The organism is Ectobacillus sp. OTK, assembly GCF_059698935.1.
The window spans coordinates 705,857-936,542 of record NZ_AP048547.1 but is presented as its reverse complement, the minus strand read 5'-3'; the positions used below and the strand labels follow the sequence as shown (position 1 = coordinate 936,542).

Genomic DNA, 230,686 nt, shown 5'->3' with positions numbered 1-230,686 from the left:
GATTTAGTCCATGCGATTAAACCAGTCGTACTTGCGGGCGAAGAGTTGAGTGTGTACGTCGTAAAAAACGGAAAAGAATACAATCAGGGTCTCGCTTATTTAGATGACGGTACGATGATTGTGATAGAAGATGGACGAGAGTATGTTGGTTCTCAGCTTGACGTACTTGTAACGAGCATACTACAAACCTCTGCTGGCCGCATGATTTTCGCAAAGCGAAAACTATTAGAAAAAGCATTATAACTGGGAGACTGTACGTTACAACCTGCAACCTGGAGATTTGCCCACATGCCTTTTACTGCATGTGATGTCAGCGGGCTTCGCCATGTCGCTTTTGCTTCATGGCGCCTCTTAGGCTACGGGAGTGGAGTCTATTCTCCCGATTGGACTTTCACCAACTAGATAAAGTGTCCCTATCTAGACATGCCGATACTCCAGCGTTGGCTGTAGTGAGATAGAATCTATTGTTTTTTTCAGTTCTGTATCCGTGATGACAAACCAACACAGCTGTTTGGCTTCATCGGATTACTCCCATGCCAGCACTCCCTCAAAAAGTAGAGGAAAACGAAAACAAAGCCGGCTTATGCCGGCTCTACTTAACAGAACCATTTTTTTAATAATAGGGTGAAATCATGAAGTAAACAGTATCAACATGTCCAAGTGTCATAAATTTCGAAGATGCTTTAAACGTTCCAAGTTAACTTTGTCTTCTTCCTTCGCTTTCTTTTTTTCATCTCGAACCCATTGAAAGAAAACTGTTGCTAACACGATTCCATAAATGACTTCCTGCATAACCTTCATGAGGACACCCCCAGCTTGCTGATCATCGAGAAGGGACAATCCATACAATCTAGGCAAATCACGGTAGGCTTGATATAAAATTTCTTTTGAAAAGATAATTAAGGCACATGCTGGAGTTAGTAACATCCCCATTCCAAATATATATGCTATTTTATGTAATGATTTTAACTCATTAAAGCCAGGTATTGGTGACAGAACTGGCCACCACATAAAAAAGGCTGTAGGCAACAAGATGATTGTAGACACATTCATCCATAACCTATTAGACATAATGGTATCAAATATAAAGGGAACATGATAAAAAGAAAAGAGAACATTGAATAAAATTAGCGCGATTAAAGGCTTAGTTAAAAAGGTTAATCCTTTTCGTAAAAAGACTTTTTGTAAAATTGGCTCAACTAACCGTGATGGTAAACCTGCCAAAATTAACGGAGGAACGGCTAAGTACATAATTGATTGTTGCCCCATATGAATTAAAAATAAAGAATGCCCTAACTGATTCAATGGACTTCCCTTCACAACAAAGAAAAGAAATATCCCAAGCAGAAAGGAGAATTTTTTAAATCGACTTACAGGATAACTCTCATTGTATTTTATCCTGACTAATCCTGTTGTATATAAATAAAAACTTGCCAACAACATAAGAATTACTAGTAAAAAAGGATCCCAACCTGTCAGAAAGTTCACTTCTTCCACGTGAGTCATATTTGACATTCAGGGATACAACTCCTTTCATGACATTAATGATTACTATTTTGGGGGATAAAGAGAGTTCGTTCCGAACAACGGTAGTAACTACTCAGGCTACCCACCTTCACGGTGGTTTCATATTTTCTAGTTTTTCAAGGTTTAGTCCCTCCCATCCCCGTTTACACTAAAGATAGACGATAAAATGGAGGTGAAGGGTATGATAAACCGAGAACAAATTTTAGAAGCGTATCATCAAGGTCCAGAAGCTGTTGTTTCCTTGTTTACGGAAACATTCACAGCCTTAGAAGCACGTGTTCAAGAATTGGAAGCTCGCACTAAAAAAAACTCCAAAAACAGTCATAAGCCCCCGTCATCAGACGGGCTACAAAAGCCGAAGACAAAGAGTTTGCGCGGGAAAACAGGACGGCTCACGGGTGGACAGCCAAAGCATGTGGGCTATACCCTTCATCAAGTTGAGACACCTGACCATACGGTGCGCCATTCTGTTACTTCCTGTTCGCAGTGCCAGACTTCCTTACAAGGAGAGCCTGTTATCGGTGTAAAGAAACGACAAGTGTTTGATCTTCCGCTCATCATTTTGGAAGTGACAGAGCATCAGGCAGAGAGAAAAATCTGTCCACACTGTCTTCATACAGAAGAAGCTACTTTTCCAACAGAAGTGAAAAATGTTGTACAATATGGACCGCATGTGGAACTCATGGCGGTGTATTTGGCATGCCATCAGCACTTGTCTCTCTCACGGACAGCTGAGTTTTTTCGAGATGTCTGCCACCAATCCATTAGTGAAGGAACTCTTAACACGATGATTCAACGTTGGAGTACGCGCCTTCAGCCAGTTGAAGAAGAGCTGCGTGAACTCGCTCTGATATCTCCTGTCGTACACTGCGATGAAACTGGAATCCGTAACGAAGGAAAGATAGAGTGGGTGCACACATTCAGCACAGAACGGGTAACGCTCCAATATCATCATGTCAAGCGCGGCAAGGAAGCGATGGATGAAATTGGGCTTCTTCCTTCTTACGAAGGAATCACTGTGCATGATGGCTGGTCTTCTTATTTCAAGTATGACAAGTGCCAGCATGTGTTGTGCAATGTCCATCATTTACGAGAACTGCAAGGCATCTATGACCATCGCAAAGAGGAGTGGGCCAAGGACATGATGGACTTCTTCCAGTCCGCCAAGAAAGCAAAAGAAGAAGCAAACGGAACATTAACACCCCATCAACTCCTAGACTTGGAACGAAAATACGAAGCCATTCTTACCGAAGGTGAGAAGATTCATCCACCCGCCAAGAAGGAAACGAATACGAAAGGTCGCGTCAAACAGAGTAAGGCATATAACCTTCTCCGTCGTCTAAGACTTCACAAAGATGCGGTGCTGGCATTCCTCATTCATCGGGACCTTCCGTTTGACAATAACTTAGCGGAGCGAGACATTCGCTCTATCAAAATTCGCCATAAAATCAGCGGCTCGTTCCGAAGCAAGTACGGTGCCAAGAACTATCTGCGTATCCGCAGTGTAATCGGTACTCTACGGAAACAAGGAAGATCTGTTTTTCAAACACTCAAAACGTACAACGAAACAGGAGTGATGACTCTGACTCCTATGCGATAAGCATAGGGGCTGCCGCTTGGTAGCCTCTATTTGTCTTGCATATCTTTAGGGAGCCTGAGTAGTTACCAACGGTATTTTACAACTGGAGGAAACAACTATTATAAGTTATTACTTGGTCTTTCTGTTATCCTCTTCTTTACAATGATTCGTTGTCTGGAGTTTCCTTTCTAATCCTTCAAATTTTGCCGCTTCTTTTTTAGATAGACGAATAAGTAATTTAACCACCATAAATGAAATAATTGTAATGATAAGAAATGTAAGGACAGCTGGGATATACTCTGTTTTATCCTTTGGAAAATATAGATACTCCATCATTCGTAGTCACCCCATTATAATCAATTTATTATAAAAATAGATTGTAATTCGATTTTACCATCTTTTTACTGTATTTGATATGTTAAAATATATTATATACGATATGTAGGGGGATACTGTATGAAACGAAATAAAATGATTTTAACAACAATTTGGCTAATAGTTACAATATTAGCGTCAAACCTCTATGTACAAGTGACACAGTCAATTATTGCCTTCTTTATTGCGATGTGTGTGTATAGTATAGCTATTTTATATGCTATTAGAATACTCATTCATTTTATAAGGAGCAATAAAAAAGGAACATATATTTAAATTTGTATAAACTAAGTAAAATATGAAATTTTATGTAGGAAGGTGGAAATAGGACAACATCGTCTTTTCAGTTCATATAAGAATATGGGTAGAATCATATATAATCTCATAATGCTACCTAATTTTCTTCATTTTCAGATTCTCTTATACATAGTATATAGAAAAACCCCCACCTCTTTACGATAGAAAGAGGTGGGGGAGAAAAGACAATTAATTATATTGTATTGATAAGGTTATTTTTCTCTTTAGGACTCTTTTACTCGCAACACCCGCATAGCATTCAATATGGCGAATAGTGTAACTCCTACATCTGAAAATACAGCTTCTCTCATAGTCGCAATTCCGAATGCGCCTAATAAGAAGAAAATGCCTTTGACTCCTAAAGAGAACACAATACTTTCCATACAATACGGTGGATACGTTATGCAATACCAATAGCACTTTACACCCCATCTAGCTTTTCTTGTTTCATTCTATTCTGAGTATATGTTTGTTGTCCGTATATCTCGTTTAAGCTCGATCGTGAAGCACCTTTAGTGATGGCCATTAGCAGCGGACTGTAAAAAGAAATAAATAAGTCCTTCTGATAAAAAACCAATAATTAGCATAATAGCAATAATAAATAAAAACTTCCTACGATATAATAGTCCTTGATAGGATTCCCCGTTTTGTTCCTTTCCCTTAATTTGCTTCGTTAGATAAAAAATATATGTTAATACTAAAAATAAACTCACTCCTAGTGCAATCAATACATATAAAAAGATGGTATATGTTTTTGAGGATATTTCAATTGCTCCAGCATGGTTGGCAAATGCATTCTGTTGGTTAGCAAAAAAGGAAACGATAAATAGAACCATTAATAAAAGAAATCTATTGATCTTAGAAGCCATATTTCATCTCTCCCTCTAAATAAAAGTCTCCATCTTATTCATCCTCTTTGATAAGAAGGATATTATGTTGAAAATCAGTGAAATGATAACAATAATATGCTTCCTTACTTATTCAAGTCAAAAGCGAAGAACAAGTGTCCTTCGCTTTTCTCTAGTCAATTACTCAAATTAAAAATTCATTACCCATGCCGAACCGCCAACAACTGTAACAGCAAGCAGAATTCCTACTGCTAAGGTTGCAAGAATATATCCACGATTTTTGGTTTCCTTCAAATGCATAAAGTAATAAATTTGAACAAGGAATTGCAAACATGCAGCTAATAAAATAAATATTATTAGTGATGTTTTTGCCATCATATTATTTAATACGAGCACCAATGGAATGATTGTCAATAGTATTGAAAGGGCAAAACCTATAATATAAGACTTTGCAGATGCATGATGTTCTCCATTATTATTCTTACTCATCTTACATCACCCCTAACAGATAAACAACAGTAAATATAAAGATCCATACAACATCTAGAAAGTGCCAATATAAACTCACAATAAAGATTTTTCGATTGGTAACCTCATTTATTCCATAGCGAATTAATTGAATAATCGCTCCTGTCATCCAAACAATACCGACTGATACGTGAATTCCATGCGTTCCTACTAATACATAAAACGCAGAGAGGAAAGCACTAGTCGATATGGTTGCACCTTCGTTAACGAGGGTGATAAACTCAGTGACTTCCAATCCAACAAACGATACACCTAGGAGCACAGTTATAATTAACCATCTAACTGCAGTTTTAACATTTCCATTCTTTAGCCCTAATGTTGCTAATCCGCTTGTAAAGCTGCTTGTTAACAAAATAAATGTTTCTGCAACAAATATCGGGATGCTAAAAAGCTCTTCCCCTGTAGGACCTTCGTTATACCGTGTTCTTAAAACGACAAAAGCAGCAAAGAGTGTTGCGAATAATATTAAATCTGTAATTAAAAATATCCAAAATCCAAAGGTTCTCAATGAACTTTCATCATGACCATGATCTTCATGGTCATGATGCTGATGATGCAGAAGTGCATGTTTCATTAGCGTGCACCCCCTATTTTTGCCTCTGTATATTGAACTTCTTCTGCAGAAATATAGTAATCTGTATTATTTTGGAAATAACGTGCAACCATCGAAGCAGCAACACCGACTAATCCGATTAATCCCATCCATGTCCATTCAAATGTAAAACCAAAGCCCGCAATAAACCAAAAGACTCCCATTATAAATGGTATACCCGAATCTTTCGGCATATGAATCGACTTAAATTTGGATTGTTTATTTTTATAGGTTTGGATACCCTTCTGTTTCTTATACCACCAATCATCTAGTTCTTCAACTTGCGGAATAAATGCAAAATTGTAGGCTGGTGCTGGTGAAGGAATCGACCACTCTAATGTACGTCCGTCCCAAGGGTCACCTGTCTTATCTCTTTCACCATGCTTAATGCTATATACAATTTGCCATACTTGAAACACGAAACCAGCCCCCATGAGAAAGGCTCCAATTGTTGAAACAAAATTCAATGACCACCAGCCTGTATCCCATCCGTAAGTGTAAGAGCGGCGTGGCATCCCCATGAATCCTAATGCATATTGCGGCATAAAGGTAACGTAGAAACCGATATTCCAGAACCAAAATGCCCATTTTCCGAGCTTCTCATTCAGCGTAAAGCCAAATATTTTTGGCCACCAATAATAAAGTCCTGCGAAAAATCCAAATACTACACCTCCGATTAATACCTGATGGAAGTGAGCAATAAGGAAATAACTATTGTGGTATTGAAAATCTGCAGGAGCAACTGCAAGCATAACACCTGTTGCCCCCCCAACTAAAAATGTTGGGATAAAAGCAATTGTCCACAGCATAGGGGTTGTCATTTGTATACGGCCTCTAAACATTGTAAATAGCCAGTTGAAGACCTTAACCCCTGTTGGTATCGCAACCGCCATCGTTGTAACGGCAAAAAATGAATCTACAGTAGAACTTGCCATTGTAAAGAAGTGGTGTACCCATGTAAAGAATGACAGTAAGCTAATGCTCAGTAAAGCAAAAACCATTGATTTGTAGCCAAATAGTCTCTTTTTAGCAAATGTGCTTACAACTTCGGAGAAAATCCCGAACGCAGGCAGTATAACTATATAAACTTCAGGATGTCCCCACATCCAAATCAAGTTAATATAGAACATCGGGTTTCCGCCGCCATCCAAAGTAAAGAAATGAGCACCGAAGAAACGGTCAACAAAGAGCAATCCGAGTGTTACAGTTAGAACTGGAAAAGCAAAGATAATAATAATACAACTTGCCAAAACCGACCAAGTAAACTGTGGCATCTTCATTAACTTCATTCCAGGTGCACGCATTTTTAAAATTGTTACCAAGAAGTTGATACCAGTTGCCAAACTTCCGATTCCTGAGATTTGAATACCCCAAATATAGAAGTTTTGACCAGGGCCTGGACTAGAACTTAATTCAGATAGAGGCGCATAGCTAAGCCATCCTGCGTTAGGAGACCCCCCAATAACAAAAGACAAGTTAAAGAGCATCGCGCCGAAAAAGAATAACCAAAAGCTAACTGCATTTAAAAACGGATAAGCAACATCTCTCGCTCCAATTTGCAGTGGCACAACCATATTAAATAAAGCAAACATTAAAGGCATCGCCATGAAGAGAATCATAATCGTGCCGTGTGTTGTAAAAATTTCATTATAGTGTTCTGCATTTAAAAATTTCATATCTGGAAAGGCAAGCTGCGCTCGCATTAAAAGAGCATCAACCCCCCCACGGAATAACATGACTAAAGAGGCAATCAAGTACATGATTCCAATTTTTTTATGATCAACCGTCGTTAACCACTCTCGCCATAACCAACCCCACTTTTTAAAGTAGGTAAGCACAAAGAGAATTCCTAAACTTGTCAACACAATAGATACATCCGCCGCATAAATCATGCTGTTTCCTGTTACAAAAAATTCTGATGCAAAGGATTTTATATTTTCCCACATTATTTTTATTTCCTCCTTTCTGTTGTACTCTTATTCGTCTTTATTGTTTGATGAGATATTTTCATCTTTTACGTCTTGATTACTTCGATAATACTTGCCGCCATTTTTGTTAACAATAGACGTAAATAAATCAGCTGGGAAAGAAGAATATTCCGTTTTTTCAACAAGACTAGGTTGACTTAGTTTTGAATATCCTTTCATTGTTAGTGAAGGAGCATCATTTTTTACTTGAGTCACCCACTTATTAAAGTCTTTTTCTGATGTGGCAATCACATCGAATTTCATTTCTGTAAATCCTTCTCCACTGAAGTTATTAGCAGTACCAAAATAAGTACCTTTTTCCTCAGCCTCTAACCAGAGTTGTAACGTTTTTCCTGGCAATGTATATTTCTGTCCACCTAACTGAGGTATCCAGAACGAATTGATTGGTGCATCTGTCGTTAACTCAAACCGTATTGGTCTATCAGTTGGGATTTGAAGATAGTTAACAGTTGCAATCCCTTGCTCCGGATATTGGAATAACCATTTCCAATCAAGTGATGTTACTTGGATTGTCAGTGGTTTAACATTCTTCGATGTTGGTTTATCAAGAGCAAATGTGTCTCTAACAGTAAAGACGCTTAAGATTCCAATAAGAATAATTGGAATTGCCCACCATACAATTTCCAGCCATTTATTATCGTCCCACTCCGGTTTAAATGATGCCTTGTTTCCTGGCTTATCACGATATCGAATAACGATATATGCGAAAAAAATCAAAACAGGAATGATAACAACAGCCAATAGAACGGTTGAAATCACAATTAAATTTAATTGAATTTCACCGACAGGTCCTTTGGGATTCAGAACAATATACTCTGGACTGCAACCGGTCAATACAGCTATTAAAAGAACAAAACAACTTATGATTGACAAATTTTTAAGTGGCTTTATTACCTTCAATCTTTTACTCCCCTCTCTTTTGATGTCTAGTTTGGCATTGAAACAAAAACAAATACAGACTTTGGTGTGGAACCTAATTCATTTTATCATGATAAACACAGTGAAAAGAGTTTTTTAATTAAGTTCACAGATTGTTCGATATTTTGCTATATTCATCCAAATTTATGAACAGTTCTCAATTCATTTTAGAATCCCTTAGCTTATTCTAAAAGATACTATAGGAACGATTTTATGACATCCTGTAATATGGAATAGAGGTTCTTATGACACGGGTTGGACAACATAACCTTTTTTAACTGTTTCCATCTCCCTTTCTTTTGCCATGTCACATGTGAAATTTGTACACTGCGGATCTGCTTGGTGTGGTTAAAAAACAAGAAAAGCGGACATGACTCGGTTTACTTGCGAAAGGGACAGTTCTCTGCATATTGAGATACTTTTTGCCTTGGTGGACAGGGGCTTTCCCCACAACAAGCTGGTCATGGGAGCTAGACATCGCCTCCAAAACGATACTTCCTTATCTAATACAAATAGACCGTCATGCGGAATCCTTATATGGTATCAGATTCTCCATGACGGTCATTTCGTTTCTTGTTATTTATTGATTTTTTACCTTTCGATAGACAGGAAGAGCAGCTTCCTTATCCTCTAGGCTTTGAGCTTCAATATTGCTTGGATCCAAACCATGTCCTAAAGTACCATACACAGTTCCAGTCTCAGGATCAATGAGCTCTGTATGATTATGATAAATTCTTGGCGTTTGCCATAAAGCAGCCAATGCTGTTGTAAGAGGCATTTCAAAGTAACGATCCGGCCACATTTCCTTCACTTTATCTTTTACCATCGGGAAATATTTTGGATTCATTCCCGGAAATAAGTGATGCTCGGCATGATACGAGAATTGGAAGTGTAAAACGTCAACCCATTTTGGAACCGTTACACTTAGCGTATTCGCAAGCGGATCATTTACCGTTGTAAGTGGGTTCAAGCGATGGTTCGTTGAGATATAGCCCATTACGATTGCGTTTGCGATTAAAAGCGGTAGTAGGTAGGCAAAGCACCATTTTACTGGACCAAGCCATACTAACAAGGCAATCCACGTTGCCCAAGGTAAAATAAGCTGCAGCCAAACAACCGGACGATCTTTTGGCTTAAATTCATTCACATATCTTTTAAACATTCTTGAAGAATGAAAAGTAAACGTTAAGGACAGTAGAGTGAAGCTAATAACGGTACGAATCCACAGCGGCAACTTATAGATTTTCCGCAACAGCGGTCTCTGTTGCAGCTTTTCAAGAGTTGCCCAAGCATCCGGATCGTCATGCTCATCCTGTGTATGAATGTGATGCTCCATATTGTGCCACTTTCTCCAAAGTTTTGGTCCAAGACATAATGGCCAAAAGCCGATAGCGCCTATAATATCGCGCCATTTCCTATTTCGTATTACTGTACCGTGCAAGACTTCATGAGCAAAAAGTCCTAATCCACCGTAGCTCAACCCTAACACAATACTAACTGCAAGCTTAACAAATACATTCAAATCAAATGCCCCAATTGCTGCAATGCCAGAAACCGCAACAATAAGATAAGCTAGTCCACCCCAAAGTCGGGAAGGAACAGGCTGAAAAGCTTCTTTCGGCAGATGCGGAGCTACACGGGCTGCATACCACCCGAACGTACGCAATTCATTCATCAATATACCCCTTTACTTTTATGACTTATTCCAGAAAAAGCATGATACTTATTTATCTTTGTTAATAAGAAACCCCATGCAGCCTTTCCTGCAACTGCTACCGCACAAGTTCTAGTTCATCTTCCGACTCTATTATTTGGATATGTTTTAATGTTCAATTTCTCTCATTAGACACAGACTATACATTTTTCTGGACACTAAAACTAAGAAAATTAAAACCAGCTACTAAGACACGATATTAAACTTCTTCCGCTGAATTGTCAATTTACTTATAGAAGCCAAATTTTGAGATGAAATGAAAAAGAACAGGGAAGATAATATAGTCTTTGCTCCATATCATAAGACTTTTGTGCAAAAGTGATTGGATTTGGAGTTTTATAACCTTTAAAACGGGCCATTTCTTTTATATGGAGCAAGGAGCAGGGTTAGAAAATGCCCTAATCCAAAATAGCGCTACCGGCTGTACTATTGTATTCAATCAAACATGATGCAAGGTTTTACCTGCTGGGAACGGCTTTAGATAAGGTAATATATGATGAACAATCACACATCCCCAAAAAGTTATACTTTCTTAAAGTACAAAAAAATTAACCCTTATGTTAAGGGTTAATCATATAATGCAAGAAGCGAGTCATCCAGCTTTTTTCGTTTTTTTTGTTTTTCCTCATGTTTCCGTACGGAATAAATGATTGAACTAATTAAAAATGTTTGCCCACTGGCAAGTAAAAATCCCACCCCAACTAAAACTGTTAATCCACTTTTATAGAAACCGCTTACAAATAATACACAAAAAAAGATTCCGATATACAGATAGACCTGAGCAATCTTTTGCATCATCAAAGCCGGCTTGAATTTTTCACCTTTTTTGGCAACATGTTTTTTAAAGGAGTATACTTTTAAAATATTCATCACTCCAATCTGTATTTACTGTACAGTTTAATCTTACTACAAAAGAATCAAAATGTTCACAAAACTTTAACAATTTGTTCATAAATTGTTAAAATTTACATGAAGTTTTTTATGTATATTTAGTAATATGAAATCATTAGGTAATACTTCTAATTTAAGTATTACACTTCAAAGGTTTAGAATATACAATGATTTCTAATCTAATTAATAAGAGACATGAAATATCATCACACGTTTCTTACATTTCCGCAGTTTATGTTTTTCAGAACGAAATACTTGAACAGCTGACTGCCTCTGCCTAGCTCATATTTATATTTCTTCATCCAGTCATGCAGGGTGCTTAGATTCATGGTTAATTCTCGTGCTACCTGTGCTATGATTCTTCCTTCCTCTAGCGGGTAATGAACAGTTTCGCTTTTATATTTCCACGACCGTAGGGATGCTCTTTATCAGCTGGTTGATTTGAAATTTTCATGGAATCTAAGGATGCTATGAAAGCTACACCACAGCAGCATTATGAATTCTGTCTTCCGCTAATACCTAACTAAGGAAGGATATACAAATAATAATTTTGATAAAAGTTAAAAGAATATTACTGATTACACTAATCCAAGCAGCTAATAAAGCGGTTCTACATCCTTTCTTAGTAACATAAGAAAAGAATAACGTGCTTTTGAATTTGAGGATAATATATTTCTTAACTTGATGGCGATATGCGCGCTCCCCCAAATAAAAAAGATGTGTAACTAAGGATGTAAAAACGAAAAAGAGGCCCTTTAACAGGGCATTGCCATCAACTTAAGAGAATGCATAAAACAACCAAACTAGGGCACCCTTTCATGCAGTACTACATGAAAGGGTGCCTTAATTTATGTCTACAAATCATGATACGCTATCTGAAGAGTTACGCATGCTTGGTGAAGAATTTCGACGTACATTCTCTGTACCTTACTTACAAGAGCTCGCATATCAAATAGGTATGATCCAAAGAAAACGAAAGTTTCGAGCACAGGATTTCGTGTCGCTCTGTGTATTTCTTGATCAGACAGTTGGTTCTGAATCCTTGGTTAGTCTTTGTACGAGGTTGAATGAAGCTACAGGTGTCTGTATATCCGCAGAAGCGCTCAATAAGCGCTGGAATGAACGGACAGTACAGTTTCTAAAGGAGTTGTTTCTTTATGCCTTTCGGCAAAAAGTGTGTCCTGTTGCACCATTAGACAGCCGTTTTACACGCATCCGTATTTTGGATTCCACGTCTTTTCAGCTTCCTCCGTCCTATGCTTCCACCTATCGCGGAAGTGGCGGAGGCGGCTCTGAAGCCGGAGTGAAAATCCAACTAGAATATGAACTTCTGTCTGGAGAGTTTATGGAACTGGAGGTGGATCATGGGGTCAGCAATGACGCCAAATACGGGAAAAAGCGGACACAGACATTGGAGGCTGGAGACCTCGCACTTCGTGACCTAGGCTACCATTATATTGCCGACTTGGAACGTATGACAGAAAGTGGAGCGTACTACATCTCTAGAATCCGTTGGAATACGCAAGTATATCAAAAAGGAGAAGATGGAAGCTGGATTTTGTTGAATATAGAAGCGTTAACGAAGAACTTACAAGAGGGAGAAACACTCGAACTGTCAGAGGTGTATATCGGACTAGAGTACAAGCATCAGACTAGGCTCATTTTGTATCGTCTAACACAAGATGATTGGGACAAGCGCTTAGTACACCATAAGAAGATGAAAAAGAAGATGCCGAAGGCTGCGAGCAGAGTGAACCTTTTAGTGACCAACACTTCTCCAGAAAAGTTACTGGCTACGGAAGTGTATGCCTTCTACTCATTAAGCTGGCAGGTGGAGATTCTCTTTAAAACTTGGAAATCTATTTTTCAGCTTCACGTGACAAAGCCGATAAAGTTGGAGAGGTTTCAGTGTCACTTATATGGACAACTCTTACGCCTATGTTTGGTAGCAAGCATTACCTACCAGATGCGGAGACTTCTGTGGGAGAAGCAACGGAAGGAAATAAGTGAGTTTAAATGTGCCTATATGGTGAAAATCTATCTTGCAAAAATACGCGCTGCGCTTCTTTCCACCTTCCAACATCCTGTTTCAGTGCTGACTAGGCTCTTTCAAGATGTAAGTAAGAACGGAAAAAAAGCACAGCGGTACCGAAAAACAACGCCGTTTGAAATCCTAGGTTTAATAGAAACATCAACGGCTCAGCTTCCTGTGGCTGCATAAAATATGCATCGAGAGAAGCTGTATTTGAGTATGTCCAAAAATGTATGATTTTATTCATGACTTGTAAAAAAAGTGCACCTGATGCCAAAGGCATCAGGTGCACTGAACTAAAGTTGATGGCAATGCCCTGTTAAAGGGTCTCTTTTTTGTTAATCCTGATTGTATGTAATTTATGTTTACTATTTAATATTTTTTATTTCTTTATTATCTATCCTGGTATTAGAATAGATAATAGAAGTAAAGGACAACAAGAAAGGGTGATTTATTGGAACAACAATTCTCTTATTTAATAAGCCAATACGGATATTTCGGGATTTTTGCATTTTTAGCAGTGGGGATCTTTGGATTACCTGTACCTGACGAAATGCTTATGACATTTGTCGGATATACTACCTATCAGGGAAAAACGTCATTTTTTCTTTCTTTGGTAAGTTCTTTTTGTGGCGCCATGGTAGGAATTACAATCAGTTATTTATTAGGATCAAAGTTAGGCCTTCCCTTTCTCAAAAAGTTCGGCCCCAAAATTCATATTACAGAGCGGACAATCGAAAAAACCCAACGTCTTTTTGAGAAATATGGGAATATTCTAATATTCGTGGGTTATTTTATTCCAGGTGTAAGGCACGTCACTGGATATCTCGCAGGTATCTCTAACATTGGGATCCGTAGATTTGGGTTGTTTGCATATACAGGTGCGCTAATTTGGAGTTTTACTTTTATTGGTTTAGGACATGAGTTAGGGGAAAAATGGTTCCTTGTTCAACAGTATATAGATCGCTACAGTGTGCACATTTCTTTGATATTGCTGTTCCTTGTAGGATTGGGATGGTTTTTTGTAAAATCATACAAAAAAAATCAAATCTCTTTTAAAAAATAGAGAAACAAGTAGTATTGCTCCTGATACAAGAAACGCATCTACTGTATTAAAAATAGGATAATTAATCACGCGAATATCAAAGAAGTCAACGACTTCTCCAAAAATGAACCGATCAATTGCGTTTCCAAGTGCTCCCCCTATGAACAAACCCCAGGCACAACGGATCCATTTGTTTTTTACATTAGAGGTACCGCCACATGGCCATCAACTTAATGGAACAAGTTATCCCTGAAATGATAAATTAGCCTTATAACAAAAGGTACAAAATCTTCATTTTGGAGGTGTCATAAAATCTTAACTTAATAGCTATGGGGTGCTACCTCGTAAAGAATTATTGAACAGCAGGAATGGCTGGATTGGAAGAAAGACGTGAAAAAAATAAAGAAGTTTCAGGAAAACCAGAGGCAAAAAAGAGACAAATACAGAAGAATTAGAACTTCAAAGATTTCATAGGGATATGTTCAACTTGTCCTTATATGTTAATTTCTACCCCAACCTGGTCACTTCCAGTAAAAATCTCATAACTTTATTACTGGTCAATGGCGAAACCTTACTTCAACAATTCTTTCAGAAAATCCAGTTTTTGCTTCGCATTATCTTTGGTGATAAGATCTACACCCGTATCAATATTTTTTCTAAATCGTTCTCCCTCTAGCACTTTCCATGTGGTTTCAACGCTTATGTACCCCATATCATAAGGATTCTGTGCTACTGTACCAGGTAACGTTCCTTCTTTTATTAACTCATTCATTTCGATAATTCCATCTGCTCCTATGACTGGCATTTTATACCCTTGCTTCTTAATCACCTCTACAGCACTCAGTGCCATGATGTCACTTGTAGCAAAGATACCTTTCACATCAGGATGATTCTGTAAAATCGTTGTCATTGCTTTTCCAGCCGGCAAAGCTTCATTTGGTAAATCTACTTTTTTTGCTACAATTTTGATTCCTGCATCTTCTAAACTAAGTGTAGCTCCTTTTATCCGGTCACTCGAAACTGGACTGATTACATCTCCGGCAATAAGAGCCACTTTATCTCCAGGCTGCAGCCCTGAAGCTAATAGTTCGCCTGCTTTTCTGCCTAACTCAAAGTTATCGGTACCAATATAAGCAGTTTTATGTTCCAGAGGAATATCTGTATCTATTAGTAATACCGGAATCTTATGTTCGACAAATTTTTTTAAGATAGACACGACCTTAGGTGATTGCAATGGGGAGACAACTAATACATCTGGATGTTCATTCAGAATATTTTTTAACGTATACTCTAGTACATCTTTTTCTGATTTGTTACTAGGTGCGACAACTTTACCATCTATATTAAACTCTCGAAATCCCTTTTCTGCTCCTGCTTTCACAATATTCCAATACTGTGTGTCTAGGTCTTGTAAAACAACGGCTACTTTAGGTCTATCATCTTTTCTAAGGAACTTGACTATACATCCTATTACAGTAGCTAGAAAGACCGAACTAATCAGTAGGATGATCCATTTCTTTTTCATCATTTATTTTCCTCCATGTACTGCATATCTTCAATTTGCATGTTTGTATAACTGGGTATATGTTTTTTGATATAACTAAAAAATGTGTATTGGTTTTAAATTCTAATCTGTAAAAAGTTATTACATTTCCATCTTCATATAATATTTCGGCTAGTCCTTCTTTGTCTATGATTTTACAAAAAATACAGGTATTGAAAGGTCTTTTTCTGTAAAAAGAACTCATTTAGGAGCACTACACAAATGATCTAAGGATTTTGTGTTTCTTCATTTTTCGTGCGTCAGCACGAAAAATGACAATAGGAAAGAGAACTACTCATGTCTACAAAATTTTTAAGTAGTCGAGGTATATGAAGTTGGGATTTTGACTAAGATGATAATTTTGCGTATTCCACAAACTTCGTTTGTTGGCCTAGCATATGATACATAATTTTTAAGACTTTATGTGCAATGGCGATGAGTGCTTTCTTCTTTCCGCGTCGTGCAGCAAGTGACCAATATTTTGCGGCAAGCCAAGTGTGACGTGTTCGTGATACTGCCCAAGCTACTTCGCAAAGCGTTGATTTGATATGTGGGTTCCCTTTGGTGATTCGGGTACTTTTTTTTGCCTGCACTCTCATTGTTTCCTGGAGATAAGCCTGCCCAAGAAGCAAGGTGAGAGGCAGAAGGAAACTGGGACATATCCATACCAATCTCGGCAATGATAGAAGCTACGCTGTTTTGTTTCACTCCAGGAATCGTAAGAAGGAGCTCCACCTGTTCCTGATACGGAACAAGAAGCTCTTGAATGCGTACTTCAATCTGTTCGATGGATTGTTCCAAAAATAAAATATGATTCCAAGATTGTCGGATAAGAAAGATTTGATGTTCATTCAGTGTGCCGAACAAGGAATCTGAAATAGCCGACGCCTTTGGCATCATTCTCGTATGGATGGTTTCTTCCACTTCTTTCGGACTGACATAACCGTGCTCTACCAAACGTGTCAGTAACTTACGTCCTGACACACCAAACACATCTGAGATAACCGAACCAAGTTTAATGTTGGAGCACTCCAGTGTTTTCTGGATACGGTTTTTCTCTGCCGTCATATCACCAATCCATTTTTTACGAAGACGAGTTAAATCCCGAAGCTCCCGGATATCCGCCGGAGGAACAAAGCTTTTTTCAATAAGTCCATATCGAAGAAGTTTAGCAATCCATTCCGCATCAGCCACATCTGTCTTACGTCCAGGCACGTTTTTAATCCGTTGTGCATTCGCCAGTGTGATGTCAAAGTAATCTTCAAGGATATTAAACACAGGCTTCCAGTAAATTCCCGTACTTTCCATTGCGATATGAGTGACCCGAAGTTCTTCTAACCAGCGAAGCATCTCGTAGAGATTCTTCGTCATTGTAGGGAATGTCCGAACTTCCTTCACAAGCTCTTCATCAGAGGAACCTATGAGTACACAAACTACAATTTCCTTTTGATGCACGTCTAAACCTGCACAATGTGTGTATAACGTATCCATATAAAAAAAAACCTCCCTATACTTTAAAAGAGACGGATAGAAGAAACGACCGGAAACTCAACATTTTTCTGTACGTGATCAGAAGAAACTATCTTCTGTCAACAAAGGGATGTGCACCAGAGCGTTTCTTACAGTTTCTATGTCAGGGTTTGCCCACCATTAAAGCCCACGTACTTGGCTATCCGTCACTAGTCATCAGTATAGAAAGGTTTAGAAGTTGATAAACCCCTTTTCATGTGGGGGATGTGACTGAAAAGTCATGTTTGTTTCTATGGGAAAGCGTATCGCTTCGTTTCTATTTTTTTAACTTATTTTCATGCTAAAAGTTCTCAATTCTTGTTTGTTTGAATCTTAAGGTTTAAACAAACCTCATATATGTCCCAAAAATATGCAGGATTTTATGCAAAAAGCAGGAAGACTTGTCAAAAGATCGGGAGGACAAAAGCCGCGTCGTTTGGGCGCTGCATAAAATCCTGTATATTTGCGATTGTCCGAAAATGAGAGAAACCCAGTATTGATGCGGATTTCCATGGGCATGGCACTTCCGGTAATGAGGGATTATGGTACAACCAGAGGTGAAGGCGGTTCAAACGTTCTCTTTTGCCGAGGCGAAACTTAAAGCGCTTCAGAAGGAAATTTGTGATCTGAAGGAGGAGAATGAAAGCTTAAAAAAGGCGATGCAGTACTTCACGAAAAGTCCTCGGTAAAGTATGAGTTTATTCATGAACATCGCTCTCAGTTCCGAGTGGAGAAAATCTGCAGCGTGTTGGGAATGTCTAAAAGCGGTTACTTCAAGTGGATCAAGAGCCCCAAGAGTGACAGACGGAAAGACCGAAGCAACATGAGAAGTTATCACAGATGATTCTGCAAACTCACCTAGAGTACCAGCAGCGTTACGGGAGAGTGAAAATCGCAAAAACGCTAAACCAGCGAGGTGTGAAGGTTAGTGAGCGAACGGTATCTCGCATTATGACAAAGAACAAGTGGAAGTCATGTACAGTCAAGAAATACAAGGCTACAACCAATTCTCAACATACACATCCCGTCAGTGAAAACATCCTGGCTCGATAGTTCAAAGCCAGCAAACCGAACGAGCGATGGATGACAGATATTACTTACATTCGTACCAACGAGGGCTGGTTGTATTTGGCAACCGGCATGGACTTGTATTCGTGTAAAATCGTAGGCTGGGCCATGACAAAAGAGCTCGTCATCGCAGAACTGCAAATGGCTTACAAGCGCCAAAAGCCCGAGAAAGGCGTCATCCATCATTCAGACCGCGGTGTGCAGTATGCCTCTTCTGAATATCAAAGGCTCTTAAAACAGTACGGTATGACAGGTAGTATGAGTCGGAAAGGGAAATTGTTACGACAATACTTGTATGGAGTCCTTTCACGGCATTCTGAAGCGTGAGCTGGTCTATCAAACAAAGTATAAAACAAGAGAAGAAGAGAAACAGTCATTGTTTGCATACATCGAGTTCTTCTACAATTCCAAAAGGATTCACTCGACCCTAGGATACGTACGCCGAATGAATTTGAACGAGCCTAGCGTGAGTCTGCAGCTTGATTTTCCCTTCACCCAAACGAAAGTGCGGTAGAAATCTGTGTCTACTCTCTTGACATAGTATCATAACCGCTCCTTTTCCAAAAGTATACAAAAAAAGAGAACGGAGCATTTCAACAGAAACAGTCGGTTCTCTTAGTCGACATTTGCATTAAGCTTAATTGTCTTCTCCTGCTTTTTCCCGTCGCGATAGAAGGATACCTTCATTTCATCTCCAATTTTTTTCTTTTCATACAGATACTTTCGGAACTGTACAGAGTCTTTCACTTCTTGACCATCGAGCGCTACAACCACGTCATACTGCTGCAAGCCTACCTTTGCCGCAGGGGAATTTGCGGTTGTTTGCAAAATAATTACTCCGCCCGTCACTTCCTTCGGAAGGTTTAATTGTCCGCTTGCGGACGTTGATAGTTCATTCAGAGAACGAAGCTGTACCCCAAGAAACGGACGCTGCACCTCTCCATACTTTTCAAGTGATTCGACAATTGGTTTTGCTGCATTAATCGGAATTGCAAAGCCGATTCCTTCCACAGCTTCCTGTGCAATTTTACTGGAATTAATACCGATTACTTCACCGTTCTCATTAAACAATGCACCACCGCTGTTACCAGGGTTAATAGAAGCATCTGTTTGCAATACTTGTGCCTGCCAATCTGCGTTGCCATCTTGATCAATATCTACCGGTATTTCACGATTCTTGCTGCTGATAATACCTTCTGTAACTGTTCCATCTAAACCAATCGGATTCCCGATGGCAATCGCCTGCTCACCGACACGCACCTTATCGGAATCACCAAGGGTTGCAATCGTTTTGATGTTCGTTCCGTCAATTTCGACCACAGCTAAATCCATCCACTTATCTGCCCCAACAAGCTTAGCTGCAATTTTTTGACCGTTTGCAAGCTTCACCTCAAGACGATTTGCTCCTTCTACTACGTGATTATTTGTAATAATAAGGGCTTTATTTCCTACATTTTTATATACAACACCAGAACCAGAACCGGCCTCGGAATCCTGTGCACCAAGCATATCCGTTGTTTGATAGTTAATGACGCCGACCACTGCTTCCTTTGCCCCCTGAATCATGCCGGAAAGATCTGTCTCCTTCATGTTATTCACAACAGGCACAGCCGTCCCTTTACTTTGCTGCACCTGCTGAACAACGGAAGCTTGTCCTTCTTTATTTTGAAGCGTCGGTATATAAGATATCGACGCAGTCACAGCCGCAGCTCCGATAACCGCCCCAACAAAGCCGGAGAAAAAATAACCCTTCCTGCTGCGACGCTGCGGTTTTTCTTCGAATCTTGTAGTCATCTCAGTTTGATCATAGTAACCCATATTCTATCTCCTCTCCAACTTATCATGCTTGTACCATACAAAAATTTGGTGAAAGTTTAGTGAAATAACATGAAAATGAAGCAAATAAATCACTTACTCTCTTCCAATTTAACCAAAGTTCCGCAAAATCGCAACTAGACTATAAGAGACAACTGCATTTTGGGTTCAGCCAAGATACGTGTAAAACTAAGTCGTAGTGGTACAATATTTACCAATTTATTGGCATCGATAGGATTTGTAGCAAAAACGAACGTTTCTGTTACAGTGGTTCGTGCCAATTTTTTAAGCTAGTAATCTCGCATAACTAACGTAACAAAAACATGTAACAATACTTACGCAAAGGTGTTTTTGATACAACTTATATTAAAAGGAGAGAATACATATGGAATTTGGATACATGCGTGTTTCTACCATAGATCAGAATTTAGATCGAAAAAAAGCGACTAGAGGACTTTGGATGTGAGCGTATCTTTTTTGAAAAAGTAACAAGAACAAAGCGTGATCAACCTGAGCTTAATCATATGCTGGAATTTTTACGACCAGAGGATACAGTGGTCGTGACCAATTTAACTCGATTGTCTCGTTCTATAAAAGATTTAATTGAAATTACGGAACTCATTTCCAAAAAGGGAGCGCATAAGGCAAAAAAATCTTCGGGCTTGATTTTTGATTCAGCTTTTTAAACCCAAGTTGTACAGCTAACTCTTGTAAGCGTGATGGAGAGAAAATTGGTCTACATGTGTCTAAAAAGGGTATCCAATCTATATATTTTGGAGATACTGGAGTTATAAGCAAAGTAATGACCATCCTTTCAATATTCAGGTGTGCACTGAATCAGGATGGTCATTACTTTGTCTTTTTATATCATTTTCTTAACTTGATAGCTATGGGGACACCCTCTGAAATACATGAGGAAAATCGGAAATCTTGGTGAGTCTAGCAATGACCTTATTTCACGCTGTCTTTTCATCATGAGCAAAGTTTATCTAGAATCAAAACGAATTCATTCATAAACTATTTGGGTGATTAGCTTCTTAATTCGTAAACTCGGAAAAAACGAATGGTTCTATGCTTGATAGTAAATGTTTTGCACTCAAACCACTTTCCTATACTTTTTCATCTTATTTACTGTCACGACGATTGTAGTCGTATTTAGAACGATCTACGGGTTGGAAGCCTTCAGGCGTGTAAAAACGTAATAAATCTCCGTACACTACCTTGTCAGAAAGATCTAGCTTCATTTGTATCATTTGTTCATTACGTTTTATTTCATCATTTTTCTCAATTAGGTTTCCTGTTGCAGAATCATAATACTTACCATTTAGCGCAGTAACAGTAGGACTTACAAAGCTGCCATTACGGAATGCAACAACTTGTTGATGCTTTGGTGATAATAAATCTGTACCAAATTGTACATAATTCTTTGTATCAATGCCTAATAAGTGAAGAAGTGTTGGAAGAACGTCAATATCCCCACCGTATTGATGCATGACACCGCCTTTCGCACCAGGTACGCGAATAATTAGCGGGACACGCTGTAATTGTGCATTTTCAAATGGTGTAATCTCTTTATTCATTATTTGGGACATCTCTTTACCGCGGTTTTCTGAGTTTCCATAATGGTCGCCATACAGAACAATAATAGAACGATCATATAATCCAGATTGTTTCAAGTAATCAAAGAATCCTTTGACAGCCTCGTCTAAGTAACGTGCTGTTTGGAAGTAACGATCAACAGTTTCATCACCTGTATTAGCTGGCTCAATAGTTGCATCTTCTTTGCTAATAGTGTATGGGAAATGGTTCGATAACGTAATAAATTTTGCATAAAATGGCTGCTTTAAGGATTCCAGCATCGGAACAGATTCTGTAAAGAACGGCTTATCTTTTAGACCGTAGTTGAGTACATCTTTTGAATTCATCTCATAATAACTAGCATCAAAAAAGTTATTATATCCAAATGATTTGTAAATTTCATCACGATTCCAAAAAGTCTTGTAGTTACCAGGGAACACAGCTGATGTGTATCCTTGTTGACCTAAAATAGCTGGAGCAGCCTGATACGTATTCCGTCCTTTTGTTGTGAACACAGATCCTTGCGGCAATCCAAACAAAGAGTTTTCCAACATAAACTCAGCATCAGATGATTTACCTTGTCCTGTTTACTGGAAGAAGTTATCAAAATAAAGTGTACTGGAATCCTGTGTTAGTGAATTTAAAAATGGTGTTACCTCTTGTCCATTAAGTTTGTAATTAATGAGAAAGTTTTGGAATGAATAGATTACATTCATACCTTTTCCTTTACCAAAGTACTCAGGGTTAGGCTCTGCATAATTTGCTTTTACGTTGTTAAGAATATTTGTCACATCACTGCTATCTGCCAAAACTCGTTGAGCAGATAATTTCGTACTTTGGAGCGCATCATAAATTGTGTAATTATACATACCTAAATATTTCACCAGATAATATGAGGGTATGTATAAACTTTTTCTACAATGGCTCATTGCAGAATAGTCGCAGAACAGCCTGCTTCAGAAAAAATCAACGCAAACATAAAAACCCATGGAGAACCTCATGTTCTGTGGGTTTATTTCATTTTTGTATAGGTATTCTTGGTAAGAAGATGGCAAGACTTCTCTTTTTCTCTTTGGAGAAGTCCTGCCATCTGCCTGATCTGTAGAATCATACCCATTCATTTTCTTATACCAAGGAGCTTCATTTTATAAACATTACTCTGTTTAAGGGATAATAGATCCATTCAGCTTTCCCCACAATGGATGTAAGGGAGATATACCCTAGCTCATTACGACTGTCCATACTATCTAAGCGATTATCCCCCAGCACAAACAAACTATTTTTCGGAACTGTTACTTCTTCAAAATTTAAATAGCGTTTATATTCTTGAATGAGTGCTTGATTCAGATATGGTTCCTCTTGCTCTTGACTATTAATATATAATTTTCCGTCCACGATTTTGACTGTATCACCAGCCAAGCCTACAATCCTTTTCACATAATATTTTGGATCTTTCGGTTTTTTAATGATGACAACATCTCCGCGTTTTATTGAAAAAAGACGCGTTGCAAGCCTATTGACAAACAACCTGTCTTGATTATGAAGGGTTGGTTGCATAGAGGAGCCCTCTACCTTAAAGGGGACAAATAAAAATATTTTCATAACAAGCGCTGCTATAAGCACAAACAACATAGATTTTTTCCATACTGCTCGTGATCTCGGTTTTGTCGAATTCATAAATCCTCCTTTCGCTCATTCTCATTCTATATAAGTTTGAAATGATGCTGGGAAAAAGAAAGTCAACCACTCAAACACTGAAATGGTTGACTTTCTAGCTATTATATAGTTTTTACTCGAAGCACTCGCATGGCGTTTAAAACAGCTAATAACGTTACACCCACATCCGAGAACACTGCTTCCCACATAGTTGCAATTCCAAATGCCCCTAATAGAAGGAATACGCCCTTTACACCTAAAGAAAATAGAATATTTTGCCATACAATCCTACGAGTGCGTTTCGCGATACCAATGGCTGTTGGGATTTTAGAAGGTTCGTCTGTCATGATAACGATATCTGCCGCTTCAATGGCTGCATCAGAACCTAATCCGCCCATTGCGATTCCCACGTCTGCTCGTGCCAAAACAGGTGTATCATTAATTCCATCTCCAACGAATACAAGCTTTTCTTTCACAGATTTTTGTGCATCTAACTTTTCAATTTCTTCTACTTTATGCTGTGGCAATAACTCTGCATGTATTTCATCCAGTCCCAACTGTTTTCCTACTGCATCTCCGACTGCTTTAGCATCCCCAGTCAACATAACTGTCTTTTTAATGCCTAGTTCTTTTAAGGAACGAATCGCTTGTGCTGAGTCCTCTTTTACTTCGTCGGAAATGACAATGTATCCAGCATATTGTTTATCTACCGCGACATGAACAATGGTTCCAATTTCATTTGGCTCTTGGAACGAGATTTGTTCTTTCTTCATAAGCTTCGCATTACCAGCTAAGATTTCTTTTCCATCCACTGTAACTTGAATCCCGTGTCCAGAAATCTCATTGTAATCTTGTATAGTTTCTTCTTTCATTTCTTTCCCATATGCATTTCGAATAGATTGGGCAATCGGATGGTTAGAATGTACCTCTGCAAATGCTGCATATTCCAACAATTCTTCTTTAGACATAACACCCGTTGGATGGATGCTTGTCACTTCAAACACACCCTTGGTTAGTGTACCTGTTTTATCAAATACAACGTACTTCACATCATTTAAGGCCTCTAAGTAGTTACTGCCTTTTACAAGGATCCCCGTTCTTGAAGCAGCACCAATTCCCCCAAAGAATCCGAGTGGTATGGAAACTACAAGCGCACACGGACAGGAAATAACTAAGAATACTAATGCACGATACACCCAATCAGAAAATGTGGCTCCACTTATTACAAGTGGTGGGATTACTGCTAATGCCGCTGCAACGATGACAACCACAGGGGTGTAATAACGGGCAAATTTAGTAATAAAGTTTTCTGTCGGTGCTTTTCGGCTACTTGCATTTTGAACAAGATCTAAAATCTTAGATACTGTTGATTCTCCAAACTCTTTTGTAACCTCTACCGTTAAGACTCCGTTTTTGTTAATGAATCCACTTAACACATCACTTCCAATTTCCACTTCCCGTGGTACTGATTCTCCTGTTAAGGCAGAGGTATCGGCCATGGAGCGACCTTCTATCACTTTTCCGTCTAGCGGTACTTTTTCACCTGGCTTTACTATGATGAGATCACCAATCTTTACTTCTTCTGGTAATACCCGTTTTGTATCATTTCCCACTATTACATTGGCATAGTCTGGACGAATGTCCATCAACGCACCAATAGACTTACGAGAGCGATTAACTGCAATCCCTTGGAACAGTTCTCCTACTTGGTAGAACAGCATAACAGCTACCCCTTCAGGATACTGTTTGACGGCAAATGCACCAATCGTCGCAAGGGCCATCAAAAAGTTCTCATCAAATACTTGCCCTCTCAGAATATTTTTGACAGCTCGTAAAACAATGTCTCCCCCTACAATAAGATAAGCGATAAGAAACAACCCGAGCTCTCCCACGCCAGAAACAGGTGCAAACATTCCGATACCAGCTAGGACAGCACCAATCCCTATTCGAACCAACATTTTTTTCGTATTTTCGCTTCCGTGATCATGACCATGGCTATGACCGTGATCATGCGATTCTGACACGACTTCTACATCCGGTTCTAGTTGCTTAACAATTTTCGTTGCTTCTGCTTCTAATCGATCTATGTCAGCTGGATTAGCAGTTTCCATAATCAGTTTTTTTGAGACAAAATCGACGGTAGAAGATGTAACTCCCTCTAGACGTCCTACGCCTTGTTCAATTTTAGCAGCACAATTCGCACAATCTAATCCTTTTAAGTATAAAGTACGAGTAGAAGATCCTTTTTTAGCGGTTCCTTTTTCTTGTACGCTAATATGCGGTTCTAACATTTTTACTTTTTTCCTTGCTTCTGATACAACTGTTTCCTCTTGTGTCTGTTCTGTTTCTAACGTGAGTGTCTTGGTTACAAAATTAACCGAACAATCTGAAACACCTGATATCCCTTTTACACCATTTTCAATTTTCATGGCGCAATTCGCACAATCTAATCCTTCTAACGTAAATTCCCGCTTTACCTTCTGTTTTTGTGCCTCCATCCGTTTCTCGTCCCTCTTCCTCTTTATTCTTTATCTTCATTGACGTGTTGGAATGCTTGATCAAAAATTTGGATAACGTGACTGTCAGCAAGTGAGTAATACACTACTTTTCCTTCTTTTCGATTTTTCACAAGCTTAGCTTGCTTCAGTACCCTCAATTGATGAGAAATAGAAGATTGCGTCATACCTAATAGATAGGCAATATCACATACGCACATCTCTGATTCGAACAATGCGTGAAGAATTCGAGTCCTTGTTCGATCTCCTAATATTTTGAATAATTCTGCCAATTCTGTTAAGACTTCTTGATTTGGAATCATTCCTTTTACTTTTTCTACCACTTCTTCATGAATAACCGTTTGGTTACACGTTTCCCCATACACTTCTAATGTTTCAGGTCGTTTGGATGTTATCATTTTCTCACACCCCTCATTATATGAACAATAATTCATATGTTCATATGTTTGTTATCATTATATGTATTATATCTGCAATATGTCAATAACTATTCCTAACTACAAAGGGGATTCAGAAGCTCCCCAATCTTCTTCTCTCCCTCTTTCCATCTTTTCTTATACATCTTACTTTATGCATATTCGTTCACGCCTTGTAGCGTAGTAATGCTCTATTTCTAGCACAATAAGGTAATTTTTTCTTAGACTTTTTGTTCGAGTTGGACGCCCCTTTACCTTTGGTTGAAGAGCGTCAACCCCTTCTGTATCCATGCACTTCCAAACCGTTTGAGGGGAAGGAATACGAAATACCGCAGTTGCTTCTGTGTAGGACGCTCCCGTATTGCTCATATAATTAAGTACGTCCAGTTTAAAATGAATATCATAGTTTGTATAGGTAGAAACCAAGCCTGCCTCACCCTGATTTTCGTATAGAGCAATCCACTTTTGGACATCACTTCGGGAAACTCCGAATTTCCTAGCGAGGCTTTTTTTACTACAATTCGTTTGTAAATAATGTTCGACGATCTTTAATTTGAATTCAGTTGTGTATTTTAACATAAAGAAACACCCCAATAGTTAGATTTTTTTGTCTAACCATTGGGGTGCAGTTCATTATTGGTTTGTTTCTTCATCTGTATCTTTAGTTGTATCTGTCACTTTCTCTGTTTTGGATGCTAATCCAAGATGCTGTTTTACTACTTCTTTAATTTCCTTTACACTCTCTTCATCGGGCTCCGCGTAATAAACGCCGTTAATATATTCATCAGTATCTTTAATTTGAAGCTTTTCCATGTTTAACTGTGTTCCAAGCATGATTTTTACAACGCCGATCATATCATCAAAAGTCAAGTTAGTCTCCATCTCGCTTCCTGCCGCTTCGATTAAATCTGCCATTTTTGTAACGGAATTAAGGGAAAGAGCTTTTTTGGCAATTGCTTCAATGATGAGTTGCTGGCGCTGTCCGCGCATAAAATCGTTATCAATGTAGCGTGCCCTTGCCAAGACAAGTGCCTGTTCTCCATCCAACTTTTGATAGCCTTTTTCCACTTCCACAAACCCACTTTTTTTACTGTTAAAATCGGTAACGGAAATCGGGACATCCATTTCAATTCCGCCTAAAGTATCCACAATTTTTACGAAGGAATCAAAGTTCAATTTTACGTAATAATCAACCGGCACATCTAAAAAGTTTTCCACTGTTTGAATCGTACTGTTCGCACGGCCATATGCGTAGGCATTAGTAATTTTATCTTTTCGTTTTTTACTTGGAATATATACACGTGTGTCACGAGGAATACTTACCAGTTTGATGGATTTATCATCCTTGTTTAACGTAGCTAAAAGTAACGCGTCTGTTCGGAATGAGCCTCCAAAATTGTTTTTCTCCTCTTTCCGTTCTTCGCTCTCATCCACACCCATAATTAAGATAGAGATATTGTCTTCTAAGGGCTTTACTGCTTCTAAGCGTTTGTTAGATTTTTCGCCGCGCTCTAAGCCCTTATAGGATGCTTGCGCGACATTCCCTGCTTTTATATATAAATATGCCACGTAACCTATTCCTCCAATGAGAATACAGAGAAGAGGGAGCATCAAGAATACAGCGATTCTTCTTCTTCGTTTTTTATATTTAGAGCTATAACGTAAATCGTGAGACATCATCAATCCTCCTGATACTATATATAAATCTATATTCACATAAAACGCACTTACTGTCACTTCATTTTTGTATTGTCCTGTTTGAATAGACATATGCGAAGAGATTCCACCTGAAAGGATCTCGTTGCATCTTAAGACTATTTTGTACAAAATGTATAGAACAATGAAAGTCCGAGAAAAAACGGATAGGAGTCTTTACTGTTATTATCGTATGAAATTTTTGTTACTAGTAATGGTGTACGATGTGTAACATGTTTTATTGGTGAACCAAAACAAACACAAACCATAACGTTTGACTGTATACCTCACTGTACAGTAATGTAGTAAATAATAACGGATAAGGGAGGGAAAGTCGTTGGGAAATTGTACCGAATCGGAGAGTTGTCTCAATTGTCTCAAGTCTCGAAGCGAACCATTGATTATTATACGAATTTAGGCTTATTAACCGCACAGCGTTCAGATTCCAATTACAGATATTACGATCAATCAACCTTAGATAAACTGCGGATAATTGAAAAATATAAGCAAATGCACATCCCTCTTGGTGAAATAAAAGAGCTCATGAAAGAAAAGCAGACTGTTATGCAAAACGAAGCACCTGCAATAGACAAAGTAGGGGAACTCACAAAACATATTCATCAGCTGGAGGATGAACTTGAACAAGTTCATTCATTGTTGAAAGATTTGAGTGAGGAGCAAAGACAGGAACTAAGAAATCAAACATCTGGACATACATCCGTTTTAATGCGAACACTTTTATTATTTTTACTATAAAGGAGACAGGAAAAATATGTTGTTTCACCCCATGGGCTTTTTTGATTTTGATTGCGGTTGGTATATCTGTGTGAGCCGCAATTTAAAGTGAAAAGGAGTTTTAATACATGGTCGGAAGTGCGTGCATCTTCCTGTTTGAGTGGTGTAGAAGTAGCGCGGCGCATATTAGCATATTAGATAATAATGGACTGCACCATATACCAATTGAATTGGTGCCGGGGCGTTTATCAGATCATTATGACCCGATGGCAAAAACAGTACGCTTGTCTGAAGATATATATTACGGTCGTTCCATTGCATCTGTATCGGTGGCGGCACATGAAGTAGGACACGCTATTCAACATGACAAATCATATGGATTTTTGGCGTTGCGTCATCGTATGTTTCCGCTTTTAAACTGAACATCTAGAGCCACTCCATTCTTATTATTAGGCGAATTTTTGTTTCAAGCACTATCTCTTAGTGGAATCGGTATTTTATTTTTCTCTATCACAGTTGCGTTTCAATTGATTACATTGCCGGTTGAGTTTAACGCAAGTTCTCGTACTAAGAAGCTTATACTGGCAGAAGGTATGATTCATGAAAGCGATGCGAAGAGTATTAATAAGGTGTTAGGAGCATCGGCTCTGACATATGTAGCAGGAGCTTTAGTTTCTGTATTAGAGCTTATCAAATATATCACGATTTTCTTCCAAGGCAGTGAGGAAGAGTGTAAGGATACGAAAAGATTCCCTATACAGGAGGTGGATCTCTTAGTTCATCGAACTAAGGGGATTAGTTGGAGGTATTTAATTTGATTCTCATAGCGATTTTAATCGCTTTTACAGGTTTCTTTGTCGCATCCGAATTTGCGATGGTAAAAGTTCGAGGCAGTCGGATTGACCAGCTTGTTGCGGAAGGAAAAAGAGGAGCGTTGGCTGCAAAACGGGTAACCTCACACTTGGATGAGTATCTATCAGCATGTCAGTTGGGGATTACTGTCACCGCCCTCGTTCTTGGATGGCTTGGTGAGCCAACTATAAAGCATATTCTGGATCCGATTTTTAAAAAATGGAATTTTTTAGATGCTGCTGCAAATACGATTTCGTTTATTGTAGCTTTCTCGCTCGTTACGTTTTTACACGTAGTGGTAGGAGAACTTGCGCCAAAAACTTTCGCCATTCAAAAAGCGGAACAGATCACCTTACTGTTTGCAAAACCTTTAATTTGGTTCTATAAGATCGCTTACCCGTTTATTTGGGCATTAAATGGATCGGCACGTGTAGTAGTAGGGATTTTCGGTTTGAAACCAGCTTCTGAGCATGAAGTAGCACACTCGGAAGAAGAGCTTCGGTTAATCTTGTCAGAGAGTTATGAGAGCGGGGAAATTAACCAAGCTGAGTATAAGTATGTGGAGAATATATTTGAATTTGATAATCGGATTGCCAAAGAAATCATGGTACCAAGAACAGAAATTGTTGGCTTATATACAGACGATACTATCGAAACACAAATGACCATTATTTCAAAAGAAAAGTATACCCGTTACCCAGTCTTCGGAGAAGACAAAGACGACATCATTGGGATGGTTAACGTCAAAGACTTATTCATCCGTCATATAAGTGGACAAAAAGATAAAACACAATCCATCGAATCGTATGCTCGTCCCGTAATTGAAGTGATGGAAACCATACCGATTCACGACTTGCTATTACAAATGCAGAAAAAACGTATTCCACTTGCTGTTTTATATGATGAATATGGTGGTACGGCTGGAATTGTCACATTAGAAGACATCTTAGAAGAAATCGTTGGAGAGATTCGTGATGAATATGATGAGGACGAGCAACCGCCAGTTCAACATATCAGTGAGTATCATAAAATTGTGGACGGAAAGGTGTTAATTTCAGAGATTAACGACTTGTTCGATCTTTATATCATTTCTGACGATGTAGATACAATTGGAGGATGGATCATGGTACAAGACCATGAGGTTCAAGAAGGGCAGATCATAGAAGCCGATGGCTACGAGTTTAAGATACTGTCAAAAGATATGCACCAGATCAAACGAATTGAGATTCGCAAAACACAGTTGGAACAACAAACAGCAACCTCTTAAGTTGCTGTTTGTCTCCGTAGATTACATTCATACATACATGTATCACAATGCAAAAGGATAAAATATGAGGTAGAGACAAACATGTTTAAGAAATTTTTAGCTCGTTTTGGGAAAGGTGCCGCTACGGTTGATTTGCGTTTTGAAAATTGTCCCTACTCTGCTGGAGAAACAGTACATGGCTGATTCATGTTGAATTCCTCCTTTAGAGTGATAATCGAGCATTTGTTATCTTCCTACTTCAAATTCCCACTTATTCATCAAAGTTCCGAATATCGATTTGGAATTGAACATGCAACTATACAAATTGAAAAAGGAACATTTGATTGTTCTCTTCTCCTGAAGATTTGATATAACAATTAGAGCTAACAGCAAGTTCTAATAGGCTTGCTGTTAGCTCTATACTAAAAAGTACTGTACCCTTATATGTAAGGTGGCTGTTTATGGAGATTCGGAAAGTTATAATTGTTGTATCTTGGTGTCCATTATCATGTGTCTTCTTGTCTTCTACTTGCATTTTCATCTTCCTATTTTAATTTACCCACTTCTTTTTGAGCTTGGAATCAGAAAAGTTTTTGTATTTCAATTCTCAAAGACTCCTTCAGAAGAAGAGAAATAAGATTCGTCTTTTTTCCTATTAGTGGTACCGCTATACCGCTACATGCCCATATAACTCATATTAGCTTGTTTTTGTTTATATAATTTGTGTTACTAAAAATTGTTTATATTTAATTTTCTTCTTTCTTTCCTTACAATCCAACTTCCTATAAGGTTCATAATTATTCCTATAGTCATAACACCTATACTTACTCTTGCGTTTTTAATTATTATCTCGATAAATACTACGCTTAATACAATTAGAAATCCCATCCCTTTTAGTATTCTTCCTTTTTTCACGGTCTCCTCCTATTTGTATATAAAGTATTATCGAAACAAAAAATAAAGTCGATTGTAGGGATCGTCTTCTTAGTGGTGAAAAGAATCTGCTTGCTGCGGAACGTTTGAAAATCGGTTAATCGCGACTATGATCTTTACTGTACTTGTTATCAAAGTTGGATGTTGCTGCCTTTGTGTTTTGGAGATTATCGGCAGATGTAAGAAATTCCTGTTTGAAGTGGATCGTATTTTTATTTATTGTAAATGTTATTCGTAATTACTTCACTAGAAGTATATCCAGCAGTGTTAAATCTGCTATCCTCTAAATCCTCTAAGGTATGACGAAGATTATTTGATTGATTTTTCATGTTGAACCTCCTTATTAAGATAGATGTAGTATGTCCTTGTTCAAGGAGTTTCATGATGGATGCCTCTTACGTCCCCTTTTTTTAGTTCTAGTATTGAAAGACTTATTGTTACATAACAGAAGTTATCGTAAGTTGATTTCTGTACATATATCCTAGATTTTGAGAGGTTCTACGGTTTTTGGTAACTATTATTGGAGAAACACCTGTAAATGTTCTGCATACAGGCAACTACTTTGCCGTTCATCAAATACAATACACTGGATGCGGAACAAACAAAGGCATGGAAGAAGGAGATCGGTCGTATAGAAAATATGACATATGAGGAGGATTATGATGAATGGGTTTATGCAAATGGAAAACGACTGACATTCCAGAGGGGAACCAAAAGACAATCGGATAACGAGTATATGTCGGTGAAACGTGTATATCGGTGCAGAGATTGTCAAGGCTGCCACTTCCAAGTTTCATACGCTAGAGAAAATGACACCAAAACCATAATAATTTCTCTAGAGAACCAGAAGTAACGAAAAGAAGTCCGAGAACGCTTGGCAACGGAGGAAGGACAAGCAAAATACAGACAACGGAAAATAGAGGTAGAGCTCGTATTTGGTCAAATCAAACACAATCGTCGCTTCAACCGATTTTCCCTATGAGGGCTCGCAAAAAATCAGATATATTGGAGGCTTATTTGTATTGCCTACAATTTGAAAAGTGGGCAACGCAAACCAAAATATAAGTAGTCTGGAGTCTTGAAAGTAAGAAAAGCTTCAAGGATTGTTCAGATATATCCAAAACAAAACAGAAGCTATCCCCAAAAGGTTGTATTTAGTAACCTTTTTGGGATAGCTTCGTTGTTATATATCTTTCGGGTGTTAGCTATTAGCTGATTGTTTGATTTTGTGTGCCCTTGTTATTGTAAATGCAAAGAGGGGCTATCACTAAAAAGCCAGTTACTGTAACGGTACTTTATAAGAGTTATTAATGATAATGTAAGCATTGCCGCTCCCATAAGTATCTTGAGGAACCTCAAACAATCTACTGCCTTGTACCGTAACTCCCGACTCTAGCCCACTCATTAATCTCATATCATTAGCGCCTGTTTCTGCAGCATAATGAGTACTAGCATCCTCGTTAGACACAAACTCATTACCATTTGCATCTATTAGCTTCATGTCAGGGAGAAAAGAAGATCTAACTAGCTGATTAGAGCTATTTTTTATAGAATATCGTACTCCAATGAAAGAGAATCCCTCTTTTGATTTTTCTTTCCCAAATCCAACTCCCACCATATCCTTTTGCTCAATTGATTCAATTGTAATCTGCACACCAGAGGTTTGGATAGGTACTCCAATGTTCACACTAGATAGATCTTCAGGCTGTTTTTTCGTTCTTTCGTCTCCAGTATTTAATTGTTGGAGTCTCTCTTTCGTGCCCTTTTCGTCATTTTGCTTCTCCAAAGACAGGTTTTTCTCCCTTGTAGTTGTAGCATTATTGCAAGCAGCTAACAAAGAAATAAGTAGAAACAATTGAATAAAGCAAACTAATATTCGCTGATACATATTTTCGTGCCCCTTTATCCGAGAGTATGAGTACATACTACTAACGGATATTATGAGAAAGCGGACTCCTTGTTATTCCTATCCTCACTAAATTTTTTGGTAGTAGCGGCTGTATATTGTATGTTTTGAGCAATACACATTTCCCCGAAAAGGTTTTAAACATGTAAAAGAGTCTAAAGTGAAATAACATGAAGAATCCTATGTACAAACGTTACATAAAAAACTTGTTGGGTTACCAGATAATCCTGATGAAAAACAGTTTGATATACTGTAAACGATATATTTAGTAAAATAAGTACCACTAAAAGAACTTGATAGCGTCTCATGTCCATCTCTCCTTTAAGTCTTATTATCATTATAATAGTTTTGAGATGTAAATGTACGATTGGGAACAAGTGCTAAAAAAAAAGTTCACGATTCATCGTAAACTTTTTCTTTTTGTCTGTAGGGGATAGTCCGAGATAAGTCCAAAAATGGTCATTCATATGGATATAAATGTAAAATGATATGTTATCAAAGTTTTTGTAACAAAAATGAATAACTTTGTTACACCTGTTCTTGAAAATTAATATTTGGAAAATACTGTATTATCGTGACCTAGTTTTGCACATATTTCGGCTGAACCCCAATTATGTTTGCACTAGAATCCTTTTACAAATCAATATAATTTAAAAACCCTCTTTGCATGGCAAAAAGGATTTCATTTTTTAAGTAGATAATAAAAGATAAGCTCTATACTTATCTTTTATAGAATATATACGTTTGGATAGTAACACTAGAGAATTTGTTCACTTTTTGTATATTCCTTACTATTTTTAGCACTATGTTGACTACGTGAGGCTAATAACATCAAATAACTAAATACACTAAACAATAACGTAATGATTAACGAATGTGCGAGGATAACATATAAATTCATTTGTGTTACGACAATAAGGATACCAGTGGTTGCTTGTGACAGCACAAGAATCATTGAAATAATCATGCTGTACTTCATGACACGGTACTGACGATACTCCTTCCATGTTACATAAGTGACATATCCAATCCAGATAACAAGTAGGAGCGCTAAGGAACGGTGTCCTAGTTGAACAAATTCTCCCTTTGTGTGAGGAAAGATCAACGTTCCATTACGAAAAGGAAAAGGAGGAAGAGAGAGCTCTGCCCCTACACGGCGTACCAACGCTCCTGAGTAAACTACTATATACGTATAAATGGACAATGCATAAAGATTGATTCGCATTTTCTTATCTATTACCAAATGTCGAGCATCAAACTTTTTATCCACTTCAAATATCAGTAAGGCAAGCAATACCACTGCAGCGTATGAAATTAGAGAAATACCAAAGTGCAAGGCTAAAACATATGGGTTTTGCCCCCATACTACCGCAGCAGCACCCATTAATGCCTGAATAATAAGAAATAAAACAGCTGTAATGGCAAGAGGTCTGGTTTCTGGTCTTTCTTTAATAAAAATAGAAGCTAAAATAGCAAGAGTAAACACAAAAATAGTACCTATAAAGGTTGTCGCTCTATGTGCAAATTCAATTAGTTTTTGCGGGGTAACATCAGAAAGTTTCACAAGTTGTCCATCACAAAGTGGCCAAGATTGTCCACAACCATCCGCAGAACCTGTGTTTGTTACTAATACCCCTCCTATTACAACAAAAGTCATAGAAAGTATGGTCAAAACGGCAAGTACTTTTAAAAATTTCTTCAAGCTAAGTTTCCCTCCTAGATGTACGTATATGAAGAATTTAACTATAGTAGTTAAGAATTAAGTACTAAATTTACATATCCTCTTGAGTTTTACTATAACATTAGAGATCACATTCTTTATTATGATTAGATCTACTTTAAAATGAAATCGTTCTAAGTAAAAATACATATTATTGACAAAAATCAGTCTGCATGAACGAAACGGTTCTGGTGCTAAAATTAAAAATCGATGGAAATTTATTTAGTTCATCAGAATCGTGTATATTCTGAAGTATTTATTTCTATATTTTGTATGCTTATGTGCTTGTTTGACGTTGTTTGGATTTTTACCTACACATTAGTTTACTTAGCCCGATACCAGCGCAGCCGAAACAGACCACAAAGTAAAAGGAGGAAAAGTTCCTGAAACTGTGAGTATCGAAACCTTATTTTCTCTCTAAGCTTCTTCGTCCGCTGGATAAGAAGGGAAATACTATTGCTATGTTACAAAGTTTTAATACCATAGATAAAAATGGGAGCGCTTTAAAAAGCGTAACGAACTTGTTAGAAATCATGCATAAAATATTCACAATTTTCTTTTAAAATGGCTATGCCAATAGATTAATTCGTAACTACTTAGGCTCCCTAGAGATGCGCAAGATAAATAGAGGATACCAAGTGGCATCCCCTGCTTATCAGGCAGGCAGCCATGTGATGGTTCTAGTCTCTCCGTATCCCTTTAGAGTGTGAAAAATGTATTTTCCTTGTTTCCTTAAAGTGCCGATCACACTTCGGACACGTAAGTAATATGCTCTATCAAAAAATTTATCTTTGTTTTCACTCTCTTTTCACTCTTTGTCCGTATAGTAGAATCGGTAAGAAGCAATGAGATCACTTGCATATAGAAGCCTAGAAGAAAAAATCGTAATTACTCACACCCTTGTTTATGTGGCTGGAAACAAGCTTCATTGCCTTTATCAATCTACTTGTAGTGTGAACCGGGGATACGGGAGATAAACCTAGGAAGCAAGGGAAATGAAAAACGACGTTGAGGTGGGAGTAGCTGAGTAGTTACATCAATTCTTTAATTAACACTACGAAAAAGTTGGCAGATAAAAGGAGGAAAAAATCTATGTCTACGATTTCGAAAATTCTCGATTATAACAAAGCTTTTGTAGATCAAAACAGGTATGAAGAGTTTCAGACTACAAAGTATCCAGATCAAAAAATAGTCATCCTAACCTGCATGGATACTCGTTTACTGGAATTGCTTCCGAAAGCAATGGGATTGAAAAACGGGGATGCAAAAATAATCAAAAACGCTGGTGCTGTTGTTTCTCACCCTTTTGGCAGTATTATGCGCAGCATCCTCGTCGCCATTTATGAACTGAAAGCTGAAGAAGTGTGTGTGATCGGTCATCATGGCTGCGGTATGGTAGGCCTTCAGGCATCCTCTATTCTTGAAAAAGCAAAGCAGAATGGAATTGACGAGGATCGAATCGATACCCTTACAAACGCCGGAATCGATTTGGTCAAGTGGCTGACCGGTTTTCCGTGTGTTGAGGAAAGTGTCGCCAATAGTGTCCGTGTAATTAAAAATAACCCTTTAATTCCGGGAAATATACCGATCCATGGGATGGCTATCGATCCTGAAACGGGGAAATTGGATCTGGTGATCGATGGGTATGCAGATGTCAATTCGAACGGTACGAACATACCCATTCTGGGAAGCAGGGGTGTTTAAATGATCACTTCTAGCCGGTTTAACGGATATAACTTAGGCCGTTTTCAAAAAGATATCGTAGCTGGATTGATCGTTGGGGTTGTGGCGATTCCTTTAGCGATGGCCTTTGCCATTGCTTCAGGCGTAAGACCGGAATACGGACTTTATACTACGATTATTGCCGGAATTTTGGTTTCTCTTTTTGGCGGATCGAAATATCAAATTGCAGGTCCAACCGGGGCCTTTGTCCCGGTCTTATTGGGAGTGGTGATGCAGTTTGGCTATGAAAAATTGTTGATCGCCGGCTTCTTGGCAGGGATTATGATTTTTCTTTTGGGTGTGTTCAAATTGGGGAGATTTATCAAGTTTATCCCTCATCCTGTTATCATCGGCTTTACTGCTGGAATTGCTGTGATTATCTTTTCTGGCCAGATTGCCAATTTCTTAGGACTTAGCAACTTGAAAAAAGAGGAAACATTTCTTTTAAATATGAAGGAAATTTTGTTGAATCTAAATACGATAAACGCCTACAGTGTTCTGGTAGCAGTTATCAGTTTGTCGATTGTTATTTTGGCGCCAAAATATATGCCAAAGATCCCTGGAGCACTGTTGGGATTGATTGTATCAACTCTAGTCGCTGCTTTTTTCTTCCCTAATGAAGTCGCAACCATTGGATCGACTTATGGAGCGATTCCGAGTGAATTGCCGAACTTTCAGTTTCCGCAGATTACTGGAAGTTTAGTAATCGAACTCCTTCCAGCCGCTTTCGTTATTGCGATGCTTGGAGGAATTGAATCCTTATTATCTGCTGTAGTGGCAGACGGCATGACCAACAGTAAGCATAGCAGCAATAAGGAGCTGATGGCACAAGGATTGGCCAATATGATTACGCCTCTATTTGGAGGAATCCCGGCTACTGGCGCCATCGCACGAACAGCAACAAATATTAAAAACGGTGCTGCCTCCCCTTTATCCGGTGTGATCCATGGGGGTGTAGTATTACTGGTGTTAGTCATGCTAGCGCCATATGCCTCGGCCATTCCGTTAGCTAGTATGGCGCCTATTCTTATGTTTGTCGCATGGAATATGAGTGAACGCAAAGAGTTTGCCCATATCTTAAAAACGAAAACCATGGATTCGCTCGTATTAATCGCTTCCTTCCTGTTAACCGTATTTGTCGATCTGACAACAGGGGTTGGGGGAGGTATCCTTTTAGCTCTTCTGGCATTTGTTCGAAAAATGAGCGGTACGTTGAAAGTGTCAAAGGTTTTGCCGGATCCAACTGATAAACTAGTCAAACCGGAAATCGTGCAGCGAGGTTCTAACTGCCCGCAAATTAGTATTTATACATTAGAAGGCCCGTTATTCTTTGGATCCACAGAACGGTTTGAAGAAGAACTAGAAGAAATTCTTCGTTCGAAACCGAAAGTACTTCTATTAAGAATGAGCAAAGTTTCATTCATTGATACCTCGGGAGAAGCACTCCTCACCAAGATTGTGAAGCAATTAAAGAACCAAAAACAACAGGTGATGATCTCTGGCATCCAACAGCAGCCGAAAGAATTACTTTGGACAACCGGGTTGCATAAAAAAATAGGAGAAAAATACTTTTTTGAACATACCGGGGATGCGCTTAATTCCGCACTGGCACAATTAGAGAAGAATACGTGCATAGGCTGTAAACAGTTTGCTTTTAGCGAATGCTCGAAATTGTCCCACCAACCGGTGAAGACAAAACAAATAAAAAAATCACTCGTTACCTCTACAACCTAATCGGGTTTCCATTATCAGGGCACAGAGTTACCAAGTTTTTAGTTTCAATAAAGTGGTTTTCTATATAATAAAAAGAGGCTGACCTTATTTTTAAGGTTGGTTTCTTTTCTTTCATTTAAATCCCTCCTACTCACTAATTGTTTAGTTTTTATTCTTTCCAATTTTTTAAGAAACAATTATTTTCTTTATCATAAACCCCAATTACCACTATTTAGATTAGAGGATTCATTTTAATTAATTTCAGAAAAGCAATAATAAAAGTGGAGGTGATACTTTTGACTAAACAAAATCAATTCCCTTTAGCAATGAATGACATGGGTGTACCAGCAGAAATAAGTCCCATTCAGAAGGACATATCGAATACTGAATCAAAGGAACCAATTGTTGAAGTGAATCAACCTTTTAAATCACAAGACCCGCTAGAGATCAGAAACCCTTTATCAGTAACTTTAATCTAAAAAATAAACGGGGCTGCCCCATAGCCATCAAATTAAAGTTCACAAGCTAAAAGCTTTTCAAGCTGTGGAGAAAGTCTTCTCCACAGCTTATTTTGGTGCGCCTGGCAATGGGTCAAAGTCCCGAGCCGCGAAGGCAGTAGTAGCGGTTAGCTTCACGCAAGGGCGTCCGTGGTGACGCGGAATCTGAAGGAAATGAGCGGCAAATCTCTGGTCCGAGGAACACATTCTTCATAACGTAAGAACAATAAGGTTTTAACTTTCAGAAACTATGTATATGCTCTATATAAAGGTTGTCACGGTGGCTTTTACCATGATAATCTTTTTACATACCATAAAAGATTGAAGGATGGATAGAGAGTTGAAGAAGAATATAATGCAAGAGGCGTGGAGCTGGATCAGCTCTTTTGCGGTCTCTTTGGTGCTCGCTATAGTGGTAAGCGTGTTTGTCGTTCAACCCTATAAGGTGGAGGGGCATTCTATGGACCCTACCTTGGCAGATCAAGAGCGAATCATCGTCTCTAAGTTGCCGCACACTTTTTTGCGCGAGCCTGAGTACGGTGATATTGTGATTATCGATAGTCGCTTAGGTAGAGAGCGCACATTTAAGGATGATTTTCTAGAAAATCCGTTGCTGCAGTTTTTAGCTACAGGCGAAGGTGGTCAATCTCTTTATGTGAAACGTGTGATAGGCAAGCCGGGTGATGAGCTTGAGATCAGGCAAAACAAGCTGTATCGAAATGGCCAAGCGTTGGATGAACCGTATATTAAAGAAGCTATGTACGTTGGGATTAACGAAAAATGGGTAGTGCCAAAAGGCTGCGTTTTCGTGATGGGAGATAACCGAAATAATAGCCGGGATAGTCGGCAGATTGGATATGTTCCTTTAGACCATGTGCTTGGAAAAATGGTTTTAGAAATTTCCTGGACGAAGTAAAGCAAGCAATAGGGCATGCATGTGCTGCTTTCGTTTTGCCTTCACATTGTTTTTAAGGTAAAAAAGGGTGTTTCAAAAGCTGAACTAGTACCTGTCAAGTAGACACCCAAAAGAGAGTTCCCTTATACGGCATGAGTCAGGTATTGTACTGGACTCATGCCGTATTTAAGTTGATGCAGGGTATCCATTTCAGGTGAGTTACAGCTTTTTTCTCAAGAACTACAACGACATCTAGCACCCCAAGCTCTTCAAAAGCTTGCAAGGGAAGCTGGGTTTACAAAACTTAAAAGTAAATATCAATCTCAGGAATTAGTAGCACTTTGCGTGTGGTTGAGTCAAAAAGTTGCAAGTACATCTTTAACACATTATGTAGCCGCTTAGAAAGCTTATACGGGAGTGCTCATGAGTCCAGAAGGACTTAATAAGCGATTCAATACGCGAGCTGTATAATTTCTTCAACAACTATTTTCGCATCTTTTTACTCAAAAGCTATACGCAGCCGAAACGCTGCCTTATAGTTACATCACTTTATTTAAGCAGATTCGCATATTAGATTCCACTACCTTTCAACTCCCGGACACCTTTGCTTCTGCTTACAAAGAATCTGGAGGAAGTAGTCATACGGCCGGTATTAAAATTCAACTCGAATATGATCTCCTAAACGGACAGTTTTTACACCTTGATACGAGACCTAGAAAACAAAATGACCGAACCTACGGTTCTGTATGCTTACAAACTGTTCGGGAGAAAGACTTATGTTAATATGTAATACTGAATCTAAGATAATTAAAGAAATATAAGTATTACTACACGACAACCTATGTTGTTTAACAATGTAGTTTTAAGGCGTATCAACACTTTGCTTGATACGCCTATTTTTTATGATTTTTTCTTCGTTTTATCACTACATTTTGGGGATTTATCGAGACTTTTATCGCTACATTTACCCTTTTTATCACCACTTTTATTACCACAATAATTTAATTATAGATAATGGAAATTAATGGTTGACCTTCCTTCATTATACACCTTAAAATAGAACATATATTCTATTTAACAACATAATGAGTTCATTCATTTTCAAGGAGGGTTCGCATGGAAAAGTATTTCTCAGTTAAAGAAGTAACAGCCCTTTTGGGCTACAAAAATGAAGAAACTATAAAAAGAAAGATAAAAGATGGGATGTTTCCAGGTGCAATCCAAAACAGCCGTAAAGAAGGTTGGAGGATACCTGCAAGTGATGTGGCAGCCCTAACGAGTTCCTCCCAAAAAGCTGCCCAGAGTAATAGCACATCAACCCCTACAGATTACAACAAGTCTGAAATAATCAAATTGGCATACCAAGTTGCAACTCTTACTTCCCTTTCAGAAGAAGTACATAAGGTTCTTAGCTCTTTGCCGTTGGAACGTGCACTTGAAATTTGTCTCATTATAAGGCAACAAAGTAGACCTATTGATGACCCATACAAGTTTGTAAAAGCAGCTAAAACGAAGAATTGGATGCCAGATCCGATTACAAACGGAGAAAAAAAGAAGTTGGTCGATTTCACCCAACGTGACTATGAATCGCTGGGATCAAAGGGACAACGGACAGGAACGATTCCTTTATACAATTGGTTAGAACAGGAATAAAGGTGGATTGATAGAGGTGGAAAGTTTGTATCATCACGTAAAATGCCCCGAAGGGGTAAAAGCTAGGAAGTTTAAATTGATTGTACTGGATAAACACCTTAAACCATTCCTGCCTCTCACGGTTTTTTATAAAGAGGCATTAGGCAGAATTGCAGAAAGTAGTGCCGAGTCCTATCTAAAAACACTCTATACCTTTTTCACCTGGCTGCATACTGGCAGTAATTATCAAGAAAGAACTGTAAAGTGGGATGATGAACCCCACATTGTACGGGTAGCCATAGAGGATTTTTTGATGCATGAAGCTCATTGTAAGGTTACAACAAGCGATAGCAAAACGTATTACAATGTAAAGCTAACAAATAAAAGTCCTAACACTGTCAGCCGATTGTTAAGTGCTTTAAAATCTTTTTACAAAATCATGATTCATGTAAGGATGTATCCTTATCCCAACCCCCTAATTGATGCACACGCCATTTTAGAAGAGCACCAAGCCCTAAAGGAGGGTGTTAGGGAAGGAAAACCTAGAATGCCTAAAGAGGCAGGTACAGAAGAACCTTTACCTAAAAGTGCTCGAAGATTAACCGACTCTTATTTTAAGGTCCTAAATGGTGAGTGGAAACCTCAGATTATTGATGATCCTCACCTCCCCTCTATGATTTATAAGGCTGGGGAGGACAGTAAATGGAAGCTTAGAGATGAAATTATTACTACAATGTTATTTCAAACTGGGGCAAGAGCAAGAGAGGTTATTGAGCTTACATTTGGTGACTATCGTGCTAGGTATGACAAGGGTGAATTTGCCACCTTTAATAAGGGAAGTCATGGAAAAAGAACAAAGTTTTTGAAAGTAGATAATGACACGTTAAAACTACTTGATCGTTATATCCATGGTGAGAGAAAGAAAGTTGATAAAAGTGGTTTAAACATGAATGACATTCCTGATGAAACTCCGATATTTCTTAATCAGTATGGAAATCCCTACACTTATGATGCCTTTCTAAAAAACTGGTCAACTATGATGGAAAAAGCAGAAATAAAAATCAATATTCATAAAACTCGTCATTGGTTCGTGACCCGTAGTATTCGGCTGATTCGCGAAGAATACAAGGATAAAGCAGAACAGGACAAGGCAATTAAACGATTACGAATTTATATGAATTGGAGTGCAAAAGCAGACACAATGAAAGTCTATGAGCACTACGTTGATGAAAAGGATTATGTGGTAGAGCAGCATGATAGATTGCTAGAAAAGATGAAAAAGGAACAGGAGGAGTATTTAAATCAGATAAAACCTCGTAAGAGGGCTAAACAACCTTCGGTTGAACCTCGAAATAAGGTCGTTCAAATGCCTGAAAAACAACATGAATTGATGGATTTTATTAATGAATTGAATAGTTAAGCTATTAATTAACCTAAGGGTGTGGGAATGTGATTGATGAATTAGAAAGTAAACCATGGTATCAAGAATTAAAAGGCGAGGTTGATGACAACATCTTTGTCTATCAGGATAAACGAGGTTATCTTTGGGACAAGGTTAACCCTGAGCATCTACGTTACTTCAAAAACAACTGTTGTGGTTATCTTTTTACAAACCACTTAGCATTAGGGTTGATGGTAAACTCCAATCAAAACTTAGACCCTAAGACTATTTTCACTGGTTTATATGTTGTAACTGTTGGTCTCAAAGAACTCTTTCAAGAACTCAAATTAGCAAATTTTAATGATTTTGATATAGATATACATCTGTCCGATTATTTACGAGAGGAGATTCTCCCTTCCCATTCAGATAACAAGAGAAGAGTATTCTTTAATGAGTATAAAGGTGTTGTCAAAAAGGTGCATAAGTGGCATTCGACCAAGTTGACAAAGGAACAACAAGAAGTGTTCGCCCCTTTTTTACTCCCTCGAACATACCTAGATAGCAGAGATTTTAAAGTTAACAAAACAGCCAAGGAAGCAGCGAAAAGTAAACGGAAGTCTGAAACAGACGCAATTTCCAAAGACTTTATAAAAATCCGTGCCGAAGGTGGGTTCCGTCTAAATCAGGTTAGGCGATTGCGGCAGAAATACCTTGAAGCTGTGGAATTAGTAAAAGCTAACGATTATCCTCTTCCTTTTGAATTTGCTTATGTTGAAAATGAGGAACGTGGAGATATATCAAAGGAGCTCTTTTCCTTTCGATTATGGGATAAACCGTCTTTCGTACTTCATCATAGTGATAATTATCGTGTAACTACAATCAAAAACGCGGAGAAACGAAGATTTACTTATTCAGATGAAAACAACGAATACTTCGTCGAGTTTTTAAAGGCAGAAATATTAGATGACGAAACTGGTGAACCAGTAGGAGAAACTGATGGTTTTTGGTTTTTTCCCATTTTAGAACATCAACTAGTCGGAATGTGGTACCAATCTTTAAGTGAAGAACAAATAAATGAGAGACTGAAAATACTTGAGATGTACGGATATAGGGAACCGGATTCAAAAGGTATTAATGAGCCTTTCCAGCCTAATCACAAAGGTATTTTAGCACAAGGGGCTTTTATAACTAACTCTCAGGAATATGCCGATGGCATTTTAATGAACGTTGAGGTTTTGTATATTACAGCTCTCTTTGGTGCGATAGCACTAGATATATTTACGTCTTCAGGTGCAAGGTTAGGTGAAGTGGTACAAGTCCATTTTGGGATTGGGTGTTTAGATCAGGGAAGTATCACCGACCCAGAAACAAATGTAGTAAAAACATCCTACATGTTTAGAGCTATTCCGAAAGGAAGAGATGAGCTTGCAGTCTTTTATGTTAACAAAGATACTTTTGATTTAATAAAGGAAATTGCTTTGTACCTTAGAGATGTACACTATAAAGGCTCAATTCCAAAAGTGGAATTTAAATATTATAAAAGACATGGTGCATCACGACCAGAACAACCCTATTTATTTCAGTTTCATGGTAAGCATTTTGAAAATAAGACTTTTGCATGCGTTTTAAACTTCATCTGTTTTGGATTGATTTATGAAACACAAGACAAGAAGTTGGTAAAGTTGAAACCACACTTATTACGCCACGGTTTTGCGACACATGCGGTACAAGCAGAGGAACTTCCGATTGATGTCGTAGCAATGATACTCAATCAAAAGGATATAGAGGTTACAGGATATTACTCTCAACCTACCCAAAGCCAAGTAGCAAATGTCGTAACTGATTTTCACACTTCCATGAATACTCAAGTTGACATGATGAGAGAAGTTTTGAGGCAACCAGAAGAGCTACAAGCCCTTTTTGAACGTCAAAGAGAGATTAGTGGACCTTTTAGTAAAACTGTTGGGGGTACATGTGTTACTAACAAGATTTGCCCAATAAAGCTTGCATGTGTAGGTTGCGGTACTAAAATACCCGAACCAGAACAAAAGCATGAATTACTTGATTATCTAGAATGGGCAGAAAAAACGAAGGAATATTACGAGGAAAAAGGTTTTAATCTGGAAGTGATGAAAATGAAAAAAACCATACATGATGCGAAAGTTGAATTGAAAGAAATAGCATTAATCGAAGAGTATAGGAGAGATAAGAAGAATGAGCCAAGACTTATCATTAGAAAACCATAAAAGTGGCTTAGAGAGTGAGTATGAGAAGCGAAGGGTTAACTCCTTTGAGCTAGGTAGAAAAGCAATAGATGCCCTCCTTGCGGAGGGCAAAGAAGTTACCTTGCACAATGTATCTAAGAAGACAAAAGAACTTGATGAACAAGGCAAAGGGATTCATTTTAACACTATTAGAAATCATGAAGAACTCTATGCGTATTATAAAGAAAAGAGTAAGAGCTATAAGAAAAAACAAAAAGAACTCGAAAAACATCTTCCCTATCGGGAAAATGAAAAACATACTTTTCACGAGTTTGAACAATTAAAACCTGACAGGAATTTAAAGAATGTTTATAGACAGTATATGCGTCTAACGAAGTCCGAATTAGCAACGCGTTTAATAGAAGCCGAGCAGTATATCGCGGAAGGAAATCAGGAGTATTTGAAAAAGTTATTTGAGACGTATGAGGGATAAAAATTGAATTAAAACCATAAATTGTCGTGGTAAAAAAACAAAAACATGTCGTGATAAAAGGAGTGGATTCCCCACTCCTCTTTCATTTTTCTTTTAATTGTTAAACAACATATCCTTACTGTTAATTCAAGCCTCAAACTTCATTTCTCTTGTCTTTCAGTAAAAATTCGTGACTTAGGCTATTTTGACCTAAAGGTTCTTGAAAACATAGACATGAGAGATGCTTACTATATTTCCCGTTTAAAATTGAACAATCGTGTGTATCAGAGAAACCCAAACCCTGAGTACTTTAAAGATGGAAAGGTAAAGAAACAGTCTGAGTATATTCAGTTAAATATGGAAGAGTTGCTTAGTTAAAAAAACTGAGCCCATTAGGGCTTATTTGTCATGGACATTTTTACATCTTGGTAGCTAAATGGGTAAAAAATAAATAGTGTATGTACAAGGTAGGACTTATTACTCACTTAGGTTGATGGCGATGCGTCAGAACCCTATAGAGAACTTTTTATGTATATTCCATTTATTTCAAGCGAACCTAAGTTTAAATGATGATATTACAACAAGCAATTAGTCGTGCTTGTCAAGATTGACTATTTTGATAAAGGGGAGTGAAAGCATGTCACATAATCATGCTCATGGTCATCATGGACATCACCATCATGGTCCGGCTAATTACGGATTTGCATTTGGATTTGGGATTATTTTAAATACTATTTTTATTATTGTTGAAGTAGTATACGGAATTTTAGGAGATTCCTTAGCCTTGCTTGCTGATGCAGGACACAATCTGAGTGACGTTCTTGGATTAATCATCGCATGGATTGCCGTTTGGCTAGGGAAAAAAGCTCCTACCGAAAAACGGACTTATGGGTTTAAAAAAAGCTCTATTTTGGCTGCACTCTTTAACGCTATTTTCTTGCTCGTAGCCATAGGGGCTATTGCTTGGGAGGCAATTCAAAGGTTTTCCTCCCCTGCACCAGTTGCTGGAAAAACAGTCATCATCGTTGCTACCATTGGCATAGTGATTAATACAATTACAGCTTTACTTTTTATGTCGGGTAGAAAACATGATTTAAATATACGTGGAGCATTTTTACATATGGCTGCTGATGCTTTAGTTTCGCTTGGGGTAGTAATAGCAGGTTTTATCATTATAAGGACGGGTTGGCAATGGATGGACCCCTTAGTAAGCCTTGTAATTGCCGTTGTCATTCTTTTTGGAACCTGGGGTTTATTACGTGAATCATTGGACCTATCGCTTGATGTGGTTCCAGAAGGAATTGACTTAAATAAAATTAAGAATTATTTAAAAGACATACCAACCATTATTGAAGTACACGATTTACATGTATGGGGAATGAGCACGACCGAGGCGGCATTAACTGTCCATTTAGTACGTTCTGAAACAGAAGATAATGATATCTTGCTTCAAAAATTAACAAAGGAACTACATGACCAATTTGGAATTGAACATGCAACTATACAAATTGAAAAAGGAACATTTGATTGCTCTCTTGCTCCTGAAGATTTGATCTAACAATTAGACCTAACAGCAAGTTCTAATAGGCCTGCTGTTAGGTCTATACTAAAAGTGGTACTATACCCTTATATATAAGGTGGCTGTTTATGAAGATTATGAAGGTTCCTAGCCAATAAAACATGGATAGGATTTTTGAAAAATAAAAATAGCCCCGCTTGGGGCTGGTCGACGCAACATTCGAAAGCGGCAGTCAATATATCAATATACGTGTTTTAGTTTTACTTTTCTTTCTGGAAAAGGCTAAGAAAAACATCAGTAATTTGAGGGTCAAATTGTATCCCTTTATTTTTTCGAATTTCATAAAGAGCTTTTTCCAAATCAAATTCCTGTCTATAAACACGTTTGGAAGTCATTGCATCAAAGGTATCAGCAATCGCAACGATTCGAGCAACTAAGGGAATTTCACTTCCTTTTAGCCCCTTTGGATAACCTTTACCATCGTATCTTTCGTGATGATATAGAACAATATCTAAAATGCCATTTTTATTAAAATTTGAAACATGTTTAATCATTTCATATCCAATAACTGGATGTATCTTTATAATATCGTACTCTTCATTAGTTAATTTCCCAGGCTTTTTTAATATATGTTCAGGAATACCCATTTTTCCGATATCATGTAGTAGCCTCCCCATATGGATAGTATGACATAGAGCTTTAGATAATTTCATTTGTTCAGATATTTTTAAAGCAACTTGTGCTACATTCCCAGAATGATGTAATGTGTAAGAATCTCTGGAATCCAAGACATTGACAAGGACTAATAGCAATTCTAAATTATTTTCTTTGATTTTCTGATAGTTCTTCATTAATCCAACTGAGATAAACGTTATTAAAAAATATGTGAACAAATAAGTAAGAAAAGTGGCTATGTTATATGCTGCTGATTCTGATATGAAAAAAAAACGACACAGAACCACCAAAGCAGTGAAGAAGAATAAAAACCACACGGATTTATTATAAAAACCGAGACCTAAAAATATTACGGCAAGAATATAAATTATAAACAAATTCTCGTTATGTTTAAAAAAGCGCTGTTTAGAATGATACTCATAAACAAAATCGTAAAAAAACCATAACGAAAGTAGATAGGATTATCTAACTGTATATGAAATTTATTGTACATAATTTGCTCCTTCGTAAAATACAGTTACTAACAAAGATATACCGCATGCGTATACCGTATTGATATGAAGTTTATATAACCGGGCATTATAGATAATTAAAACAGATGATTTTTAATGTTTGATGAAGATATCATACAGCATATACAATAGACAGATCCCGAATAAAATTGCTCCTCCAATAGTAGGAGATCCATGAAAAGTACGGTTTGCAAAATCATCTGTTTGCATAGCGCTCTTTTCTTTTTCCTTCTTTTTTTGTTTCTCTTCTGCCAATACAATTTCCCCCTACAGGAACTTCCTTTTGTTTTATTGTATCAGGTTTTCCCGGAGGGAAGACCATGTATATTCCATACAGTGCTAGTTGACATAATATATCGGAAGTGGGATTCCCAGGGAATCCGCGCTGACACCGGGTTTCTCCCATTCTCGGACATTATCAAATATGTAGGATTTTATGAAATGCCCATTCGGCACAGCTTTTGGCCTCCCAATCCTTTGACAAGTCTCTCCCTACTTTTTGCATAAAACCCTGTATATTTTTTGGGATATACTTTAGTTACTCTAAAAAGGGGTGCCACCACATCGCCATCAAGGTAATTTTGTGTAAGGCGACTTTTTGTTAAATTCTATTGCACTTCTAGAATATATAACTTGAACTATTTAAAAATTGGCATACCAAATAAACCCCCACGGGTGAAGTTTTTTTTGCTTAAGCCGCTTGGTTGTCAGACATGGTATACTGATATACGACACCCAATATATCAAAGACTGTTTTCTTCTCGTACCTATGAGATTTTCGCCCGTTACGCTGTAGGAGGTTGAACAGGCGAAGTAGAATCCTTGATATTTCTGTGGTGTCTTTTTCCATGGCTTTATGTAAAAGAGGGAAATAATCCATAATCATATACATTGCTTTATATTCACTTAGCTCCCGTTTTTTCTTCACAAGAAGTAACTGCCGCATTTGAAACATCGTAGAAGAACAAAGTAAGATGGCTATTAATTGGCCATACAAATGACACTCTAATCGCTCGCGCTTCACCTTTTTACAATGATCAATCTGAAAGAACGATTTCCATATTTTGAACAAAATTTCTATTTGCCAACGTAAGGAATACAAATCATGGACATGTCCCGTCGGGACAATATCAGTAGAGGTGTTCGTCGTATATACATTTATCCCACTCAACCGTTTACTACGAGGAGAATACGTCATCCCTTTCTTTTTCTCACGAACTGCTTGATCTTGTAGGCGTTTTTTCTGTTGTTCTTCTGTAAGACGATGAACAATGACACGAGCCGGCAATTTTTCAGCCATTCCAATATAGGCGTCTGGTATTTCATAGGTTTGTCCTGGTTGCAGAGTGTTCATCAGGTCCTCCATATCTAGTTGGATATACTGAGATCCTTTTTTGATTCTTCCATCTTGAAAATACTCAGGATTCGGATTTTTCTGGTATACGCGTGTATTAGATTTGATACGAGAGATATAGTATGCTTGCTGCTCTTGTATGTGTTGAAGATCTTTGATATGAAAATAGCCTAAATCCCGTATGCACAAGTCCTTTGCTTCTACAGAAGGTACACAGAGAGAACCGTAGGTACGATCGTGTTGTTTACCCGGCCCCATATGAATATGAAGGAATTGTCCACTTAGAAGATCATATTCCAATTGAATCTTAATACCAGCCTTATGGCTGCATCCTCCAGCCCCTGGATAGACGGATGCAAAAACATTTGGCAGTTGAAATGCAGTGGAGTCTAGTATACGAATCCGCTGAAAAGTAGTTGCATACTGAGGTGAAAATATTCTTGATGCAGATAGCTTTTGGGTGAGGAGCTGAGTTAATATGTGCTGTAAAAACTCTACAGCGTTGGTATTAAACCGTTGATTGAGTCCTTCAGGACTCATAAGTATGCCTGTTGCTGCTTCTAAACCGCTACATAACTGGGTCAAGGAGGTTTGAGCCACACTCTGACTTATCCATACACATAAAGCTGCTAGATCTTGTGCTCGATATTTACTGGTTCGTTTTACAAATCCGACTTCTTTAGCTACATGTTGTAAATGAGTTGGTGATACATGTCGTTGAAGCTCTTCTGCAAATAGCTGTAATTCTTGAGATACAGAACACGTCATACAAAAATGCGCCATCCTTTCCATGGTGATAGAGAAAGAATAACGCATTTTTTTCGTTTTGGGGGTATTTAATTACTTTACCTTGATGGCGATGGGGTAGTACCAGCGAAGCTGTTACCACCCGCAATAAGGAATAGCAAGTTCATTTTCACTATCATTTGCTGCTTTCAGTAGGTTCAGTGACAGGATTTGTATCATTGACCGCAAAGTAAAGTTCATGAAGGGATACCGCCCGTATGTTGACATAACCCCCCTAAGACAATTTCTAAGATGAAATATTGGAGGAGGTCCCCCGAAAAGAGGTGAAGTTCATCTGAGATTAAACTCTTGCATAAGATAATCAAGAGCCTATTCAAATAGGCTAATCATTATTTATGAATGGGGGTCATTCAAATGTCCGTAAGGCATTATGTTTTATTAGCAACTGATGGCTTTATTTATCTGTCTGGTGATAAAACCCTATGTCCTTCTCCACAAACTAGGCAAAAAATTTATGTTTTTGGATTCGTCGGTGGACTTTTTAAAGTTGATGGTAAAATTATAAATCCTACACTTGATTGGACTAATCACGAAAATTGGAAAAAACTACTTGATATGAAGGGCACTGCTACAATTCCATCTCCTCTTATTTTTGGTGAAGTTGATGATCGCATCTATATTACCCTCATAAATTTAGGGATGAAAGAACGTCCAGGTTTGATGGACTATCATACTGTCCATATGCATGGAGCTCATGTGGCTACACAATTAGATGGGTTTCCTGAAACATCTTTCGGCGTTCCAGTTTGGACTGATTATAAGAACCAACCTCCGACAATGACATATTTTTTTCGACCAGTACATCCAGGAACGCTTATGTATCACTGTCATGTTGAAGCATCCGAACATATTCAAATGGGAATGTACGGTGCCTTAATCGTTTATCCATCTAAAGAAAGCTTAGCTTTAGCAGGTATCAAACAAAGTAAAAATGGACAATGGTTTTATAACGGTAAACCACAAACCCAAATTCCCAAGACAGCTACAAATAGAAATTTTGCTTATAATGACATTCATACATACTTTGATAAAGAGTATGTTATGCTATTATCCGACATTGATTCAGTATGGCACGAAAGTGTCCATAAGGGTTTATTCTTCAATGCAGCTAACTACAAACCAGACTTCTGGCTGATTAATGGTCGTGTATTCCCAGATACTTTACTTCCTCATCCTTTAACCATTTCTAATAGTGAAGTTGAATCTCATTTAACCCAAATCAATTACGAATCATATGTGCGGGTAAAAATCGATCAACAATTTCTGCTCAGAATGATTAATATGGGGTACCAGGTTGTACCTTGGCATATTCACGGATGGCATTTTACAATTATAGGAAAGGACAGCCATATTGATCCTTTTATCAAACTCTCATCTCTCCTTCAGCTGGACGAATCCTTCCTTCATGAAGTCAAACACAAAGGTTTTACGGTAAGCATAGGTTCTGGAGAAACTTATGACTTACTCCTAAACGCAGATGATAAACGTTTTGAATACTTAGATTATATTACTAGGGGCCAAGATGGTTTTCCCTCTCTCTGCTCCCAATTAAAAGAATTGCATAAAGCCGATACTAATGCTATTTTTAACATTCCTACTGAACCTGTCAAATGCAAATCACCTGAGTTAATTAATTACCTTAAAATTTGTCAACAATCGATTATTGATTTAAATGATCAATTTTTTCCGCAATTTTACCCTATGCATAACCATGATGATTACAAAATCACAAATAAAGGAATTTATCCTGGTGGTCAATTAACATATATCCAAACTGATACACCTGATTATTATGCTGATAGTGAATCAAATTAAAACAAGAAAAAAAGCTGCTTACATATTATTATAAATTTTATGTAAACAGTTTTTTTAAGATTATCATACCCTTAAAAGGGATCCGATTTTTCTATGATGAAAAATATCTTAACGTGGGTTTTATGTCAACATGCGGACGGTACCTCTTCATGAACTCTACTTTGCGGTCTATGACACGAACCCTATCACTCCCCCCAGTAAGATAGTTCTTTTTTGCTTCAACCGTAACAAAAACGTTCGTTTCTGTTACGTGGGTTCCCATCAATTTTCCAAGTTAGTAATCTCGCATAACTGACGTAACAAAAATATGTAACAAAAATATTTTGTAACAATATTGATCTTTTATTGTTTTTGATACAATAATGTAGGAAGGAGAGGATGCATATGAAATTTGGTTACATGCGAGTTTCTACAATTGACCAAAATTTAGATCGCCAAAAGAAACAGCTTGAGGATTTCGGATGTGAACGTATCTTTTTTGAAAAACTGACTGGTACTAAACGGGATCGACCGGAGTTAAACCGTATGTTGGAGTTTCTTCGAACAGAAGATACGGTTGTCGTAACGGATTTAACTCGCTTATCTCGTTCCACGAAAGATTTGATTGAGATTACAGAGCTAATTTCACAAAAGGGAGCGCATTTAAAAAGTTTAAAGGAGTCCTGGCTTGATACAACAACAGCACATGGAAAAATGCTGTTTACCATTTTTGCTGGAATTGCACAGTTTGAGCGAGATCTCACCTCTGAACGAACAAAGGAAGGAATATTAGCTGCTAGGAAGCGAGGAAAACTTCCTGGAAGACCAAAAGCTGACGAGGAAAAAATTAAGTATGCTTTATATCTTATGCAACAAGGGATGAGCCGAACAGATGCTGCTGAAAAGGCTGGTATCTCTCGTATGACTTTGTATCGTAAGATACAAAAGGAGGAAAGAAATTGAAAAGAAATTGGGAATTTGATGAGTTAATTGATCACTTTATACTGATGCCTGATGAGCAAGAATTAATTCAACTAAAAAGAGGAAATACGAAGCTCGGTTTTGCAGTTATGTTTAAGTTTTTCCAATACGAAGCTAGGTTTCCTCATACTAAAAGTGAGATACCTAAAACAATTGTAGAATACATAGCTAAGCAGCTAGATATTAATCCCGATTCCTTTTCTGAATATGATTGGACTGGACGTACTATTACTTATCACCGTTCAGAAATACGTACTTATTTGGGATTTCGAGAAGCTTCTCTTCAGGACTCAGATGTAATGACAGATTGGTTATGTAAGTATGTTCTATATCATAGCCATGAATTCAACTATGTTGAGGACAAGGTATATCAACAATATAGAGAATTAAAAATTGTACCTCCCACCACAGATCGGGTAGAGCGTCTCATCCGCTCTGCTATCCACTCCTATGAAGATCAATTTTTCACAACTGTCTATCAGAAGCTCTCTAACCAAACATGTGAGGGGCTGGATAGATTAATTAATAACTTGGAGAAAATTGATGATTCTACAGAAATGAATGAAGCCTTAACATTTCATGAATTAAAGTCTGATCCTGGACGTATTGGATTAGAAACAGTCTTCAAAGAACTACATAAACTTCAAACCATAAAAGAACTGCAATTACCCTATGATTTATTTAAGGATACACAACCTAAAATTTTAAGGAAATATAGAAAACGTACTGCAACAGAGGATATCCGTGAACTACGTCGGCATCCGCCCCAGGTTCGATACACGCTTCTATCTTCATTCTTTTGGCTTCGTAGAGCAGAAATTACAGACGGTTTGATTGAGCTCCTTATACAAATTATACACCGCATTAATGTAAGAGCTGAGCGTCGAGTTGATAAAGAATTGCTACATAATTTAAAAAAAGTAAATGGAAAGAATAACATATTATTTCATATGGCTGAACAAGCATTACATAATCCTGACGGTATTATTCGTGATGTACTTTATCCTATCGTAAGTGAAGAAACGCTTAAAGATTTAGTAAAGGAATTTAAACACACAGGACCTGCCTACAAACAGAAAGTACATACCATTATTCGTTCATCCTACAGTTCTCACTATCGTAGAATGGTTCCCCCTATTTTAGACATACTAGAATTCTATTCAAATAATGAAATTCACCGTCCAGTAATTAAAGCGTTAGAACTTATCCAAAAATATACGACTTCCAGTGCTCACTTCTTTCCAAAATCTGAACAGATTCCATTAGATGATGTGATCCGCCCTAGTTGGAGACATCTTGTTATAGAAAGCGACATTTCAGGTGAAGAAAGGATTAATCGGATTAATTACGAGATTAGTACTTTACAAGTGCTGCGTGATAAGTTGCGATGCAAGGAAATATGGGTACCGGGATCTGAAAGATATCGGAATCCAGATGAAGATCTCCCGCAGGACTTTGAAATACGTCGTGAAGAAAACTACAAAGCATTAAAACAGCCTATTAACTCTGACGAGTTTATTGCAAACCTAAAGGAGAAAATGACAAAAGCATTAAATAAATTAGATCAAGGCATACCTAAAAATAGTAAGGTTCGTATTTTAACAAAGGGAAACGGACGAATATCAGTGTCTCCTTTTGAGCCAAAGTCAGAACCAGTAAACTTGTCACGGCTAAAAGCTGAAATTATGAAACGTTGGCCAATGACTAGTTTACTAGATATCCTAAAGGAAGCTGATTTACGAGTGAACTTTACGGAGCATTTTAAAACGGCTGCTTCTAGAGAAGTTATTAGTAAGGATACGCTGCAAAAGAGACTTATCTTATGTTTGTATGGTTTGGGAACAAATGCAGGGTTAAAGAGAATTTCAAACGGAGAGCATGGAGAAAAATATAAAGATCTGTTATATATTCGGCGAAAATATATCGATAAAGATAATCTACGGAATGCTATTGCAGAGATTGTAAATGCCATTTTACGAAATAAAATGACAGATATATGGGGAGAAGGAACAACAGCCTGTGCTTCCGATTCCAAAAAGTTTGGAGCGTGGGACCAGAACTTAATGACTGAATGGCATATTCGATATAGGGGTAGAGGCGTAATGATTTACTGGCATGTAGCTAAACATTCAACCTGTATCTATTCCCAATTGAAATCTTGCTCTTCTTCTGAAGTTGCATCTATGATTGAAGGTGTTTTGAAGCATTGCACAAGTATGGAGGTTGAAAAGAATTATGTAGATAGTCACGGTCAAAGCGAGGTAGCATTCGCATTCTGTCACCTTTTAGGATTTCAGCTTATGCCAAGATTAAAGGCTATCCACTCTCAAAAACTGTATAGGCCAGATAGTGGTATGAGTGATGCTTTTCCCAATTTACAGCCGATTCTTACAAGGCCTATTAATTGGGAACTGATTCGTCAACAATATGATCAGATGATTAAGTATGCTACTGCTTTACGCCTTGGAACAGCTGAAACAGAGGCTATTTTGAAACGATTTACAAGAAGTAACTTAAAACACCCCACCTATCAAGCGCTAGCTGAGTTAGGAAAAGTTATTAAAACTATATTCTTGTGTGATTATTTGGATTCTGAAGATATTCGGAGAGAAATTAATGAAGGTCTCAATGTTGTAGAGAATTGGAACTCCGCAAATAGCTTCATCTTTTACGGAAAAGGTGGAGAAATCGCAACAAATAGACTGGAAGATCAGGAGGTTTCGGTTCTTTCTCTACATCTATTGCAGAATTGTCTTGTGTATATCAATACACTCATGATTCAAACTGTTTTATCAGAAAAGAAATGGTTAGATATGATGACTCCTGAGGACTTGAGAGCGTTAAGTCCTCTCATTTACAGCCATGTAAATCCTTATGGTATCTTTAAATTGGATATGATGGAACGAATTCAAATTGAAGAAGGATTATCGGAGCTAGAGGAATCTGTGCATTCATAATTTATAACCTTATTGCGGGTGGTGACAGCTTCGCTGGTACTACCCCATCGCCATCAAGGTAATTTTGTGTAAGGCGACTTTTTGTTAAATTCTATTGCACTTCTAGAATATATAACTTGAACTATTTAAAAATTGGCATACCAAATAAACCCCCACGGGTGAAGTTTTTTTTGCTTAAGCCGCTTGGTTGTCAGACATGGTATACTGATATACGACACCCAATATATCAAAGACTGTTTTCTTCTCGTACCTATGAGATTTTCGCCCGTTACGCTGTAGGAGGTTGAACAGGCGAAGTAGAATCCTTGATATTTCTGTGGTGTCTTTTTCCATGGCTTTATGTAAAAGAGGGAAATAATCCATAATCATATACATTGCTTTATATTCACTTAGCTCCCGTTTTTTCTTCACAAGAAGTAACTGCCGCATTTGAAACATCGTAGAAGAACAAAGTAAGATGGCTATTAATTGGCCATACAAATGACACTCTAATCGCTCGCGCTTCACCTTTTTACAATGATCAATCTGAAAGAACGATTTCCATATTTTGAACAAAATTTCTATTTGCCAACGTAAGGAATACAAATCATGGACATGTCCCGTCGGGACAATATCAGTAGAGGTGTTCGTCGTATATACATTTATCCCACTCAACCGTTTACTACGAGGAGAATACGTCATCCCTTTCTTTTTCTCACGAACTGCTTGATCTTGTAGGCGTTTTTTCTGTTGTTCTTCTGTAAGACGATGAACAATGACACGAGCCGGCAATTTTTCAGCCATTCCAATATAGGCGTCTGGTATTTCATAGGTTTGTCCTGGTTGCAGAGTGTTCATCAGGTCCTCCATATCTAGTTGGATATACTGAGATCCTTTTTTGATTCTTCCATCTTGAAAATACTCAGGATTCGGATTTTTCTGGTATACGCGTGTATTAGATTTGATACGAGAGATATAGTATGCTTGCTGCTCTTGTATGTGTTGAAGATCTTTGATATGAAAATAGCCTAAATCCCGTATGCACAAGTCCTTTGCTTCTACAGAAGGTACACAGAGAGAACCGTAGGTACGATCGTGTTGTTTACCCGGCCCCATATGAATATGAAGGAATTGTCCACTTAGAAGATCATATTCCAATTGAATCTTAATACCAGCCTTATGGCTGCATCCTCCAGCCCCTGGATAGACGGATGCAAAAACATTTGGCAGTTGAAATGCAGTGGAGTCTAGTATACGAATCCGCTGAAAAGTAGTTGCATACTGAGGTGAAAATATTCTTGATGCAGATAGCTTTTGGGTGAGGAGCTGAGTTAATATGTGCTGTAAAAACTCTACAGCGTTGGTATTAAACCGTTGATTGAGTCCTTCAGGACTCATAAGTATGCCTGTTGCTGCTTCTAAACCGCTACATAACTGGGTCAAGGAGGTTTGAGCCACACTCTGACTTATCCATACACATAAAGCTGCTAGATCTTGTGCTCGATATTTACTGGTTCGTTTTACAAATCCGACTTCTTTAGCTACATGTTGTAAATGAGTTGGTGATACATGTCGTTGAAGCTCTTCTGCAAATAGCTGTAATTCTTGAGATACAGAACACGTCATACAAAAATGCGCCATCCTTTCCATGGTGATAGAGAAAGAATAACGCATTTTTTTCGTTTTGGGGGTATTTAATTACTTTACCTTGATGGCGATGTGGTACTACCCCTTATATGATGCTTAAAACGGGTCAAAAATATGACCCTCTAAAACACGCAAAAGCAACGGGAATCCCTTGGGATTCCATTTATGATAAAAGAACAAAGAGTATCAACTCGGAGAGATTTTATCAAGAAGCGTTAGAGCTTGCCGGGAGTTCAACATCTGACGATGTTGAATTAATCGAAACAGAGGAAGACTAAGCTTATTTTTGAATAACAATAAAGTATTCCGCAAACGGGCCATTTAGTGAAAAAGGACTTTTTCAATTTTGTTAAAAACACCGAAAGGTGTTATCGGTCTTTCAGATTAATAACTTCCCATAGAATGTTCCACATTATATGACGTAAGAGAAAAGGATAGATAAAAGCAGATATAATTGGCTTTATCTATCCTTTTTAGTACTACATATGATCTCATTTACTACTACAACATTTTACTGGAACTTCTCAAATTGACTGGCTGCCCAACTTTTATTATTTTCAACAATATATTGTTCTGCATGGATTAGTTTTTGTACAAGTTCTTCTTTAGTTAACCTCATGTATTTCCTTTTTAGATATTCCGAGTCTCTGTCATGAATTAATTTTCGATAGTCAGTATCTTCGATACTGGAAGAGTTTGCTGAACTAGTTTTGTTAGAGTTCTGCTTTCGCTTATACGTTGTACTATGTTGTTTATAATAGTCGTACAACTCCTTGTTTGTACGAATGGTATTTTCGTGAATACCTTTTCCTTTAGTATCAAGTTTTTTTGACTCTTCCGATATAGAACTGAAGGTGACAGGGCGACCAGCTTTAACTAGAAGGTCAATCACTTTTTGCCCCAATTCAACTACACGTTGACTGCTAGCTAGGTGATTATCCTTCAGCCAAGGACGTTCACTTATTGAACTGAACTTTTGACTCATAATTTTGTTCCTCCCTGTATCGTTCAATTAACTCAATCTCTTTTAGCTCATTACGTGCATGTCTCCTCATTGCTCTTGCTTTTTTTACCTCTACCGTTAACCCAAGGGCAGCGTAACGTTTTTCCATATCTTTGGATAAATCAATCACCTCTACTAACTCATGCTTTTTTTCCGGTTCTGGAATTTTTGCTTGGCAGCCTAAACATGCCATCTTGATGGGGCAAACCATATCTGTAACACAAGTTCCACCCAAAACGTTGTTGAATATTCCTACTCTCTCTTGGTACTCATCTAGCTCCTTTTGGAGCTTTTTAGGACTTCTGAGGTAGACTTCATCTATGTCAACATAATCAGAAATCACATCATGTAAATCACTAACAGATTGAGCTATTTGACTTGGCGTAGGCTCTGAATAGTATCCTGTTACTTTAACATCTTTTTGGTGTAAAATCTTTGCTACAACATTGATTGACATGGCCTGTCTTTGAACAGCTTCGGTGGCAAACGCATGGCGTAATAAGTGCGACTTTACAACAACAGGTCTACCTTCCTGCGTTTCAAATCTTAACCCGTGAACCAAAAAACGAACACATGCCGAAACCGTAACCTCCTTAAAAGCTCTATGATTATATTGAAGAAAATATTTTTTAGGGTCAGGAAACAAGTGCTTGCGTGTATGCCTATATTCAACACTCGGAATTCCTTCACTTTCATAATGCTCTTTTAACATCATTTGGATTTCTTTAATTAGTCTTACAGTTTGTTCGCTGATATAAAAAGGCTCTACTTCATCTCGACCTTTTGGGATGGCATAAAAAGAGTATCGCATTTTATTTTTAAACTTCACTGCCTTGAGACAGCCGTTATCATTGTTGAGTTGTAATAATTCATTGATTCTAGCACCTGTTGTGGTGAAAATATCTAACGCTAACAAACCGAAGGTTGCTGCGGTATATACTGACTCTGTATCAAACAAAACTCCATCTGCCTTATCTTGGTTACGTGAAACAAATATACTAAGGCTGAGTATTCCTTCATGCTGCGAATAGAAAGGTAGGGGATTTGTAGTTGAATTTTCTTCTCCATATCCCCATGAATTTAAAAATTCACGCTTTTGCTCTTTTTCTTCATCAGTACCACTTAGAGACCATTGCCCTATAACACCTTTTTCAAAAAGCTCGATGAACCAAGGGCCCTCTGCTACATCGTCATCTTCGATGCATTCTGCTTTGATAAACTCTACAAAGTAGTGGTTATTCTCGGTTGAATATGCACCAGAGCGTTTCTCAGCCGCCCTTATAGAGCTTGTATGGAACTGCTCTCGGTGATGAAATACAAACGAAGGTTTGTCCCATAAACGAAAATAAAAACGTTCTCCAATCCGTTCAGGTTCCTCCCAAGAGAATTCTAAAGGTAAATCTACACCGGGCTTTTTAGCCCTTTCACAAGCTGCTAAAAAGTTATCTCTTATTCTTTTAATTTGATTCATACGGAAATTTCCTTCCGCTCGAATCTCAGGGAGCAAAGGAACAACGGCATCTGTTTCATTTTTCCGATTGTCATGTCTCTCAGAGAGAACTAATTTAGCAAACGAAAAATCACTTGAGTCAAAAGATGGCATAGGCAACAAAAATTGCTCAAAATAGACCTGTTCTTTAGCGTCTTTTTTGGTCGTTAACCATTTCTTTGTTGCGTAAGCTCCCATCCTATACAATATTAATACCTCTGCTCTCTTACTGTTAGAATGCTCTGGAAAGACATCTCCTTTTAGGTATTGGTATAGATGTACTTCCACATCAAATTCTGTCATATCTTTCAAAGAAAAAGCATTGAAGATATCTTTCATTCTTGGATTAACTGTCGATAGGATGTTTTTTATTGTTAGTACATCTGCATTATTATCAGCATAAACCAGTATCACCAATAGGAGGTGATTTTTCCAAGGTTTATCTGATGCGGTATTAACAAAATGTTTTAAATTTACTTTATTTAACTTATCTAACAAAAATGTTCCTCGTGAATCTTGTAAGCGAAGGATTCGCTCGTCGATTTTACCTTTTAGCTGCTGATAAAAAGGGGAATTGGGTACAACCGTTGATACTGTCAGATGAATCACTCCAATCAATCAAATAAATCCCGTAATTCCTCCGGAATTTCAGTTTCATCAGTGGTTTCCAACACTGTTAGTGTTGGTTTTTTCTTTCGCTTGTTCTTCTTCTGTTCAATGTACTCTTGCCCTCGTTTTTCCATGTTCTCTAGCATTTTGTCATGTTCTTCACGATGTTTTTCTTCCTCAAAGTGATGTTCGTATGTCTCAATCGTATTGCTTTTAGGAGACCATTTCATATATTGAATGAGTTCCTTTTTTCTTTTCTCAATTTCCGCTTTATCTTTAGATGTATTAAGGATTTCGCGCATTCTTGTGGTAACAAACCAATGCCTTGCTTTATGAGGATTTAACTTCATTTCACTTTTTTTCATTGCTTTGTTCCAGTGGTATAACCATGCATTATAGTTATATGGACTTCCTAATTCCGTAAGGAATATAGGTTCTGTACTTGGTAACGTATTAAAACCTCGTTGTAAGGAATCTACTTGCTTACGCTCCGTATCTATATAGTCCAGGAGCATTTTAACGGTTTCTTTACCAAAGCGAATAAACTTCACCCTCCGACCATGACTTCCTTTACTAAACGTGTTAGCCTCCTGGGAAGATTTTCGCGAACGATAATCTCCGATGGTTAACCCAATTATTTCTGAAACCCTTGCTCCTGTCTCAAAAATCATACGAGTAATCACCATTTCCCTTAACGCCCAGCTAACTTTCTTTCCTGCTTGATAAACTTGATGAGGAAGGTAAGGGTCATCAATGATTTCCGGATGCCATTCCTCATTAATAAGTTTAAAATATGAATCTGTTAATCTTCGGTAAGGAACAGCTTCTTCCGTTCCTGCTTCAGATGGCATACGGGGTTTATTCTTTCTCACACCGTCGGTTTGAGTTTTGTATTCATCTAAAATAGCAATAGGATCTATCATTGGATTGGGATAGTTATATTGCTTTAACCTTGTAAGGGACTTATAGAACCCCCTTAAAGCAATCAGAAACAGGTTGACTGTGTTAGGACTTTTGCTTGTACGGTTTACAAAACGAAAGGAGTCCTCTTCTCTTACTTTACAAGCCATTTCATTCTTAAGGTAGTCTTCAACAATCACTCTTATAGCTTCAGGGTTCTCGTCCCAGTGAACATGGTTTCCTTGGTAGTTACTATAAGTGTCGAGCCAACTAAAGAAAGGGAGGAGGCATTGTAAATATGATAGAGCAGAGCTTTTGCTTATTCTCCCAATGCAGTCATGGTAAAAGTCTGTTAACGGTAGAAATGGCTGATTATTATGGTCAAATACAAGTAGTTCATACCGACTTCTAATACCATCGGGGCAGTAACTATACCAGTATTTAGTTATCATAAACAGTCTCCTTCTTTGCACGTTTAAATGTTAATCTTCTAAAAAATTGTAAAGATGGATTTTTTGTTTATATGTTTTGGTTTCATTGCTATGTATTGGGTTGTAGTTTTGTTGAGTGAGGTCGTATAAATGTTTACTTTGTTTCCTTGGTATTTTGACAGGAACAGATTCAGAATCCCAATTTTCTTGGATGGCTTTTTTTATGAACCCATTAGGGTTTTTCACTCTTGTAGGAGATTGTTGCATGATAAGGAGTATCTCTAGTGTTCGTTTAATTCCTACAACAGAAAGGATGGATAGTATGTCATCAGTAGGCGAAGTTAGGGTAACAGCTTCATAAGCAAGCTTAACCAACTCTGTTTCATCAACATCAGGTTTTACTTTTTCGTAGTGTGTTTGCTCTGTTGTTCCGACAGGAACAACAATTTTGTTGAGGTTGGGTAAGTCGCTTTCAGGGATTCTCCACCCTTCTTTATCACTATTTCTATATGAGTTAGGTAATTTACCAGCACGAATCCATCGTTTTACTGTTTCCTCATGCTTCCCTAGAAGAGTAGCAACTTCTTTGACCGTGTAATCTTTCATTAATATACCTCCGATAAGAATGTACGTTCCTGCAAATGTATGTTCCTATTTTACAACGACCATACTATTGTTGTAAATAACTTTGTTGTAGTAAAAAATGAGGTCATTTAGAGGTCTTATAAATAAAAAAAGGCACACCACTAATAGTTAGTGATGTACCTTTTTATACAATGTGGAACATTCTATTTGAGGCATTGAGATTAGGGGTTAGATTACCATTTATATCCCCTTAGTTTTACAGAGTATGGTCTTTTTGGCTAATGTTAGTCATCATTGTGGTAGTATTTACGTTATTCACGATTATCATCATTAAATATCGTGAAAGACCTGAGAACATGGGGTATGAGCCTCCTGATCAACATGGTAACACATTGCTGGAAATCATTTGGACATTGGTTCCAGTCATTATTGTCATTGCCTTGGCAATTCCAACAGTAAAAACAACATATGCACTAGAGAAACCTCCAGAAAGTACAAAAGACAAAGAACCTATTGAGATTTACGTTACATCTGCAAACTGGAAATGGCTTTTCAGCTATCCAGAAGAAGGAATTGAAACTGTAAACTACTTAAAGATTCCAGAAGACACACCAATTAAGTTTAAGCTTACTTCAGTTGGTCCAATGAACGCATTCTGGGTGCCAGAGCTTGGCGGGATGAAATATACGATGGACGACATGGTCATGGATTTATATTTACAAGCTGATCATCCTGGAGATTATTTAGGCCGCAGCGCTAACTTCTCTGGTAAAGGTTTCACCGACATGGAATTCACAGTCGAAGCTGAAACACAAGAAGAGTATGATAAATGGGTGAAAGAAGTAAAGGAAACCGCTTCTAAACTAACAAAAGAAAAATATAACGAAATTATTGAGCCTGGTGTAGTAGGTCGCATGACATTCTCAAGCAACCATCTAAATTATGTAGATCCAGATTCTCTTGAATACTGTGACTATAACTACTACAAGAACAAGAAATAATAACTTTCCATCAAGATTGGAGTGAATAAAGTGAAGCTTGACGAATTTTTTGTCACAGGTGACCCGATTATTTACGGTGCGGACGCTTCCATCGTTCTTGTAACACTCGGGATCATCTATGTGCTGACAAAGTACAAAAAATGGAGATGGCTTTGGGACAATTGGTTAACAAGTGTTGACCATAAAAAAATCGGGGTTATGTACATTATCTCTGCCGTACTAATGCTATTCCGCGGCGGTATGGACGGATTGATGATGCGTGCACAATTAACATTCCCTGACTCACCATATTTAAACGCACAGCACTATAACGAAATCTTTACAACACACGGTACTGTTATGATTCTCTTTATGGCAATGCCGTTCGTTATAGGGCTGATGAATATTGCAGTTCCTCTGCAAATTGGTGCCCGCGACGTAGCATTCCCGTACTTGAATGCACTTAGCTTTTGGTTATTCTTTGTAGGTGCAATGCTATTTAACATTGCATTCGTTATCGGTGGTTCGCCAGATGCAGGCTGGACAATGTACTTCCCGCTTGCCGGTACTGAGTTTACACCTGGCGTCGGAAATAACTATTATGCAATTGCATTACAGATTTCCGGTATTGGTACATTGATGACAGGGGTTAACTTCCTTGTTACAATTTTAAAAATGAGAACACCTGGCATGACATTAATGAAAATGCCAATGTTTACATGGTCTATTTTAGTTACTTGTGTAATTATCGTCTTTGCTTTCCCGGTACTAACAGTTGCACTTGCTTTAATGACATTTGACCGTTTGTTTGGTTCACACTTCTTTACAATGGCAGACGGCGGTATGCCAATGCTTTGGGCGAACCTCTTCTGGGTTTGGGGTCACCCTGAAGTGTATATCGTTATTTTACCGGCGTTCGGTATTTTCTCTGAAGTAGTAAGTACATTCGCTCGTAAACGTTTATTCGGTTACAGTGCGATGGTATACTCAATGGTTGCAATTGCAGTTTTGAGTGCCCTTGTATGGCTGCACCACTTCTTCACAATGGGTAACAGCCCTGCGGTAAACTCGTTCTTCTCCATCTCAACGATGGCGATTTCGATTCCGACAGGTGTAAAAATCTTTAACTGGCTATTCACGCTGTATAAAGGACGCATTCGCTTTACAACGCCAATGCTTTGGACATTAGCGTTTATTCCAAACTTCGTAATCGGCGGTGTTACAGGGGTAATGCTTGCGATGGCAGCAGCTGACTATCAATATCACAACAGCTACTTCCTAATCGCTCACTTCCACTACGTATTAATCGCTGGTACAGTGTTTGCGATGTTTGCAGGCTTAATTTATTGGTATCCAAAAATGTTTGGTCACATGCTAAACGAACGTTTAGGAAAGTGGACATTCTGGTGGTTCATGATCGGCTTTAACGTATGTTTCTTCCCGCAATTCTTCTTAGGATTAGATGGTATGACTCGTCGTATGTACACATACGACTCAAGCCTTCCTGGCTGGTTGGGCTTGAACCAACTATCATCTGTCGGTGCGGTAATGATGGGTATCGGCTTCTTAATTCTTTGCTACAACATCGTTTGGAGCGCACGTTACGGTGAACGTGATCTAACAGGCGATCCTTGGGACGGCAGAACGCTTGAATGGGCAACACAATCTCCTGTTCAACATTATAACTTTGCTGCTCTTCCAGAAATTAAGCATCAAGATGCTTGGTGGCACATGAAGAAAAACGGTGAATCTCATATCGATGTGAAAAATATTAAACCAATTCATATGCCAAGCAATACAAATCTGGCATTCCCATTGTCGATCCTCTTCTTTATTGCGGGCTTCGGCTTAGTATTCCAGTGGATTCCAGTAGCGATTGTTGGCGGTGTTGGTATCGCAATCGGATTGTTCATGCGTTCGTTTGACTATGACAATGGATACTACATTGACGTAGAAGAGATTAAAAAGACAGAAAAAGTAGCATAGAGAGGTGAAAGCATAATGGCAGCAGTGAGTGAAGAATACAAAAATGCTCCGCTGGAATATCAAGACGGCCAAGGCCGCTTGAATATTCTCGGATTCTGGATTTTCCTTGGAGCGGAAATTGTTCTGTTTGCAACGCTTTTCGCTTCTTACTTGGTGTTGGCGGGCCGTACAGCGGACGGCCCAACACCGCTGCAGCTTTTTGAACTAGGACCGTTAATGGCGCAAACGCTCCTTCTTTTAACGAGTAGTTTCACTTGCGGTATCGCAGTTCATGAAATGCGTAAGCATAATTTAAAGGGCCTTTTAGTTTGGTTTATCATCACATTGCTCTTGGGCTTAGGCTTCTTGTACCTAGAAATTGAAGAGTTTGCTCATTACGTGCATTTAGGCGCGACGATACAAACAAGCGGCTTCTTATCAGGCTTCTTTACTCTTCTTGGAACGCACGGAGCCCACGTTACAGTCGGTACGCTTTGGGCAATTGGAGTTATCATTCAATTGCTGAAGCATGGCTTAACGCCAATTACGGCAAGAAAAGTGTTCATCATTTCTTTATACTGGCACTTCCTTGACGTAGTTTGGATCTTTATTTACACATTTGTATACTTGAACGGGATGGTGGCGTAATTATGGCACAGCATAACACACAATCAACTTCACACCATCATAAAGGATTTCCTTGGTCACACGTTTTCGGATTTGTTTTATCATTGGTATTAACATTTGCAGCGCTGTACCTAGCACTGTACACATCACTTCCCTTTTCTACTATCATTACAGTAATTGGGATTATGGCATTTTTACAAGCTGCCTTACAGCTTGTGATGTTCATGCATATGTCTGAAGGAGAAGGACTTACACAAACGATTTCTATTATCTTCAGTTTCTTTATTGCAATTGTTACTGTCGGTGGAACAATTTGGATTTTCTTTACAATGTAATAAAAAAGGCAGTCTCTTCCCAGAGGCTGCCCTTTTTATTATATCTTTTCCTAAAGACACAGATAGGCTTGCTTGTATGACTGAACTTTACCTGAACACCTTCTTTTGCCTATACAATTTGAAGATTTTCATAGACTCGCCCAGCAGAAAAAGCAGGCTAACCTCAAAAGGCATAGCCTGCTTCTTCTTTACACACGATTGCGATACAATGAAATATGAAAAACAGTCATTTGAACAAGAAGAATAAATAGAAGCAGATAAATGGGGTACTCAGGCAAAGCTGAAGCAATAATAGGATAAAACGGCAACAGACATGCGCAAACCGGAACAACAGTCCAGATGGAAATAAAGGCACTGCGACACGCTTTAGCTGTAATCGCCTGCTCCCTTTCATCGTCCTCTGGAAAAAACAAAGGAAAAAGCCAAAAGGAAATCTTTGTCTGTTTTTGTTTCCTAAATACATACATAATAATAAGGCTTAATAGAAGTGACAATATAAGCGGGCTAATATTCATTGTGACTTCCCAAGACGCCTCAGGATCTCGCAGCAACTTGGAAAACTGCACATTCGAATGATACAGCTCCACAACTCCCCAACCGAATAACAAAACAAATAACATATTGAGTAAGTAAGAACGAAGAACTGGATTCATATTCTGTCCCCCTCTTTTGTTAACCAAAACACATCCTCCATTTTCATTTGAAACACATCACAAATCATCAATGCAAGTAAAAGTGAAGGAACATAGTCGCCTTTTTCAATAGCAGCTATCGTTTGCCTTGTTACCCCTGCCCGTTCTGCTAATGCCCCTTGGGATAACTGAAATCGAGCTCGCAGCTCTCTAACCTTATTTTCAATGGTCAAATACACCACCTCTCCATCTATTGTATGCTAGGATTAACAAAATGTTAAGTAGGTTTAACATAAAATTGAAAAAAATTACTTTTTTAGGGATAAAGTGCAGATTTTTGGTCGTAATATCTACGTCTTTCCTAAAAAAAGCATCGTCCCTACTTCGGACGATGCTTTTTTCTTAATCAAACACAATAATTTTAACCTGCTTAACACCCCAATTGTATGCAGCTTCCTTTGTCGGCAAAAGAACATCTATTCTATGACCGATAATCTTTCCGCCTGTATCTCCAGCTATCGCATAGCCATATCCTTCAACCCATACCTTTGTACCGAGCTTAATGACACGAGGGTCTACAGCAATTAGCTTCATATTCGGGTTCGCACCAATATCATAGCCTGCTGCTGTAATTTGTTCTTCCGATGGACCGTCGTATGGCGTATAAGCTGTTGCTATTACATACAGCTCACGCCCGCCTGAAGATTCTTTATCAGAAATCTTAGCCGGCTGTGCGCTTGCTTCTTGCTGGGCTCTTGCCGCTTGCTGTGCCGCAATGGCCGCCTGTCGAGCTAGTTCAGCTTCAATTGCCTTCATCCCTGCCTCTATGCTTGCCTTTTCTTGCTGGGCAAGGGCAATAGAATTGCTAATTTCATTGTATTTTGCTTGAACTGCCTGCAGAGCCTGCTGTTTTTTAGACACATTCTCTTGAAGCTCCGCTTGTTGTTTGACTAGTTTTTCTTTATCCGCTTCAAGAAGTGCCTCTTTTTGTTTGATCGTTTCCTTATCACGCTCAATTTGCTCAAGGTCCTTTTGCTGAATATGTAAAATATCCTGGTCTGCATTCAGCAATGTTGAGACTGCTGTCATTTTCTCTAGCAGCTCTGCCAAATTCTCGGAATGAATGAGAACATCAAGAATTACATCCGTATTCCCGCTTTCTTGAAGAGATACGACACGGTTACGCATAATATCCTTACGGGCAAGTACTTTATCCTCTAATTTAATAATTTCTTTCTTTTTTTCCTCAATAAGCTGATTCGTTTCAGCAATACTTTGCTGTACCTTTGCAATTTCAGCCTCATTTCCAGCAATTGTACTGTTAATGCTCTGTAATTCCTGCTGCAAACCTTGCATTTCTGCTGAAACCGCTTGCTTTTCCTGCTCTTTTTGCTGGATGCTTGCATCGCTTTGCTGCAATTGCTGCTGCAGCTCACCCAATTGATCGCCGTTTGCCTCGGCACGGGCTGCGACTGTGCTCGAAATACATAGAGCACCTGTCAGTATAAGTCCTGCTATTCGCTTCATATACTTCATGTCTCTACTCCTCTCTTCTATATTTATAACACAAAAATATTGCAATTCCTTTACAAACACTTTAAGAAACATAGAATTTCTCTATATATGAATCAATTTGTCGATTTTTCTTCTATTATGTATCTTACTATTTCTACAAAAAAGCGCCCAAACTTGTTGTTAAGACCCAAATAAACAAATAAAGGACAATACATATCTTATATGGCTAATATGTATTGTCCTTTATTATTCAGAGCACTAAGAAGCTTTTAGCTTAGCCTTTTGCTGCTTATGAGAGACAAAGCTATGCAAAATCATCCCAAGCATAACAAGAAGCATGCCAATGCAGGATGCAGCGGACGGAAGCGGCGCAGACAACATCAGCATTTCTCCACCCACGGCAAAGATAATCTCTCCTGATTGTGTTGCTTCAATTGCTGCTAGCTTTCGTACATCTCCTTTTGCCAAATCCGTTGCCGTAAAAAATAAAACAGTAGCGATTACGCCAGAGCTAACTGCCACAAAAAAGCATTGCAGCACCTGACTGCTAGACGGCGCACCGGAGCCGCTCCATTCATATGCACTTAATAGTATCCATACAGGCATCGTCATAATTGTCATACCGAGCACACGCTCAAATGGCCCTACCTTTCCCTTGCATACCTCCATCATTTTCCGATTTCCGAGCGGATACGCAAAAGCAGCAAGAAGTACTGGCAAAATACAGCCTAACGTCTCCTTTATACCTAATGCTGACGCATGCTCAATCTGCATGAGCACAACTCCTGCCAAAATAATAAGTGACATACCAAATCCTTTTAGCGGTATTCGTTCACGCACTCTTCCCCCGTTCACACGCTTATAAAATAGAGGTGTGAGCAAAATACCTGCGATAATAGTGACTTGCCATGTAGATGCAATGAGCCATCCCGGTCCAAACGAAGCTGCAAAGCAAATTGGCGCATAAAATAAAACAAAGCCAACAAAGCTCCATATAACCCATTGAAGGGGTTGCTTTTTCATCGCAGCAAACAAGGATGTTAGCTGACCACGCATTCCTACAATCACCAAAAGAAGAGGAAGCATAAAAAAATAACGAAGCGATGCACTCCAAATCCAGCTTCCGCCCTCTAAATCCATGGCCCTATTCAGTATAAATGTAAAAGCAAAAAAGAAGGACGCTAATAGTCCTAATACAATCGCCTTCATGCTTTCCCTCCGCATGTTTATTTTTAACTTTATAAATTATATAAAAAATTTCTGCAAGGTAATATAAATTTTTATTGAAAATACATTTTCTTCCTAGTACTAATCTTATATGATAAACATGGGATTACGCATACTGGAGGATTAGAAATGAAGGAATTTGAGAAGGTTCCATACCGTGCAGTGACTGTATGGAAACAGCGTGCAGCGCTTATGCACGCTATAGTTTGGATCATATTTGGAGTCGGCTTTTTCTATGCTTATCATTATAGCGTTCCCCTCCTGCCCCTTGTCGTCATCGGCGGGTTGCTTCTGATAGTGTCTATTTTACAAGTCGGAATTTTACCGCGCTTACGCTGGCAATTTCATGGTTACCGCCTCACAGAACAGGATGTTTGGCTATATGACGGAGGCTGGACACGGGAAACAACGGTTGTCCCTTTATTTCGAGTGCAGCATGTGCAACTTGGTCAGGATCCGTTTTTACGACGAGCAAATTTGGCTAATGTAGAGCTTGAGACAGCTGCGACAAAGCATCATATTCGCGGTCTTGATTTGCATCAAGCGGAAGAGCTCCGTGATTTACTTTTGTTGCGGTTAAAGGAGGAGAACCATGTATAACTACCGCCGTCATCCGCTTGTAATCCCCATGGGGGCGATTCGTTCGCTATGGGCGGCGATTTTACCAATTCTTTTTTCAGTTGGACAAGCAGTGCGCAAAGGAGAAGGCTTTTCATTTCTCACGAGCTTCGGTATATTGATTGGCCTTATTCTCCTCCTTCTCATCTTTGAATTTTTAAAATGGCGTTCATTTACGTACGAATGGGATGAAAAAGAAATTCGTATCGCAAGCGGAATATGGACAAAAACAAAAACAACCGTTCCTAGAAGTGCCATTACAGGTGTGGACCGCAGTGCTAATCCTATTATGAAATTATGCGGACTCGTAACATTGAAGCTAGAAACTGCAGCTGGCGGCAAGGAGGCAGACATTGTTCTGTCTTACATTCCAGATCATTTGGCTGAGGAATGGCTAGAGAAAGAGCAGCATTCACAAGCGGCATATCGATTTACTGTTAGACAGCTTTTTCTATACGGCGCATCTTCCCCTGCAACTCTTGTTGCCATGGGTGCAGTCATCGGTCTCCTAAGCGACTTTTGGAGCCCAGACCGCATTCCAGAGGAAAAGGATTGGTGGGAGCATCAAGCGCTTTGGTTATGGATTGCTGGACTAGCCGGGGCTGTATTTCTTCTTTGGATACTCGCTTCCCTTGTTGTCGCAAGCAAATACTATGGTTTTACGCTGGAAAGGAACGGGGCTGTGCTTACGATCTCAAAAGGGCTTTGGAATCGGCAAACAACCCGTATTCGTACAGGGCAAATACAAGGTATCGTACTTGTACAGCATCCGTTGCAAGCATTATTTGGTTATGTGAGCGTACGCGCGCACCTTACCTCCTCAAGCGATGAAGACGGATCATTTGATAATGTTCTCTTCCCGCTCTTAAAGGAGAGAGATTTGAAAAGCTGGATGACATACTATATCCCAGAATACATCCTCCCTTCAGGAAAAACACTGCTTCCAGGACGGCTCCAGAGAGCTCATATTTGGCGCAACATCATCATAACAGGTTGGACATTGCTGTTTTTCTTTTGGAAGGCATGGACGCTTTGGATTACGATCCCGCTTATCTCTATAGCAGCATTACTCGGATATCTCCAGGGCAAAAATGCTGCCTGGGACTTAACAGACCGTCATATAGCCTTCACATCGCAGCGGTTCGCAAAATGGACAGCTATTATTCCAATGTCTCGTGTTCAATGCATAAAGATATATACAACACCTTTTGGAAGACGAGGAGGCTACAGCACCATTGCCATCCACCACGTATCTGGTTCTATTGGTCATGCTGCTGAGCTTTCGTACGTGCCAACACCTGTTGTAAAGCGAATTGTAGCGTTATATCAACTGAACAGAAGAAAAAAAGATGTATCTTAGAATAAATCAATACATTTCAATATGTCTAAGACCCACTTATCCTATCAATCTGATACAAATGCTATTTACACAGCATTTGTATCAGAAGTACGGATGCTTTTAGCTTTTCCTATCAACAGGAAGCCGCTCCATACGTACAAAAGCGAGGCAATATAAAAGATGCTACCAATCGTCAAAAAATCTACTAAATAGCCTGTTACGATTACAGCGGCAGCGGCACCAATAGACGTCCAAAAATGATAGCTGCCTATTTCTCTTCCTGCTTTCTCTTTTTCTATTTTTCTAACTAATGATGTTTTTTCTCCATTTTTTTGAACTGCTCCTAATACCCCCATTATGATTTGCAGCACATACACATGCCAAACCTCCGTTGCAATGGGAAATAAAAGCAATACAATAGCCATTGCCCATGCATACACGATTAACAGTGTATTGTCTCCAAAACGATTGGAATCGGACAGCTTTCCGATAAGCGGGTATGTTAAGGCAGCTGTTAGTGTAAATAAGCCGTATGCCCAACCAAACTGTGAGAAACTACTCCCTACATCTCGAAGCAGCAGCACATAAAATGGAAATACCATACTGCCAGCCATCATTACTAAACCTTGCGACAGAACAAATTGCCTATACATCATCGTCCGTACTCCTTATAAAAAAGATTTACAAACCGTTCCTCTGGGTCATACTCCCGTTTCTTCACAAAAAATTCTTCTATACGCGGATACGCTTGATATAATTGCTTTTTCGTTGGATACGGATAATACGGTAAATAATAACTGCCATGATGGCGCAGCGTTACATCAATCATTTCTCTAATGACATCTCCAGTTTTGTGTACTTCTTTTTCCGAACGACCCTGATTAATAAGCAATACAAGCGCAAACATATCTTCCTTTGCATAAGATAACACCGCATGATCATTTTTCTTTACATATCTCACTGTGATGTTTAGTAAATTCAGCTCATGCTGCTTCAATACACTTCGCAGCTCGTCAATATAAGATGAAAATTGCTTCACCGGTACGAAATACTCCTGCAGTATCTCAGTACGATTTTCACTTTCGTATTCCATAAATGCACTGTCAGATCGCATCACATTATTTCGCGTTTCATACGTTCCGTTGATCTGTTGCATATATGTACGCTGCAGCTCCCAAAACATATTTTTCCCCCAATCACTATAACGGGACAGTCCGAGAAAAAGCTTCGGAAGCGCCACGATCGGTTCCCCCTTAAGCTCGCTATACTTCTCCCGCTGACTTTCACCCCCCATCAGCATATAATCTGTTACATACATCTCCCGCAAGAATGTATCAGGTGCAACAGAAATACGAGCTAGATGCATACGCACCTGTTCATTTCCTTCTACTTCTCGGCGAAAATATGCTGCATACTCTGTATAATCCATCTCATTCGTTCGCCTTTGGTACAGTTCATCCTCGGTAAGCTTCAGCGTTACATCCAAAATCACCCCGAACAAGCCGTATCCGCCAATAACAAACGGAAACAACTCTGCATTCTCGGATCGGCTGACACTCACAATACTCCCATCCGGCTTCAATAGCCGAAAAGACTGCACCGTATCAATTAGCGCATCATGCCGAATATCACGCCCGTGTACATTAACACTTAAAGAGCCCCCGACCGTAAAAATGTTTTGTGACTGCATCACCTGTATTGCCAAGCCGTACGGATTAATTTTTCTTTGAATATCGCCCCATGTCACTCCGCTTTGCACTGTAATTGTCTTCTCTTTTGGATCAAATGATAGAATCTTGTTGTATCCCTTCATATCTAAAACAATACCACTTGGATAATATGTCTGCCCCCCTTGACTATGCTGCATACCTGCAATAGAAAGTTTCTCGTTCCTTTCGTTTGCTTGCTGTACAATGCTCCTTAGTCTCTCCTCCCCCGTTATTCCTTCAATGCGCTTAACGGCCGTCGGCAACAAATGTCCTTTGTCCTCCATAACAGGCTGTGAGATTTGCATTTGGTACAGACTGACCGAACTGCCAAACAGCAGCCCGTATCCTACAAAAAACAATATCCATATTCGCTTCACACCGCCACTCCCCAAGGCGTATTTTTATACTTTTATCCATTATATTATACTACACCTCACATTTCGTTTTACTAAAAAAAGTGACTGTCACATAGACAATAGCCTTTTTATTACACTATCTTTTCCGCAGCTCCATTTAAAGAAAACTCGCCAATTGGCGAGCCGTTAGGCGAAAACAGAGGCGTAGTTGCACTTATACTTTATTCCTAAATTTAATACTACATCGAATTTGCTTCTAGCTGGAAATTTATATTTTCTTAAAGTGCAAGCGAAAGAAGCTAGAACACCATTCAAAATAATTTATAAACAAATACCCTTATATACAAGCCCAATCGAAAATCGAATAGGCTCCTAACACCCTCAAGATGCATATTCTGCATTGTATCTTTTATACTTACATCTGAGGAGGAATATAGTATGAATGAAATTGGGGAACCATTCCGTCCGTACAATGTTGACCATAAAGACCATAAGGACCATAAAGACCATAAAGACGGATTTGGGTTTTCAAAGGATTTTGCGTTAATTATTGTGCTGTTCATCTTATTGATTATCATCGGTGCAACTTGGTGCGGCGGATTTGGCGGACACAGCTGTGCTCCTGTGTATGGCTACGGCTACGGTCCTTATTACTGCTAAATAAATAGAGATACCCCTTCCCAAAAAAGCCCTGCCCTCTGCTCTTCAAAAGAAACGGTCGGAATCAGCCCGACCGTTTTTTTATTTAAAGATAAGACATTAGAACCTTTTGGGCATTGTCTAGTGAACATGGCCTACTCCCATCTCTAAAATAACCTCCCATGCAAAAACAAAATAGCAGTTTGGCATCGCATCATACATACGTTCCTTCACAAAATTGCTTTCTTTCCCGTGACTGCAATCACAGCTGTCTCTCCCCGACTATGATATCTTTTTAATGAGAAGAGTTCTCATCTATTGCTGTAAAAAGAGGTGAGTGTCCATGACAAAGGTTGTGGATTTAACAAAAACCGTTTATGAGCTGTGTACAGATGATCCTGAATTGATACACATTCTAAAGCAGCTTGGCTTTGAAAAGATTACGAAGCCCGGCATGCTCCAAGCAGCGGGTCGATTTATGACAATTCCGAATGGGGCACGCATGAAGGGCATTCATTTAGACATGATTAAGGACACCTTGAAACAATGCGGATACGCATGGAAGGAATGAAGGAGGCATCTTTATGAGTGAAATCATTAACAATCGTGAAACGCATGCTCTAAAGGAAACAACACGCCAAACATTATTAAAAGAAATTATAAAGGATTTGCACAACGGCAAAAGCGGTAATTGGAAGAACAGTACAAAATTGCCATCCGCCGCAAAGTTTGCATGTTGTGAATCAATTGCTTGAAGACTTTAAGAATGGAAAAAAAGATACGGAAGACTTTTGGATTGCATTCCGCGATAAATATGTCTATATTCGTTATTTTGCTGTACGAGACGAGAACGGCAAATATATAGGAACACTGGAGTTCACCCAAAATATTAGTCCAATTCAAGAAATCTCAGGAGAAAAACGAATTTTGTCTTAGTATAAAAAGAAGTTAACCATCGGATTGGTTAACTTCTTTTTTGGAATATTTTTATGCAAACAGATGTTGTCTATGAAACAATAGCCGGATTTATATAAATCGGAAGCAAAATTTCTACTTCTGTCCCTTTATTCACTTCACTTTTAAATACAATTTTCCCTTTATGAGACTCTACAATTCGATAGCTCACAGTCAATCCGAGACCGGTTCCTTTTTCCTTATAAGAAAAAAATGGCTCACCGAGATGCTTAATTCGCTGCTCTGGAATTCCGCATCCATTGTCCTTCACCCGTACAAGCACCATGTTCTCTTCCGTTTGGCTCATAGTAACTTGGATTTTTGTTGCTCCGGCTTCTACCGAATTTTTGATAAGATTAATAAACAACTGCTTCAACTGGTTTGATTCACATTCAATAAGAGGAAGATCTTGTTCAGCTTCGATGTCAATTTCTGCACTATATAGGTTGGTCTGTGATTCAAGAAGCGCTTTTACATCCTCTACAATAGATACAATGTTATCCTGCTTGAAATGTAATGTTTGCGGTTTTGCTAAAACGAGCAGCTCACCAACAATATGGTTAATCCTGTCCAGCTCATTTAGCATAATGCTGTAATAATGCGTATGCTCAGAGTTTCCTGTTTGTAAAAGCTGTACAAAGCCTTTCAATGAAGTAAGCGGATTGCGAATTTCATGAGCAACACTCGCGGCTAACTCGCCGACTACGGAAAGCTTTTCCGCTCGTCGCAGTCTTTCCTCTGTTTCTTTTATTTTTGTAACATCCTTGGCATACCCAGTAACACCAACAACCTCGTTATCAATAATAATCGGAACGGACGTGCATTCAAACATCATTTTTACGCCGTCCTTCCGCACGATCTCCAATTCTTTACCTTTACTGCTTACCCCCGTTGTAATAATTCGGGAAAACTCATCAGTCACTCTTTCTTTATCCTTATCAGAGATAAACGAAAAAATAGGTTTTCCAATAACATCCTCAGCTTTATATCCTATGATTTCTTCAAATACCGGGTTTAAATTCGTAATATTACCTTTCAAATCAATCATATATACAAGATCTGGATTATATTCAAACAAAGATTTATAACGCTGCTCACTTTCTTCTAACTTCTTCCTCGCTTCCTTCCGCTCCGTAATATCTCGACCGATTACAACCAAACCCTTACGGCTGCCATCCTCAAAAAATAAAGGAACTTTGATTGTATGGAAAACTTTAAATGTACCGTCCGGCATAGGAAGGACCTCTTCACAATGCGTCAGCTCACCTGCTTGCCAAGTTTCTTCATCCGATATTTCACAATAGTTCAAAGCTTCTTTATAAAACGATGTATACTCAGCGAGCTCGGAATCCTTCTTCCCTCGGTAATCTACATGTTCTAGCTGGAACAGCTTCAAGCCAAATTCATTTGCCTGAATCCATCTTCCTTCTCCATCCTTAAAGTTAACAAAGTCAACCATGGCGTTAATCAGTGTGGATAATCTTTGCTCCTCTTGCTTAACATATTGAAGCTTCTCGTCCTTTTTTAATAAATAATATATAAAGCAGCCTACTAAGAGGATGTATATTATCCCTTTTAGCCGTTGCCATAGCACAATGTTAAAGGTATCTATATAGATCTCGAGTAAAGAATCTGTCACATATAGCCAAATAATGCTTAAAGTTACATACATGATTAAAATCTTTTTCTTGTTCACCAAATTCTCACCCTTTTTCCGCAATACTTAGCTCCACATTTTTTGATTCTAACGTTCCTATAATAAATTTACAATGAAAAATAATTAATTCTTTTGGATTATCCTTCAAAAGATTATATTTTTAAATCCTATTTTGGTTTTCTTCGGAACACCTTCTAATTTTTCTCATTTACCTCGTATGTTCGGAACTATTTGGCAAACAATAAAGGCGTGTATATAAAAGAAATAGGAGGAAAAAACATTGTTGAAACCATTTATTGCTTCGCTTTTTGTTGTCTTCGTTTTCAGCTTTGTTACACCACTTGTATCACATGCAGCTGTTCCAGAGGAGGAACTCAGTATTTATTTAGAGGATATCGGATGGACAAGAGATATAATGGACATGTACATAGAACGCGCATCCCGCGGAACAAAAACATTAGACTCATTCAACTCTCTTGATGACCTTGCAGCCTACCTCGGACCGCGCATAACGGATGATCAAGCATTACAAGCTCTTTTTGATAAGTATGGCTATACGAAAGAGGAGATTGATGACCTGCTCCGTAAATATAACACGTCTGTAGATGAGTACGCCTTTGTAAATGAATTGGATTTGGATCTCCTTGATATTTTAGCTGAACAAGACCAAACAGAAAACGGAGGACAAATGCCTGATACAGCCGGTAACTATGCACTATATGCTCTATTCGGAGCTGCATTGGCAGCCTTCGGAAGCTTCTTCTTGTATAAGGGGCTTGTTGTAAAAAGATGAGAAGAACAGCTTCCTTCATTCTTGGCATTATGCTTTGTACCATTGGGGGATATCTCTTATATACGAACGGACAACAATTCACAAAGGGTAACACGCAATCTCATTATAAACAAATACAGGTGCAAACAGTGCCTTCTCCCCAGTCTCTTCCTGTCTATCTAACAGTTCCAGCAAAGGGAGAAGCTTTTGGAACATTGGATATTCCAACTCTGCATATGAGTTTACCGATTTACGAGGGGACGGATAAACAAGAGCTGCGAAAAGGAGTTGGACATTATATAAAAAGTGTTCTGCCCGGTCAAGCCGATAACTGTGTACTGTCCGGGCATAATGACAGCGTATTTCGCCGCTTGGACGAAATACAAAAAGGCGATGATTTTATTATCCAAACAAGCGCTGGCATCTTTACGTACCGCGTCACAGATATGCGAATCACCGATCGAAACGATAAAACCGTTATTGTACCAAAACCAAAGGCTTCGCTTACCATTACGACATGCTATCCGTTTAGATATATCGGTTATACATCAAAACGATACGTAGTAGAGGCGTCTCTTGTGGCGCAGCATATATATGATGGTTCTAAAGCCGTAGAAGCATCAGTATTAAGCAAGCGGTAAAGGTTAAGCAGTACACCGGAACCAAATTCTTTTTATATGTTGCAAAAATAAGCCTTGAGCAATTTGTACATTTGCTCAGGGCTTATTTAATTAAGGTAAGAAAGTATAATATCTAGCTCCCATGGCCTGCTTGCTGCAGGGAAGGACCTCTGCCCCCACAGGCAAAAAGCGCCTCAATGAGCGGAGAACTATCTCCTTCAGGATCAAGGCGGACCATGTCCGCTTTTCTTACCCGCTTATTCAATTGACTTAACATACACAGCAATAGCCTCTATTTCCTGCGTGGATAGCGTATCCTGCTCTGGATATTGGTGCTGTTCAATCGCTTCCTCAATCGTTTTCGCGCTTCCATCATGCAAGTACGGTGCCGTCGCCCATACTCCCCTTAAGGTTGGCGGATCAAATTGCCCGGCTGAACGCGGATTTGTATAATTGGCTCTTGCATCTCCATTCGAATCTTTATCCAATGGATTGGCAGTACCAATATTATATAAAAATTGCGTATTGCTTGTCGTTAAAGCTCCCTTTGCATCAACTGCCTGAGTACTCGATGTAAAATACTCCCCTCCATGGCAGCTTAGGCAATTGGCTTTCCCTTGAAACAGCTCTTCCCCTTGCTTAGCCGTTGAAGTAAGTTCTCCTTTCTCGTTACGATAAGGACTTTTCGGAACAGGAAATGAGGTTGGTTCATTTAAATAGGCGAGCAGCGCATCGTACATATGCTGTACGTTCGACTGAATCGGCTTACTTGGATCAACATTCATCATACCGCCCATCTCATCCTGTACTGTATGAATGTAATCTGTAAAATCGTCTCGCGAGCCATCCCACATGAATAGGCCAGTTTTTGTTGTCAAAATATTGCTCGGCACGTTACGCGGTCCCTTTGCGGTCATAAGTGTTAACGAATTGATATCACCGTCACTATGGCATGATGCGCAGCTCATCCAATTGTTCCCAGTAATTTCACCGGCAAACTCATCGCTATTTGCGCTATAAAAGATTGTTTTTCCTTCTCTCACAAGTGAGGAAAGCGAATCCTTTGCAATTAATTTTATCTTTGTATCCGTGATTTTTACCTTCGCATAAGACGATTCATCATTGATTTGCAAAACAGCTATATCATGACTCATCGCATTATGGACAAGAAGTTCTCCGCTTTCCTTCAAAAGTACAAGTCCTCGCGGGTTATCTCCGGGAATACGTCTTACAATCTGTGAAGCCTTTCCTCCGCGCGCAAGATCAAATACGACAACATCTTCGCTTCCTGACATAACAACGAATGCTTTCGTACCCTTTGAATTGAATGTGACATCATAAGGATTGGATACAATCATCGTATTGTTTTGATTATCCTTCACATTAATCTCGTCAAACAGCTCCTTTCGCTGATCGACGATTTCTTCGTCCTTCTCTACATCAATTACCGAAACAGCAGGGAAAATCGTTTCTTCAAACTGAATCACCGTATCTGTATTTGTTAACAAATGCAAAACCCAGGCTGTTTTCCCGTCAGGCGCAATTACAAACTGCTCAATTGTATTTGGAATCCCCTGGCTTTTTTTTCGGTCCTCTTTATCAGGTGAAGCTACAAGTGCAATCGTTTTTTGCACCTTGTTTGTTTTTGTATCTACAACACTGATTGTTCCATCCAAATAGTGCGGTACATATAATTTTGCACCATCCGCAGTGAGTGCTAATGTTCTAGGTCGATCTCCTATTTTAATGGAAGCAGTTTGCTTTTTCTTTCCAATATCAATAACGGAAACTGTCCCCGAGCGAAAATTAGCTACATACAATTGCGTTCCATCTTGGCTTGTTACAAGCCCAAATGGCTCCTGTTCTGTCTTAATACGACTTACGACCTTGTTCTCTTTTAAAGAAATCACATCAATTCGATTATCATACATGCATGATACATATACATATGCCTCGTCCGGACTTAATGTGAGCTGACGCGGTTCTTGACCGACTTTAATTTCCTTTTCTACCTTCTTAGATGCAGTATTCACGATTGAAACAGTGTTTACATCAATGTTTGCAATGTACGCCCACTTTCCGTCCTTACTCGTAATAATATTATCGCTGTGAACTGCCGTATCTCTTATAATCTTATCTTTTGATGCAGCCGCGCTACAACCTGCAAACGCTCCTATACAAAGGAGCGTCAGCAGGAAAAGAAAGAGTTTCTTCATGACTCAACCCTTCTTTTCATTATTTTGTTATTTCTACATTCACAAGCACCGGAGCAATCCCATATTTGCCGTGTCCCGCTTGTACTTGCGGAACCGTATCACCGTCTGTATTTCCGCTTTTGTCGCCTTCTTTATAGAAGTCTCCTGTATCCCAAAATTCGCTTGCTTGCATCCCTTCCTTGAGTGATGGACCATCAATTACCTTATTATAAAAATCAACATAGCGAGAAATAACTGTATCCTTTTCCAGGGAAGGGTACTGCTCTTTATCGCTTTCCTCATTACCTAAGTTCAATAATGCAAGTCGAAGCGTTGCTGATAGACCGCCAGCTGTAAACGGTGTATACTTCATTTCTCCTTTTGTTGTTTCATACACATGGAGATCCTTGTTCCACATTTGCGTATCAACAGCATTGTATAGATTACGTGCTGCCTCACGGTATTTCTCATCCTTCGTTGCTAAATATACAGCCGTTAGCCCGCGAATCGCACCAAGCTGAGCCTCAAGCGTTGCAGCCTTCTCATCCTGCCCTTTACCGATTGTAAAGCCGTTCGCAATCAATCCGGATTTTGTCATCATATTTGTAATCATAAAGTCTGCTTGTTTTTTCATCATTTCTAGCGCAAGCTTTCCTTCTTCGGTTTGCAGCCCCTTTGCATCCTCCCCGCTTGCATAGCCAACTGGTAACCCATCAATCGCACGCTCAAAAATGCGTAATGCTTCTAGTGTATACCCTGCGTCAAACGTATCAATATAATTACCTTGCTTTACACCGTCATGTGAGCTGACAAACGCTCCGATTTCTTTATTAAAATGCATTGCTTCTAGATTTTTAAAGACCTGCAGCAGTACATCGCGGTTTACAGAGTACGGATCATACGCCTTTACATCATTCGTGCTTGTACTATCGATATTTTCCTTCGCAGCAGCCGCAAATGGAGCACCATCAAACGCAGCACGAAACGCTGGATTTACCGCGCTGTTTTCTGGCCTCTGATCTGTCATACCGTAGAATTCAGAAGATGGCCATAGCATAAGCCATTGATCGCGAAGCAAGCTCCGTGCATCCGTCACTTCAAGCTTAGAAGCCTTCGCCGCCTCTGCTCCCTCTTCTGTCACCTTTATTTCATGAGGCAAATATACAAGTCCTTCCGAAGGATTGTACTTGCTTCCAGTGCCGCTCGTCAGCTGCTTCGTAGCTGAATTATAAAATAGGCCGTCACGAATATATGCTAGCTTATTCCAAATTTCTTCCGTTAAAACAACTCCCTGAAAACCATCAGCCGAACTAACACCAAGGCGAACATTTGGATCGCTGTCCTGTGTAGAGGATGTAGCCTCTAGCTCCTCATCCTTATCGACTGTATGGAAGCCGCCCAAGAAATCCCCTGCCCAAAGCGCTTGTTTAAGAAATGCTCCTCCATAAGCAGATGGCGTCAATGCCTTGCTCATTTTCTCTCGGTCCCAGCGCAATGTTTTGAAGTCCACTTGATACACTGGAACATACGTCTTATCTTCATTTTTTGCATACACGGATGTATCAACCTTTTGTGTATAATGCGGATCTCCGCTGCTATACTCAATAAATGTCGGATACATATTACGGAAAATTTCTTCCTTTGGATAGCCGACACTATCAGCTAATGTATAAAATCGCTCCTCTAATAACGCTGGACTTTGTTTTTCTGCCTCCTTTGCCATTTTCTCTACAACAGGTCCGTTAAGAAGATGAAGGCCAAGCCCGGATTTCTCTACCACTTCATACATTGCTTCTTCTGAATATTCGTACGACTCGATTCCGGCGATATAATCAAACTCTGTAGGCTTGTTTACTTTTTTGGCGTCCAACAAATCAAGATCAAGACCGAGGGATTCAGCCAATGGCTCCCCTGATAATTCAAATTCCGCATATGCAAACATATTACCTGCTGTATTAAATGTATAATCTGTGACAGGAGCCTTATATCCGCTGCTTTTCTCTTCTTCCTTTACTGCCGATCTTTGCGTGCAGCCTGCTGCGATAAGAAGAACAGCAGCTACAGAAAAAGTAGACATGACTTTCCACGGTCTTTTCATGATAAACACCTCTTATATTCTATGAAAATGATAATTATTATCAAATGATCCCAAGTTATTATAATATGTATCTCTTCCCATGTAAACCGTATTCATAATATTTTATCATTTTCCAAAAGAAGATCCCGAATCAAGTTCATGACGGGGAAATTACAAAACAAGAGCTGCTCCGTCTTGGATAGACGAAGCAGCTCTTGTTAGAAATATTATTTCCTAGGTTACAGATGGGTATATGTCACAGCCTGACTTCCCATTTGCACCCAAGCAGCTTCAAATTCTGCTTTCGGTACCTTTGTACTTGCCTGTTCTGCAAGCGGGTCATTCATATATATATAGTCTTTATCGTAGCCAGTAACTAACACACTATGCTCACGATATGTAATTTGAATAGGCCCTGAAGCGGTTTGCCATGTGTGGAACTCACTCTCATTTAATGGTCTAAAAGTGGAGTTCGTAATTACTAATACCGGAGTACCGGCTTGTAGTGCTTCATATACACTTTCCATGCTCATTCCGCTTAAATCCTTTATTCTCCCCGGCAAATATCGCTCTGCTAAATTCGCGATAGGGGCATGATACACTCCATACCCATGCTCGGAGAATGTATATATGTTTCCTACAAACCCGTCATTCGGATTTCCACGTACACCGTTTTTTAGAAATGGAACCTTTGCAATTTCTGTTGCTAAGGTCATTTTATCAACATTGACTCCCGCAAACTGCAGCAGCATGGCCAAGCTTGTGACTTCACAGCCGCGCGCTAGTTCAGGCATTTGTTGAATAAATGGAACATTCTGTAATAATACTATCTCCTTCTGCGATACAGCCTTCTCCTCTTCCACCTGTATAGTAGAATCAACCTCTATCTTATTAGTAATCTCTTTATCTGCAACCTGTTGCTCCTCCTCCTTTTGTTCACGCTCCTTCTCATCCGTATTTTCCGTAACGGCAACCGTACTATCAGAAAAACCGAAATAATACGCAGCAGACGCATATGTAACAAAAAGAATTGCAACTGCAAGAACATAAATAGGCCAACTCGTTAGTCTGTTCATATGTCCTTCTCCCACTTTCCTAACTGCTTATCTCTCAACATATCAAACTCTAGCAGAATATAATGAAAGTACAGTGAAAACAAAAAGCAGGATTTCGCTAAATATATTGAATATTAAAAAAATTAATAATCTCCACAACCATTTAAAATTCTTTCATAAAGCAATTGTCTTTCTTTCTTATGAAAAATACTAAAAATCTTGTTACAATAGAAATAGCCATCAAAACAGAAATACCTGCGGAAAAGGGTTCACATACACAACATATACGATGTGGAGGAATTAAAACTATTTGTTAGGAGCGTGCATATGAAAAAGCGATTATATCTCCCATTGCTACTCACTGCTTCTCTATCCCTAAGCAGCTGCGGCGTGAAAGAAGAATCTCAGGAAAAAAAAGAAGCAACTGAACATACCCATGCCCATGGAACCATCGGCGATATAACGGAAATAACAAAGAATGCTGATACACTTCCATCCTTTCTTTCTTCGCAGCCAGAGCAGGTGCAGCAAATCTATCGTATTGCCGCTCAAAACCATGAACTCCTAAGCTGGATCCCATGCTATTGCGGCTGCGGAGATAGTGTTGGACACGAAAGCAATAAAAACTGCTTTATTCGAGAAATAAGAGAAACAGGAGAAATTGTATGGGATTCGCATGCGACAACATGTGTAAATTGCATGGAAATTGCCCTAGAATCCGCTTCCTTAAAACAAAAAGGACGGTCAACAGTAGAGATTCGCAATTATATCGATACAAAATATAAAGAAGGATATGCAAAGCCAACCCCAACACCGATGCCGCAATAACAGACAGCACTGCTTTTATCTATGAAGCAGTGCTGTTTTATATACTCATTTTCTCACTAATTTTTTGAGATAGCACAAGGAAGCATACAGACAAAACGACGGTCGCGGCAACCCACGCCCATGCCAATTTCATATTTCCTGCATCAATTGCCATATAAATGGCTGTTGGGATGGTTTGTGTTTTGCCGGGAATATTTCCAGCGAACATAAGAGTAGCTCCGAATTCCCCCAATGCACGAACAAAGCTCAAAATCGCCCCGCCCAACAAGGATGGAAATGCCATAGGCAGCGTCACATGCCAAAATACATCCCAATCGCTCGCTCCTAAATCCTGCGCCGCTTCCTCTATTGTCACATATCGCAAAGAGAAACCTGCCTTTGCAGATTGATACATGAGAGGAAATGCTACGATAATAGAAGCAATCACTGCTGCCCACCATGTAAACATAATAGGGTGACCAAATACAATCTCTACCCCTCTGCCAACAGGACTGTTCTTTCCAAAAATGATAATGAGAAAAAAACCGACGACAGTAGGGGGCAGTACCATCGGACTAAGGAAAAATGTTTCCAACAGTATTTTCCCCCGAAAATGAACCCGTGCCATCTTTCTTCCTATATATGTTCCCGCTATTACAACAATTACAGCTGCAATGGCTGCAATTTGCATCGATAAAAAAATAGGTTCCCAAAACTGATGTTTCATAAGCTTCACTCTAGCTCCATATCTATTTTTTTAAGCTTATAATAAGCTCTTGTTCACGACCATCCAAGGAAGCAAATCCCCCTGCCTTTGGTCGTATTTCTTCTATTATAATTATTTATAAACAATTGATAAATACAGAGTGCAAAAGAGAAGTATTTTTCACCAATGATACATATAAAGAAAACCTGCCGATTAGCGAGCCGTTAGGTGAAGACAAAGGCGTAATTGCACTTACACTTCGTTCCCAAGACTTCCTAAATTTGCACGAAAAACACCGCTCTATCATACAAAGCGGTGTACTCTATCCATTGAATTGCGGCGTTATAATCCGCTCTGGATTTGTATAGATATTTAAAGCTTGATTGCGAATGAAGCCAACAGTGGTAATGCCCAGATCTTCCGCTAAACGCAGCGCTAGCTCAGTTGGTGCGGATTTGGAAAGCACAATACCACACTTAATTTTTGCTACCTTCAGCAGTACTTCAGAGGAAATGCGCCCGCTAAATACAATAACCTTATCTTCTAACGAGATAGAGGTTTCTAAACAATAGCCGTATATTTTATCGAGCGCATTATGCCGACCGATATCTGTTCTTGCCACAATGATCCCATTGCTATCGCATAAGACAGCATTATGAACGCCGCCTGTATTCTGAAAAATAGTTGATGACTTCTGCATCATTTCCACCAGACGAAAGCAATCTTCAACAGAAATCCTTGTATCTGTCTTCTTAATTGGCTTCACCGTTCTTGCATCATTGTGAAAATAAAAGCTTTGGCGGCTTTTTCCGCAGCAGGACGTAACATATCGCTTAGAATGAAACATCTCATTTAGCTTATTCATTCGATGCGTAGTTACAAATGCTTTTCCCGTCGTTTCAATCACCTGCAGCTCTTTTATATCCTCATAACAGCTAATGATACCTTCTGATGCTAAAAAGCCGACGACAAGCTCCTCAATGTGCTCTGGACTACAAACTAGCGTCGCAAATTCCTGTTCATTTAAGATAATCGTAATTGGATATTCCGTTACAATAAAGTCCTCTATAAATTGAACCGTTCCGTTTTCATAACGTAATACTTGATTGGCAACTTGCATTTTCTGATCCACGGCTCTCTTCTCCCTTGCCTATCTATTTTCCTTTTGACTCAATCGGCTGATCGAACACGAATACCGTCATAGCGATGTCTTCATCGATATTAATGTCAGAAAACATCCGCAGTACCTTTGACCCCATTAATGCTTCAAATTTGTCTACTACCTCAGTTCTTTTATAAATTTGCTTGACCATCTTTGTACGAGCTTCATGTACCATCTGCTTCCCCTGTTCCGAGCTGATCATGAATTTTTCAACATTCGTCAGATTTCCCTTCATCTCGCTAATAGCCCAGTTGCCAACAAAACGGGTGCTAATTTCCTTCGGACCGTTTCCAACAAACTCCTTTCGCACTTCCCTAACGAGCATGCTGAATTGGTGCTCTAGATTTTTCGCCATCGTCTCCCTCTCCTTTCTTTAGAAGCAGCTGTCGTTAAGCAAGGAAACCCATTCGTCCGACAAGGGACAAATGGATTTCCTTTCTCAACTATTCCTTTAACCCTTCACCGATACCTTTTAAAAGATTCAATCCGAAGCCAATTGCGCGGTTTATATCAGGATCCTTTAATACCTTCATCAAGTCTAGTATACCAACTTTCTCACCTGATTGAAGACCTTGCTCCGCTTTTTGTAAACCATTCGCTACGCTCGTCATAAGCTTTTGTGTCATCTCGGGATTGATTGCTGTTAATGCTCCAGCTGCTGCCTTTGCGTTATTTAACATATTTGTTACAGGCGGACGGTTTAATTGACCGACCGCAATTTCCGCTATATCTGCCTTTGCTTTTACAAGACTATTCAGCGCTTCAAGAATACCGCTATCATGCAATTCCTGAAGAAGATGCATTGCCTCTAGAAGACCATCAGCATTTTTTGCAGCCTCCTGCAAAACGCTATCAAGCACTTGTACCTGTTTTTCCTCCTCTGTTACAACAGGCTTTACAATTTTTGTAATTGGTTTCGCCATTATTGTTTCCCTCCTGCCACGTTTACAGCCGCAATTGGCTCATAATCAGCGCGTGCCCATTTCCGTTCTACCTGCACACCAAGCTGCGGGTTGCGTACTGCATAACGCGGATTGTACATCGGAAGCGGTCTCGCCCCTTTTTCTTCAAGTATTTCCATGCGCACCTTCGTTTGCTTATAAGCAGGTGTCTGCGTACGCACATCTCCAACACTTCCCGTTAGCATATTAATCGCATTATCATGGCTGACAGAGTGCATTGGCACATACAATTCATTTCCTTGCACGCGGTCTGTAACGAGTGCGCGAAGCTTAATGGCACCGTACGGAGATTCTAATCGGACTAATGTCCCATCCTTTACACCTCGTTCCTCTGCTAGCTCAGGTGATACCTCTACAAACACCTCAGGTACTTTATATTGAATACCCTTTGATTTGTTTGTCATATTGCCTTCATGGAAATGCTCTAACATACGTCCGTTGTTTAATACAAGATCAAACTCCTTCGGATACTCAATTGGCGGCACATATTCTACTAAGGAAAAGCACGCTTTTCCATCAGGGAAGTTAAAACGCTCTGTATATAGAAGCGGCTCATCCGTTCCATCTGCCTGTACAGGCCAAACTAAGCTGTTCCAGCCTTCTAATCGCTCATATGTTACACCTGCAAAAATTGGTGCAAGCGTTGCAATTTCTGCCATAATCTCACTCGGGTGATTGTAATTCCAAGCTGCACCCATGCGCTTTGCAACCTCCTGAATAATCCACCAGTCTGGCTTGGAATCCTCAAGCGGTTCAAATACTTGATACAAGCGTTGAATGCGGCGCTCTGTGTTTGTAAACGTACCATCCTTCTCAAGAGACGGAGCAGCAGGTAAAATCACGTCAGCAAATTGTGCTGTTTTTGTAAAGAACACGTCTTGGACAATAAAGAAATCGAGCTTGCTTAATGTGTCGTGTACGTGAGTTGCATTGGAATCTACCCATGCCATATCTTCACCCATTAGGTACATCGCCTTAAGTTCACCGCGTTCTACTGCCTCTAACATGTCGATGTTTGTAAACCCTGGCTTATCGGAAATCTTCACACCATATGCTTTTTCAAAGCGAGAGCGTGCTGCCTCATCTGTCACACGTTGATTACCAGGTAAGGAACCAGGGAGCGTCCCCATGTCACAAGCACCTTGTACGTTGTTGTGTCCGCGAAGCGGGTAAGCACCAGCCCCTGTACGTCCGTAGTTTCCTGTTGCAAGCAATAGGTTCGAGATAGCTGCAGATGTATGAGAACCCGCAACGTTTTGCGTTACACCCATACCCCAAAGGATACTTGTTCCGTCTGCATCACGAATCATTTCTGCCGTTTTGATGATTTGCTCCTTCGGTAATCCTGTTACTTTAGATGCATAATCAAGTGTATATATTTCTAATTTCTTCAAATACTCTTCGTATTGGTTGACGCGTGCTTTAATAAATTCTTCATCGTGCCAGCCCTGGTCAATGATATATTTTGTAACTGCTGATAACCAAACAAAATCCGTACCTTGCTTTGCATGTAAAAACAAGTCAGAGCGTTCCGCCATTTCATGCTTACGAAGGTCTGCTACGATCAGCTTTTGACCACGCAGCTTTTGCGCGCGTTTCACGCGAGTGGCAAGAACCGGGTGGCCTTCTGTTGGGTTTGCACCAACGATGATAACAAGACCAGAGTTTGCGATATCCTTGATTGTTCCAGAGTCACCGCCGTAACCAACTGTTGCCAGAAGCGCATCCGTTGCTGGAGATTGGCAGTAACGAGAACAGTTATCCACATTGTTTGTTTCAAATACTTGGCGAGCAAGCTTTTGCATAAGGTACGCTTCTTCATTCGTTGTCTTGGAAGAGCTTACAAAACCTAGTGCATCGCTTCCGTATGTTTTCTTAATAGCGCTCATCTTCTCTGCAATCAATGTAAGCGCCTCATCCCATGTTGCAGAAACAAACTCATCACCTTTACGAATTAACGGTGTTGTTAAACGTTGCTCACTGTTTACGAAGTCCCAACCAAATTTTCCTTTTACACAGGACGATACGCTATTAACAGGAGAATTTTCTGTCGGCTCAACCTTTAAGATATGACGATCCTTCGTCCATACTTCAAATGTACAGCCTACACCGCAGAATGTACAAACTGTTTTTGTTTTCTTTGTACGTGTTTCACGCATCGATGCTTCCACTTCAGACAGCGCAAAAATTGTTGTATAATCCGGCTCAACATTCTTTACTAAGTCAATCATCGGTGTTAAGAGCTCATCGCCGATTCCGCTCATAAAGCCAGCTTCGCCAAGCATCGATTTTTCCATTAATGCGTTACATGGACATACTGTTACACACTGACCACAGGATACGCAAGAAGACTCGTTAATAGATGTGTCTTTATCCCAAATCACGCGAGGCATTTGACGCTCCCAGTCGATTGTCAACGTTTCATTTACCTGTAGGTCCTGACATGTTTCTACACATCGGCCGCACAAGATACACTGATTAGGGTCATATCGGTAAAACGGATGAGACATATCAACCTCATAGCCTTTTTCGCGGAACGGGCGCTCTTGATGCTTTACTTCTAACAGCTCAGCCGTATTATGAACGCGGCAATTTCCATTGTTATTATCACATACTGTACAATATAAAAGGTGATTTTCTAAAATGCGATCCATCGCTTCAGATTGAGCCTTTTTAGCAAGCTCTGAAGATGTTAAGATATTCATTCCTTCTTCTACTTGTGTTGAGCACGCACGCATAATTTTACCGTCAATTTCACACATACATGTATCGCATGTTTGTATCGGTCCTAACACTTCAGAGTAGCAAATATGCGGATGCTCTACACCCTGACTTAACAAGTAATCTAAAATTCTTGTACCTTGCTCTATTTCATGTGCTGTTCCATTAATGGAAACCTTCACTATCTCTTTCAAAGATAACCCTCCCTTATCATAAAAAAGCGCAAGCACCCCGCCTAGCTAGGGCAGACAAATAACCCGCGCACAAAACATGCGGTTTTAAGAAGTGGATTTATGGAAATTTCCCATGTGTTCTTCACCATAAAGGACGCTTTTGGACGTTGGAATCGGGCGACACCTTGCATGTTATACTTTCTGTCTGAACAAAAAAGCCCCACCATAAAACAGCTTATATGCAAACATACGCTGTTTTATGGTGGGGTAATTACATAGCATTTATAAAATACTAGCGATCCATCCCGCCATATTTATTCAGAAGAGCAGGATACAAGAGCAATTTGTATTACCTTGCATCAATGAACTTCTCTCGTGTTATATACATTTTAAATATATCATATTCTTGAACTTTTTGTGAATTTTTTCGTGCAATTTTATCAAAAACCATTTTACTCCAGATCACGAAAAGCAGCCTTGCCCCACTTCACAAAGAAAAAGTATTAGATCGCAACGCTCCCTAATACTTTTTCTATTTTTTCTCTGCATTAAGATACGTGCTTCGCTTGCCCAGTTGCTTTTTGTTCACGTAAGCGCTTCAGATCAAAGCGGATCATGATAGAAACAATGAACGCTACAACAAGCAGAGCTGTAAATACATAGAATACCGGAATATAACTTCCAGTAGACTCTTTAATTTGAGCCACTGTAATTGGACCTACGATACCAGCCATAGACCAAGCAGTCAATAAATAACCGTGAATCGCACCAAGCTGCTTTGTCCCGAACATATCGCCGATGAAAGCAGGAAGAGCAGAAAATCCACCGCCGTAACAAGTTACAATAATAAAGATAAGAGCTTGGAATAAAAATGCATTTGATACATTTGGAAGCAGTAAAAATGCAACAATTTGAATTACAAAATACGTCGTAAACACCGCCGGGCGACCGATATAGTCAGAAATTGTTGCCCAACCGATACGACCACCTCCGTTAAACATACCCATAATACCAACCATAGATGCTGCTGCTGTCACGCTCAGTCCAGCAAGTTCCTGAGCCATTGGTGAAGCTACGGAAATAATCATGAGACCAGAACTGATGTTGATAAAAATCATAACCCATAGTAACCAGAAGCGTCGTGTCTTCACCGCTTCATTCGCAGTCAATTGCGCTAAATCCCCCTTTACCTTTACAGGCTTCGCATGACTCCTCCCGCTTGCCATACCTTTTGGTTCCCATCCTTCGGGCGGGCGAGAAATGTAAGAAGCCCCTAAAAACATTAGGAAAAAATAGCTAATGCCTAGGATATAGAATGTGTTAGAGATTCCTATGCCTTGAATTAATTTAGCAGCGATTGGGCTTGTAACTAAAGCGCCCGCACCAAAGCCAAACACCGCCATTCCAGTAGCCAAGCCGCGGCGATCGGGAAACCATTTCACAAGGGTCGATACAGGAGAGATATAACCAATTCCTAAACCGATACCGCCAATTACTCCATATGTGATAAGAAATAAAGTTAAAGACCCTTTTGATACAGCAAAACCAGATCCAATTTGTCCTAAGCTAAATAAAATTGCAGATACTATTGCAGACCTTCTTGGACCTTGCTTCTCTACAAAGCGGCCAAAAATTGCTGCAGAAGCTCCTAAAAATGCAATTGCAATTGTGAAGGCAAGAGAGACCTTCGTTCCATCCCACCCTAGCGTATCACTCAAAGGCTTTTTGAATACGCTATAAGCATATGCCGAACCAATAGACAAGTGAATTGCTATAGCGGATAGTGCTATAAGCCAACGGTTTTTCATAATTTCCCCTCTCAATTCAGTGTGAATTCTGTTTTGAAGATTCTGAAATGGTATAGCCCTTTCTTCGTTGATGCTGTCATCACATAAAACATAAAATATAAAAACAAAAAGTTCGTGCTCATTTCGAAGCGCTTACTTCCAGCCCGGAGCTCTAGCGCACATAAAAAACCCCACCATAAATACGATTCCATGCACATATGCCATGAACCGTTTTATGGTGAGGTAAGATCTGAGCATTTAACCATACCAGATGTCCTTCCCGCCACAGAGAACGAAACGAACAGGATCAATATGCAACAACATGTTACATTTCATCAATGAACGTTCTGTTTTCTATTAACATTTTAAATATATCATATCCCTTTATTTTTTGTGAATATTGTGTGACAAACTTTTTATATTTTTGTAAAAAACCACATGATAAAACGAAAAGGACAAAAACACTGCTCTCCTCTTAGAGCAGTGTCATTCTTTCATCCCCCTCTTCAAATTAACAGGAGACATATTTATACCGGATGCCTTTTTACTTTGGCAGGTAAAGGACGTACACTACCAGCCTTTCCTTCCCTCGACTTATTTTCGTTTGGTTTAATAAATAGGAGCACCAAAGCTGCCCCAACTAGTCCAAGTAAGCCGGATACATAGAAAATTTTAGAATCCGAACCTTTCATAAGAAAAGCGTATAGAGGGGGACCAGCTGCAACTCCAATAAATCTCATTGAGCTGTATAAGGAGGTAACAGTGCCGCGCTCCTCCTTCTCAATCCCTTCTGTAATCATAGCATCTAAGCTTGGTAAAGCAAGTCCAATCCCAATTCCAGCTATTATGAGCGCAGTTATCAGAATATAAATACTATAGAAAAACAGCGGGATTACAAACGATCCTCCTAGCATGGCAAATCCGATAAACGTACAGCGCTTCATTGTCTTTTTTTGATCGCCAATTTTCTTTCCTGTAATATAGGAGCATAACGACAGCGCCGTAAGTGGAATCGCAAGAATAACACCTTTCCAAATACCAGCAACATGGTATTTGTCTTCTAACAATGTAGACAAGTAAAACTGAACACCAAACAAAACAAACATGATAATGGCACCTAATATAAAAATTGTGAGGAGCCATCTTTCCTTTTGGCGAATTGTTTCCATAACAGTATGGATAAATTCTTTAATTGGTACCTTCTCCTGTTCCTGTTTAGGCGGTTTGACAAAAAAAAGAATTAACAAAATAGCTGCAGCGCATAAGATAGGAATGAACCAAAACGGCAAAAACCATACTACTGTTGCAAGCGCAGATCCTAAAATTGGGCTTAGTACCTTCCCAAAAGTGTTTGATGTCTCAATCATCCCTAACCCGCAGCTTACATCTTTTTCCTCCTTGAATATATCGCCGACACATGGCATAACAACCGGCATAGCACCGGCTGAACCGATTCCCTGCACAATGCGCCCCGCTAGAATCCACCAGTATGGGTTTGCAATTTTCCATGCAGCCCAGCCTGTAATGGCTCCTCCAATTCCAGCCAGCAGTAAACTGGGAATAATAACCTTCTTTCTTCCCCAGCGATCCGACAAATAACCAGCCACTGGGATAAGCAAAATAGCAAAGATAGAGTACACCGTAATAATCATCGAAACCTGAAACGCTGTAATATCAAGCTTTCTTTCAATGACCGGAAGAACAGGAATCAGCATAGAATTCCCTAACGTCATGACAAGAGGTACAGACGAGAGTGCCCATAGACAACATTTTTCTTTTTTCTGCATCACATTCTCCAGCCTTTATCAACTTTTATCCGAGAACATCCCTTCCTTAAGGAACGTGAGGGGGCATAACCCAATAAGCAGGGATAGGATGAATCGGATTTCCACTTAAAATTCCCATGATCTTTTAGTACATATATAGCTGCGTGAAGCATTCCTCACATAATTAAACTTCCCTTTCCTTCACATTTTTACACAGTTCACTTCATTGTATATATAAGGAATTGAACCAACCGCCACTTACCGCCGAGCTGCTCGTAACGTACTTGAAGCAGGAGGCTTCTTTCGGAATATAATAAAAAAGGCATACACCTAAAACGGGTATGCCTTTTCTTCTTATTATTCTTGCTCTTCTACTGGTTTCTTCAAGAAACCAACCAGTAATGCTGTTACAATAGAACCAATTACGATTGCCAGCAAGTATAGGAATGGGTTTCCTTTTACAACACCGATAACGAACAAGCCGCCGTGCGGTGCTGGAAGACCGATACCGAACATCATTGTTAACGCACCTGCAATTGCAGAGCCGACAATGATGGAAGGGATTACGCGACCTGGATCAGCTGCAGCGAATGGAATCGCACCTTCTGTAATAAATGATGCACCCATGATGTAGTTTGTTTTTCCTGCTTCGCGCTCTGCTTTTGTAAACTTACGTTTGAAGAATGTTGTAGCAAGAGCCAATCCTAATGGAGGAACCATACCGCCAGCCATGATTGCAGCGTGCGGAGCATAGTTTCCTGCATCGATCATTGCGATACCGAATGTGAAGGCTGCTTTGTTGATAGGACCACCCATGTCAACAGCCATCATACCACCAAGAATAATACCAAGTAATACTAGGTTTCCTGTACCAAGACCGTTCAACCATGCTTTCAAACCTTCGTTTAATGCTTTTACTGGATCAACGATAACATATAGCATCACCATACCAGTGATGAATATACCAAATAAAGGATATAACAATACCGGTTTAATACCTTCTAATGACTGTGGTAAACCACTGAATGCTTTCTTCAATAGAACGACTACATAACCTGCTAAGAAACCTGCAATTAATCCGCCTAAGAAACCTGCACCATTATTAGCAGCGATAAATCCGCCAACCATACCAGGAGCGAAACCAGGACGATCTGCAATACTCATTGCGATAAAGCCGGCTAATACTGGAATCATTAATGCAAACGCGCTGCCGCCGCCAATATCCATCAATGCTTTTGCGAATGGATGGAAGGATGGATCCTCTGGATCAAACGCTTTAATACCGAACATAAAGCAGATTGCGATTAAGATACCGCCGCCTACAACGAACGGAAGCATATTGGATACACCGCTCATTAAGTGCTTGTAGAAGCCTGTGCGCTCTGTTTTTACTGCGCCGCCGCCTTTGGACCCGCTGCTCTTGTAAACAGGAGCATCCTGCTTCACCGCACGCTCAAGTAACTCCTGCGGCTTGCGAATACCTTGTGCAACCGGAACTTGAATCACGTGCTTGCCATCAAAACGATCCATTTCAACTTGCTTATCAGCAGCTACAATAATAGCAGTTGCTTCTGCAATTTCTTGTGCTGTTAATGCATTTTTCACGCCGCTGGAACCGTTTGTTTCAACTTTAATATCAATGCCCATTTCTTTTGCTTTTGCTTTTAAAGCATCAGCAGCCATATATGTGTGAGCAATTCCTGTCGGGCAAGCTGTTACAGCTAATACCTTTTTACCAGAACCAGTCGAAGCCGTTTCTTCTTCTGCTGCATCGCGTTCTTGCGCATCAATTGCTGCTAATACCTCATTTACAGTTGAAGCATTCTCAATTTTGCTGCGGAACGCCGGATTCATCAGCATAGAGGACAAACGTGCTAAAGTTTCTAAGTGTGCGTTATTTGCGCCTTCTGGAGCAGCGATCATGAAGAACAAGTGGCTCGGTTGACCGTCTAACGCCTCGTAATCTACACCCTCCTTAGAACGTCCAAACGCAATTGCTGGTACTTTTACTGCGCTTGTTTTCGCATGAGGAATTGCAATTCCTTCACCAATTCCTGTTGTACTCTGTGCTTCACGCGCTAAGATTGCTTCTTTAAATTTTTCTTTATCTGTTAATTTTCCAGCCTCATTAAGCTTGTTTACAAGCTCATCGATTGCTGCTGCTTTCGTTTTCGCCTGCAGATTCAAAATTACTGTGCTGCTTGTTAAAAGCTCTGTAATTTTCATGTGAATCCCCCTTCTATAATTGAGTAATCGTTACTTCAGGTAATAGTTTTTCTACTTCTTCCTTTGTACATAAATCGCTTGAGAAAGCTGTAGCGCTGCCGCTTGCTACACCATATCGGAAGCATTCCTCAAGAGCTTTTCCTTGGGTGTATGCTGCTAAAAATCCGCCGATCGTAGAATCTCCGGCTCCTACCGAGTTTTTGACTGTTCCTTTTGGCGCATTCGCATATAAAATTTTATCATTGGTAATTAGAAGTGCACCTTCTCCCGCCATAGATACAATCACATTCTCAATACCCGATTCTACAAGCCGTTTCGCATATACAATCGATTCTTCTTTACTTGTGATCGCGGTTTCAAACAGCTCGCCTAATTCATGATGATTCGGCTTCATGAGAAATGGTTTTTCTTCGATGATTTCCTGCAAAGCCGGCCCGCTCGTATCCGCTACAATCTTTACCCCGCGCGCTCTCGCAGCTGCCGCTAATGTTTTGTAGAAATCTGCTGGAACAGAAGCAGGAAGGCTTCCCGCTAATACGAAGATATCTCCTTCGTTCATAGCTTGAACTTTTTGTAACAGCTCATTTATCTGCTCTGTTTCAATCGTTGGACCTTGTCCGTTAATTTCTGTTTCCTCTCCAGACTTCAGCTTCACATTAATGCGTGTATTGCCATTCGTTTGTACAAAATCATGATTGATTAGTTCCTTATCCAACTCTTCTCGAATGAACTCGCCAGTAAATCCGCCGATAAATCCAAGAGCTGTATTTTCAACGCCTAAGCGCTTTAATACTCTAGAAACGTTAATTCCTTTCCCACCTGGATATTGCTCTGTACGGTTTGCCCGATTTAAATCTCCCAGCTGGATAGAATCCAGTTCGACAACATAGTCTATGGAAGGATTTAGTGTACATGTATAAATCATTTTTTCACAACCTCTATAAATGTTTTCTCTTTATATAGTTTCCACAGTTCTTCATCACATTCATTTGTGATTATAGCTGCCTCATGCAAATCTGCAATTTTGGAGAATGTGCTTTCGTTCCATTTCGTATGATCAGCCAACACATAAGCCTGCTGGGAAAGCTGAATAGCCAACCGCTTTACGAATGCTTCTTCCGGGTCTGGTGTCGTATAACCATAAGTAAGATGAATGCCGTTCACACCAATAAAACTTTTATCAAAGCTGTATTGTTCCATCCCCATCACCGCACCTCGTCCTACTAACGCGCGTGTCCTTTGCTTTACAAAGCCGCCTGTCAAATAAGTAGGAATGCTATTCTCCAGCAATGCTTCTAGGTGAGTGATACCGTTTGTAACGACAACCACATCCTTGGCCTCTATATGAGGAATCATCTGCAAGGTTGTTGTGCCTGCATCTAAAAAGATACAATCACCATCTCGAATTAAACTTGCTGCATGCTTGGCAATCTCTAATTTTTCCTGCAAATTCTTAGTGGATTTCTCAGACACACTAGGCTCTTCCCTTTTCTGCTGAAGCAGGGCAGCGCCGCCATGAACGCGTTTGAGCTTCCTTTCGCTTTCAAGCTGACTTAAGTCTCTTCGAATTGTTGATTCAGATGAAGAAGTCGCATCTACAAGCTCCTGCAGCTTCACAACCTCTTGCTTCTCCAACAAATCTAGGATGATGCGATGTCTTTCTGCTGTCAGCATCCCCTCACCCCCAATGCATGCTTTATTGTTTACGCTTTCATCATACACTATAAATCGACTAAAAGCAATCACAAACATTCAAAAACAACCATTTAAATACGAAAAATTTTATCGAATTTTATCGAAAAATAGCACATAAACACGAAAACTGTCATAAACAATCGTTTTTTTCTATTATCAGTGACACTTTTGAATGTTTTATACAAAAAAAACTCCCCAACTTAATTGTCAGGGAGTTTAGATTATAGCAATGTGTTATAATTGTCGAGTTTTTCTTATTTCACAGGCAGTCGAACGATAAATGTACTTCCCTCATTCAACTTACTTGTCACACGAATCGTTCCTTGATGAGCATCCACAATCCACTTTGCAATCGATAATCCGAGTCCATGTCCACCCATTTGTCGTGCCCGTGATTTATCCACCCGATAAAACCGATCAAATACCTTTTCACAATCCTCTGGCGGAATGCCCACGCCTGTGTCTCGTACTTGCATAACAAACATCTTATTTTGCTCCGTTCCTTCCGTAGATAAGCTTAGCTGTACTAAACCGTTATTTGGCGTGTATTTAATCGCGTTATCTAACAAAATATAAAGCAGCTGCTTCAGCTTTTCCAAGTCTGCATATAGGTGGATATCAGAAAACGCATGGAATTGGAGACTAATATTTTTAGCAGCGGCAATCGGCTCCAATGAGCGAACGATTGTTTCTGCATGTGTCCGAAACTCAAACGAATCCCGGCGCACTTCAAGTGTACCTGAATCCGAGCGTGCCAGCGTAAGCAAATCACCAATTAGGTTGGCCATTCGTTTTACTTCGTCCTTCATATTCCCTAAAACATTACGGGAAAACGGATCCTCTTCAATTGCTTCCTCCATCTCCAGTGTATCAATAGATGATAGCAAAACGCTTAAAGGAGTGCGCAATTCATGAGAAGCATCCGCCACAAACTCCCTTTGTCTTGCAAAAGCATTTGCAATTGGAATCATCGTCCGTTTCGATAAAAAGTGACTGATAGCTAAAGCAACAATAAAAAATAAAAGACCAATTCCACCAAGGATAAAGATGACCGATTTAAATATTTTTTGTTGCACTGATACATCTTTTCCGATATATAGTGCCCCGACGACTTCATTTTCATAATACACAGGACGTCCTACCATCATAATATGCATCGTGTGATCTTTCTCAATTTCTATATGTCGTCCTTTTGCTATTTCCGGGCGTTTTGTCTTTATATCTGCATAACGAATTTCCTCTCGAGACGGCTTCCAGTTTTGCAAAGTTTGCAGCAAATCCTCCTGCATCCACCGCATCGCCTCATCCCCGACTAAGAGCCCTCCGTTTTCATCTACTACATAATAAAATAACAGGCTTTCATTCGTAAGAACCACATCCTCATTCACTGAACCAGGTCTAGATGATTTCTTGTTCTGGATAAATTCATCCTGAATGACGGAAAGCTCCTTTGTTGCTAATTCCCTCATTTGTCTTTCCTGCTGTGTGAACACGATGTTATATAATAATGCGTACACCACCGCAATGAACAGTACAAGAAACAGCACTAGTACCCCGCTGTACAGCAACGTCAGCCGATTTTGTGTTCGGGAAAATACGTCCTTTGCGGAAAAAAGGTTTTGAAAATAGCTTTTAATCTTCAATTTTATATCCCACCCCGCGGATGCTTTGGATTACATCCTGCTGTCCAAATACATCGAGCTTTTTTCTCAGCAATTTCACAGTAGCATCTACAATTTTCAAGGATACATCAGCATCATATCCCCATACACGATCTAAAATAAGCTCACGCGGCAATACCTGTCCTTTGTTCTGCACCAACAAATCAAGCAAACCAAACTCACGCGGACTAAGCAAAGTCTCTTCTCCGCCCTGCCGAATCACCCGATTTGTTCGATCTAATTCAAACGAACCAATGGAAACGCAGTCACCTACAATCGGCACATAAGCTCGGCGCGTTAACGCCCGAAGCCTTGCCAACAGCTCAGCAAGCTCAAAAGGCTTTACTAAATAATCATCAGCACCTGCATCCAATCCCTCTACACGGTCCTCTACTGTATCCTTGGCCGTTAACATTAAAATAGCACCGGAATAGCCCTCCTTGCGCAAGCGGCGACATACATCCGTACCATCTCCGCCCGGCATCATCCAATCCAAAATCAATATATCATAATGAGAGGATGATGCGTAATCGTAAGCATCTCCGCCTTCTTGTACCCAATCTACTTGATAACCGCCCTTTTTCTTTAACATATGAACAACGAGTTCTCCAAGACGTACATCATCTTCTGCTAAAAGTATATTCATCCAAAACATCTCCTTTTTAGACGTACATTTTTTCATTATACTAACAAGCTTTAATGAAAAAAAGATGAAAGATCCATTACGTTTTATATGGGAGCGTCCAAAGAAAATCAGCATAACCCAAAAAAGAGCGTACATAATAATGGCAGAGTGAAAATAATAAAGGAGCCCTGGCATGATTCATAATTGGATTGTTCTTCTCATGATCGCCGTCGCCACTGTATTTATTTCTGAAAAACTGCGGCAGCCATACCCGACCCTTCTTGTTGTCGTCGGTTTACTCATTGGTCTCCTCCCTATCGAAGCCTTAGCAGAAGCTAAAAGCTATGCAGCCAATGATAAAGTATTTCAAACAACAATTATCATAATTTTTCTCTCCGCTTTATTAGGAGATGCTGCTTTAAAGCTTCCGTTGAATGAACTTGATCGAAATAAAAAATCAATTCTGCTCCTAGCATTCCTCGGAACACTTCTCACTTTTCTCATTATCGCTGCTCTTTCCTATTTTGTACTACGCCTCCCTATCAGACAGGCACTAACATTTGGAGCAGTAATGTCAGCAACAGATCCTGTTTCTGTTCTTAGCATTTTTAAATCGATGGGACTCAATCAAAGGCTATCCATTATTGTAGAAGGAGAAAGCCTTGCCAATGATGGTGTTGCCGTTGTATTTTTTAAAATTGCCATAGTAACAACAATTCTTACTCTGTCAACAGCAGGGGTTGCGGGATTTCAGTTCATAGAAGTAGCGGGCGGAGGTGTATTCGTCGGGGGAATATGCGGTTTTCTCGCTTCGCGTATCACCGCCAAAATTGATTCCTATCTTGTGGAAATCGGAATCTCCATTGTCCTATTTTACGGCTCCTTTACATTGGCTGAAATCTTTCATCTTTCCGGCGTCATTTCTATCATCACGGCAGGGCTTATTTTTGGATCGTATGGTAAAAAAATCGGCATGTCGGATTTAACACATAAAAGAATGGACGGATTTTGGGAGGTTATCGCCTTTCTCTCTAACGCCCTTATTTTTTTAATGATCGGTTTAGAGGTAGCAAACATTGATTTTTTAGAAAAGGGATCTCTTATTTTTGGAAGCATTTTGATTGTATTAGCGGCACGCTTCATTGCGGTGTACGCAAGCTTGATGTTTGAACCCAGCATCCCTAAGGTGTGGAAACCCATCATTGTATGGGGTGGTCTAAAGGGCTCTTTATCAATTGCTTTAATTTTAAGCTTGGCCCCTGAGTTTGAAGGGCGTTCTCTTCTGCTCACAATGACGTTTAGCAATGTTGTATTTTCCCTTTTGATTCAGGGAACAACAATCGGAGCACTCGTAAGGCGTCTTGGCGTGAAATAAAGGGCAGCCGCTCTGCCCTTTATTTCAACTCTATATAAAAACTTTCACTCAACATATACATTCCCATCTAGAAGCCATGGTACAAATTCTACATTTTCTGCTTGATCAGGAAACTTGTCTTTAATCACCTTCGCAAGCTCCTCCATACTGCTGCCCTCCTTATAAATGCCTAGCTGCTCAGCTACGCTCCTTATCTTCGCTTCTTGCACCTCATTGAACAGCTGAAATAATTCCTTTCCGTACATCGAAATACCGAGTTCTTGCGCCTGTGCAATTAATTTTGCTTCCGATACTTCCTGTGCTATTGCCTCCAGCTCTTTCTGGGCTGTCTCAATCCCTAACGACTTAGCCTCGCTCATCAGCTTCGTACGATATAGTTCCTTAGCGTCAGCATTCGTATCCTTACCTGCGGCATTAACTCCAAACACTTCCTGTATTATTCTTTTTTCCGCTAATTCCTGTGTTAACACAGAGAGGCTTTTTCCTTCCGCGAAGATTCCCAGCGTCTCAGCTTCCTTTTTTAGCTTTATCTTATAAATTTCCTCGGACAGTTCTCCCGTCCCTTTTCCATCTGTTTCAATGCCAAGGCTCTTCGCTTCTGTTCGCAGTTTCTCATCCTGGCTCTCTCTCTCTAAAACAAGAACATCCTTTCCCTCCGTGCCAATTCCGAGCTTCGCTGCTTCTTCCTTTACTGCGTTTTCATCTACAGTATGCGTATCCTGAACATTCATTTCGGCAGCCTGCGCATCTTCTTTCTTCTCTGTTGAATCAAAGTTCCCGCCAGCAGTCCCAAGTGTGAGAACTGCACCTACGGCAAGCAGCAATCCTTTCATTTTCATCCCTCTCCCTTCCTGCGATATCTCACATCTATTTATCCAATAAAACAGCTTCCTCTTAAAAAGCAAGAAACGAAGCGCCGCACCAGGCAAACGCTTCGTTTTTTCTATTTACCCATGTCGAAGCGCTTGAATTGGATGCAGCTTCGATGCTTTATTTGCTGGGAATACTCCAAAGATAACTCCTACGACAAGAGAGAATAAAAAGGCTAGCAGCATTACATTCGTAGAGTAAACAACTGTCATGCTTGCGGCAGCAGAAAGAATCTTTGTGATTAGAAGTCCTAATCCTACTCCGATTAAGCCTCCCATTGCACTTAACACAACTGCTTCAATTAAAAACTGCAACAAAATATGCTTTCGCTTCGCACCAATTGCTTTTCGAATCCCAATTTCCTTTGTTCTCTCAGAAACAGATACGAGCATAATGTTCATAATGCCAATACCGCCTACTAACAAGGAGATACTTGCAATTCCTCCCAGCAGCAGCGTCATTGTGCCTGATACAGAGCTCATTGTGTTCATAACATCCTGTTGATTGACTACACTATAGCTGTCTGATTTATCAGGGAACAGATTTCCTAATAATCGATTCGTTTGCATTTGGGCGAATGTAAGTGTCTGTGCATCCGTTGCTTGTATATATAATGTTTGAATCGATGTGCTTTGAGTTACACGCTGCGCCGTACTAATCGGCATGATAATCGTAGAGTCTCCCGATTGACCAAGTGAGCTGCCTTTTGACTCAAGAACACCGACAACCTTATAGGATGTTCCATTTACTTTGATTGACTCTCCGACTGGGTCGGAAGCCCCGAACAGCGTTTGTGCTGTCGTTGCACCAAGTACAACAATTTTCTGTCTGTACTCTACATCCATATCTGTTATAAAGCGCCCTTGGCTCACCGTCATATCTCGGATCGTTTGATACGCTTCCGTTGTTCCTGTTAATGACACTTGCGTGGATGTTTTTCCATTTTTCACTGTTACACGCCCCGATACAGCTGGGGCAGCATCTGAAACACCGTTTAACTCCGTAAACTGGTCTACATCATCCAGCTTGAGCTTAACCTCATCTGTGCTAATGATATTGACAGTGAGTAAATTTGTTCCGAGACTATTAATTTGATCTGTTACCGATTTACTCGATCCTTGCCCAATCGCAACGAGTACAATTACAGAGGAAACACCGATAATAATACCGAGCATTGTAAGAAAGGCGCGCATCTTATTGCTCTTGATACTGCGCATTGCCATTTTGATAGATTGTGTCAAACCCAAGTAGCTCACCTCCAACCTCTGCTAGCTGCTTTTCTTCAAATAGCTGTCCATCCTGAATACGCACTCTGCGCTTTGCCTGGAGTGCAACCTCGGGGTCATGCGTAATTAATACAATTGTGTGACCTTGTTCATTTAAATCCTGCATAACCTTCATAATTTCCTTGCTCGTTTTGCTATCTAATGCACCAGTTGGCTCATCGGCAAGCAAAATCGGCGGATTGCCAGCAAGCGCGCGGGCAATTGCCACACGCTGCTGCTGCCCTCCTGATAATTGCGATGGCAAATGCTGTGCGCGATCGCGCAAGCCAACCTTGTCTAATGATTCATAAACTCTATTTTGCCGTTCCTTCGCTGGAACACCGCGATATAAAAGCGGCAGCTCTACATTTTCATACGCTGTCAGCTTGGTTAAGAGGTTAAAGTTCTGAAAGATAAAACCAATTTTATTGTTTCGCACCTCAGCCAATTGGCTATCGTTCATCCTTTCAACCTCTTCTCCGTCAAGGAAGTACCGTCCTGAGTCAGGCCGGTCTAGGCAGCCAATCATATTCATAAAGGTTGATTTCCCTGAGCCGGACGGACCCATGATGGATACGAAATCTCCCTCTTGGACCGTGAGTGACGCTTCATTTAGCGCCATCACAATCTCACCGCCTAACTCATATTTTTTCAACATTTTTTCAATTTTAATGATAGACTTGGTCACCTTAGTCTTGACCTCCTTTACCTGATGGTACGCCGCCTTGCATGCCGCGACCCATACCGCCATTGCCTCCAAGGCCGCCCATCATCATACCTTGACCTTGTTGCTGATTTGTTGAGGAAGATGACTTAACTGCAGGCAATTGTACTGTTTCACCTTCTGTTAAGCCTTCTGTAATCTCAACATAGGTGTCGTTGCCAATACCTGTTTTAACTGTTTTTCGAGAAGCAGATGCTTGTGTATTTGTATTATCAGATGATTTAGAAGCTGTTGTTGATGCTTCTCCTGTTAATACAAATTTTTCATCTCCTTGTGTGCGTACTGCTTCAATTGGTACATATAATACGCCGTCTTTGCTTTGTGTTAAAATGCTTGTTTCTGCTGTCATACCAATTTTCAGATTGTCGGATTTATCTAAATGCACGATTACATTAAATGTTGATACACCATTAGAAGATGTTCCTTCACTCGCTACTGCTGTTACTGTTCCTGTATAGTCTGTATCAGGGAATGCACTTACGGATACTGTTGCTGTTTGTCCAACTGCAACCTTAGAAATATCAAGCTCATCTACACCAACTACTACTTGTAAATCGCTGTAATTTGTAATGTGTGCTACAACTTTTCCTTCTTGTACTTTGTCACCGGCTGCCACATTCATAGCGGTAATAGTACCTGCTGCTGGTGCTGTAATTGGATCAGTATCGCCTGTAAATGTTACGAGCTCTTGTCCTGCAGCTACTACATCACCTGCAGCTACAAGCACTTCATCGACTGTATCGCTTGCCTCTGCTGCAATATCTGCGTTTGTTACAGATTCAAGCGTACCAGAGCCGCTCACATGCACTTCAATTTTTCCATTTTGTACAGTTGCCGTTGATGCTTGTACAGCTTGTACAGGTGTCGAATTTCCCTTTAGGAAGTACCAAGCCCCGCCTCCAGCTGCACCGACTAACAAAATGATAATAATAATCCACTTTTTCAAAATCTTTTCTCCTTCCTGTCTCTCACTTTTTTATTTGAAGGTCATTCCCCTTCTTACATAGTAGAATCGTTCACCTATTTTCCAATCTCATTCCTCTGCTCCTTCCTTAAAATACCTCTAGTCTTGAAACGTAAAATATTTCGTTTCATTTCACTCTGATTTATAATGGTTGTTACACAGCCATCTATCACTGAGGAGGAAATGCCTTGAGCAAAATTGAACGGCTTGTATCCGTTTGTTCTCTTGACTGTCCGGATACTTGCAGTCTTATTGTAGAAAAGATTGATGAAAAAATAGTGAAAGTTACAGGAAATCCTGAGCATCCCGTTACAAAGGGTGTCATTTGCCATAAAGTGCGCCATACACCGGATAAAGTCCACCATCCTGACCGCTTGCTGTACCCATTAAAGCGTATTGGAGCAAAAGGAGAAGGAGCATTCAAACGAATTTCTTGGGAAGAAGCGTATGCAGAAATAAAAGAGAAATTCACTGCCATCATTGATGAACACGGAGCAGAAGCAATCCTGCCGTACAGCTTCTACGGCAATATGGGGGTAATTAATACGGAGGGAATGGACCGCCGTTTCTTTCATCGTCTTGGTGCAAGCCAGCTTGAGCGAACTATTTGCAACGCCGCTGGGTCTACTGGATATATGTATACAATGGGGAAAAGCGCTGGGGTTGATCCAGAGGATACGGTGCACAGCAAGCTCGTGATTATTTGGGGATGCAACTTGCTCAGCACGAATATGCACCAAGCGATGTTCCTAACTGAAGCACGAAAACATGGAGCAAAAATTGTTGTCATTGATGTGCATGAAAACCGCACCGCCAAATGGGGAGACTGGTTTATCCCAATCCAGCCGGGAACAGATGCAGCGCTGGCGCTTGGCATCATGCATGTATTAATAGAAGAAGATTTGTTAGACAAAGCATTCATCGATACGTACACAGTCGGTTTTGAGCAGCTTCGAGAACAAGCTCGAAGCTATACACCAGAAAAAGTAAGCGCCCTGACTGGTGTTAGCATAGAGGATATAAAAAAGCTCGCTCGTTTATACGGAACAACAACACCGTCTTTCATCCGCATCGGTAACGGGTTACAGCATCACGATAACGGCGGAATGATCGTTCGCGCGATTTCCTGCCTTCCTGCTTTAACAGGGCAGTGGGCCCATCAAGGCGGCGGTGCAGTAAAAGGAAATAGCTCATTCAGCTCCTTTAACAGTTTTCTTCTCGAGCGACCAGATTTAATGCCCGAGCCAGCACCGCGCACAATCAATATGAATCAGCTTGGCCGTGCACTTTTAGAGGAAACCGAACCTCCTGTGAAAGCACTGTTCGTCTATAACTGTAACCCAGCACAGGTTGCTCCCGAGCAAACAAAGGTACGGGAAGGTTTGCTGCGCGATGATCTATTCACTGTTGTGCATGAGTTATTTATGACGGATACAGCCAAATATGCCGATCTCATATTACCGGCAACGAGTTCGTTTGAAAATTTGGATTTGTATTCATCCTATTGGCATTTATACATTATGCTAAACGAGCCTGTGCTACAGCCGCAGGGGGAAGCAAAATCAAACTTTACACTATTTAAAGAATTGGCAGAACTTATGGGCTTTGAAGAGGATTGCTTTCAAGACTCGGAGGAGGATATGGTTCGTCAGGCACTAAACAATCCGAAAAACCCGCATCTGCTTGGTATTACCTACGAAGGCTTGCGGCAAAATAAATGGCTGCGTGCGCAAACCGACCACATCGCGCCAGCTTATCAAAATCCGCCAACTCCGTCAGGAAAAATTGAATTGTTCTCAGAGTCGTTAAAACAGCAAGGTCTTCCGCCTCTCCCGGCTCACGTTCCGCTAAAGGATTCCAAATATCCGCTTCGCTTCATACCGGGACCGAATCATCAATTTTTAAATACAAGCTTGGCGAATCTGCCAAAGCTGCAAAAGCTGGAGGGACGGCCTGTTGTGTATTTAAATGAGGAGGATGCAAAATCTCGCAATATCCAAGATGGTGACATTGTAAAGGTATGGAACGACCGCGGCTCCTGTAAACTCTTTGCAAGTATTGGCAAAGCTGTCCTTCCAGGAGTTGCAGTCACACAAGGTCTTTGGTGGGAGGACGAAGAGCTCGGCTACATCTCTGTCAATGCTCTAACACCTGACGCACTTTCTGATATTGCTAATGGGGCTACGTTCTTTTCCGGGACGGTAGAAGTAGAAAAGGCATAATCTAAAAACAAATGGATGTTAAGCTCCTATACGTGATAACTTAATCGATTTATCTGCTAGACTAAGATAATTTATCATAGGCTGCTAGATTTCTTTAGTATTTACAGGCCATTCTAGACACAAATAGGACTACATTCAAAAGGTACATACAGCACCTTTTGAATGTAGTCCTATTATTTTCCATAAAGAACGTTCGTAAAATAGCTTCTTAATCTAGAAATGTATACTTCTTTCCAATATAAAAAAGTAGAGTTAGTATAAATGAACAAGCACTCTCTCTTCTAGCGAATATATATAAGAATAGGAGGTGAAATATTAATGACACAATCTCAACTTACGCTTTCATTGCTCGGAAGCGGCGGCGGGGCCGCAAGAGCAATTCTCTCTCTTCTAAATCAATCCGCACAAGATGAACATGACCCGATCCATTCTTATATCAAACATTGCACGATTCATTTGATTGATATAAAACAAAAGCCGATAACATATTACGAAGCCTTTTGCAGCACACTTCAGGACAAGCTTATTCTTCATGAACTCGATTTATCCGATTTGTCCTTATTCCGCAGCCATTTACAAGCTGCACAGCCAAGCATCGTAATAGACGTATCAAGGGCTGATACCGTTAAAATGCTATCCTGCTGTGATGAATTCGGGGCTTGCTATATTAGTACAGCTTTAGAATCTACAGATGAAAATGAAGCAACTGCACGATTTGGCCTCTTAGAACGATACCGTATTTTTCTGGAAAGCAAGGAAGACTTCAAGAACATAACAAGCATTATTGGTTCCGGTATGAACCCTGGAGTTGTACAATGGATGGCGCTGCACCTCATGCAGCAAGCTCCTGAAGAAAATCCCCTTGCCTGCTACATTGTCGAGCAGGATACAACCTTTTATAAAAATACAGAACTAGTTCAGGAAAAAACGATTTATACAACATGGTCTCCTGAAGGGTTCCTTGATGAAGCCATCCTCAACTACCCTCTCTTCATGAAACAAAAGATTCCCGTTATACTGCATCAGGATGTATATGCACAAGAGTTTAAAGTGACATTAGGAGATATCCAATTTCATGGCTGTCTTATGCCTCATGAAGAGGTAATCAGCTTAGGTCAATGGTTCAATGGAGAGGTTGGTTTTCTGTATAGGGTAAATGACCATACAACGAATATTGTCCGAAGCAATCTTAAAAATTCTGATGATTTATGGAACTATCGACGTAAAATGCTAGTCCCGGATGAGAACGAATTAATCGGTGCTGACCTTGTCGGTGTTCTGCTCGTATATCAAGATAAAGAGCGTTTTATGTACAACACGATCAACAGCAGTTCCATATATGAACGGTATCGCACAAATGCAACATACTTTCAGGTTGCATGCGGTGTTTATGGAGCACTAGCCTCATTAACACTCGATTCATTACCTGTTGGCTGTTATGCTGTCGATGATTTGCTTCGTCAGACATCTTCTCGTTATGGTCAGTATGTATCATACTATATGAAGGATTTCATCATTGGAGAAAATCAAAAAACGGACGGGCTGTTATTTGAGCGCATGAAAAAACTAGATGCATAAGGAAGTTTTACTGATTTCAATACAAAAAGAACGTGAGCAAACTTTGGCCGCGTTCCTTTTATTTTTATCTGTTTCTACAGAAATCATCGTGGGACAAAACAATAGCATCCCTTCAAACTCCCTCTTCGTCCTTCCGATCCTTCTTTAACATATGATAGTATGTAAACAATAGACAAGCTACCGCAAGACCGCTACATATATACTGAAAAAACCTCATCATGTCCATCAAAGCACCTCCGCTATTCTGCAATAAGATATCCTTATTTTCCCTGCTTTTTAAATGATTATGTAAGTTAAACTAGTCAAATCTCTGCTGTTCACAAATTGTTCATATTAGAGAAATAACTTGAGCAAACAACTCAACTTTCGCAAAATCAATCTTGTATAATGAAAACGATACATGCTCGTTACGCTCCCTTGACTTGAGGTTGGAACGACTTGCGTGTATTCTAATAAAGACAAATCTGATAAAGGAGATTATTGCTCATGAACAGCACAAACAATCGTCCAACAACTGGGAAAAATTATACGGCTATTGTCGTTACTCTATCAGTTGTCGTAAACGTATTAATTCTATTGCTATTCTTCTCACCCATTGGATACAGAGGAGAAGTAACCTTTGACATTAAAATTTTCCCGCGCTTAAATGCTATTTTTAACAGCTTTACATTCGTATTTTTACTTGCAGCCTTATATGCCATAAAAAAACGGAATATAACGCTCCATAAGCGTTTTGTACTTGCAGCCTTTACAACAACCATTTTATTTGCTGTTTCCTATTTGACGTATCATTACTTATCGGTTGAAACAACACGTTATGGAGGAGAAGGCTTCATGCGTTCCTTCTATTTCTTTATTTTAATTACACACAGTGTTTTAGCAGCTATTATCGTTCCGCTTGCACTCTTCTCCCTTGTGTGGGGCTGGACCAACCAGCTTGAGAAGCATCGAAAAATCGTGCGCTGGAGCATGCCAATTTGGCTGTATGTTAGCTCTACCGGTGTACTGGTATATCTTTTAATTTCCCCTTACTATTAATACAAGACAGTGCTTCCGTATGGTGGCACTGTCTTTATTTGCAGATAAGTACAAAGCCCTTCCAGCATTCTTTCCATATAAAACATGAGAAATCCACCCTCAAAAGCTTACAATCGGACCATTTATATTCTTTTCTATAACTATAAAACCTGCAGTTTCAAACTCCTATTTCTCTATTTTTTATAGATGAAATTCGCAAAATCACGCTCATGTTTCTCCTTTTCCCTGATTTTACAGCTGAAAAAAGACTATATATGATAAAGACAACTCACCAATTGGCGAGCCTTCAGGCGGAGACAGAGGCGTAGCTGCATTGATACTTTATTTCTAAAATTTCCTGCTATGCCGTATGGCCTTCTAGCTGAAAATTTCTAATTCTTAAAGTAAAAAAGGAGGAACAAAAGATGCAAAATCTGGGAGTATTACAGTTTACAGCTGAAAAAACGTTTCAAAAATTATTTGACACAGCTAATAAGAAGGATGAGGCTATTGCCCTTTTAAACACAATACCTATGATAAAAGATGAGAAGATTTCCAGCTTTTCTATCCAAGACAAGACATATAACGAGAATGATACACAAATTTCTATAATAGCAACCACGGACACAAACAAGACTATTCCGATTCATATCACATTTTCTACTATTCCTGGCATGCTAGAACGGGCACAAAAACGATTTTCCATGCTTCTTGCAAAAAATACAGGGCCTCAGGAGAACAACAGTCAACAATATGAGTCAGCCATCTACGCAACGAGTCTGACTAATCAAAAAGAAGGGATAGTGACGATCCGTCTCCAATGCATCTACAAATAATTAATGGTGAAGGTGTTTGGGTATTTAGAAAAAGCGAAATGGTATGATGCGAACGGAAGATAAATAAAAAAACAGTGCGCCATACCGAGCAGCACTGTTTTTATATCCTTACTTTTTATTTCTGCTTGCAATGTCAAGCCAAACCGCTAAAATCAAGATGCTTCCTTTTACAATGTATTGCCAAAAGGATTCCATTCCCATTAAGGACATTCCGTTATCAAGAGATGTCATAACAAGCGCACCGATAATCGCTCCGAAAATCGTACCTGTACCACCCATAAGAGATGTACCGCCGATTACACAAGCTGCGACAGCATCTAATTCATACATCTGACCTGCTGAAATCGTTGCAGAAGTTAAGCGTGATGTTAGGATAAGAGCAGCAACAGCAGACAGTACTCCTGTGAATACAAATAGAAACATCGTACGGCTTTTAATGTTAATACCAGATAAACGAGCTGCCTCAGGATTTCCGCCGATTGCATAAATATGACGACCAAATGTTGTTTTTGTTGAAATAAAGGTAAAGATTAATGCAATTAGAATAACAAAGATGATTGGAAATGGTGTTCCTTTATAGCTGTTCATCACATAGACAAATGCAATAATAAGCAGACTGAAGAATACAACCTTTGCCATATCTAAACTAAAAGGCGCAACCTCAAATCCGTATCGCTGACGAGACTTACGTTTTCTAAGTGTCGAAATAACCAAAGCTCCAATTGCCAATACGGCTAAAATCATTCCAAAGGCATTTGTGAAATATGCATTTCCAAGCGCTACAAATCCCGGATCAGAAATTGAAATTGTTGTTGATTTTGTAACCGCCATTAATAGACCGCGAAACACCATCATACCGCCGAGCGTTACGATAAAAGCAGGAATTGCTCGATATGCGACAAGCCAGCCCTGCAACAAACCAATAAGAACCCCTGCTACAAGTGTACCCACAACAGCAACAATTGTCGGCAAGCCCATCCAGCTGCTTAAAATCGCTGCAACACCACCTGTTAAACCAACAATAGATCCTACGGATAAATCAATGTGACCTGCTACAATTACGAGTACCATACCGATTGCCAAGATAGCTGTTACAGACATTTGCGTAAATAAGTTAGATAAGTTACGAGCTGTTAAGAATGTATCGTTTAAGAATCCGAATAAAATCCAAATTGCTACGAGTGCAATAATCATAGTATAAGCACGAACATCAAATTTTCCAAAGATATTTTTTGGGTTTTGCTGCTTAATATTCTCTTTTTGAGAAATCACTGCTTTTGCTTCCATTTCTTATTTCCCTCCCGTTGCTGCCTGCATAATATTTTCCTGATTTGCTTCTTCACGCTGTAGCTCCTTTACGAATTTTCCTTCATTCATAACGAGAATACGATCGCTCATGCCAAGAACCTCTGGAAGCTCAGAAGAAATCATAATGATGGCGACGCCTTCTTCTACAAGCTGATTCATTAAGCTATAAATCTCATATTTTGCCCCAACATCAATTCCGCGCGTTGGTTCATCCAAAATCAAAATTTTCGGCTTTGCCATGAGCCATTTTGCTAATACGACCTTCTGCTGATTTCCGCCCGAAAGAGAGCCTACTCTTGTTTCGAGTGATGCAGTCTTCGTTTTTAAATCCTTCGCATATTTTGCACTCCATTTGATTTCTTCGTTTTGATTTATCACGCCAAGCTTGCTGATTGTCGACAAACTAGCTAATGTTGTGTTTGTTTTTACGTCCATCCCAAGCACAAGGCCAAGCCGCTTCCGGTCCTCTGTTACAAGAGCCAAGCCCGCTTGAATCGCAGAGCGAACAGAGTTAATTTTCACCTTTTTGCCCTCGATGAGCACTTCACCTTCTGCTTTTCCTTCATATGCCCCGAACAAGCTCATTACAAGCTCTGATCGGCCCGCGCCCATCAATCCAGCGATACCAAGAATTTCTCCCTTGCGCAGCTTAAAGTTGATATTGTCATTTACCTTCATGCCAGGCTTATCCTTATTCCAAACCGTATAGTTATTTACCTCAAGCACAACTTCCTTTGGTGTGTGCTTTACGTACGGATAACGCTCTGTTAATTCACGTCCTACCATCAAAGCGATAACACGATCCTCATTTGCTTCTTCCCGGTCTAACGTAGCAATTGATTTACCATCCCGTAAAATGGTAATAGAGTCAGATAAGAAAAACACTTCTGGCATTTTATGAGAAATATAAATGCAAGCAACACCTTTTTTCCGCAAATCCTGCAGCAAATTCATTAAAATTTCTACTTCGCTCTCCGTTAGCGCAGCTGTCGGTTCATCCAAGATTAAAATTCTTGTATTCTTAGACAATGCTTTTGCAATTTCTACTAGCTGCTGCTGACCGATACCAAGAGAATGAACTTTCGTTTCCGGGTGAACATCGAGTCCGACAGCCTGCAGCCATTTTTTTGTTTCAGCATACAACTGATCCCATTGAATGGAACCGAACCGCTTCGGTTCTCTGCCAAGAAAAATATTTTCTCCCACCGTCATATCCTTCACGAGAGCCAGCTCCTGATGGATAATTGAGATACCTGCTTGCTCTGCATCTGTAATATTACGGAAATTCATTGTCTTGCCATCGATACGAATTTCACCGCTGTATGTTCCTGCTGGATATAAACCGCTTAGTACCTTCATTAAGGTAGATTTTCCTGCTCCATTTTCTCCACATAGAGAATGAATTTCTCCCTTTTTTACTTTAAAGCTTACTTTATCCAATGCTTTTACACCGGGAAATTCTTTTGTGATGCTCATCATCTCTAAGGCGTACATTATTCCAACCCCCTTACTCTATAAGGGGCGGATTGGACATTTTATCCAATCCGCTTCCCCTTTTACTAGAATTATTGTTTTGGCCATTGATCTTTCGGAACGTTTTTGAATACATCCTCAAGCTTTTTGAAGCCATCTTTAATAACTGTAGACATGATATTGTCTTTCGTAACCGCAACCGGATCAAGCAATACAGATGGAACATCAATTTTGCCGTTCTCTACTTTTTGGTTTGCCTCTACTTGCTCTCCCTTCGCTACACCTACAGCCATTTCTGCTGCTTTTGTCGCGATTTTATCAATCGGCTTATACACTGTCATCGTTTGTGTACCTTCCGCAATACGTTGCAAGCCTGCTAAATCTGCATCTTGACCAGACACTGGAATCTTACCAGCTAAGCCTTGAGCTGTTAATGCTTGGATCGCACCACCTGCAGTTCCATCATTCGCCGCTACAACGGCTTGGATGTTATTTTTATTAGCTGTTAACGCATTCTCCATATTTTTCAATGCTTCTTCTGGCTTCCAATCTTTAGAGTATTGATCATATACGATTTTGATATCGCCTTTATCAACGAGCGGCTTTAATACGTTCATTGCCCCTTCGCGGAATAGCTTTGCATTGTTATCAGTGTCTGCTCCTCCAATGTATGCATAGTTACCTTTCGGCGCTTTATCCACAATTGCTTGTGCTTGCATTTCTCCTACGCGTACATTGTCAAAGGAAACATAGTAGTCTACATCGGAGTTTTTAATTAAACGGTCATAAGAAATAACTTTAATCCCTTCTTTATGAGCCTTTTCTACGATGGCTGCAGAAGCTTCTGCGTTATGAGGTACAACAACAAGAATATCAACACCTTGAGAAATCAGTTGCTCAGCTTGGCTAAGCTGCGTTGCATCATCGCCATTAGCCGAAAGCGTTTTTACTTCTGCACCAAGTTCTTTTACTTTCTTCTCGAATAAAGCTTTGTCTGTTTGCCAACGTTCCTCTTTCAATGTATCCATAGAGAAACCGATTACAATTTTATCGTCTTTTTTCTTTTCCTTGCTGTCTGCTGCATTTTCATTACCGGATGATACAACTCCACACGCGGCAACTGTAGAAGCTAACGTAACTGCTAATGCCCCTTTGGATAAAACATTGAACCATTTATTCATCTGTATGAGTCCCCCTATTTTTTCTATATTTATTACGCTCACTGACTGCGCTTACATTTATAGATTATCATGCGGAGCACTCTAGCTGTTTTCACTTTTCCTTCACTTATTTATACTTTATCTTCATTAATTCAACCCGATTGCAAGCGGTTACAATAAATCCCTGCTGAAAACTAGCATTTTTTTATCATTTGATTAAAATAATCCACAAATCAAACAGATCCTTCCTTAGTCATAGGAGAAATCATTCAAGTTAATTCACCTGAAAAATTGTATGATAAAAATGCCGTTGCAAAACGCAACGGCATTCTATATTAAAGCAAAAGCTTTTGACGATATTCCTTTGGAGATTCATTCGTACATTTTTTAAACACTCGGCTAAAGTAGTTTGGATCATTATAACCGATCTGAAAACAAATTTCCTTTAAGCTTAATGCCTCATTCCTCATCAGCTGCTTTGCCTTTTCAATGCGTATCTTCATTACATAATCACTAAATGTTTCTCCTGTTTGCTTTTTAAAAAGCTTACTAAAATACACAGGGTTTAGCTTTACATGCTCTGCTACCTGCTCAAGAGAAATGTCTTCTGTATATTTCTCCATAATATAATCCTTGGCTAGCATCAGCAAATGCCCCGTTCTTTTTTCCCGTTCATTCTTCATCCTAGAAATGATAGTTAATACGTACTGTTCACTCATCACTTGCAGCATCGGTATATTATCTATATCCGGAAAGGAAATAGGCTCCGGCTGCAGGTGGGAACGCTGCAAAAACTGGGAAATATAATCAAATAACGAAAGAAGCTCGGTACGAATGCGTCTTGCATCGCCCTTCGTTGCGGCTATAAGCTTTTCATATATAACTCGAAGTTGCGATATAGCCGCCTGCTCATCCATAATACTAATCGTATTGCACAGCTGCTGCTGCTCCTCCTCCGAAATACTTTTCTTCATTTCTTTCCTAAACGGCTGTACAGGTGCAGTTTCTGTACATTGCCTGCTCGCTGACAAAGCCTCTTCATACGACTGCCGCCAGCCCTCGACTCCTTTTTGTACTGAACCAATTCCAATAAAAGAAGCTTGTCCTGTTTGCTGCTTTATATATTCACGCAGCTTTCCTGCATCATGTAAAAAGGCAGCTTGCTGCACATCCCGTTCCCGCTGCAGAGTAACTGGGAAGAAAACTGCCATATGCTGCTGAATAACCGGGCTGACTAAGCAGTTTTGCTGTGACTTTGCATAATGCTTCGCACACTCATATACTCGTCTTTGCTCCTTTTCATCCTTTACATCAGGAAATGCTATGACAACTGCGCTGCCAAACTGAATCTCCATATCAAGCATTCGTGACAGGGCGGATGCATCCAGTTCTTGAATCGTTTCTAGCATCAGCATTAATGTACATTCATTCTCCGTAAGAGGGCGAAGATGGGAAATTTGTTCAATAAGCTCTAACTCCTGTATTCGCTTGTTACGGTCGTTGACAATCTCATTAGTAAGCCGCTGAAGCAATGAAACAATTTGCTCTCTCTTCGCAGGCTTTAATATATAATCGCTCACCCCTAACACAAGTGCTTCCTTTGCATAGGTAAAGTAATCATACGCCGTTACAATAACAATTTTTGTATCCGGGAGCTTTTTTTGAATAACAGAAACAGCCTCGAGCCCCTGAATACCCGGCATTTTAATATCCATAAAAATAATATCAGGCTGGTGCTTGTCTGCCTGTTCAATTGCAACTCTCCCATTCTCTGCATGATATATTGTAAATTGCCCGGGCATCGCCCTTTGCACCATAAGCTCGAGACCCTCTCTCTCTAGCGGTTCATCGTCTGCGATTAATAATCGATACATATTAATCTCCCCTATTCCCCTTGCTTGATTGGAAGCTTTAAAATAATCTTTGTCCCTTCCCCCTGCTTGCTTATAATATCCACTAGCTCTTCCCTTTCATAAAAAAGGCGTAAGCGCTTAAATACATTTGTTGTCCCAAGTCCGGTAGAGCGCCCCTTTGTCGGGAAAACAGGTGAAGCTGTCAACAGCGCCTCTCTTACTTCTTTATTCATTCCGGCACCATTATCCATAACAGAGACAATCACAAAGTCATCTCCCTTCTTAACGGAAAGCTCTATAATTGCACCAGCTTCCATTCCTTCAATACCATGAACGAACGCATTCTCTAAAAGCGGCTGAAGGGTTAAGCATGGAATGGTCTGTTCTAAACAAGATTTGTCAATATTCAATATAAACTGTACTCGATCCCGAAATCGCGCTTTTTGAATCGCAAAATATTCCTCAGCATGCTTGATTTCATCACGCAGTGTCACCGGTTCATCTAGCTTTCTCAAATTATAGCGCAGTAAATTCGACGTAGAAACAGTCAAATCACTCGTCTGTTCTGCTCCTTCAATATATGCTAGCTTTGAAATTACATTTAGCGTATTAAATAAAAAGTGCGGATTAATCTGGCTTTGCAACGCCTTTAACTCGAGCTCTTTTACAAGACGTTCTTTTTCTAAAATTTCCATATTCTTACCCATCAATGTTCGTAAATTCTCTAGCATTTCGTGGAACATATTACCTAAAATACCAAACTCATCCTTTGTCTGGAAGACGGGTACAGCTATGTCCAGGTTCCCTTTTCCAATTTGCTTTGCAACATACACGAGACGCTGAATAGGAATGACGATGCTTCTTGAGAGCCAGATTGCAAATACGATACTAAGCACCGTTGTAATTGTAAATAATATAACACCTAATCGGTTCATTGATTCTGTGTTAGCTACAATCTTTTTAAATATTGGCTGATAATTGCTTAATTCTAAATCAACAAGATTTTGACTATCGTCTCGAATGAAAGAAGCAATTTTCTCAATTTCCTTATATTGTTCCGCATAGCCTGCGAAATCCTTCTCAAGCAATTTTTTTGTAATAGCAGTCTCCAGCTCCAAAAATGATGCGATCAGATGACTATAGTTCTCTAAAACAAGCTCTTCATTCCTTCCTCTACGTTGTTCTGCTAGAGATGCCTGCAAAGCCTGTAGATTTCCTTTATGCTGTAGAAACAAACTATAATAGCTTAAATCCTGATTAGTAATATAGCTGCTTAATAAACGAAGATTCTCCTGCGTTTCCATTGAAATTTGCTTGTATAAAAAAACTCTATTAATCATTATATTGTAGCTTTCCTGCACCCTTTTCCCGCTCTCAAAAACAAAAAATGAAACCAAATTAATTAAAATAACGAGAATTGGGATAAAAATAAATAACTTCGTGCGAATATTCAATTTGGTTCCTCCAGATAGACATTATTTTTCGTAATCACCTCTGTCGGGGTAAAGTTTTCTGCTTTTGTTGCTTTTCCTTGCAAATATTGAGATAAAATTTTGATAGACTGAAATCCCATATCAAAAGGTTTTTGTACAATAGTCGCTTGAATACGGCCATTTGAAATAGCCTTTAGTGTCTCTTCTACATCATCAAAGCCAAATATTTGTACATGATTGTTACGCAGATTGGTTGTTGCATTTAAAATGCCGATTGCATCTAAAGCACTCATGCCGACCATAATCGAAATTTCCGGATGATTCTTAAGCATGCTTTCTGCCTGCAACACAGCTTGAATTTTAGAAATATTCGATGGCATTACCTCGACAACCCTCATCTGTGGATGCTTCTGAATGACAGATAAGAATCCGTTAAATCGCAGCTTTTGACTTGCTGATGTTTCGCTGCCGATAATTACGCCAATTTCTCCTTCGCCCCCAGCCATCTCCGCCACTGTTTCTCCCAATTTCTCACCAGCCGTATAATTGTCTGTTCCAACATAGGCAACCCGCTCACTCTTCGGTGAATCTGTATCAATCGTGACAACGGGAATATGTTCCTTAACGGCTTTATTAATAATCGGAGCAAACGTCTGTTCATCAAGACTTTGTACAACAATCCCATCCACCTTAGAGGCAATTGTTTTTTCAAACAGCTTCATTTGCTCTTCAACACTTGTCCGCAAGGGAGCAATATACTCTACCTGAACATTGTACGTGTCAGCCGCTGCCTTCGCTCCTTCCTCAATCCTTCGCCAATACGGATTATCGAATTCCTGTGCAATAAGAACAAAATGAGCAGCATTACCTTTTATCCCTTGTTTTTCTTTCAGGCTTTCTACCGCATTTTCAATATTGTTAGTCTTTGCTGCAAAGCGAATAAGCACATACATAAAAAGAATAAACAATAATATTAAACTAGCTGTCCACTTTTTGTTTCCCATATGTCCCTCCAATCTGTACTATAATAGTACTGATGAAAGGAAACGTTTTCAATACTTTACTAAATAAAAAGTAACCTTTGACAAGATTTCTTTACCTGCTTATCATGCCTTAACAAAAAACCTCAGCGAAACAGATTATTTCCGCTGAGGTTTTTATTTTGTATTCATGACCGACAGCTTGATTTAAACCGTCCTGTCTATGATACACTGCAAATTGCAAGGTTATGAGTATACATAGCTATAATTATTCGCCTTTGTCTAACTTTTCAATTTCCTTTAAAAGCTGCCTCGTTCGCTTCGCATTGCCTTCTGCAAAGTTTTGCAGCCGCTCCTTCAGTTCATCATCTGCATGAAGACGCTCTGCTGTAATTAAGTAGGTACGCATCATTTCATTTTCCACTTCGAGCGAATGCTCTAAAATATCCACCAGCTGCTGCTCAGACATGGAATCTCCGGGATTTTCCTGTCTATCGTAATCAGAATTGTGCAAGTCCATAAACACTCTCCTCTCACTATCTACAAAAAATTGTTACCTATTCATCCCTGTTTAATACGCTGCAGTCAATTTTAAAACTGTAAAAAGCGAAGATGGAAGCAGACCGATGAAGCAAGACAATCCCCCGAAACAGAAAGACTTTCTTATTTTCTAAAGGAAACTCATCAATTGGCGGGGATAGGGGCTTAGCTGCACTTTACACTTAAAATTTTCTGCTATGTTGAATGGCTTCTAACTGGAAATTGCTACATTTAAAGCACAAAAATAAAACGGAAGACTTCTCCCGTTTTACTCGCTAATCCATGTTAATCCCATCGTTCCTTGTCCCGTATGGGTACCAGGCACCGGGCTGAACATCGTAGTCGTAAATGTAATATGCGGATGGATCTGCTCCAGCTCCTGCTTCCATAGCACAGCTTTTTCCGGATCATTTCCATGGATAATACTTGCTTCTTTAATTTGATGGGCATCAGCTGCCAAAATCTCATACAACCGAGCCTTTGCCTTTGAATCCGTACGAATTTTATCAAATAACACTGCTTTTCCGTCATCGAACTTAATTAACAGTCGCAGCTTAATTAGATTTCCAATGATTGCCTGCGTTGTAGAAACCCGTCCACCTTTATGAAGCTGCTCCAGGCTGCCGGGAATCATGTACAATTGTCCTTTGTCAGGCAGTGTATGGAGGTAAGATACAATTTCCTCATACGTTTTTCCTTGCTTCTCAAGCTCTATCCCCTTTTGCACCATCTTTCCTAATGCATAGGAACCAATTTTTGAATCAATAATTTCAATAGGGAGACCGACCATTCTCGCTGCGCTCACTGAGGTCTGATATGTTCCCGTAAGAGCACTTGACGCGTGAATCGCAATTGCGTATTCATACTCCTCTTTTAGCTCCTCATACAAGCTTACAAACTCTCCAATGGCGGGCTGAGACGTTTTCGGCAATTCCTTTGACTCCGCCAATCGTTTGTAAAATGCCTCAGCCGTAATATCTACATCTTCTTTGAATGATTCATTTCCAAAAATAATTTCAAGCGGTACAACATATATATGATTCTGCGCGATATATTCCTTCGAAAGCGTCGCAGTGCTGTCTGTAATCCAAGCAATTTTCTTTTGTTTCGTCATTCACGCATTCTCCCTATGTTCTTTTCTCTAAAAGGTATTATGCTTCTATCCTTTAATCTTATGTTTTGCAGGATTAGAAATTCTTTGTTCGACAATCCTACTCGCTGTATGTCTGTATTACGTGTAGTTCGCAAACTGATATATAATTACACATCTATTGTAACATTATTCGACATAATACGCGTTATCTATTTCATAAAAAGACGGAATGACAAAAGGTATATATTCCAAGATAAAGAAAAAGCATATAAAACAAACATAAGAAAAGCAGATACGGTCCCAAACATTAATGCTCTCTTAATTTGATCTAAAAACTCAAAAAAGGCCTTATCGGCAATCCGATAAGGCCTTTTTTACCCTTTTACATACAATTCATCAGAAACATCCTCTAAAAGCGGAATCTCCTCTTCTGAAGCGTACATATATAGCTCATGCATCGCCCGGGTACACACTGTATAAAATAGCTTCTGATCTTCGATGCTGTATTGTGAAGCATCATATACAATAACCGCATCAAACTCTACACCCTTTGCTAAATAAGACGGAATGACAAGCACGCCTGGCTCAAAAGAGGCACTCTCCTTACGAATAAGCCGAAGCTGGATATCGTCTCGCATCGCATTGTATGCTTCCTTGCTTTCAGAAGCTGTTTTACAAATAACTGCAATCGTCTCATGCCCTGCTTTTTTCAAGCTTCGAACGCACTCTATTATGCGCTGCGCTAACTGTTCCCTCAAAACATTTGTAACAACGGGCTTTTCTCCTTCACGGTTAAATGGCTCAATATTCTCTCCTCCGTAAATGAGCTGACTCGTAAATTCAATAATCGGTCTCGTTGAACGGTAGCTGCGTGTCAATATAATCGTTTCTGTCTGCTCAAGGCCATATAGCTCTTTGGCTGCCATCAATCCGTTATCGGCAGCATGAGCATGAATTGCCTGATTCAAGTCTCCCAGCACCGTCATACGTGCAAGCGGAAACAGCTTTTTTAAAAAAGCAAACTGAAACGGCGAGTAATCCTGCGCTTCATCTACAAAAACATGACGTACGGAGGTATTGCGCTGAAAGCCTTCAAGCTGTTCTTTTAAATACAAATACGGTGTTGCATCTTCATAAAACAGCTCAGCCGCATGTATCTTTTCAACAGTTTGCTTACACATATACTCCCACTGCTCCGGTAAATCAATCTGAAATTGCTCGGCAAACCCAGGTGCAAATAATTGCTTATATACGGCAACCACATCCAAAAAACGAAGATGTTTTACAAGCCGGCGCAGCGGCTTAAACTTCTCTTGCACAACAACAGTTGCCAATAGCCGCTCTTCCCGTTTAAAATCATCAAAGGTTTGCTCAGAATACTCCTTCTTTTTTTGCAATCTGCGATGAGCGCGTACATAAATATCATTGTCCAAAAATTGCATTTCCTCTTCGACCCACGGCTTTTTGCGCTCCAAACGCTCCAGACGCTTCAATTCGGTTCGCAGCCACTCGGCAACGAGCTGCATCCGATTCGGAATAGATAAACTCGCATCTAAGCTATAAAATTGTTCACGGATTTGCTCTGCAGAAATCAGCGCCTTTTTTCGAAACACAATATCCTTAAAAATCAATCCTTCCTCGCGCAAGGCATCTACATACCGCTCAATAAGCTGCATAAAAGGCATCGTTGCTTTATAGCGAATACTTGCCATACGTACAGGATAGTCTGGCTCTGCTTTAGCACTAAGCGCATACTCCATTTGCGTGAATGGATCCTCGAGATCAAATTGCTTGCCCAGCTGCCGCTCCAAATATTCCTGAAAGGTTGCCTGCTGCATATTTTCTTCCCCAAGCTCCGGCAAAACAGTCGCTACGTAGCTGTTAAACATGGAATTTGGTGAAAACAGCAAAATCTGATCAGCATTTAGCCCGCCCCGGTATCGATAGAGCAAATAAGCGACACGCTGCAGAGCTGCCGAGGTTTTTCCGCTTCCGGCCGCCCCCTGTACAACAAGCAAACGGCTTGTGTCGTTGCGGATAATACGATTTTGTTCCTTCTGGATCGTCGCTACAATGCTCTTCATTTGCGTGTTTGCTTGCTTACCTAACACCTCGCGCAGCATTTCATCGCCAATCGTAATTCCCGTATCAAACATACTCTCGATGCGGCTGTTGCGAATGACAAACTGGCGCTTTCGCTTCATTTCCCCCGTAATCGTACCGCCAGGCGCCTCATATTGAGCCGGGCCAATTCCATAATCATAATACAAGCTTGAAATCGGTGCTCGCCAATCGTATACAAGAAACTGCTCTGTTCCCTCATCATAGAAAGAACCGATCCCTAGGTAAATTCTTTCCTCCTCTTCCCCATCCTCTATAAAATCAATACGCCCAAAGTAGGGGGAAGACTGTAATCTCTTTAATGTTTTCAGCTGTTCATTTCCATGACGGTGACTCCGTTCCCGCTCAGCTAATAGCTCAACCTGCTGCTTTAAGCTCGTGAAGGTCTCTGCTGCTTCAACCGCATCATCAAAATTTACGGTTACATCCTCCCAAAAGTTTTGGCGAATTCCTACTACTTCTGATTTTACCGCTCCCGCTTGCTGCTCTAGGGCGGCGATTTTTAATTTCATTTTTGCGACGACTTCATCAACCCGCCGCTGCTCCTGCTCCAGATCTCTCATAACGCCCGCCACTCCTTTTATCAGATGTTACCGAAAGAATACTCCTTCCTTAATTTCGTGAAGGGCAACGCCCAGAAATAGGTGGGAGATTTCCAAAAACTAAACCCCTTTTAGAAATTTATGTACAGTATAACAGGGATTTTGTCTATCCTGTTTTTATTTTCTGTCATCCTAGTAAGGGATGCAACCTATATTATGACACAGATACACGGAATCCATCAGCTATCAAGCTTTCTGCAGGCACAAAAAAGGTGCAATAAAGGCAGCATATAGCGCCTTTATTGCACCTATGGTCATTTCCTTATATGGTTAAAAAAGCATAGCATTCAAAAATGCTGTTGAGAATGTCTATACGATTGATACACCTGTTTTAGCTCACTCAACGTCATTTCATACAAATGAACATTTGATTTCTTATAAATTCCAGCCTCCAGCAATCTTTCAATATAAAATTGCTTTTGCCGTTCTACGGCTTTTCTGAGCAAATTTGACACGCCGCATGCCCCTTTCTGAAAATCTTATTGGTTTTGCAATGCCCGCAGTAGATCGAAGGCTTTGTTTCCTGCTAACGTCATCAATTCCTCGAGCATCTCATCTCTCAACAAATCCAGCTCAATAATTTTTTTGGCCAGTTGCATGGATTCCTCTAAATTTGTCACGTTGCCCTCCTCCTTTCTCCCTGCTTTCATGTACTGCTTACCATCCTGCTGCTAATCATTTTATTTTTTACTCCATTGTATGAAATTTCCATTTAATTTCCTCAAAAACCGTAAGAAAACCTAACACTGTTTTAAATTTCCTTTCATTTAGTGTAAGAAAATATAACAAACTTATCGCATAATTAACAAAAAAAGCGTATAGTAAGAAATATGGGAAAGAAAGTGTAACACAAAAAGGGGAGAACTGTGTTGGCGCTCAAAGAAGAGTCCTATAAAGACAAAAAGGTTATTACCATCGGAACGGTCAGTGAGATTACAGGATTATCAGAACGTCAGATTCGTTACTATGAAGAAAGAAAACTTATTTTCCCGGAGCGTACGCAGAAAGGTACAAGAAAGTACTCCTTCAACGATATAGAGCAGTTGATGGAAATTGTGGAGAAAATGGAGGAAGGTGTGCAGACGTACGAAATTCGAAAAGAGATGCTGCGAAAGGAAAAACAACTGAACGAGAAAACCGTTCGTGAACAAATGATTCGCGGGCAGCTAAATGCACAATTCGGCATTCAAAAGCCACGATAATTATATGAAAAATATCCGGAAAGCTTTCCTATAAAATCCAAACATTCAAACAGAAAACACAAATAACCGGAGCAAATTGCACAAAATGGTCGTATCACATATATGATAGGACCTTGTACTTGGTCAGTTCATTTACCGCACATATCCTTTCGCCTGCCAAAACGGCTGCACAATTCACCTCTATTTACGCACCTTCTTTTTGTACACAAGCGTCGTATGCTGCCAACTAATATGAAAAGGGGCTGCTCCATCTCTCACGGAGCAGCCCCTTTTCATAGGAAGAAAAAAGCATAACTTTTTAAAGCATTGTCTAGCTTCATCAGTCTGCTCACAACGGGTCGATGAAGCTTTTCCTATATTACCCTGTAATATCATTTAATTTATTAAATTCATCTCTTGCGTCATACAGATGCTTAAATACTTCAAGCTGCTGCTCGGGAGATAATTCCTTGACACTTGTATCATTAAATCCTAAAACAATAGATAATAGATCTGTTAAATAGCGGTTGTCCACAAACTCCTCACGCATATTCTTATACCTCCCTATGCAAAGTCTTTCTACATAGGGTGTCCATTCTTATGCATTTTCATACAAACAGAAACACCCTGGAAATAAGTAACCCTGTTTACCGCCATATATAGCTTTATCTCCTAAAAAGCAAGTACCTGCCTAATAGGTTTACGACACCGTCTAAGACTAAGACGGTGCCTCATCAATAGTTGTTTGTTTTGCCTATTAGTACTGGGTCGTTACATATCCACCTGTAGACGGACTGCCATAGCAGCCCCCCATGTATGGGCTGCCGTAGCCGCCTCCCATGTATGGGCTGCCGTAGCCTCCCCCCACATATGGACTGCCGTAACCGCCTCCCGCATACGGACTGCCGTAACCGCCTCCCGTATATGGACTGCCGTAACCGCCTCCCGCATATGGACTGCCGTAGCCGCCTCCCGCATATGGACTGCCGTAGCCGCCTCCTACATATGGACTGCCGTAGCCGCCTCCTACATATGGACTGCCGTAGCCGCCTCCTACATATGGACTGCCGTAGCCGCCTCCTACATATGGGCTGCCGTAGCCGCCTCCAAATGGTACCTGCTGTGGAAACATTCCTATTCCTCCCTTTCAGTCATTTTACCTATCACCCTTACCATATGCAGCATGAAACAAACGGCGATAGGCATTTATCATCCTTATGATAAATATCACGACAAGGCAGAGAAGCATATAGACAACAAAATAAATCCATCCCAAAATGTAAACAAAAGGCTATCCTTTCCCTTAAAGAAAAGATAGCCTATTTATTCGTTATTAAGAAATTTTCGATTTCACTTCTTTTACTTCCTCTTGAGGAGTAAATTCCTTCTCCGCCTTTGCAACGACAACAGTTGCTACACCGTTTCCGATTAAGTTTGTAATAGCGCGTGCCTCAGACATAAAGCGGTCTACTCCTAATAGAAGCGCCATACCTTCTACCGGGATCATTGGGAATGCAGCAAGCGTAGCAGCTAATGTTACAAATCCAGAACCAGTTACACCTGCAGCACCCTTTGACGTAAGCATTAAAATACCCAGCAGTGTTAGTTGATCCCAAATGCTTAAATCGATACCGTAAGCTTGTGCGATAAAGATTGCAGCCATAGATAAGTAAATAGATGTTCCATCAAGATTGAACGAATAACCAGTCGGCACGACAAGACCAACGACAGATTTGGAGCAGCCGTATTGGTTTAAACGATCCATTAAACGCGGCAACGCAGATTCAGATGATGAAGTACCTAATACTAAGAAAATCTCATCTTTAATAAATTTGATGAATGATAGAATGTTAAATCCATAGAATTTGGCAATTGCACCCAATACTAGCACGATGAAGAAAAACATCGTTAAGTAAACAGAACCCATTAGTTTTCCAAGAGAGAATAAAGAATCAAGTCCAAATTTTCCAATTGTATAGGACATTGCACCAAACGCTGCAATCGGAGAAAGCTTCATAATCATATTTACGATTCCGAAAAAGCCATGACTTAATTTATCAAAAAGCTGAATCACAGGCTTTGACTGCTCTCCCATAGCTGCAAGCGCAACCCCGAACAACACAGCAAAAAATAGAATTGGCAGCAACTCACCCTTTGCCATCGCGCTTACAATGTTATCAGGAATGATACTCATTAGAAAATCTACTAAACCATGGCTTGTTTCTGCTGCTTGCTTTGTAAACTGAGAAACATCTCCTTCTACGCCGCTTGTATTAATGCCTTCACCAGGCTTCACAAGGTTTACAACAAGAAGTCCAATTCCTAAAGCAAACGTTGTCACAATTTCAAAATATAACAACGCCTTACCGCCGATTCGTCCTACCTTTTTCACATCCCCCATGCTTGCAATACCAATTACAATTGTGAAGAATACAATAGGAGCGATAACCATTTTAATAAGTTTAATAAAAATATCAGCTAAAATCTTCAACTCTGCTCCGAACGCTGGGAAGAAGTGACCTACGAGAATACCAATAATAATTGCGAGAATTACTTGAACAGTCAGATTTTTCAATTTAGACATCGTCCAACCTCCTTATTTATTTTTGAAAACGCTTTATTCATTTCCTGTAACCAACTATAATAGAAGTTCACAACTTCGACAATTTTATGGTTTTTTAGTTCTTATTGTTCTTTTTGGTCTTACAAAATAACTACTGTATAATATAAAGAAAAATGGTTTTTCCCTATGAACGTCAGGAAGGTGATAAACTTTGCAATATACAAGGAAGGCTCTTTTCTATCTCATTATAACAATGACCTTCATGTTGTCCGGATGCAACTCTCCTCGTGCCGTGGACTACGATCAAGTAAGTGATAAAGAAAGGATCATTATTCGCTTCCCCTATGTAACGGGAGAAAATACTCCAAAGGGATTGGCAGCAAAAAAATTCAAAGAGCTTATAGAGGAGCGGAGCAACAAAAAGATTGAGGTTCAAGTATTTCCGAATTCCAGTCTGTATTCAGACTATAAAGAAATTGAACAGCTTAAAAAAGGAAATGTTCAGATGATTGCACCGCATACTGCCAAGTTTTCAGAAATCGTCCCAGAAGCACAGTTACTGGACTTACCTTACTTGTTTAGCAGCCACGAAGAGGTTTATGACCTCGCAGAAGGCTCGGTCGGAGCAGAGATAAGCCGACTTCTTGAAAAGAAAGGATTTAAACTGCTTGCTGTTTGGACAAACGGCTTTAAGCAGCTTACAAACAACCAAAAACCAATTCAAAAGCCTGAGGATCTCTCTGGACTGAGCTTTCGTATTGCGTCTAGTGAGGTAATGAAGAAACAGTTTGGGCTTGCAGGCGCTAAAAGTATTGTTCTGCCATTTGATGAGTTATACGAAGCTTTAGAGGCTGGAAAGGTGCAGGGAGAGGAAAATACCGTTTCAAATATTAATAATAAACGGCTCTATACACATCAAAAATACATGACCAAAAGTGACCACGGCTATTTAGGATACTTTGTTATTACAACGCAGCAATTTTGGAGCAATCTTCCGAAGGATATGAAAACGATACTTGAAGAAACAATGGAAGAGGTAACAGAATGGGAAAGGCACACAGCTGCTAAAATGGAGGAGGAACAATACGCACAGCTTAAGCAGCAAAAGGATCTTTCTATTTATGAATTAAATCCCAAAGAGAAAGAGCAATGGAGGAGAACCTTTCATCCTACATATGAATGGTTCGCAAATGAAATTGATAACAACGTGATTGAGGAATATATACAAACAAAGTAAAGGTTGCTTAGCAAGGTATTAAGCTTCATAGAAAAAACAAGGATCAATGCAGCCTGCTTTTTCTATGAAGCTTTTTCATCATGAGAAGGCAGCTACTTACAAAATTATGTTAGCTCTCTCACATCATAAAGGGGAATAGCGATTAATAGGTCGTCCAATCGTTCCATATTGGACTTCCAATTTTATTTTTTTTGTTTTCTCCAAATAATCTAAATATCTTCGCGCTGTCACTCGTGCTAATCCGACTCCCTCAGCAACCTCTTCTGCCGACAATGCTTGCTTTTGATTTAGCAAGAATAGCAAAATTTGCTTCATTGTAAGTGCATTTAATCCTTTCGGAAGATGATCTTCGAATGATTGAGACTCTCTCTGCTGCGGCTTAACCTTCGCACTCGCAAGATAGTCAATCTCTTCTTGGTTTAGCTCATTCTTTGCAAGATTTAGACGGAGCATCTTATAATTATCGAGCGCGCTTTTAAAACGATCAAAGCGAAACGGCTTCACAATATAGTCGATAGCTCCGTAACGAAATACGTTTTGCACCGTTTCTGAATCACGGGCAGCTGTCACCAAAATCACATCAACAGGCTGGTTTTGCTTACGCAGTTCTACTAATACATCTACCCCATTTAAATCTGGCAAAAAGTTATCAAGAATCACAAGATCCGGCTGCTGCTCATCAATTGCAGCTAAAGCCTCCATACCTGACTGCGCTGAACCTACAATCTCAAATCCGCCGGTTGCTTCTACGAACTGCTTGTTCACCTCCATAACCATTGGATCATCCTCAACAATTATGACCCTAATATTTCTCTCCACCTTCCTTGTCCCCCCTTTTCTATTTCGGAATAATAACCGTAAAAATAGTCCCTTGATTCAATTCTGTCTCCAGCTCGATTCTACCACCCGCATTTTCGACATATCTGTGAACCAACGCAAGTCCAATTCCTCGATTTTTGCCTCCCTTTGTCGTAAATCCTTGCTCGTATATTTGATCTTGTATCTGTTTGGGAATACCTGGTCCGTTATCCTTCACTTCAATTCTCAGTTCATTTAACAAATCAGAAATAGTACATTCTACTCTCCGTCTCTCCAAAGGCTGTCCTTGCAGTGCTTCCATCGCATTTTCTAATAAGTTGCCGATTACCGTAACCAGAATGCCGACATCCCATTTCTGAGGGATGGCCTTCAAGCAGCTGCTGCGACCGATATGGAGCTGAATACCGAGCTCCTTTGCACGGCTTACCTTTGCGAGCAGCAAACCAGAAATACTATAATCGCATATGCTATCGGTTAAAAAGGATGCTAGTTCCTCCTGCTCATGCACACTGTCGAACACGTAGCTAAGGGCCTGTTCCGATTTTCCTAATTGAATAAGTCCGGCAATCGCATGAAGCTTATTCCGATGCTCGTGATTTTGCACACGGAGTGCCTCAATAAACTGCTTAACTCCTGTCAGTTCCTCCGCTAGGTTAAACATTTCTGTTTTATCCCGAAATGTTGCTGCTGCTCCAACAATTTTTCCCTTCACTCGTATAGGCAAAATGCTAACTAGTATACGAGCATTGCCAACAATACGGTCCTCATCGTATTGCGCAATTCCAGTTTGCATCACTGTTGTCAATTGACTGTCCGGAATAACATCAATCACTTCTTTTCCAATCACGGGCTCCGATAGGCCAAGAATGCGGCAAGCCTCTGGATTGGCTATCGTAATGCGATAGTGGTTATCAATCGCGACAACACCATCACCGATCGCTTGAAAAACAGCAACCCGTTCTTCAAGCAACCGGGCAATCTCAGCCGGCTCCATATTAAACATTTGCTTTTTAATATTATAAGCAAGCAATACTGCCCCAATCAGCCCGACAATAAGAGCAATAAAAAAAGGGATTTGCAAATCCTTGCGATATTCTAAAAGCAGTTGCTTATACGTCGGCGTTACGATTCCTACAACAACAACTCCGACTTGCTTGCTTTCCTTCATCACCGGTACAAATGCCCTGATAGAAGGACCCTTACTGCCATATGCACGGGAAATATACACATGCTCCGCCAAGGATGGTCCTTCATCTCCTCCTTTAAATACCGTTCCAATTTTGGAGGGAATAGGGTGGGAATAACGAATACGATGCATATCATAGACAACAATATATTCCACATTTGTTGCAAGCCGAATCTTTTCAGCAACCGGTTGAATATTCTTAGCTCCATCAGGCTGCCCAACATTATTAATAATTTGCTCTAGCTCAGCAACCGATCGCGCAATGGACAATGCACGCTTCCCGAGCTCATTTTCTGTTGCTGACAATACCTTTGCCACAAGCATTCCGCCGCTAATAGCACTCGATAAAAAAACGAGACAAAATACAAGAATTCCAATTTTCATGCGCAGATTGGACGTAAACAGTTTCTTCATCTATTATTTCCTCAATGTGTATAATTGGACTGAAAAGAAAATCTAATAAGCTTAGTATAGCATTTCATAAGATTGGTTTGCATACAAAATCAGACTTACTGCCCATTACAATAAGCTTCCAGCTTGCATAAACGAGAGATTGTTTTGTCCAATTCCTCCTGCGGCTTTATACTATGTAGAAGGACTGTATGATGAAAGGAGCAAAACAATGAGCCGATATGCTGTTTGCAGAGTAGAAGAAGATGGTTATTTCATTTATTCGTATGCCGAGACATTTGAGGAAGCCATTCAAAAAGCAGAGGAGTGCAGCATGCGAAGCGGTGATTCCTATATTGCGATTTCAGAAGAAAAATTAGAAGCAGCAATCCTTAAAAGAACCAAATAAAAAACAGCCTCGGTACATTTTCCGAGGCTGCTCCCTTTCTGAATATGAAATATAGATAAGAGTGTGACAAGCCTTAGCCCTCATCCTCTTCTTCTGGATTTTGTTGATTTTGGTTTTGTTGATTTTGCTGCTCTCGTACCGGCTCACCATTGTTCTGTGTTCCGCCATTTTCCTGCTGCGTTTCACTATCGTCCTTTTGTTCTTCCTGTTTTTCATCCTCCTTCTCGTTTTTCTTCTCTTCCTTCTCTTGTTCTTTTTGCTCTTCTTTCTCTTGTTCTTTTTGCTCTTCTTTCTCTTCTTTTTCTTGATCCTTGTCTTCTTTTTCCTCCTGCTTATTTTCCTCTTCCTCTTTGCTTGTTTCCTCTTCCTTACGTTGTTCTGTTTGTACACTCTCACTTTTTTTCTTATATTTGCCGCCAAGTAAAGAAAGATCAAATGTTTTATCAGGAAGTTCAGATTGTGATTTCAAAATAATCTGTTTAAAAATAACAGTAGCCGTTGCTCCGCTAGATAAAGAAAGATAATGCGATTCGTCCGTTTTATCATACCCAAGCCAAACAGCGCCCGCAATCTGCGGTGTATATCCAACGAACCAATGATCCTTCGCCCCATCCCGACCTTGCACCGGCAATTGTGTTGTTCCTGTTTTGCCAGCAATGTCTCTTCCAGTTATGGCTGCTTTTGTTCCTGTCCCCTCCTGCACAACACCTTTGAGCATATACGTTATTTTTTGTGCATTCACAGCATCCATAATCTTCTTCGATTTTTTCTTCCATTGTCCGATTGTTTCCCCATCCGCATTTTTAATTTCCTTAATAGCGTGCGCTTCTACCATCACACCATTATTCGCGAACGTCGAAAAAGCCTGTGCCATTTTGAGCGGAGAGGTTCCTTCATGCATCCCGCCTAATGCAATAGCAGGATTTTCATCCTCTTTCTCTAGCGGAATGCCAAAGCTGCGTACAGCATCTAATCCCTTCTCTAGACCTATTTTTTGTAGTAACCAAACAGCTGGGACATTGTAGGATTCAATGACAGCATCGTACATCGATACTTCCCCGCGGAAACGTTTATCATAGTTTTGCGGTGTATATCCATCAATATTAAGCGGCTTATCCTGTAGTTCGTCGAATACGTCATAGCCATTCTCCAAAGCAGGCGTATAAACTGCCAACGGCTTCATCGAAGATCCCGGCTGTCGCTTTAGCTGTGTTGCACGGTTGAATTGTCTAAATGTGTGCTCTCCTCTTCCTCCAACCAACGCCTGAATTCCTCCTGTTTCAGGATTTACAAATAACGCACCGCTTTGTACGAGCTGATCAGAAGAGCTTTTTGGAAATAAGCTATTATTTTTATATACCTGTTCTGTTGCTTCCTGTATAGTTGGATTGAGCTCTGTGTAAATTTGGTAACCGCCAGCTAAAATCTCATTTGGTGTTAAACCATATTCCTCACTGGCTTCTTCAATAATATGATCAACATAATGAGCATATTTTCCGCTATAGTCATCGGTTTTTTTGCTTTTCAACACAATTTTCTGCGCCTTTGCTTTGTCCGCTTCGCTTTGTGTAATATATCCTTCCTTTTGCATTAAGGAAAGAACAACATCTCTTCTCGCCATCGATTTTTCGAAGTTCTTAATAGGCGACAACACGGAAGGTGCTTTAATCAATCCAGCCAGTATAGCAGACTCACTTAGTGTTAGCTCGTTTGCATTTTTACCGAAGTACGTTTGAGCAGCTCTTTGAATTCCCCATGCCCCTTCTCCAAAATAAATTTGATTTAAGTAGCGTACGATAATTTCATCCTTTGAGTAGGTACGTTCAATTTTCTTTGTAAGAACGAGCTCCTTCAGCTTTCGAGTATATGTCCTATCGTGAGTAAGGAACGCATTTTTGGCTAGTTGCTGCGTGATCGTACTCCCGCCCGCTACAATCTCTCCGCTTTTCAAGTTTTCAATAAACGCGCGGGCAATCGCTACATAATTAATCCCATGATGCTTATAAAACTGTTGATCCTCCGTCGCAATGACTGCATGAATGACATCCTTTGGAATCTCTTCTGATCCAACTCCTTCAATATCAGCAGCGGCAATTGTGCTGGCAATCTGACCATCTTGATCATAAATAATGGTCGGCTGCGGCGCTGGATCCTCTAATTTACTCACATCGCTTGCTAGAACAGCAATATTAAAAACGAGAAGCATGCATGCAATTAATGCTGCTGCTGCCGTCGTAATTTTAAATACAAGACCTTTAGAACGCCATGCGCTTCCTATACGTCTCGACGACTTTTGCTGCTGCCTTCTCTCCATTCTCCCCATACTTCAAACCACCTTTGGCATAATTTCTCAGATTGTATAAATTGCATAGCTTTTATTTTTTAATAAACAAAGCATTTCGTCAATAGGCAACGCTTATATCGTATATTTCGCTATTTTGCTATTTTGAATACAAAGCGTTCAAAACAAATCTTTATAGAGGAACAACCAGTGAAAATAAAGAAGGCTTTTTATGAACCAGTTGCATTAAGGAGAGATTAGAAGTCGGTAACAAGGAAAAACAATGTTTTATACTAATGTAGATGAAGCAAACTGTCTGGCGAGCAGACAGTTTGCGGAGTATAAACATTTTCTGCAATGGCTAATCAAGGAAGGTATCGTAGAGCAGCAGGAAATGGATAGCGTTCCATACCCGAATAGTGCAAGTCGGATTTCTCAATCCCCTATCTATCATTGTAAGTACATTCCAATTTTAATCTTTCATTTCTGGAGATTTAACAGAAAGCCCTATTCGTACGATAGAAACATGGGGGTTTATACTGACCTCTAATTTGGGGAATTCCTCATGCCACTGTTTTTTAAATTGTTCTTTCCACGCCTTTGGGTAGGTGCGGTACAAAGCGTTTCCAAACCCGAATATATCGGAATTGAACTGTTTTTGCGCCTTATAGAGAGCTAATTGCATCCTTTTTTTCACATCTATTTCTAGCAGTGTTTGAACATATTGCAAAACTTTAGGATTGCCTAGATCTAACTTCGAACCATTTTCAAAAAGTTCAACTTCCGCATGAACATTCACTCTCATCTTTACCTTGCTTTGCTCAAGAATTGGTTTAAGCTTTGTCCGGCTTTTTAATAACAGGATACCGATTTTTCCTCCTCCTTTTTCCTTTGGTACCGTTACTGTGATAGTTGCCTTCTCCATCTCATTGCGAAGCCATAGCACACCCCTTGTGTCCCTCTCATTGATCCACCCTACCAATTTATCTTGCCGAAAAACAGCCGTTCCGATGATGGCAGGAGTTAGATTGGAACTCTTCCCGTCCTTTTCTCCAGACCTTATCGCCACTTGAGCCGCAACGGGGGAGATTCCTTCTGTCGTAAGCATATCGATAAAATCCTTTTGCATGATCCGTAGCCCTACCCCTGTTTTCAGCTCCTCCCGAATGGTCTCTGAAGTGTATCGCTCAATATTGGGAATTGGTTTCAAAATGCGTGCAGCTTCTCCCTTGGAAAACAAAATAAAACCGCGCAGACGCGCTTCCCTTCCTCTCGCAAAGAAACTCAAAATCGGAAAAACACCACTCTTCGCCGCCCTTTCCCCAATGATTAGGTTTCGGCTATGGGAAAAGAAAATGCGACGGGGAAATTTTGCTTGAAGTCTCCGGGAGGCATCCATCACGTTTTCTCCCGTCTCTGAAATCAGCATAGTTGTTTCCATTTCCCCCCCAGAACCACCGGTCCCAACAGGTCCAAGCTTCTTTGGCATCGCCACTTGAAGCGCAATACGGGTTTTCCCATTACGCATCTTATCGATAGCTGTAGCCGTTACGATCGCAATATCATTGACCTCCACCCGGCTCCAACAGCCAGTCAGTACGAATATTATAATGCAGTACATAACGAGGACTCCTAGTTTTCTCATAATGTGCCCCTTTCCTAACCATGGCTTTTCTAACTCTTCCGGTGAGGCGGACGTGGACGCAATGAATGGCTCATCCGTTTTCGATTTTGTTTCCCAGTTTGATCGGAACGATCTACCATTCCCCACCAGGGCACACGCACATAAATATCTTTTAGACTAGCGAGATTCAAAGGCGCCACCGGGGACAAATAAGGAATGCCGAAAGAGCGAAGGCGTGCCATATGGATCAGAAGAATCAAAGATGCCACTAAAATACCATATAAACCCAATGTTGCTGCACAGGTCATCATGGGAAATCGAAGCAACCGAATGGCGATTCCCTGACTGAAGACAGGAAAAATAAAGGAGGATATACCGGTAATGGAAACAACAATAACCATCGCAGCAGATACAATTCCTGCCTGTACTGCCGCCTGTCCAATGACCAAGGCTCCAACAATACTTACCGCCTGTCCAACGGTTCTTGGCAGACGTACACCCGCTTCCCGCAATCCTTCGAAGGAAATCTCCATAATTAAGGCTTCTACAAAGGCTGGAAAGGGAACGGTTTCCCTGCCGGAAGCGATACTAAGCAATAAGGTGGTGGGAAGCATTTCTTGGTGATAGGTCGTTATTGCAATATAAAGCGAAGGTAAGAGCAAGGCACTTCCTAACATGAAGAAGCGAAGCCATCGGATTACCGTCGAAACCATAAAATGCTGATAGTAATCCTCACTTGATTGGAGCATTTCATAAAAAGTAACCGGTACGAGCAGAGCAAACGGCGTATTATCAATAAGGATCCCAATTTTCCCTTCCAATAAATAAGCCGCCACTTTATCCGGACGTTCAGTATTGTTCACTTGGGGAAAAACGGAAAAGGGGTTATCCTGAATGAGCTCTTCAATATACCCACTTTCTAAGATGGCATCAATGTCGATTCGACTGATTCTTTCTTTTACCTCTGCTACAAGAGATGGCTCCGCAATTTCGTCTAGATAGGTAATAACTATATTCGTATTGGATAACCGCCCCACCTTCATGGCTTCCATTTTGAGCTGAGGGGTTTTTAATCTTCTGCGAATCAGACTAGTGTTGGTTCTCAAGTTTTCTGTAAAGCCTTCCCTAGGACCACGAATCACCGCTTCCGTCGCCGGCTCTTCGACGGATCTCATGTCCCATCCTTTGGCGCTAATAAACAGAGCTTGATTTACTTCATCCAATAATAAAACGGTGTCCCCGTCTAAAATATGATCCACGACTTCCTGAATCGTCTGTCCTATACTGACTTGCGAAGCATAAATGACTTGCTCTTGCAGAAAGATCTCCATATCTGTTAATGGAATGTCCGCCGAAAAAGATGCCGCTTTTCCAAAATTAAGCAAGGGTTTCATCACATCAGAATCAATCACCTGTGCGTCTGCCATGCCATCTAAAAAAATAAGTCCTCCCTTTTGTATCCCACCCAACTGAAATTCACGGAACACAACATCAGAAGATCGATCAAAGATCATTTTCAACTGCTTTAAATCATTCTGGAAATGCCCTTTTAGCTGGTCGTCTTTTAAATCATTCCACCCAGGAAATAACAATTGATTATGATTTTGATTCGATTTTGACATCTTCTTTTTTGACCAACTCCATATCCCCATTTCTATCCCCCCTTCTATTTCCAAACATTTTTTCTTATTTTGACCAGATATAAAAATAAATTTCAAGGATACACTCCAAAAATTTTGTTTATGTTAATACATAATGGGATAACAAAAAATGGGTTGGGAGGTGGAAAAACCATGGAGAGAATCTCAATCACTCAATTATTTATGCTCACCTTATTGTTTCAGATCGGTTCGTCGGTGATATTCGGATTTGCTTCTGCAGCCGGAAAAGATGCTTGGCTAGCTACCTTAATATCTACTGGAATCGGGGCATGTCTCATCCTTATGTATCTCATCTTAATGCGCCTTCAGCCGGGATTGACTCTTGTTGAATGGTTTCCTGCCCAGTTTGGCCGCTGGCTCGGCACCCCTATCGCTTGGTTTTATATGCTTATGTTTTTATATAACTCTAGTCGTACACTGGGTGATGTAAAGGATCTCATCCCAACGACCATTTTGCCGGGGACACCTAGTTGGATTATACTTGGCGCATTTATGATTGCCGTCGCTTATGCCCTTTTTAGTGGAATCGAGGTTCTAGGCCGGCTCGCAGAAATGATTTTACCTGTCATTTTAGCTTTGTTTTTGGTTGAAATCGTCTTAATTTTAGGATCGAAGACCATCCAGATTGAGCGATTGCAACCGGTTTTGGGAGAAGGATGGGGGCGTGTTTGGAAAGGAGTGTGGCCGAGCGGCATACAACAATCACTTGGGGAGCTTCTTGAGTTCGCCATGATTTGGACATTAACTAAACATCCGGAACGTATCATAAAGACGACCCTCTTATCCACGTTTTGCTATGGGGTTCTCCTTTCCATTTTCGATGCATTGGCCATTCTGACCTTTGGTGAAGGAACCTTTTCAACCAGTACATATCCCTTATACAGGTTAGTCAAGGTCATCTCTGTTGCAGACTTTCTGGAAAACCTAGATGCATTGGGAATTTTGTATTTTATGGGTACCGCCTTCTTTAAGGTGACATTGCAAATATATGGAGCCATTCGGGGAATACAGCAATTGTTGTACCTTCGTGATAGCAGGGTACTTGTTTTGCCTATATCTGTCATGGTCTTCTTTTTAGGACTGACCATATCTGAGAGCATATCAGAACATATATTTTCTGGATTAGAAAGCCTTGGGGTTCCTGGGTTAATACCTTATATATTAATCCCAATTCTATTATTAATCGTAGTATGCATCCGCAAGGGAATAGACGGCAAACAACTGAAAAAAAGCGGATTATAGCATGAATAGGAGCTGAATCTGACAATGGATCAATTTCTTTGGCCGTGGCAGTCCAAAGTAATCATTCATTATCCTTGGGCATTGTATATATTTTTCGCTTTCCTGTCTATTATTTTATCCATCATTACGTGGGTGAGAAAGAAGAGTAAGCAGATGAATTAAAGTGTACCATTTATAAACGTACACCTTTGAAATTAAGGAAGTACATATGAATTGTATAATTGAAGACATTGATGAAAAGCAGTCACTTTTTGTTTTAAGAGAACTATATAAATGCTTGGAAAGGAAGATTTAAATTGGCGGATACAATTATCTATGTAAAAGAAGCAACAAATGAACAGCCTATTCAAACATTAGAAACAATCCTTGTACAAATGGATGGCATTGAATGGGCGTGGGTGGATATGGAGGACGGTGAAGTGAAGATTACATACAATGAAAACCAAGTTACGCAGGAACAGATCATAAAAAGAATCCAACAACATGGATTGCATCTCCTGTAATATATCAAAAATGCATCCAATCATTTAACGCACTTCCGAAAGAAGTTCCCTTCATCTGAGCAAACCGTCTGACAAGCAGACGGTTTGCAGTTTGTTTTATCGATTTTTTGAAATACGCTGCACAAGCTTACTTCGCCACGCAGGTGCCAACGCCTCTTCTGCTAAAATTCCTTTCGCCGCTTCCTCATTCCACGGACCATGGAAATAAATACGGTTTGTATGTAAAACAGTAACGGACTTTCCTCGCTCCAATAGGGTTATGCTTGCATGTTTATCTACAAATCCTTCCTCAAGTACGCGCATAAAATATCCTGTATAGCCGGTTTTCACAATTTCTGCCATCAACCCTTTACAGCCGGTATGATGGTCAATCGTAATGCATGGGATTCTTCCCTGTGTTACTTGTACAATCGCTTCTCCAATTCGATACACATCCCCAATATATGTCTCTTCCTCTTTCATACCTGTTACAGTAAAGTTTTCCCCAAACGCCGGACGAGGCAAGGTTCTGCTAAATTGCTTTTCCCATAGAGCGTAGTGCTCAAACGGATAAACGCAAACAGCCCGGTCCACTCCGCCGTGAAATGCGGTATTGGCAACGCCATCTCCATCAAAGGATTCCTTTCTCAGCCAACAGCCCTCTACCTCTTCTTTAGCGATGCCCGTTACGAGTGTCCCATTCTCCAATTGTTCGGTTTTCGGAAGCCCGATACTGATTTGCAGCAGTTTCATCTCATTATCCCCTTTCTTATTTCGTTTTACGCCTCATATAGCTCCAAAGGCAAGCCGTCTGGGTCTTGAAAGAATGTGAACCGTTTACCTGTAAGAGAATCGAGCCGGATTGGCTCAACGCTTACATCATGCTTCTGCAACTCGCATACAGCTGCCTCTATATCTGCAACCTGGAATGCCAAATGGCGCAAGCCCGCCGCTTCCGGATAGCTCGGCCGCTTCGGCGGATTCGAAAAGGAAAACAATTCAATTTGGCCGTGCTCTCCTACTGCAAGATCCAATTTATAAGAATCTCTTTCCGCTCGATACGTTTCACTTAAAATACAGAGCCCGAGAATATTTACATAAAAATGCTTCGACTTTTCATAGTTAGAGCAAATAATCGCAGTATGATGAATTTTTTCTATATTCATCCTCTCTCTCCTTCCATATACATGTTTGATACAAATCTCTCAAAATGATTCTATTTACTATCATAACACGTACCTGCCTTTTTGCTTGCCCAATGTGGGTACTTTATCCAGAAAAATCTGCCTGAAACGAATCATTCAAAAAAATTTTAAAAAATTTTTCTATTTTTTTCAAAAAGACGGACAGAAAAACCGACATGCCTCCGAATAGTATAATAGACAGGCAGAATGCTAATAAGAAATCTCTCTTATTAGCATTTTCAATGCTGCTATTATCAATTCCATGCAATATGAAGAACTATGTATCTTATCTTAGAAGAAACACAAACAAAAGGTAACAAGGGAGAGAAAACATTATGCAAAAAATAGGAAAATATGAAAACAGTGCCGAAGTACTAAAAATTTTAGCTCATCCTGTTCGTTTAGGACTAATTGAAACGATGATCGCAAACGGCCCTACGAATGTGACATCTATGTATGAGGAATTCAAAATGCCGCAAAGCACAATTAGCCAGCATTTATCCAAGCTGAAATCTGCAAAAATTATTTCAGGTACACGTAAAGGCTTAGAAATTTACTATGAAGTTGTCGATGAACGCGCAAAATCGATTCTTTCTACACTTGCGTAAGAAAACAATTTGCTTTGCAAGCTGACAATAAAAGATAGAAGCGGCCAAACTGAGCAGATGAACCTGCTCATCCCCCCCCACGGCAGCTTCACTTTATTGATTGCCAATTAATTTATATCCATAAAACATGCCATAGGCCGCGGCCTATGGCATATTTTTTTAGAAGAATAATCATTTACTAAAGTACATCGTCACCCACTCGCCAGACTGCAGCCTCTTTTGCATAAAAAAGCCAGCGCTTCTAAACATGTGGATTACATGCTCTGTGTGCCACTCAACCAAACCTGAAACAAGGAAATGATTGCTCTTTTCCAGCAGCCTGTGCCTATCTATAATTGTTTTCGCCTCATCTCCTCCAATATTAATAAAAATCCAATCAAACCAATCCTGTATACGGTAGCTTCCATCTATTAAATCAGCCTGTACGACTTGAATTTGCTTCACGCCGTTCAGATGTGCATGATGTAAAATTTCTCGTTCAACAGGCTCTAAATCTACAGCAATGGCCTCCTGAGCACCTTTTAATAAAGCTGCTATGCTTAAAATACCCGATCCCGTTCCCAAATCTAATATCCTCTTGCCTGTAAAATCACGTTCTAAAATAACCTCCAAGCAATCTTGCGTTGTTCCATGAACACCTGTCCCAAATGCCCCTTGCGGATCTAAGTGCAAGGTCGTCTCCTTTTTGTACTCATTGTCAGAACCAGCGTAACGGATCACCCATCCATTTTTCAGCTCAATATCTTCAAATGCTTGGCCCCACTCCTTCGTTTCCGCCATCCGGCATATAATATCTTCCCTTCTTATAAGTAAAAGCGCAGAGAGCATAGAGAGGTATTGCTCCGGATCCTCATCTGTATACACCTTTAAATCTACCTGCCGCTGTGTATCTGTCTCGAAAGAATATCCATTCTGCGTCACCTTCACCTCAATTGGGGCCTCATAATATAAATTATAAATCCCTGCTGCATACAGCCTCTGCGCAGCATCCTCTACCTCTGCATATGGCAATGTTATGCTAAATTCATACATCCTCTTACACTTCCTTTAACTTATACTGCATCAGCCTCTTACTTACCTAACCGTTTTCGTTAATGATTATACAAAAAAATGGAGAGATGTAAAAAATGCAGATTACTTTTCGCCGCTTTATAGCTTTAACTGAAAATAAAATGGCTGCACGATACCTGGGGAAGGAGCAGACAAAAAAACATGACGCACAAAATGGGGACTTTTGTACATCATGTTTTTTCATCTATATAAAGTTAGAGGGAGTAAGACTCTATATTGCCTCAGCAGCCATCTATACCACAAGTGAGATCCTTTAGATTAAGGCCGCGGCAAGAAAGCAGACAAGTCAACACTCAAAGCTTCAGCCAACCGTTGACCGTATTCCTCATCGGCACGGTAGAAGTTACAAATAGCTAACAGTTTTGTTCTTTCATTTACTTCAGCTAAATCAGCTGCAAGATTCCTAATTAGGTTTGCCTTTTCCTGCTCAGAGTAGCTTCTATAACGCTCTCCAGCTTGCTGAAAGTCGTTTGTTTTCTCAATCACTTGACGTCCCGCATGACCGTGCATTGCCGGCGCACTTTCCTGATATTGCGGAGCCTCTGCTATCTGCGGCTCTGTTACATAGCTGTTTGGCTCATAGTTAATCGGTGATGACTGCTGCTTCGTTTGCATGAAGCCGTCGCGCTGGTTGTTACGAACCGGCGCGAATGGGCAATTTACCGGAATCTGCAGATAGTTCGCACCTAAGCGGTAGCGTTGTGTATCTGGGTAAGAGAACAAACGTCCTTGCAATAATTTGTCTTCAGAAGCTTCAATACCAGGTACAAGCGCGCTTGGAGAAAATGCGGATTGCTCCACTTCCGCAAAATAGTTTTCAGGGTTACGGTTTAATGTCATTGTCCCCACCTTCAATAGCGGATATAAATCCTCTGGCCATACCTTTGTTGGGTCACATGGATCAAAGTTCAATTGATCATAGTCAGAAAGCTTCATCAGCTGTACATATAAATCCCATTTCGGATAATCGCCGCGCTCAATTGCCGCATACAAATCCTTTGTCGCATGGTTAAAGTCACTTTTTTGAATTTCAGCAGCTTCTTCTGCCGTTAAGTTGCGTACACCTTGCTGAGGCTTCCAGTGGTACTTCACATAACGAACGTGCCCCTGGGCGTTTACCCATTTAAATGTATGCACACCTGAGCCTTCCATTTCACGGTAATTCGCCGGAATACCATAATCAGAGAATAACCACGTTAGCATATGCGTAGACTCAGGTGTTAACGTCATGAAATCCCAATAGCGGTTTGGATCCTGGACATTTGTATGCGGAGCCGGCTTCAAGGAATGAACCATATCCGGGAATTTAATGGCATCGCGAATAAAGAATACCGGCAAATTGTTTCCAACCAAATCATAATTGCCTTCCTCTGTATAAAACTTTGTCGCAAAGCCGCGCGGATCGCGCAATGTCTCTGGTGAACCTGTTCCATTAATAACTGTCGAAAAACGCACGAAGACAGGGGTTTCCTTGCCTGCTTCCTGTAAAAACGCTGCTTTCGTATAAGTGCTCATGCTATTTTCAACCTGAAATACACCATGGGCACCTGCACCTCTTGCATGAACAACACGCTCAGGAATTCTTTCTCTATCAAAATGCGCCAGCTTCTCCAGCAAATGATAATCCTCTAGAAGTGTAGGACCACGCTGCCCCGCAGTTCTTGAATTTTGATTATTTCCAACTGGAACACCTTGATTTGTAGTTAAAAATGACATTGAAATTCCCCCTTACCATTGAGAATGATTATCTTTATTGAACTAACTTGTTAACTTGATTATACATTATATAATTTTAAAATCAATACTTATTTATAATAATTATAAAGTAGTTTTTATTATAGAATAAGAGATAGAAACATATTTTAGAAACAAAAAAATAGAATACGAGTACACACGCTTATCAAGACCTAGAATTTGAAAATGCTGAAAAACAAAGGAAATTTCTTTGAGCAATAAAAAAACACCTCTGTTTTTACAGAGATGCTGCATTCAATTAATGAAAAGATATTATTTGCCAGCTTTAAACCAATGATCGGGAATGCTTAAAGAGGGCGGTAATTTAGTATTCCTATCGCCCTTAGCCGAGTTAACCTGTGCTTGAGTGAGAAAGATGCTTCCGGTGAGATTAGCACCGCTTAAATCAGCGTCTCTTAAGTCTGCACCGATAAGATCAGTCACTCTCATGTCAGCTTCTCTGAGGTCAGATGCTATAAGCAAAGCGCCTCTTAAGTTCGCTCCTCTAAGATCAGCCCCTCTTAAATTTGCACCGATAAGGTCGCTTCCCCTGCCTATTTTGTTCTGTTTTTTTTGATTTTTATTTTTCCTAAGCGAAACTTTTGCACGTACTAGCTCACTTGTACGTAGAAGCAGCTCATTAACAATCGCTCTATGAGCCGGTACATCAAGGTCTATAATAGATTTTGGACTTAGATTAGTGAGATATTCTGTTTCTTTGAGAGCAGCCTGCAAATCTTTATAAATAGGTTGAGCATCCTCTAAGCTAAGCGCTTCATTTAAGTAACAGAGCATTTCATGAAGCTGCTGCATAATGGGAAATACATCAAACATTTCCTTAGCTAACGCTGGGTTATCCCGCCAATCATTTCCATCATAAGTGACTTGAGATACCTTTTGACCCGCACCAAAGCATTCATATACAGCACAGCCTCGAAACCCTTTTTTTCTGAGATTTTTATGAATACTACAACGATAATCTGATTGCAAGTTTGGGCAAGGAGTACCCCCATCCTTATCAAATGCGAAATCAGCAGATTTTGCATAAGGCAAAGCCACACAGCACAAACCAAAACAATTTTCACAATCTGCACGTAAACTATTAAGAATATTGTCGTTATTTGTTAATTGATTAGACAATACTTACACTTCCTTTTCTAATGAGAAATTACTTTGTATATTTCCTTTCTTCTTTTACAACCTTTCTTGCTCCTATGAATTTGTGTACAACAGCTTGTACGGTCTGACTATGAATCGTATGTAACGCTTTTATTGCCGTTTACAGTTCTGATTAGGAAATCTATGTTCCATAGATTTGGTAATAGCATTGGGCTATTGTTTCCAATGCTTTTGTTGCTCCGATGACTGGTGTATTTGTCAGAGCCTTCCAACTCAGTTGGAAGTGGATGGTTTTTATTTCCGGTATCATCCTATTCATTAAAAAGTTGTTTCTTTATCTAGGGATTTATAAACACTTTTGGTCGAAAACTTTCTATACTGAAGTAGCACTCATTGTAGTGTACACCATCGCAAAAAAGCTGTATATCAAACTTAAAAGAAATTTAACACCAATTGTTCGTTTTTTAACTCTGTATCTTACCTATAATCCTAGTCATACTCGATATCTACGATCGCTTTATACTAGATCAATTTACAAGGTTATACAAAGAGCCTCCCTAGGCGATTTAACAAAAGAAGTTGAGATTACAAATAGTAACCTTTCAGTATTAGAAACAAGCAAAAGCTATACATTTTCCACCCCTGAATGCATTGTGTAAAGTATTAGATTATCAACCAGGTGACATTTTAGAGTGTCTAGAAGATGAATTCTGTGACTAGTTCAGGGAGTAACGAAAAAAAGAGCGGATCTTAATGTTCTGCTCTTTTTGTATACTTAATTATAGGATCTTACTTCCTTTTTACTGTGTTGATTCTAGAGCAAGTGATGGATCCCTCATAATCTTTAACAAGAAAGAATTCATATTTTTTGATAGTTTAATCCTCTCTACACTATCTAGATTATTTCCTAAAAATACAACCTCTGTTTGGTTCAAGTTCTTATCAGTTGCGTATGCAGCGTTTGTTAGAACAAATAAGGTAGATCCTCCTTTTTGTCCAGCGTGATGCAACCAAGCTTGATTGTTAGGGTTATTCATAACAGATTCCAGTATGAAGTCTAATTGAATTTGAGTCTTGTTCGAGAATGTATTCTTCTGATTAAGTATATGCATAAGCTGTATATAATCCGATGCACTTGCCGAAGGTAGACGATCAGACCAAATCTTTTGAAATGATTTGTCTAACAAGAGCGGGATTGAAGCATTTCGGAAGTTGTTATCTTGCTTCATCTGTTGCTGCAAATGCAGAGCATGTTCTCTATACTCTTGAAATGACATATTTTGTATGAATCTTAACAATTCCCGCTTAGATGTAATTTTTTGCTTTAGTTGAATATATCCAGGTATGTATAGTGCTGACGTGATAGGAAATATGGGTGTATGGCTAGTAAGATTAAATTCTTTTATCACAGCGTTAACATTATCAATCCCTAAACGCTCAAGAAGGTAATCCGTGTTTGCGTTTGAACTAAACTGCATCATCCCTTTGGCTATATGCTTAATCGCTATCCTATGCTCGTGAATATTGCCTTGTGAAGTTTCATAGTCAATCCAAGATGGATGAGCATTTCCATCAGTATTCTTAACATAGTACCTTTCTAATTCTGACAATGCGATGCTCTCTTCAGGATCAATGTCTCCTGATTCAATTTGGGAAGCATAAGCAATAGCAATAATATATTTCATCGTACTAGCAAGCGGAAGTACTGCATTAGGGTTAACAGAATAAACGACCCTTCCATTTCGTTGAATGACCAGTGCACAAGTATTTTTTGATTGATACTCTTTTAGATAACTAAATATGTAGTCGGGATCATCCTTGTCTAGAAAACGTTTTGCAGCATATAGGATACTGCCCGCTGCGACGCAAATTCCACCGCCAATCCATAAAATTTCTTCCATGATTAGAAACTCCCCTTTTGTCATTAATATCATTATATTATATTTTATTGCACTATGTATTTGGCAACTAAAAGGGATTTTCCGAATTACTTTTCTATGTTACTTATTTTCTTTTTAATTTGTTGTTTGCGATCATTTTATTTGTTAGTCAACTGAAAGATAATGAAACGAGAAAAAGATTTGTCTTTTCATTTTTCTCCCCCTTGAAGCCCTTGCTCTTTTATTCCATTCTAACATCAAAGACTAAATGTATTGAAAAAGATTCCCCCTTATATTTACCATAAAATCCTATAATTTCTTTAATAAAAATGATAAGATTGCAAGATCACTCACAATCTTTCTATAATGAGGAAGTACAGGAAAAATTGATAAGAAGGAGCGAATACCAAAATGGGGATATCAAACACGCGTTGGTTTCGTGTTAGTATAGGAATCATCTTATTTCTCGTCATCATCTGGCTCATGAATGAAGTGAAGTTTATTTTTACACCGCTTATTATATTTGTACAAACCTTGTTTACACCATTTTTAATAGCAGGCGTTTTATTTTACTTATGCCGGCCTCTCTTGTACTGGCTAGAAGAACGAAAAGTGCCGAGGAATATCGGGATTGTAGTTATCTTCTTAGTGATAGCCGGCCTTTTCACATTTGTTATCTCTTTTATTGGACCAATCATTCAAAAGCAATTCGTAAATCTAGTCCAAAATACGCCAAAGATGGTAGCCTCCGTACAAGAAGGTATTCATTATTGGCAAGCACATCAAGAATTTATTCCGCAGTACATTAAAGATGGTGTTACATATATTACCAATAGCCTTGGAGACATTGTTGCTGTGACCGGCTCATCCATCGCTACATTTCTAAGCAATACTGTAAGCCTCCTTGTCGCGCTCGCTATTGTCCCATTCATTCTATTTTACTTGTTAAGCGACCGCGACAAATTTGTTCCAAGTGTAACTCGTTTCTTTTCGAGCTCGAAAGCAGATTATATACGCGGGATTTTAAGTGATATGGATAAAGCATTAGCCAGCTATATTCAAGGCCAGCTTATTGTGAGTACATGCATTGGTGTATTGCTGCTGATCGGCTATTTGATTATCGGTCTTGATTATGCGCTATTGCTAGCCATGTTCGGTATGGTTATGAATATCATTCCGTTTCTCGGTCCGTTTTTGGCGGTTATTCCTGCTATTATTGCCGCCTGGCTGCAGGACCCCATTATGGTTTTGTATGTCATCATCATTATGTTTGCCGCCCAGCAGATTGAAAGCAGCTTTGTGTCTCCGCTTGTCATGGGACGCGCGCTGAAAATCCATCCGCTTACAATCATTCTCCTCATCTTAGTTGGGGGAAATTTGGCAGGGGTGCTCGGGATGATTTTAATTATTCCTACATATGCAGTATGCAAGGTTGTTGTGCAGCATAGCTATCGGCTGCTGAAAATCAATAAAAACACCTGATCCTTCGTAATGAAGTGAATCCTTAAAATAGGACACACATAAAATAGACTGCCTGTCCCCCCGTATTCTACAGTGGACAGGCAGTCTATATCATTCTTATATTATTAGTTCAAAAGCTGCCTCTTTCACCTCTTTTGAATTCGTACCAATATAGATTTTAAATTCCCCTGCCTCCGCTTGATAAGTCATGTCGGCAGTATAATATTTTAAATCCTCCTCAGTAATCTCGAATGTAACTTCTCTGCTCTCACCTGGGTTCAAATAAATCTTTTCGAATCCTTTAAGCTCTTTAACTGGGCGTACAACGCTCCCATTTAAATCTTGGATATAAAGCTGCACTATCTCTTCAGCCAGTCGTCTCTGGACTTCAGGCAGTTCTATGTCCATTCTGGATGCAGCTTCTCCTGACATATCGCTGCTTTCTCCCAGAGCAAGAATGACTGTATCCGCTTGCCTTGCTTGCCGGACTGCCTCCTCAAGTCCTCCATCGATTTCGCTATCTACCTTACAGCCTTCTGCAGCACCATAGGCGATGAAGTGTTTCAAGCAAGCAATAATGGTTTCCTCGCTAAATAAGCTGTCTCCTTGAAATCCCTCCACCTGCGCTTTTGCTATCAATGAGCCTAAGTACGGATCTTCGCCGGCGCCTTCTACGACCCTTCCCCATCTGGCATCTCTTGTTACATCCACCATCGGTCCGTAATTATAGGTAATACCGGACGCTGAAGCTTCCTTTGCAGAAATAGCACACGCCCTTTTGATTCCATCCATATCCCAGCTTGAAGACCAAGCTAACGGTACAGGGAAAATCGTTTGGTGGCCGTGAATAATATCAGCATTGAAAAGAAGAGGAATTCTTAATGGTGATTGTTCAATGGCGATTCGTTGCAGCTCGAAAACTCTATTAATATCAAAAGCACCTAAAATAGAACCTACCTTGCCCTCCGCAACCAATTTTTCCGGCGGATCAGACTCCACATCCCCTCCGAATGCAAAGTTTGAGGCCAAGCATTGGCTCATCTGTCCAACCTTATCTAAAATTGTCATTCTGTTAAGGAGCTTTTCTACTTCGTCTCGAATTTCTTCTTCCGTTCTTTCTCTTATCGTTCCAACCTTTCTATATTTTTGTACTTCATCCATGAGTACAGCAGCTAGTGAAGCCCCTTCTCCTTTTTGTCCCTCAAATTGCAATGTTCCTAACGGATGCAAGTTCAAGATCCCTGAAAAAACTTCCCCTTCAAAGGTAAGTTCAACCTCTGCTGCTTCTTCTGAAAAAAACTTATAATGCCCAGATGCGCGTAGTCGATTGCCTTCCACTGTTATCATATTAAATTCTATATTCATAGGTAGAGGTTCGGTCTTCACTGTTAAACGATATGCCTCATGTTTTTCAACTGTAAAAATCACTTTCAGTTTAGCAAACGGTGTTTGTAATACCGTATTCCAGATTCCAATCATTTGATTCTCTCCCCTACTATTGTTTGTTAAATATAAATTACAGAAGATGGCCCATTCCGTAAGGTGGAGTGGGCCAGATAAAAAGATTTCAGGAGGTCTAATATACTTCGAAATAGACTGCTAATACATGATTCTTCATTTATTCATGCTTACATTATTGTACAATAGCTGATTTTCCAGTTGGCACTTCGCCATTTTTTTCAGATGACACTTCTGGAACCTTCAATACTGCAATACCACCCAAAATTCCAAGTGTACCAATAACAGAGAACAATAGCTCATACCCGCCCATGCCAAGCAATACCGGAGTTATAGCTGGAACAATCGATTGCGGTAAAGCGTTTGCAATATTTAATATGCCAAGGTCTTTTGCTGCATCATCCTTATTAGGAAGCACACGCGTTAGAAGTGCCATATCTACCGCGTAATAGACACCCGAGCCAATTCCCATCAAAACAGTGGCAACTAAAACAACCGTAAAGTTTGGAGCGAATCCTTGCACAATCAATGCAATTCCCATCAATGTACCTGCTCCGATGACAAATGGTTTCTGGCGTTTGAAGCGGTCGGAAATAAATCCTCCTACGACACTAAACAGGAATGTAAGAATGGTAGAAATAACGGTTGTTAGCATTACCTTACTTCCCAGCTCTTCCGGCGAAAAATGAAAACGTTCAGCTAAGAATACCGAATTGAACAAACCAGCTGCTGTACAGAACAAAACTAGAAATCGTGCTAACCATGCATATGCAAAGGTTGGATATTTTCGAGGATTCGGAATAACCTTCCATAAGCTGAACTTTACCTGCTCTTTTTTTGCTCTTCCAGACCCTGTATATCCTGCGTCACGAATTAAACTGATTGCAATAATAGACCCAACAATTCCGATTAGTGCTAATACTGACCACTTTGTAACATCTGATTGCTGACTCATAGCATTCGCCAATGAAATACCAATAAGCGGTGATACTGCAGGAACAGCACCTACGATGCCTGAAATAGAACCGCGGCGTGATTCCTCTACTTGATCTGCCAATAAGGCATTATTTGCCGCTAAAGTGCAGTTAAAGAACGCTTGTGCACAGGACCAAAGCAATGTAACTTGCCATATCTCTTTAGAAAGGCCGATTCCCAATAGGGAAGCTCCCCCCAGTATATTTCCTGCTAGAATCCAAGTCCGGCGGCGTCCAAATCGAAAACGGGTGCGATCGCCAATGGCACCGGCCACAGGATTCGCAAGCATGGCGACAAATGCTCCAACCGAAGTAACCGAAGCCAAAGCACCAGCCACATTATCAGGTGCTATTACCTGAAGTTTTAAAGTCAACAATAATATAATCGGCGGCATAAGGGCAATAAAAGTGGCGGCGTTCGAGACAACAAGAGCCGAAATGAGACGCTTAAATGGTGTAATAGGGTGCAAATTTTGTTGTGTAGTATCCATGTTTTTTCCTCCCAAAAAAGGTTTTCGATATTTACAAGAATTTCGCAAGAATTTTTCTTTATGGCCTGAGCCCCGGTCAGCAGCTGAGTGCTAACCGAGACTTAAGATATTCAATACAAACCTTGATTCATTTAAGAGGCTGATACATGTTCTTTTGCTTGATGTTCATTTAACTGCTGAATCATATCCGTTAGCATTTCCTCCGTGAAGGCACCTTGGCTGAAATTAACCATGGCACGCAACGGCATATATTTCATCATTGCTTCCATCATTTCAGATGCATCTCCCTCATCTTGGGCTGCATCGGCAAGTGGGTTATTTTCATTTGCTTTCGCCAACAATTCCTTAGCTAACGGCGCAAGGGTTGGATCGCTCAACAAGTCACCAACTGTCGTATTTCTGTGAACCGGCTTTTTAATAGAAACTGTTGATTGAACAAAGATGCTATCTTTTAAGACAATATCCTTAGACGATTTCCCAATTAGGATTTCAAAATCTCCCGTTTCCACATGCCAATCCTTCAGCTCAACGTTGTAGTAAGCAAATGCTCGTTTATCTAACAGGAATGTTACTGTTTTCTCCTCACCCGGTTGTAACTCGATTTTTTCAAAGCCTTTCAGCTCTTTTTCAGGTCTTATTACACTGCTTGCCGTATCTTTAACATATAGCTGTACAATTTCTTTTCCTGCCACGTCGCCGGTATTTTTCACATTTACAGTGACTGTAACCGTTTCTGTATCCCTCATGTCCTTTCTGCTGATGGAGAGATTACTATATTCAAAGCTCGTATAGCTTAAACCATAACCGAATGGGAATAACGGCTCAATGTTCTTTGTATCGTAGTAACGATATCCAACAAAAATACCTTCCTTGTATTCGACTTTGTCTCCTTCTCCAGGGAAATTTAAATAAGAAGGATTGTCGCTTAGTTGTTTCGGGAATGTCTCTGCCAATTTTCCGCTCGGATTAGCGTCACCGAATAATAAATCGGCAATCGCTCCGCCAAGGGCCTGTCCGCCCAAATAGCCCTCAAGCAACCCTTTCACCTTATCAATCCAAGGCATCTCGATTGGAGCACCGTTGCTTAATACGACAACAATATTGTTATTGGCTTCTGCCACAGCCTCAAGTAATTGGCGCTGATTTTCTGGTATACGTAAATGCTCTCTATCATATCCTTCTGATTCATAGCGGTCAGGAAGCCCTACAAACAGAATGACTGTATCAGATTGGGCTGCGACCTCCTTTGCTTCCTGCACTAATGATTCTTCCAGCACATCACTATTAAGCTGGTAACCATCAGCATACAAAACAGTTGCATCGCTGCCTGCTGTTTTTTCAATTTCTTCTAGAATATTTTCCAGCTTTGTTGGTTTAATATGGGAACTTCCGCCGCCTTGGTATCTTGGTTTCTTCGCAAATGCCCCAATGACAGCAACTGTGCCTTCTTTGTTCAGCGGAAGGATCTGTTCTTCATTTTTTAGGAGAACCATACTTTCTCTTGCCACTTCTCTTGCCAGCTGATGATGGGCATCTTTGTCATAGACAGCGTTTTCTTTTTTGTTATCAACCGCTTTAAAGATGATATTCAATAATCGTTCCACTGCTCTGTCTAATGTTTCTTCAGAAAGCTCGCCATTTTTTACAGCATTTACAATCTTTCGGTCACCAATATCGCTGCTCGCAGGCATTTCAAGTTCTAGACCGTTTGCCAAACCTGTCGCGCGTTCGTTTACTGCCCCCCAGTCGGAAACGACAAAGCCTTCAAAGCCCCACTCTTCTTTCAAAATATCATTTAACAAGTATTGATTCTCTGATGCGTATTCTCCATTCACTTTGTTGTAAGCAGCCATGACTGTCCAAGGTTGTGATTGCTTAATAGCGCCTTCAAAGCTAGCAAGATAAATCTCACGCAGTGTTCTTTCATCAACAACCGCATCTGTTGACATCCTGCGATGCTCCTGATTATTGACTGCAAAATGTTTGAGGGAAGTTCCTACTCCCTGACTTTGCACGCCTTTAATATGATTGGCTGCCATTTCAGAGGATAGATAAGGATCTTCCGAGAAATATTCAAAGTTTCTTCCGCAAAGCGGGGAACGTTTAATATTTGCGCCAGGTCCAAGAAGAACTGCTACATCCTCAGCCTGACATTCTTCTCCTAAAGCAGCTCCTACTGTTTGAATCAATTCCCTGTTCCAGGAGCTTGCCATTCCGACAGCAGATGGGAAGCAGGTTGCGGGAACGCTGTCAAAAAGCCCTAAATGATCGGCTCCTTCCCGTTGCTTGCGAAGCCCGTGGGGACCATCTGTTACCATAATGGACGGAATCCCCAATCGTTTAATTCCTTTTAAACGCCAGAAATCTAATCCAGAACATAAACTGGCCTTTTCTTCTAATGTCATTTGTGAAATAAGTTCTTTCATATCTCTTTGCATAACAAACCTCCAAATGTTAACGCTTCCAGAAAGCGTTTTCTTAAACTTTCTTAAGGCGATTATATATATTTCCACACTCAATTTATGGTATATTTTTAATAAAAATAGTGTTTTTTTAACAAAACATTAGATTGCTTTATCTTTTTCAGTGTTTTTTGAGAGTTATGAAAGGAATTTAATTCAAAGATTTTAAGGGGATTTTGCTAATGAATATGCTTCTTGTATTAGACGATGTGGAATATATTTGCAAACTTATGTACGAATCATTTAAGGTTCCTGTTTTTTTCATTGATGAAAAAGGGGAAGTAAAGCTTGAATTCTCTTCTAATTATATCCATAACCCTTTATACCCCTCTAAAAAAGATGTCTTACATCAATTATTTAACCCTGATGATCCTCACCAATTTCCCGTACTTAAATCAACAAACTATATGGAAAACTTTTTTTCGGTTTCCCTAAGGAAGGATAATCTATTTAAAGGGACTTTCCTGGTCGGACCATCTATTTATTCGAAGCCGTCAAAAGACATGCTGAAGGGAATCATAGCTGACCTCAACATAAGTAAAGAAAAACATGATGTAATTCATTATTATCAGTCATTGCCTGTTTTGAGCAACTCTAGGTTAATACATGCCAGTATGCTTCTTTACTACATGATTTACCACGAAAAATTAGATACAACGATGATCCTTCAGCAAAACAAATCATTAGAAAATAATCCTATAGAAATAGAGAATGCTGATGTAGATATCTCAAATAGACGTCAAAGTATGTCTTTCCATCACGATCCTTTATATGAGAAGAAGCTCTTTCAATGTATTAAAGAGGGACGTAAAGAGGAGTTAATCCAACACTTGAAGCTGTCGCCTGAAACAGGGGAATTAGGTATTTTATCAAAAAGAAGCCATTTAAGAAGCCAAAAAAACTTGGGCATATCAGCCATTACACTAGCAACACGGTTTGCTATGGAAGGCGGGCTTCATCCTGAAGTTGCCTATACCCTCAGTGATTTGTATATACAAAATCTCGAAGAATTGAAAGAAAGTAAAGCTGTAACTACCTTACTCGACGAGGCATTGTGCGATTTTGCAGATCGTGTACAAGAAAGCAAAACCTACCAATACTCAAAATCAATCAGTGCTTGTCAAAACTATATTTTCACTCATCTTTATGAGGATATATCTCTTTCCGACCTTGCCTCCGTTGCAGCCATGCATCCAAATTATTTGTCCGCTCTGTTTAAAAAGGAAGTCGGAATTTCTTTACGTGAGTACATCCAACGCGCAAGAGTAGAAGAAGCAAAAAATTTAATAACTTTCACCAATTATTCCTTATCAGAGATCTATACACTTTTGAACTTTCATGACCAAAGTTATTTTACGAAGATCTTCAAAAAATTCACAGGCGTTACTCCACGATGTTTTAAAAATAAACAGATGAAAACATAGCATAAGATTAGGTAATGCATTCAAACAACTTGTGAATCAGTTCCATTTCATTTCGTCCTTTGATGAATTAGCTATCTTGGAGTACAATAAACCTGAAGCTGTCCTAAAAGGTCGGTAAAAACGCCCCTTTGGAACAGCTTTTCTTTTTATCTTTGCTTGGGTCAGGTGTTTTTATTAGGCTCAAAAAATTCGATTTCTTGTATATAGAAACAAACATGACGCGCCAAAAGCACGTCATGCTAATATTTATTATGATGGATTTGTCGACCACATGCCTGCAGTTTTAATAAAAATACGCGGATTCAGCTTCAATTGAGCTACCATAAATTCTGCTAAATCCTCCGGCTGCATCACCTTTTCAGGGTTGCCGTCCGTTAGATTTTGTTCAATTGCCAAATCTGTCGCCACCGTACTTGGAGTTAGGGCACTTACGCGAATATTATGCTTTCTCACCTCAAGCATCAATGATTCTGTCAAGCCTAACACAGCGAATTTAGATGCGCTGTATGCACTTGTCACAGGCGCTCCCTTTTGACCGGCTGACGAGGAAATATTAATAATATCCCCTGACTTTCTTTCGATCATTTGAGGCAGCACCGCTCTCGTTGTATAATACACACCCATTACGTTTACTTGGATAATTTTTTCCCACTCAGCAGGCTCTAGCTCCATAAAACCGCCAAACTTGGCAATACCTGCGTTATTGATGAGAATGTCAATTGGGCCTAAGTCCTCTGTAATATGTGCCACTGCATGAGTAATCGATTCGAGGTCTGCTACATCCGCTGCAGCTGCAGAAACATTCACATCAAACTCCTGCAGTTCCTCTGCTACCTTTTCTAGGTTTGCCATCGTTAACCCAATGAGCCCGATGTTTACGCCTTCTTTAGCTAATGCAATAGCAGCTGCACGGCCGATCCCTCTGCCTGCACCTGTAATAATCGCTGTCTTTCCCTGCAATGATTGCATGCTTGCACACCCTTTCTTTATTCAAGCTGATGTAACCATAGATTATTATAAAGATATACTTTTGAAAAAGCGAATCTCGCGCATTATGCCTTTTCCTGCGGAAGCATGCTAAGACTAAGCGCTCTATAAAATTAAAAATATCTAATTTCCCTTCACAAAAAACCCAAAATTTTCCCACAAATCAGACTGTGTATATGCTACAATAATCTCGAAATATCTAGGATTTAAGTCCTCAAAAAGAAAGGATGAGCCTCATGTTTGGAAAAATAGCGGCTGATGCACTGGGATTAAGTGATGTTGGTTCTGTAATCAAACCGAAGGATTATGACAAAGTAGATGCGGATGACTATATTATGCATGAAGATGATGAGAAGATTTTTTTCCTCATCAAATCAAAGTCAGATGAATACTGCTTTACAAACAAAGCTTTAATCCACCTTGATGGAACAAGCGCTGTAAGTAAAAAGCGCACACTCCGCCGCTATAATTACAGCACAAACAAAATTTCAAATGTGACACTCGAAACAGCTGGAACAGTAGATTTAGATATTGAGATTAAGTTCAACTTAGGCTCTGAACATTATTCGATTGACGTACACAAAAAACATTTGGAAGAGCTCAAGGACTTATATAAAGCGCTGCTTAAAATCGCGGAAATTTCACATGAAAACGAGATTTCTTTAGCACATGCAAAACGAAGCCTTGAATTGGCTTCGACTACATTAAGCCGCGTTACAAGCACAGAAAGCAAGCTAGTAGACCAATTTAAGGAATTAAACACAGCGGCTTTCTCTTGGCTGACAGATACTACAAAGCAATATACCGTGAAGGATTTTGGTTTCGTATTTGAGCGTTATATCAACAACTAATTAGTATAAAAAGGCTGTCTCTCTTTGTTTAGAGGCAGCCTTTTTTATATCACACAAATACATATTACTAAGGACTTCTTAACAAACAAAAAATTTGTATTATAACATTACATTACGTTATAATATACATAACAAGTTAGAAAGGAGCTGCAAGTATGAAGCTGAACACTCATAGTTCTACACCGCTTTATGTTCAATTAAAGCAAGCAATTACAGAGGATATTCATAGGGGCATCTACTCTCCAGGCGAAAGATTGCCAACTGAAACAGAATTATGCGAAACCTATGGTGTAAGCCGGATTACAGTTAGAAAGGCCGTTCTAGAACTCGTTGAAGAAGGGTTCCTTGTCAGACAGCAAGGAAAGGGAACATTTGTACAATATCCGAAGGTAAAACGGGAATTAATCGCAGTTAATGGCCATTCTGATTATATGTCGGAATTAGGGAAAACCCCTCACAGCAAGATCCTTTCATTCGGTATCCAGCCTGCTTCCAAGCAGATCGCCAAAGCATTGTGCATTTCTCCAGAAAGTGATGTACTGGAGCTGCAGCGAATTCTATATTTTGATGATAAACCTCTCACTCTGGAAATTTCTCATTATTCCTTGAAGGTCTTCCCGAACTTAAATCAATATGTTCAAGATTCGGTTTCTATGTATGACACCTTAAAAAGTAAATACAATGTAACGCCTGTTCATAATAAGAAACTATTAAATTTAATATTTGCAAACACAGTAGAGGCAAGGCATTTGGAATGTGAAGTGGGAGAGCCTCTCTATAAGGTCGAGAAAATTGCATATGATGCCAAGAAGCAGCCAATCCATTCTTCCTTTCTATATTATCCTGCCAATCGTGTTACATTTACGATTGACACCTCTACATCACAAGAAGAAAAAGGTAATGAGTCCACTTTATAAAGTGTGGCCTCATTACCCTTTTTTCTTGCATATTATTTTTGAACAATAGCAGAATTGGAAGTATAGTCCTTGCCATAGCCAAATGCGCCGTAATATTGACAGGTTTGAGATGCAACCAATGCTCCCATATGCAAGGCCTGCTGTACATCCTTTTCCTGTACGTAAGAGGAAAGAAAGCCTGCAATAAAGGAATCGCCAGCTCCCAACGTATCTACAACCTCAGTTGGGATAATAGGCTGTTTATATATCTGATTTTCGATTGATAAAATAGCACCCTCTCCCCCGCGCGTGATACATACCACCTTCGTCCCCAGCGAATGTACCTTCTGAATTAATGCTGTGCACTCAGCCTCCGTTAGGCTGCTTCCGGAAAAAAATGCATAGCTTATATGCGGACAAACTTGCTGTAAATACGTTTCTTCTTGATTTGTAGAAAAGTCAAATGCAATGTCGGTTATCTGGCTTAGTTTTGGAAGGTGATGCTCTAAGCGACTATATACACTTGTATGAAGAAGATCGTGCTGACGTATGTAATCAAGGTCCTGCTCATCCAGCACAATTCCCATCCTCGATTGAACGCCTCCCTTATTGGAGCCGACGAAAATACGATCTCCTTCCTTATCCAACGTGACAACAGCCATTCCATTCTCTCCAACAGCTTGTCTGATTCTGCTGATGTCTACCTTTTCTTGCTGCAGCGCTGCCAGCACATGAGCGGCTGCTTCATCATTTCCTACAATCCCAATATAGGAGGACTGTTCATGATTTAATCGGTTACATAGCACTGCTACGTTCAGTGCATTGCCCCCAGGATAAATTTTCTCCTGGTCTTTATAATAATCTACTACATTATCTCCGATTGCTAGTAATCTCATTGGAAATTCCTCCTTATTATCCCTTTACACTTCCATTTGCAATCCCGCGAACAAAGTATTTTTGCAGGAATAAGAATAAAACAACAATTGGCATAGCTGAAATTGTTAATCCAGCCAATAGTACTCCCCAATCAGTCTGCAATGCATCACGGAACTGCATGAGACCAGCTGGTATTGTTTTTAAACTATTATCATCTATAAAGATAATCGCAAACATAAATTCATTCCATGTATGATAGGCTGTCAAGATCGTAGCTGTCACTAGAATAGGCATACTCATTGGAAAGAAAATTCTAAAAAATATCCCTAGGCTTGTACAGCCATCTAAATAAGCGGACTCCTCAAGTTCCTTTGGAATAGATAGAAAGTAAGAACGAATGAGCAATATCGTAAACGGGATACGATACGCGGCATAAGGCAGAATTAACGCCCAATACGTATTATACAAACCGAGCGACTGAATCATCTTATACAGCGGAATTAAGCTGACCTGAGGAGATAGCATAAGTCCGCCTAAACAAATAATGAGAATAACAGATTTAAACTTAAATTCAAACCGTGACAGCCCGTACGCCCCCAGTGCGCTTACCAGCACAGTTATGATACAGGTCAAAGCCGTGACGATTACGCTGTTTAAAAAGTAGGAGGAGATTCCTTGATTCCAAGCAGTCGCGTAATTTTCGAACAACCATTGCTTAGGAAGAGACCAGCTGTGAGTGAAAATTTCATCGGTGCTCTTGAACGAACTCATCACCATCCATAGCAATGGATAAGCAATGACAACTAAGTAAGCAATCAGCATAATGTATACGCCCGTTAGTCCAGCATAGCTTTTTCCGCGTTTCTTTCTTTTTACAGCCTCTATAGATGGATTTGCTGCGACGAATTCCGGCTTTGGAACCTCCATGATTACTCCTCCCTTCCTGTTTTGAATAGACCCATTTGAACAGCAGAAAGAATTAAGGTGATTGCCAAAATGACGGTTGCGATTGTGGATGCGTATCCCATTGCATCCTTCACAAACGCATTCTTATATAAGTAGGTGCTCAGTACCTCAGATGCATTTCCTGGCCCTCCGCCCGTTAAAATATATGGCTCATTAAATACTGTAAAGGCTCCGGCTAAGGTCATAATAACTGTTACAAACGACATTTCCTTTGTTTGCGGCATTGTAACATGGAAAAACAATTGTATTTTATTTGCACCATCTATTTCACCAGCCTCGTATAGCTCAGAAGGTATTTTCTGAATCGCTACAATATACAGCATCGCGATATAACCAATTGATTGCCACTGAGATACCGCAATCACCGCATACATTGCGGTATCACTGTCACCTAGCCATGCCTTCGCCAGGCTGTCTAGCCCAATCCCGCGCAGCAATTGATTTAACAATCCTACATCAGGGTTATAGAAAAAGCTAAATAACAACGCAATGACGGTCATAGAGATTACAACGGGAAGAAAATATACGGTTCTAAAAATGGGGGAAAACTTGCGAATCAGCTTGTCCTCTAAAACTGCAGCAATTACCAATCCTCCAAAAACTTGGAATATAATCGAAATAATTGCGTAAAGAACATTATTTGTTAATGCCTGATAAAAGACTGGGTCTTGAAACAAATTTACATAGTTATCGAATCCTACAAATATTTTATCTGGGGAAAAAGAGCTCCACTTATAGAAACTGGAACCAATATTTTGAAAGATCGGAACATAAACAAACAGTAAAAATGCCAATGCTGGAAACAGGTATAGGAATGGTATGAACTTATTACGGTTTAACACAATTGTCTCACTCCTTTTACTGAAAGAGAAGGCGGAGGGCTGCCTCCGCCTCTCATCACATTATCACTTTTTGGATGCTCGCAGGGCATCAGCAGCTTTTTGTACCTCTTTCATAACCTCTTGAGGAGTTTTTTCTCCATTCAGCATCATTTGTGTATTCGTTAAGTATGCATCTACTATTTCTATATCTACATCTGTATCAAACCAAGGAACCATTTGCTTAGCATTTAAGATCTGATTCACAGCTTCTATTTGAATTGGAGTAGCATTGGTTTCATTCGTAGTTCCTTTTACCGCACTATATTTGCCGACATCCTTCACCAATTTTTCTCCCATTTCCTTAGAGGTTAGGAACTTCAAAAACTCCATTGCTTCCTTTGGATGCTTTGTTTTAGACGAAATCATAAAGCCTTCAGGCGCTCCTGTTAGGTAAGCCGAATCTCCTTTTTGTCCCTCGATTGCAGGGAAATTAAAGAGGCCTAAGTTTTTCACATCTTTTACCAATGCAATTTCAGCTGTTTCCGCATACATAATACCGGCCTTACCTGAATTAAATGTTCCCCTTGCATATTCATGGTCAACAGAATTTGAGTTTTCTGTAAAATAAGGAATCAGTTCTTTTAGTTTTTTCAGTGCTTCTACATAGCCTGCGTCTGTAAATGTTCCCGTTGCCGGGTCATAGTCCTTTTCACGTGTTTTTTCGTCAACCAGCCTTTGATTTAAAGTTCCGATATAATGGGAAATCGACCATGTAGCTTTACTTCCAAATGCGATAGGAATATATTTATTTTCTTTTAGTACTTCTAATACCTTCATAAACTCGTCCCATGTTGTAGGAGGCTGTAAATTCAACTTCGCAAAGATATCCTTGTTGTAGAAAAATGATTTGCCGTCCATTTGCCAAGGTACGCCATAATATTTATTATCGAATGAAAACGGGGTGATTTGATTTTGAACAAGTTGGGAGGACCAAGCTGTATCCTCCTTATAATAAGGGGTCAAATCAAGAGCTTTATTTCCTTGTACAAATTTGTAGGCGAACTGATCACTCCAGGAAAAATACATATCCGGCGGGTTATTTGTTCCTAGTAATACTCTGATTTTTTCTTTATAGGAATCGTTCAAAACAGCTTCTGTTTGAATATCGATATTAGGATGCTGTTTTTCGAACTCCTGCACAACATTCTCAAAATAACTCTTCTCAGGCTCCTTTGGCCATCTGTGGAAAAATTCCAACGTAATTTTCCCTTTTTCGTCTTTTGCTTCAGAAGACGTTTTTTGGCCAGAACATCCGCCAAGCAATAAAGATAAGCTCAAAACTGATGCTAATACAAGCTTTGCCTTTTTCATTGATATTGCCCCCCTATCAACTCATGTTTTAAGAAAAGCGGAATCGGCTCGTTTTGCTCACAAAGGGCGATAGTTCTCCGAACGATGAAGCGCTTTTTGCATCATTGATCAGGGGTCTTTCCCCCACAGCGAGCAGGCCGATGAAGCTAGACAATGCTCCTAACAATTCTTATTTCTTTAAGAAGAATTATACCATAATGTTATATAACATTATGGTATAATTTTTAAAAAAATTTAAATCTTCAAAATTCTATCGCGAAGGATTAATATTCTACCTTCCACATGTAGCGTCTTGTGCTTAACGGATGATTACGCGCTTCCGCTAGCTCTTCTGCATACTGGCGTAATACACGATTTAAAATAAGAGGTGCGACGTATCCTTTCACTTCCTCATCGATACCTGCAAGATCGTATTCCTTCGCATCTAATATAGTAAGCTTCTTACCATAACGCTTAGAGAAGGACAACGCTCTCTCTTCCAGCGGTCTTGTTTCATCAAGCCCTAAAAGAATAATAAATGGTACATTCTCATCAATGATTTCAAACGGTCCATGGAAATATTCCCCAGCATGGATTGCGTGTGAATGAATCCACTGCATTTCCATAAGGATGCAAATACTGAAGGAATAGGCAGCTCCATAGTTTGCACCACTTGCCATTGTATAAATTACAGGCTCTTTCGCATGAGATGCTGCGAACACCTTTGCCTTTTCAGCTTCTTGTTGCAGAGCTTTTTCATATACAGCCTGCAGATTCTCTAAGCTTGTAACCAGCTTTACAAACTTTTCATTGTTCTCAATGACATTCAATACACCAAAGACTAATTGATATAGAACGCCAAGATTTGTATCAAAAGCATCTATATCATTGCCCCACTCATATTTCAAGAAACGATCTGAGCTTTTAGCTAATGGGGACTCTGGTTCATTCGTCAATGCCACCGTATAAGCCCCTTTATTTTTCGCAAACTTAGCAGCCTCTACTGTTTCAGGAGTCGTTCCCGACATGGAGCACAAGATTACTAGAGATTCTTCCCCTAATTGACGTGGATTACGATGAATAAACTCATTTGAACTATACAAATCAGAAGCAAGCTTTGTCGCTTCACGATCTAGCACATACTTAGCTGGGTACATAATAGCAGAGGAGCCGCCGCATGCTACAAAAAATACATTGCTGATGCTCTTACTCTGCAATTCATCCAACACAACCTGCACTTGACTGTTTACATTCGCTATTGCTTTACTCATGTCTTTCCACCTCTTAATTTTCATTTTATATAACATAGCGTTTTTTAATATGTTATATAATGTTATGTTACATAATGTTTTGTTATGCGTCAATACATTTTTTTCTGAATCTTTATAATTTTTTAATTATTGAAAGCATTATCATTTGCGGTAAATTGGAAAAAACCGTTAACCATCACTCGATAAAACTTTCACTGTCTTAACGAATGGCTGCTTCTGTTTCCATATCAAAAAAATGTACTTTCATCATGTTAATAGCTAACGGTATTTGTTTACCCAATGCTAGTTCCGTTCCGCCCTTGACTCGAGCCGTTACCATAGTCTCACCTGCTATTACGTATAGAAATAATTCCGAACCCATATTTTCAATTACATCGATCTTTGCCTCAATGATAGACTTCCCGTGTAACGCTTCATCTATTTCATCGTTAATGTCTTCCGGACGGATGCCAAGGATGATTGCTTGATTAACATAGCCTTTCATACGCAGGATGTCCGCCTTTTGCTTTGGGATAGTCAGAGAAAGATGGCCATCTTTGAAATATAATTGCCCGCCCTGCTCTATAATTTGTCCGGTAAGAAAATTCATGCTTGGGGAGCCGATAAAGCTCGCAACATACTTATTTGCCGGAAAATGATAAATTTCCTTTGGGCTTGCCACCTGCTGGATCAAACCATCATACATAACTACAATACGGTCTCCCATGGTCATCGCTTCTGTTTGATCGTGCGTTACATACACAGTCGTTACGCCTAACCGTTTATGAAGTTTACTAATCTGAGTTCTCATCTGTACACGCAGCTTCGCATCAAGATTAGAAAGCGGCTCGTCCATTAAAAAAACCTTTGGCTCACGAACAATGGCTCGTCCTAATGCCACCCGTTGGCGTTGACCGCCTGACAGTTCCCTTGGCTTTCGGTCCAATAGATGCTCTAGGCCTAAAATTCCCGCCGCTTCTTTTACTCGTTTGTCAATATCCTCCTTCGGCAGTTTTCGCAGCTTTAATCCAAAGGCGATATTGTCATAAATACTCATGTGGGGATATAATGCGTAATTTTGAAACACCATAGCAATATCACGTTTTTTGGGCGGCACATCATTTATAATTTGATCGCCAATAAAAAGCTCCCCTTCAGAGATATCCTCCAATCCGGCAATCATACGCAAAGTAGTTGATTTTCCGCAGCCGGACGGCCCCACTAACACAAGAAATTCTTTTTCCGCCACCTCTAGATGAAAATCCTTAACAGTTAATGCATGATTTCCATATTTCTTTTTGACGTGATTGAATTTTAGCATGGCCATTGATTCCCTCCTATCTGCTCCCATCACCCTCAGAATTTTCCCAGCAAATTCTGTTAACCTGCTGTTAACCTATTGTAGCCTTCTATATGTTGTCATCTCAATGATGTCGCTAGATTTTCTAACAAGGAAGTTACTTTTAAACTTATATAAATAAGGGCAGCTCCAAAGGCCCAAAGCGGACGTTTAGAGCTGCCCTTTTCATCATATTAAGCAGATTTTCTATTTTTATTTTCAGATATCGCAAGATTTTTCTTCAACTGGCCGTAGAATAAAATACCGCTCGCAAGCAACAGCATACCAAATAAGAAGGTTTTCATATCCGCTGTTCCTGCCTTAATTACCCAAGCAGAGTATATAGTGGATAGAGCAGCAATAATGCCGTCAAGCACTCGCCCTTTTCCATTTTCATACGTCTCTCCCGTAATGACAAGCTTGAGTTGGAAAATAGACGAGATGAAATATGGTATTAAGTACGAAAGCGTCGCAACAACAATGACAAAATCAAACGCTGCAGAAATAGAGTTGGAAACTGTTGAGAAAATAAACAGCTGTCCAAGCAAGTTGGTCACAACAAGGGAAAATGCCGGAGTCCCATTTTTATTTTCTTTTAAAAATGCTGAGATAAACATCCCCTGCTTCGCAGCCTGATACGGCACCTCAGCGCTTAGCATCACCCAGCCAATAGTAGAACCGATTAAGCTGATAAGCCCTACTCCAGCCAGCACTTTGCCGCCGATTGGACCAAGCACAGTCGAAATCGCATCAATCAGCGGTTTATCAGAATGAATCAATGTCTCTTGATCCAGCATCCCCATGACAAGTGTACTAATACCGATATAAATTGCAAGTGCGATAAACAAACCAAGCGTAGTCGCGCGTTTCACATCGACTTGCTTCTTTGCTCTAGATGCAAATACTACTGCTGACTCAACACCGATAAATGCCCAAAGCGTTGCAACTGCCGCATTATTAATTTGTCCAAATAATCCGATCGCATTGCCTGCCTCATCCGTCTTATCAGCTACGAACGGCAGCATATTCGTTTTCTCGAATGCGAACAAACCAACGATAATAAACAGCGCAAATCCAACCACCTTTGCAGCTGTTGCCAAAAAGTTAAGTTTACCGGCATTTTCTAAACCGCGTAAAATAATAAAATGGGTTGCCCACAATAACAACGTACATACTAGGAATGTTAATGCGTTTCCTAGCTTCAACGTAAAGGAACCGGCTGTGAACAGTTCCGCTTCACTTGTAAGTACAGGGAAAAATGTAGACAAATACCCAGCAAATGTCGTAATAATTGCAATATTACCAGCCAGGTTTCCAATCCAATATCCCCAAGAAGCCATAAAGCCGGATAAAAGTGATGCCTTTGAGCCTAGCTTAAACAATTCCTTAGCGTAAATTTGCGGGCCGCCATTTAGGTTCGGCTTGCGAATCGCCAAGTTTCCGAATACTAAAGCCGTCATGAGTACACCAACTCCCGTTAAAACCCAAGCACCCATTACCCCAGCCGGGCTGGCAGCTTCTGATAAGGAACGAGGCAGCATAAAAATACCGGATCCAACCATATTCCCCACAACAAGGGATGTCAAAATCCATAAGCCAAGCTTATTGCCTTTACTCATTTATTTTTCCCCTCTCAATGTATCCTCTCGCTCAAAAGTAGATAGTTATCTGCTTTTTGCCATTGCATATTTTATATAAGCACAAAAAACACACCTTCTGACGGGTGTGAAGACAAACTTATCCGCATCAGACAAAAAGATAGTTCATCATAGCAACTCCTATGACAGTTCTGCACCTATTCGGATACAGCCCCAGCTGCTTCGGCCGGAGAACCGCAGCGCTTCGGCAGTGCTTCCTTTCCATCGCATTCATTAAGCTCTCCGGCTCTCCCGCTATGTACTCTTAAGCACCGCAACCTCTACCTCATCTTGAGCTGATGAGGAAGTATTATTTTATTATACTAATCTAGCATACACAGGGAATATCCATGCGTCAACATGAAATATTATTCCAAGTCATAAGTGCCATATATTTAGATTGTTCAACAGAACTGAAAATTCAGAAAAAACAATAAATTTTTCTTCTAAATTAAATAACTTCGCTCATTTTACCATAAAATTAACAAACTGAATTCTTATATAAAAACAAATAGTCTAGACATTTTATTATTTTAACTAACATACACACAGACTTTATCCCCTCTCAATAAAATTATATCAAAAAAATAAACGTGCGATTAAAATTACTAAAAATTGTATAACCCCCTCCTCCATGAATAAAATATCCATGTGTAATTTATAAACCTTTGGAGAAGGCGGTCTTATCATGAATCATGATCACTCAAACGAAGAAGTGCTAGGCACCTCTGTTAACGGAGTCGGAAGCTCCTCAGATTCTCGTATGGGAGAAAGTGAAACAGAAATGACACTAACAAATCGGCAAGGCCATCCCATTACGGACAATCAAAATGTTCGTACAGTTGGGAATCGAGGGCCGACAGGATCATACAAGCTATGCAGCATCTGATCAAGCTGTTGATAAATCTAAACAAATGGGTCACGAAGCAGATCCATATTAAGAACTGGGCCGTAGGTTTTCTTACGGCTCTTTTTTCTTATCCTTGCTATCGCTTCTTTTTCAAGCTATAGTACTTACAAAACAAGCATTAGAAGGAGCTCGACATGATTTACCATACTACATATATATCAGATGCATATAAAGTGAAAGGATATATTGCTTTCCCGAGCTGTTTCTCTATTTCACCGAGAGAATTGCAGAAGATGCTGGAGCAATTTTACAAGGAAGACGACCTGCCTCTTACAATGATCGCAAGCTCTATCAAAAAAGACCTGCAGCCTCTTCATTCACAAAAGTTCCCCGCCTTCATCTATTGCCGAGGCGGCATCGGAAAAGTCGGCCGCGTAAAAACCGATTGGGTAGAGCAGTTTGCAGGCCATGGATACATCGTTTTTGCTCCTTGCTATCGCGGAAATGAAGGCGGCGAAGGACGGGATGAGTTTGGCGGCGCTGAAAATGAGGATGTACTCTCCGCCTATCGTTTTTTGCGCAGCCTTCCATTTGTAGATGAAGAGCGAATTTCTATTATGGGATTCTCGCGCGGCGCCATTAATGCAGTGCTAACTGCGGCTGCGATTCCTAACATTCACACGCTAACTCTTTGGGGCGGCGTATCCGACTTGGCGCAGACATATGAAGAGCGCATAGATTTGCGAAGGATGCTCAAGCGGGTGCTTGGCGGATCGCCAGGCAAGATACCGGATGCATATGCAGCTCGCTCACCTATCCATCTAGCAGAGCGTATTACATGTCCTGTTCTTATTATGCATGGGACCAAAGATATACAAGTAGATTTTATTCATGGCTTGCGTATGTACCAAAAGCTACAGAATTTTGGACACAAGGTTGATATGCACCAATATAATGGCTTTGGACATCATCTTCCGCCTAACGTTCATAAAGAAGCATTAAACAGTATGTTTGGATGGATTAAACAACATTCTACTTGAACCTTGTTAATTGCTCCAGCATATTTTCTTTCGTTAAAATAGTAATTTGGCGTTCGCCAAATAAATCAAAATGCGGATACTCAGAGCGGTGATGAAGTGCCCTGGCAGGGATTCCATATGCCTCTCCCCATTTGATCAGCTTGTCCAAATCAGAACAACCTACCTTTGTCACTGTTCTCATTTCAGGAAATCGATCATCCAGCCAATAATGCGTCAAAAAAGCGATTTCCCCCCGCTTTACCTTCTCCTTCCACTCTTGTAATTCTTGTCTCGTAATTCCAAAAGCCATATTCTCACCTTCTTTCATTAGGTTAGTTTCTTTCTAGTACGACAACTATATCCATAAATTTGCCGCATTTCCTACATATATTTGTCAAAAACAAAGCAATCGCTTGCAGCTTGTCCTGCTTTCCCTGTTCATCCTTCTAGCTGGTCATAATGCTGGAAAATTTGGTGTAGACGGTTTACTTGAAAAATATAGAAAAAGCTATTTCCCTAAAAAGAAACACAATGCAGCGCGGTAATGTTGTATAAGAAAAATTAGGTTATTATGCAGGGAGTAAAAACAAACATGAAAAAGCAACCCTAAAAGCAGGTATCTGCTTTTAGGACTGCTTGCAACCAAATCTTATTTCAAATTCAACGACACATACTTCGTTTCCAAAAACTCCTCAAGCCCATGATGGCCGCCTTCTCTGCCAAGTCCGCTCTCCTTCATGCCGCCAAACGGCGCTTGCGCAACAGACGGCAAACCATCGTTTACTCCGACAATGCCATACTCTAAATTCTCTGAGAAGAAAAACGCCTTTTGCAACGATTGCGTATAAACATAGGCTGCCAAGCCAAACGGTGTATTGTTTGCACGCTGCACAACCTCCGCGTCATCATTGTACACACTAACAGGCGCAAGCGGACCGAATGTTTCCTCCTGCATGCACAGCATATCATCTGTCGCATTTGATACAACGATTGGCTGCATAAAATGACCTGTGTTTGACGCCAGCCCAGCCTCTCCGTGCACAACAGCACCTTTTGCTGCCGCATCCTCAAGATGTCTTTTCACCTTTTGCACAGCAGCTTCATTAATAAGCGGACCAATTTCCGTCCCTTCGTCTAAGCCATTTCCAACGCGAAGAGCTGTCACTGCTTTCGTGAACGCTTCTAAAAACTTGTCCTTAATATTTTCATGTACATAGATTCTGTTTGCACATACGCACGTTTGACCAGCATTGCGGAACTTCGATTGCATTACTCCTGCAACTGCTTCGTCTAAGTCTGCATCCTCCGCAATAATAAACGGTGCCAAGCCGCCAAGCTCAAGAGATACCTTTTTTACTGTATCGGCAGCTTTTCTCATTAACAGCTTACCGACCGGCGTAGAGCCGGTAAAGGTAATTTTTTTCACACGGCTGTCCTCCATCCACGTATCAACGACCTCAGCCGGCCGCTCCGTTGTTACAATGTTGATTACCCCTGCGGGCATTCCTGCTTCTTCAGCACACTCGGCTAGCAACAATGCGGTAAGCGGCGTAAGCTCTGCTGGTTTCACGACAACTGTGCAGCCTGCCGCTAAAGCTGGTGCGACCTTGCGCGTAATCATAGCCGCGGGGAAGTTCCACGGCGTAACAGCTGCCACAACACCGACTGGCTGCTTCTGTACGAGAATGCGCTTGGATGGTGCAGAAGCTGGAATTGTCTCACCGTACACACGCTTCGCCTCTTCCGCATACCATTTCAAAAAGCTATTCGCATAGCGTACCTCTCCAATTGCTTCAGCAAGCGGCTTCCCTTGCTCCTGCGTCATAACACGTGCAATTTCCTCTATACGCGATTCAATCACATAAAACCATCGTTCTAGTAAAGCCGCACGCTCATATGCCGTCGCCTTCGACCATGTTACAAATGCAGCCGCTGCCGCATCCACAGCTTGCTTTGCGTGAGGTGCCGTGCCGCTTGGAACCATCCCGACATTCTCCCAGGTTGCTGGATTTTGCACTAAAAAAGACTCCTCTGCTTGTACCCACTGTCCGTTTAGAAACATGCCCTTTTGCAATAGCTGCTCCGTCATATCATTCCTTCTCCCCTTTTACTAATTCAATTATTATGTACATAAACCGCTTGATAAAGCTGGTGATGCTGATCGAACAGCTTTTACTTCTTATCTAGTAGTGTACCATTAACAAATACAGCATTTCACTCAAAATACTTTTTTGTTCACTAGAATATAACCGGGCTTATACAAAGGGACTGCCGTAAAAACGATTCAAGCTGCTTTTAGCGGCAAAGAGTAAAAACTTTTAACTTTCTATATCGAATGTTATATCGACTGAATTTCCTTAATAAAAAGACAATCCAGTTTATCTACGTTTAGAAGCAATATTGAATCAGTCATTCCTTATCTCGCTATGACTAAGGGGCTGCACTTGAATATGGCCATATAAGTCCCTACCATCAATAATTGCATAACAATAGCCCTTCCCATAAATGGAAAGGGCCAGCCTTGCTCAAACCGTCAATTTATTTTCCTTTAGCGCATGGTACTGCTCCACAGTAAGACGGAACAAAGTTGAATTTGGATCAAGCTTCGTAAACTCTTCAATCGCAGCCTCTAATCCTGCTTCTTGAATAGTCTTTTGGACCTGCATTGCTTCTTCATCTCCTGCATAGTCATACAGAAGCGCTGCAGCGATCCCCTTTACAAGATACGCTGGTTCATCCCCAACAACATCAATGTATTGCTGCGCCGGGCTCACTAAGCGATCCTTCGGTCCCAGCTTTCGAATCGGCGAGCGCGCTACCCTTGTTACCTCATCCGAAATGTGCGGGTTTGAGAAGCGCTTAACAATTTTCATCACATATTGAAAATGAGCCTCTGCATCAAAACCATATTTCTTTGTTAAGAAGGCTCCGCTTTCTTTTAAAGCTCCCTCAACTAAGCCATGAACTGCTTCATTCTCCATCGCACTATTGATTGTTTCAATACCAAAGTGGTAGCCCAAATAAGCAGCGATAGCGTGTCCTGTGTTCACGGTGAATAATTTCCGTTCAATATATGGCACTAAGTCCTTCACAAATGTGACGCCTTCAATCGCAGGGGTTTTTCCAACGATTTTCGTCTCATCCACAACCCACTCATAAAACGGCTCTACAATCACCATGAGCTTATCTTCGTTTGTTTGATTGGGAACGATGCGGTCCACCGCACTATCAGGGAAGCCAAAGCGCTCATCAAATAATGCTCTTTCTTCATCCGTAATATGCTCGTACACCTTTTCCTTTAACAGCGTGCTGCCGCCAATCATGTTTTCGCATGCAATAATATTGAGCGGCTTTTCTGTCTCACTATAGCGTTTGCGTAACCCTTCAGCGAGCAAAGGAGCAATAAATCGTAAAATATGAGGACCAACCGCAGTTGTTACAACCTCTGCTTCCACAATCGCTTCAATGACCTTCTCCGGGCTTTGCTGGCTATTTAATGCTCGTACATTTTGAATCAATGATTCTTGCTTAGAATCTTCAGCTAGGACAACGCGATACTCTTTCTTTTCATTAATTAAATCAACTAACTCGCTATTCACATCTACAAAGCATGTTTCAAAACCGGAATGATACAGTAGACTTCCAATAAAGCCTCTTCCAATATTCCCAGCCCCAAAATGGACGGCTAACATATTAGTTCACCTCTTCAAATAATGCCAGGATTTCCTCTGCAGATGCTGCGTGAATGATTTTTTCTACATTTTCTTCTTCCGAGCAAACGATCGCAATTTGCGAAAGGATGTCTAAATGTTCATTGTTTTTCCCTGCAATTCCGATCAGCAGCTTCACGATGTTTCCATTTCCGAAGTCTACGCTGCCTGGCACTTGAACAATTGAAATTCCGGATTCTTTTACTGATTCCTTTGCATCCTCAGTACCATGAGGAATTGCAACAAAATTGCCCATATAAGTGGACGTTAGCTCTTCTCTCTCTAGCATTTTCTCGATATACGCAGAATCAACATATCCCCGTTTCACTAGAACATCTCCAGTAAATCGAATTGCCTCCTCTTTGTTATTCAGTGCTGCCTGTAGTACAATATTTTCTTTAGCTAAAATTGGTAAAGTCATGATTATACGCTCCTTATTTCTTTTATTTTTTCTTCAAAGTATTGATCAAATTTCAAGGTGAGATATTTCGCAATCCATTCCTCATTTTTAGACTGAAATACGGCGATACTTTCGTCGCTTTCAATAAGCAAAGAACTAATATAACTGAGCAGCTCTAACATCTTGCCCGAAGCCTGCTCAGGAGATAATAGTATAAGAATATTTTCTGCTGCTATAACCGAATCATCCATCGCTCGTACTTCCATCGGCTCTCCTAAGCTGTATATGGTAAAAGAAGGACACTGCACATATGGGGAACGCGCATGAAATAGCGCCAGCGATGTATTCGGAATGCCAAGCCCGCCTATTGTTTCCCGCTCAATTAAGGCACGAACAACCTCTGTTACATCTGTAATCACTTGTTTTTCATATAGATCTGTACATGCTCTAACCAGAATCTCCTCGATTGAATACGGAGGCTGTACCTCCTTCAAGACGAAGCCATCCAACAGCGTTGTCATGATATCAGCATAGTCTCGAATACTGTACATCCGTCCAAGCACTTGGTGCCGATTCTTCTCACTGGCGAAAGCGGTGTCGTTTGTTTTCACAGATGGCTTCCTTTGAGTATACTTTGTGATATACGGTCTAATTTTTTCAATTTCATCCTTTGTTAAAATCGGACTCACCGTAATATAATCTCCGTAAAAATCAGGCAACGGAATCGTTGAGATAATTAGGTGATAATCATTTATATCCATTTGCGGCAGTTCGAATAGCGAAATGTTTTGCACCTGCTGCAATTCAGGAAATGCTTGCCGCAGCCTCGTGGCGAGCATCTTGGATGTGCCAATACCGCTTGAGCAAATGACTAACGCTTTTACATCACTGGTTCTTACATTACCTAATAGAGCAGATCCAAAATGCATGACTACATAAGCGATTTCTTCCTCCGGCATAACGAGGTCAGAAAAGGTTTTTTCCATTCCATGCTTCACAATAGAAAATAGCTCTGGATAATCCCCCTTAACCTTGTGAAGCAGCGGGTTGCTAATGCCCATATTATGCTTAATGCGATAAAGCGCAGGCTTTAAATGGATGACCAATCCTTCGAGTAAGGATCGATTATTTGTTAAATCCTGATCTAATTGATCGCTCACATATTGGATGAGAAGCTTTGCATGAATCGCTGTCTGAAGACTCGAATCTTCTATTAAATATTCTTTATCATGCCGCAGCTTAGCGCCTCGTAAATGCATCGTAATATAACCGATTTCAGCAGCAGGAATCTCAACTTGAAAGGCCTTTTCTAATTGCCTAATTATTTTTTCAGCAACCGCATATTCTGGCGTAGCTCGCAATTCATCTAAATATAACGGATCTATCGTAATATTTTCTCCTTGCAGAATACGTTCCATGGCTAAAGCAAGATGCACAACCAAGCCAATGTACGCACTATCGGCCATTGAATACGCTAAGTCCTCATTCGCTTCTTCGATCGCTTTCTCGACAATAAGCAGCTTCTTTTTTTCTACCAGGCCTAATAACCGCTCAGAAATCGAATCGATTTGCTGCGCTGATTTCCTTTGAATGTTTTCTCTTACAATTGAGAGAAATTCCGATTCATTCAAATGCTCGGAGATCATATTGGTCATCGCTCTTCGCTTCGAGCCTTCAGGGCCTTGAATTTCTACTCCGTAGCTTCTTTTTCTCAGCAGAGAGAGCCCAAACTTCTGTAAATATTCCTCTACTTTATTTAGATCATTGCTTACCGTAGCCACTGTCACATTTAAATCATTTGCCAGACTTGCCAGCTTAACCGGTTCTTTTGCTTCTAATAACGTACATAAAAGGATGGTTTGACGTTCCTCCGGTGTATATTCGGTATGCGAAAGACCGAACAGAAAAAACTGTAACTCATTAATTTTCTGTTCACTCCCAGCCACTTGAATGCCCACACCTGATTTTTTTAACAACGTTAGATCGTATTCCGCTAAAATATCTTCCACGTTCTTTAAGTCGCGGTGAATGGTTCTTACGCTGACACGAATTTCATCTGCGAGCTCTTTTACCGTTAACTCATCTTTGGTGGATAATAAAATTTCAAGAATTTGTCTCTCACGTGCGGAAATATACATTGAATCCACTCCGTATAAAAATTTCTTATCAAATCCCCTCATTAGGTTGCTGACAATATTAAATTTGTATGCCTATATTCTTATGATAAAGCGTCACCAACCTAGAAACAACAAGGACAAAATTCAATTTCGTCACAATCATTGTTGCCATTATTTTAAAACAGATGTACAAACAAAGCTTTTCAACCTGTAAAAGGACCCGATGCAATTACACCGGGTCCTTTCTTACACTTTAAGAAAGTATAAGTTTCCAGCTAGGAGCTCATTCGACGTAGTAGGAAACTTCAGGAATAAAGTGTAAGTGCAACTACGCCTCTGTCTTCGCCTAACGGCTCGCCAATCGGCGAGTTTTCTTTAAAAATCTCTTATTTTGCACTTCCGACAAGCTTGTCCTGCAAGCTGTTTACGATTTCATCATATCTTGGGCTGTTCAAGAAGTTTTCTACTGAAATATGCTGTGCGTTTGGAAGCTTCGCTTTTGCACGGTCTGTTAAATCCTTATGCGTAATAACAAGGTCTGCATCTTCAGGAAGGTTATTGATTGCTGTATTAATAACTGTCACATCAATGTCTGCCTTTTTGATTTTATTTCTCAAAATTGACGCACCCATCGCACTAGAACCCATACCTGCATCGCAAGCAAACACAATTTTATTTACTGATCCAGCAACTACAGGAGTCTCATTTTTTTCATCCACTAATACTGTAGCTACAGCACTGCGTTTCCCTTTCATTTCCTGCATTTTTTCTGCCGCAGCAGTTAAATCGCCCTCTTCTTCATTCTCTTTGCTTGCTTTTAAGATAACAGAAGCAACAGCGAAGGATACAGCCGCAGCTACGATAACCCCAGCCAATACTGCGAAATATCCGCCTCTTGGCGTCATAGCCATCAAAGCAATAATACTTCCTGGTGATGGCGCCGCCACCAGGCCTGCGTTTAAGATATTAAACGTGAATACACCGCTCACACCGCCGGCAATTGCCGCTAAGATTAAGACTGGCTTCATCAAAACGTACGGGAAGTAAATTTCATGAATTCCGCCTAAGAAATGAATAATAACTGCACCCGGTGCGGATTGCTTTGCTGCACCTTTGCCAAATAACCAGTACGCTAACAAAATACCAAGTCCCGGACCAGGGTTGGATTCTAATAGGAATAAAATTGACTTTCCTGTTTCTGTTGCTTGTTCAATTCCTAACGGGCTTAAAATACCATGATTAATTGCATTGTTTAAGAATAAAATTTTCGCTGGTTCGATAAAAATATTTGCAAGCGGCAGTAATCCTGCATCAACAATTGCTTCAACTCCTGCTGCCAAAGCCTTGCTTAACCCTAAAACAACTGGGCCAATTCCTGTATAAGCAAGTAATGTTAACAGTCCGCCGATAATTCCTGCAGAGAAATTGTTGACTAGCATTTCAAAGCCAGATTTTACTTTTCCTTGGATAGCTTGGTCAAATTTCTTAATTAAATATCCTCCAAGAGGTCCTACAATCATAGCCCCTAAAAACATTGGAATATCGGAGCCGACAATTACCCCCATTGTCGCAGTCGCACCGACTACTCCGCCTCGTAAATCATACACCATTCTACCGCCTGTAAAACCGATAAGAAGCGGAAGAAGGTACGTAATCATTGGACCAACTAATTTGGCAAAGCTTTCATTCGGTAACCAGCCTGTTGGAATAAATAATGCTGTAATAAGTCCCCACGCAATGAATGCGCCGATATTCGGCATAACCATACCGCTTAAATAGCTACCAAATCGTTGTATCTTTACTCTAGCATCAGTCTTTTCTTTAACTGCTTGGCTCATGCTTGATAACGCTCCCTTCGATGTTTGTTATTTGTTTATCTTACACACCTATAATAAAGCGATTTCATATATGTTATCAATTTATACAAAATTACATTTTGGCACTCACAATGTTGTCAACATTAAATTTAGAAAAAATAGGTTTTTTTAGGTTTTTTCAATCTGTACACTTCTTACCCAGAAAATTACCTATTATCTATAGCAAATTACACATTTTAATTTACAGCTCTAAAAAGCCTGTCTATAAAGAAAACTGGCCGATTAGCGATCCGTTAGGCGAAGACAGGGGCGTAGTTGCACTGATTATTCCTAGAATTCCCTGCTGCGTCGGATTTGCTTCTAGTTGGAAATTTATACTTTCTTAAAGGGCAAAGAAAAAAGCTAACCATCTATTTAGATGATTAGCTTTTTTTCCATTGATTGTATTCTCTGTATTCCCAAACTTTTAAAACGGAATCTAACAAATCCATATTGCAGCCATACTTATTCAGATGCTTTCAATCTAAAAAAGAAAATAAAAAAGTAATAATATATTTAAGTTTAGCACATTCTATATGCAAGACCTAGTTAAGGAGGTGATACATATGCCACGCACTACAACTATTTCTGGAGGAAATAACTCCAATGAACTTCTCTTTGCAGCAGCTCAATCTGCTATTGACCAAATGAAGTTGGAAATCGCACGAGAATTCGGCATCCAGCTTGGAGCAGAAACAACATCCCGCGCAAACGGTTCTGTTGGAGGCGAGATTACAAAACGCCTTGTTATGATGGCTCAGCAGCAGCTTGCAGGCGGAAGTCGTATTCACTAAAACAAAAGTTTGCAGTTTCGCATTATCGCTGCAGTAATACGTGCGAGCTTGGCTAAGTTGTTCCTTCCTAAGGCCAAGCTCTTACTTATGGAATACTATTGTATAGCCAATCTACCTTCTCGTCTTTTTTCGTCGTGCTTTTTGCTTCCCCATTTGATATCCAATATAGATCAGCAGAAAGTGAAAGCCGATAAACCCGAAAAAGACAGCGATAACTCCTTGATTGCTGCTGAGCACGCTTGCAATATCTGCCTCTATGAACCAAGCATACAAACAAACAATGAGTACTCCTCCCGATAAGAGAAGCGTACTCCGTAACGGCCCAGGATATGCTGCTCGCTGCATGATTGTCTGCTTTTTTGGAACGGAAGGTTTTCTTTTTCTAGGCTTCTTGCTTTCTGTTGCCTTGCTTATTGGCGCTGCAGATGTTTTCTTTTTGCTATGTACCTTGTTGTCTTTTACATTTCTAGCATTCATATCATTTAATCCTGTTCTACTATAATAGACAAATCATATCATGTGTATACCTTCTTGCAAAATTATAAAACAGGCTGCAAGCTGCCTTTTTATTCAGGTTAGCCTTGCTTCCACTTAATATTACAGCTCATACTTGGCCTTTGATTTGGATCAACTTCTTGTCCGCTTAATAACGCATCCAATGCTTTACGGATGGATTCCCCTGTAACAGGAATATCGCTGCTTGGCCGCGACTGGTCAAGCTGTCCGCGATACACACAAGTTAAGCTGCCCTCAAATATGAAAATTCCATATTTTTACACAAAAGATTATAAAAAGAAAGCTTTATAGTGGAATGATACATACTCCTTTCTATCTTCTTGCTTGTATAAAGCGGGCATCATTTCAGCCTTATTTACGGGCACAAAAAATAAACAGAATACAATAACTCGTTTAAATCACCCCTATATTTGGAATAATTTACATATGCAAACCTCTGTGCATTACTATAAACGAGTTAGGAGCTTGTATGATGAAACCTTTAGTAAACATAAACAAGACCTATAAAATCTATCTCACCACCTTCATCGGGAGCCTTCTACTAGCGTTTCTCTTAGTAAATATGTATAAATTTTTTCAGGCAGCTTATTCCATTCAACAGACACTCGTGCTCATTCGTTCCTTTCCCGCTCCATATCTGCTTAATATGCTTGCTCTGACTACAGTTATCTATTTTGTTTGCACAACGAGTATCTTGCTGGTTCAAGTTCGGCGTACCACCAAGGACTGGACAGTAAGCCTTTCTGTTTATATGCTGCTCATCCTTATCTCTCTAGCTGTCTCTATCTTATTTTTTATGGCACAGAACGTAATGGATATTTATAAAACCTTATTATGGATGAAGCAATATCCAAATCATGTCATCATGACAGCAATATTAATTACAAGTATTATGTTATTCATCTTTGCCTTATTTGGAAGCTATTATATTGGAGCCATTGTATCTATAACAGTACTTTGTCTTTTAGCTATTACCAATTACCTCAAGCTAAAAATACTTGGACAGCCCCTATACCCAACAGACTTTGGGCAGATTAAACAAGTAAAAGATCTCATTCCAATGATTATACAAAAAATTTCTATTCTCTCACTCGTCGTATTTGTTCTCGGTCTGGCAGCTCTCGTGATTTTGAAAGCAAAGCTGCCTAAATATAGACCTCATTGGCTTCATCGCATTATTGTAGCAGGTGCTTCGGGATTTATTATCTGGTCTTATACCAATTATGAGAGCTCTATCATGTCTGCGATTTTTAAGGTAACGAAGATTGAGTTAATTAAATGGGATCCTGTGCTAAACTACGAGTTAAACGGAGCAGTATTAGGATTTGTTTTAAGTATAAATCAAGATGTTTTTGAAAAACCAAAGGACTATACGAAGGAGAATGTACTGCAACTCGCTAAAGATGTAGCATACCATATGCAAAAACAAACTGTTACGGCAAGTACAGAAGCTGGCACGAAACCAAATATTATCTATCTAATGAATGAAGCCTTTTGGGATCCAACCCTTCTGCCAAATGTACAATTTGGAAAAGACCCTATTCCTTATATTCGAGAAACGATGCAGCAAAGCACCTCCGGGTATACCCTGTCTCCTATGTTTGGAGGCGGAACAGCAAACGTGGAATTTGAAGCATTAACAGGGTTTTCATTAAGCTTCCTAGAGCAGGGAAGTGTTCCATATATGCAAGTATTCGATAAAAAAGGAAGTGTTCCCAACATCGCGAGCATCTTACGACAGCGAGGATATGATGCTGTTGCTCTTCACTCTTTTGAAAAGTATTTTTTTAAAAGAGACGTTATCTACCCAAAGCTTGGATTTCAGTCCTTCATTTCTATGAAGGAAATGAAGCACAAAGCAATGGCTGCTGAGCACGTTAGTAATTTATCTGTTTCAAAAGAGTTGATCGATATGCTGAAAAGTCACACTAAGCCTGTGTTTATTCATACTGTGACGATGCAAAACCATTTTCCCTATCTACCGGGAAGGTTCAAAACAACCGAAATCAATGTAGAGGGGTTAGATGAAAAAAGCAATCAAGTGTTGGAAACCTATACGGAGGGAGTGCGTCAGTCGAGTGAAGCATTCCAATATCTGATGGAGCAGCTCCAAACTCTAGATGAGCCGACTATTGTTGTATTCTGGGGGGACCATCTTCCGACATTTGGAGAAAATAACAATACAATATACAATTCAGGATTTATCAAAACCGGAGGCACAAGTGAGGAGAGCCGGAGAATGCACGAAACTCCCTTTTTTATTACGGCGAACTTTCCGATTCCTTCTGTAAAGCTGGGAACAACAAGTCCCATTTACTTCGGTCCCCTTCTATTCCAAATTTTACAGGAACCATTGCCGCCGTATTATCAATTTCTCATGTCACTTTACGAACGGTATCATGGCATTATCCGGGAACTAAAAGTAAATCGTGACGGCGAAATCGGCAAAACCATTACAAAGGATGACCAGAAGCTATTAGACGAATATCGGTTGCTCCAGTATGATTTATTGATTGGAAAGCAATATTCCAGATCTATCTTGTTTCCAGGGGAAAAGTGAACAGAGCTTTCCCATAATCGGTTTCCCTAACAATGCAAATTTTTGCCCGCGCTATCTAAGGAGGAATAAAGAAAACCAGCCGACTGGCGAGCCGTTAGGCGAAGACAGAGGCGTAGTTGCACTGATACTTTATTCTTAAAATTTCCCGCTGCGCCAAATTCGCTTCTAGCTGGAAATTTATACTCCTAGAGTGAAACAAAATCCCCACTTCAGGCAATTTCAGCCGATAAGTGGGGGACCTTCAATGAGCAGGGTTATATTGCTGCAGAATTTTCTGCCGAACATAACTAAGATGCCGATACATTTGCATAAAAGCTTCATGTGGATCATGCTTAGCCAGCGCATTATAAATAGCAGTATGATATTCGACTGTCAGATCCCGTTCTCTGAACTTAATCTGGTTATTCACTTTATCATGCGTAATCAGCAAAGAATTAATCATACCCTCCACAACTGGATTATTGGCACTTAAAGCAATGATTCGATGAAATTCCTTGTCTATTTCTCCATAATCATCATCTACGCTATTAGCTATAAGGTCTATTGTCTCCTTTAACCTTGCCAACTGCTCATCAGTTATCTTTTCTGCTGCCATCGTAACGAGCCCTAGTTCTAAAGCCATCCTTGCTTCTATAATAGCTGGCAGGTTATCGACCGATACAGCCAGCATGACTGAAAAAGGCTGACTTCCAACTTTATTTGTAAAGAACGTCCCCTCACGAGTTTTACGCGTAATTACCCCAAGTGTTTCCAACGCGCTCAACGCTTCGCGCAATACCGGCCGGCTAACTTGTAATTCCTCCATTAATTCCATTTCTGGAGGCAGCTTATCCCCAGGCTTCATTTGACCACTCATTAATAAATCAACAATCCGTTCCACAACCTGCTTAGATAATGTGCTTCGATTAACAGACTCGACTACTACCTTTTTTGTAGTTTCTTCCACAAGCCCTTCCCTCCTCTTAGCAAAATGATTTAATACTTATATTGTAAAATTAATTATATTGTATGACAATACATTCACATGATTAGCTTATGAAAAAAACCTGATTCAAAGCAATTTCTAAAATTTTAACAAAAAACCTGGATTCTTCTAAGCCTTAATCTGTGCATGTATGGATTTCCCTAAAACACAATGAAGGTAAAACCTCTTGTATAATGAATAAGAGATTTTACCTTCTCATCGATTAACGCTTCACTTCAATTCTTGCCATTTTTTCATAATATCGTACTAAGCTGCCGTGATCATCGTCACCCAGGCCATCTACCTTGAGGGACTGCATCATTTCCATGACTGAAGCAGTAATCGGCAGCGGCACCCCTATTTCATGGGAAGTCTCTAACACATTACTCAAATCCTTAATAGAAAGATTGATCCGAAACCCAGGATAGAATTTCCGATCCATTGCCTCCATGTCCGGACACCGCTTCTCATTTCATGAAGCGATGTAACCCGGCCCAGTCAACAGGGGATGATGTACCAAAAGCTTCTAAGCCGCTTTTAACGCACTAAGCAAGGACGCTTATTATCGAACTTCCAACCTGGAATGAGATACTGCATCGCCTTGGCATCATCACGTGCCCCTAGTCCCATTTCCTTGTAGAGCTGATGTGCCTTCTCAATTTGCACCATATCCACTTCTATTCCTAACCCAGGCTTATTAGGGACAGTTACCAGCCCATCAACAATCTGAAACGGCTCTTTTGTTAAACGCTGACCATCCTGCCAAATCCAATGTGTATCAATAGCAGTGATTTTCCCTGGTGCAGCTGCTGCGACATGGGTAAACATTGCTAAGGAAATATCAAAGTGATTGTTAGAGTGTGAACCCCAAGTCAGTCCCCATTCATGACACATCTGTGCAACACGTACCGATCCTTGCATCGTCCAAAAATGCGGATCCGCCAAGGGGATGTCGACCGAATTCAACTGAATTGCGTGCCCCATTTGACGCCAATCAGTAGCAATCATATTCGTAGCAGTAGGCAGACCGGTGGCACGCCGGAATTCAGCCATCACTTCACGTGCGGAATAGCCATCTTCTGCACCGCAAGGATCTTCAGCATATGCTAACACCTTGTGCTGATCACGGCATAATCTAATTGCATCCTTCAAGAGCCAACCGCCATTTGGATCAAGCGTAATTCTCGCGTTAGGGAAACGCTCAGCCAGAGCTGTAACTGCTTCTATTTCCTCCTCACCGCGCAGTACACCGCCCTTTAATTTAAAATCGTTAAAACCGTACCGCTTATATGCTGCTTCTGCAAGCTGTACAATCGCCTCCGGAGTTAACGCCTCTTCATGACGTAAGCGCATCCAATCGTCTTCCGCATCAGGCGCGCTCAAATATGGAAGGTCTGTCTTATTGCGATCACCTATATAGAATAGATAGCCTAACATCTCTACCTTATCGCGCTGTTGCCCTTCACCAAGTAAGGCAGCTGCTGGTACACCGAGATATTTTCCTACTAGATCGAGCAATGCCGCTTCCAGTGCCGTCACGGCATGAATTGTAATGCGCAAGTCAAATGTTTGCAGACCGCGCCCTGCAGCATCTCTATCAGCAAACTGCTTACGTACATGATTAAGAATGTTGTTGTATGTCCCAATAGATTGACCAATAACCAATTCCCTTGCATCCTCCAGCGTTTGGCGGATACGCTCTCCCCCCGGAACCTCACCAGCGCCCATATTCCCTGCATTATCCTTCAAAATTACAATATTACGAGTAAAGTAAGGGGCATGGGCACCACTCAGATTAAGCAGCATACTGTCATGGCCCGCAACCGGGATAACCTGCATTTCAGTAATAATCGGTGCACCAGCTACACCTTCCGTTTTCATCTGATTATTAACAGTCATTTGAGTATTCATTATCTTTCCCCCATTCAAATGTTTGGTACAGAGCCTGTTGGGTGCCGTGCTAAGACAGTACAGTCACCAATTATGCTTTCCTGTAAACTTTGTTTCTATGAAACAAGCTTACAGGGATTAAGATTTCTTCAGCTCGACACGCTTAATTTCACCGACAAGGAATAGATAACTGCATATAGCGACTAATGCATTCGCACCAACGAAAACTAAAGCACCATTGAAAGATCCTGTCACAGCGATAATATATCCGATAATAATTGGTGTCGTAATCCCAGCAATATTTCCAAATGTGTTGAAAAGCCCGCCACTTAGCCCAGACATTTCCTTTGGTGATGTATCAGAAACAACAGCCCAGCCTAATGCACCAAACCCTTTACCAAAGAAAGCCAAAGCCATTACAAAAATAACAATTGACTCAGCTTCGATATAATTGGCCGCTACTAGACTCATAGACATTAGCATTCCCAAAACAATCGGAATTTTTCTTGCAATTGTAAGAGAATAGCCTTTTCTTAGTAAGAAATCCGAGAACATGCCTCCTAATACACCGCCGACAAACCCGCAAATTGCTGGCAATGAAGCAACAAAACCAACCTTAAGGATGGACATCCCGCGTTCTTGAACTAAATAAACCGGAAACCATGTAAGAAAGAAATACGTAAGGGTCGTGATGCAGTACTGCCCAAGATAAACCCCTAACAGCATGCGGTTTGAAAGCAGCTGCTTCACATATTGCCAATTCGGTCCTTCTTTTTTGTCGGTTTTCACTTTCACTTGATCCATATTTGTTAAAGCGCCGCCTTGCTCAATATAATCCAGCTCAGCTTTGTTAATACGCGGGTCATCTTTAGGACTATGAATAGCTCTCGTCCAAACAAAGGCCAAAATAATACCTACAATTCCCATGAAGAAGAATACATACTGCCAGCCGTACGAATGCGTGATGTACCCCATGATTGGCGCAAAGAGCACCGTTGCAAAATACTGTGCAGAGTTGAAGGTTGCCGCAGCTGTTCCACGCTCCTTACTAGGAAACCAAGAAGCTACAATGCGGCTATTAGCTGGGAATGAAGGCGCTTCCGCAAAACCGACCAAAAAGCGTAAAGCAAATAGCATCATAACGGCAGTAGCAGCAGAACCAAAGCCGCCGATCAAGCCTTGTAAAAGTGTAAATAGTGACCAGAGGAATATGCTCCAAAAATAAACCTTCTTAGAGCCAAAGCGATCCAAGAGCCAACCGCCCGGAATTTGCCCCAGTACGTACGACCAACCAAAGGCAGAAAAAACATATCCCATCATAACAGAATCCAGACCAAGCTCCTTTGACATGGAAGGTCCTGCAATGGAAAGCGTCGCGCGGTCAGCATAGTTAACAGCGGTGACTAAAAACAACATAAAAACGATAAACCAACGAACACGAGTTTTCTTTATTTCCACCACAGTACTGCTTGCTACAGCTTTGTCAATGTTCATAAACATTCTCCCCCTTGATTCATAAATCTCCCTTCATTTCTTCCCTTCAGTAATTCTGTTTATATGCCACAAACTCGTACACTCTCTTATTTATTACGGCTAGCAATTTATGAAGTTGAATAGGAATAGAGAAAGCTAAAACACTTTGGTATCGCTTACAATTATTCTTGTAAAGGTTGTAGAACGCTCGTTGGCTATAGACTCGCATCCCTACTAACATACTATTTGAAAATAGAATAAGATGTAAGATATTTTGTTACTTTTTAGGAGAAGGGGGATCTATTGACTCCCCTTCAGCTTTCCCCTCAGCTTCTCTCATTCTTTCTTGCCAATATTCCGTTTTTTCTTAACCTTTAACAAAAACCGTTTTGATGGAGGTAAAAAATTCTTTCGCTGCTTCACCTTGCTCACGAGAATGGGAACTCGATTGCTTCATGCCGCCGAACGGAGCTTGCAGCTCTACTCCAGCACTTTCTGAATTAATCCGAATAAGGCCCGCATCCATTTCGTTAACAAACGAAAGCATATGACCAATATTCGTTGTAAAAATGGAAGCACTTAACCCATATTGAACATCATTGGCAATCTCTAACGCCTCTTGCATTGAGTCTACTTTCATCAGTGCGATAACTGGACCAAAAATCTCTTCTTGAGCAATAGCCATTTCTGTAGTTACGTTATCAAATATAGTTGGTTGGACATAGAATCCATACTTACAATCATCGTTCTCTACTTTCTCTCCCCCAATTAGAAGAGTTGCTCCTTCATCAATTCCCTTTCTTATATAAGAAAGAACGGTTTTTAATTGGTTTTCATTGGCACATGGCCCCATCCAAATTCCTTCTCTTAAGCCATCACCAATCGTAATTTCCTTTGTTTTCTCCAACAATTTCCCCTTAAAGGTTTCATATATGTCGCTTTGGACGATGACTCGACTAGTAGCTGTACACTTTTGCCCGGTCGAACGGAATGCGCCGCTAATTGTCGCTTCCACCGCTAGGTCAAGGTCAGCATCCGCAGCTACGATAACAGGATTTTTCCCTCCCATCTCCAACTGGTATTTCGCCCCGCGTGCCAGTGCTGCGTGACCTATTTTTTTCCCTACACCATTAGATCCCGTGAAGGTGATACCGTTAATGTCAGGATGTTCAGCAATCCCCTGCCCAATTACAGAACCGGAGCCTGTCACCATATTAAGTACACCAGCGGGTAAGCCGGCCTCTTCAAAGCACTCAACGATCTTGGCACATGTTACTGCTGTTTCTGTAGCTGGCTTAAGTACCACAGTGTTTCCATAAATTAATGCAGGAGCCACCTTCCAAATTGGTATGGCTATCGGAAAATTCCACGGCGTAATGACACCGACCACTCCTAAAGGAGCTCTTGTTGTAAACATAAGCGCCTCACTGTCAGTAGACGGAATCACTTCTCCTACCTTCCTCATTCCTTCACCAGCATAATAACGAAGAATAGCAACACCCCTAGCAGCTTCCCCCCTTGCTTCCGCCAAGGTTTTTCCCATTTCCCGAGTAGCGCATTCCGCAATTTCATCAAGATGCTTCTCCATTACATTTGCCGCAGCATACAGATATTGCCCCCGTGCAGCTCCCGTTAATTTCCTCCATTCAACCTGCGCCTTCCTTGCAGCTGTAACAGCAAGATCCAAATCCTCTTTGCTTGAATTTTGCACATAGCCTACTACTTCATTCATATTTGCCGGGTTAATGCTCTTAAATGTGTTGTTTGAAGCAGCGGCTATCCAACTACCGCCGATAAAGTTTAAATACAGTTTGTTTTTTGTACTTACAGTCATTTTGATCCCCCTTAATATTGTTTCTTCAGCCTACAATACAGCGCTTTCATTTTGTTTTTATATACTCAGCTTTAAAAAGTGAGTTTACGATAAAACTCCTTGTCCAGCTTTGGGATATCGATTAAAAGCATTTATTAAAATTCTTTCTAGCTGCTGATAATGTTCTTTTTCTACAGGAATAATCGGCGGCCTTACTACATTTTCAACAGGTAACCCGACTATTTCCATACCAGCCTTTATTAATGATACCGCGTATCCCTTCCTCTGTTTTCGAATATCGTTAATAGGCAGGATTACATTTTGATAAATCTCACTAACTAGCTCCTTGTTATTGCTTAAAAGAGCGTCATAGAACATTCTTGATATATGTGGTATGTAATTCGAGATAGCAGATGAATATGAATCAAATCCAAGAGAAACATAGGCAGGCATCGTCACCTCAGCCATAGGCATACCGTTTAACCAGCCCAAGCGGTCTCCTATTGTTTGTGTGAGCTGGATGTTCAGTTCCATGTTGCCATATCCATCCTTCAAACCTACCAACTGCGGCAATACAAGCAACTGCTGCAGACTCGGCAGTGTCAAAATGGCATTATCCCGTTGATAGACAATTGCATTTAAGCTTGTGCTTTCGATAATTGTCTTAAGATAACTTACTAAACCTTCCTGTTCCCCCTCAATTAAGTATGGCGGAAGAATTAAGTAACCATCGGCACCCTTTTCCTCCGAAAATCTCGCATACTCCAATGCCTGTGAAAGATTACCGCCTACTCCTGTATATACTGGTACCTTTCCGCCAGCTACAGAAACTGCTATCTCCACCATTGATTCATATTCCCTCTTGTTTAACGAATGGAATTCACCTGATCCGCACGCAATAAAAATGGACTCTAAGCCCTCATTCAGCAAAAATTGGATATTTTTAACTAGAGCTGTTTCATCAAGATTGCCATCTGTACGAAATGGCGCAACTGGAAATCCCAATATACCTGTCGGCGCTTTCCTAACTATACTCATTATGAATTCCTCCCCTTCATTTTTTATAACATCTTTTGTCTAATTGTAAGACAAATAAAATTATCAGTCAATATAATAATGCAAATATTCAGAACCTTTTTTTGAAAATTAGAATCTTAGGGAAAATATAAAGAAGACTCGCCGATTGGCGAGCCTTTAGGCAAATAATGAAATAAAAAATATAACATTCGGAAATAACCTTATGTTTTTATTTGTGTTTTGACAACGTTTGAGCTTTGTACCAGAACCGAGGATGGAAAGTCAGGAAAACTTTACGAATCTAAGATAACGAAATTTAAACGGATGCATATAAAGAATTTCACAATGAAATAATATCAAATAGATTATGGTTAATATTGTATATTTGGATAGAATTCTCAGTGTTAACCACCTCTTATAATAATTCAGCACTGAATGGAATTATCTCTAACTATTCTGTTTCTTAACGATTAGAGAAAGTTTTTATTAAATCAATAACAAAATTTTATTAGGAATTTGCTCCTGATATGGTGCATTTATAGGGTGATAAAAAAATGTGGAGCATGATTGTTTCCTATCTTCCAGACTGGAAAGTTTGTATGCAAGCTTTTATTGTATTTTTCATTCCGTATTTGATCTCAAAGTTTTTTAATTGGGTCCATGCATCAGAGAAAGAGTGATAAGAATGAAATGGTGGAAATCAAAGAACAAACAGATGCAAAAATATATCATGCAAAGTGATAGCAAACCGGAATCTACACCTTCTCAAAATTCAGCAGTTCATTTTACTGGTGATTTCATCTCAGATTTAGAGCTCATAAAGCAAGAAATCGGACATAACTCGGATGTTCACTTTCGAGAGTTTAACATAGGATACACGTGCATTCGATCGGCAATCGTATTTGTTGAAGGGTTGTCAGATAAAGAGCTCATAGACACACATATTATGAAATCACTGATGCTGGAACTTTCCGAAGAATATAAGCAGGAACAAGCTATTGTGAAAAGCACTGTTTCAAAAGAGTTTATTAAAAATTCCGTCCTTTCTATTAGTGAAGTAAAGGAAGTACATAATATAAAAGATTTGTTGCCAGAAGTGTTGACAGGTTCTACTGCCCTTTTAATCGATGGATCACCAGATGTCTTGATTCTCGGTACATCGAAAGGACAAACACGGAGTATTGAGGAACCTGTATCAGAGGCTTTGGTCAGAGGTCCACGTTTAGGTTTCACGGAGGTATTAAACAATAATACTGCTCTTTTGCGGCAACAGGGGAAGAATGAGAGTCTATCCATCATGAAATTCCAAGTAGGAAAACGTGCAAAAAAGGAGCTGGCTATTGCCTATATCAAAGATATTGCTAACCCGGAATTAGTGGAAGAGGTAAAGAAAAGGATTCAGAAAATCGATATTGATAATGTCCCTGAATCAGGATATGTAGAGCAGCTTATCGAAGATAATTATCTAAGCCCATTTCCGCAAGTACAAAATACGGAACGCCCTGATCGCGTCATCAGTGCATTGATGGAAGGGCGGATAGCAATTTTGCTGGACGGCACACCTTTTGCTTTAATCGTTCCAGTTACATTTAACATGATGCTGCAATCGCCGGAAGACTACTACGAACGTTGGCTGCCGACTTCACTCATCCGTATATTGCGTTATATAGCAGCCTTCATATCTCTTTTCACACCTTCCCTCTATATTGCCTTTATCTCGTTTCATCCGGGATTGATCCCAACTAAACTGGCTATTTCCATTATAGGAACACGGCAAGGTGTTCCGTTTCCTGCTTTTATAGAAGCATTGATTATGGAAGTAGCCATCGAGATTTTACGGGAAGCCGGGCTGCGCCTACCCAAGCCGATTGGTCCCACGATGGGGATTGTCGGCGGGCTAATTATTGGACAGGCTGCTGTAGAAGCGGGGATTGTCAGCCCAGTTATGGTAATCGTGGTGGCGGTCACCGCCATTTCTTCCTTTGCTATTCCCCAGTATAACGCAGGGATTACGTTACGTATCCTTCGCTTTACAGCTATGTTTTGCGCTGCCATATTTGGATTGTATGGGATTATCCTATTTTTTCTCTTTCTTTACAGTCATTTAGTGAAGCTGAAAAGTTTTGGTGTACCTTATACAAGTCCGGCTATTCCGTATCGACTAAGGGAATGGAGAGACTTTATGGTTCGTTTGCCGCTCATGATGATGAAACGTCGCCCAGCGAGTATGCATACGAAAGACCCTACGCGCAAAGGATAGATTACACCGAAAGGAAGTAGATCAGGGACAATGCTTAATACGAATGACCGTATTACGACACCGCAATTATCCATTTATGTATGCTTTGCTTCCAGTTGCTTATATCGTTTCCATGATCCCAACAAATATCAATGATCTGTTTAAGCTTGGGGATATGGCTGGTAATGCTGCGTTGCTTTTATTTGGTTTGCTGCCGCTGCCGCTTCTCATTATTTCGAAATTGAAAGGGGGGAAATCATGAAACTCAATAATAATGTGAGGCTTCTCTTGCTTCCCTTTTCAATTCTTTTCCTTCTGTCCCTTACAGGATGCTGGAGCAGTAAGGAAATTGAAGATCGGGGTTTAACTACGGGTATAGCAATGGATAAAGGTCAAGAGTCAGTAGTTGAGAAAGAGCTAAGAAAGCAAGGAGGAGGATACATCAAAAGGAATCGTATAACATTGACCTACCAATTTGTTAACCCCCAATCAACAGGGACTAAGGATAAGGGGGGCGGTTCCCAATCTAAACCTTATATTAACATTTCTGAAACTGGGGATTCCATCCATCAAATGACTCGGGAATTTTCATTGAGAACGAATCATCCTATGTTCAGCCCACACTTAAAAGTGATTGTTATCAGTGCGAGTCTTGCACGCACATATAGTTTGGAACAACTATTGGATCAATATCTCCGTGACAATGAGATTAGACTTAGCTGTCTTGTGCTAATTAGCAGCGGCCGAGCCAGTAAGACGTTGAATATAGAGGAAACAGGAGAAATTCCAGCATTCCGTTTACTTGGAATTGTAAATAATCGGTCTAAAACAACAAGAATTTTGCCTCCTATGCCGCTGGTTAAACTAGTGGGTAAGATGCAATCTGGAACTAGTTTTCTCCTGCAAAATGTGATTTCAGCAAATGAAGAAGGAAAATTTGCGGGAGCTGCCGTAATCGAAGGCAAGACAAAAAAGATGCGTGGTGTTTTAAATGAAATGGAATTAGAGGGATTAACATGGATAACAGGAACAGGAAAAGGCGGTGTAGTGAAAAGCTTTGATCCAAAAACAGGGCAGCTTATTGTTTACGAAATAAAATCAATGAAAAGCAAAATTACATCTCATGTCGATGCAAATAACATCTCTTTTGATGTGAAAATCGAATCAGAGGGCCGCCTATCTGAAAATTGGGCGACGTCGAGAACCCTTGTTAAAAATGAGTCTCTAAAAAAGAAAGAAAAAGTGGTTGAAAAAGAAGTACATCGTTTGGTGAAACAAGTATTAAAAAAATTGCAAGCCGAGTACAGCACAGATGTTGCCGGCTTTGGAGATCGATTAAGAATTGAGCATCCTAGAGTGTGGGAAAAGGTCAAAAAAGATTGGGATAAAAGGTTTAGTAAGGTTCCGATCAAATACAGTGTAAAATTAACTATCACAGATTATGGGGAGTGAGGCCTCATATTTAATTATGACCGGTCCTTTTATCTTTTTTGATGCTGGGAGCAATAAAATTTTGAAACAGAAAAGAAGAAATAGGTTCTGGTGCAAATACATAGGGGACATATAAAGAGGCGAAAAGTTTCCCGGTAGAATTAAATTGATACCAGAAAACGGAATAGCTAATAAATGAAGTTCACTTGATTTTGGACAGACTTCTCCCCTTGGTGGTTTTGTCCTTCTTTCATCTTTTGTTTTAGTGAGTTATGCCTGCTACATACCTAATTATGTTGTGTTCAACTACAAAATAATTAAAAATATAGAAAGCATAAGTTGGCGGTTTAGGCCATCTTATGCTTTAATTAACTCGTTTCGCTAACTTTAATAAAGTTTTATTCATTAATAGTTTTTGGTTCTTACAATACTTTTTTCAAACCTGTCATATCTTAGTAGTATGGATACGGATAGTACGGATAGTACGGATAATATGGATAATACGGCACTGGATATGGATATGGATATGGGTATGGGTATGGACGCGGTGCAAGCAATGCTCCCAATGCCAACCCTCCTAAAAATCCTGGAAAAAACGGACGGCCAAAACCAAAGAAGGGACGCCCAAAGCCAAAGCCCCCAAATGGACGAATACGTTCCATAATGCTTCCTCCTTTATAATAATAAATTCTTACCAATATCACCTTATACAGGACAAATTCAATTGGAATAGGCCTTTGTCTCCCCTTCGAAAAAAATATTTTTCAGTCAAGCAGAAGACTAATAGAAAAGACTCTTTCTCCATGTCGGATATGCTCTCTACGCTCCCTCCCTGCATACACTATCGCACATAAGCAATGCAAAGGAGGTGTTCACCATGTATCAAAATGTTGATACGCATCAATTCCCTGAAATCCCGATGGAGGATTCCCGCATTTTGTATTGGGGACCGCGTCCATGGTACGGCTATTGGTACCCGCGCCCTTGGTTTTACCGTCCTTGGTTTTACCGCCCTTGGTTTCACCGCCCTTGGTGGTTTTATTAATCAAACAACTATAAAGCCCTTCGTTCACGAGGGGCTTTTTTACATATAAAAAATCCTAAGCTTTTCTCAACATAGCTTTTGCATTTCAGGTATACAGGAACCAAAAAACATCCCTCACATATACCCTTCTATCCAAAAGTTGGTTGGTTTTCCCGCTTTTTTTTACTGCTCTTTCCTTTGCGAAGCATAGCCAAAGAAGGTATCATATAATAGGTATAACAGATACTTTTATAAACAATAACAGAATGGTGGTCATCTTAATGTTTCAACATTTTTCTATAAATCAACAGCTACAAAACCAATTGCAACAGCTACATGAAAACAACAGAAACAGCGCTGGCAGCGACTCGTTTCTTATCGGCAAAAAGCTGTACAAGGCACAGGATATGAGCATTTTAGAAGATGCGCTTACCGCACTTCTGCTAGGAAAGAATGTTCTTTTAAAGGGACCAACCGGAAGCGGAAAAACGGTTCTTGCTGAAACGCTCTCGTACTTGTTTCAAAAGCCGATGCACAGCATTAACTGCTCGGTTGATTTGGATGTAGAAGGTATTCTGGGCTATAACACGCTTCAGGCTCACAATGGTGCTTCAGAGGTTACATTCGTAGATGGGCCGCTTATGAAGGCGATGAAGGGCGGGCATTTTCTCTATATTGACGAAATTAATATGGCGAAGCCGGAGACATTACCGCTGCTGCACGGTGCGCTCGATTACCGTAAAATGATCACAAACCCATTCACGCAGGAGGTTGTGTACGGCCATGATGATTTCCGTGTAATTGCAGCAATTAATGAAGGCTACGTCGGAACGAGCGAGCTAAATGAAGCTTTGAAAAACCGTTTCGTCATCATTGAGGTTCCTTATATCCAAGGCTCCACATTAAAAGATCTCCTTCTATCCGAGTCAAAGCTAAAGGATGAAGCGATTGTTGAAAAGTTTGCACAGTTTTCAAGCGATCTCGTTCCATTAGCGCGTGATGGACGTGTGAGCGAGGAAGCAGCAAGCATCCGCGGCATTATCGATGCGTGCGACTTAAGCTTATATATTCCGGTACTGCGCGCAATTGAACGAAGCATTATCGCGAAGCTAAGCGACGAGACAGAACAAATGACGGTACGGGAACTTGCAGAAAGCTATTTTCTTGAGGGATAATCATGAGACAGGTCTTTAATGAACGAAAAGTTGACGCTTCTCTCTTCCTACAGATGGAAAATTTAATGTGTGCGCTCCTAAAGGATCCAAACGCTCAATTAGAGTACGACTATCAAGCGTATTATGATGAACGAGAGCGAAAGGTAACCATCAGCCGCTTTTGGGATGACCGCAGCCAAGAAGATAAGATCCTTGGCTTAAAAAGCGAGGTATACTTAAAAGCCCTCGGCTATCGGCACCATTCCGATATGAAGCTGATTCGTGAGTATGCGAAGGAGCTATTAGATTCACCGCATAAGCACTTTTTAACACAATTATTTGTACTGCTCGAGGATTTGCGGGTAGAAGAGAAGATTAAAGCACTCCGTCCCGGCACAAAATCAATTTTCACATGGCGCAGAAATACGTACCGAAGCTACTTCACAGCACAATACGAAATGAACCGTATCCGTGATTTTCAAGCGGACATGCTATTTTCACTTTGTTACCTTACGTTGACAAGCGATAAATACGAAAGCTTTGGAAATGACTATTTAACTAGCATTGAATCGCTTCTGTACGAGGCATTTCACGCACGTAATACAGAAGATACAATGTATACAGTCGAGAAAATTCGCTACCGGCTTGAAGAAGCATTACCTAGCGACATGGTTAACAATTATTTTGGTCTTGCCCCTATTGGAGATAAAGCCGAGAAAATTAAAAAGGACGAATGTGCGCATAAATTAGCTAACGATGACACACAGCTCCTAGATGATGATGAGAAGAAAAACAAAATGGATGAAACGTTCTCCACTTGGCATCGGGAAAACAAAAACAATGATAATGAAAACTTTTTACGCTTCGAGCTAGAAAGCGGAACGAAAACAAACCTGATGGGCAACGCTGCGCGTGAGTCTGAGGATGCAGATCAAGCTCTTGCTTCCGTTCAGGGCGGCTCAAAGAAAAGCAGCCAATCAAACTTTAACCCAGCGGATACAAAGGATGCCCGTTCCTCTCATGCATCCAGCAGTGGTGAAAGTCCGTATGGTAAATATAATATTGGTGCTGTTCATACTATAAAAAGCTCCCGCAAACCGACCATTGATGAAAAGGCTGCGTATCAGGTAATAAAGTCCCTTATTAACAAGGATGTAAAAGAGCTAAAGAAAACAATCGAGAAAACGATTGAAAATAAAACGAATGCTCATTCGGAGAAATATTACGGTCGTCTCCGTAAAAAATTCCACCGTATTTATACGGAAAAACAACCACGCATGTTTTATAAGAAAGGGAATGAATCTAAGGAACTCGATGTTGTCTTTCATCTTTTAGTCGATTGCTCCGGCTCGATGTACAACAAAATGGAGGAAACCAAAAAAAGCGTCGTTCTGTTCCATGAGGCACTGAAATCCTTAAAGGTTCCTCATGCGATTAGCGGCTTTTGGGAGGATGCTTCCAGCGCAAAGTCAGAATACAAGCCAAATGTCATTCATGAGGTCGTCGCCTACAAAAACTCCATATCCCCAAGCTGCGGCCCAGAAATTATGCAGCTGCGCGAAGAAGAGGATAATCGAGACGGTTATATTATTCGTATCATATCTGAAGCATTGGCAAAACGTCCGGAAAAACATAAATTTTTACTCGTATTTACAGACGGCGAGCCATCTGCGTTAGACTACCATCAGGACGGTATTCTAGATACGCACGAAGCTGTGAAGCTTGCACGCAAGCATGGACTTGAGGTAATTGGTATTTTCATTGAAGAAGGCGAAGCGAAGGAAGAAACATATCAATTAATGAAAAATATATACAACCATCACTTTCTAGTAGCGAACCACGCGGAGGACTTACGCTTAAAAATTAAGCCGCTTCTTAAAAAGCTGCTTCTTAAAATTATTTCATAGGAAAATGGCAGGCTGAAAAAGCTTGTCATTTTTTATTTAGACTCGATTAAAGTTCATTGTTGAGATGAAATAATCAATTTTCTATTGATTCATGTTATGCTCATTGTACTTAAATAAAAGGGGATAGAAAGCAGAAAGTAAGAACATCTCATATAAAATCAATGCCAAACAATAATTTGATACAAGAAAATAGGAAAGACAAAAAGGAGGGGAGCACTTCCTCTTTTTGTCTTTCCCCAGTGTCTAGTTCCCTCGTCCAGCTGGCGAGTCCTGCTTTCTATAAAAAACCGGTTCCATTGATGAGTAGCATTCTATTAATGTTTCTCTACAAGCTCCAATACCTGTTCTAGAGTAGGAAGCGCTGTCATCGCTCCTTTTTTCGATGCCGCCAAGCCGCCAGATACACTTGCAAATGTTGCAAATTTCTCTAAATCGCTTACAGTCGCTGATTCACCAATAAACTCATGGAAGCTATATAAAATACCGGATACATACGCATCACCCGCTCCTGTTGTATCAACTGCCTGCACCTTCATCGCAGAGACTTTGCTCATATCCTTACCTGCCGCAACATAGCTTCCTTCTGCTCCAAGCGTTACGAAGATGTATGGGATATTGTAAATGGATAATACCTCAAGTCCTTTCTCAATATCAGCATGACCCGTTAAAAACTCCAATTCCTCTTCAGAAATTTTTAAAATGTCCGCATGCTCCATCATAGATAAAATCATTTCACGGGCTTCCTCTGCACTGCTCCAAAGGCCAAGACGAAGGTTCGGATCATATGAAACAAGAACATTGTGCTTTTTCGCAAGCTCAACTGCACGGATTGTTGCACTGCGAGACGGTTCATGAATAAGAGAAATGGAGCCAAAATGCAACAGCTTGCTTGCTTCAAACAAGCTCTCATCCATATCATCTTCACTTAACAGCTGGTCCGCACTACGGTCGACAAAAAATTCAAAGCTTCTTTCTCCATTTGCCGCAAGCGTGACAAATACAACTCCCGTTTTCGCCTCGTTTGTCAGCGGAAGATATGATGTGTCTACGCCGTAATCGTGCAGCGTTTCCTTCAAGAATTTTCCTAGCACATCATCGCCTAATTTCCCGAGAAATGTCGACTTTACGCCAAGTCTCGCCAAGCCCACCGCTACATTTGCAGGTGCGCCTCCTGGACACTTCTGATATGTAAGATTTGTTTCATCTGTTGGAATAAAATCAATTAATGCTTCGCCTAAACAAATAATACCTTGCTTCAAATGTAACACCCTTTCCAAAAATAGAATATTCTAAAAATCTATTGTACCATTTCAAGAACAGATGAGAAAGTGGTGCTGTAGTTTATATATTCTTCTGAAATAAAAATCTGCCGTGCATGCTTCCGTGCTAAGAAAAACCGGTCAGATCTATTTCTGACCGGCTTTTCTTACATCTCTTCCAGCTCTGCTACCTTTACTTCCACCGTTTCATCTGGGTTTTTAATATCATGTACGCTTGCGATACCATTTCCTTCATCGCAGCTTTCAATCCAAACCGGTACACCATGGTATTCAACACGAATATTGCCTGGGGATGATAAAATTTGCTTTACACGATTCATATCCATAGGAATCCTCCTCAATCTTTGTACTCTCTTTTATATTTCCGCTTTCCTACGGAATTATAAGCAAAAGTGCTATTTTTCTGCTGAAAAAAAGCCGACTAAAAGGCTTCCTCTTCTAGCTGATTCCTGCTTCTAACACCTCTCCCATACCTCCGCTAGTGTTTCACGAAACAGTCTATTAAGCGGTTCTATATTTGTCTTCCCCTTCTGCTCAAGCTGCTTCACATACTGCTCATAGTACAGCAGCTTGTCCTTAATAAATGCATGCAAGGCCGGAAGAGCCGTTTCCTTCCCTAGCTCCTCCCCTGCTTTCTTGCGCAAAATGAGATCCTGCAATTCCTGTAACACCGGGGAAGCCAGTTGCTGCGCCTGCAGCAGTTGATCAAACTCTACCGGAGGAATAGATTGCTCAGTTTCTAACCACATACAAACAAAAATGGGCCGAAGAACATAAAAGTATTTTTTTACTTTAACCGTTTCACCACGTAAATAATCCTGATAATTTCCTTTTCCCATGTGCAGATAGTGATACATCACAGCTTTTTTTGACATATGTGATAAGCCTATATTTCGAAGGCTTTGTGCAATTGCAGACGCTTCTTCATACACAATTGGGGAACGAAGCCATTCCAGAAGCGCTGGATTCGATTTTGCCAGCAGCTGCAGCGCCTTGCGCAAGTCCCATCCGCTTATATCAAGCATATTGCTGATTGGCTTCTCGATCACATCACGTTTTTGATCGATAGAAAGATACCAGTCTCTCCTATGTACATAAATAAATCGAACGTCATAGTCACTATCCTTTGATGGAAAGCCCCAGGCTCGGCTTCCTGATTCGACTGCATATAAAACCTTTACATCATGCTGCCGTTCGATTTCCCGAAGCTGCTTCCTAATCTCTGCATCCATCTGTTATCCTTCCTTTAACACGTAGATTCGGAGGTCTCCTCCTATCCTTGGGACTCAATCGCCAGCTTTGCCAGCAATGCAATGGTAATATCATCAGCAGGCGGATTATGCAGACCAGCTCTTACGTTTAAATAGTAACGATGAAGCGGATTTTTTCCCGATAAACTGCGCGCTCCAACGATTCTCATTGCCTTATCTACAACAGAGATAGCCGTGTTGGTGACGGCATGCTTCACAGCCGCCAGCTCTCCCTGCAGCATCTCTTTATGATCAGCTGCATCGTATGCTTCAGCTGTACTATACATAAAATGACGCACCTGCATAAGCTCGAGCTCTATCTCTCCAATGAGACGCTGAATGCTTGGCAAGGAGGCAATCGGTTGCTGGGTACTATTATTATGGTATGTTTTCGCAAACTTTACAGCGTAATTTCGTGCCGCACGCGCAATTCCTAAATAGCAAGCCGGGATATGAAGAAGCGAGCCGTTATGCTTCTTTACCAAATCTTTCGTTTCCACTAAATATGAATGGGGGATATGTACATTCTCTAACACCAGGTCATGGCTTGCTGTGCCTCTTAGCGCAACACTGTCCCATGTCTGTTCAATTGCAGCTCCTTCGGATTCTCTCGGTATGAGAAACTCAGCAATATCATCGCTGTCTGCTATGCTTGCTGTGACAATAAAATAGTTAAGTACAGGCGACATCGTCGTAAATGTTTTCCGGCCATTAATAACCCACTGATCTCCTTCCTTGCGCGCCGTCGTTTCCGGTTTTCCTCCGCGCGTTGGGCTTCCTGTCCCGCGCTCTGTAGCAGCGCGATTCAGCAGCGCCCCATTTCTCACTTCTCCGCACATCCAAGAAAATAATTTCTGCTCCCATTGTCTATGCTCGGTCAATTCCATGAAGAGGCTCATATGCCATCCAATAGATAAGGCGGTAGAGCCGTCTCCTTCTGCAATTTTTTCCTGAAAGAGGAGTAAATCGTATAAAGAAATCTCCTCTCCTCCATATTCCTTTGGCAGCGGCAACGAGGTATAACCGATTTCCTTTAGCTCTTGTATATTTTCAAACGGAAAGGAACCAAACGCATCAAGAGATGGTTCTCGTTCTGCAAACCTCCCAACCAGCTCCTCTAACTGAGCCAGCACTCGCTTTTGCAGTGTCGTTTTCACAAATATGTCGCTCATCTTCCCCGCCTTCTTTCCTCTTTTCTTCAACATTAAACTTTGTGTTTCATTCTATATGAGGATGCTTTATTTTTCAAAATATTAGGTATATTGTATCCACTCTTTTTACATCTCTCACCTTGCATAAATGCGGAAAAACTCCTTCAAACTAAACATAACTTTCTTGAAGGAGGAAATGCTGTGAACTTATTTTCCCTTATTGGATTTTTACATATAGCCGCAGGAACATATTTATACCGAAAAAATAAACGATCGTTCCTGCTCATTTCCCCCATTGCAATGGTTATTGGATTTATATTTGATGTCTTAGGCCAACATTTTAACTTTTGGAGGACGCGGCCGTTTCGTAACCGCGATCTCTTTCGCTCTCTTCCTATACACCTTGGCACCTATCCAATATTAACCGTTTTTTTTATACACTCTGTACAGCGGAAAAAGAGGGTTTGGATCCCTCTTCTTTTGATTACAAGCTTCACAACATTACTTGAAGCACTCTATGTAACACTAAGAAAGGTACGCTATTACAACAGCTGGAATATTGGCCGGACCTTTTTTTCATACAAATTTGCATATCTGCTCGTGTATCTCTACTATCGTTTGCTGAAGAAGGAGCAGATTTTGTTATAAGAGCAGCATATACTCTCTATCTCAAAAGGCAATGGACTCCTCCATTGCCTTTAAATCCCTCACTTTACCTCCTCCAAGGAAAGCGATCATTCCAATGCCGATACAACAACTTCCTCCCTTGGTACCAACCTTTTGATTTCAACTAACTTAATTTGATGAGAATCTTTAGACATAACAGTCAACTGCCAATCACCAACGGTAAAGGACTGCCCCTCTGTAATCACCTGCTCCTGCATTAATATCCATCCGCCAATGGTATCAACATCGTTCTCCTCTAGATGGAGACCAAGTAAATCGTTAATTTCGCTTACTAACACCTTTCCATCCACAATCTTGTGGTCCTCAGACAGATGCTGAATCGGGGCTCGCTCATCCTCGTCATATTCATCGCGAATTTCTCCGACAATTTCTTCTAATATATCCTCAAGCGTTACAAGCCCCGCAGTACCGCCGTATTCATCGTATAGTACAGCGAGAGGAATGCGCTCCTTTTGCATTTGCAGCAGCAAATCGTGAATGGGAATGGTCTCCATTACTTCAATAACAGGGCGCATATAAGAGGTAATGGATTCCACACGCCCCTCCTCACCCTTCATATAATGGATAAAAAAATCCTTTACATTAACCATGCCAAGAATTTCATCCTTATCCTCTCCAAATACGGGATAACGAGTATATTTTTCGGAACGAACAATTTCTATATGAACTTCCATCGGGTCTTCCTCATATAACCCGACAATCTCTGTTCGAGGCACCATAATTTCCTTCGCAATACGATTATCAAATTCAAAAATATTGCTTACATATTTAAATTCAGCCTGATTGATTTCACCGCTTTCATAGCTCTCCGATAAAATAAAACGCAGCTCCTCCTCTGAATGAGCTACCTCATGCTCTGATGCCGGCTTGAGCCCAAACATCCCTGTGACAAGACGCGCTGAACTATTTAAAAGCCAGATAAACGGAAACATGAGCCTATAAAAGTAAATAATCGGTTTAGCAAATGCCAGGCTAATACGCTCTGCCTGTTGAATAGCTAATGTTTTTGGAGCTAGCTCCCCTACTACAACATGCAAAAATGTAATGGAAGAGAATGCAATAATAAACGCAAGCATGCTTGCCATAGCTGGAGAAAGATGGATATCTCGAAAAACGGGCTCCAGTAGATGATGAACAGTCGGTTCTCCCAGCCACCCAAGACCAAGTGACGTGACAGTAATACCGAGCTGACATGCTGATAAATATTCATCTAAATTGGTGATCACTTTTTTTACGGCCAGCGCCCCGTTCTTATTTTCCGCGATAAGCTGGTCAATTCGACTTGGACGCACTCGAATGATTGCAAATTCTGTTGCGACGAAAAAACCTGTTAATGCAATTAAAAATGCAACCATGATTAAGTTCCATACTCCCAACAGTAGCACCTCCTAGGGAAGCCGAGGTTTACCCTTCTATGCTGCACAAAAATGGATTGCTCTTATTTTTCCTCGCGAGCTACAAGACAACTCATTATAAATTTCTCCAATTTGAGGATTCGATTAAATCTTCCTTAGACGAAAGATCGGTAAAATATCCTTCTTTTGAAGATGGTTAAAATAGGACAAGATGAAATATAGAAACATTTTCGTTGGCATCTTGCCTCTTAGTTATGTATGATGAATAAGCAAAATACAATGATGGAGTGAATCATGTGGCAAAAGTTATTTTACAGCGTAATCGAAAAAAACGGTTAGAGCAAGGACATCCTTGGGTATTTCAAAGTGAAGTAAATCGCATCGAAGGAGACTTTGAACCAGGGGACTTTGTAGATGTATACAATCATCAGAACTTCTTTTTAGGAAAAGGATACATAAATCCAAATTCACAAATGATCGTGCGTATTCTAACGCAAAATCCAGATGAAGAATTAAACGAAGCATTCTTTGTAGAACGAATCCGAAAATCTTGGGAATATAGACAACGACTTCTGCCGAATGTCCGTTCCTGCCGCGCTGTATATGGCGAATCCGACTTTCTTCCTGGACTCATTGTCGATAAGTATGAGGATGTTCTCGTTGTACAAATTTTATCGCTTGGCATGGAGCTGAGAAAGGAATGGATTTTAAAAGGGCTGCTTGATGTTTTCGAGCCGAAGGCTGTTTATTTGCGAAACGACGTATATGTACGCGAGTTGGAAGGCTTACAACAGGAAAAGGGATTTTGGTACGGAGAATCTGCTACTGAAATTCAAATTGAAGAAAATGGTGTCTCCTATATTGTTGATATTGAAAATGGACAAAAGACAGGCTTTTTCTTTGACCAGCGTCAAAACCGTGCTGCAATCGCGCCGCTCGTTTCTAAAAATGAAACTGTATTAGATTGTTTTACCCACACCGGCTCATTTATGCTGAATGCATGCCGATACGGCGCAAAGCACGTAACAGCTGTTGATATTTCCGGGCATGCCATTGATACTGCAAAGCGAAATGCTGCCCTGAACGGTTTCGATAATGTAGAGTTTGTAGTAGCTAATGCGTTTGACTATTTACGGGACGCTGTTAAGGAAGAAAAGCAGTGGGATGTTGTAATCGTTGACCCGCCTGCGTTTGCGAAATCTGCCCATGCAGTGCGAAAAGCAATGGGTGGATATAAGGATATCAACTTAAATGGCCTAAAGCTTGTCAAAGATGGAGGCTTCTTCGTTACCGCCAGCTGCTCATACCATGTTCATGCTGATATGTTTCAAAAGATGGTGGAGGATGCAGCATTCGATGCAAAAAAAATTCTTCGCCAGGTGTATTGGAGCGGGGCTGGCTATGACCATCCGAAACTGCTCGCTGCAAATGAAGGAGATTATTTAAAGTTTGCTATTTATGAGGTTCATTCCCGCATGTAAGAAAAACAGCCACGGTCCGCCTTGCTCTCGAAGGAGACAGTTCTCCGCGCATGGAAGCGCTTTTTGCCTCGGTGAGCGGAGGTCTTTCCCCACAGCAAGCAGGTCATGGGAGCTAGACAATGCCTCACAAAATTATACTTATCTCGTAAGATTGTACAGCCGTTTTACAGCGGCTGCTTCCTCCTAATGTAACCAAAATCCTTTCTGCTTTGTTTTAGAATACATACTCTTTTTCCTGCTTTGATGACCATTAGAAAAGAGAGCAACAGAAGATAAAAATTACAAAAAATAGAATTAGTGTAACAATTTGTTTCTTATTTACTTTATAATTATGGTATGACATATATAAAGATTATCTTTTTCTACCTTCTACTCCAAAGATTACAGAAATATGACAAATTTTATCTTTTCATTACACATCCTTTTCATTTAGTAGTATACTAGATACAAGTGATGACAGCCTTGCCGGATGAAACTGAGGGAATAGAGATTCAGGAGGGAAAGAAATGAAAGTACGTAGCTGGATTATCGGCTCAGTAGCTGCAGCCGGTATCGGTATTTGTGCTATTGGAGGATTTGCTTATAATTATGTATCAAAAATGAATAATGAACTCAATACATATGTTCTTCCGCATACAACCTTTGCAGGTATACCTTTAGACGGAAAGACGAAGGATGAAGCAGCAAAAGTTATTCAACAAAAAGTGGACTCGCTGAACCAGCAATCCATCACCTACTCCTTGCGCGGTACAAACAGTACCTTTACATGGAAAGACTTAGGTGTGCAATATAAAGGTACTGACATTGTGGACGAGATTTTCAAGGAACAAGAGGGCAATATTCGCGAACGCTATACATTAAGAAAACAGGCTAATGAAGGAAAGCTTCAGCGTTCCTATGAACTGACAGCGCATTTGAATTCGAAAAAATACGATGAATTTATGAAGGATAAATACAATGACTTCCTGTCGCAGCCAAAAAATGCATCAATCAGCATCACTGGAACAAATATTTCAATTTCTCCAAGCACAGACGGCGAAAAGGTAGACAAAGAAAAGCTGAAAGCTTTAACTGAAGAAGCTGTAAGCAAAGCAACCGCCAGCATTGACGTGCCTGTCACTGCGGCGAAGCCAGAGCGTACAACAGAGGATGTACAAAACATGGGCATTAAAGAGGTAATTGCCGAATACCGTACATCAGTCGCAGGCCGCAATGCAAATCAAGTATATAATGTATCGCGGGCAGCGAATAAGCTAACAGGCGTATTTGTTGCACCAGGTGAAGTATTCAGCTTCAACGGTCATGTTGGCATGACTAATGCAGCGAACGGCTATAAATTAGCAGGCGTATATGTTAACGGGAAGCTGGAGCAAGAGGCAGGCGGCGGTGTTTGCCAGGTTAGCAGCACACTATACGGAGCGGTTCTTCGTGCGGATTTATCAATTGTGGAACGAAGCAATCACTCTAAGCCTGTTCATTATGTACCGCTTGGTCAGGATGCAACTGTAGCCGATTATGGTCCAGACCTGAAATTTAAAAATAACACGGGCCATTATATCTACATTCAATCCTTTGTCGACGGAGGAAGCACAGTTGTACGTATTTTTGGTACAAGCACTGGAAAAAGCGTAGATGTTTCCTCGAAGGTTGTTAGCGAAACACCTCAAAACGTTACTGTTGTCACTTATAAGACCGTTAAACAAAACGGGCAGGTCATCGAGAGCGGGCAAATTTCAAAAAGCAGATACAAAAAAACGGCGTGATGTTCACGTCGTTTTTTTGTATTTACAAAGACCTGCTTTGGGTATAAATTTTCAGCTAGAAGACAATTCGACGCAGCAAGAACTCATTTGTATCTCAACAGCATTGTATATAGAATAATATTAATAATTATTACATTACTCCTTCACTTATTTTTTACGAACTTTTCATTTTTCTTTGTTATTCTTTTAATCGGGCAGGGCGGCACGCGTGGCCGCCAAAGGTATACAGCGTAGGCGGGGCTGATACCAGAGCATTATAGATAATGGATTCTTTTTTTCGGTTAATTCAACTAGAGGCATCTATTCTGCTCCATACTTGTATGCTAAGATTGTATACATCATCCATAATAGGAGTATCTATGACAATGAATGAATTAGAGTCTATTCTCATGGCTCACAAGGAAATCTCCTTCTTGTTCAGTATAATCTGTAATATCCTTATCAGCATCATTGGTGTAATTCCAAGTGTATTTCTTACAGCTCTTAATGTAAAACTATTTGGCTTTATCGGCGGAGCAGCTGTATCTCTTATAGGAGAAGCAGCTGGTGCAATTGCTGCTTTCTTTTTATATCGAAACGGCTTCCGTAAGTGGGTCAATCAACACGCAGCGCGCTATCCGAAGGCAGAGCGGCTGCTTCATGTGGAGGGAAAGGAAGCATTTCTTCTCGTTCTTTCCTTACGGCTGCTGCCATTCGTGCCGTCGAGTCTCGTTACATTGTTTGCAGCGCTTGGGAAAATGGATTGGCTCTCCTTTATCATTTCCAGCACAATCGGAAAAGTGCCCGCTCTACTCTTAGAAACGTACTCCGTTTATGAAGTCCTCAATTGGAGCGGGACAGGAAAAATCATATTAGGTGCTCTTTCTATCATCATGCTTCTGTACATATGGAAACGGAAAAGTGAATAATGCTGCATAAGCATTTCTGTCAAGCTGCTTCCCTCGCCCTATTATAGGATATGCACAGCTCGATGTTTATAGTAAGCAGGGAATCTCAAAGCTTCTTTTTACCCATAATGTTATTAAAGCTAGCTAGGAGGTATTACGATGAATCACCTGTATGAAGATGACGGCTATGCGTTACACACCGATTTATATCAAATCAATATGGTCGAAGCATATTGGCGCGATGGGCTCCATAATCGCCGGGCAGTATTTGACCTGTACTTCCGTAAGCTTCCATTTGGCAATGGGTATGCCATTTTTGCTGGTCTAGAAAAGCTCATTGAATACTTGCAGCAGTTTCGGTTTACAGAGAGCGATATCAATTATCTTCGTGAAGAACTCGGTTATGCAGATGATTTTCTCTCATATTTACACTCTCTCAAGTTTATGGGAACAGTACGTGCCATGCGGGAGGGAGAATTGGTATTCGGGAATGAGCCGATGATCCGCGTTGAAGCTCCGCTTGCCCAGGCGCAGCTTATTGAAACAGCCATGCTAAACATCGTCAACTATCAAACACTTATCGCTACAAAGGCGGCCCGCATGAAGCAGACTGTCGGTTCTGAAGAGCTAATGGAATTTGGTACGCGCCGCGCTCATGAGTTCGATGCGGCAATTTGGGGAACAAGAGCTGCTTTTATCGGTGGCTTTTCTGCAACAAGCAACGTACGGGCAGGAAAAAAATTCGGTATCCCTGTCTCAGGAACACATGCACATGCATTCGTGCAAGCATATCGAGATGAATACACAGCCTTCTGCAAATATGCTGAAACGCATACAAACTGCGTGTTCCTAGTAGATACATACGATACGTTAAAATCAGGAGTTCCTAATGCAATCCGGGTAGCGAAGGAATTCGGGGACCGCATTCAATTTATCGGCATTCGCCTTGACAGCGGTGATATGGCATATCTTTCAAAGGAAGCGCGGAAAATGCTCGATGAAGCCGGATTTCCAGAAACAAAAATCGTCGCTTCAAGCGATTTAGATGAATATACCATTATGAATTTAAAAGCGCAGGGAGCAAAAATTGACGCTTGGGGAATTGGCACAAAGCTCATTACTGCCTACGATCAACCAGCGCTCGGGGCTGTCTATAAAATCGTATCGATTGAGGATGAAAATGGAAAGATGATGGATACCATTAAAATTTCCTCTAATCCTGAAAAAATTAGTACACCCGGATTGAAAAAGGTGTACCGAATTATTAATCTCGTCAATCATCACGCTGAAGGGGATTATATTGCCCTTGAAGAAGAAAAGCCCCAAGAAGAAGAACGGCTGAAAATGTTTCATCCCGTTCATACCTTTATCAGTAAATTTGTAACAAATTTTGAAGCGCGTGAACTTCATCATGATATTTTTGTAAACGGGCAGCTTGTATATGATACGCCTCATATAAGGGACATCCAACAATATGCATTGGAAAATATGAAGCTTCTTTGGGAGGAATATAAACGAACGATGAATCCCGAAGAATATCCAGTTGATCTAAGCGAGGCTTGCTGGAACAATAAAATGGCGCATATTCAGCGAGTAAAGGAAGCAACAAAGCGGTCCTAACAAACTAAGTAAGAGGAAACAAATGAAAGGTGACAGAAGGAGAGAATATCTCTCCTTCTGTCACCTTTCTCCTTGTTGTTCATCCGCTATTTCTCCAAGCGTTTCCGTAAATAAATCTTTATTTATACCGGCAAGCAGCACATCCTCTGCTGCCTTCGCACATACATACAGCTGATGAAGGGGCCTTGTCATCCCTACATATAAAAGCTGCGTATCCAGCTCCTCCCTGCTATACGTTTCCGAATGGGAGACGATCGCAACAAAATCAAATTCTAGTCCCTTCGCAACATGAATGGGAATAATCGAAACAACAGCTGTGTCAAGCTCGCGCTGCTCCGTCATCAGTTCAACAGATAAGGAGCTATACGCTTCAAATATACGGGCAAGATACTCACATTCTGTTTTCGTTTTCCCAAGCAACGCAAATGATTTTAGTTTATCAGCTTTCGCCCGCAAAATGGCTCGTTCCAAAGCAGCTGCCATCTGCTTTTCATCTTTATACAGGACAAATACAGGAGCACCTCCGTGACGAACAACCGGGATCGCTAAAGGTACCTTTATCTCGCAGCTGCTGCTTAATACCGCATTCGCTAGGTTCATAATCTCGATTGTTGTCCGATAACTTCTCTCGAGCGTTAAATAGTTCGCTGTTGGAAATAGCTGCTCTACAACATTTCCCCAGTTCTTCACTCCTCGGTAGCCATGAATGCCCTGCGATAAATCTCCCAATATGGTAAACAGCTCAGTTTTGCACATTTTTTTCAGCGCATACAACTCAAACATTGTATAATCCTGTGCTTCATCGATTACAATGCTTTTTGTTTTCACCTCTTGCTTCGGACCATATAAATAATGCTGTAAATAAAGCAGCGCAGCTGCATCCTCCGCCCTATATTGCCGTTTCCACTTGAGACGAGAGGAGGCAATTGCGTTTATAAGCGTACCCGGCAAACGCTCATCATAGGCTCGCAGCAGTTCTTCGTTTGTAAGCAGCTCGTGATAGTAATCAAATACATCTCTCTTTGGAAATTGCTTAATATAATGGTTCACAGCCGTCCGGCACCCTTTTTTAAAATCCGCCATCAACGTTTCCTTCTTTTCCATCAGACGCGTCACAGTCTCTTTCCGCTTCATGTCATCCTGAATCGCAAGTGCACGGCCTAGCTTAATCTCGTAATTTTCGAGAATCCTCTTCTCCCATTCCGCCTTTTTCGTTCTTACATAGTTTATTAATACAATTTTCAATTTTTGAATTCGTTTATATGTTGGCAAATACTTATATTCGTGAAGAAATAGCTTTTGAATTCGTTCGTGCTTCATCACTACAATATTTCCAATTTTAAAGTCTCCCTCAGGCACCATGCTGCGCTCGATATCCTTTGCATAGCGGTGAACCATACGCGCAAAACGAAGCGATCCCTTAAAGGCGATCACCTTTGCCCGCTCCTGCTGCTTCTCGCCCTCCCCGCCTTGCAGCAAAAAGACAAGGTCCTCTTCCATTCGGGAAAATCGCAGCTTTGGATCAATGCATTGTACTACAAACTCCAAAAACGTCGTTTGTCTCACCTGGTCAACCCCAAGCTCTGGCAGCACTTCGGAAATATACGTAAGAAACAGCTTGCTTGGAGCCAAAATCATGATGGACTGTGGAGAAAAGTAAGCGGCATGCTTGTAAATAAAATAAGCAATCCGATGCAGGGCAATCGTTGTTTTTCCGCTTCCAGCCACCCCCTGTACAATGAGCGGCTTATACAAGTCGGCACGAATAACCTTGTTTTGTTCGTCCTGAATGGTTGACACGATATCGGTCAATCTATTTTGTGCGCTTCCTGACAAAGCCTGCTGCAGCAGCTCATCATGCGTCGTAATGTCAATATCACGAATCTCTTCCAGTTCCCCATCCTCAATGATATATTGGCGCTTTAGAGAAACATTGCCAGTAACAATCTCATCTCCGACTTCATATGTCACATCACCGAGCCGGCTGTCGTAATACACATTTGCGACAGGGGAGCGCCAATCTACGATAATATCCTTTTGCGACTCCTTATCATAAAGCGAGGCCTTTCCGATATATAGCTTCTCGTGCTGTTCCTGATCGCTCTCCTGAAAATCAATTCGCGCAAAATACGGCTTATGCCGCACGCGCTCCAGCTGCCGATGCTCCCGTTCCGTCATTTCTAAAAACTGCACATTCGTAAGCAAGTTGGAATAGCCGAGCGAGCTGTCAAGTACATTCAAATCTGCATACGCTTCCCATATATGCTCCCGGTAATGCTGTTCACTCTCCCTTGCCTGCTCAAGCAAAAAGCGAATATACGTCTTCGTAAATTCCAACCGTTCCTGTTCAAAACGATAATCCGGATGCTGTTTTGCTGACATATACGGCTCCTTTCCTCATCTCTACACAAGAAAAGGCAAGTTCATTGTAAGCATAGGGAACTTGCCTTTTCTGTTAGAGTATTTTGCTCTTTTACATAAAATAACATTATACAGATTTTTAACCAAAAAGGAAAAAATCATAAACTTCTCCTTCTATCGACTTACCTTTCCATTTTTTTCGAGATACTCAAACAAAAAGGATTGACCATTGCGATAAAAACGCGGGTCATAGACGCCAAGCCTGTCTTCATTATCTACCACAACAACAAATGGTGCCCATTTATACAAAGTTTTAGCTGTCGGCATCTCCTTAAACAGTCTATTTAAGTCTGCATTTTCTTGTGAGACAAGCTTATACTGCAACCGCGGCTCACTGAAAATGCTGTCATTCATAATTTCTACTACATTTCCCCTTTTCCCAATCACAGAAAAATGCCCAGGTAGAAAGCTTGCCGAAAGAGTAAGCTGATCATACTTCGATTCATAAGCTTGATACAGTGCATAGCCCTGCGCAGATTGAAGAAAAAAATGTAAGCCTATACAAGCAAATGCCCATCTATATACAAGGTGTGACGAAAAACGATATCTTCGTGTAACGAGAAAAGCAACGAGTAACATTAACCAAATGATAAAATCAATAATAGGAATTGTACCAAATGTAATTCTTACTTGCGAAAACGGCTCTAAATACCCGGTTCCCCATGCATTGAATAAATCGCTTGTATCGTGAATAAAAACAGCTAGCACAGCAAGCCAAAAGATACGTATCCCCCGCACTCCAAACAATACGCGACTTATAAAGTAAAACAACAGCGCCCAAATCGGAATCAAAAAGATAGAATGGGTAATACCGCGGTGCCACATCTGATACATCCCCTCTGTATCCCACAGCTGCGAAATCACATCAATATCCGGAATTTGGCTTCCTCCTACTGCTGTTACAAGGAGGGCGCGTTTCATCGGCCTCGGCATTTCTTCTTTTTTAATCGTCCCATAAAGCGCTAAGCCAAACAAAGTATGTGTAATGCTATCCATTTTCTTCACCTCCCCTTATTCTTATATCAGGTGTACATGCGGCAGATAGTTTCTTAATCATATACACTTCTTTATATTCATGAAGCCCCTTTTGTGCTTTCGTAAAAATAGTCCCCATATCTGAAACATCGTCGAAAAATAAATTACCCGTTTTTTTCTAAAAAACAAAGGCAGAAAATGAAATACAAATTATTTGTTTTAAAGAAACATGGAGATGCAAATTAAAAGAATAACCACGGTCATAACTTAATCCATGTGAAAATTTAAATATTGATTTTTTTAGTTTAACACAAAATGATTATTACAAGGACCTCTTGAGCTGAAAAGTCCTTTAGTTCTAGCTGCAATACATCGGCAGATTTTAGTTCTGGGTACCAGAGGATATAAAACTAGTTTCGGCAGCATATGAACAAACATTGCTCTTCACCATTTGTTCATTTTCTTTTGAACTATTTGTGAAAAACATCACAAATACAGTATTTTTAACAAATTTTTAAGTATACTTACAGTGTAGTCATTACTAATTCATTTGAAAGGAAGCGAACTTTTATGTTTATGAAATTTATTAGGGAAAATCGCATTGCGGCAGCTCTTTTAACTGTTCTTCGTTTATATTTAGGATACTCTTGGTTCACAGCAGGACTAGGAAAATTACAAAGCGGCCAATTTGACGTATCTGGTTTTCTAGCTGGAGCTGCGGCAAAACCTGTTGCCGGTCCAGATGACGTTGTCTATGGATGGTATGTATCTTTTCTTAAAAACTTCGCGATTCCAAATGCAGATGTATTTAATGTTATAATCCCAGCGGGTGAAACTCTTGTAGGCCTTGGATTATTACTTGGCTGCTTAACAACAGCGGCAGCATTCTTTGGTCTTGTTATGAACTTTAGCTTCTTGCTTGCAGGAACTGTTTCTCACAATCCAACTGATATTCTATTTGGAGGAATCCTTTTAGCAGCGGGGCTCAATGCCGGTGTATTTGGTTTAGACCGCTGGGTCATCCCGTTTATTCGCAAAACTGTTTTGAAACAAAACGATAGCATAAAAAAATCCAAAAACATTAACGTAAAACCTGCGGTCTAGACTTTTTAGTTTAGATACTAATCAAAAACTATTAAAAATGCTGCACCTTTTAGATTGCGAAAACGGCAAGGAGTTCTTCTCCCTGCCGTTTTCTTTATGCATAAATACATTTATACATCTTGATACGTTAAACTCAAAATCTCCCATCATAGTATAAAAACTTGCTACGGAGTTACCAATCACGCGCTCCGAATTTTTACACCTTGAATAATTAGACCTTTCGTTGTAAATAAGCTTTCTTAATATAAAAAATGCTCCTGCGTCCATACACTCAAAGCTGTCCTGCACTATAGGGCTTATCCTGATAAAAATAATTCGGCTTAACAATTGTATTTTTATAATTCTGATGATAAATATGAGTTGTCGCAGGTGAAACAGGCGGAATAAGCCACATCCAGCTTCCGGTTACGTCCCGGCCGCTCACTTGTTCTTGATTTTCAAACTGCTTAAATTGCTGAGCGGCTGTATGATGGTCTACAATACTTACTCCAGCTCCCTTAAAGGAATGTAACACAGCAATATTCAATTCAATTAAGGCTTTATCCTTCCACAGCGTTGCATTTCTGCTCATATCCAATTTCATCCTCTCTGCAATGCGCGGAAGCATATGATAACGGCTTGTATCTGCCAGGTTACGTGCACCAATTTCCGTTTCCATATACCAGCCGTTAAACGGAGCCGCTGTATAATGAATCCCCCCGATTTCGAGCCTCATATCGGAAATAATCGGGACAGCGTACCATTTCAATTGAAACTCCTCAAACCAAGCAAAATCCGGGTGGGAAATAGGCACCTCAAGAACAGATTCACTCGGAATTTCTAACCATTTGGGCTGCCCGCCGTCCACCTGTACAACAAGCGGCAATAGATCAAAGCTTGTCCCTTCTCCCCGCCAGCCGAGCTTTTCGCATTCCTTCGTAAATAACAAGGAAGCAGAATCTCCGATGACCCCATGCTCTGTCTCATATCCAGCATAACGAAGCAGCTGATGATTCCAGATTCTAATCTCGTTCTCTTCATCCCTTTTCTGCTTAAAAATTGTAATAGCCGGCCTGATTTTTCCTCTATTTGTCGCAAACTCAATATGCCGCAGCAGCGCTTCATGTACCTCTTCGGCAGTTTGCACTCCTCTCGCATCAAACACATGAAGCATGCCCCAAAATAATCGTCCAATGCAGCGGTTACTATTCCGCCAGGCCATACGAGCTCCGTGCTCTAATTCCTCAAATGTATGCTCATATGTTCCATTTTTTTCAATAGCCTGTTGAATTCCCGACAGACGCTGCTTGATGGCATCTTCACTTTTCCCTAACTCTTGGTAGCATCTTCTAATAAAGTCTTCCGCTTCTTGCAATATCCCTTCTTTTTCCACTGCATTGTTCACCCTTTTTCACCCTTAACTTCTTATATCTCTAAAATATTTTATACAATTCATTATGCCGTTTTATCCTTTAATTATAAAAGAGAAAAGAAAAATCACAAAATACACTTTTATCTCTTTTGCTGCATTTTTTTATCATTTTAGGACTCGGTAATAATTTCACTAAATATATATTTAATTACATTATTAATTCCCAACGGAACTAAAATATTATATCTTTATACTAAAGGGGAAATTCTAAAACTAAGAGAAGGCGAGGTGCAAAATGTTTAAGGAGCTGCTATTAAATACACTTATTATTATTATGCCAGTATTTGTGTACCAGCTTTTGCGCTTAGAACGGTATAGGGGCACCATCTCGATGTCTCAATGGCTGCTCGGGATCATTTGCGGACTGTCTTCTATTTTATGCATGATGTTCCCCGTTGTACAAGGCTCTTCCTTCCTTTGGGATTTGCGCTGGGTGCCCTTTGTAATCTCGATTCTATACGGTGGATACAAGGGGGGAATCATTGCAGGAATACTTTTAATTATGTATCGAGTATATATAGGACTAAACTTAGCAGCTTTCATAACAATGATTGTGATCCTTCTCTTGTTTTCCTTGCTGCTGCCAATCAGTAAATCCTTTACAGCATTAAGCTTTCGAAAAAAAATTTTTTTAAGTATCCTTCTTTTAACATGCATGTATTCCCTTGTCATGCTTTCTTTTTGGTATTACTTTTATACTACCGATAATCTTTCTTTTTTCTTTCAGCAAGGACCGAGATTTTTTGTATTTTCAGCTCTTTGCAACATTGGGGCTGGCGTTTGCAACATTATTCTATTTGAACGCATCTATGAGAATGAAAGAATTCAGCAGGAGTTTTCAAAAGCGGAAAAGCTAAATATGATTAGCGAGTTAGCAGCTTCTATCGCTCATGAAGTACGCAATCCACTGACGGTTGTGAGGGGTTTTATTCAACTGACGAAGGAGAATGTGGACAAGCAGCACAAATATTTCATGGAAACAGCCATATCAGAGCTGGATCGTGCTGAAGGAATTATTACCGATTACTTAAATTTCGCCAAGCCGAAGTCCATTCATAAAGAACGATTACATATTTCCCAAGAGCTGCAGGCATTATTAGAATTCGTTCAATCTTACGCCAACCTCAAGGGAGTAAAGCTCGAATCACAAATTGAAAGCGACCTATATATATCGGGAGATCCGCTGCAGTTCAAGCAAATAATCCTAAATCTTGTAAAAAATGCTATTGAAGCTACTGAAAAGCAAGGTTCAGTTTTAATAAAGGCATATGAGCAAAAAAACGCGGTGCTTATCCAAGTTGCAGATACAGGAGAAGGAATGCGGCCCGAGCAGCTGCAAAAATTAGGAAAGCCGTACTATTCAACGAAGGAAAAAGGAACGGGTCTTGGATTAATGGTGACATTTCGATTGGTAGAGGAATTCAAAGGCCGCCTACGTTTTGAAAGCGAATATGGAAAGGGTACAACAGCTACACTTAAATTCCCCTGCGAATCATCTGTTAAATGAATATGATGGTGGAAAGCAGACATCAAAAAAGGATACACTGGGCTTATTTCAGATTACCTTGTGTCCTTTTCTTTTGGCTGTTTTCGCATAGATTGTTGCTTTTGCATCTGGCCGGCAGCACGTTACAGCACTGTGAGAAGAGGTGAGAAATTAGAAAGGAGAGGTTGATTGCAAGAGGCGAATAGCCTCTTTCTTGTATCGAAACACGTTCTGTTTATTTCTGCAGCAACAATTGTTTAGAAAAGAGCCTTTCTTTTTTACATCCCCATTACTTTATATGCTGCCCGCCTACCGTATTTACCATGATTGGGGCGATTTGACAAAGTCTTGCATATAAAGCTGCTCCGCCTTCTGTATCACTCAAGTCGATCTCATCAAAAGCTTCCTTAGGATCCTCACAAATCTATAAAAATCAGTTCATACTCTGTATAGCACTAATTTTTACGTATGATCTATATGGAAAACAGCATACAAAGTCTCCAAAAGCCTGTAAAATAGAAGGAGCAGAACTACTTTTACGTTTTCATCAAGGAGGTTTTTGTATGTGGAAAAAACGACTGTTCGTCGGCCTCGTGCTGCTTGCTGTTATATTGCTCGTACCCTATAGCATACCAATTGTATTTGCATTAGTAACCGCATTTGTTCTGGAAGGGGGAATTAGACGGCTTCAGCAGCGTCTAAATCTTAAGCGTCTATACGCTGTGCTCATCGTCTTCCTATCCTACTTGGCTTCTTTAATGGCAGTTGCCGCTTTTATGGTCAACACCATTTTTAAGCAGCTTGTTGCCTTATCACAGAAAGCGCCCGCCTTCGTACAAGAATTATACGGTACAACTATTTTACCGATTATTGATAAATGGCGACAGTATTCAGAAACACTGCCGAATGGAGTTATGTTTTCAATTGAACGAACCTTAGAAAATAGCGTAAATTCCTTAGATATGCTCGCAAGAAATATTGCACAAAGTCTGATCAGCTTTGTAACTATCATTCCTGCATTTATGCTTGAATTTCTTGTGTACTTCATTGCCTTGTTTCTCATTAGCTTAGAGCTTCCTCTTTTAAAGGAAAAGGCATCCGCTTATTTGACGAAGGAAACAAAGCATAAGCTGTATTTGATCGCAAATCAGCTCGGAAATGCCGGCATTGGCTTTCTTGTAGCGCAAATCGTGTTGAGTTTAGTGACCTTTATCATGGCATATACAGGCTTATGGCTGCTTGATATCTCATATACCGCCTTGCTTGCCTTGCTTATCGTGATCGTTGATATCCTGCCGATTTTAGGAACCGGCTCAGTGCTCGTCCCATGGGCGGTGATTGCCATCATGCAGGACAATCAATCTCTTGGTATCGGACTACTCATTCTCTTTGCTGTTATTACAATTGTACGAAGAATTATCGAACCGAAAATCTACTCTACAAGCATGGGCATTTCTCCGCTTGCAGCGATTATCAGCATGTATGTCGGCTTTAAGCTGCTCGGCTTTGTTGGGCTGTTTCTCGGCCCGACTCTCATTATTATCTATGATGCTTTGAAAAAGTCAGGCATTATTCAAGTTAAATTTAAAATCTAGCTCCCATAAACGAATGAAAGGCAACAAATTAAAATACTAATTTGTTGCCTTTCATTCATTCTGCACGCCAAAAGCCTTGAGTATTTGCACGCTCTATCCAAGGCTTCCCTATAATTGATTGCACTATCGTATCAGCTCTTCACTTCTTTGTTCCTCTTGGATTAGTGCAGCCTCACATTCCCGTTTTACCGCATGAAGGGATGCTGCGCAAACAACGGATTTCTTTACTCCGGTTCCGAAAGCAAATAAGAAATAGACCGGTTATAAAAGCCATAAAATGCAAGTAACGCTCTGAAAGAGGAACCGGTTCTTGAACGGAACAACAAGAGGATGGCTTCAACTCGAAAATAAACTATGTTTTATTGTTTATCAACACTTTCTCTCTCAATGATTTTATATCTAGACACCATTACTTTTTCAATCGACTCTTCATTGACTAGCTTCATCATGCTTTGAGCCGCTAACTGCCCAGCCTCTTTATAATAAAACTTTGCGGTTGTTAAGCTTGGATGAATAATTTCAGTCACTTCATAGCCGCCAAAGCCTGTAATCGATAGATCATTAGGAACATGCAAGCCTTTCATGTAAGCTGCCTTTAATACACCAAGTGCAATATTATCTGTTGCACAAACAAATATAGAGGGCTTATACTCATCCATAATGCGGCAGGCTGCTTCGAGCGCGTCTTTAATAGCAAAGCCTGTCTCGCAATATTTAACCTCGCAACCCCCAGCCTCCTGCACAGCTTGCCGAAAGCCCTCCTTCCTTCTAACCCCAACTGCAATATCCTTCTCTGTTACACCTAAAAACACAATTTTCCGGTGACCCATAGAAAGAACATATTTTCCCATATTGTAAGCAGCGCCGTAATCGTCATGAACAAGACTATAAGCACCGTCATATTGCTGCCCTACAAGCAGCACCGGTATGTCTACCTTATGAAATGCCTCTAAATGTCCAGGTGTAATTTGCGTCGCCAGCAAAATAATGCCTGCAACCTTCTGTCTCTCTAAGCTGTAAATATTTTCAATTTCCCGTTCTAAATCTTGATTGGAGTTTGAAATCAACATTTGGCAATGATATTCTCTGAGCTTTTCATCAATACCAATCAGCGTTTGAGACGCGGCATATGAATCTAAACGCGGCACAATCGTCCCAATAATATTTGTTTTCTTTGCCTTTAAGCTTTGGGCGAACGTATTTGGAACATATCCAGTCTCTTTGATGACACTTTCAATTTTCCTTTTAGTCGCCTCACTGACAGAACCGCCGTTTAAATAACGAGACACTGTGCTCTTCGCTACTCCCGTTATTTGTGCGATATCTGAAATTGTTTTGGCCATACTTCCATCTCCATACTCTTGTACATATGTTTGTAATTATACACGAATAGAGGAGCGGAATGAAGTCCCTGACACAAGAGAAAGGGACTTCTTCCAAGAGACTTTTTATTGTCCAACTGCATCGTCATATTCCCTTCCGTAAAATAAACCTTCATGATACAAAGGCAAAAAGCGCCTTTGATGGTGTACTACGGAAGCAACCCCAGACGATTCCGCTGTTCTTAGTCACATCCAGTAATCTTCAGATCATCCTCTACCTTGCATAGCACTGTATTCGTATCTACTTCTTCTCCAGGCTCCACATCTATAGAAGCCACGCTGCCGCTAACTCCTACTGCAACCTCCTCTGTCTTTCCATCCTCCGTGCGGATCGTGAGGAGCTTCTCCCATTCGTATATATAAGACTCTTCGTTGACGAAAACCTTCTCTACTTTGCCGCAGCAAGGGCTATATACTGTTTCTACCGTGCTGCAAGGAATGGATACTTGCCCTGCCGTTACCTGATGTAAATCAGGCCTCTTCTGCAGGCTTTCTTCATGCGGATGATACACGTTTTCCATCAATGCTCCCATTTTTCAATCCCCATCCTTTTCATTGTAAATGTTAGCTTCATCAACAACCACTCGCTTCCCTCTTTGCTGTCCCGTATCCCTTTACAAAAAGCGGATATAACGAATCGTTAGGACGACAATTGGAAGAAGGGCTATTTCATAGGTTTTTCCATTGAAGAAAATAAAATACTCTTCTCATTCGCCCACATTTTATAACAGCGCTTTCTTTTAGTAACTATTGTTGTGATAAGCTGTATTGATTGCTTTAAAAGAATTATGTTTATTTTGTTTACGAATCCCTACGTAATTCCCGGGAAAACGGTGAACAAAATGATCAAAATAAATAGAATACTTTTAATAGAGTTATTTTTCTAATTATTTACCCAGTTCTTTATCATGCCTTATTATCACCTTAATGATGTTGTTATTTACAGTTCCTAGTATTTTGAAAGCGTAATCAACAAAGGGGAAGGGGTTACAATATGTTAGCTGTGTTGGGATTTGCAATGATTTTCGTGTTTATGTTTTTAATTATGACAAGACGAATGTCAGCACTTATTGCCTTAATGCTTATACCCGTGCTATTCGCCTTAGTCGGAGGCTTTTCCTCCAATCTAGGTCCGATGATGCTAGAAGGAGTAAAAAATCTGGCTCCTACTGGAATTATGCTGACGTTTGCTATTTTGTACTTTGGAATTATGATCGATAGCGGCTTGTTCGATCCAGTTATTTCTAAGTTATTAAAAATAGTAAAAGGAGATCCGCTGAAAATTGTAATTGGGACTGCTCTCCTAGCTCTGCTTGTTTCATTAGACGGTGATGGAACAACAACCTATATGATCACTATTTCGGCCATGCTTCCTCTTTATACATATCTTGGCATGAGCCCGCTCATCCTGGCAGGAGTTGTTATGCTTAGCAGCGGTGTTATGAATATTACCCCGTGGGGCGGTCCAACTGCTCGTGTAATGAGCGCACTCAGCTTAGATGCTTCTGAAGTATTTACACCGCTTATTCCAGCGATGATCGGCGGCGCAGCTTGGGTCATTTTCGCCGCGTACATCCTAGGAAAGAAGGAACGCAACAGATTAGGAGTTATACAATTGGATAGCTTTGCACTAGGGAACTCTCCTGTTAATGAATTAGCGGTTGCAGCAGTGGAGTCCTTACACTACAAACGTCCGAAACTATTGCTTGTAAACTTCGTACTAACTGCTGTTCTGATGGTTTGTCTCATTAAAGAAGTGATGCCGCTTCCTGTTCTCTTCATGATCGCATTTGCAATCGCTGTTATGATTAACTATCCAAATTTAGAACAACAAAAGGAGCGAATTGCCTCCCATGCAGGCAATGTACTAGCAGTTGTTTCGCTCGTATTTGCAGCAGGTATTTTTACAGGAATTTTATCTGGAACAAAGATGGTAGATGCAATGGCTAATAGCCTGGTTGCCTTAATTCCAGATGCACTTGGACCGCATCTTCCGATCATTACAGCACTCGCCAGCATGCCATTCACCTTCTTTATGTCAAATGATGCATTTTATTTCGGTGTTCTTCCTATTCTTACTAAGGCCGCTGCAAGTTACGGAATCAGCGCTGCGGAAATGGGACGTGCTTCCCTAATCGGACAGCCTGTTCACCTGCTTAGCCCGCTTGTAGCATCCACTTACTTATTAGTCGGTATGGCAAAGGTAGATTTCGGTGATCATCAAAGATTTACATTAAAATGGGCAATAGGAACCTCAATCTTTATGCTTCTTGTTGCGATTATTACAGGAGTTATTCCTCTCTAATACCATTACGATTTGTAAGACTGTATTCTAGAATGAATGAGCCCCTTGCCTTATAAGGGGTTTTTTCATTTCAGCGATAAGATACACTATATGAATAAAGAAAGTGAGGACTGATCATGAAAAGGAATCCACTTATCATGCAAGCAGGTTTCATTATTGTAAGCGGTATGGGTGGGTATCTATTATCTCTTACCGGGATGTCAATCGGCTGGATGATTGGAACACTTATAACAGCAGGCTCTCTTTCCTATTGGAGACCGCGCTTTCTCATTCCAAATACATCGACAAAAGGGATCCATGCCTACTGGGGCTATATCGGACAATACATATTAGGAATTGAGCTTGGACAAAAAGTAAATGCAACAGTGCTTCATACATTTCAAAACCACTGGATTGTGATTATCATTATGCTTATTTTATCAACTATATTCGCATTGCTTTCAGGCCTTATTTTGCTTCGCTTCACAAAAGAAAGCTTAATGACGAGCTTCCTTAGTGCCACACCTGGCGGCCTGTCTGCTATGCCTGGCATAGCGGATGAGCTCGGTGCCAATACAGCCACGGTCAGTATTGTACAAACCACGCGGGTATTTCTTGTCGTCTGCACAATCCCGCTATTTTCTTTTTACTTAAGTTCTGACAATATCGCAGAAAGGACAGCTCAAAATGTATTTGTGACTCATTTGAGCCCTACTTCTTTGATTTGGACGCAAGCCTTACTTATTGCGGCATGGGTTGGCTATCGTGCAGGAAAGCTGCTGAAGCTGCCCGCACCTTGGCTTGTCGGAGGAATGCTTGGCGTAGCCGCATTCCAAACATGTATAGGGCTATACACCGGAGAAAATGCTGCTGCATGGTGGCCGCATGAGGGAATCATTCTCGCACAAATTTTACTAGGTGCAAGTGTCGGATCACGTCTTAACAAAAGGATGTTTAGAGGGGCTGTGCGAACTTGCATTGTCGGTTTATTTAGCTCAATCAGTCTCGTTTGTACAACTATGCTATGCGCATTTCTCATCTCAAGATGGACCAATATTTCATTTGTAACAGCTACCTTAGCGCTTGCGCCAGGCGGTATTGCTGAAATGGCAACAACCTCGCTCACCCTGCATGCAGATGCTGCATTTGTCGTAGCTGTCCAGGTTCTTCGGGTTATTCTTATCCTTAGCTTCCTGCCTAGCTTTTTTCAATTACTCAATAGGCAGGTGACAAAACGAACGATTAGAAAGACAGGGTAATTAGTTTATAAGGTGAAGTAATATGCATTTTCGGGTTCAAATGAAGAATGACATCCGTCGCATCGTGCTTACGTATCGCTTGGTTTAGCGTGTCTAGAGAGAGGCGTACATTTCCATAATCGTACGGTTTGTGTAACCTGCTTCCTTCATTTCAATTGCTTTCCACTTGATCCCTGCTGGGTAATGTACTCTTGTGACCAAAACAAAAGCACCTCCGCTTGATTCATCTTTTTAGTATGCGAATCAAGGAGGTGTTTTTTTTCATGTCCTACTATTAGGATTCACTTCAAAAATGACTGAAGGTCTTTTATGTTCACATAATCAACAAAAGCGGAAGTTAATGTTTTTTATTGTAAGTTATGTTAAACAATAACATTAATAATCCCCCAAAAAGAAAAGGAGCATGTTTTTGTGGTCCTTTTTTATATTTCTTGTTCAACTAAAACACCCATTAGCTCAGTAGGTTTATCAGCTTTGAAAGTTTTGATTGGCAAGTCCATTGCTCTTTGCAGTCACTTTTATTTTAAAGTACGAAAATAAATAACAACCTGTTCCCACAATTGCACTACCTATTCCTTGTGCCCAAGTCATTCGTTCACCCTGCCAGAAGTTTTAGAATGCCATTGCCTAACGGGAGAATATGATTATCTTCTAAAAGCAGCAAATAAAGACCGCAGGGAATTAGAGAGTTTTGTTAGAAGGTTAAATAGGCTTGGGATTACACGAATCCAAACTAGCTTAGCACTAAGGGAAATTAAATATTCCACAGTTTTACCTATCTGGGAAGACAAGAACCTGTAGCTTCTTAACTTATACAAAACCCTGATACAAAAACACATATAGGTTGAGGAAAGTGTGTGATATTAATTATTGGACTAAAACTAAAAAAGGGCCTAGCCCATAAACAATGGGCTAGACCCCAAGCTTGCCAATACAGCAGAAGTACCTTCTATACACGAAAACTGTACATGTTGATTATAATTAAACCTGCTTCAGTTCGGTATTCTTGCCCGTCGCTTTTAAATGATGAAATAATGCTCCAATCAAATTCGCTCTATTGTCAAACTGACAAGCTTCCACTTCAATATGCAAGTCTGAAATATCATCCTTCAGTAAGGCTAATTCCCGATTAATTCCATCAATGACTTCCTTTCGCTTACTGATGCCCCCGCCAATTAAAATTTTCTCAGGATCTACAATATACTTCACATTATAAATACCTACCGCTAATTTTTTGTATAATCCATTGATGCAAGCACGTGCTTCAGCGTCTCCTTGTTCAGCAAGTTCAAATACCTTTTTCCCATCAAAGCTGCCAACTTTCGCTCCCTTTTTATGCTCCACCTCACCAACCAGTGCACGCGTGGAGGCAATACCGCTCCAGGTCGTTTGTAAAGGATTGCTGCTCAATGGATCACCGATTATCATATAGCCGAATTCTCCGCCATGCAGCGTTGCTCCCCTTAGTATATTTTGATTGATCACGATGCTGCCGCCGATACCAGAGCCTATCACAACGCAAGCATAATAGTTCACCTGCTTTGCTGCCCCCATCCATCCTTCCGCTAACGCCGCACAGTTCGCATCGTTTTCAACGGTTGCATATAAACCCGTTTTTTCTTCGATTAGCCTTGTTATATGAATATCATGAATATAAGGAATGGCACTTGTTCCGCCGATAAAACCGGTAGCCGGATTCACCGCTCCTGGCGAGCTTAATGCAATCCCCCTCAAGTCGTAAGTTTTTTGGTACTTCTCTGTTTGATCTGATATTTTCCCTAATAACGTATGAAGCGCATCCTTTGGAGTAGGAAACTCCCCGCTCTCTATTATGCTTGCTTTCTCGTCCAGCACAGCATATTTCACAGCCGTTCCGCCAATATCGAATACCATGTAATGCTCCATATTTACTCCCCCAATTGTACCTTGCCGAATCGCTGCGGCATCTTCTGCTGTTTGGATAGGATCCTAATCTTTTCAGCTAAGACCCGCTATTATAGCCTATGCTTTTCTTCTTCGGGTAACGGCCTCTCATCCCTTTACCAATCCTCTTATCTAAAATTGAAATATGTTTTGGAATAACAATGGATTACCATTATTAAACTTACAGTGGTAGGTATCAAAGCATCTCTGATACTCTTCATATTTCTAAATTAGTCCGCAGAATACAAATAGATTCGTATAGTGAGCAGCACTTCGGAAATACAGTTTACACTACTACATGCTTTGGAGTTTGATTCCTTATAGCTAAAATCAGATTTTCTGCTGCCAGCTCTGCCATTTTCAGTCTTGTTTTAACACTTGCACTACCAATATGAGGAATAGCCACAACATTTGGCAAAGCGAGAAGCGGGTGGTCTAACGGCACAGGTTCTTGTTCAAACACATCAAGTCCAGCAGCCCAAATAACTCCATTTTTTAAAGCATCATATAGAGCAGTTTCATTTACAATTCCGCCGCGTGCAGTATTAATTAAAATAGAGGTATTTTTCATGAGTGATAATTCTCGTTCACCAATCAGATTTTTTGTTTCAGGCGTATATGGTGTCATGATACAAACAAAGTCTGCTTCTTGCAGCAAATCATCCATTTCTGTATATTGCAAGCCTAATGCTTCTTCTGCAATTGGCTTGCGGCTGCGATTATAATAGAGAATATTCATATCAAATCCCTTTGCTCTTCTTGCCAGCGCTTCACCGATTCTTCCCATTCCAATAATTCCAAGGGTAGCTCCATATATATCTTGCCCTGCGAGCTGCATAGGAGACCATGTTTCCCATTTCCCGTTTCTTAGATACTCTGTTGACTCCACTAATCTGCGAGCTGTCGACATCAGCAAAGCAAATGTTAAATCAGCAGTCGTCTCAGTCAGAACTCCTGGGGTATTGGTCACCCTAATTCCCTTTTCCTTGGCAGCTTCAATATCAATATTGTTATAGCCTACAGCCATATTACTGATTACTTTCAAAGCATTTGCTTTATCGAGTAATGCCTGATCAATCGATTCCGTTAATAAACAAAAAAGCCCATCAACATTTGCAATCTCTTTTTCCAGCACTTCACGCGGCACAGGTTTTTCTTCCTCTTGCCACATTCGCACTTCACATACTTCCTCAATTTTAGAAACAATTGCATTCGGAATTTTTCTCGTAATATATACCTTTGGTTTCAATGTGAACACTCCTTTACTTGATGATTTATGTAGCATCTTTAATGATAGTATCATAGTATCTTAAAGAAGAAGGCTTTAGCATAATAGATTACATGCTAAAGCCTTTTAGGGCAGGTATAATGAAGCTAATCTAGAAGCTTTTTCTTAGAATCCATTATGCTCGATTACACCCTTAAACCAAATGGCACTTTTCTTGGCCGTTCTTTTGAAGTTGTTCTTCAAATCAACGGATACGAAGCCATAACGGTTCTTATAAGCGTTTGTCCAAGACCAATTATCCATGAAAGTCCAAAGATGATATCCTTTCACGTTACTTCCTTCCTCAATTGCTTTATGAAGCCATTTTAAATGTTCACCGATGAATTCAATGCGATAATCATCCTGAATTATGCCGTCTTGCATGAAGCGCTCTTCTCCCTCTACTCCCATACCGTTTTCAGAGATAAAGCATTCAATATTGCCATAATTCTCTTTCACATTGATAAGAATATCGTAGATTCCTTTTTCGTAAATCTCCCAGCCGCGGTACACATTCATTTTTCGTCCCGGCATAACATAATTATCGAATAAATGCTCTGGCATAAACGGTGCATCCGGATGAGGCATGTATTCCTTTGCTTTTACGCGGCGAGGCTGGTAATAGTTAATCCCTAGAAGGTCAATTGTATATTTCTTAATAATCTCTTTATCCCCTTCTTCCATTTGCGGGAGAAAATTGCGTTCCTTTAGGATTTCCACTAACTCTGCTGGAAACTCTCCTTTAATGGATGGATCCAGGAAAGAGCGATTGAAGATGGCGTCTGCGAGCTGGGAAGCTTTCAGGTCCGCTGGATTTTGACTTCTTGGATAAGATGGTGTCAGGTTTAGGATAATTCCGATCTTGCCATCTTGCCCGCTTTCTCTATAAGCTTTAACAGCCAATGCACTAGATAGGATTGTATGATATGCAACCTGCACCGCTCTTTTGAAATCTACTACATTCGGATAATGGAAATCGTATAAGTATCCACCTTCCACAGGTACAATCGGTTCATTATGTGTGAACCATTTCTTCACACGATCTCCAAACAAGAGAAAACACATTTTTGCATATTCCGCATACGCTTTGACAACTTCCCGGCTTTCCCATCCCCCAACTTGCTGCATCGCCAAGGGCATATCAAAATGGAACAAATTGACGAACGGTTCAATTTTATACTCAAGCATCTTGTTGATAACTCTATTGTAGAAATCTACTGCTTCCGGATTTACTTCTCCCCTGCCCTCTGGAATCAGGCGTGACCAGGAAATCGAAACACGAAACGAATTGTGGCCAAGGCTATGCATCAACTCCAAATCTTGTTCATACATGTGATAAAAGTTGGATGTATCCGCAGGCCCCACTCCGTTATGAAAACGATTTGGTTCCAACTCATACCAATAGTCCCAAATATTCTTTCCTTTTCCGAACTTCTCTGCAGCTCCTTCCATTTGAGTCGCTGAAGAAGATGCTCCCCACCAAAACTGTTCAGGAAATTTGTATTGTACCATTTGATCCACCTTATCCTTTCATGAGTTGTAAACCTCATCTAAGTAAAACTTTACAATTATGTATATTTTGTAACTGCTTACAAAAAAAGTATATAAAAAACATTCTTGAAAGTATATACTTTTATATTATATATCTATATCTTATTAGTTTAAAAGTTTATATAATTTTAGAAAGGAATCGACAGCCTATGGGAGAACCTTTATTTCTATCACCTGCTTTTCAAGAAAGAATTTGGGGAGGAACAGCACTTCAGAACCGTTTTGGATACAGTGTCCCTTCTGAACGAACAGGGGAATGCTGGGCTATCTCTGCTCACCCGAACGGACCAAGCAAGATTGCTTCAGGACCATTATGCGGGATGACCTTACATGACGTGTGGAATCAATATCCAGAGCTGTTTGGATCCCCTAATATACATGAATTCCCATTGCTTATTAAGATTTTAGATGCCAATGATGATTTATCCGTTCAAGTTCATCCAGATGATGAGTATGCGAGGATGCATGAGAACGGCTCCTTCGGCAAAACAGAATGCTGGTACATTTTGGATTGCACTGAGGATGCAAGACTGATTTTCGGACATACAGCCCAAACAAAAGAAGAGTTGAAGCGGCTCATTGAAACAAATAATTGGAATTCGTTGTTAACAGAGGTCTCTATCAAGCCGGGAGATTTTTTCTTTGTACCGAGCGGAACCGTTCATGCGCTTGGAAAAGGAACACTCGTACTTGAAGTGCAGCAAAGCTCCGATGTGACGTATCGACTATATGATTATGACCGCACGGACAAGGATGGAAACAAACGGGAGCTTCACTTGGATAAAGCCATGGAGGTAATAAGCGTTCCATGCCGTGCGCCCCGCTATGAAACAACAACTGTAAGGCAAGACACACATACGCTGACGACCTTAGTTAAAAGCCCTTACTTCTCGGTCTATAAAGTAAATATTAATGCTTCCTTTTTCCATAAATTCAAGGATACCTATCTGCTTATAAATGTATTAAGCGGCGCCGGAAGCATCAAAGCGGAGGGGAAACATTATGACATAAAGGCCGGAGATCATCTCCTTCTCCCTTACGGCTTTGGAAGCTTTACTGTGGAAGGAAACACTGAAATCATTATCTCTCATCCATAGAATGGAGGAACGAATATGTCATATACAATTGGAATTGATCTTGGCGGAACAAATGTAAGAGCAGCACTTGTTGATGAAACGGGAAATATCTATATCGAGATAATAGAGGCAACAGAAGCAGAAAAGGGCCCTGAGCATGTTATTAACAAAATAAAATCGATGATTTATAGTTTACTAGAGGAAGAGTCGGCAAGCGCCATCGGTATCGGATCCCCGGGACCGCTTGATCCAAAAAACGGCATTATCCTAAGTCCGCCGAATCTGCCGGGCTGGGATGCTATTCCTCTTACAAAAGAAATCCAAAATGAGTTTCAGCTTCCCGTCTTTTTGGACAATGACGCCAATGCGGCAGCGCTCGCAGAGGCTATGCTCGGAGCAGGAAAAGGATATGAGGGTGTTTTTTATATTACCGTCAGCACTGGAGTGGGAGGCGGTTATGTTCTCAAGAATCAAGTTGTACAAGGATCCAAAGGATATGCGGGAGAAATCGGAAACATGATTATCCTTCCAAACGGACCTTCCCATCCTTCTTTAAATGCAGGATGCTTGGAGGTACTCGCAAGCGGTACAGCTATCGCACAACGCGGAAAGAGCCTCTTGGGCATTCAAGGCGACGCAGGTGATGTATTCAAGCTAATGCAGGAAGGAAACAGTGCAGCCAAAAGCATTATAGAGGAGACAATAAACTATTTAGCTATTGGAATCGCCAACATTATTCATACAATGAATCCAGATGTCATTGTACTTGGCGGCGGAGTTATGAAATCGCAGGAAATTGTTCTCCCGCTACTAGAGGCCAACGTTAAATCATACGTATACCCGCAGCTAACTGAATTTGTTACGTTGCTTCCTGCTTCCCTCGGTACAAAAGCAGGTGTGATTGGGGCAGCTTTGCTGCCGCGAAGCATGTCCTAGCTAATGTAAAAGGTCTTCCCGCCTGTCATACGGGAAGACCTTTTAGCCTGTTGAAAAATAGCCTAGTGAGTTCTCTAAATCTGTTATATAGCTCTAGGCCTCTTCATTAATAATCACGCTGCGCCCTCTCATTTTTAGAATAAGCGGGATGACCATCCATAAAGCCGCAATTAACAAAAAGACAAGCGAGACAGGCTTTTGCAGGAAAATCATATAGTCACCGTTTGACGTCGTAAGTGCTCTGCGCATATTATTTTCAATCATCGGGCCTAGCACAAGGCCTAGAACGAGCGGAGCAACCGGAAAATCATTCTTTGTAAGATAGTACCCTGCAACCCCGCATGCAATAAGCAGCATTAAATCAAATATTGTAAATTGTACCGCGTACACTCCGAAAATAGAAATGGCAATAATAAGCGGCAGCAAATACTTTACCGGTGTTTCAATAATTTTCGCAAATACCTTAACAAGCGGCATGTTCAAAACTAGCAGCATGATATTTCCGATAAACATGCTGGCAATCAGCCCCCAGGCTACCTGCGGATGGTCGCTGAAAAGCAATGGACCTGGCTGAATATTATACATAATTAAAGCTCCCATTAGGATGGCCGTTGTTCCAGACCCTGGAATTCCAAGTGTTAAAAGCGGGATCATCGCTCCGCCTGACGCCCCGTTATTTGCAGATTCCGGAGCTGCCACACCCTCTATCGCTCCTTGTCCAAATTTGCTAGGGTTTTTGCTCAGTTTCTTCTCAGCAATATAGGAAAAAAATGAAGCTAGCGTTGCTCCCGCGCCCGGTAAAATACCGATAAAAAACCCAAGTAAAGATCCTCGAATAATAGGTCCGGAGCTTCTTTTCATATCCTCTCGCGTCGGAAGAATTCTTCCAATCTTCGCAATGTCTCCGCCTTCTTCGTCCTTTTCCAGGATAGTCTTAAATACCTCCCCAAGCGCAAACAGTCCAACCGCAATTGTCAAAAACTCCAAGCCCGAATACAAAACAGGAATATCGTACGTAAAGCGCGCCACACCAGAGACATTATCCATACCAATTGTAGCAAGCAGCAAACCGAAAACTGTCATGATCAGCGCCTTCGTCATTGATTTTCCAGCAAGCCCGCTCACTGCGCAAAGGCCTAAAATCATAAGAGAAAAGTATTCAGCCGGACCAAATGAAATGGCAACCGCTGATAAAGGCTTAGCAAGCAATACAAGACCAATAAGTGAGACAAGGCCCGCAACGAACGAGCCGATTGCCGCAATCGATAATGCTGCACCAGCACGTCCTTGCCTCGCCATCTGATATCCATCAAGTGCTGTCACAACCGAAGAGGATTCACCCGGTGTATTCAGCAAAATAGAGGTTGTCGATCCCCCGTACATCGCTCCATAATAAACACCCGCCAGCAAAATAATAGAACTTGCTGCCGCCGCTTCCGGCTCAAGTCCTGATGTTAGCGTTGCTGTTACAGGAATCAGCAGCGCCACACCGCTCATTGGACCAATACCAGGCAGCACCCCCACTGCTGTCCCGATTAATACCCCCACGAACGCGAATAAAAGATTATGCCACTGCATCGCTTCTGCAAAACCATTAGCTAAAAATTGCATTGTTTCCATATTTACACCTCCTTAGTTCAGCCAAACTGGAAAGCCCGGCAATGTTCCTTGCAGCACTTCTACGAATACATAATATACGCCGCCAGAAAATGCAGCTGAAATCAATAGTGTTTTCCACCAGCCTCCTCGTTCCATTACTTGAAACCCAACCACTAAGAACACAAAGGTTGCAATTACGTATCCTACCGTCTCCAAACACAATCCGTACAGAATAGCTGAGATTAATATGATGAAAAATTTCTTATAATCTAATGATTGCTTTTTCCGTTCAGAGCCATAATACTGAAATGTTTCATAAAACAAGCGCAGGCTAAGAAGAATAAGTGCACATCCTAAAAACATCGGAAAAATATCCGGACCTACATTGCTTCCGTATGCACTTTCTGAAATTTTTCGGCTTTCAAACACAAATGCAGCTCCAAGAATGAAAAACGCCAAGCTTGCGTAACGATCAAACAACCGATTCATAATTCACCTCCATTTAGTAAGAAAAACGGACACGGTCCGCCCTGAAAATGAACACTTTCTTATTTCCTGGAAAAGGGAGAAGTCAATCTTCTCCCCTCTATCCTTCTCTCTATTTCGCCATACCAAGTGCAGATAATAGTTCTTTTACAACCTTATCTTGTTGACCGAGAAACTTTTTAAAATCGGCAGCATTTTTATATTCGCTTTCCCATCCGTTTGCTTGCAGCTCCTTCTTCCAAGCTTCATGCTCAGACAAGGCCTTTAGCTTCTCCTCCCAGTATTGCTTTGCATCTGCTGTCATTTCCTTCGGGCCGAATACACCGCGCCAAATCGTAAAATCAGCATCTGCACCTTGCTCTTTAAATGTTGGTACATCCTTTAAATCTCCGCCTAAACGCTCCTTTGCGCTAATGGCTAGTACTCTAATTTTTCCTGCCTTCAAATACTCGCCTACACTTGATGCATCCGTTGCAATTACATCAGCATTTCCGCCAAGCAATGCTGCCATCGCTTCCCCGCCGCCGTCATATGAAACATACTTCACGGACTTTGGATCAATACCGTACTTATAAGCTGGCAGGATTGCAACAAGGTGGTCCATAGATCCTGGAGCTGAGCCTCCCGCTACTGTAATCTTTGCAGGATTTGCTTTAATTGCTTCTAGCACGGATTTTAAATCTTTATACGGAGAATCTGCTTTTACTACAATCGCTCCGTAGTCCGTCGTTAGCTGCGCTAAAGGTGTTGTATCTCCATATCCATAAGGACTGTTTCCTTCTTTTTTATCATGATTAATTAAGAGAGGAGGCGAACTTACAAAAAGCTTGTATGAATTCTTTTTATCCTGCGTTGCGTACTCCGCAAGGAACACGGTACCGCCGCCGCCTGGTTTATTCTCCACCGTCATCGTCTGGTCCACCAGCTTCGTTTCTGCTAAAACCTTGGTAATAGAACGAGCCGTTTTATCCCATCCGCCGCCTGCCCCCGATGGAGCAACCATTGTAATCGGCTTCTCCGGATATTTGGAAGCCCTTTCATTTTTTGATGCAGTTTGTTCCTTCGCTCCCCCACAGGCCGCCAGACTCAATGCCAGCACACCAGAAAGAAACACAGTCGCCATTTTTCTCATTTCATAACCCCCTTGGAATGATATGAATCTAATAAAAAAAGACAGCTTGAAAGCGCTGTCTTTAATTTATCAGAAAATTTAGTCGTATTTAAACTTTTGTCAATATTGTGGATAAACCTCATAAAGGTAATTTTGTTCATAAAAGTCACGATAGCTATACCCGAAAATACCTGCGCTCAGGACGGCCAACATGTCCATAAATGAGCTCTGCATAAATCTTCCGCTGTGAAATCAAGTACTCCAAATAGCGTCTTGCGGTAGAACGGCTCACTCCCGACTCCTGGCTAAGAAGCTCTGCTGTAATTCCCTCCTCTCCTATTGCTGAAACACACTTTAAAATCTTCTCTAGTGTTAAAGGATCGATTCCCTTTGGCGAAGTATCCGCAGTATAAATCGGCGCATTAGGTGTACCCGTATTCC

General features: G+C 40.3%; 190 protein-coding genes, 15 pseudogenes and 1 riboswitch (2 of these 206 cut by a window edge). Of the genes and pseudogenes, 79 read left to right on the top strand and 126 right to left on the bottom strand.

Annotated features, from left to right (window positions below; genetic code table 11):
• Positions 1–243, top strand: the end of a protein-coding gene (locus tag AC6HZ4_RS04630) for a PIN/TRAM domain-containing protein (protein WP_497493848.1). Its footprint begins 852 nt before the window's first position; only the last 243 of its 1,095 coding nucleotides appear in the window; its start codon lies off the left edge, out of view; the stop codon is at positions 241–243.
• Between the two features lie 420 nt (positions 244–663).
• Here AC6HZ4_RS04630 and AC6HZ4_RS04625 read toward each other — a convergent pair whose 3' ends face one another.
• The gene (locus AC6HZ4_RS04625) at positions 664–1,515 is read right to left on the bottom strand and encodes a cytochrome c oxidase assembly protein (RefSeq protein ID WP_497493847.1); all 852 of its coding nucleotides are present in this window, start codon (positions 1,513–1,515) and stop codon (positions 664–666) included.
• Positions 1,516–1,708: 193 nt separating this feature from the next.
• On the opposite strand from AC6HZ4_RS04625, the gene tnpC reads away from it, so the two are divergent.
• Entirely contained in the window at positions 1,709–3,127 is a 1,419-nt protein-coding gene (gene tnpC / locus AC6HZ4_RS04620; protein ID WP_497492759.1) for an IS66 family transposase, read from the top strand.
• A 108-nt stretch (positions 3,128–3,235) separates the two neighbouring features.
• Here the strand turns inward: tnpC and AC6HZ4_RS04615 are convergent, their stop codons facing one another.
• Positions 3,236–3,442, bottom strand: a complete 207-nt coding sequence (locus AC6HZ4_RS04615; RefSeq protein ID WP_497493846.1) for a hypothetical protein — start codon at positions 3,440–3,442, stop codon at positions 3,236–3,238.
• Between the two features lie 120 nt (positions 3,443–3,562).
• Here AC6HZ4_RS04615 and AC6HZ4_RS04610 point away from each other — a divergent pair, with 120 nt between their 5' ends.
• Complete coding sequence (locus AC6HZ4_RS04610; protein WP_497493845.1) at positions 3,563–3,757, top strand: hypothetical protein; 195 nt, start codon at positions 3,563–3,565, stop codon at positions 3,755–3,757.
• Positions 3,758–4,002: 245 nt separating this feature from the next.
• On the opposite strand, the pseudogene AC6HZ4_RS04605 reads toward AC6HZ4_RS04610, so the two are convergent.
• The 8 genes and pseudogenes from AC6HZ4_RS04605 to AC6HZ4_RS04570 form a co-directional block, all read right to left on the bottom strand.
• Positions 4,003–4,158: pseudogene (locus AC6HZ4_RS04605) on the bottom strand (cadmium transporter); the annotation flags it as partial.
• Between the two features lie 132 nt (positions 4,159–4,290).
• Positions 4,291–4,647 carry a hypothetical protein gene (locus AC6HZ4_RS04600; RefSeq protein WP_497493844.1) on the bottom strand — a complete coding sequence of 119 codons (357 nt, stop codon included), beginning with the start codon at positions 4,645–4,647 and terminating at the stop codon, positions 4,291–4,293.
• A 168-nt stretch (positions 4,648–4,815) separates the two neighbouring features.
• Entirely contained in the window at positions 4,816–5,115 is a 300-nt protein-coding gene (locus tag AC6HZ4_RS04595; RefSeq protein ID WP_497493843.1) for a cytochrome o ubiquinol oxidase subunit IV, read from the bottom strand.
• A 1-nt stretch (position 5,116) separates the two neighbouring features.
• Positions 5,117–5,728 carry a cytochrome (ubi)quinol oxidase subunit III gene (locus tag AC6HZ4_RS04590; protein ID WP_497493842.1) on the bottom strand — a complete coding sequence of 204 codons (612 nt, stop codon included), beginning with the start codon at positions 5,726–5,728 and terminating at the stop codon, positions 5,117–5,119.
• Positions 5,728–7,692, bottom strand: coding sequence for a cbb3-type cytochrome c oxidase subunit I (locus AC6HZ4_RS04585; protein WP_497493841.1), 1,965 nt, complete (start codon positions 7,690–7,692; stop codon positions 5,728–5,730). Before AC6HZ4_RS04585 ends, AC6HZ4_RS04590 begins: the two co-directional genes overlap by 1 nt.
• Positions 7,693–7,722: 30 nt before the next feature.
• Complete coding sequence (locus tag AC6HZ4_RS04580) at positions 7,723–8,634, bottom strand: ubiquinol oxidase subunit II (protein WP_497493840.1); 912 nt, start codon at positions 8,632–8,634, stop codon at positions 7,723–7,725.
• Positions 8,635–9,232: 598 nt separating this feature from the next.
• Positions 9,233–10,327 carry a Delta(10) desaturase DesB gene (gene desB / locus AC6HZ4_RS04575; protein ID WP_497493839.1) on the bottom strand — a complete coding sequence of 365 codons (1,095 nt, stop codon included), beginning with the start codon at positions 10,325–10,327 and terminating at the stop codon, positions 9,233–9,235.
• 606 nt (positions 10,328–10,933) lie between these two features.
• The gene (locus tag AC6HZ4_RS04570; RefSeq protein WP_497493838.1) at positions 10,934–11,236 is read right to left on the bottom strand and encodes a hypothetical protein; all 303 of its coding nucleotides are present in this window, start codon (positions 11,234–11,236) and stop codon (positions 10,934–10,936) included.
• Between the two features lie 871 nt (positions 11,237–12,107).
• Here AC6HZ4_RS04570 and AC6HZ4_RS04565 point away from each other — a divergent pair.
• Both AC6HZ4_RS04565 and AC6HZ4_RS04560 read left to right on the top strand, forming a co-directional pair.
• A complete protein-coding gene (locus AC6HZ4_RS04565) occupies positions 12,108–13,478 on the top strand; it encodes an IS4 family transposase (protein ID WP_497493837.1) in 1,371 nt (456 codons plus the stop codon).
• 265 nt (positions 13,479–13,743) lie between these two features.
• Positions 13,744–14,355 carry a DedA family protein gene (locus tag AC6HZ4_RS04560; RefSeq protein ID WP_497493836.1) on the top strand — a complete coding sequence of 204 codons (612 nt, stop codon included), beginning with the start codon at positions 13,744–13,746 and terminating at the stop codon, positions 14,353–14,355.
• On the opposite strand, the gene AC6HZ4_RS04555 is transcribed toward AC6HZ4_RS04560, so the two are convergent.
• The 3 genes and pseudogenes from AC6HZ4_RS04555 to AC6HZ4_RS04545 form a co-directional block, all read right to left on the bottom strand.
• The gene (locus AC6HZ4_RS04555) at positions 14,320–14,502 is read right to left on the bottom strand and encodes a signal peptidase II (protein ID WP_497493835.1); all 183 of its coding nucleotides are present in this window, start codon (positions 14,500–14,502) and stop codon (positions 14,320–14,322) included. The two genes, AC6HZ4_RS04560 and AC6HZ4_RS04555, sit on opposite strands and share 36 nt — an antisense overlap.
• Positions 14,503–14,905: 403 nt before the next feature.
• Positions 14,906–15,862, bottom strand: a complete 957-nt coding sequence (locus AC6HZ4_RS04550; protein WP_497493834.1) for a sugar ABC transporter substrate-binding protein — start codon at positions 15,860–15,862, stop codon at positions 14,906–14,908.
• Positions 15,863–16,224: 362 nt separating this feature from the next.
• Positions 16,225–17,368: pseudogene (locus tag AC6HZ4_RS04545) on the bottom strand (IS110 family RNA-guided transposase).
• Between the two features lie 855 nt (positions 17,369–18,223).
• Here AC6HZ4_RS04545 and AC6HZ4_RS04540 point away from each other — a divergent pair.
• Both AC6HZ4_RS04540 and AC6HZ4_RS04535 read left to right on the top strand, forming a co-directional pair.
• Positions 18,224–18,439, top strand: a pseudogene (locus tag AC6HZ4_RS04540) (IS3 family transposase); the annotation flags it as partial.
• A gap of 30 nt (positions 18,440–18,469) precedes the next feature.
• A pseudogene (locus tag AC6HZ4_RS04535) lies at positions 18,470–18,968 on the top strand (IS3 family transposase).
• 101 nt (positions 18,969–19,069) lie between these two features.
• On the opposite strand, the gene AC6HZ4_RS04530 reads toward AC6HZ4_RS04535, so the two are convergent.
• The gene (locus AC6HZ4_RS04530) at positions 19,070–20,272 is read right to left on the bottom strand and encodes a S1C family serine protease (protein WP_497493833.1); all 1,203 of its coding nucleotides are present in this window, start codon (positions 20,270–20,272) and stop codon (positions 19,070–19,072) included.
• A gap of 382 nt (positions 20,273–20,654) precedes the next feature.
• Between AC6HZ4_RS04530 and AC6HZ4_RS04525 the strand changes: the two are divergent.
• Positions 20,655–20,934 (top strand): annotated as a pseudogene (locus AC6HZ4_RS04525) (recombinase family protein); the annotation flags it as partial.
• A 459-nt stretch (positions 20,935–21,393) separates the two neighbouring features.
• Here AC6HZ4_RS04525 and AC6HZ4_RS04520 read toward each other — a convergent pair.
• From AC6HZ4_RS04520 to AC6HZ4_RS04495, 6 genes and pseudogenes are all read right to left on the bottom strand, one after another.
• Positions 21,394–22,737 (bottom strand): annotated as a pseudogene (locus AC6HZ4_RS04520) (LTA synthase family protein); the annotation flags it as partial.
• 250 nt (positions 22,738–22,987) lie between these two features.
• Positions 22,988–23,524 carry a signal peptidase I gene (gene lepB, locus AC6HZ4_RS04515; RefSeq protein WP_497493832.1) on the bottom strand — a complete coding sequence of 179 codons (537 nt, stop codon included), beginning with the start codon at positions 23,522–23,524 and terminating at the stop codon, positions 22,988–22,990.
• 101 nt (positions 23,525–23,625) lie between these two features.
• Positions 23,626–26,001, bottom strand: coding sequence for a heavy metal translocating P-type ATPase (locus AC6HZ4_RS04510; protein WP_497493831.1), 2,376 nt, complete (start codon positions 25,999–26,001; stop codon positions 23,626–23,628).
• A gap of 23 nt (positions 26,002–26,024) precedes the next feature.
• Positions 26,025–26,417 (bottom strand): ArsR/SmtB family transcription factor, encoded by a 393-nt coding sequence (locus AC6HZ4_RS04505; RefSeq protein WP_497493830.1) that lies wholly within the window; start codon positions 26,415–26,417, stop codon positions 26,025–26,027.
• Positions 26,418–26,582: 165 nt separating this feature from the next.
• Entirely contained in the window at positions 26,583–27,014 is a 432-nt protein-coding gene (locus AC6HZ4_RS04500; RefSeq protein ID WP_497493829.1) for a transposase, read from the bottom strand.
• A 54-nt stretch (positions 27,015–27,068) separates the two neighbouring features.
• The gene (locus AC6HZ4_RS04495) at positions 27,069–28,112 is read right to left on the bottom strand and encodes an LCP family protein (RefSeq protein WP_497495598.1); all 1,044 of its coding nucleotides are present in this window, start codon (positions 28,110–28,112) and stop codon (positions 27,069–27,071) included.
• 363 nt (positions 28,113–28,475) lie between these two features.
• Here AC6HZ4_RS04495 and AC6HZ4_RS04490 point away from each other — a divergent pair, with 363 nt between their 5' ends.
• From AC6HZ4_RS04490 to AC6HZ4_RS04480, 3 genes and pseudogenes are all read left to right on the top strand, one after another.
• Positions 28,476–28,886 carry a MerR family transcriptional regulator gene (locus tag AC6HZ4_RS04490; RefSeq protein WP_497493828.1) on the top strand — a complete coding sequence of 137 codons (411 nt, stop codon included), beginning with the start codon at positions 28,476–28,478 and terminating at the stop codon, positions 28,884–28,886.
• A gap of 16 nt (positions 28,887–28,902) precedes the next feature.
• Positions 28,903–29,596, top strand: a pseudogene (locus AC6HZ4_RS04485) (zinc metallopeptidase); the annotation flags it as partial.
• Between the two features lie 68 nt (positions 29,597–29,664).
• Positions 29,665–30,984 carry a hemolysin family protein gene (locus AC6HZ4_RS04480; protein ID WP_497493827.1) on the top strand — a complete coding sequence of 440 codons (1,320 nt, stop codon included), beginning with the start codon at positions 29,665–29,667 and terminating at the stop codon, positions 30,982–30,984.
• 708 nt (positions 30,985–31,692) lie between these two features.
• Here AC6HZ4_RS04480 and AC6HZ4_RS04475 read toward each other — a convergent pair.
• Positions 31,693–31,878 carry a hypothetical protein gene (locus tag AC6HZ4_RS04475; protein WP_497493826.1) on the bottom strand — a complete coding sequence of 62 codons (186 nt, stop codon included), beginning with the start codon at positions 31,876–31,878 and terminating at the stop codon, positions 31,693–31,695.
• Between the two features lie 892 nt (positions 31,879–32,770).
• On the opposite strand from AC6HZ4_RS04475, the gene AC6HZ4_RS04470 reads away from it, so the two are divergent.
• Positions 32,771–32,878 carry a transposase gene (locus AC6HZ4_RS04470; protein ID WP_497493825.1) on the top strand — a complete coding sequence of 36 codons (108 nt, stop codon included), beginning with the start codon at positions 32,771–32,773 and terminating at the stop codon, positions 32,876–32,878.
• Positions 32,879–33,175: 297 nt separating this feature from the next.
• Here the strand turns inward: AC6HZ4_RS04470 and AC6HZ4_RS04465 are convergent, their stop codons facing one another.
• Complete coding sequence (locus AC6HZ4_RS04465) at positions 33,176–33,784, bottom strand: DUF4352 domain-containing protein (protein ID WP_497493824.1); 609 nt, start codon at positions 33,782–33,784, stop codon at positions 33,176–33,178.
• A 775-nt stretch (positions 33,785–34,559) separates the two neighbouring features.
• Positions 34,560–35,504 (bottom strand): COX15/CtaA family protein, encoded by a 945-nt coding sequence (locus tag AC6HZ4_RS04460; RefSeq protein WP_497493823.1) that lies wholly within the window; start codon positions 35,502–35,504, stop codon positions 34,560–34,562.
• 1,110 nt (positions 35,505–36,614) lie between these two features.
• On the opposite strand from AC6HZ4_RS04460, the gene AC6HZ4_RS04455 reads away from it, so the two are divergent.
• Positions 36,615–37,226 carry a beta-class carbonic anhydrase gene (locus tag AC6HZ4_RS04455; RefSeq protein ID WP_497493822.1) on the top strand — a complete coding sequence of 204 codons (612 nt, stop codon included), beginning with the start codon at positions 36,615–36,617 and terminating at the stop codon, positions 37,224–37,226.
• Positions 37,227–38,978 (top strand): SulP family inorganic anion transporter, encoded by a 1,752-nt coding sequence (locus tag AC6HZ4_RS04450; protein WP_497493821.1) that lies wholly within the window; start codon positions 37,227–37,229, stop codon positions 38,976–38,978.
• Here AC6HZ4_RS04450 and AC6HZ4_RS04445 read toward each other — a convergent pair.
• Positions 38,968–39,093 (bottom strand): hypothetical protein, encoded by a 126-nt coding sequence (locus tag AC6HZ4_RS04445; RefSeq protein ID WP_497493820.1) that lies wholly within the window; start codon positions 39,091–39,093, stop codon positions 38,968–38,970. The two genes, AC6HZ4_RS04450 and AC6HZ4_RS04445, sit on opposite strands and share 11 nt — an antisense overlap.
• Before the next feature lie 160 nt (positions 39,094–39,253).
• Between AC6HZ4_RS04445 and AC6HZ4_RS04440 the strand changes: the two genes are divergently transcribed.
• From AC6HZ4_RS04440 to AC6HZ4_RS04400, 9 genes and pseudogenes are all read left to right on the top strand, one after another.
• On the top strand, positions 39,254–39,436 hold the full coding sequence (locus AC6HZ4_RS04440; RefSeq protein WP_497493819.1) for a hypothetical protein: 183 nt from the start codon (positions 39,254–39,256) through the stop codon (positions 39,434–39,436).
• A 373-nt stretch (positions 39,437–39,809) separates the two neighbouring features.
• Entirely contained in the window at positions 39,810–40,370 is a 561-nt protein-coding gene (gene lepB / locus AC6HZ4_RS04435; RefSeq protein WP_497495597.1) for a signal peptidase I, read from the top strand.
• Positions 40,371–40,556: 186 nt separating this feature from the next.
• A pseudogene (locus tag AC6HZ4_RS04430) lies at positions 40,557–41,129 on the top strand (IS4 family transposase); the annotation flags it as partial.
• 336 nt (positions 41,130–41,465) lie between these two features.
• A complete protein-coding gene (locus AC6HZ4_RS04425; RefSeq protein ID WP_497490796.1) occupies positions 41,466–42,002 on the top strand; it encodes a helix-turn-helix transcriptional regulator in 537 nt (178 codons plus the stop codon).
• A 16-nt stretch (positions 42,003–42,018) separates the two neighbouring features.
• Positions 42,019–43,401 (top strand): tyrosine-type recombinase/integrase, encoded by a 1,383-nt coding sequence (locus tag AC6HZ4_RS04420; RefSeq protein WP_497490795.1) that lies wholly within the window; start codon positions 42,019–42,021, stop codon positions 43,399–43,401.
• A gap of 29 nt (positions 43,402–43,430) precedes the next feature.
• Positions 43,431–45,608 (top strand): site-specific integrase, encoded by a 2,178-nt coding sequence (locus tag AC6HZ4_RS04415; RefSeq protein WP_497490794.1) that lies wholly within the window; start codon positions 43,431–43,433, stop codon positions 45,606–45,608.
• On the top strand, positions 45,577–46,059 hold the full coding sequence (locus tag AC6HZ4_RS04410) for a hypothetical protein (protein WP_497490793.1): 483 nt from the start codon (positions 45,577–45,579) through the stop codon (positions 46,057–46,059). Before AC6HZ4_RS04415 ends, AC6HZ4_RS04410 begins: the two co-directional genes overlap by 32 nt.
• Before the next feature lie 117 nt (positions 46,060–46,176).
• Positions 46,177–46,410: pseudogene (locus tag AC6HZ4_RS04405) on the top strand (transposase); the annotation flags it as partial.
• 265 nt (positions 46,411–46,675) lie between these two features.
• Positions 46,676–47,596, top strand: coding sequence for a cation diffusion facilitator family transporter (locus tag AC6HZ4_RS04400; protein WP_497493818.1), 921 nt, complete (start codon positions 46,676–46,678; stop codon positions 47,594–47,596).
• A 221-nt stretch (positions 47,597–47,817) separates the two neighbouring features.
• On the opposite strand, the gene AC6HZ4_RS04395 is transcribed toward AC6HZ4_RS04400, so the two are convergent.
• The 3 genes from AC6HZ4_RS04395 to AC6HZ4_RS04385 all read right to left on the bottom strand — a co-directional run bounded on the left by AC6HZ4_RS04395 (position 47,818) and on the right by AC6HZ4_RS04385 (position 50,866).
• On the bottom strand, positions 47,818–48,408 hold the full coding sequence (locus tag AC6HZ4_RS04395; RefSeq protein WP_497493817.1) for an HD-GYP domain-containing protein: 591 nt from the start codon (positions 48,406–48,408) through the stop codon (positions 47,818–47,820).
• 429 nt (positions 48,409–48,837) lie between these two features.
• The gene (locus AC6HZ4_RS04390; protein ID WP_497493816.1) at positions 48,838–48,999 is read right to left on the bottom strand and encodes a hypothetical protein; all 162 of its coding nucleotides are present in this window, start codon (positions 48,997–48,999) and stop codon (positions 48,838–48,840) included.
• A gap of 436 nt (positions 49,000–49,435) precedes the next feature.
• Positions 49,436–50,866, bottom strand: a complete 1,431-nt coding sequence (locus AC6HZ4_RS04385; protein ID WP_497490925.1) for an IS4 family transposase — start codon at positions 50,864–50,866, stop codon at positions 49,436–49,438.
• A 393-nt stretch (positions 50,867–51,259) separates the two neighbouring features.
• Between AC6HZ4_RS04385 and AC6HZ4_RS04380 the strand changes: the two genes are divergently transcribed.
• The 3 genes from AC6HZ4_RS04380 to AC6HZ4_RS04370 all read left to right on the top strand — a co-directional run bounded on the left by AC6HZ4_RS04380 (position 51,260) and on the right by AC6HZ4_RS04370 (position 56,637).
• A complete protein-coding gene (locus AC6HZ4_RS04380; RefSeq protein WP_497493815.1) occupies positions 51,260–52,720 on the top strand; it encodes a multicopper oxidase domain-containing protein in 1,461 nt (486 codons plus the stop codon).
• A gap of 384 nt (positions 52,721–53,104) precedes the next feature.
• A complete protein-coding gene (locus AC6HZ4_RS04375; protein WP_497493814.1) occupies positions 53,105–53,662 on the top strand; it encodes a recombinase family protein in 558 nt (185 codons plus the stop codon).
• A complete protein-coding gene (locus tag AC6HZ4_RS04370; protein WP_497493813.1) occupies positions 53,659–56,637 on the top strand; it encodes a Tn3 family transposase in 2,979 nt (992 codons plus the stop codon). The genes AC6HZ4_RS04375 and AC6HZ4_RS04370 overlap by 4 nt, the downstream gene beginning before the upstream one ends.
• 174 nt (positions 56,638–56,811) lie before the next feature.
• Here the strand turns inward: AC6HZ4_RS04370 and AC6HZ4_RS04365 are convergent, their stop codons facing one another.
• Complete coding sequence (locus tag AC6HZ4_RS04365; RefSeq protein WP_497490925.1) at positions 56,812–58,242, bottom strand: IS4 family transposase; 1,431 nt, start codon at positions 58,240–58,242, stop codon at positions 56,812–56,814.
• Between the two features lie 107 nt (positions 58,243–58,349).
• Here AC6HZ4_RS04365 and AC6HZ4_RS04360 point away from each other — a divergent pair.
• Positions 58,350–58,541: pseudogene (locus AC6HZ4_RS04360) on the top strand (IS110 family transposase); the annotation flags it as partial.
• Positions 58,542–58,774: 233 nt separating this feature from the next.
• On the opposite strand, the gene AC6HZ4_RS04355 reads toward AC6HZ4_RS04360, so the two are convergent.
• From AC6HZ4_RS04355 to AC6HZ4_RS04340, 4 genes are read right to left on the bottom strand one after another with little or no spacing between them, the layout of a single operon-like run.
• Positions 58,775–59,248: a hypothetical protein gene (locus tag AC6HZ4_RS04355; protein ID WP_497493812.1), complete on the bottom strand. Its 474-nt coding sequence runs from the start codon at positions 59,246–59,248 to the stop codon at positions 58,775–58,777.
• On the bottom strand, positions 59,220–61,355 hold the full coding sequence (locus AC6HZ4_RS04350; protein ID WP_497495596.1) for a site-specific integrase: 2,136 nt from the start codon (positions 61,353–61,355) through the stop codon (positions 59,220–59,222). Before AC6HZ4_RS04350 ends, AC6HZ4_RS04355 begins: the two co-directional genes overlap by 29 nt.
• A gap of 14 nt (positions 61,356–61,369) precedes the next feature.
• Complete coding sequence (locus AC6HZ4_RS04345; RefSeq protein ID WP_497493811.1) at positions 61,370–62,716, bottom strand: tyrosine-type recombinase/integrase; 1,347 nt, start codon at positions 62,714–62,716, stop codon at positions 61,370–61,372.
• A 30-nt stretch (positions 62,717–62,746) separates the two neighbouring features.
• Positions 62,747–63,301, bottom strand: a complete 555-nt coding sequence (locus AC6HZ4_RS04340; protein ID WP_497493810.1) for a helix-turn-helix domain-containing protein — start codon at positions 63,299–63,301, stop codon at positions 62,747–62,749.
• Between the two features lie 242 nt (positions 63,302–63,543).
• Between AC6HZ4_RS04340 and qoxA the strand changes: the two are divergent.
• From qoxA to qoxD, 4 genes and pseudogenes are all read left to right on the top strand, one after another.
• Positions 63,544–64,281, top strand: a pseudogene (qoxA, locus tag AC6HZ4_RS04335) (cytochrome aa3 quinol oxidase subunit II); the annotation flags it as partial.
• A gap of 30 nt (positions 64,282–64,311) precedes the next feature.
• Entirely contained in the window at positions 64,312–66,246 is a 1,935-nt protein-coding gene (gene qoxB / locus AC6HZ4_RS04330; RefSeq protein WP_497493809.1) for a cytochrome aa3 quinol oxidase subunit I, read from the top strand.
• A gap of 15 nt (positions 66,247–66,261) precedes the next feature.
• Positions 66,262–66,873 carry a cytochrome aa3 quinol oxidase subunit III gene (qoxC, locus tag AC6HZ4_RS04325; RefSeq protein WP_497493808.1) on the top strand — a complete coding sequence of 204 codons (612 nt, stop codon included), beginning with the start codon at positions 66,262–66,264 and terminating at the stop codon, positions 66,871–66,873.
• A gap of 2 nt (positions 66,874–66,875) precedes the next feature.
• Entirely contained in the window at positions 66,876–67,187 is a 312-nt protein-coding gene (gene qoxD, locus AC6HZ4_RS04320; protein WP_497493807.1) for a cytochrome aa3 quinol oxidase subunit IV, read from the top strand.
• Between the two features lie 188 nt (positions 67,188–67,375).
• Here the strand turns inward: qoxD and AC6HZ4_RS04315 are convergent, their stop codons facing one another.
• The 4 genes from AC6HZ4_RS04315 to AC6HZ4_RS04300 all read right to left on the bottom strand — a co-directional run bounded on the left by AC6HZ4_RS04315 (position 67,376) and on the right by AC6HZ4_RS04300 (position 70,543).
• Positions 67,376–67,840 carry a DUF2178 domain-containing protein gene (locus AC6HZ4_RS04315; RefSeq protein WP_497493806.1) on the bottom strand — a complete coding sequence of 155 codons (465 nt, stop codon included), beginning with the start codon at positions 67,838–67,840 and terminating at the stop codon, positions 67,376–67,378.
• A complete protein-coding gene (locus tag AC6HZ4_RS04310; RefSeq protein ID WP_497493805.1) occupies positions 67,837–68,052 on the bottom strand; it encodes a helix-turn-helix transcriptional regulator in 216 nt (71 codons plus the stop codon). Before AC6HZ4_RS04310 ends, AC6HZ4_RS04315 begins: the two co-directional genes overlap by 4 nt.
• 169 nt (positions 68,053–68,221) lie before the next feature.
• Positions 68,222–69,355, bottom strand: coding sequence for a 3D domain-containing protein (locus AC6HZ4_RS04305; protein WP_497493804.1), 1,134 nt, complete (start codon positions 69,353–69,355; stop codon positions 68,222–68,224).
• Between the two features lie 237 nt (positions 69,356–69,592).
• Positions 69,593–70,543 carry a DMT family transporter gene (locus AC6HZ4_RS04300; protein WP_497493803.1) on the bottom strand — a complete coding sequence of 317 codons (951 nt, stop codon included), beginning with the start codon at positions 70,541–70,543 and terminating at the stop codon, positions 69,593–69,595.
• Positions 70,544–70,690: 147 nt separating this feature from the next.
• On the opposite strand from AC6HZ4_RS04300, the gene AC6HZ4_RS04295 reads away from it, so the two are divergent.
• Positions 70,691–71,161: a PH domain-containing protein gene (locus AC6HZ4_RS04295; protein WP_497493802.1), complete on the top strand. Its 471-nt coding sequence runs from the start codon at positions 70,691–70,693 to the stop codon at positions 71,159–71,161.
• Positions 71,154–72,539, top strand: coding sequence for a PH domain-containing protein (locus AC6HZ4_RS04290; RefSeq protein ID WP_497493801.1), 1,386 nt, complete (start codon positions 71,154–71,156; stop codon positions 72,537–72,539). The genes AC6HZ4_RS04295 and AC6HZ4_RS04290 overlap by 8 nt, the downstream gene beginning before the upstream one ends.
• Positions 72,540–72,604: 65 nt before the next feature.
• Here AC6HZ4_RS04290 and AC6HZ4_RS04285 read toward each other — a convergent pair whose 3' ends face one another.
• Together AC6HZ4_RS04285 and AC6HZ4_RS04280 are read right to left on the bottom strand one after the other, a co-directional pair.
• Entirely contained in the window at positions 72,605–73,174 is a 570-nt protein-coding gene (locus tag AC6HZ4_RS04285; protein ID WP_497493800.1) for an MFS transporter, read from the bottom strand.
• Entirely contained in the window at positions 73,171–74,532 is a 1,362-nt protein-coding gene (locus tag AC6HZ4_RS04280; RefSeq protein WP_497495595.1) for an FAD-binding oxidoreductase, read from the bottom strand. The genes AC6HZ4_RS04285 and AC6HZ4_RS04280 overlap by 4 nt, the downstream gene beginning before the upstream one ends.
• A 489-nt stretch (positions 74,533–75,021) precedes the next feature.
• Here AC6HZ4_RS04280 and AC6HZ4_RS04275 point away from each other — a divergent pair, with 489 nt between their 5' ends.
• The 3 genes and pseudogenes from AC6HZ4_RS04275 to AC6HZ4_RS04265 all read left to right on the top strand — a co-directional run.
• The gene (locus AC6HZ4_RS04275) at positions 75,022–75,243 is read left to right on the top strand and encodes a YjcZ family sporulation protein (protein WP_497493799.1); all 222 of its coding nucleotides are present in this window, start codon (positions 75,022–75,024) and stop codon (positions 75,241–75,243) included.
• A gap of 322 nt (positions 75,244–75,565) precedes the next feature.
• On the top strand, positions 75,566–75,793 hold the full coding sequence (locus tag AC6HZ4_RS04270; protein ID WP_497493798.1) for a DUF1858 domain-containing protein: 228 nt from the start codon (positions 75,566–75,568) through the stop codon (positions 75,791–75,793).
• A gap of 92 nt (positions 75,794–75,885) precedes the next feature.
• Positions 75,886–76,158, top strand: a pseudogene (locus tag AC6HZ4_RS04265) (PAS domain-containing protein); the annotation flags it as partial.
• A gap of 70 nt (positions 76,159–76,228) precedes the next feature.
• Here the strand turns inward: AC6HZ4_RS04265 and AC6HZ4_RS04260 are convergent.
• Complete coding sequence (locus AC6HZ4_RS04260) at positions 76,229–77,872, bottom strand: PAS domain-containing sensor histidine kinase (protein ID WP_497493797.1); 1,644 nt, start codon at positions 77,870–77,872, stop codon at positions 76,229–76,231.
• Positions 77,873–78,113: 241 nt separating this feature from the next.
• Between AC6HZ4_RS04260 and AC6HZ4_RS04255 the strand changes: the two genes are divergently transcribed.
• Positions 78,114–78,626: a processed acidic surface protein gene (locus AC6HZ4_RS04255; protein ID WP_497493796.1), complete on the top strand. Its 513-nt coding sequence runs from the start codon at positions 78,114–78,116 to the stop codon at positions 78,624–78,626.
• Positions 78,623–79,246, top strand: coding sequence for a class D sortase, LPxTATN-specific (srtD, locus tag AC6HZ4_RS04250; protein ID WP_497493795.1), 624 nt, complete (start codon positions 78,623–78,625; stop codon positions 79,244–79,246). Before AC6HZ4_RS04255 ends, srtD begins: the two co-directional genes overlap by 4 nt.
• A 236-nt stretch (positions 79,247–79,482) precedes the next feature.
• Here srtD and AC6HZ4_RS04245 read toward each other — a convergent pair whose 3' ends face one another.
• The 3 genes from AC6HZ4_RS04245 to AC6HZ4_RS04235 form a co-directional block, all read right to left on the bottom strand.
• The gene (locus AC6HZ4_RS04245) at positions 79,483–81,441 is read right to left on the bottom strand and encodes a beta-propeller fold lactonase family protein (protein WP_497493794.1); all 1,959 of its coding nucleotides are present in this window, start codon (positions 81,439–81,441) and stop codon (positions 79,483–79,485) included.
• Positions 81,442–81,460: 19 nt separating this feature from the next.
• Positions 81,461–83,518, bottom strand: a complete 2,058-nt coding sequence (locus tag AC6HZ4_RS04240) for a hypothetical protein (protein WP_497493793.1) — start codon at positions 83,516–83,518, stop codon at positions 81,461–81,463.
• A 218-nt stretch (positions 83,519–83,736) separates the two neighbouring features.
• Complete coding sequence (locus AC6HZ4_RS04235) at positions 83,737–84,573, bottom strand: C39 family peptidase (protein WP_497493792.1); 837 nt, start codon at positions 84,571–84,573, stop codon at positions 83,737–83,739.
• A gap of 306 nt (positions 84,574–84,879) precedes the next feature.
• On the opposite strand from AC6HZ4_RS04235, the gene AC6HZ4_RS04230 reads away from it, so the two are divergent.
• Positions 84,880–85,380, top strand: a complete 501-nt coding sequence (locus tag AC6HZ4_RS04230; protein WP_497493791.1) for a PCYCGC motif-containing (lipo)protein — start codon at positions 84,880–84,882, stop codon at positions 85,378–85,380.
• A gap of 37 nt (positions 85,381–85,417) precedes the next feature.
• On the opposite strand, the gene modB is transcribed toward AC6HZ4_RS04230, so the two are convergent.
• The 12 genes from modB to AC6HZ4_RS04170 form a co-directional block, all read right to left on the bottom strand.
• Positions 85,418–86,086, bottom strand: coding sequence for a molybdate ABC transporter permease subunit (modB, locus tag AC6HZ4_RS04225; RefSeq protein ID WP_497493790.1), 669 nt, complete (start codon positions 86,084–86,086; stop codon positions 85,418–85,420).
• Positions 86,087–86,387: 301 nt separating this feature from the next.
• Entirely contained in the window at positions 86,388–87,185 is a 798-nt protein-coding gene (gene fdhD, locus AC6HZ4_RS04220; protein WP_497495594.1) for a formate dehydrogenase accessory sulfurtransferase FdhD, read from the bottom strand.
• 34 nt (positions 87,186–87,219) lie between these two features.
• Positions 87,220–87,582 (bottom strand): Na-translocating system protein MpsC family protein, encoded by a 363-nt coding sequence (locus AC6HZ4_RS04215; protein WP_497493789.1) that lies wholly within the window; start codon positions 87,580–87,582, stop codon positions 87,220–87,222.
• An 88-nt stretch (positions 87,583–87,670) separates the two neighbouring features.
• Positions 87,671–88,150 carry a helical membrane plugin domain-containing protein gene (locus tag AC6HZ4_RS04210; RefSeq protein ID WP_497493788.1) on the bottom strand — a complete coding sequence of 160 codons (480 nt, stop codon included), beginning with the start codon at positions 88,148–88,150 and terminating at the stop codon, positions 87,671–87,673.
• A complete protein-coding gene (gene fdhF / locus AC6HZ4_RS04205) occupies positions 88,150–91,104 on the bottom strand; it encodes a formate dehydrogenase subunit alpha (RefSeq protein WP_497493787.1) in 2,955 nt (984 codons plus the stop codon). Before fdhF ends, AC6HZ4_RS04210 begins: the two co-directional genes overlap by 1 nt.
• A 527-nt stretch (positions 91,105–91,631) precedes the next feature.
• Complete coding sequence (locus AC6HZ4_RS04200) at positions 91,632–92,891, bottom strand: L-lactate MFS transporter (RefSeq protein ID WP_497493786.1); 1,260 nt, start codon at positions 92,889–92,891, stop codon at positions 91,632–91,634.
• A gap of 506 nt (positions 92,892–93,397) precedes the next feature.
• Positions 93,398–94,657, bottom strand: a complete 1,260-nt coding sequence (bcbE, locus tag AC6HZ4_RS04195) for a bacillibactin exporter BcbE (RefSeq protein ID WP_497493785.1) — start codon at positions 94,655–94,657, stop codon at positions 93,398–93,400.
• Between the two features lie 336 nt (positions 94,658–94,993).
• Complete coding sequence (locus tag AC6HZ4_RS04190) at positions 94,994–96,862, bottom strand: PTS fructose transporter subunit IIABC (RefSeq protein WP_497493784.1); 1,869 nt, start codon at positions 96,860–96,862, stop codon at positions 94,994–94,996.
• Positions 96,863–96,875: 13 nt separating this feature from the next.
• Positions 96,876–97,787, bottom strand: a complete 912-nt coding sequence (pfkB, locus tag AC6HZ4_RS04185) for a 1-phosphofructokinase (protein WP_497493783.1) — start codon at positions 97,785–97,787, stop codon at positions 96,876–96,878.
• A complete protein-coding gene (locus AC6HZ4_RS04180; RefSeq protein WP_497493782.1) occupies positions 97,784–98,536 on the bottom strand; it encodes a DeoR/GlpR family DNA-binding transcription regulator in 753 nt (250 codons plus the stop codon). Before AC6HZ4_RS04180 ends, pfkB begins: the two co-directional genes overlap by 4 nt.
• A 275-nt stretch (positions 98,537–98,811) precedes the next feature.
• Positions 98,812–100,200, bottom strand: coding sequence for a sensor histidine kinase (locus AC6HZ4_RS04175; protein ID WP_497493781.1), 1,389 nt, complete (start codon positions 100,198–100,200; stop codon positions 98,812–98,814).
• On the bottom strand, positions 100,190–100,864 hold the full coding sequence (locus tag AC6HZ4_RS04170) for a response regulator transcription factor (RefSeq protein ID WP_497493780.1): 675 nt from the start codon (positions 100,862–100,864) through the stop codon (positions 100,190–100,192). Before AC6HZ4_RS04170 ends, AC6HZ4_RS04175 begins: the two co-directional genes overlap by 11 nt.
• Positions 100,865–101,036: 172 nt before the next feature.
• Between AC6HZ4_RS04170 and AC6HZ4_RS04165 the strand changes: the two genes are divergently transcribed.
• Positions 101,037–102,218, top strand: a complete 1,182-nt coding sequence (locus AC6HZ4_RS04165) for a cation:proton antiporter (RefSeq protein ID WP_497493779.1) — start codon at positions 101,037–101,039, stop codon at positions 102,216–102,218.
• A 44-nt stretch (positions 102,219–102,262) separates the two neighbouring features.
• On the opposite strand, the gene AC6HZ4_RS04160 is transcribed toward AC6HZ4_RS04165, so the two are convergent.
• From AC6HZ4_RS04160 to AC6HZ4_RS04145, 4 genes are all read right to left on the bottom strand, one after another.
• Positions 102,263–103,057, bottom strand: coding sequence for a hypothetical protein (locus tag AC6HZ4_RS04160; RefSeq protein WP_497493778.1), 795 nt, complete (start codon positions 103,055–103,057; stop codon positions 102,263–102,265).
• Positions 103,058–103,165: 108 nt separating this feature from the next.
• The gene (locus AC6HZ4_RS04155) at positions 103,166–104,344 is read right to left on the bottom strand and encodes an ABC transporter permease (protein WP_497493777.1); all 1,179 of its coding nucleotides are present in this window, start codon (positions 104,342–104,344) and stop codon (positions 103,166–103,168) included.
• A complete protein-coding gene (locus AC6HZ4_RS04150; protein WP_497493776.1) occupies positions 104,283–105,041 on the bottom strand; it encodes an ABC transporter ATP-binding protein in 759 nt (252 codons plus the stop codon). The genes AC6HZ4_RS04155 and AC6HZ4_RS04150 overlap by 62 nt, the downstream gene beginning before the upstream one ends.
• A 1-nt stretch (position 105,042) precedes the next feature.
• Positions 105,043–106,023: an efflux RND transporter periplasmic adaptor subunit gene (locus tag AC6HZ4_RS04145; RefSeq protein ID WP_497493775.1), complete on the bottom strand. Its 981-nt coding sequence runs from the start codon at positions 106,021–106,023 to the stop codon at positions 105,043–105,045.
• 206 nt (positions 106,024–106,229) lie between these two features.
• Here AC6HZ4_RS04145 and AC6HZ4_RS04140 point away from each other — a divergent pair, with 206 nt between their 5' ends.
• The 4 genes from AC6HZ4_RS04140 to AC6HZ4_RS04125 all read left to right on the top strand — a co-directional run bounded on the left by AC6HZ4_RS04140 (position 106,230) and on the right by AC6HZ4_RS04125 (position 111,694).
• Positions 106,230–108,263 (top strand): molybdopterin-containing oxidoreductase family protein, encoded by a 2,034-nt coding sequence (locus AC6HZ4_RS04140; RefSeq protein ID WP_497493774.1) that lies wholly within the window; start codon positions 106,230–106,232, stop codon positions 108,261–108,263.
• A 318-nt stretch (positions 108,264–108,581) separates the two neighbouring features.
• Positions 108,582–109,841, top strand: coding sequence for an S-adenosylmethionine decarboxylase related protein (locus AC6HZ4_RS04135; protein ID WP_497493773.1), 1,260 nt, complete (start codon positions 108,582–108,584; stop codon positions 109,839–109,841).
• 486 nt (positions 109,842–110,327) lie between these two features.
• Positions 110,328–110,879 carry a DUF420 domain-containing protein gene (locus AC6HZ4_RS04130; protein WP_497493772.1) on the top strand — a complete coding sequence of 184 codons (552 nt, stop codon included), beginning with the start codon at positions 110,328–110,330 and terminating at the stop codon, positions 110,877–110,879.
• Between the two features lie 404 nt (positions 110,880–111,283).
• Positions 111,284–111,694: a hypothetical protein gene (locus AC6HZ4_RS04125; RefSeq protein WP_497493771.1), complete on the top strand. Its 411-nt coding sequence runs from the start codon at positions 111,284–111,286 to the stop codon at positions 111,692–111,694.
• Positions 111,695–111,802: 108 nt separating this feature from the next.
• Here AC6HZ4_RS04125 and AC6HZ4_RS04120 read toward each other — a convergent pair whose 3' ends face one another.
• From AC6HZ4_RS04120 to ykzB, 11 genes are all read right to left on the bottom strand, one after another.
• Entirely contained in the window at positions 111,803–112,981 is a 1,179-nt protein-coding gene (locus tag AC6HZ4_RS04120; RefSeq protein WP_497493770.1) for a sugar ABC transporter permease, read from the bottom strand.
• A 3-nt stretch (positions 112,982–112,984) separates the two neighbouring features.
• Positions 112,985–114,496 (bottom strand): xylose ABC transporter ATP-binding protein, encoded by a 1,512-nt coding sequence (locus tag AC6HZ4_RS04115; RefSeq protein WP_497493769.1) that lies wholly within the window; start codon positions 114,494–114,496, stop codon positions 112,985–112,987.
• A gap of 71 nt (positions 114,497–114,567) precedes the next feature.
• The gene (xylF, locus tag AC6HZ4_RS04110) at positions 114,568–115,656 is read right to left on the bottom strand and encodes a D-xylose ABC transporter substrate-binding protein (protein WP_497493768.1); all 1,089 of its coding nucleotides are present in this window, start codon (positions 115,654–115,656) and stop codon (positions 114,568–114,570) included.
• 314 nt (positions 115,657–115,970) lie between these two features.
• On the bottom strand, positions 115,971–117,509 hold the full coding sequence (locus AC6HZ4_RS04105; protein WP_497493767.1) for a response regulator transcription factor: 1,539 nt from the start codon (positions 117,507–117,509) through the stop codon (positions 115,971–115,973).
• An 11-nt stretch (positions 117,510–117,520) separates the two neighbouring features.
• Positions 117,521–118,942 (bottom strand): sensor histidine kinase, encoded by a 1,422-nt coding sequence (locus AC6HZ4_RS04100; protein WP_497493766.1) that lies wholly within the window; start codon positions 118,940–118,942, stop codon positions 117,521–117,523.
• A complete protein-coding gene (locus AC6HZ4_RS04095) occupies positions 118,939–119,925 on the bottom strand; it encodes a sugar-binding protein (RefSeq protein WP_497493765.1) in 987 nt (328 codons plus the stop codon). Before AC6HZ4_RS04095 ends, AC6HZ4_RS04100 begins: the two co-directional genes overlap by 4 nt.
• 244 nt (positions 119,926–120,169) lie before the next feature.
• Complete coding sequence (locus tag AC6HZ4_RS04090; RefSeq protein ID WP_497493764.1) at positions 120,170–120,421, bottom strand: hypothetical protein; 252 nt, start codon at positions 120,419–120,421, stop codon at positions 120,170–120,172.
• 288 nt (positions 120,422–120,709) lie between these two features.
• The gene (locus tag AC6HZ4_RS04085) at positions 120,710–121,555 is read right to left on the bottom strand and encodes a DegV family protein (protein WP_497493763.1); all 846 of its coding nucleotides are present in this window, start codon (positions 121,553–121,555) and stop codon (positions 120,710–120,712) included.
• 353 nt (positions 121,556–121,908) lie between these two features.
• Positions 121,909–124,218 carry an RNA polymerase recycling motor HelD gene (gene helD, locus AC6HZ4_RS04080; protein WP_497493762.1) on the bottom strand — a complete coding sequence of 770 codons (2,310 nt, stop codon included), beginning with the start codon at positions 124,216–124,218 and terminating at the stop codon, positions 121,909–121,911.
• Positions 124,219–124,544: 326 nt separating this feature from the next.
• Entirely contained in the window at positions 124,545–124,712 is a 168-nt protein-coding gene (locus AC6HZ4_RS04075) for a Fur-regulated basic protein FbpA (protein ID WP_497493761.1), read from the bottom strand.
• Between the two features lie 24 nt (positions 124,713–124,736).
• Entirely contained in the window at positions 124,737–124,856 is a 120-nt protein-coding gene (gene ykzB, locus AC6HZ4_RS04070; protein ID WP_497495593.1) for a protein YkzB, read from the bottom strand.
• A gap of 270 nt (positions 124,857–125,126) precedes the next feature.
• On the opposite strand from ykzB, the gene AC6HZ4_RS04065 reads away from it, so the two are divergent.
• Positions 125,127–125,459, top strand: a complete 333-nt coding sequence (locus AC6HZ4_RS04065; protein WP_129728444.1) for a MerR family transcriptional regulator — start codon at positions 125,127–125,129, stop codon at positions 125,457–125,459.
• Positions 125,460–125,817: 358 nt separating this feature from the next.
• On the opposite strand, the gene AC6HZ4_RS04060 is transcribed toward AC6HZ4_RS04065, so the two are convergent.
• From AC6HZ4_RS04060 to AC6HZ4_RS04050, 3 genes are all read right to left on the bottom strand, one after another.
• Positions 125,818–125,988 carry a hypothetical protein gene (locus tag AC6HZ4_RS04060; RefSeq protein WP_497493760.1) on the bottom strand — a complete coding sequence of 57 codons (171 nt, stop codon included), beginning with the start codon at positions 125,986–125,988 and terminating at the stop codon, positions 125,818–125,820.
• A gap of 207 nt (positions 125,989–126,195) precedes the next feature.
• Complete coding sequence (locus tag AC6HZ4_RS04055; protein ID WP_497493759.1) at positions 126,196–126,570, bottom strand: hypothetical protein; 375 nt, start codon at positions 126,568–126,570, stop codon at positions 126,196–126,198.
• A 201-nt stretch (positions 126,571–126,771) separates the two neighbouring features.
• The gene (locus tag AC6HZ4_RS04050; protein WP_497493758.1) at positions 126,772–128,022 is read right to left on the bottom strand and encodes a dicarboxylate/amino acid:cation symporter; all 1,251 of its coding nucleotides are present in this window, start codon (positions 128,020–128,022) and stop codon (positions 126,772–126,774) included.
• Between the two features lie 190 nt (positions 128,023–128,212).
• Between AC6HZ4_RS04050 and AC6HZ4_RS04045 the strand changes: the two genes are divergently transcribed.
• Entirely contained in the window at positions 128,213–129,238 is a 1,026-nt protein-coding gene (locus AC6HZ4_RS04045; protein WP_497493757.1) for a DctP family TRAP transporter solute-binding subunit, read from the top strand.
• Positions 129,239–129,361: 123 nt separating this feature from the next.
• Here AC6HZ4_RS04045 and AC6HZ4_RS04040 read toward each other — a convergent pair whose 3' ends face one another.
• Together AC6HZ4_RS04040 and AC6HZ4_RS04035 are read right to left on the bottom strand one after the other, a co-directional pair.
• Positions 129,362–130,057 (bottom strand): response regulator, encoded by a 696-nt coding sequence (locus tag AC6HZ4_RS04040; RefSeq protein ID WP_497493756.1) that lies wholly within the window; start codon positions 130,055–130,057, stop codon positions 129,362–129,364.
• A 19-nt stretch (positions 130,058–130,076) separates the two neighbouring features.
• Positions 130,077–131,657, bottom strand: coding sequence for an ATP-binding protein (locus AC6HZ4_RS04035; protein WP_497493755.1), 1,581 nt, complete (start codon positions 131,655–131,657; stop codon positions 130,077–130,079).
• Between the two features lie 208 nt (positions 131,658–131,865).
• Between AC6HZ4_RS04035 and AC6HZ4_RS04030 the strand changes: the two genes are divergently transcribed.
• Positions 131,866–132,042 carry a DUF3933 family protein gene (locus AC6HZ4_RS04030; protein WP_497493754.1) on the top strand — a complete coding sequence of 59 codons (177 nt, stop codon included), beginning with the start codon at positions 131,866–131,868 and terminating at the stop codon, positions 132,040–132,042.
• A 73-nt stretch (positions 132,043–132,115) separates the two neighbouring features.
• Here AC6HZ4_RS04030 and AC6HZ4_RS04025 read toward each other — a convergent pair whose 3' ends face one another.
• The 3 genes from AC6HZ4_RS04025 to AC6HZ4_RS04015 all read right to left on the bottom strand — a co-directional run bounded on the left by AC6HZ4_RS04025 (position 132,116) and on the right by AC6HZ4_RS04015 (position 137,599).
• Positions 132,116–134,365 (bottom strand): transglycosylase domain-containing protein, encoded by a 2,250-nt coding sequence (locus AC6HZ4_RS04025; RefSeq protein WP_497493753.1) that lies wholly within the window; start codon positions 134,363–134,365, stop codon positions 132,116–132,118.
• A 430-nt stretch (positions 134,366–134,795) separates the two neighbouring features.
• The gene (locus AC6HZ4_RS04020) at positions 134,796–135,968 is read right to left on the bottom strand and encodes a Ger(x)C family spore germination protein (RefSeq protein WP_497493752.1); all 1,173 of its coding nucleotides are present in this window, start codon (positions 135,966–135,968) and stop codon (positions 134,796–134,798) included.
• A gap of 29 nt (positions 135,969–135,997) precedes the next feature.
• Positions 135,998–137,599, bottom strand: coding sequence for a spore germination protein (locus AC6HZ4_RS04015; protein WP_497495592.1), 1,602 nt, complete (start codon positions 137,597–137,599; stop codon positions 135,998–136,000).
• Positions 137,600–137,740: 141 nt separating this feature from the next.
• On the opposite strand from AC6HZ4_RS04015, the gene AC6HZ4_RS04010 reads away from it, so the two are divergent.
• From AC6HZ4_RS04010 to AC6HZ4_RS04000, 3 genes are all read left to right on the top strand, one after another.
• Positions 137,741–138,850: a GerAB/ArcD/ProY family transporter gene (locus tag AC6HZ4_RS04010; RefSeq protein WP_497493751.1), complete on the top strand. Its 1,110-nt coding sequence runs from the start codon at positions 137,741–137,743 to the stop codon at positions 138,848–138,850.
• A gap of 24 nt (positions 138,851–138,874) precedes the next feature.
• Positions 138,875–139,012: a hypothetical protein gene (locus AC6HZ4_RS04005; RefSeq protein WP_497493750.1), complete on the top strand. Its 138-nt coding sequence runs from the start codon at positions 138,875–138,877 to the stop codon at positions 139,010–139,012.
• A 134-nt stretch (positions 139,013–139,146) separates the two neighbouring features.
• Positions 139,147–139,353, top strand: coding sequence for a heavy-metal-associated domain-containing protein (locus tag AC6HZ4_RS04000; RefSeq protein ID WP_497493749.1), 207 nt, complete (start codon positions 139,147–139,149; stop codon positions 139,351–139,353).
• 96 nt (positions 139,354–139,449) lie between these two features.
• Here the strand turns inward: AC6HZ4_RS04000 and AC6HZ4_RS03995 are convergent, their stop codons facing one another.
• The gene (locus tag AC6HZ4_RS03995; protein WP_497493748.1) at positions 139,450–140,085 is read right to left on the bottom strand and encodes an MOSC domain-containing protein; all 636 of its coding nucleotides are present in this window, start codon (positions 140,083–140,085) and stop codon (positions 139,450–139,452) included.
• A gap of 26 nt (positions 140,086–140,111) precedes the next feature.
• Complete coding sequence (gene gloA2, locus AC6HZ4_RS03990) at positions 140,112–140,498, bottom strand: SMU1112c/YaeR family gloxylase I-like metalloprotein (protein ID WP_497493747.1); 387 nt, start codon at positions 140,496–140,498, stop codon at positions 140,112–140,114.
• Positions 140,499–140,851: 353 nt separating this feature from the next.
• Here gloA2 and AC6HZ4_RS03985 point away from each other — a divergent pair, with 353 nt between their 5' ends.
• On the top strand, positions 140,852–141,124 hold the full coding sequence (locus AC6HZ4_RS03985) for an ArsR/SmtB family transcription factor (RefSeq protein ID WP_497493746.1): 273 nt from the start codon (positions 140,852–140,854) through the stop codon (positions 141,122–141,124).
• 171 nt (positions 141,125–141,295) lie between these two features.
• On the opposite strand, the gene AC6HZ4_RS03980 is transcribed toward AC6HZ4_RS03985, so the two are convergent.
• The 3 genes from AC6HZ4_RS03980 to AC6HZ4_RS03970 form a co-directional block, all read right to left on the bottom strand.
• The gene (locus AC6HZ4_RS03980) at positions 141,296–142,156 is read right to left on the bottom strand and encodes a 50S ribosomal protein L11 methyltransferase (RefSeq protein ID WP_497493745.1); all 861 of its coding nucleotides are present in this window, start codon (positions 142,154–142,156) and stop codon (positions 141,296–141,298) included.
• A gap of 297 nt (positions 142,157–142,453) precedes the next feature.
• Positions 142,454–143,911 carry a catalase gene (locus AC6HZ4_RS03975; protein WP_497493744.1) on the bottom strand — a complete coding sequence of 486 codons (1,458 nt, stop codon included), beginning with the start codon at positions 143,909–143,911 and terminating at the stop codon, positions 142,454–142,456.
• 291 nt (positions 143,912–144,202) lie between these two features.
• Complete coding sequence (locus tag AC6HZ4_RS03970) at positions 144,203–145,069, bottom strand: pentapeptide repeat-containing protein (RefSeq protein WP_497493743.1); 867 nt, start codon at positions 145,067–145,069, stop codon at positions 144,203–144,205.
• 606 nt (positions 145,070–145,675) lie between these two features.
• Between AC6HZ4_RS03970 and AC6HZ4_RS03965 the strand changes: the two genes are divergently transcribed.
• Positions 145,676–145,768 (top strand): helix-turn-helix domain-containing protein, encoded by a 93-nt coding sequence (locus AC6HZ4_RS03965; RefSeq protein WP_497495591.1) that lies wholly within the window; start codon positions 145,676–145,678, stop codon positions 145,766–145,768.
• A gap of 80 nt (positions 145,769–145,848) precedes the next feature.
• Here AC6HZ4_RS03965 and AC6HZ4_RS03960 read toward each other — a convergent pair whose 3' ends face one another.
• Positions 145,849–146,949, bottom strand: coding sequence for a serine hydrolase (locus AC6HZ4_RS03960; RefSeq protein WP_497493742.1), 1,101 nt, complete (start codon positions 146,947–146,949; stop codon positions 145,849–145,851).
• Between the two features lie 390 nt (positions 146,950–147,339).
• Between AC6HZ4_RS03960 and AC6HZ4_RS03955 the strand changes: the two genes are divergently transcribed.
• On the top strand, positions 147,340–148,410 hold the full coding sequence (locus AC6HZ4_RS03955) for an AI-2E family transporter (RefSeq protein ID WP_497493741.1): 1,071 nt from the start codon (positions 147,340–147,342) through the stop codon (positions 148,408–148,410).
• A 96-nt stretch (positions 148,411–148,506) separates the two neighbouring features.
• Here AC6HZ4_RS03955 and AC6HZ4_RS03950 read toward each other — a convergent pair whose 3' ends face one another.
• The 3 genes from AC6HZ4_RS03950 to AC6HZ4_RS03940 all read right to left on the bottom strand — a co-directional run bounded on the left by AC6HZ4_RS03950 (position 148,507) and on the right by AC6HZ4_RS03940 (position 153,750).
• Complete coding sequence (locus tag AC6HZ4_RS03950; RefSeq protein WP_497493740.1) at positions 148,507–149,868, bottom strand: glycoside hydrolase family 3 N-terminal domain-containing protein; 1,362 nt, start codon at positions 149,866–149,868, stop codon at positions 148,507–148,509.
• A gap of 154 nt (positions 149,869–150,022) precedes the next feature.
• A complete protein-coding gene (locus AC6HZ4_RS03945) occupies positions 150,023–151,312 on the bottom strand; it encodes an MFS transporter (protein ID WP_497493739.1) in 1,290 nt (429 codons plus the stop codon).
• Positions 151,313–151,443: 131 nt separating this feature from the next.
• Entirely contained in the window at positions 151,444–153,750 is a 2,307-nt protein-coding gene (locus tag AC6HZ4_RS03940; protein WP_497493738.1) for a glycoside hydrolase family 3 C-terminal domain-containing protein, read from the bottom strand.
• 212 nt (positions 153,751–153,962) lie between these two features.
• Here AC6HZ4_RS03940 and AC6HZ4_RS03935 point away from each other — a divergent pair, with 212 nt between their 5' ends.
• The gene (locus AC6HZ4_RS03935) at positions 153,963–155,198 is read left to right on the top strand and encodes a helix-turn-helix domain-containing protein (RefSeq protein ID WP_497495590.1); all 1,236 of its coding nucleotides are present in this window, start codon (positions 153,963–153,965) and stop codon (positions 155,196–155,198) included.
• A 249-nt stretch (positions 155,199–155,447) separates the two neighbouring features.
• Here the strand turns inward: AC6HZ4_RS03935 and AC6HZ4_RS03930 are convergent, their stop codons facing one another.
• Positions 155,448–156,167 carry a 3-ketoacyl-ACP reductase gene (locus AC6HZ4_RS03930; RefSeq protein ID WP_497493737.1) on the bottom strand — a complete coding sequence of 240 codons (720 nt, stop codon included), beginning with the start codon at positions 156,165–156,167 and terminating at the stop codon, positions 155,448–155,450.
• Positions 156,168–156,421: 254 nt separating this feature from the next.
• On the opposite strand from AC6HZ4_RS03930, the gene AC6HZ4_RS03925 reads away from it, so the two are divergent.
• Complete coding sequence (locus tag AC6HZ4_RS03925; protein WP_497493736.1) at positions 156,422–157,036, top strand: PH domain-containing protein; 615 nt, start codon at positions 156,422–156,424, stop codon at positions 157,034–157,036.
• Positions 157,037–157,191: 155 nt separating this feature from the next.
• On the top strand, positions 157,192–157,953 hold the full coding sequence (locus AC6HZ4_RS03920) for a GntR family transcriptional regulator (protein WP_497493735.1): 762 nt from the start codon (positions 157,192–157,194) through the stop codon (positions 157,951–157,953).
• Between the two features lie 32 nt (positions 157,954–157,985).
• Here AC6HZ4_RS03920 and AC6HZ4_RS03915 read toward each other — a convergent pair whose 3' ends face one another.
• The 7 genes from AC6HZ4_RS03915 to AC6HZ4_RS03885 form a co-directional block, all read right to left on the bottom strand.
• Complete coding sequence (locus AC6HZ4_RS03915) at positions 157,986–158,828, bottom strand: fructoselysine 6-kinase (protein ID WP_497493734.1); 843 nt, start codon at positions 158,826–158,828, stop codon at positions 157,986–157,988.
• 16 nt (positions 158,829–158,844) lie between these two features.
• Complete coding sequence (locus tag AC6HZ4_RS03910) at positions 158,845–159,735, bottom strand: carbohydrate ABC transporter permease (RefSeq protein ID WP_497493733.1); 891 nt, start codon at positions 159,733–159,735, stop codon at positions 158,845–158,847.
• A 2-nt stretch (positions 159,736–159,737) separates the two neighbouring features.
• Complete coding sequence (locus AC6HZ4_RS03905; protein ID WP_497493732.1) at positions 159,738–160,616, bottom strand: carbohydrate ABC transporter permease; 879 nt, start codon at positions 160,614–160,616, stop codon at positions 159,738–159,740.
• Between the two features lie 63 nt (positions 160,617–160,679).
• Entirely contained in the window at positions 160,680–161,966 is a 1,287-nt protein-coding gene (locus AC6HZ4_RS03900) for an ABC transporter substrate-binding protein (protein ID WP_497493731.1), read from the bottom strand.
• A 263-nt stretch (positions 161,967–162,229) separates the two neighbouring features.
• Positions 162,230–163,216: an SIS domain-containing protein gene (locus AC6HZ4_RS03895; protein ID WP_497493730.1), complete on the bottom strand. Its 987-nt coding sequence runs from the start codon at positions 163,214–163,216 to the stop codon at positions 162,230–162,232.
• 199 nt (positions 163,217–163,415) lie between these two features.
• Entirely contained in the window at positions 163,416–164,522 is a 1,107-nt protein-coding gene (locus AC6HZ4_RS03890; RefSeq protein WP_497493729.1) for an ABC transporter ATP-binding protein, read from the bottom strand.
• A 206-nt stretch (positions 164,523–164,728) separates the two neighbouring features.
• On the bottom strand, positions 164,729–166,153 hold the full coding sequence (locus AC6HZ4_RS03885) for an amino acid permease (protein WP_497493728.1): 1,425 nt from the start codon (positions 166,151–166,153) through the stop codon (positions 164,729–164,731).
• A gap of 132 nt (positions 166,154–166,285) precedes the next feature.
• Positions 166,286–166,463: riboswitch (Lysine riboswitch) on the bottom strand.
• Between the two features lie 396 nt (positions 166,464–166,859).
• On the opposite strand from AC6HZ4_RS03885, the pseudogene AC6HZ4_RS03880 reads away from it, so the two are divergent.
• Positions 166,860–167,033: pseudogene (locus AC6HZ4_RS03880) on the top strand (catalase); the annotation flags it as partial.
• A 182-nt stretch (positions 167,034–167,215) separates the two neighbouring features.
• Complete coding sequence (locus AC6HZ4_RS03875; RefSeq protein ID WP_497493727.1) at positions 167,216–168,061, top strand: alpha/beta hydrolase family protein; 846 nt, start codon at positions 167,216–167,218, stop codon at positions 168,059–168,061.
• Here AC6HZ4_RS03875 and AC6HZ4_RS03870 read toward each other — a convergent pair.
• The 6 genes from AC6HZ4_RS03870 to AC6HZ4_RS03845 form a co-directional block, all read right to left on the bottom strand.
• Entirely contained in the window at positions 168,054–168,350 is a 297-nt protein-coding gene (locus AC6HZ4_RS03870) for a hypothetical protein (RefSeq protein ID WP_497493726.1), read from the bottom strand. The genes AC6HZ4_RS03875 and AC6HZ4_RS03870 overlap by 8 nt on opposite strands.
• Before the next feature lie 339 nt (positions 168,351–168,689).
• Positions 168,690–170,129, bottom strand: coding sequence for an NAD-dependent succinate-semialdehyde dehydrogenase (locus AC6HZ4_RS03865; RefSeq protein ID WP_497493725.1), 1,440 nt, complete (start codon positions 170,127–170,129; stop codon positions 168,690–168,692).
• A gap of 436 nt (positions 170,130–170,565) precedes the next feature.
• Positions 170,566–171,732 carry a mannitol-1-phosphate 5-dehydrogenase gene (locus tag AC6HZ4_RS03860; protein WP_497493724.1) on the bottom strand — a complete coding sequence of 389 codons (1,167 nt, stop codon included), beginning with the start codon at positions 171,730–171,732 and terminating at the stop codon, positions 170,566–170,568.
• Position 171,733: 1 nt separating this feature from the next.
• Positions 171,734–172,171, bottom strand: a complete 438-nt coding sequence (locus AC6HZ4_RS03855) for a PTS mannitol transporter subunit IIA (protein WP_497493723.1) — start codon at positions 172,169–172,171, stop codon at positions 171,734–171,736.
• Between the two features lie 2 nt (positions 172,172–172,173).
• The gene (locus AC6HZ4_RS03850; protein WP_497493722.1) at positions 172,174–174,288 is read right to left on the bottom strand and encodes a BglG family transcription antiterminator; all 2,115 of its coding nucleotides are present in this window, start codon (positions 174,286–174,288) and stop codon (positions 172,174–172,176) included.
• A gap of 365 nt (positions 174,289–174,653) precedes the next feature.
• Positions 174,654–176,105: a PTS mannitol transporter subunit IIBC gene (locus tag AC6HZ4_RS03845; protein WP_497493721.1), complete on the bottom strand. Its 1,452-nt coding sequence runs from the start codon at positions 176,103–176,105 to the stop codon at positions 174,654–174,656.
• 584 nt (positions 176,106–176,689) lie between these two features.
• On the opposite strand from AC6HZ4_RS03845, the gene AC6HZ4_RS03840 reads away from it, so the two are divergent.
• Positions 176,690–176,917 (top strand): alpha/beta-type small acid-soluble spore protein, encoded by a 228-nt coding sequence (locus AC6HZ4_RS03840; RefSeq protein ID WP_497493720.1) that lies wholly within the window; start codon positions 176,690–176,692, stop codon positions 176,915–176,917.
• A 111-nt stretch (positions 176,918–177,028) separates the two neighbouring features.
• Here the strand turns inward: AC6HZ4_RS03840 and AC6HZ4_RS03835 are convergent, their stop codons facing one another.
• Positions 177,029–177,394, bottom strand: a complete 366-nt coding sequence (locus AC6HZ4_RS03835; RefSeq protein WP_497493719.1) for a hypothetical protein — start codon at positions 177,392–177,394, stop codon at positions 177,029–177,031.
• 98 nt (positions 177,395–177,492) lie between these two features.
• A complete protein-coding gene (locus AC6HZ4_RS03830; RefSeq protein ID WP_497493718.1) occupies positions 177,493–177,651 on the bottom strand; it encodes a hypothetical protein in 159 nt (52 codons plus the stop codon).
• 251 nt (positions 177,652–177,902) lie between these two features.
• Here AC6HZ4_RS03830 and AC6HZ4_RS03825 point away from each other — a divergent pair, with 251 nt between their 5' ends.
• Positions 177,903–179,993 (top strand): LTA synthase family protein, encoded by a 2,091-nt coding sequence (locus AC6HZ4_RS03825; RefSeq protein ID WP_497493717.1) that lies wholly within the window; start codon positions 177,903–177,905, stop codon positions 179,991–179,993.
• A 241-nt stretch (positions 179,994–180,234) separates the two neighbouring features.
• Here AC6HZ4_RS03825 and AC6HZ4_RS03820 read toward each other — a convergent pair whose 3' ends face one another.
• From AC6HZ4_RS03820 to kdgD, 6 genes are all read right to left on the bottom strand, one after another.
• On the bottom strand, positions 180,235–180,939 hold the full coding sequence (locus AC6HZ4_RS03820; RefSeq protein ID WP_497493716.1) for a FadR/GntR family transcriptional regulator: 705 nt from the start codon (positions 180,937–180,939) through the stop codon (positions 180,235–180,237).
• Between the two features lie 241 nt (positions 180,940–181,180).
• A complete protein-coding gene (locus AC6HZ4_RS03815; RefSeq protein ID WP_497493715.1) occupies positions 181,181–181,399 on the bottom strand; it encodes an NAD-binding protein in 219 nt (72 codons plus the stop codon).
• A 95-nt stretch (positions 181,400–181,494) separates the two neighbouring features.
• Positions 181,495–182,856: a glucarate dehydratase gene (gene gudD, locus AC6HZ4_RS03810; RefSeq protein ID WP_497495589.1), complete on the bottom strand. Its 1,362-nt coding sequence runs from the start codon at positions 182,854–182,856 to the stop codon at positions 181,495–181,497.
• 129 nt (positions 182,857–182,985) lie between these two features.
• A complete protein-coding gene (locus AC6HZ4_RS03805; protein WP_497493714.1) occupies positions 182,986–184,341 on the bottom strand; it encodes an MFS transporter in 1,356 nt (451 codons plus the stop codon).
• A gap of 346 nt (positions 184,342–184,687) precedes the next feature.
• On the bottom strand, positions 184,688–186,154 hold the full coding sequence (gene gucD / locus AC6HZ4_RS03800; RefSeq protein WP_497493713.1) for an alpha-ketoglutaric semialdehyde dehydrogenase GucD: 1,467 nt from the start codon (positions 186,152–186,154) through the stop codon (positions 184,688–184,690).
• Between the two features lie 84 nt (positions 186,155–186,238).
• On the bottom strand, positions 186,239–187,171 hold the full coding sequence (kdgD, locus tag AC6HZ4_RS03795; protein ID WP_497493712.1) for a 5-dehydro-4-deoxyglucarate dehydratase: 933 nt from the start codon (positions 187,169–187,171) through the stop codon (positions 186,239–186,241).
• A 664-nt stretch (positions 187,172–187,835) separates the two neighbouring features.
• Here kdgD and AC6HZ4_RS03790 point away from each other — a divergent pair.
• The 3 genes and pseudogenes from AC6HZ4_RS03790 to AC6HZ4_RS03780 all read left to right on the top strand — a co-directional run bounded on the left by AC6HZ4_RS03790 (position 187,836) and on the right by AC6HZ4_RS03780 (position 190,841).
• On the top strand, positions 187,836–189,410 hold the full coding sequence (locus AC6HZ4_RS03790) for a spore germination protein (protein WP_497493711.1): 1,575 nt from the start codon (positions 187,836–187,838) through the stop codon (positions 189,408–189,410).
• A gap of 67 nt (positions 189,411–189,477) precedes the next feature.
• Positions 189,478–189,651 (top strand): annotated as a pseudogene (locus AC6HZ4_RS03785) (spore gernimation protein); the annotation flags it as partial.
• On the top strand, positions 189,648–190,841 hold the full coding sequence (locus AC6HZ4_RS03780) for a Ger(x)C family spore germination protein (RefSeq protein WP_497493710.1): 1,194 nt from the start codon (positions 189,648–189,650) through the stop codon (positions 190,839–190,841). The pseudogene AC6HZ4_RS03785 and the gene AC6HZ4_RS03780, both read left to right, overlap by 4 nt.
• Before the next feature lie 431 nt (positions 190,842–191,272).
• Here AC6HZ4_RS03780 and AC6HZ4_RS03775 read toward each other — a convergent pair whose 3' ends face one another.
• Positions 191,273–191,482, bottom strand: a complete 210-nt coding sequence (locus AC6HZ4_RS03775; RefSeq protein WP_497493709.1) for a hypothetical protein — start codon at positions 191,480–191,482, stop codon at positions 191,273–191,275.
• 215 nt (positions 191,483–191,697) lie between these two features.
• Between AC6HZ4_RS03775 and AC6HZ4_RS03770 the strand changes: the two genes are divergently transcribed.
• The 3 genes from AC6HZ4_RS03770 (at position 191,698) to AC6HZ4_RS03760 (ending at position 194,905) form a co-directional block, all read left to right on the top strand.
• Positions 191,698–191,865: a hypothetical protein gene (locus tag AC6HZ4_RS03770; protein WP_497493708.1), complete on the top strand. Its 168-nt coding sequence runs from the start codon at positions 191,698–191,700 to the stop codon at positions 191,863–191,865.
• Positions 191,866–192,125: 260 nt separating this feature from the next.
• Positions 192,126–193,019 (top strand): ATP-binding protein, encoded by an 894-nt coding sequence (locus AC6HZ4_RS03765; RefSeq protein WP_497493707.1) that lies wholly within the window; start codon positions 192,126–192,128, stop codon positions 193,017–193,019.
• Between the two features lie 2 nt (positions 193,020–193,021).
• Positions 193,022–194,905 (top strand): vWA domain-containing protein, encoded by a 1,884-nt coding sequence (locus AC6HZ4_RS03760; RefSeq protein WP_497493706.1) that lies wholly within the window; start codon positions 193,022–193,024, stop codon positions 194,903–194,905.
• 314 nt (positions 194,906–195,219) lie between these two features.
• On the opposite strand, the gene AC6HZ4_RS03755 is transcribed toward AC6HZ4_RS03760, so the two are convergent.
• The 4 genes from AC6HZ4_RS03755 to AC6HZ4_RS03740 form a co-directional block, all read right to left on the bottom strand.
• Complete coding sequence (locus AC6HZ4_RS03755) at positions 195,220–196,164, bottom strand: carbohydrate kinase family protein (protein ID WP_497493705.1); 945 nt, start codon at positions 196,162–196,164, stop codon at positions 195,220–195,222.
• Between the two features lie 167 nt (positions 196,165–196,331).
• Positions 196,332–196,511: an H-type small acid-soluble spore protein gene (locus AC6HZ4_RS03750; protein WP_497493704.1), complete on the bottom strand. Its 180-nt coding sequence runs from the start codon at positions 196,509–196,511 to the stop codon at positions 196,332–196,334.
• A gap of 129 nt (positions 196,512–196,640) precedes the next feature.
• Positions 196,641–197,417 (bottom strand): nucleotidyltransferase domain-containing protein, encoded by a 777-nt coding sequence (locus tag AC6HZ4_RS03745; RefSeq protein WP_497493703.1) that lies wholly within the window; start codon positions 197,415–197,417, stop codon positions 196,641–196,643.
• A gap of 41 nt (positions 197,418–197,458) precedes the next feature.
• Positions 197,459–198,607 carry an acyl-CoA dehydrogenase family protein gene (locus AC6HZ4_RS03740; protein WP_497493702.1) on the bottom strand — a complete coding sequence of 383 codons (1,149 nt, stop codon included), beginning with the start codon at positions 198,605–198,607 and terminating at the stop codon, positions 197,459–197,461.
• Positions 198,608–198,787: 180 nt separating this feature from the next.
• Between AC6HZ4_RS03740 and AC6HZ4_RS03735 the strand changes: the two genes are divergently transcribed.
• Entirely contained in the window at positions 198,788–199,234 is a 447-nt protein-coding gene (locus AC6HZ4_RS03735; RefSeq protein ID WP_497493701.1) for a CBO0543 family protein, read from the top strand.
• An 86-nt stretch (positions 199,235–199,320) separates the two neighbouring features.
• Here AC6HZ4_RS03735 and AC6HZ4_RS03730 read toward each other — a convergent pair whose 3' ends face one another.
• Complete coding sequence (locus AC6HZ4_RS03730) at positions 199,321–200,628, bottom strand: hemolysin family protein (RefSeq protein ID WP_497495588.1); 1,308 nt, start codon at positions 200,626–200,628, stop codon at positions 199,321–199,323.
• A gap of 296 nt (positions 200,629–200,924) precedes the next feature.
• Here AC6HZ4_RS03730 and AC6HZ4_RS03725 point away from each other — a divergent pair, with 296 nt between their 5' ends.
• From AC6HZ4_RS03725 to AC6HZ4_RS03710, 4 genes are all read left to right on the top strand, one after another.
• Complete coding sequence (locus tag AC6HZ4_RS03725) at positions 200,925–202,109, top strand: class I SAM-dependent rRNA methyltransferase (RefSeq protein ID WP_497493700.1); 1,185 nt, start codon at positions 200,925–200,927, stop codon at positions 202,107–202,109.
• A 506-nt stretch (positions 202,110–202,615) separates the two neighbouring features.
• Positions 202,616–203,872 (top strand): VanW family protein, encoded by a 1,257-nt coding sequence (locus AC6HZ4_RS03720; RefSeq protein ID WP_497493699.1) that lies wholly within the window; start codon positions 202,616–202,618, stop codon positions 203,870–203,872.
• Positions 203,873–204,237: 365 nt separating this feature from the next.
• On the top strand, positions 204,238–204,780 hold the full coding sequence (locus AC6HZ4_RS03715; protein ID WP_497493698.1) for a TVP38/TMEM64 family protein: 543 nt from the start codon (positions 204,238–204,240) through the stop codon (positions 204,778–204,780).
• A gap of 138 nt (positions 204,781–204,918) precedes the next feature.
• Entirely contained in the window at positions 204,919–206,379 is a 1,461-nt protein-coding gene (locus AC6HZ4_RS03710; RefSeq protein WP_497493697.1) for a nicotinate phosphoribosyltransferase, read from the top strand.
• Between the two features lie 60 nt (positions 206,380–206,439).
• Here the strand turns inward: AC6HZ4_RS03710 and helD (AC6HZ4_RS03705) are convergent, their stop codons facing one another.
• Both helD (AC6HZ4_RS03705) and AC6HZ4_RS03700 read right to left on the bottom strand, forming a co-directional pair.
• The gene (helD, locus tag AC6HZ4_RS03705) at positions 206,440–208,761 is read right to left on the bottom strand and encodes an RNA polymerase recycling motor HelD (RefSeq protein WP_497493696.1); all 2,322 of its coding nucleotides are present in this window, start codon (positions 208,759–208,761) and stop codon (positions 206,440–206,442) included.
• A gap of 153 nt (positions 208,762–208,914) precedes the next feature.
• Complete coding sequence (locus AC6HZ4_RS03700) at positions 208,915–209,796, bottom strand: metal-dependent hydrolase (protein WP_497493695.1); 882 nt, start codon at positions 209,794–209,796, stop codon at positions 208,915–208,917.
• A 549-nt stretch (positions 209,797–210,345) separates the two neighbouring features.
• On the opposite strand from AC6HZ4_RS03700, the gene AC6HZ4_RS03695 reads away from it, so the two are divergent.
• A complete protein-coding gene (locus tag AC6HZ4_RS03695; RefSeq protein ID WP_497493694.1) occupies positions 210,346–210,879 on the top strand; it encodes a DoxX family membrane protein in 534 nt (177 codons plus the stop codon).
• A gap of 271 nt (positions 210,880–211,150) precedes the next feature.
• Here AC6HZ4_RS03695 and AC6HZ4_RS03690 read toward each other — a convergent pair whose 3' ends face one another.
• A complete protein-coding gene (locus AC6HZ4_RS03690; RefSeq protein WP_497493693.1) occupies positions 211,151–212,263 on the bottom strand; it encodes a nitric oxide synthase oxygenase in 1,113 nt (370 codons plus the stop codon).
• 262 nt (positions 212,264–212,525) lie between these two features.
• Here AC6HZ4_RS03690 and AC6HZ4_RS03685 point away from each other — a divergent pair, with 262 nt between their 5' ends.
• Together AC6HZ4_RS03685 and ytvI are read left to right on the top strand one after the other, a co-directional pair.
• Positions 212,526–213,797, top strand: coding sequence for an ATP-binding protein (locus tag AC6HZ4_RS03685; RefSeq protein ID WP_497493692.1), 1,272 nt, complete (start codon positions 212,526–212,528; stop codon positions 213,795–213,797).
• A gap of 542 nt (positions 213,798–214,339) precedes the next feature.
• The gene (gene ytvI / locus AC6HZ4_RS03680) at positions 214,340–215,371 is read left to right on the top strand and encodes a sporulation integral membrane protein YtvI (protein WP_497493691.1); all 1,032 of its coding nucleotides are present in this window, start codon (positions 214,340–214,342) and stop codon (positions 215,369–215,371) included.
• A 359-nt stretch (positions 215,372–215,730) separates the two neighbouring features.
• Here ytvI and AC6HZ4_RS03675 read toward each other — a convergent pair whose 3' ends face one another.
• The gene (locus AC6HZ4_RS03675) at positions 215,731–216,714 is read right to left on the bottom strand and encodes a LacI family DNA-binding transcriptional regulator (RefSeq protein WP_497493690.1); all 984 of its coding nucleotides are present in this window, start codon (positions 216,712–216,714) and stop codon (positions 215,731–215,733) included.
• 221 nt (positions 216,715–216,935) lie between these two features.
• Positions 216,936–217,193 (bottom strand): hypothetical protein, encoded by a 258-nt coding sequence (locus tag AC6HZ4_RS03670; RefSeq protein WP_497495587.1) that lies wholly within the window; start codon positions 217,191–217,193, stop codon positions 216,936–216,938.
• A 554-nt stretch (positions 217,194–217,747) separates the two neighbouring features.
• Here AC6HZ4_RS03670 and AC6HZ4_RS03665 point away from each other — a divergent pair.
• From AC6HZ4_RS03665 to AC6HZ4_RS03655, 3 genes and pseudogenes are all read left to right on the top strand, one after another.
• Positions 217,748–219,058, top strand: coding sequence for a CitMHS family transporter (locus AC6HZ4_RS03665; RefSeq protein WP_497493689.1), 1,311 nt, complete (start codon positions 217,748–217,750; stop codon positions 219,056–219,058).
• A 116-nt stretch (positions 219,059–219,174) separates the two neighbouring features.
• Positions 219,175–220,296 (top strand): AbrB family transcriptional regulator, encoded by a 1,122-nt coding sequence (locus AC6HZ4_RS03660; protein WP_497493688.1) that lies wholly within the window; start codon positions 219,175–219,177, stop codon positions 220,294–220,296.
• A gap of 597 nt (positions 220,297–220,893) precedes the next feature.
• Positions 220,894–221,097 (top strand): annotated as a pseudogene (locus AC6HZ4_RS03655) (Lrp/AsnC ligand binding domain-containing protein); the annotation flags it as partial.
• Positions 221,098–221,277: 180 nt separating this feature from the next.
• Here AC6HZ4_RS03655 and AC6HZ4_RS03650 read toward each other — a convergent pair.
• The 3 genes from AC6HZ4_RS03650 to AC6HZ4_RS03640 form a co-directional block, all read right to left on the bottom strand.
• A complete protein-coding gene (locus AC6HZ4_RS03650; RefSeq protein ID WP_497493687.1) occupies positions 221,278–222,201 on the bottom strand; it encodes an ROK family protein in 924 nt (307 codons plus the stop codon).
• Positions 222,202–222,505: 304 nt separating this feature from the next.
• Complete coding sequence (locus AC6HZ4_RS03645; RefSeq protein ID WP_497493686.1) at positions 222,506–223,468, bottom strand: 2-hydroxyacid dehydrogenase; 963 nt, start codon at positions 223,466–223,468, stop codon at positions 222,506–222,508.
• A 144-nt stretch (positions 223,469–223,612) separates the two neighbouring features.
• Positions 223,613–224,998, bottom strand: a complete 1,386-nt coding sequence (locus tag AC6HZ4_RS03640; protein WP_497493685.1) for a glycoside hydrolase family 1 protein — start codon at positions 224,996–224,998, stop codon at positions 223,613–223,615.
• A gap of 188 nt (positions 224,999–225,186) precedes the next feature.
• Between AC6HZ4_RS03640 and manA the strand changes: the two genes are divergently transcribed.
• Positions 225,187–226,134, top strand: a complete 948-nt coding sequence (manA, locus tag AC6HZ4_RS03635) for a mannose-6-phosphate isomerase, class I (RefSeq protein WP_497493684.1) — start codon at positions 225,187–225,189, stop codon at positions 226,132–226,134.
• Between the two features lie 15 nt (positions 226,135–226,149).
• Positions 226,150–227,049, top strand: a complete 900-nt coding sequence (locus tag AC6HZ4_RS03630) for an ROK family protein (RefSeq protein WP_497493683.1) — start codon at positions 226,150–226,152, stop codon at positions 227,047–227,049.
• A 93-nt stretch (positions 227,050–227,142) separates the two neighbouring features.
• On the opposite strand, the gene AC6HZ4_RS03625 is transcribed toward AC6HZ4_RS03630, so the two are convergent.
• From AC6HZ4_RS03625 to AC6HZ4_RS03610, 4 genes are all read right to left on the bottom strand, one after another.
• Positions 227,143–228,669 (bottom strand): tripartite tricarboxylate transporter permease, encoded by a 1,527-nt coding sequence (locus AC6HZ4_RS03625; protein WP_497493682.1) that lies wholly within the window; start codon positions 228,667–228,669, stop codon positions 227,143–227,145.
• 12 nt (positions 228,670–228,681) lie between these two features.
• On the bottom strand, positions 228,682–229,137 hold the full coding sequence (locus tag AC6HZ4_RS03620) for a tripartite tricarboxylate transporter TctB family protein (RefSeq protein WP_497493681.1): 456 nt from the start codon (positions 229,135–229,137) through the stop codon (positions 228,682–228,684).
• Between the two features lie 109 nt (positions 229,138–229,246).
• Entirely contained in the window at positions 229,247–230,266 is a 1,020-nt protein-coding gene (locus AC6HZ4_RS03615; RefSeq protein ID WP_497493680.1) for a Bug family tripartite tricarboxylate transporter substrate binding protein, read from the bottom strand.
• 154 nt (positions 230,267–230,420) lie between these two features.
• A protein-coding gene (locus AC6HZ4_RS03610; RefSeq protein ID WP_497493679.1) for a response regulator crosses the window boundary here: on the bottom strand, positions 230,421–230,686 show its 3' end. Its footprint extends 427 nt past the window's final position; 266 of the gene's 693 nt are visible here — the last part of the coding sequence; its start codon lies beyond the right edge, outside the window; its stop codon occupies positions 230,421–230,423.

Coding starts and splice junctions, on each gene's coding strand:
- AC6HZ4_RS03865 (WP_497493725.1), bottom strand. CDS start 170,129: ATGACGGAGCAGCTATTGCAAAAGGGCATGTTTCTAAACGGACAGTGG.
- AC6HZ4_RS03815 (WP_497493715.1), bottom strand. CDS start 181,399: ATGGATCGGAAATTCTATCCTGGGTTTCGGATCAATCTTTCTATTAAG.
- AC6HZ4_RS04180 (WP_497493782.1), bottom strand. CDS start 98,536: ATGCTGACAGCAGAAAGACATCGCATCATCCTAGATTTGTTGGAGAAG.
- AC6HZ4_RS04020 (WP_497493752.1), bottom strand. CDS start 135,968: ATGAGAAAACTAGGAGTCCTCGTTATGTACTGCATTATAATATTCGTA.
- xylF (WP_497493768.1), bottom strand. CDS start 115,656: ATGAATAAATGGTTCAATGTTTTATCCAAAGGGGCATTAGCAGTTACG.
- AC6HZ4_RS04550 (WP_497493834.1), bottom strand. CDS start 15,862: ATGATGAAAAAGAAATGGATCATCCTACTGATTAGTTCGGTCTTTCTA.
- AC6HZ4_RS03770 (WP_497493708.1), top strand. CDS start 191,698: ATGTATCAAAATGTTGATACGCATCAATTCCCTGAAATCCCGATGGAG.
- AC6HZ4_RS03910 (WP_497493733.1), bottom strand. CDS start 159,735: ATGGAGGTTCCAAAGCCGGAATTCGTCGCAGCAAATCCATCTATAGAG.
- AC6HZ4_RS03900 (WP_497493731.1), bottom strand. CDS start 161,966: ATGAAAAAGGCAAAGCTTGTATTAGCATCAGTTTTGAGCTTATCTTTA.
- AC6HZ4_RS03980 (WP_497493745.1), bottom strand. CDS start 142,156: ATGTATGAATTTAGCATAACATTGCCATATGCAGAGGTAGAGGATGCT.
- AC6HZ4_RS04365 (WP_497490925.1), bottom strand. CDS start 58,242: ATGACGTGTTCTGTATCTCAAGAATTACAGCTATTTGCAGAAGAGCTT.
- AC6HZ4_RS04585 (WP_497493841.1), bottom strand. CDS start 7,692: ATGTGGGAAAATATAAAATCCTTTGCATCAGAATTTTTTGTAACAGGA.
- AC6HZ4_RS04275 (WP_497493799.1), top strand. CDS start 75,022: ATGAATGAAATTGGGGAACCATTCCGTCCGTACAATGTTGACCATAAA.
- AC6HZ4_RS03630 (WP_497493683.1), top strand. CDS start 226,150: ATGTCATATACAATTGGAATTGATCTTGGCGGAACAAATGTAAGAGCA.
- lepB (WP_497495597.1), top strand. CDS start 39,810: ATGCAAGAGGCGTGGAGCTGGATCAGCTCTTTTGCGGTCTCTTTGGTG.
- AC6HZ4_RS04465 (WP_497493824.1), bottom strand. CDS start 33,784: ATGTATCAGCGAATATTAGTTTGCTTTATTCAATTGTTTCTACTTATT.
- AC6HZ4_RS04005 (WP_497493750.1), top strand. CDS start 138,875: ATGGATCAATTTCTTTGGCCGTGGCAGTCCAAAGTAATCATTCATTAT.
- AC6HZ4_RS03885 (WP_497493728.1), bottom strand. CDS start 166,153: ATGAGTAAAGGCAATAAGCTTGGCTTATGGATTTTGACATCCCTTGTT.
- AC6HZ4_RS04160 (WP_497493778.1), bottom strand. CDS start 103,057: ATGAAAATGAAAGGATTGCTGCTTGCCGTAGGTGCAGTTCTCACACTT.
- AC6HZ4_RS04625 (WP_497493847.1), bottom strand. CDS start 1,515: ATGTCAAATATGACTCACGTGGAAGAAGTGAACTTTCTGACAGGTTGG.
- AC6HZ4_RS04010 (WP_497493751.1), top strand. CDS start 137,741: ATGGAGAGAATCTCAATCACTCAATTATTTATGCTCACCTTATTGTTT.
- AC6HZ4_RS03920 (WP_497493735.1), top strand. CDS start 157,192: ATGAAGCTGAACACTCATAGTTCTACACCGCTTTATGTTCAATTAAAG.
- AC6HZ4_RS04235 (WP_497493792.1), bottom strand. CDS start 84,573: ATGAACAGACTAACGAGTTGGCCTATTTATGTTCTTGCAGTTGCAATT.
- AC6HZ4_RS03850 (WP_497493722.1), bottom strand. CDS start 174,288: ATGTATATTTCCGCACGTGAGAGACAAATTCTTGAAATTTTATTATCC.
- AC6HZ4_RS03855 (WP_497493723.1), bottom strand. CDS start 172,171: ATGACTTTACCAATTTTAGCTAAAGAAAATATTGTACTACAGGCAGCA.
- AC6HZ4_RS04425 (WP_497490796.1), top strand. CDS start 41,466: ATGGAAAAGTATTTCTCAGTTAAAGAAGTAACAGCCCTTTTGGGCTAC.
- AC6HZ4_RS03975 (WP_497493744.1), bottom strand. CDS start 143,911: ATGTCATTTTTAACTACAAATCAAGGTGTTCCAGTTGGAAATAATCAA.
- AC6HZ4_RS03750 (WP_497493704.1), bottom strand. CDS start 196,511: ATGGATATGAATCGTGTAAAGCAAATTTTATCATCCCCAGGCAATATT.
- AC6HZ4_RS03985 (WP_497493746.1), top strand. CDS start 140,852: ATGCAAAAAATAGGAAAATATGAAAACAGTGCCGAAGTACTAAAAATT.
- AC6HZ4_RS04210 (WP_497493788.1), bottom strand. CDS start 88,150: ATGGCGAAACCAATTACAAAAATTGTAAAGCCTGTTGTAACAGAGGAG.
- helD (WP_497493762.1), bottom strand. CDS start 124,218: ATGAGAGATCTGGAGCAGGAGCAGCGGCGGGTTGATGAAGTCGTCGCA.
- AC6HZ4_RS04565 (WP_497493837.1), top strand. CDS start 12,108: ATGTCTACAAATCATGATACGCTATCTGAAGAGTTACGCATGCTTGGT.
- AC6HZ4_RS04290 (WP_497493801.1), top strand. CDS start 71,154: ATGTATAACTACCGCCGTCATCCGCTTGTAATCCCCATGGGGGCGATT.
- AC6HZ4_RS03685 (WP_497493692.1), top strand. CDS start 212,526: ATGTTTAAGGAGCTGCTATTAAATACACTTATTATTATTATGCCAGTA.
- AC6HZ4_RS04300 (WP_497493803.1), bottom strand. CDS start 70,543: ATGAAGGCGATTGTATTAGGACTATTAGCGTCCTTCTTTTTTGCTTTT.
- AC6HZ4_RS03695 (WP_497493694.1), top strand. CDS start 210,346: ATGTTTATGAAATTTATTAGGGAAAATCGCATTGCGGCAGCTCTTTTA.
- AC6HZ4_RS03840 (WP_497493720.1), top strand. CDS start 176,690: ATGCCACGCACTACAACTATTTCTGGAGGAAATAACTCCAATGAACTT.
- AC6HZ4_RS03740 (WP_497493702.1), bottom strand. CDS start 198,607: ATGAGCGACATATTTGTGAAAACGACACTGCAAAAGCGAGTGCTGGCT.
- AC6HZ4_RS03955 (WP_497493741.1), top strand. CDS start 147,340: ATGGGGATATCAAACACGCGTTGGTTTCGTGTTAGTATAGGAATCATC.
- AC6HZ4_RS04060 (WP_497493760.1), bottom strand. CDS start 125,988: ATGCGTGAGGAGTTTGTGGACAACCGCTATTTAACAGATCTATTATCT.
- AC6HZ4_RS03775 (WP_497493709.1), bottom strand. CDS start 191,482: ATGGAACGTATTCGTCCATTTGGGGGCTTTGGCTTTGGGCGTCCCTTC.
- AC6HZ4_RS03760 (WP_497493706.1), top strand. CDS start 193,022: ATGAGACAGGTCTTTAATGAACGAAAAGTTGACGCTTCTCTCTTCCTA.
- AC6HZ4_RS03915 (WP_497493734.1), bottom strand. CDS start 158,828: ATGAGATTACTAGCAATCGGAGATAATGTAGTAGATTATTATAAAGAC.
- AC6HZ4_RS04125 (WP_497493771.1), top strand. CDS start 111,284: ATGCAAAATCTGGGAGTATTACAGTTTACAGCTGAAAAAACGTTTCAA.
- srtD (WP_497493795.1), top strand. CDS start 78,623: ATGAGAAGAACAGCTTCCTTCATTCTTGGCATTATGCTTTGTACCATT.
- AC6HZ4_RS04295 (WP_497493802.1), top strand. CDS start 70,691: ATGAAGGAATTTGAGAAGGTTCCATACCGTGCAGTGACTGTATGGAAA.
- AC6HZ4_RS04165 (WP_497493779.1), top strand. CDS start 101,037: ATGATTCATAATTGGATTGTTCTTCTCATGATCGCCGTCGCCACTGTA.
- AC6HZ4_RS03845 (WP_497493721.1), bottom strand. CDS start 176,105: ATGAGCCAAGCAGTTAAAGAAAAGACTGATGCTAGAGTAAAGATACAA.
- AC6HZ4_RS04615 (WP_497493846.1), bottom strand. CDS start 3,442: ATGATGGAGTATCTATATTTTCCAAAGGATAAAACAGAGTATATCCCA.
- AC6HZ4_RS04375 (WP_497493814.1), top strand. CDS start 53,105: ATGAAATTTGGTTACATGCGAGTTTCTACAATTGACCAAAATTTAGAT.
- AC6HZ4_RS03935 (WP_497495590.1), top strand. CDS start 153,963: ATGCTTCTTGTATTAGACGATGTGGAATATATTTGCAAACTTATGTAC.
- AC6HZ4_RS04095 (WP_497493765.1), bottom strand. CDS start 119,925: ATGGGAAACAAAAAGTGGACAGCTAGTTTAATATTATTGTTTATTCTT.
- AC6HZ4_RS03675 (WP_497493690.1), bottom strand. CDS start 216,714: ATGGCCAAAACAATTTCAGATATCGCACAAATAACGGGAGTAGCGAAG.
- AC6HZ4_RS04595 (WP_497493843.1), bottom strand. CDS start 5,115: ATGAGTAAGAATAATAATGGAGAACATCATGCATCTGCAAAGTCTTAT.
- AC6HZ4_RS03825 (WP_497493717.1), top strand. CDS start 177,903: ATGATGAAACCTTTAGTAAACATAAACAAGACCTATAAAATCTATCTC.
- AC6HZ4_RS03805 (WP_497493714.1), bottom strand. CDS start 184,341: ATGAACATTGACAAAGCTGTAGCAAGCAGTACTGTGGTGGAAATAAAG.
- AC6HZ4_RS03625 (WP_497493682.1), bottom strand. CDS start 228,669: ATGGAAACAATGCAATTTTTAGCTAATGGTTTTGCAGAAGCGATGCAG.
- AC6HZ4_RS04190 (WP_497493784.1), bottom strand. CDS start 96,862: ATGAAAATTACAGAGCTTTTAACAAGCAGCACAGTAATTTTGAATCTG.
- AC6HZ4_RS03790 (WP_497493711.1), top strand. CDS start 187,836: ATGAAATGGTGGAAATCAAAGAACAAACAGATGCAAAAATATATCATG.
- AC6HZ4_RS03615 (WP_497493680.1), bottom strand. CDS start 230,266: ATGAGAAAAATGGCGACTGTGTTTCTTTCTGGTGTGCTGGCATTGAGT.
- AC6HZ4_RS04445 (WP_497493820.1), bottom strand. CDS start 39,093: ATGAAAGAAAAGAAACCAACCTTAAAAATAAGGTCAGCCTCTTTTTAT.
- AC6HZ4_RS03890 (WP_497493729.1), bottom strand. CDS start 164,522: ATGGCCATGCTAAAATTCAATCACGTCAAAAAGAAATATGGAAATCAT.
- gucD (WP_497493713.1), bottom strand. CDS start 186,154: ATGACTGTAAGTACAAAAAACAAACTGTATTTAAACTTTATCGGCGGT.
- AC6HZ4_RS04500 (WP_497493829.1), bottom strand. CDS start 27,014: ATGTTAAAATACACAACTGAATTCAAATTAAAGATCGTCGAACATTAT.
- AC6HZ4_RS04025 (WP_497493753.1), bottom strand. CDS start 134,365: ATGGGGAGAATGGAGAGAAGGCAGCAGCAAAAGTCGTCGAGACGTATA.
- AC6HZ4_RS03870 (WP_497493726.1), bottom strand. CDS start 168,350: ATGGCTTTTGGAATTACGAGACAAGAATTACAAGAGTGGAAGGAGAAG.
- AC6HZ4_RS04345 (WP_497493811.1), bottom strand. CDS start 62,716: ATGATAACTAAATACTGGTATAGTTACTGCCCCGATGGTATTAGAAGT.
- AC6HZ4_RS03715 (WP_497493698.1), top strand. CDS start 204,238: ATGAATGAATTAGAGTCTATTCTCATGGCTCACAAGGAAATCTCCTTC.
- AC6HZ4_RS04170 (WP_497493780.1), bottom strand. CDS start 100,864: ATGAATATACTTTTAGCAGAAGATGATGTACGTCTTGGAGAACTCGTT.
- ytvI (WP_497493691.1), top strand. CDS start 214,340: ATGTGGAAAAAACGACTGTTCGTCGGCCTCGTGCTGCTTGCTGTTATA.
- AC6HZ4_RS03720 (WP_497493699.1), top strand. CDS start 202,616: ATGAAAGTACGTAGCTGGATTATCGGCTCAGTAGCTGCAGCCGGTATC.
- AC6HZ4_RS03875 (WP_497493727.1), top strand. CDS start 167,216: ATGATTTACCATACTACATATATATCAGATGCATATAAAGTGAAAGGA.
- helD (WP_497493696.1), bottom strand. CDS start 208,761: ATGTCAGCAAAACAGCATCCGGATTATCGTTTTGAACAGGAACGGTTG.
- AC6HZ4_RS04510 (WP_497493831.1), bottom strand. CDS start 26,001: ATGGAGGCACAAAAACAGAAGGTAAAGCGGGAATTTACGTTAGAAGGA.
- AC6HZ4_RS04230 (WP_497493791.1), top strand. CDS start 84,880: ATGAAAAAGCGATTATATCTCCCATTGCTACTCACTGCTTCTCTATCC.
- AC6HZ4_RS04380 (WP_497493815.1), top strand. CDS start 51,260: ATGTCCGTAAGGCATTATGTTTTATTAGCAACTGATGGCTTTATTTAT.
- qoxD (WP_497493807.1), top strand. CDS start 66,876: ATGGCACAGCATAACACACAATCAACTTCACACCATCATAAAGGATTT.
- AC6HZ4_RS04495 (WP_497495598.1), bottom strand. CDS start 28,112: ATGTCTCACGATTTACGTTATAGCTCTAAATATAAAAAACGAAGAAGA.
- AC6HZ4_RS04245 (WP_497493794.1), bottom strand. CDS start 81,441: ATGAAGAAACTCTTTCTTTTCCTGCTGACGCTCCTTTGTATAGGAGCG.
- AC6HZ4_RS04530 (WP_497493833.1), bottom strand. CDS start 20,272: ATGGGTTACTATGATCAAACTGAGATGACTACAAGATTCGAAGAAAAA.
- AC6HZ4_RS04505 (WP_497493830.1), bottom strand. CDS start 26,417: ATGATAACATCCAAACGACCTGAAACATTAGAAGTGTATGGGGAAACG.
- AC6HZ4_RS03940 (WP_497493738.1), bottom strand. CDS start 153,750: ATGCAAAGAGATATGAAAGAACTTATTTCACAAATGACATTAGAAGAA.
- AC6HZ4_RS04270 (WP_497493798.1), top strand. CDS start 75,566: ATGACAAAGGTTGTGGATTTAACAAAAACCGTTTATGAGCTGTGTACA.
- AC6HZ4_RS04085 (WP_497493763.1), bottom strand. CDS start 121,555: ATGACGAAACAAAAGAAAATTGCTTGGATTACAGACAGCACTGCGACG.
- AC6HZ4_RS04600 (WP_497493844.1), bottom strand. CDS start 4,647: ATGGCTTCTAAGATCAATAGATTTCTTTTATTAATGGTTCTATTTATC.
- AC6HZ4_RS04050 (WP_497493758.1), bottom strand. CDS start 128,022: ATGTCTAAATTGAAAAATCTGACTGTTCAAGTAATTCTCGCAATTATT.
- gloA2 (WP_497493747.1), bottom strand. CDS start 140,498: ATGAATATAGAAAAAATTCATCATACTGCGATTATTTGCTCTAACTAT.
- tnpC (WP_497492759.1), top strand. CDS start 1,709: ATGATAAACCGAGAACAAATTTTAGAAGCGTATCATCAAGGTCCAGAA.
- AC6HZ4_RS04570 (WP_497493838.1), bottom strand. CDS start 11,236: ATGAATATTTTAAAAGTATACTCCTTTAAAAAACATGTTGCCAAAAAA.
- AC6HZ4_RS04030 (WP_497493754.1), top strand. CDS start 131,866: ATGAGCCGATATGCTGTTTGCAGAGTAGAAGAAGATGGTTATTTCATT.
- AC6HZ4_RS04015 (WP_497495592.1), bottom strand. CDS start 137,599: ATGGGGATATGGAGTTGGTCAAAAAAGAAGATGTCAAAATCGAATCAA.
- AC6HZ4_RS03710 (WP_497493697.1), top strand. CDS start 204,919: ATGAATCACCTGTATGAAGATGACGGCTATGCGTTACACACCGATTTA.
- AC6HZ4_RS04200 (WP_497493786.1), bottom strand. CDS start 92,891: ATGAAAAACCGTTGGCTTATAGCACTATCCGCTATAGCAATTCACTTG.
- AC6HZ4_RS03650 (WP_497493687.1), bottom strand. CDS start 222,201: ATGGAGCATTACATGGTATTCGATATTGGCGGAACGGCTGTGAAATAT.
- AC6HZ4_RS03620 (WP_497493681.1), bottom strand. CDS start 229,137: ATGAATCGGTTGTTTGATCGTTACGCAAGCTTGGCGTTTTTCATTCTT.
- AC6HZ4_RS04120 (WP_497493770.1), bottom strand. CDS start 112,981: ATGGAAGCAAAAGCAGTGATTTCTCAAAAAGAGAATATTAAGCAGCAA.
- AC6HZ4_RS04240 (WP_497493793.1), bottom strand. CDS start 83,518: ATGAAAAGACCGTGGAAAGTCATGTCTACTTTTTCTGTAGCTGCTGTT.
- pfkB (WP_497493783.1), bottom strand. CDS start 97,787: ATGATTTATACATGTACACTAAATCCTTCCATAGACTATGTTGTCGAA.
- AC6HZ4_RS03950 (WP_497493740.1), bottom strand. CDS start 149,868: ATGATTGGAATCTGGAATACGGTATTACAAACACCGTTTGCTAAACTG.
- AC6HZ4_RS03895 (WP_497493730.1), bottom strand. CDS start 163,216: ATGAGTAAAGCAATAGCGAATGTAAACAGTCAAGTGCAGGTTGTGTTG.
- AC6HZ4_RS03780 (WP_497493710.1), top strand. CDS start 189,648: ATGAAACTCAATAATAATGTGAGGCTTCTCTTGCTTCCCTTTTCAATT.
- AC6HZ4_RS03665 (WP_497493689.1), top strand. CDS start 217,748: ATGTTAGCTGTGTTGGGATTTGCAATGATTTTCGTGTTTATGTTTTTA.
- AC6HZ4_RS04340 (WP_497493810.1), bottom strand. CDS start 63,301: ATGAAAGATTACACGGTCAAAGAAGTTGCTACTCTTCTAGGGAAGCAT.
- AC6HZ4_RS04450 (WP_497493821.1), top strand. CDS start 37,227: ATGATCACTTCTAGCCGGTTTAACGGATATAACTTAGGCCGTTTTCAA.
- AC6HZ4_RS04215 (WP_497493789.1), bottom strand. CDS start 87,582: ATGGCGAAAAATCTAGAGCACCAATTCAGCATGCTCGTTAGGGAAGTG.
- AC6HZ4_RS04400 (WP_497493818.1), top strand. CDS start 46,676: ATGTCACATAATCATGCTCATGGTCATCATGGACATCACCATCATGGT.
- AC6HZ4_RS04385 (WP_497490925.1), bottom strand. CDS start 50,866: ATGACGTGTTCTGTATCTCAAGAATTACAGCTATTTGCAGAAGAGCTT.
- AC6HZ4_RS04105 (WP_497493767.1), bottom strand. CDS start 117,509: ATGTATCGATTATTAATCGCAGACGATGAACCGCTAGAGAGAGAGGGT.
- modB (WP_497493790.1), bottom strand. CDS start 86,086: ATGAAACATCAGTTTTGGGAACCTATTTTTTTATCGATGCAAATTGCA.
- AC6HZ4_RS04285 (WP_497493800.1), bottom strand. CDS start 73,174: ATGATGTATAGGCAATTTGTTCTGTCGCAAGGTTTAGTAATGATGGCT.
- AC6HZ4_RS04055 (WP_497493759.1), bottom strand. CDS start 126,570: ATGTTTCCACAGCAGGTACCATTTGGAGGCGGCTACGGCAGCCCATAT.
- AC6HZ4_RS04115 (WP_497493769.1), bottom strand. CDS start 114,496: ATGTACGCCTTAGAGATGATGAGCATCACAAAAGAATTTCCCGGTGTA.
- AC6HZ4_RS04305 (WP_497493804.1), bottom strand. CDS start 69,355: ATGAAGTATATGAAGCGAATAGCAGGACTTATACTGACAGGTGCTCTA.
- AC6HZ4_RS03835 (WP_497493719.1), bottom strand. CDS start 177,394: ATGAATGCTAGAAATGTAAAAGACAACAAGGTACATAGCAAAAAGAAA.
- AC6HZ4_RS03730 (WP_497495588.1), bottom strand. CDS start 200,628: ATGGTTGCATTTTTAATTGCATTAACAGGTTTTTTCGTCGCAACAGAA.
- fdhD (WP_497495594.1), bottom strand. CDS start 87,185: ATGCAAGTTGCCAATCAAGTATTACGTTATGAAAACGGAACGGTTCAA.
- AC6HZ4_RS03925 (WP_497493736.1), top strand. CDS start 156,422: ATGTTTGGAAAAATAGCGGCTGATGCACTGGGATTAAGTGATGTTGGT.
- bcbE (WP_497493785.1), bottom strand. CDS start 94,657: ATGCAGAAAAAAGAAAAATGTTGTCTATGGGCACTCTCGTCTGTACCT.
- AC6HZ4_RS03930 (WP_497493737.1), bottom strand. CDS start 156,167: ATGCAATCATTGCAGGGAAAGACAGCGATTATTACAGGTGCAGGCAGA.
- AC6HZ4_RS03745 (WP_497493703.1), bottom strand. CDS start 197,417: ATGGATGCAGAGATTAGGAAGCAGCTTCGGGAAATCGAACGGCAGCAT.
- AC6HZ4_RS04355 (WP_497493812.1), bottom strand. CDS start 59,248: ATGAGTCAAAAGTTCAGTTCAATAAGTGAACGTCCTTGGCTGAAGGAT.
- ykzB (WP_497495593.1), bottom strand. CDS start 124,856: ATGCAACTGGCCAAAAAAATTATTGAGCTGGATTTGTTGAGAGATGAG.
- AC6HZ4_RS04590 (WP_497493842.1), bottom strand. CDS start 5,728: ATGAAACATGCACTTCTGCATCATCAGCATCATGACCATGAAGATCAT.
- AC6HZ4_RS04395 (WP_497493817.1), bottom strand. CDS start 48,408: ATGAAGAACTATCAGAAAATCAAAGAAAATAATTTAGAATTGCTATTA.
- AC6HZ4_RS03995 (WP_497493748.1), bottom strand. CDS start 140,085: ATGAAACTGCTGCAAATCAGTATCGGGCTTCCGAAAACCGAACAATTG.
- AC6HZ4_RS03860 (WP_497493724.1), bottom strand. CDS start 171,732: ATGTTAGCCGTCCATTTTGGGGCTGGGAATATTGGAAGAGGCTTTATT.
- AC6HZ4_RS04090 (WP_497493764.1), bottom strand. CDS start 120,421: ATGGACTTGCACAATTCTGATTACGATAGACAGGAAAATCCCGGAGAT.
- AC6HZ4_RS04280 (WP_497495595.1), bottom strand. CDS start 74,532: ATGCAAATCTCACAGCCTGTTATGGAGGACAAAGGACATTTGTTGCCG.
- AC6HZ4_RS04610 (WP_497493845.1), top strand. CDS start 3,563: ATGAAACGAAATAAAATGATTTTAACAACAATTTGGCTAATAGTTACA.
- AC6HZ4_RS04455 (WP_497493822.1), top strand. CDS start 36,615: ATGTCTACGATTTCGAAAATTCTCGATTATAACAAAGCTTTTGTAGAT.
- AC6HZ4_RS04410 (WP_497490793.1), top strand. CDS start 45,577: ATGAGCCAAGACTTATCATTAGAAAACCATAAAAGTGGCTTAGAGAGT.
- manA (WP_497493684.1), top strand. CDS start 225,187: ATGGGAGAACCTTTATTTCTATCACCTGCTTTTCAAGAAAGAATTTGG.
- AC6HZ4_RS04315 (WP_497493806.1), bottom strand. CDS start 67,840: ATGAATCCAGTTCTTCGTTCTTACTTACTCAATATGTTATTTGTTTTG.
- AC6HZ4_RS03765 (WP_497493707.1), top strand. CDS start 192,126: ATGTTTCAACATTTTTCTATAAATCAACAGCTACAAAACCAATTGCAA.
- desB (WP_497493839.1), bottom strand. CDS start 10,327: ATGAATGAATTGCGTACGTTCGGGTGGTATGCAGCCCGTGTAGCTCCG.
- qoxC (WP_497493808.1), top strand. CDS start 66,262: ATGGCAGCAGTGAGTGAAGAATACAAAAATGCTCCGCTGGAATATCAA.
- AC6HZ4_RS03960 (WP_497493742.1), bottom strand. CDS start 146,949: ATGGAAGAAATTTTATGGATTGGCGGTGGAATTTGCGTCGCAGCGGGC.
- AC6HZ4_RS04130 (WP_497493772.1), top strand. CDS start 110,328: ATGAACAGCACAAACAATCGTCCAACAACTGGGAAAAATTATACGGCT.
- AC6HZ4_RS03660 (WP_497493688.1), top strand. CDS start 219,175: ATGAAAAGGAATCCACTTATCATGCAAGCAGGTTTCATTATTGTAAGC.
- AC6HZ4_RS03945 (WP_497493739.1), bottom strand. CDS start 151,312: ATGGATACTACACAACAAAATTTGCACCCTATTACACCATTTAAGCGT.
- kdgD (WP_497493712.1), bottom strand. CDS start 187,171: ATGAGTATAGTTAGGAAAGCGCCGACAGGTATATTGGGATTTCCAGTT.
- AC6HZ4_RS03700 (WP_497493695.1), bottom strand. CDS start 209,796: ATGGATAGCATTACACATACTTTGTTTGGCTTAGCGCTTTATGGGACG.
- AC6HZ4_RS04135 (WP_497493773.1), top strand. CDS start 108,582: ATGACACAATCTCAACTTACGCTTTCATTGCTCGGAAGCGGCGGCGGG.
- gudD (WP_497495589.1), bottom strand. CDS start 182,856: ATGACTGTTAATAATCAGATGAAAACGGAAGGTGTAGCTGGTGCACCG.
- AC6HZ4_RS03640 (WP_497493685.1), bottom strand. CDS start 224,998: ATGGTACAATACAAATTTCCTGAACAGTTTTGGTGGGGAGCATCTTCT.
- AC6HZ4_RS04035 (WP_497493755.1), bottom strand. CDS start 131,657: ATGAAGAAACTGTTTACGTCCAATCTGCGCATGAAAATTGGAATTCTT.
- lepB (WP_497493832.1), bottom strand. CDS start 23,524: ATGAATTCGACAAAACCGAGATCACGAGCAGTATGGAAAAAATCTATG.